The organism is Novosphingobium sp. PASSN1 (assembly GCF_002278815.1).
This window is the reverse complement of record NZ_NKIS01000001.1, coordinates 173015-400450: the sequence shown is the minus strand read 5'-3', so window position 1 is coordinate 400450 and position 227436 is coordinate 173015. Positions and strand designations below refer to the sequence as shown.

Here is a 227436-nt window from a genome sequence, read left to right as displayed (position 1 = left end):
GCCGTCCACCACATCGACCACCTTGAGGCTGAGCGTCTCGGTATCGAGCGCAATGCCCTGGGTGCCCTTGTTGAACAGCATCGGCTCGCCGTGCTTCAGCCAGAGCTGGCCCGTGGCGGCACCGGCCTTTTCGGTGAAATCGGCAAAGACGTCCTTGTTGTAGACAATGCAGTTCTGGAAGATTTCCACGAACGCCGCGCCCTGATGGGCGTGTGCGGCTTTCAGCACCGAGGAGAGTTCCTTCGAAACGTCATAGGCCCGCGCGATGAAGCGCCCGCCTGCACCCAGCGCAAAGGCGCAAGGGGAAGCCGGACGGTCAACTGAACCCAGCGGCGTGGTTGGCGAGACGGTGCCGGGGCGGCTCGTGGGCGAATACTGCCCCTTGGTCAGGCCGTAGATCTCGTTGTTGAACAGCAGGATCTGCGTGTTCAGATTGCGGCGCAGCACGTGCATCGTGTGGTTGCCGCCGATCGACATGCCGTCGCCGTCACCCGTCACCAGCCAGACATCGAGTTCCGGATTGGCGAGCTTGAGGCCCGTGGCAAAGGCGGGCGCGCGGCCATGGATCGTGTGGAAGCCATAGCTTTCGACGTAGTACGGGAACCGGCTGGAGCAGCCGATGCCCGAGACGAATACGGTCTTGGCCGGGTCCGCGCCGATTTCGGGCAGCGTGCGCTGCACCGCCTTGAGGATCGCGTAGTCGCCGCAGCCTGGGCACCAACGGACTTCCTGATCGGTTTCCCAGTCCTTGAGCGTGGTCTTGATGGGGGTCATGTCGTTCATGGCTTCGCTTCCCTCAGGCCAGCGCCGCGGCAATCGCCGCCTCGATTTCGGCAATGGTGAACGGCTGCCCGCTCGTCTTGTTGAGCGGCTTGGCATCGACCAGATACTGATCGCGCAGCACGGTCTTGAACTGGCCGGTGTTCATTTCGGGCACCAGCACCTGATCGTAGCCCTTGAGCAATTCGCCAAGGTTTTCCGGCAGCGGCCAGACGTGGCGGACGTGGATCTGGCTCACATCAAGCCCCTTGCGGCGGGCGCGGCGCACGGCCTGATGGATCGGCCCGTAAGTCGACCCCCAGCCCACCACCGCGAGCTTGCCGCTCGCTTCGCCCAAGGTGACTTCCTGCGCCGGGATACCGGCGGCGATGCCGTCGATCTTGTCCTTGCGCGCGTTGGTCATCGCCTGATGGCTGGCCGGTGCATAGTCGATATTGCCGGTGCCGGGGTTCTTCTCGATCCCGCCGATGCGGTGCATCAGGCCGGGCGTGCCGGGCTTGATCCATGGGCGCGCACCCTTCGCGTCGCGCGCGTAGGGCAGCACCTTGCCATCGGGGCCGTTGGCTTCCTCAAGGAAGGTCACCGGGAACGGCTCGAACCCCGCAGGATCGGGCACCTTCCACGGTTCGGCCGCGTTGGCGATATAGCCGTCCGTCAGCAGCATGACCGGGGTCATGTACTGGACCGCGAGGCGGCAGGCCTCGATCGCGCACTCGAACGCGTCCGAAGGGCTGCGCGCGGCGATCACCGGCATCGGCGCATCGCCGTTGCGGCCGTAGACTGCCTGATAGAGGTCCGATTGCTCGGTCTTGGTCGGCAGGCCCGTCGAAGGGCCGCCGCGCTGCGAATTGACGATGACGAGCGGCAGCTCGGTCATGATCGCAAGGCCCATCGCCTCGCCCTTGAGCGCGATGCCGGGGCCGGAGGACGAGGTCACGCCAAGGTGGCCGCCATAGGACGCGCCGATGGCCGCAGCGATGGCCGCGATTTCGTCTTCGGCCTGGAAGGTGGTGACACCAAACTCCTTGAGCCGCGCGAGGTTGTGCAGGATCGCCGAAGCCGGGGTGATCGGATAGCCGCCGAAGAACAGGTCCAGCCCGGCCAGCTGCGCACCGGCGACGAGGCCGTAGCTGATGGCTTCCGCGCCCGTGACGGTGCGATAAAGGCCCGGCTCGCTGGCGGCAGGCGCGAGGTGATACTGCTTGAGCGGGCCGGAAAGCTCCGCCGTCTCGCCATAAGCGTGGCCGGCATTGAGCGCGGCAATATTGGCGTCCGCCAGCACCGGAGCCTTGGCGAACTTGCCCTTGAGCCAGTCGATCAGCGGCGGCCGGTCACGGTCGAACATCCACAGCGCGAGGCCGAGCGTCCACATGTTCTTGCAGCGCAGCGCTTCCTTGTTGCCAAGGCCGAAGGGCTTCACGGCCTCCAGCGTCAGCGCCGAAATATCGAACGCGAGGACCTGCCACTTCTCGAGGCTGCCATCCTCCAGCGGGCTGACGTCGTACTTCGCCTTTTCGAGGTTGCGCTTGTTGAACTCGCCGGTGTCGGCGATGATCAGGCCGCCCGCTTTCAGCGCGCCGACGTTCGTCTTCAGCGCCGCCGGGTTCATCGCGACCAGCACGTCGGGCGCATCGCCCGCAGTGTCGATCTCGGTCGAGCCGAAATTGATCTGGAAGGCGGAAACACCGAACAGTGTGCCCTGCGGCGCGCGGATTTCGGCGGGGAAATCGGGGAACGTGGCTAGGTCGTTGCCCGCCAGCGCGGTCGAGAGCGTGAACTGGCCGCCGGTAAGCTGCATGCCATCACCCGAATCGCCCGCGAAACGCACCACGACTGCATCGGGCGCAGGAGCAAGATCGCTCCCGCCGGTAAGGCCTTCGGGTCCGCTCTCAAGAACTGTCGCCATATGATCCTCTGCTATCCGCGCGGGCTGCTCGGCGCCCCTCGCGTCCTCTTGCGCACGTTGCTTCGTCTTGAGGCGCCTATGCCCTCATCTAGCCGTTCGCAAAGAAGAAAAACTGATGCACCGCAAATCTCGCGCTCGCTCTTGATTCCGATTGCCCCTGTCCGTCAAGCCCCGCAAATAACAGTACTGTCAGTTGCCGGGCTTGCCGAATCAGGCGCAAAAGGCCCGCACGAGGAAGAGGAAACCCATGTCAGACACTGCAAACGCTCCCTATGTCCGGCCCGATGTGAAGGCCTTCCTCGATTTCATGGCCTCGGTCCCGGGGCCGACGATGTCCGAAATGGGCCCGGAAGGCGCGCGGGCGAGCTATGTGCAGATGGGCGTGCTGGCAGAGGCCGAACCGCGCGAGCTGGCGGTGATCAAAGATATCACCTGCCCGGGCCCGGCAGGCGACATCCCGCTGCGCTTCTATGATGCGCGCGAAGTGCGAGAGCCCGGCCCGGCGGTGATGTTCTTCCACGGCGGCGGCTTCGTCATCGGCGATCTTGATAGCCACCATTCGCTTTGCACCGAAATCGCCGCAGAGCTCGATCTGCCGGTGATCGCGGTGCATTATCGCCTCGCCCCCGAACACCCCTTCCCCGCCGCGCCGGATGATTGCGAAGCGGCCTCGCGCTGGGTCGCCACCAGCCCCGAGGCGCTCGGCCGCCAGATCACCGGCCTCATTCCCATGGGCGATTCGGCGGGCGGAAATCTGGCGATCGTGGTCACGCAGGCCCTCGCCGCGCAGCCTGCCGCCGCCCCCGTGGTGCTGCAGGTGCCGATCTATCCGCTCAGCGACGACAAGCCCGATCACGCCTCGTTCCACCAGTTCGCCGATGGCTTCGTGCTGACGGCAGAGACGATGGCGTGGTTCTCGAACGCCTATGCCGCCGAGCCCGGCCATCCGCGCGCTTATCCGATCTATGGCAATCACGCCGATACCCCGCCGACAGTGCTGGTCACCGCCAGCCTCGATCCGATTCGCGACAGCGGACGGGTCTATGGCGCAGAACTGATCCGCGCCGGGGCCGAAGTGGTGTTCCTTGAAATGAAGGGTACGACCCACGCCTTCGCCCAGCTGCGCAAGGCCTACGCCAGCGCGCCGGGCGACATGCAGCGCATCTTCGCCGCCGCGCGCCTGCTGCTGAACCGCGCCTGATGAGCATGGATCCTGCCGGGCTTCCCTATCGTCCCTGCGTGGGCGTCATGCTCGTCAATGCCGAGGGCCGCGTGTTTGTCGGCCAGCGGATTGACAGCAAGGCGGCTGGCACAACCGAAGGGGATGCCTGGCAGATGCCGCAAGGCGGGATCGACGAGGGCGAAGACCTCCATCCCGCCGCGCTGCGCGAGCTGGAAGAGGAAACCGGCGTCACCGCCGACCTCGTCACGATCATCGCCGAAAGCCGCGAGGAATATCTCTACGACTTGCCCGATCACCTGATCGGCAAGCTGTGGGGCGGGCGTTATCGCGGCCAGCGCCAACGCTGGCTGCTGGTGCGCTTCACCGGGGCGGACGAGCAGATCCGGCTCGATGCGCACAAGCACCCTGAATTCCGCTCGTGGCAATGGATCGATGCCGAACTGCTGCCCGAACTGATTGTGCCGTTCAAGAAGCGGGTCTACCGGCAGGTGGTCGAGGAATTCCGCAACCTGATCTGAGGCGTTTGCGCCTCAGTTGGCCTCAACCTCAGGTTCCGGCTTCACAGCATCGGCGGAAAGCACCCGTGCTACAGGGCCCTTGGCGATCACGCCGGCAAGGCTCTGCGCCTCAGGGCAAGTGCGCCCGCACAGGCCTTCGAGCCGCGCAAGATTGCCCTTCGCCTTGTCCAGCGCGCCCTTTTCGGCCATCGCCCCGCCTTCACCGGCCAGCGCGGCAAGGTTGTTGGGATCGCGCTCCAGCGCATCGCGGTAATAGTGAATCGCCTTGCCCTGCATCCCTGCCGCGCGCGCGGCATCGCCTAGCGCAAGATAGGTAGCAGGATTGCCCGGATCGATGGCCAATGCGGCCTCGAAACTGTCGGTAGCGCCGGTCACATCACCCTGAACCAGCAGGCTGCGGCCCGCTTCGACCAGCGATCTGGCGCGCGGATCGGTCGGGATGGAAACACCCGCCGTCCCGGCACTTCCCGTCACCAGCACAAGAACAGACAAAGCCATCGCCAAAGGCATGTAGCGCATCAACAACTCCCAGAGCCCGCCATGCGGCGCGCGTGATCCCCCGGCCTCCATGGTCCTGCTGCGTATCATAGCCGATGAAGTGTTGCGAAGAAAAACCCGTCTGTCGCGTCGTCCCAAGGGGTAAGCCTCAGCCCGTCACCGCGCGGGGTACCTGCGCCAACTTGCTGGTTCGCCGCGCGCCACGCGGGGTTTTCCGCCAGAAACGCGGTGACCACGTCAGGCCCCTCGGCATCGAGCAGCGAACACACGACATAGGTCAGCCGCCCGCCGGGCCGCACCAGCTGCGCGCCGATGCGCAGCACTTCGGCCTGCGTCCGCGCATAACGGGCGAGCCCCTGCGATGTGAGCCGCCAGCGCGCTTCCGGGCCGCGTCGCCACGTGCCCGTGCCCGAACACGGCGCATCCACCATCACGGCGTCGGCCCGGCCCTGCCAGTCCGCCAGTGCCGCACGCTCCTTGCCCGGATCGAGCAGGCGCGTTTCCACCGCCGCACCGGCGCGCGCGGCACGGGGAGCAAGGCGCGAGAGCCGCGCGCGGTCGATATCGCAGGCCAGCAGGTGGCCCTCCCCCTGCATCGCTGCCGCCAGCGCCAAAGTCTTGCCGCCAGCCCCGGCGCAAAGATCGACCACTGCCTCGCCGGGGCGAACCTCAAGGGCACTGCAGGTCAGCTGGCTGCCACTATCCTGAACCTCGAACAGGCCATCGGCAAACTCCGGCCATGACTCCACCGGTGTGCCGCCCGGCAGGCGCAGCGCGTCCGGTGCCTGCGTATGGTCCGCGGCCGCGGGCAGGCTTACGGCAAGCCTGTCGCGCGTTGTCTTGAGCCGGTTGGCCCGCAGATCGAGCGGCGCCCGGCCCAGCAGCGCCGCGCCTTGCTCAGCCGTGATGCCTGATGCCAGCAGCCGTTCTTCCAGCCACGCGGGTGCAAGGCCAGCAGCCGCCACCGGCTCATCGTCAAGGATCGGCGCGGGGCCATAGTTCGATCCATCGAACAGCCCCGCCAGCGCCGGATCGCGCGCGGCCAGCGCAAGCATGGCGGCGCGGCCGGTTTCAGGCACTTCGCCGCACAGCCGGATCGCGTTCCACGCCAGATCACGGATCGCGCGGCGGTCCTTCGAGCCGATAAAGCGCCGCGTCTTGAGCCAATCCGCCGCCACGCGCTCTGCCGACGCGCCTTCGCGGCGCGCTGCGGCGATCACCGCATCGAGAACGTCGATGGCGGATTGCACCCGCGCGGCGGGAGTCATCGCCTGAGCTTAGCGCGAAGGATAGTTCGGTGCCTCACGCGTGATCGCAACATCATGGACGTGGCTTTCGCGCAGGCCCGCATTGGTGATGCGCACGAACCGGGCATTGTCGCGCAGTTCATCGAGCGTGCGGCTGCCGGTGTAGCCCATCGCCGCCTTGATCCCGCCGACGAGCTGGTGGACGACATCCTTGGCCGGGCCCTTGTAGGGCACCTGGCCTTCGATGCCTTCGGGCACCAGCTTCATCGAATCCTTGATGTCCTGCTGGAAATAGCGATCCGCCGAACCGCGCGCCATCGCGCCGACCGAGCCCATGCCGCGATATGACTTGTAGGCACGGCCCTGATAGAGGAACGTCTCGCCAGGGGCTTCTTCGGTGCCTGCCAGCATCGAACCGACCATGATCGTGCTCGCGCCCGCCGCCAGCGCCTTGGCCGCATCGCCCGAAGTGCGCAGGCCGCCATCGGCGATCACCGGCACGCCAGACTTCGCCGCTTCCGCCGCGCATTCGAGCACCGCCGTCAGCTGCGGCACGCCGACACCCGCCACGATGCGCGTGGTGCAGATCGAGCCCGGCCCGATGCCGATCTTGATTCCGTCCGCGCCCGCATCGATCAGCGCGCGCGTGGCTTCCGCCGTGGCGACATTGCCGGCGATCACCTGCACGGTGTTCGAAAGCGCCTTCACGGCTTCCACTGCGCGGGCAACATCGCGGTTATGGCCGTGCGCGGTATCGATGATGATCACATCGCATTCGGCATCGACCAGTGCGCGGGTGCGCTCGAGGCCCTTTTCGCCGACCGTGCTGGCCGCCGCGACGCGCAGGCGTCCGCCTGCATCCTTGGTCGCGTTCGGGTAGGTAACGGCCTTTTCGATGTCCTTCACCGTGATCAGCCCAATGCAGCGGAAGGCATCGTCCACCACCAGCAGCTTCTCGATCCGGCGCTGGTGCAGCAGGCGGCGCGCTTCATCGCCCGACGTGCCAAGCTTGACCGTAGCGAGGTTGTCGTGCGTCATGAGCTCGTGCACCGGCTGCGCAGGGTTATCTGCGAAGCGCACATCGCGGTTGGTCAGGATGCCGACCAGCTTGCCGCTGTGTTCGACGACCGGAATGCCGCTGATCTTGTTGGCGCGCATGATCGCCTGCGCATCGCCCAGCGTGGCATCGGGCGTGATCGTGATCGGATTGACCACCATCCCGCTCTCGAACCGCTTCACCGCGCGCACGGCGGCGGCCTGCTGTTCGACCGTGAGATTGCGGTGGAGCACGCCGATCCCGCCAAGCTGCGCCATGACAATCGCCATGTCTGCTTCGGTCACGGTATCCATCGCGGCCGAAATCACCGGGATATTCAGCGTGATCGAGCTGGTCAGGCGGGTGCGGGTATCGGCCTGCGTCGGCACCATGTCCGAAGCGCCGGGGCGCAGCAGGACGTCGTCGAAGGTAAGGCCGAGAGGGATATCCATGGGGTGCGCCACTTGCGGGAGGGGGACGATTCGTGGCGGCCCATGTAATCAAGCAGGGCGGTTTAGGCTAGCCCCGCTGCCTATTTTGCACCTGCGACCTGGCTGCTGGTGGGCCCAGTGGCAGGCCACACCTTCGCATCGGCGAAAAACCGCACCAGTTCGGTCTGCACCAGCACATCATCGACCATGCCGCCATAGACCACGCGCGAGGCATCGTCGGTCGGGCGGTGATAGACATTGTCCATGAACGCTTCGAGCCGGGCCGGGTCGGAATAGCTGGTGCTGACCATGACCGAGGGCACATCGTGCTGCATCAAGGCCCAGCTGTCCTGTCGCCGGGCAAAGGCATTGGCGGCGTCGCCGGAGGCCAGCTTGCGCTTCATTGTCTTGAGCACTTTGGCAATGCCCGGATCGAGCGGGGTCATGCCCTGCCCGATCACGCTGACCGGCAAACCGGCAGGCACAAGGCCGCTGCTGTCCACATTGAAGGCGGCAACCACGCTGCCCAGCGGCACGGGCGGGTTCTCGGCAAAGGCGAGCGCGCCGAGCAGGCCCAGTTCCTCGCCGGTTGTCGCGACGAGATAGACATCGCGGTCCATCGGCTTGCCCGCAGAGAGCAGGCGCGCAACTTCGGTGATGACCGAAAGGCCTGAGGCATTGTCGACCGCGCCGGGGCAGATCTGCTTTTCGGCGGGCGCTTCGGCGCATGTGCCGAAGTGGTCCCAGTGCGCCATCAGCACGACTGCGCCGGAACCGGGGCGGCGACCTTCGATCTTGCCGATGAGGTTGTGCGTCTTGATCCGTGTCTCGCGGTTGGTCGCCTCGAACGAACCGGTGATGCCCAGCGCCTTCGCGCTGAAACCGGGCACCGCGCCCGCGGCTTTCAGCCCCGCCAGATCGGGCGCACCGGCCGCCGCCAGCAGCTGGCGCGCGGCATCAGGCGCAAGGAAGACTTCGATATCGCCGCCGAGGCGTTCGCCCGAAAGCGCATAACCGGCGCGGCGGCGGCGCGCCATGACATCCTCCAATGTGCGATCGCCATCGAGCACGGTGAGCACCGCCGCCGCGCCGCTGGCGAGGAGCAGCCCGGCCCGATCAACCGGCCGGACGGCAGCTGGCGCAGCCCCCGGTTTTCCCGATTCCGCTGGCGGCGCCTCACTGTCGAGGATGACCGCGACGCGTCCAGCCAATTCGGTGCGCGCGCCGTCACCGCCCGAATTGCGCCCGACATAGATCAGCGGCGCGTTCTCGATCAGGCTGCGCAGGCCCGAGGTGACGACAAAGGTGCTGGTGTCCGCCACCGCCACGCGCCGCTTGCTGTGAAGAAACTGCGCGCGCGATCCCTGCGGTTCGCGCTCGACCAGCTCGACCGGCGCGAACCAGGCGTTGCCGGGTTCATTGGTGCCCGATTCGAGGCCGATATCGAACCATTCGCGCGCGAGATAGCGCAAGGTCAGCGTCTCGCCCGGCGTACCCGGTTCGCGCCCGCCATATTCGTCGCTCGAAAGGGTGGTGACATGCTTGCGCAACTGCGCCTCGATCTGGGCGAGCTGGCGCTTGGTTGGGGCCGCCGCCATGGCCGCAAGTGGCACCAGCGCGAGAACGGCCATGGCAACACCGGCCAACCGCTTGGGCCTTGCGCCGGTCCGGGCAGAAAGGTTCATGGCAACCGGCTTACCCACAACGACTCATCGCCATCCTTGAACGCTCCAACGCAGCACCCGTGCTCGCAAATGCAGCCCCGCTGCGCAAGTTCCCTCTGCGGCAGATCCAGGCGGGCGTTACGTACCCCCTTGCGCGTCGGGCCTGCTTGCGGGCAATCCCGATCCCGGACAGGAGACACAACGATGCGGCTCGATGATTTCGACGGTTCGATCAATGTCGAGGACCAGCGCGGCGGCGGCGGGCGATTGGGCGGCAGCGGCGGCAAGATCGGTTGCGGCAGCGTGATCATCGCGCTGATCGGGGCGCTGGTGTTCGGGATCAACCCTCTTCAGACGCTGGGCACGCTGCAGAACATGCAAGGCGCATCAGGCCCCGCCGCCGAAGGCAAAGCGCCGCGCCAGGGCTCAAGCCTTGCCGAAAGCTGCAGTGTGAATGCCTTCAGCCGCGAAAGCTGCAATGCGCTCGCCTCGCTCAACAAGACATGGGCGCCGCTGTTCCAGAAGGCGGGCGTGGATTTTACCCCGCCCAAGCTGGTGTTCTATGCGCGTGATGGCCAATCAGGCTGCGGCGCGGCGCAAAGCGCGATGGGGCCGTTCTATTGCCCGGCGGACCAGGGCATCTACATCGACACCGATTTCTATACCGAGATGGAGCGCCAGATGCAGGCGGGCGGCGATTTCGCGCGGGCCTATGTGATGGCGCACGAATATGGCCACCACGTGCAGAACCTTGTCGGCACTTCGGATCAGGTGAACGAGGCGCAGCGCCGCAATCCGCCGATGGCGAACAAGCTGTCCGTCGCGCTCGAATTGCAGGCCGATTGCTATGCAGGCGTGTGGGCGGCACGCAACAAGGACAAGATCGAGCCCGGCGATATCGAGGAAGGTCTGCGCGCTGCGCATCAGATCGGCGACGATACCCTGATGGCGTCTGCCGGGCGCACCCCGGTGGAAGCCGCTTTCACCCACGGCAGCAGTGCCCAGCGCATGGCCTGGCTGCGCAAAGGGCTGGAAACCGGCAACGAGGACGCTTGCGACACGTTCAGTGTGCGCTCATCGGGTGGAGCGCAATAGCGCGGCAGCCACAATGCCGGCTACGCGGGACCCCTTCATGCAGCACAGCCATCTGGCTCTCGCACTCCTAGTCAGTGCCGTCGCCGCTCCTGCCTTGGCGCAGACGGCGGTTGCGCCTTCGAATGTCACCGCAGGCGAGGTGGCGACAACCCCGCTTTCCGATCTCAATCTCAAGAAGGAAGAGATTCCGCCTATCCTGTTCGCCGCGCGCGAGGCGACTTATGATCTGGGCGGCCTGCGGTCCTGCCGCGCGATCGGTGCCGAGATCGTGCAGCTCGATGCGGTCCTTGGGCCGGACATCGATATCGCCACTGAAAAGACCCGCGATGAAAAGCGCGGTAATGCCGTGGGGCACGTGGCGAAATCGGTCCTGTCCAGCTTCATCCCGTTCGGCGGGGTGATCCGCGAGGTTTCCGGCGCTGCTTCACGTGAGCGGCAATGGCAGGTTGCGCTCTATGCCGGGGCAAGCCGCCGCGCGTTCCTGAAAGGATACGGGCAGGCGCGCAGCTGCCGCTATCCGGCGCGCGCGGCCAGCGCAGCGCAGGCAGCAGCGCTTCAGGCCGCCGCCGAACAAGCGCCGACAGAGGCAGTAACGCCCACGCCCCGGCAAACCCGCAAGAAACCGAACCGGCGGCGGCATTGAAGCCGCGCCTCGGTCAGCCAGTTCAGGACTTGGGCTCGACGATCAGATAGACCCCGGTGGTGCGCCCGATGTTGAGGCCTTCGTGCCAGGGAATGCCATCGCTCCACCAGCTGTTGCCCGCCTTGAGCTTGCGCACGACGGTGCCGCTGGCGGTGGTGATGCGCATGGTGGAGCCTTTGAGGATATAGCCCCAATGCGGCGCATGGTGGTGCCGTTCATGGCCCCAGCCCGGCGGAAACGTGCAGCGCAGCACCCGCATCCGCTCGTTGTCCTTGAGCACCTCGCAGACGTGCTTGCCCTTCCAGCCCGCCTGTAGCGGATCAGGCAAGGCCGCCGGTTCGGGCGGCGGAACGGCAATGGCCGGGCCTGCCATCAAGGCAAGCCCGGCCACCAGAAGCCATATCCCGCGCCCCATCATCTTGAGCGCGGGCATCCGTCAGTAAACGCGCTTCTTCGGCTTGATGTACTCGACATCGTCCGTCAGCGTGTATTCGTGCACCGGGCGATAATCGAGCTTCACCGCTCCGCCCTTGCCGCCCCAGCCATCAAACCAGCTGGCGGTGTGCTTCATCCATTCAGCATCGTTGCGCTCGGGGTAATCCTCGTGCGCGTGGGCGCCGCGGCTTTCCTTGCGGTTTGAGGCCGAATGCATCGTGACCGACGCCTGCGAGATCAGGTTGTCGAGCTCAAGCGTTTCGATGAGGTCCGAGTTCCAGATCAGCGAACGATCCGAAACCTTGATGTCCTGCATCCGCTCATACGTCGCGGCGAGCTTGACCTTGCCTTCGTTCATCAGTTCATCGGTGCGGAACACCGCCGCGTGGGCCGACATCGTGCGCTGCATTTCGGTACGCACCGCTGCCGTTGGCGATCCGCCATTGGCGTGGCGGAACGTATCGAGCCGGGTGAGCGCGAGGTCCGCGCTGTCCTTCGGCAAGGCCTTGTGCGACGAACCCGGCTTGATGATTTCCTTGAGGCGCAGGCCCGTGGCGCGGCCGAACACGACAAGGTCGATCAGCGAGTTCGAGCCAAGGCGGTTTGCGCCGTGGACCGAAACGCACGCCGCCTCACCCACCGCGAACAGGCCGGGGATCACCGTTTCCGGATTGCCATCCGCGCCGATGGTCACCACTTCGCCGTGGTAGTTACAGGGGATGCCGCCCATGTTGTAGTGCACCGTCGGCACAACCGGCAGCGGCTGGCGCGTCAGGTCGACGCCCGCAAAGATCTTGCCGCTTTCGGTGATGCCCGGAAGCCGCTCTGCCAGAACGCCCGCGTCGATGTGATCGAGGTGCAGGTAGATGTGGTCCTTGTGCGGACCGACGCCGCGCCCTTCGCGGATTTCCAGCGCCATCGAGCGGCTGACCACGTCGCGGCTGGCAAGATCCTTCGCGGACGGCGCATAGCGCTCCATGAAGCGCTCGCCTTCGGAATTGGTGAGATACCCGCCCTCGCCGCGTGCGCCTTCGGTGATGAGCACGCCCGCGCCGTAGATGCCGGTTGGGTGGAACTGCACGAACTCCATGTCCTGCAGCGGCAGGCCCGCACGCAGCACCATGCCGCCGCCATCGCCGGTGCAAGTGTGCGCCGAAGTGGCGGTGAAATAGCTGCGGCCATAACCGCCCGTGGCGAGCACGACCGCATGGCTGCGGAAGCGGTGGATCGAGCCATCGTCCATGCACATGGCGATGACGCCCCGGCATTCGGGAACGCCGTTCGCGCCGGGTTCCATGATGAGATCGATCGCGAAGTATTCGATGAAGAAGTCCGCGTCGTACTTCAGGCTCTGCTGATAGAGCGCGTGGAGCATGGCGTGGCCGGTGCGGTCTGCGGCCGCGCACGTGCGCTGCACCGGCGGGCCTTCGCCCATGTTCTGCATGTGGCCGCCGAACGGGCGCTGGTAGATCGTGCCTTCTGCGTTGCGGCTGAAGGGCACGCCCGCGTGCTCCAGTTCGTAGACCGCAGCCGGGGCTTCGCGAACCATGTATTCGATCGCGTCCTGATCGCCGAGCCAGTCGGAACCCTTGACGGTATCGTACATGTGCCAGGTCCAGTGGTCCGGGCTGTTGTTGCCGAGGCTGGCTGCAATGCCGCCCTGCGCGGCAACGGTGTGCGACCGCGTCGGGAAGACCTTGGTGATGCAGGCGGTGCGCAGACCAGCCTGCGCCGAGCCCATCGTGGCGCGCAGGCCCGAGCCGCCAGCGCCGACGACGACGGTGTCGTAAGTATGGTCGATGATCTTGTAGGCAGGATTGGAAGCCATGACTCAGGCGCTCCCGAGAGCGATGCGCACGACCGAGACGATGCCGAAAGCAGCGCCCGCCAGCGGCAGGATGTTGACGAGAAGCCAGGCCGCGATCTTGCCGCCCTCTTCGTGGATGTAGTCTTCCAGCATGACCTGCACGCCAAGGCGCGCGTGCTGGAAGGTGTTGATCATGATCAGGATCAGCGCAGTGGCCGGCAGCGGCTTGGCCGCCCAGGCATGGACCGTGGCGTAATCATGCGAAGGCATGAGCGCGAGGCTGATCATCAGGAACGGGATCAGCACGAGATTGCCGACCGCCGTCAACCGCGACGACAGGAAGTGGTGCGTGCCGTGGTGGCTGGAGCCGAGACCGCGCACGCGGCCGATGGAAGTACCGTTACCCATGAAAAGTCCTTGAAAAGGGTATGGATCGCAGGATCGGAAATGGGTTCAGCGCAGCAGCACGAAGGCCCAGAACACGCTGGTGGCGGCAACCGCAAACAGGATCGTCAGCGAGGACCAGCGCGCATTGGCTTGAAGCTCGTAGCCTGCGCCGATATCGAGCACGAAATGGCGGATGCCAGTGGCCATGTGCTGGAAGAACGCCCAGGTCAGGCCGACCAGCACGATCTTGCCGAGAATGGCCGTCACCGTCTGCAGGCCGCCTTCGGGGGCAAGCCAGACCCAATCGAGGAAGGTCTGGTAGCTGGCCGGACCGCCTGCCAGCGCGCTCACCCACCACAGCAGCAAGCCGAGGCCCGCAAAGGCGAGGCCATTGCCAGTGATGCGGTGCAGGATCGAGACCAGCATGGCCGGCCCCCAGCGCCAGATTTCAAGATGCGGCGAAAGTGGCCGTGGCCCGCGCGCCTGCGCCATAGAACCCCCTCAAAAAATTGATCAAAACAGCCATGCCCTTGAAGCACGGCCCGATAGCGATTCCTATTAGCCCAAATGCCAGCCCGTGCAACCGTCGCGGTGGGGCAATTGCCCACCTAGATGCAGGCGCCTGTTGCAGGGGGCCTAATCACTGGTAGAGCAAGTGCCCATGCAAACACCCGCCATCCTCGTCACCGGCTCGACCCGGGGCATCGGAGCCGCTCTGGCCGCCGCACTCGATACGCGCGGCGCGGCTGTCATCCGCCATGGCCGCAAGGAGGCGCCGGGGGTGATCGGCGCAGACCTTGGCGAACCGGCTTCAGCGGAAATGCTGTGGGAAGAATCCCTCGCGCAGGCAGGCGGCGAAATCGACATTCTCGTCAACAACGCCGGGCTTTTCGCCGCCAACCCCATCGACGGATCAGACATCACCTGGCTCGACGGCTGGGAGGAGACGCTGCGGATCAACCTGACCTCCGCCGCGCAGCTTTCGCGCCTCGCGGTGCGCCACTGGCAAGCGCGCGGCGTCGGTGGGCGCATCGTCCATGTTGCTAGCCGCGCGGCCTATCGGGGAGATTCGCCCGCACACTGGCACTATGCAGCCGCCAAGGGCGGGATGATCGCGATGCACAAGACGATCGCGCGGGGCTATGCATCGCAAGGCATCCTCAGCTTTGCGATCACGCCGGGCTTCACCAACACCGATATGGCCGGAGACTATCTGGCAAGCCGGGGCGGCCCCGGCCTCCTCGCCGATATCCCGCTGGGCCGCGTGGCGAGCCCTGAGGAAATCGCCGCCATCGGCGTGTTCTGCGCGCTCGATGCGCCAGCGAGCATGACCGGCGCGGTGATCGATGCCAATGGAGCTAGCTTTGTCCGCTAAGATCGCCCTTGCGCTCGCCCTGCTGGTGGCCCCCGGCCACGCCCTTGCGGACGCCGGGCCAGACCGTGCCGCGACGCAGGCGCTGGTGAAGCAGTGCGCGGGCAAGGAAGACTTTTCTGATCCCGCCCCGCCCGCCCGGCTTCATGGCAACACATATTATGTCGGCACCTGCACGGTTTCGGTCCTGCTCGTCACTTCGCCGCAAGGGCACGTGCTGGTCGATGCCGCGACGGAGAAGGCGGTGCCCTCGATCCTCGCAAATGTGCGCGCGCTGGGCTTCGATCCGGCGGACATTCGCTGGATCGTGACGAGCCACGAACATTTCGATCATGTCGGCGGCCTCGCCGCGCTGGTGAAGGCAACGGGCGCGAAAGTGGCGCTGAGTGCGCCTGCGGCAGCGGTGCTGGCCACCGGCAAGGCAGACCCGGCGGATTCGCAGTATGGCGATCTCAAGGCTTACGCCATCGCGCCGGTGCAGGCGGACCGGATCGTCAAGACAGGCTCGGTCGTGCGCGTCGGGCCGCTGCGCCTCAGCGCCTCCTTGACCCCGGGACACACCACCGGATCGACCAGCTGGACCTGGCAAAGCTGCGCAGGCAAGCGCTGCCGCACGGTGAGCTATATCGACAGCATCTCGGCGCTGGCCGCCCCGCCCTATCGCTTCAGCGATCACCTCGAAGTGGCCGCGCGCTTTCGCCGGACGTTTGCGGCATTGGCCAACCGGCGCTGCGGCATTATCGTCACGCCGCATCCCTCGGCGAGCGCGTTGTTCGAACGCATGCTGGGCGAGCAGCCGCTGGCCCCTGCCAGCGCCTGCCGCCGCTATGCCAAAGCCGGGCGCGAGCGGCTCGATGCGCTGCTGCAAAAGGAAACGCAATGAGCTGGAAAATCACTGTCCGCGCTGCGGCAGACGTCGTGCGCGCCGCGCTTGTCGCGCATGAGGACGCCGAGGACTGGGACTTTTCCATCGTGCTCGGCGGCGGCCTGATCGATCCGGCGCAGCCCGATGCCTGGCAGCTTGAAGCATGGCTCGAACGCAAGCCCGATGCGGCTGACAAAGCCGCAATTGCGGCGCTGTTCGCTGGCGGTGCGCCCAAGCTGATCGTTGAAGAACTGGCCGATGCCGATTGGGTCACGCTCAGCCAGCAGAATGTCGAGCCGATCACCGAAGGGCCGTTCCATGTGCGCACGCCCGATCATCCGGCTGCGCCCGGTCTGCGCGATTTCCTGATTCCCGCCAGTCAGGCCTTTGGCACCGGGCACCATGAAACCACCTCGGGGTGCCTCGCCATGCTGGGCCACATGAAGGCCCAGGGCCTGGTGGTGCGCAATCTGGCCGATATCGGCACCGGCACCGGCCTGCTCGCCTTCGCCGCCCTGCACTTGTGGCCGCACGCACGGGCGACGGCGAGCGATATCGATGCGGTCTGCGGGCCGGTCGTGGCGGAAAACGCGGCGCTGAACGGGTTCACGCTAGGCGATGGTCCGGGCAAGCTCGCGATGGTGATTGCGCCGGGCATGGAGCATCCGCTGCTGCGCGCCGCCGCGCCTTATGATCTGCTGATCGCCAATATCCTCGCCGGGCCGCTCGCCGAACTCGCGCCCGATTTCGGCAAGGCCGTGTCGCCGGGCGGCAGCGTGCTGCTGGCGGGCCTGCTCACTGCGCAGGAACCCACGGTGCGCGCCGCCTATACCCGCGCCGGGTTTTCCCTGCGCGCGCGGATGCAGCGCGGCAACTGGTCGATCCTCTGGCTCAGGCGGCGTTCAGCCCGCTGAGGAGCAAATCCAGCGCATTGCGGGTGAAGGCGATCATGTTGGCAAGGCGGTCGTCATGCCCCGTCTCGACCACCAGCGCCAATTCGATCCCCGGCCCGACCACCGCCGCCGCGCTGGTGCCCGAAGCCACGCCAAGCGGATGCACCCCCGGCCCCGCCGCACCGGTTTCCGCCACGCCCCAATCGCTCTCATACCGCGCGCGGATCAGCCGCGCCTGCGCCAGTGCATAGGCCTCGGTGGCAGACGTCAGCCCGCGCAAACTGCCCGGCTCATGCCCGAGCACCATGCGCCGCCCTTTGAGCGTGTAGATCACCCCGCCGCCGCGAAAATAGGCCGAAGCCCCCGGCATGGCGAGCAGCGCCGCCGATATGAGGCCGCCGGTTGCGCCATCGACCACGGCAACAGATTGGCCCCGCGCCTTGAGGAGCGTGCCCGCTGCGGTGCCGATGGGGGTGAGGTCTTCGAAGGTCATGTCCGGATCATCCTGCTGCCTTGACGATCTCGGCCCAGGCCGCTTCGTCGATCACTTCAATGCCCAGCGCCGCCGCCTGCTTCAGCTTCGAGCCTGCGCCCGGCCCGGCCACAACCAAACCAGTTTTGGCCGAAACCGAACCCGCCGCTCGCGCACCCAGCGCTTCGGCTTGCGCCTTGGCCTCATCGCGGCTCATCGTTTCCAACTTGCCGGTAAACACCACGATCTTGCCCGCAACCGCGCTGGCCTTGGTCTCGACGATGTAAGCGGGCGGCGAGACTTCGCCGAGAAGGTCATCCCAAACCGCCACGTTGTGCGGTTCGTGGAAGAAATCACCCAGCGCCTCGACCACCACGGGACCGACACCTTCAATTCCCAACAGTTCCGCAGCGGCGTAGGCGTCTTCAGCCTTGGCCCGTTCGGCCACCGCGCGAAGCGCTGGCAGCGTGGTGAACCGCTTCATCAGATCGCGCGCCGTCACCGCGCCAACGTGGCGGATGCCGAGGCCGAACAGCAGCCGCGCCGCATCGGGCGACCGCTTGGCCTCGATAGCCGCCAACATGTTATCCACAGACTTGTCCTTCCACCCCTCGCGCCCGACAATGTCGCTGCGGCGCTGGTGGAGGCGGAAGATGTCGGCAGGACTTTCCAGCCAGCCCAGCCCGAAAAACTCGATAATCGTCTTCTCGCCCAGCCCCTCGATATCAAGCGCGCCCCGGCTGACGAAATGGCGCAGCCGCTCCACCCGCTGCGCCGGGCAGATCAGGCCGCCAGTGCAGCGCACATCGACTTCGCCTTCCTCAGCCACGGCTTCAGACCCGCATTCGGGGCAGTGATCCGGAAACGGATAAGGATCGCGCGGCTCCTCGCGCGTCAGGTTCTCCACCACTTGCGGGATCACGTCGCCCGCGCGCTGGAGCACGATCCGGTCGCCCACCCGCACGCCAAGCCGGCCGATTTCATCGCGGTTGTGCAGCGTCACGTTGGTCACGGTCACGCCGCCCACCAGCACCGGGCGCAACCGGCCCACCGGAGTCAGCTTGCCGGTGCGGCCGACCTGAATGTCGATGGCCTCGATCACCGTTTCGGCGCGCTCTGCCGGAAACTTGCGCGCGAGGCCCCAGCGCGGCGCCTTGGCCACGAAGCCGAGCCGCTCCTGCCAATCGAGCCGGTCCACCTTGTAGACCACGCCGTCGATATCATAGGGCAGCGAAGGCCGCTGCGTGCCGATGGCGCGGAAATGCTCAACCATCGCCTCAACCGAAGTACAGCGCACCAGGAGCGGCGAAACCGGCACGCCCCACGCTGCAATCCGCTGCATCACCGCGAACTGCGTTTCGCCCGGGACATCACTCGCCGCGCCCCAGCCATGCGCGAGGAACCGCAAGGGGCGGCTGGCCGTGACCGACGCATCCTTCTGCCGCAGTGAACCGGCAGCGGCATTGCGCGGATTGGCGAAAAGCTTGTCGCCCTTCTCCTCCTGCACGGCATTGAGCGCGGCAAAGTCGGCCTTGGCCATATAGACCTCGCCGCGGATCTCGAAAACGGGCGGCGCATCGCCCGCGAGTTCCTGCGGAATATCGCGGATGTGGGCGACATTGGCGGTCACATCCTCGCCCACTTGCCCATCCCCGCGCGTGGCGGCGCGCACGAGGCGGCCATTCTCGTAGCGCAGCGAGCAGGAGAGGCCGTCGATCTTGTCCTCGGCGGTCATCGCCACTTCGGCATCGCCTGGGAGCGCCAGGAAGCGGCGGACGCGTGCGACGAACTCCTCGACTTCGTCGTCAGAGAACGCGTTGTCGAGGCTCATCATCCGCACTTCGTGCGCCACTTTCGAAAGCGGCGATGCGGCAACCTCGTGCCCCACCTTGCGGCTGGGGCTGTCGGCCCGGATCAGGTGCGGGAACGCAGATTCAAGCTCGGCATTGCGGCGCACGAGCGCGTCATACTCCGCGTCGCTGATCTCGGGTGCGTCGTGCGCGTGATAGAGCCGGTCGTGATGCGCGATCTGCCGCGCAAGGCGCATCAGTTCGTTTGCGGCATCGGCTTCGTTCATCGTCACTCCGCCCTCCCCAGCACCGTCACCACAAGCGCATGCCGTGCGCGGAAGCCGAGCGATTCGTAAAGGCGGATGGCATGCGTGTTATAGGCATAGCTGTGCAGGAACGGGGTTTGCCCCTCTGCGATGAAGCCTGCCAGCACGCGGCGGATCATCCGGCCGGCAAGGCCCCTGCCCTGCCGATCCGGCGCGGTACACACGCCGCTGAGTTCGGCGAGGCCCGGCGCGGGGCGCATGCGTTCGCCCGCCATGGCGATCAGGCGGCCTTGTTCGCGCAGGCCATAATACGGGCCGTAACGATGCGTGTGGGAGCGCCACGGGCCGGGCTGCGTCTCCAGCGCCAGCGCGGTCATCTCCGGGGCGTCGGCCTCTTGCATCAGGGCCAGTTCGGGATCGATGGGGAAGGCTTCGAGCGGGCCATCGGCGATCATCTGGAGCAGCGGCGCGGTGCGCAGCACGCGCGTGCCGGGCGGGGCCACTTGCTCCTCGGCTTCGAGCAGCCAGATCTCGTCTTCGGCGCTGGTGAGCAGACCGGCTAGCTCCGGCTCATGCCCCGGCGCAGCGGCGGCGAAGGGGCCATATGTCGGGTCGATGCGGCAAACCGCGCCGCTGGCCACCGCGAGCGAAGCCTGCGGACCATTGAGCAGCGACCAGATCGGCCGATCAAGCGGATGCGCCATCATTTGCGGGCTCTCAGGCTTGTTCGAGCAGGCGCTCAGCCTGCGCGCGGGCTTCGGGCGTGATTTCCGCGCCGGAGAGCATGCGGGCGATTTCCTCCTGCCGCCCGCCTGCATCAAGCTGCACCACCGATGTGCGCGTGACGACCCCTTCGGAGGATTTCGCGATCAGGTAATGCGCCGTTCCGCGCGCGGCCACTTGCGGGCTATGGGTGACGGCCAGCAACTGCCCTCCGCTGGCAAGCCGCGCCAGACGTTCGCCGATGGCGCTGGCCACCGCGCCGCCCACGCCCCGGTCGATCTCGTCGAAGATCACCGTCGCCGCCCCGCCCTCTTCGGCCAGCGCCACCTTCAGCGCGAGGATGAAGCGCGAAAGTTCGCCGCCCGAGGCGATCTTGGCGAGCGGTGCGAAATCCGCGCCGGGATTGGTCGAGATCAGGAACTCGGCCGCGTCCACGCCCTGCGGACCCCAGCGGTCCTCCGGCAGGCGCACGACCGCCGTGCGGAAGCGGGCCGCATCCAGCTTCAGCGGCGCCAGCTCTGCCGCAACCGCCGCATCGAGCCGCTTGGCCGCCTCGGCACGGAGAACCGAGAGGCTTTCCGCCTTCGCGCGGTAGTCCAGCCCAGCGTCCTGCGCGGCGCGGGCCAGATCGCCGATGGCCGCCTCGCCGCCCTCGATCCGGTCCAGCGCGCTGCGCATTTCAGCCATGCGCGCGGGGAGTTCGTCCACCGTGCAGCCATGCTTGCGGCCCGCCGCGCGCAAATCGAACAGGCGCGTCTCGATCCGATCGAGCAGCATGGGATCGTGCGCCAGTTGCTCGGCGGCCTTTTCCAGCTTGTCCTCGGCCTCGCTCGCCTCGATCACCGCGCGGTCGAGCGCTTCGAGCGCCTCGGTCAGCAAGGGATGCTCGTGCGCGATCCGGTCAAGCCGGCGCGAGGCGCTGCGCAAGCTGGCGAGCGCCGAGTCCGAACCGGTCCAGAGGTGCTGCAATTCGGCAAGATCGCCCGAAAGCCGCTCGCCCTTCTGCATCGCCGCGCGCTGCCCGGCGAGTTCGGCTTCCTCGCCCTCTTCGGGCGCCAACAGCGCGAGTTCGGCAAGATGGGCGATCAGCAGATCCTGCTCCGCCGAAGCCGCCGCAAGCCGCGCTCTGGCATCGGCCAGCGCCGTTTCCGCCGCGCGCCACTTTTCCCATGCGGCGGCCACTTCGCCCACATGGGCGCGGGCATAGCGATCCAGCAGGGTCCGGTGGCCCCGCGCATTGACGAGGCCGCGATCATCATGCTGGCCGTGAAGCTCGACAAGACTGCGTGCCAGTTCGCGCAGCAGGGCGACACTGACCGGCTGATCGTTGACAAAGGCCCGGCTGCCGACCGCGTTGCTGCCATCGCTGCGCAGACGGCGACGGATGATGAGCGGTTCGCCCGGCTCGACCATGATCTCCGCCTCGGCCAGCGCTGCGCCCAGCGCCTCGGGCAAGGTTGCGAACTCGAACGTCGCGGTCACGCTCGCCTCGTCCGTACCGGCGCGGATCAGCCCGCCATCGGCGCGATCCCCAAGCACGAGGCCCAGCGAATCCAGCAGGATCGACTTGCCCGCCCCCGTCTCGCCGGTCAGCACGCCGAGCCCGCGCCCGAACGCAAGGTCGAGCGCTTCGATCAAGACGACATTGCGAATGGACAGACCCGTGAGCATTGCCTGCGATCCTTACCGGCTCGGCAGCGCCGCGTCACCTTGTTGATCAGTCTGTGGATAAATCGGGCAAAGCGTCGGTTCGATGACACCGGGGTGACAGGGTGCAACATGCGCGACACGCGCGTGTGACAGGGATTCTGCTCAGTGAGCAAACTGAGAGGGGTTCCGCCGATGACGCGCCGCGCACAGGCTTGGGGGCTTTCGCCCGCAGCAACCGAACTGGCCAAGTCCATTCCCGCCTGGCTCGATCTTCCCGAGCCGCGCGGCTTTCGCCCCAAGCGCAAGCTGCGCACGGTGTGGATTTCCGATATTCACCTCGGCACGCGCGGCTGCAATGCAGAGATGCTGCTTGATTTCCTCGCCAGCATCGAATGCGAAACGCTCTATCTGGTGGGCGATATCGTCGATGGCTGGCGGCTCTCCCGCGGGTGGTACTGGCCGGACGCGCACAACGAAGTGGTGCGCCGCGTGCTCAAGATGGCGCATCGCGGCACCCGCGTGGTGCTGATCGCGGGCAACCATGACGAGATGCTGCGGCCTTATGCCGGGATGAGCTTCGGCGGCGTGGAGATCGCGCTGGAAGCGGTTCACACCACCGCCGATGGCCGCCGCCTGCTGGTGACGCACGGCGACAAGTTTGACGGCGTGGTGCTCTATGCCCGCTGGCTCGCGTTTCTGGGCGATCAGGCCTACGCCGTGCTGCTGCGAGCGAACCGCTGGTTCAATGCGGCGCGCCGCCAGTTCAAGCTGCCCTACTGGTCGCTGTCCGCCTATCTCAAGAAGCGCGTGAAGAACGCGGTCCAGTTCGTCTGCGCGTTCGAGGAAGCCGTGGCCCACGCCGCGCGCGACATGGACGTGGACGGCGTGGTCTGCGGCCATATCCACTGCGCCGAAATCCGCCAGATCGGCGATGCGACGTATTACAACGACGGCGACTGGGTCGAAAGCTGCACCGCGCTCGTCGAAGATCACGCGGGCGCGGTCACCATCATGGATTGGGCCGCGATCTGCTTCGAAGAAGCGCAGGCCAAGGCGGCCAGCGCACCTGCCCAACCCGCGCGGATCAAGGAAGAAGCATGAAGATCGCGCTTTGCACTGATGCCTGGCACCCGCAAGTGAACGGCGTGGTGCGCACGCTGGCCACCACGGTAGAGCATGTCACGGCGCGGGGGCATGACGTCATGCTCGTCACGCCGAACCAGTTCTTTACATTCGGCTTGCCTGGCTACAGCGAGATCCGCCTCGCCATGCTGCCGCGCTTCCGCACACGCCGCAAGTTGCACGATTTTGCGCCTGATATCGTGCATATCGCCACCGAAGGCCCGATCGGCTGGGCGGCGCGCGGCTGGTGCAAGGCCAATGGCGTGCCCTTCACCACCGCGTTTCACACCCGCTTTCCGGACTATGCCGCCATGCGCACCGGGCTCAGCCCGGACCGGTTCTGGCCGATCATGCGCCGCTTCCACGGCCCGAGCCATGCCGTGCTGGTTTCGACCCCCACGCTGGCTGCGGAACTTGCCGGGCATGGCTTGACGAAGGCGGCTGCATGGACCCGCGGGATCGATGCGGGCCTGTTCCATCCCGGCCATGCGCCGCTGGCCGCTCTCGCCGACCTGCCGCGCCCGATCATGCTCAATGTTGGCCGCGTCGCGGTGGAAAAGAACCTCGGCGCGTTCCTTGATGCCGATGTGCCGGGGACGAAAGTCGTGGTGGGCAACGGGCCGGATCTGGCGCAACTGCGCGCGCGCTACCCGGGTGTGGTCTTTCTGGGCGCGCTTTCCGGCACCGCGCTTGCGCAGGCCTACTGCTCGGCCGATGTCTTCGTCTTTCCGAGCCGGACCGATACGTTCGGCCTGGTGATGATCGAGGCGCTCGCCTGCGGGCTGCCGGTTGCGGGCTATCCCGTGGCGGGGCCGGTCGATGTTGTTGGCGCAGGCGGGTTCGGACCGCACCGCCAGCTCTCAAAGCCAGTGGGGGCACTCGATGCGGATCTGGCCAGAGCCATCAGGGCAGCGCTGGCTTGTGATCCTACGGCGGCGGCGGTCTATGGCGCGAGCTATAGCTGGGAACGCGCGACGGACCAGTTCCTGGACGCACTGAGCAGCGCCGCTGAAACGCGCAGGCTGCGCGTAGCGGCCTGATAAGAGTGGCCTGATCAGCTGGCCGTGGTGCCGGGCGCCTTGTCGTTCATCAGCTTGTAGGCGCGCTCGTACCACTCGTTGCCGGGGTAGTTCGAGCCGAGCACGGCGGCGGCCTTCTGCGCCTGTTCGGGCAGGCCGAGAACGAGATAGCTCTCGACCAGACGGTACAGCGCCTCGGGCGTGTGGCTCGTCTGCTGGTACTTCTCGACCACCGAGCGGAAGCGCAGCGTGCCGGCCAGCCATTTGCCGCTGCGCTGGTAGAAGCGGCCGATCTCCATTTCCTTGCCGGCAAGGTGATCGTTGACGAGATCGAGTTTGAGCCGCGCGTCGGTCGCGTAGCTCGTCGTCGGATAGCGGCGCGTCACTTCGGTCAGCGCGGTCAGCGCCTGCTGGGTGATCTTCTGGTCACGCGTCACGTCGCTGATCTGCTCGTAATAGCAAAGCGCGACGAGGTAGTAGGCGTAGGGCGCGTCCTTGTTGCCGGGGTGGATCGAGAGGAAGCGCTGCGCCGACTGGACCGACTTGGCATAATCGCGTGCCGCATAGTAGCTGAACGCGCTCATCAGCTGCGCCCGGCGGGCCCAGGGCGAATAGGGGTGCTGGCGCTCCACTTCGTCGAACAGGGCAGCGGCCTGCTTGGCATCGCCCCGGTCGAGCCGGTCCTTGGCGGCGGCATAGAGCGTGTCGACATCGCGCGCGACGTAGGCGACGTCCTTCTTGGCCTTGCTGCCAGCGCACCCTGCGGTGAGGCTGAGAGCGGCAGTGGCGACGGCAAGGAAAACGAGGCGCAGCGGGCTGCGGCCGGAAGAAGAAGCGATCATGGGCGGTGCTATAACCAGCGGGGGCATGAACGCCAAGTGAAGTTCGCCGGTTTTGCCGATCACGCTCTATTGCGCGGCCAATTCCTCGAACGGGGGTTCAAGCGTGATCGGATCGGCCAGCGTGATCCGATCGAGCATCGCAGCCATTTCATCGCGCAGTTGCAGCATCAGGCCGCGCAGACGGCATTCGGCCTCGGGCAGGCAATTGTTGCAGGTTTCGTGCGCATTGCGGCTGGCGCAGGGCGTGAGCGCCAGGCTGCCGCGCGTGAGGCGGATGATATCGCCATAGCGGATATCGACCGGCGGCAGTGCGAGTTCATAGCCCCCTTCCCGCCCCCGGTGCGAGATCACGATGCCCTCGCGCGCCATTTCGGAGAGGATCACCGTCAGGAACTTGCGCGGGATGTTCTGCGCCTCGGCAATCGCGTCAAGCCGCACCGGCCCCTGCCCGAACGTATCGGACAAGTGCTGGAGGGCGCGGATGGTGTAGCGCGTCTTTTGCGATAGCATGACGCGAAAATGGCAAGCCCCGGCGGAATGTCAACGCCGGGAGTAGAATTCAGTTCATCCTTCGAGCGGGGCAACCGGGCGCTGGGCGAAAAACCCGAAGCCGACAATCACCGCATAGCACAGCGCGGGGAGCGCGAGCGCGGTGGTGAGGCTGCCGGTCATGTCGGCCAGTGCGCCCGTGGCGAGCGGGACAACCGCGCCGCCGAAGATCGCCACGTTGATGATCCCCGAACCATCCGCCGCACGCGGGCCGAGCCCTTCGCAGGCCAATGTGAAGATCGTGGGGAACATGATCGAGTTCATCAGGCCGATGGCAAGCAGGCTGTAGGCCGCGACAAGGCCCGAGGTGTGGGTGGAAACCGCGAGCAGTGCAATCGCACCGGCCGCGCAGCCCGCCAGCGTCACGCCGGGGTTGGCAAAGCGCAGCACGGCAGAGCCGATGAACCGGCCGACCATCGCGCCGAACCAGTACTTCCAGATCTCACCGCCCGCGGCTTCATGATCGAGGCCCATGACGGTGGGGAGCGCGAGATAGTTGACGATGACCGAGCCGATCGAGACTTCGGCACCGACATAAAGGAAGATGCACAGCGCGCCGAAGCCGAAGCGCGGCCGCGAAAGGAGCGCAACGCTGGCGCCGATGGAGCTGGCTTCGTGGTGCTCGCCCTTGAGACGGTGGCGGTTCGCCCAGACCACGGCGGCAACGAGCGCAAGGCTGACGGCGAGACCGATGTAGGTGTTGACGACCAGACGGCTCTCGGTGACGCGGTAGGCATCGAGCGCGGGGCCGACGAGTTCATCGACCTTCACGTCCTTGATCTTGCCGAGGATCACGCTGGCGCCGACAAGCGGGAACAGCACGGTGCCGAGCGAATTGAAGGCCTGCGCGAACGTCAGGCGGCTGCTGGCGGTCTTTGCCGGGCCAAGCAGCGAGATCAGCGGGTTCGAGACGACCTGCACGAGCACGACGCCGCTGGCGAGGATGAACAGCGCAAACAGGAAGAGAACATAAAGCGCGCTTTGCGAGGCCGGGATGAACAGCAGGCAGCCCGCCATCATCGTGAGCAGCCCCACCGCCGCGCCGCGCATGTAGCCGATGCGCTTGACCAGCAGCGCGCCCGGAATGCCGATAACCGCATATGCGGTGAAAAAGCAGAACTGCACCAGCATGGCCTGGGTGTAGTTGAGCGTGAAGAGGTCCTTCAGCTTCGGGATGATCACATCGTTGAGCGACGTGATCCCGCCGAACAGGAAGAACAATGCCATGACGAAGATGCGCAGTTCAGGCGCATCAATGTTAGCGTTCACATTATTGCTTGAACCGGCGGCGGCATTCGGGGCCATGGCCATGGCGTGATCTCTCCCACGAGCCGGTCACCCCCCGGCTTCTTCGCGCGCTGTTGTGCCAAGCGGCGCGGGAATGTCCACCTGCATATGCGGCGCATACGTATCGCCGTGGTGGAAAGCGCGCGGTTCTGAGTGGTTGGAGGCGACCCTCCGGCCCGCAATTGGCGGGCGCCCTCCCCGAGCCTGGCTCGGGGAGGGCCTGGTATGTCTTACTTCGCCGATTGCTTCAGATAGGCGATCACGTCGGCGCGTTCCTGCGGGTTGGAGAGGCCCGGGAAGGCCATCCGCGTGCCGGGAACGTACTTCATCGGGCCGGTAAGGAACGCATCGAGCGTATCAGGGGCCCAGGTGACGCCCTTGGTCTTCATTGCGGTGGAATAGCCGAAATTGGCGACCGAACCCGCCTTGCGGCCGATAATGCCCTTGAGGCTGGGGCCCATGCGCACTGCACCGGTGTTGAGATCGTGGCAGGCTGCGCAGCGCGCGAAGACCGTCTTGCCGCGGCCGGCATCACCGGCCATCGGGCCAGCAGCCTGCGCAGCGCCGGCAGCGGTCAGCGCTGCGAGTGTTGCCGCGCCGAACGCGATGAAACCAAGACGTGCCTTCGAAATCGTCATGAGAAACTCCCCTGTCTGTCCGGGATGGTATGGCCACGCGGGCCTGTATGCGAGCTTAATGGGCTGTTTTGCAGCCTGAAAGGTTCAGGTCCGGCCGGGGACCGATAGATAGACCTTGATGATCAGCCGGTAGAGTTCGGCCTGCTCCTCGGTGGTGAGCGGGCTGAGCAGGTCCGCCTCATCGGTGAAGATGATCTCGCGCGCGGCGGTGAGCGTGGCGGCACCGGTTTCGGTGATCCACAGCCCGCCTGCGCGGCGATCGAGCTTCGAGGGTTCGGACACGAGGTGGCCGTTCAAGGTAAGCTGGCGCACGAACTGGTGCACCGTGGGCCGCTCGATCTTGAAAAAGCGCGAAAGATCGGACTGCTTGACGCCGGGGTTGGCGTTGACGAGCCAGAGGATCGCGACCTGCTTGGGCGTGACCTTGAAAGATTCCAGTTGGCGTTCAAGGCGCGAAAGCAGCAGCGTGTTGAACGTGCCGACGTGAATGCCAAGCACCTGATCCAGCCCGTCAAGATCGAGTCCGGGCGTCACCGCCTGACGGCTGAGGGGCGGGGATTTAGTCTCGCTCGACGTCGCCATGGACGGGGACTGGCCTTTCTTCACTGTAGCGCGCGGGCGTTCTCTTAGGTTGCGCGAATGGCGGACGCAACTTTTGTCGCGGCGCAGCATGAAATGGCTGCGATTGTTGCGGCTGGAAGCCCCTCCCCGCCCGGAAAGAGGCTTCCAGAGCCGCCTAGTGCCGGATCAGGTAATCAAAGGCGGACAGCGCGGCCTTGGAGCCTTCGCCCATCGCGATGACGATCTGCTTGTAGGGCACGGTCGTCACATCGCCCGCAGCGAATACGCCGGGGAGATTGGTGGCAAGGTGGCTGTCGATCTCGATCTCGCCCCGGTTCGTCATGGCGAGCGCGCCCTTCAGCCATTCGGTGTTGGGCACGAGGCCGATCTGCACGAAAATGCCTTCGAGCGCGATGGTGTGGACTTCATCCGTGGTGCGGTCGCGGTAGACGAGGCCCGTCACCTTCTCGCCGTCGCCCGTCACTTCGGTGGTGAGCGCCGAGGTGATCACGGTCACGTTCGGCAGGCTGCGCAACTTGGTTTGCAGCACCGCATCGGCGCGCAGTTCGCTGTCGAACTCGATCAGGGTGACATGCGCAACGATCCCGGCGAGGTCGATTGCGGCTTCGACGCCGGAATTGCCGCCGCCGATGACGGCGGTGCGCTTGCCCTTGTAGAGTGGGCCATCGCAGTGCGGGCAATAAGCCACGCCCTTGTTGCGGTATTCGTCCTCGCCCGGCACGCCGATCTGCCGCCAACGCGCGCCAGTGGAGAGGATGACGGTCTTTGCCCGCAGGCTCGCGCCACTTTCCAGCTCGACCGTGGCGAGGTCGTCGCCGTTGGCAGGCTTGAGGCCAACGGCCTTCTGCAGGTTCATCACGTCGACATCGTAGTCCTTCACATGCTGTTCCAGCTGCGCAACGAGGCGCGGGCCTTCGGTGTGCGAAACCGAGATGAAGTTTTCGATGCCCATCGTATCGAGCACCTGCCCGCCGAAGCGTTCGGTGACGACACCGGTGCGGATGCCCTTGCGCGCGGCATAGATCGCCGCCGCCGCCCCGGCAGGTCCGCCGCCGACGATCAGCACATCGAACGGATCCTTCGCGGCGATCTTTTCCGCCGCGCGGGCAACCGCGCCGGTATCGATCTTGCTGGCGATCTGCGCGAGGTCCATGCGGCCCTGCCCGAACGGCTCGCCGTTCAGGAAAACCTGCGGCACGGCCATGATCTTGCGGCGCTCGACCTCGTCCTGGAACAGCGCGCCGTCGATGGCGACGTGGCTGATCGACGGATTCAGCGCTGCCATGATGTTGAGCGCCTGCACCACATCGGGGCAGTTCTGGCAGGTGAGCGAGAAGAACGTCTCGAAGTGCAGCGGGCCTTCAAGGCTGCGCACGGTTTCCAGCAGGTCCGCCTCTTCCTTGGGCGGGTGACCGCCGACATGGAGGAGCGCGAGGATCAGCGAGGTGAACTCGTGGCCCAGCGGGAGCCCGGCAAAGCGCACGCGGGCCTCTTCGCCCGGCTTGCCGATGGCGAAGCTGGGGCGGCGCGCATCGGTGCCGTCGAACCGGACGCTTACCTTGTCCGAGAGGACGGCGATTTCCTCGACGAGGCTCCTCGTGTCCGCGCTCTTGGCATCATCGCCAAGGCTGGCGACGAGCTCGATCGGATGGCGCAGATTGCCGAGATAGGCCTTGAGCTGGGCAGTGGTGACAGCATCGAGCAGCGGCATGACACGGGTTCCTGACAAGGGGACGCAAGACGGGGTTCGCGCGGGCAGAAGCCGCGCGGGCTGGCGGAATATGGGAACTAAGGTGCGGGAAAGGAAGTGCCGGGCGGCGGGTCTGGAGGGGGGATGATCGCCGCCCGGCGGGTCCGCTGCCCGGGCTGGTTACCGGGCAGCGGGGGAATGCACGAAAATCAGATCTTGCCGACGAGGTCGATCGAAGGCGCAAGGGTCTCGCCGCCTTCTTCCCACTTGGCCGGGCAGACCTGGCCGGGGTGCTCGCGCCAGTACTTGGCAGCCTTGATCTTGCGGACGAGCTCGGCAGCGTTGCGACCCACGCCCTCGGGCGTGATTTCGATCAGCTGGATGATGCCATCGGGATCGACCACGAACGTGCCGCGATCGGCAAGGCCGACGCCGGGGCGCAGGTTGTCGAAAGCGTTGGTCAGCGCGTGGTTCTGGTCACCCACGAGGTAGTAGGTGATCTTGCCGATGGCGGGCGAGCTATCAGCCCAGGCCTTGTGGCTGAAGTGCGTGTCGGTCGAGACGCCGAACACTTCGACGCCCATGCCCTGCAGTTCGGCATAGCTGTTCTGGAGGTCTTCCAGCTCGGTCGGGCAGACGAAGGTGAAGTCGGCCGGGTAGAAGAAGAACACCGCCCACTTGCCGGCGATATCGGCATTGGTGATGTCGACGAACTTGCCTTCCTTGTAGGCCGTGTTGGCGAAAGGCTGAACCGGGGTGCTGATCAGGGACATGGCTTTGGCTTCCTTGATGGGGCGGACCGGAATAGCCCGCCTGAATGGCGTGTGTCGTGATGACGAGGGCCGTTTAGCGCGGTTCGATGCGCGGCGCTAATGATCAATCCTGACCAGATTGATTGATTGGCTCGATCAATCGCCCCGCCCGCCGTGCTCGCGCGAATATGGTTAGCATGGCCCCGCGCGGCAATAGGCACTCGGCCAGATGTGCCGCTTCACCCGGCGCGCGCCGCTGTTGTGCCAAGGCAGGCCCACACAGGGCTTGCCGAAAGTATCCGAGCGATGAAGGGCGTCATTTTCAACTTGCTGGAAGATGCCGTCGTTCGTCAGCACGGCATGCCCGCATGGGACAGCCTGCTGGAAATGGCCGGGCTCGAGGGTGCCTACACCTCGCTGGGCAGCTATCCCGATAGCGAAGTGATCCGGCTCGTCGATGCCGCCTCCACCGCGCTGGGGCTCAGCCCGGGCGAAGTGCTGCGCTGGTTCGGCCGCAGCGCGATCCCGCTGCTGCATGAACGCTATGCCGTGTTTTTTGCGCCGCACCGCACGGCGCAATCGTTCGTGGGAAGCGTGAACGACATCATCCACCCGGAGGTGCGCAAGCTGTATGCCGGATCGGGCTGCCCGCGGTTTCATTTCCACGATCTCGAAGATGGTCGCACCGGCGTGGCCTACACCTCCCCGCGCCGGATGTGCCGGCTGGCGCACGGGTTCATCGAAGGCGCTGCGGACCATTTTGGCGACACGGTCGAAATCGAGCATCTCTCGTGCATGGGCGACGGGCAGCCTGTGTGCCGCCTCGCGCTGCGGTGGCAATCTTGAAGCAGGAGGCCATCCCCCTTCCCCCTGAGAGCGCGGCACACGGCGCGGCCGCCATCGCGCGGCTGGAGCGGCTGGTGCAGCGCGAGCGCGAAGGGCGCCTTCAGGCCGAGGCGATTGCCGAGCGGGGACTGCGCGAGCTTTATGAAAGTCAGGTGCGGCTGGCGCTGCTGCAGCGGATCACCGAGTGCGCCAATCGCTCGAACGATTTCAGCGATGCGATCGACGAAGTGCTCAAGGAAATCTGCGAGCACATGAACTGGGCGTTCGGGACGGCCTACCGGGTTGATCGCGGCGGGACGGCGGTTTCCTGCAATGCCTGGTATACCGCGCAGCCCGCGCGGATGTTTGCACTGGTCGAGGCAACGCGCGAGGCTTCGTTCCCGTGCGGCGAAGGCGTGCCGGGCCGAGTGCTGCGCGATGGCCATCCGCACTGGATCGACGAAGGGGATATCGAGACCACCTTCTGCCGCCGGAGCGAGGCGGCGGACTGCGGCATCCGTTCGGTCTGCGGATTTCCGGTGATGATCGCCGAGGAAATCGTCTGCGTGCTGGAGTTCTTCTCGGCCGCCGCCATGATCGACAAGGACGCGATCCTGCTGACCGTGACGCAGGCCGCAACGCAGCTGGCGCGCGTGATCGAGCGCGAGCGGGCGCGCGCGGCGTTGCTGCACGATGCCCTGCATGATGCGATGACCGGCCTGCCCAACCGTTCACTGCTGGATGAACGCTCGCGCGCGGCATTCGAGCGGCTTCCGGAAAGCCGCGAGGGGCTGGCGGTGCTGGTGATCGACCTCGACGGGTTCAAGGCGATCAACGACAAGTATGGCCACCACGCGGGCGATATCGTGCTGGTGGAAACGGCGCGGCGGTTCGATGCCGTGATCACATCGCGCATGGGCGGGCGGCGCAACGGGGATCAGCCCGGCTGGCGCGCGACACTGGCGCGGGTGGGCGGCGACGAATTTGTCGTGGTGCTCGATGCGCTGGCCGATCCGGGCATCGCACTGGACCTCTCCGGCGCGCTGATCGAAGCGCTCAAGGCACCGATCCGGGTGGCGGACGAGTTTGTCAATGTCGGCCTCTCCATCGGCATCGCACACAGCGGGCCGGGGTATGCGTCGGTCGAGCAGCTGCGGCAGGATGCGGACCTGGCGATGTACGAGGCCAAGTCTGGCGGGCATGGCGGCGTGGTCACGTTCTCCGAGGCGCTCGGCAGCGAACGGCGCAACCGCATGGCGCTGGAAAACGAACTGCGCGACGCGATCCGCGAGAAGCAGTTCACGCTGTTCTATCAGCCGATCTTTGCGCTGGGCGGCGCGGCCATAAGCAGCGGGGCCATCGGCAGCGCAAACCGGCGCGGGCGGCTGCGCGGGTTCGAGGCGCTGATCCGGTGGAACCATCCCGATCAGGGGCTGGTAGAACCCGGGCACTTCATCCCGGCAGCCGAAGCGGGCGGACTGATCGTGTTCATCGGTGATTGGGTGCTGCGGCAGGCCTGCAGCGCAATGGCGCGGCTCCACGCGGACCTTGCCCGCAGCGGGCTGCAGGCAGGCGAGCTACCCTATATCAGCATCAACATCGCCCCGCAGCAGTTCCTCCAGCCATCGTTCTCCGCCCATGTCCAGCGGGTGCTGCTGGAAACCGGTGTGCTGCCCGAACTGGTCCGGCTGGAAGTGACCGAGGGCGTGGCCATCATCGATCCCGACCAGACGCGCCAAGTGCTGGAACAAGTGCGCAGCTGGGGGGTGAAGACCAGCCTCGACGATTTCGGGACCGGCTATTCCTCCTTGAGCTATCTGCAGAACCTGCCGTTCGATACGCTCAAGATCGACCGCTCGTTCATCGCCTCGATGGACGATCCCAAAAGCCGCAAGATCATCCGCGCGATCCTCGATCTGGCGAGCAACCTCAACCTCTCGGTCGTGGCCGAGGGGATCGAGACCGGCGAGCAGGGCGCTTCGCTGCGCGAGATGGGCTGCGAGTTCGGGCAAGGCTATCATTTGGGCCGCCCGCTCGACGAGGCGAGCGCGTTTGCGCTGATCTGGCCCGAAGCGGTTGCTTCTCCGGCATAAAAGCTTGCTGCACGCCGCGCTGGAATAGGTATTGTGCGCATCGGAGCAACCACCTGAGCAAGCAAGGACCGACCGATGGCAGGAAACAGCCCCTGGAGCCATACCCGCAGCGCCAGCAGTGCCGATGACATCGATTTCGAGATCAAGGGGCAGGAGCTCCAGTTCGTCGAGATCGAGCTTGATCCGGGCGAAAGCGCGGTGGCCGAAGCGGGCGCCTTCGTGTGGAAGGACGGCTCGATCGAGATGACCACCGTGTTCGGTGATGGCAGCGCGGATCAGGGCGGCGGCTTCATGGGCAAGCTGCTGGGCGCAGGCAAGCGCCTCGTCACCGGCGAGAGCCTGTTCACCACCGTGTTCACCCATAACGGCCACGGCAAGGCGCGCGTCGCGTTTGCCTCCCCCACCCCCGGCGTGATCCTGCCGCTCAAGCTTTCCGAGCTGGGCGGCACGCTGATCTGCCAGAAGGACAGCTTCCTGTGCGCGGCGCGCGGCGTATCCATCGGGATCGCCTTCCAGCGCCGGATCATGACCGGCCTGTTCGGCGGCGAAGGCTTCATCATGCAGAAGCTGGAAGGCGATGGCTGGGTCTTCGTGCAGATGGGCGGCACGCTGACCGAGCGGACGCTGGCCCCCGGCGAGGAACTGCATGTCGATACCGGCTGCCTTGCCGCCTACACGCCGGGCGTGACCTTCGACCTCATCGGCGCGGGCGGCGTGAAGAGCGTGCTGTTCGGCGGCGAAGGCCTGTTCTTCGCGCGGCTGACCGGGCCGGGCAAAGTGTGGATCCAGTCGCTCCCCTTCGCGCGCCTTGCGGGCCGGATGCTGGCGGCAGCCATGCCCGGCGGCGGGCAGAACCGCGGCGAAGGCTCCGCACTCGGCGTGTTGGGGGATTTCATTCAGGGCAACAATTGAACGGCCAAAGGGACCGGCGCGCGAACGCCGGCCCCTCCCCGCTGCGCAATCTTCAAAACGTCAGCTTGATCGTGCCGCCAAACGTGCGCGGATCGCCCACGTTGCCAACGATCAAGCCGGTGTTGCCCGGCGCGACCGCAAGCTGTTCGATGTAGTTCACATCGAACGCATTGCGCACCCAGCCAAACACATCGATCCCCTTTTCCGACCGGAAACCGAGGCGGAAGTTCGAAAGGGCATAGCCATTGACCCCGGTATAGGCCGAAGGGCTGGCGTTCGACGACCAGTCCGAGCGGTAGTTGCCATCGAATCCGAGGTAGACCTGACCCTCTGCCCCGAACGCCGTGACCGGCACGTTGCCTTCGAACCCATAGGAGAACGACCACTTCGACACGCCGGGCAGCCGCGCGCCGGAAATGTCGCACTGCGCGGGGCTCACGCCGCCGGGCGTGCCGGGCAGATCGGTCGGGCCGCTGGGCACGCCATTGGCATCAAGCGCCTGCGCCTTGCCGCCAGACAGTTCGGGCGGGCACGGCGCATTGGTGAACTTCACGAACTTGGCATCGGTGTAGGCACCGTTGCCATAGATGTTGAAGCGTTCGCTCGGGCGGTACGAGGCATCGACTTCGATACCCTGCGTGCGCGCCTTATCGGCATTGGCGAGGTAGCCGCGGATCGTGCCGACCGCGAAGTTCGAGACTTGCGCCTGATAGTTGCTGATATCGGTCCGATAGGCCGAGATATTCAGCGTGGCCTTGCGGTCGAGGAACTGCGTCTTGATCCCGATCTCGTAGTGATTCACCGTTTCCGGCTTGATCGTTGCGAGTTCCAGCAGCGGCGCGCCGGTGACGGCATCGGCTGGCACGCCGTTGAGGTTGATGCCGCCCGTCTTGAAGCTCTTGGCATACGTTGCATAGAGGTGGACATCGCGGGTCACGTCCCACGCCGCCGTCACGTCGCCGGAGAAGTTCCAGTCGCTGAAATCGGCATTGAACCGCTGCGGGGCCAGAACTGCCAGCTGCGCCAGTTCGACCTTGGAGTTCACGTTCGCGCCGGTCGCATCGGTCTTGAACACGAGCAGATTGCCCGCCCCATCGGTGACGACCGAATTGTAGCGGCCCTGCTTCTTGTCGTAGTTCAGGCGGAAGCCGGGCTGGATCGAGAAGCTCTCGCTGACCTTGTACGAAAACTTGCCGAAGATCGCCGCGCTGGTGTTGCGGAAGTTGATGTCGTTGTTGGCGGTAAGCCCCTTGAGCACCGAGGGATCGTTCGACAGCGCATTGGTCGGGTTGATCAGCCATCGGCTGGCAGCAGCGCCCTGTTCCTGCACGCCGTCGGTCTGGATCTTCTGGTAGAAGCCGAAAGCGCCGAGCGTGTAGCCGAGCTTGCCGGTTTCGCCCGAGAGCCTGAGTTCCTGCGAATACTGATCCTGATGCGACGGGTTGTTGGACTTCGCGGTGATCGGCAGGCCAAGGAAATCGCGGTCGTTCGAGGGATCCCACGACCAGGTGCGCCACGCGGTGATCGAGGTCAGCGCACCGATCCCGGTATCGAGCTTGGCCCGCAGCGAGACGCCGCCAACGGAGTTCTTGGCGCGCAGCGGGCTGTCGACATCGGTCAGCCGGTCATAGGGATTGGTGCTGGGCACGGCATAGTTCTGCGCGGCGGCCAGCGCGGCATATTGCCGTTCGAGCGGGCGCTGGGTGGCACCGGTGCGGACGTAAAGCTGGGTGCAGCATTCCGGATTCTGGCGGCTGTAATCGCCAGCGAGCGTCACTTCGAGCGTTCCGGTGGGCTTCCACAGCAGCTGGCCGCGCAGGCCGAGGTTGTCCTGCTCACCCACAAAGCGCTTGGTCGTCACGTTGTAGATCGTGCCGTCGCGCTTGGTGTAGGAACCGGCAAGCCGCACCGCGACCGTGTTGGAGAGCGGACCCGACAGCGCGGACTTCAACTGGACGAAGCCGAGGTTGCCGAAGGTTGCTTCTGCCCGGCCCTCGAAATCAAAGGTGGGCTGGCGGGTGGTGATGTTGATCGCGCCCGCCGTGGTGTTCTTGCCATAGAGCGAACCCTGCGGCCCGCGCAGCACTTCGATCTGCTTCACATCGAGGAAATCGAACGTGCTGCTGGCAACGCGCGCCATGTAGACGTCATCGACATAGATGCCCACGCCCTGCTCGATGCCATCGTTGGTGAGGCCGAGCGGCGCGCCGATGCCGCGGATGTTGACCGAGGTGTTGCGCGGGTTGGACGAGGTGAACTGCAGCGTCGGGGTCAGCTGCTGCAGGCGGCCGACGTTGAACGCGCCGGTCGCATCGATATGATCGCCGCCGACAACCGAGATGGCGAGCGGCACGTCCTGCGCGGTTTCGGCGCGGCGGCGGGCGGTGACTACGATGGAATCGTTGTCCGACTGGCCGGTGCCGACCGAAGTGGATTGGTCAGCGGGCGCTTCGGCTGCGGCAGGCGCTTCGGCGGGAAGTTCGGCGGAAAAGGCAGGAGTGGCAGCAAGCGGCAGGATGGCCGCCCCCGCGAGGAGGAGAACACGCAAAGTCATCGTCGATCCTTGAGTTGGGTCTCACGATGCCTCCGGTGGTCCGGTGGGCCCAGTGATAGTGTTGGGTGATAGAGTTGGGTGATAAGGTTGGTTGGCAGGAAAGCGGGTTGGACGGGGTATCAGCTTGGCTTGAGGCGCTTCTTCTCGGTCACGTCGATCTGGACGACGCGGCCTTCGTGGATCGTCAGCGCGACAGTGCCGAAGCGCAGCCCGGTGAGCGCCTCGCGCACGCTGGCAAGGCTTTCTTCGAGGTGGCGCTGCACGTCGGCATTGCCCGAACTGGACGGCGCGGCAGGTGTGGTCATGGATGTCCTCCTTGGGTTTGCTCTCCAGCTGCGTTGAAAATGCGGGCACGATGGGGATGGAAGCGGACCGTCTCGCCCAGCGCGGGTGCGGGCTGGGTTGCGGGCAGATCGAGCTCGACGAACAGGCCGCTACCGGCAAGCAAGCCCTCGATCCGCCACACCGCGCCCTTGCGGAACACGTTGTCGACAAGCAGCGCTTCGCTGCCATCGGGCGTGACGGTGATCTCGTGCGGGCGGAAATGCAGTTCCCCAGCCGCGCCCGGAATGCGGTTGGTTTCCCCCACGAAATGCGAAACGAACGGGGTTTCCGGGTTCATGTAGACTGCGTCGGGCGCGCCGATCTGCTCGATCCGGCCCTGGTTCATCACCACGACGCGGTCTGCCAGTTCGAGGGCTTCTTCCTGATCGTGCGTCACGAAGATCGAGGTGAGGCCCATCTGCTTGTGCAGATCGCGCAGCCAGCGGCGCAGGTCCTTGCGGACTTTGGCATCGAGCGCGCCGAAGGGTTCATCGAGCAGCAGCAGGCGCGGTTCGATGGCGAGCGCGCGTGCGAGCGCGACGCGCTGGCGCTGTCCGCCCGAAAGCTGGCCCGGATAACGGCTGCCGAGGCCTTCCAGTTGGACGAGGCGCAGCAGTTCCTCGGCGCGGGCCTGCCTTGCGGGCTTGGCCATGCGGTTCTTGCCCCGGCGCACGCTGAGGCCGAAAGCGACGTTGTCGGCCACAGTCATGTGGCGGAACAGCGCATAGTGCTGGAACACGAAGCCGACATGGCGCTGGGCGACGGGCATGGTGGACACGTCCTCGCCGCCGAGGAGCACCGTGCCCGCGTCCTGGAATTCCAGCCCCGCAATGATGCGCAGCAACGTCGTCTTGCCCGAGCCGGAGGGGCCGAGCAGCGCGATGAATTCACCGGGCGCGACATCGAGATCGATGCCGTGGAGCGCCGGGTAATCGCCGAAGCGCTTGGTTATGCCGCGAAGGTGGATCAATGCCGTGCTCCTGCATGGAGGCCGAAGCGCCACTCAAGCACGGTCTTGGCGACGAGCGTCACCAGTGCGAGCAGCGCGAGGAGAGAGGCAACCGCGAAGGCGCCGACGAAATCGTACTCGTTGTAGAGAATCTCGACATGGAGCGGCATCGTGTTGGTCTCGCCCCGGATATGGCCCGAGACGACCGAGACCGCGCCAAACTCGCCCATCGCGCGCGCATTGCACAGCAGCACGCCATAAAGCAGGCCCCAGCGGATGTTCGGCAGCGTGACATGCCAGAACGTCTGCCAGCCCGAAGCGCCAAGCGAGATCGCGGCTTCCTCGTCGTCCTTGCCCTGCTCCATCATCAGCGGGATGAGTTCGCGCGCAACGAACGGGAACGTGATGAACACGGTGGCCAGCACGATGCCGGGCACCGCGAAGATGATCTTGAGGTCGTGCTCGGCCAGCCATGCGCCGAACAGGCCGTTGGCACCGAACAGCAGCACGAAGATCAGGCCCGAGACGACCGGGGAGACCGAGAACGGCAGATCGATCAGCGTGATCAGCAGCGCCTTGCCGGGGAACTGGAACTTGGTGATCGCCCAGCTGGCGGCAATCCCGAAGACGACGTTGAGCGGCACGGCAATGGCCGCGATGATCAGCGTGAGCCGGATCGAAGCCAGCGCATCGGGCGTGTGCAGCGCATCCAGAAACGGGCCTGCGCCTTGCTTCAGCGCCTCGCTGAACACCGCCAGCAGCGGGAGCAGCAGGAAGAAGCCGAGGAAGACCAGCGCGGTGCCGATCAGCACGACGCGCGTGACGGGCGCTTCGGTGGTAGGTGTCATGGTCATCCGCCGATCCTCCGGCGGCTGGCAGCCTGGATCAGGTTGATCAGCAGCAGCACCGCGAACGAGGCGAGCATCATCACCGTGGCGATGGCAGTGGCCCCGGCATAGGCATATTGCTCAAGCTGAGTGACGATCAGCAGCGGCGCGATTTCGGTGCGGCCGGGCATGTTGCCCGAAATGAAGATCACCGAGCCATATTCCCCAACCCCGCGCGCGAAGGCGAGCGCGAAGCCGGTGAGCAGCGCCGGGCCGATGGCGGGAAAGATGACATGGCGGAAAGTCTGCCAGCGGCTGGCACCGAGCGTGGCGGCGGCTTCCTCGACCTCGCGGCCAAGATCGGCCAGCACGGGTTCGACCGAGCGGACCACGAACGGCAGCCCGATGAACACGAGCGCGATAGTGATGCCGATGAACGTGAAGGCCACCTTGATGCCGAGCGGTTCGAGATACTGGCCGATCCAGCCTTCGGGCGCATAAAGCGCGGTGAGCGCAATGCCTGCAACCGCAGTCGGCAGCGCGAAAGGCAAGTCAACCAGCGCGCTGACGACCTGCTTGCCCGGAAAGCTGTAGCGCACCAGCACCCACGCCACGATCAGGCCGAACCCGGCGTTGACGAGGCCCGCCGCCGCCGCCGTGCCGAAGCTCAGCCGATATGCGGCCATCGCGCGCGGGCTGAAACCGACCGCGACGAATTCCGCCCAGCCCATGCCCGCCGCCTTCAGGAAGATTGTGGCGAGCGGGATCAGCACGATCAGCGTAAGCCACGCAAGCGTGAAGCCGAAGCTGAGGCCGAAGCCGGGCAGGACGGATGGCTGCCGCCAGCGTGGGGTGGTGGTTGACATGAAACGCAGCGCCTACTTCTTGGCGGAAACGCGGTCGAACACACCGCCATCGTCGAAGAAGGTCTTCTGCGCCGCAGCCCAGCCGCCGAAATCCTTGTCGATGGTGACCATCGGGATCGCGGGGAACTGCGCCTTGAACTGCTCGGCGATGGCCGCATCGCGCGGGCGGTAGAAATTGTGCGCGATGGCGGTCTGCGCCTCGGGCGTATAGAGATAGCGCAAGTAGGCTTCGGCCACTTCGCTGGTGCCGTGCTTCTTCGCATTCGCGGTGACAACCGCAACCGAAGGTTCGGCGAGGATCGACAGCGAAGGCGCGACGATCTCGAACTTGCCCTTGCCCAGCTTCTTTTCGGCGAGGAACGCTTCGTTTTCCCACGAGATCAGCACATCGCCGATGCCGCGTTCGACGAACGTGGTGGTCGAACCGCGCGCGCCGCTATCGAGCACCGGCACATGGGCAAACAGCTGCTTCACATAAGCTTCGGCAGCCGCATCGGAGCCGCCTGTCTTCTTGCCCCAGGCCCAAGCCGCCAGGAAGTTCCAGCGCGCGCCGCCGCTGGTCTTGGGATTGGGCGTGATCACCTCGACGCCCGGCTTGATCAGGTCGCCCCAGTCCTTGATGCCCTTGGGATTGCCCTTGCGCACGAGGAACACGATGGTCGAAGTGTACGGCGCGCTGTTGTCCGGCAGGGCCTTCTGCCAATCGGCGGGGAGCAGCTTGCCCTTCTGCGCAATCGCATCGATGTCATAGGCCAGCCCCAGCGTCGCGACATCAGCTTCCAGCCCGTCGATGATCGCGCGGCTCTGCTTGCCCGAACCGCCATGGCTCATGCGGAAGGTCACGTCCTTGCCGGTCTTCTGCTTCCAGAAGGCGGCGAAGGCCGGATTGATCGCCTGATAAAGCTCGCGCGTGGGATCGTAGGAAACGTTGGTAAGCTCGACCGCGCCCGGCTTGGAGCCGCCGCCCGAACAACCCGCCAGCAGCAGACCCAGCGCCAGCGAACCAGCCACGAAAGCGCGCCGGGCAACAACGCGCCCGGGCTGACGGAAGGGCGTGGAATGGGGATCGGTCATGCGTTGTACTCCCGTTTGCGTCAGCCTTGCGGCGTCGGGTCGTCACTAAACTCAATTAAAAAAATAGACATTAGAGTTTTGCTTCACCGCCATGAAGTTAAGCTACCGCATGAGCCGCTTTGGGCTTGCTCACTGGTCCTCACCTCACTTCGAATCAGCTCGCTCTCGCCGCGGCCCACATTAACTCCACTTCAAAGGTAGAGAATAGCCGCGCGACCAAGTGAGGCAAAATCTCGACCAAATGAGTAGACATAATTCGTCACAAGCCGAGTAGTGCCATGGCCAGCTTCTTTCGCGCCGAGCAAAACCCGGCGCGATGGACCGGCAAAAACCCGGCGCGCCCCTTGCCTATCCCGCCCTGCCTCGTGCTATGCCGCGTGCATGTCATCGCTCTGTCGCAATCGGCCACCATGCCGCGCCGCGATCCGCCGCATTCCGGCGGCCGCACGGGGGAGCTTGGGCCATGGATGATCCGTACACAGCGGCAAGCAGGATTGCAGCCGCCGCCAAGCCGCGCCCAGCAAGCGCGGCAGCCGCGCCCACTTATCGTTTTTTCAACCGGGAGTTGAGCTGGCTCGCGTTCAACCGGCGCGTGCTCGCCGAAGCGGAGAACACCAACTACCCGGTACTGGAACGCCTGCGCTTCCTCTCGATCTCGGGCAGCAATCTCGACGAATTCATGATGGTGCGCGTCGCAGGGCTTGCCGCGCAAGTGCGGCAGGGGATCGACGAGCTTTCGATCGACGGCCTGACCCCGGCGCAGCAATTGCAGGCCGCCTACAAGGGCGTGGAGGAACTGGTCCGCGCCCAGCAGGCGATCCTCGCCAGCCTCACAGAACAGCTCGACAGCGCCGGTATCCGCATCATCGGCAACCGCAAGCTGGACAAGGTGCAGTCAGACTGGCTGGCACACTATTTCGAGGAACACGTCTTCCCCGCGTTGACCCCGCAGGCGATCGACCCGGCGCACCCCTTCCCTTTCATCAACAATCAGGGAACCGGCATCCTCTTCACCCTCACGCGCGTGGCGGACGGCGAAGCGGTGACCGAAATGATCCTCGTGCCGCCCGCGCTGCCCCGCTTCGTGCGGCTTCCGGGCGAACCGTCCTGCTGGATCAGCATCGAGGAACTGGTCCTGCGCGGGGCCGGAAAGCTCTTTCCCGGTTTTCGCATCCAGGGCCACGGCACGTTCCGCGTGCTGCGCGACAGCGATATCGAGGTGGAGGAAGACGCCGAAGACCTCGTGCGCTATTTCCGCACCGCGATCCAGCGGCGGCGGCGCGGCAGGGTGATCCTGCTGCAAGTGCAGGAAAACTTCGACCCCGACGCCGAGGCGCTGCTGCGCGACAAGCTGCGGCTCGATCATGCCATGGTGATCAAGGCGGGCGGGTTGCTGGCGATGAACGGGCTTTCCGCCATCGTCGATACCGACCGGCCCGAGCTCAAGTTCGAGCCGTATATCCCCCGCTATCCCGAACGCGTGAGCGAGCATGACGGCGATTGCTTCGCCGCAATCCGCGCCAAGGATCTGGTGATCCACCACCCGTTCGAAAGCTTCGACGTGGTGGTCGATTTCCTGCGGCAGGCCGCTTCCGATCCCGATGTCGTTGCGATCAAGCAGACGCTCTACCGCGCGGGCAAGCAATCGGCGGTGATCGCAGCGCTGATCGCGGCCGCCGAAGCGGGCAAATCGGTGACGGCAGTGGTCGAACTGAAGGCCCGCTTCGACGAGGAGCAGAACCTCCACTGGGCGAGCCAGCTGGAGCGCGCCGGGGTTCAGGTGATCTACGGTTTCGTCGACTGGAAGACCCACGCCAAAGTCTCGATGGTCGTGCGGCGCGAAGGCGAAGGCTACCGCACCTACTGCCACTTCGGCACGGGCAACTATCACCCGGTGACGGCGCGGATCTACACCGACCTCAGCTTCTTCACCGCAGATCCGAAGTTCGGGCGCGATGCGGGCCTGCTGTTCAACTTCATCACCGGCTATATTGAACCCAAGGCCACCGAAATGCTGGCGATTGCGCCCATCGGGGTGCGCCGCAAGCTGTATGAATGCATCGACCGCGAGATTGCGCTGGCCGGAGCGGGCAAGCCGGCGGCGATCTGGGCCAAGCTCAATTCGCTGACCGACAGCCAGCTGATCAACCGGCTCTATGCTGCCAGCGCTGCGGGGGTCGAAATCAACCTCATCGTGCGCGGCATCTGCTGCCTGCGGCCGGGCGTTCCGGGGCTTTCGGAGACCATCCGGGTCAAGTCGGTGATCGGCCGGTTCCTTGAGCACAGCCGCATCTGGGCCTTTGGCAATGGCGCCCCCTTGCCCAACCGGCGCGCGCGGGTGTTCATTTCCTCGGCTGACGGGATGACGCGCAATCTTGATCGGCGCGTGGAAGTGCTCGTGCCGATCCGGAACTCCACCGTACACGATCAGGTGCTCGATCAGGTCATGCTCGCCAACTTGCTCGATACCGAACAAAGCTGGATTCTCGATCCGGACGGTACGTATCACCGCGCCGATCCGGGGCCGAAGCCGTTCAATGTCCACCGCTATTTCATGACCAACCCTTCGCTCTCAGGGCGCGGCGCGGCGTTGGGCAAGGGCCGCAAGGTGCCCAAGCTGGCCCTGCGGCGCGGCGGGCAAACACCAGCGCTCCCCCTGCCATGATCCGGCCCGTGGCATGACCCGCATCACCCGCACCTCTGCCTATGTCCCCACCCGGGCGATCATCGACATCGGTTCGAACACCGTGCGTCTGGTCATCTATGGCGGCCCCGCGCGCGCGCCCGATGTGCTGCACAACGAGAAAGTCACCGCGCGGCTGGGAAAAGGCGTGGCCGAGAACGGCAAGCTGGGCGGCCGGGCTTCGGCAGCCGCCCTGGCCAGCCTTGCACGGTACCGCACGCTCCTCGATCTCAAGGGCATCAACGAGGTTGAGGTCGTGGCGACGGCGGCGGTGCGCGATGCGGTAAACGGGGCGGAGTTCCTCGACAAGATTCGCGCACTCGGCCTTACCCCCCGCCTGCTGAGCGGCGAGGAGGAAGCCGTGACCAGCGCACACGGCGTAATCGGCGCATTTCCGCAGGCGGACGGCGTAGTCGGCGATCTGGGCGGAGGGAGCCTCGAACTGGTCGATGTCGATGCGGCGGGATGCCGGCACGGCACATCGCTGCCACTTGGCACGCTGCGGCTTGCTGCGCTGCGTGCAGGCGGCGAACGCGCCTTCGGCCAAACCATCGCGCGAATGCTCAAGCGCGCGGACTGGCGCGCGGCACCGGGCTCGACGCTCTATCTCGTTGGCGGATCGCTGCGCGCCTTTGCCCGCCATGCGATGGTCGCAACCGGCTGGCCAATTGACGATCCGCACGGCTTCGAAATTGGTGCGGCGCAGGCGCAGGCCATCGCCAAGACCCTCGCGCGCCGCAAGCCCGAAACGCTCACGCCGGTGCCCGGCCTCTCCAGCTCGCGCCTTGCCGCCCTGCCGAATACGGCGGCGCTGCTGTTCGTGCTGATCCGCGCGCTGCAACCGGGCCGCCTCGTGTTCTCCTCGTGGGGGCTGCGCGAAGGGCTGCTGTGGGAACGGATGCCGCCGGGCGTGCAGATGCAGGATCCGCTCGTCGCGGGCGCCGCAGCGTTCACCAGCGAATACGGCATTGCCGCCGGAACCGCGGCGATGGTGACGGGGTGGACCGGCGCGGCGCGGTCTGCCGAGACGGCAACGGGCAGCGAACACTTGCGCCTGACGGCAACCATGCTGTGCCTCGCGTCCGCGATGGTCGAACCCAATTTGCGCGGCGATCTCGCGCGCGACTGGGCTTTGCGCAAACGCTGGATCGGGGCCAGCCCGGCAGACCGCGCAATGCTCGCAGCGGCCATGATCGCCAACACCGGGCGCGCTGATCTTCCGGCAGAACTGGCACGGCTGGCAACGCCGGAGCAGCTGCGCGAGGCGCAGGCTTGGGGCCTCGCGACCCGGCTGTGCCGCCGCTTCAGCGGCAACACCGCAGCCGGGATCAGCGGCAGCGCGCTGCGCGTGGAACATGGCGCACTGGTGCTGGAAGTGCAGCCGCGAACGGCGGTGCTGGTGAACGAAGGCGTGGAGCGCGATCTCAAGGTGCTGGCCGGGCACCTCGGGCTGAAGCCGCTCGTGCGCTAGGTCTTCTCGCGCCCAGCTTCAGCTTCAGCTTCGGCTTCGGCTTCTGCTTCTGCTTCTGCGGCGACGAGAACGCGCAGCACATTGCCCGACCAGACTTTCGCCACGTCCGCCTCGGTATACCCCGCCGCAAGCAGGGCCTTGGTGATCTTCGGCAGATCGACAATGTCCTCAAGGCCGGTCACGCCGCCGCCGCCATCCCAGTCGAGGCCGATGCCGACATGGTCGATCCCCGCGACCTTGATGGCGTGGAGCAGGTTGGCCATCACGTCATCGAAGCCGGCACGCAGTTCGGGATACATGGCATCGATCGCGCGGCGCTCGGCGAGCATGGCCTGCCGTTCTGCGGCGGTCATGGCCTTGTCTTCGGGGTACTTCGCCTCCAGCGACTTCATCGCGGCCTCGCGCTCGGGGCTTTGCTTGAGGCCTTTCACATAGACCGAGTTGATCTGGATGACGCCGCCTGCTGCAGCCAGCGCCTTCAGGTGCGCGTCGTCCACGTTGCGGGGGTGATCGAAGATCGCCTTGCAGCCCGAATGCGTGAGGACGAGCGGTGTCTTCGAAAGGCGCAGCGCATCATCGAGCGCCCGGTCGGAGCTGTGCGAGAGATCGGGGACGACGCCGAGGCGGTTCATTTCGGCAAGCAGCTGGACGCCAAGCGGGCTGAGCCCGTCCCATTTGGCCTTGTCGGTCGAACTGTCGGCAAACTGGTTGGTGCGGAAATGCGCGAAACCGGCGATGCGCACGCCAAGCGCGTGAAAGCTGCGCAGAAGTGTCGGGTCATCGCCTAGCGGCCAGGCGTTTTCGATGGAGAGATAGACCACGCGCTTGCCGCTCGCCTTGATCGCGGCGGCATCGGCCGCCTTGCTCGCCAGCGCGAAGCTTTCAGGGTGGGCGGCGACCATTTCGCGGATCGCGGCGGCCCGCATCAGTGCAAAATCGCGCGCCTTGCGGGTGGATTCGGCATCGAGCGGCCCTTGTGCGGTATAGATCGCCCAGAACCCGCCATCGAGCCCGCCCCGCTTCATGCGCGGCAGATCGACCTGCGTGTAATCGCCCTGCACCGTATGCGCATCCATGATCGACCAGCCCGGCAGCACCAACGAGGCGGGCGTATCGAGGTGGGAATCGAGCGTGAGCAGGCGCTGCTGCAATGCGGCGGCGGGATCGGCAGCCGCCTTGGGCGCGCTGTTGGCAGGGCCAGTGATGAGGATGGCCACCGTTGCGGCGGCGGCGAGAAGGGCAAAGCGCATGGACATGAGCGCAGCTTTCGCCCCCATGCCGGGAATGTCAATCTTGCCGGATCAAGGCCCGGCTGGGTCGATCACGCCGGATCCGCGTCTGCCTGCGCTTCCGGGCGCGCCGCCGCAAAAGCCGGATGCGCGAGGGCGGCGGCTTCGATGGCTTCGAGCCGGGGAAAATCAACCCGCGCACCAAACCGGCGGCCATTGGCCATCTGCGGGATCAGGACCACATCCGCCAGCGTGACCTTGTCACCAAAGCAGAACGGGCCGCTGCGATCTGCAATCAGGCGCGAACAGGCGGCAAGGCCGCTTTCGATCACTTCGCAGGCCCATGCGTCAATCACCGCCTGATCCAACCCCCGTTTCTTGAGCATGCGCAGCACGCGCAAGTTCTGCACCGGGTGAATATCGCACGCCACCGCCAGCGCGAAGGCGCGCACCCGCGCCCGCTCCAGCAGATCGGCAGGCAGCAGCGGCGGCTCGGGAAAGCGCTCCTCAAGGTATTCGATGATCGCCAGGCTCTGCGTCAGCACCGCGCCGTCGATCTCCAGCGCCGGGACCAGCCTTTGCGGATTGCGCGCGACATAGTCGGGCGCGGACTGCGCATTGGCGCGCAGATCATGCGGCACCGCTTCCCATTGCACGCCCTTGAACGCGAGCGCGGTGCGCACCCGCCATGCCGCCGAAGACCGCCAGTATGTGTGCAGGGTCGTGCTCATGCCCATGCGATAGCGCGCAATTGCGCTGCTCGCCATAATTTCCATCCGGTTAAAGAATTTGTAGTCATTGTGGTTCTATAGCGTTCACTGATCCCGTTCAGGGACCTGTCCGGAGATAGCATGTCCGCCGAAATGCCTGCCCAGCGACCGCAGCAGGAGCGCCAGTCCGAACGGCGCCCGCTGATGGTGCGCGTGCAGTATCGGCGCACGATCGTGCGGCTCGCAGCACAAATCCTCGATCTTTCGCGGCATGGGCTGCGGCTGGCGGGCATGGAGCGGCTGCGCGTGGGCGAATGCGTGTGGATCACACTTCCCGGCCTGCCGCCGCGTCAGGCCAAAGTGGTCTGGGTCGATCGCTTTGAGGCTGGCTGCGTGTTCGCCGAGCCGCTGCACGAAGCGGTGTTCGACGCGATTGTTACGGGCCACATGCACTGACGCTTTCCCCGCGCCCGCTGGGCGACTAGGGAAGCGTTCATGCTGCGCCTCACCGAACTCAAGCTTCCCCTCGATCACACCCCCGCCGAGCTTGAAGCCGCCATTGCCGAGCGGCTGGAGATCGAGCCTGCAGAGCTGCTGCGCTATGCCGTGGCGAAGCGCGGCAACGATGCGCGGCGCAAGAGCGCGATCAAGCTGGTCTATGCCATCGATGCCAGCGTGGTGGATGAAGCGGCAGTACTGGCGCGCCATGCCGGGGATACGCAGGTGCGCCCTTCCCCCGATACGGCCTATCGTTTTCCGGTGACGGCCCCGGCAGGCTGGCAGGGTCCGCGCCCGGTGGTGATCGGCGCGGGGCCGTGCGGACTGCTGGCGGCGCTGATCCTTGCGCAGATGGGCCTCAAACCCATCATCATCGAGCGCGGCAAAGCGGTGCGCGCGCGCACGAAGGACACCTGGGCGCTGTGGCGGCGCAGCGAGCTGACCCCGGAATCGAACGTGCAGTTCGGCGAAGGCGGCGCAGGCACCTTTTCCGATGGCAAGCTCTACAGCCGGATCAAGGATCCGCGTCATCTGGGGCGCAAGGTGCTGACCGAGTTCGTGAAGGCGGGCGCACCGCCCGAGATCCTCACCGAAGCGCACCCGCATGTCGGCACCTTCCGCCTCGTCACGATGGTCATGTCGATCCGCGAGACGATCGAGGCGCTGGGCGGCGAATACCGGTTCGAGACGCGGGTCGACGACTTCGTCATTGGCCAGAACGAACGCGGCGAACGCCAGTTGGAAGCCCTCGTCCTCTCAACCGGCGAAGTGCTTCCGGCGCGGCGCGTGATCATGGCGGTGGGCCATTCAGCGCGCGATACCTTTGCCGTGCTGCACAGCGCGGGCGTGCATATCGAGGCCAAGCCCTTTGCCGTGGGGGTGCGCATAGAACATCCGCAGCGGCTGGTCGATGTCGCGCGCTATGGCCCCGGCGCGGGCAATCCGATCCTTGGCCCGGCAGCCTATTCGCTGGCGCACCAGACGAGCGCGGGGCGTTCGGTCTACAGCTTCTGCATGTGCCCGGGCGGGCGCGTGGTGGCGGCAGCATCCGAGCCGGGGCGCGTGGTGACCAATGGTATGAGCCAGTATTCGCGCGCCGAGTTCAATGCCAATTCCGGCCTTGTCGTCGATATCAATCCGGAGCGCGATTATCCCGGCGGGCCGCTGGCGGGCGTGGCGTTTCAGCGCAAGTGGGAAGAACTGGCATTCACCGCTGGCGGCTCCAACTATCAGGCGCCGGGCCAGCGGCTGGAGGATTTCCTTGCCGGGCGGCCCTCCACCGCGTTCGGTTCGATCACGCCTTCGTATCAGCCCGGCGTGAAGCCGACCGATCTGGCGCAGTGCCTGCCCGATTACGCCGTGGCCGCGATGCGCGAGGCGCTGCCGGTGTTCGGCCGCCAGATGCCGGGCTATGATCACCCGGATGTGGTGCTGACGGGGGTGGAAACGCGCACCTCATCGCCAGTGCGGATCACGCGCGGGGCGGATCTGCAAAGCCTCAATACGCAGGGGCTCTACCCGGCAGGCGAAGGCGCAGGCTATGCAGGGGGCATTCTTTCAGCCGCCGTGGACGGCATCCGCGTGGCCGAGGCGCTGGCGCTGGACCTGCTGGGGCAGAACGCCTCGGATCAGGCCGCAGCAGCCCGCGTATAACTTGTCAGCAGCGTTTGGCGCAGCGCACCGAGCGGCGGCAGATCGAGCCCGCCGAGCTGGGCAATGCCGACGATCTCGTCCGCGCCGTAGCACTGCGAAAGCGTGATCACTTCGCCCTTGATCTTGCGTTCGAGCGGCCTTGACCAGAACGTATAGACCGTGGGCAGCGCGCGTTCGGTGGGGTCTTCATCAACCACCATGGCCAGCCGGCCCGAGCGCAGCTCGACAAATGCGCCGATCGGATAGATGCCGACCATCTCGATGAAATCGACCATGATCGCCGGATCGAGGCCGTCGCAGTGCTCGCCCATGTGGCGGATCGCCTCCGCCGGATCGAGCCCGGGATGGCCCCCGGAACTGCCCCCGGAACTGCCCCCGGAACTGCCCCCGGAACTGCCATTGCTGCCCGAGACGAGCAGGTCATACGTGTCGCAGATTGCGGCCATGCGCGAGAGTTGATCGATGTCGCTGCCGGAAAGGCGATGCGGGTAACCCGAGCCATCGAGCCGTTCGTGATGACGCAGGCAGACCTTGAGCACGGCCTCGGGAATATCGCCCGCTGCCTTGAGCAGGGCGTGGCCTGCCAGCACGTGCTGGCAATGCGCATCGGTTTCAAGATCGGAGGCAGGTCCAGCCCAGATATCCGCCGGATGCGGCGGGCCGCCGGTTTCCTGGCTCGCGCCGATATCGATCAGCAGGCCGGCCATGCCTGCCTCGCGCGTTTCGGCGGCGGAAAGGTTCATCTGCCGGGCGAGCGCGATCATCAGCGCGCTGGTGGCAAGCGCGTGGCGATAGGTTTCCTCGCTGTCCTCGCGGCAGCGCAGCAGGCCGTTGAAGGCATAGATGTTGCGCTGGACCGAGGCGTAGATGTCATCGATCAGCGGATCGACGGTGCGCGCGCTGATGCCGCGGCCGAGGCGGGCTTCGATGAACACGCGGCTCACGACTTTGGCATGGCGATCGGCGATCTTGCGCGCGGTGCCGAATTCCTTGGCGGTGGCGACCCGCGCGGCGGCAAACTTGTTGGCGGCGGGGCGCGGCGGCGCGAGCGACATCCCGCGCGCCTGAGGCGGCGCGGCGCTGCCGGTTGAAGCCTGCGCCGAGGCACCGACGTGCGCGGTTTCGCGTTCAGGCACATTATTGAGCCCGCGCTCGGTATCGATGATCACGGCCTCGACCGCGCTGCCCTGCAGCGCCTCGAGCATCCACATTTCCTCGAGCACGAACTTGCTCTTCCAGAAGGGATGCTTGAACCAGCTCCCCTCCAGCTTGTGGATGTACATGCCAAGCCGGAGCTCGGAGGTTTCGACGCGTTTCAACATGGTCCGGGCTGCATGGCACCTTTGTGGCTGAAACTGCCTCACCGGGAAGCTACGCATTAGCCCTCATCGGTGCCTACAAACGGCAATTCCCCCGCCAGCATTTCTTGGCTAGCGTTGGAATGACAGAACAATAACGAGGATGACCCGATGAGCACTGCGCCCCGCAATTCCGGCGCCAATCCCGGCATGGACCCCGAAGTCTTTGCCCAGTTCCTCGAACAGTTGCAGCGCTATGTGCGCGAACGGCTGATTCCCGCCGAGGCAGACGTGATCGCGGGTGACGCGATTCCCGAGGAACTGCTGGCCGAAATGCGCGAGATGGGCCTGTTCGGCCTCACCATGCCCGAGGAATACGGCGGCGCAGGCATGAACATCAGCCAGTATATCGAGACGATCCACGCGATCAGCTATGCGATGCCCGCGTTCCGCTCGATCATCTCGATCAACATCGGCATGGTCTGCTCGGCGATCAAGAACGCGGGCACGCCGGAGCAGAAGGCGCAGTGGCTGCCCCGGCTCGCGGCGGGCGACATTGCCGCATTCGGGCTGACGGAACCCGGTTCGGGCTCGGATTCGGCGGGGCTTGCCACGATGGCGGTGCGTTCGGGCAACGGCTACGTGCTCAATGGCACAAAGCGCTACATCACCAACGCGCCCTACGCCAAAGTTGGCCTGATCATGGCCCGCACCTCCAAGGAAAACCTGCCGAGGAACGCGCACGTTTCGGCCTTCCTCGTGCCGCTCGACACACCGGGCGTCACGCGCGGCAAGTCTGACCGGAAGATGGGCCAGCAAGGCAGCCATATCGGCGACCTCATTCTGGAAGACGTGTTCGTGCCAGGCGATGCGCTGCTCGGCGGCGAGGAGGGCCGGGGCTTTGCCACCGCGATGCAGAGCCTCGACAACGGGCGGCTTTCGGTGGGCGCGGCGGCGACGGCGCAGGCGCGGCGGTTCCTCGATACCGCAATCCGCTATGCCAATGAACGCAAGGCCTTTGGCGAACCGATTGCCCAGTTCCAGCTGATCCAGGCGATGCTGGCCGACAGCCAGGCCGAGATCTACGCCGCGCAGTGCATGATGCGCGACGCCATCGCGAAGGCCGATTTCGGGCAGAAGATCCTGATGGAAGCCGCCGCCTTCAAGATGTTCGCCTCCGAAATGTGCGGGCGCGTGGCGGACCGCTGCGTGCAGATCCACGGCGGCGCGGGCTATCTGGCGGAATACGAGGCCGAGCGCTTCTTCCGCGATGCGCGCATCTACCGGATCTACGAAGGCACCACGCAGATCATGCAGCTCGTCATCGCGAAGCAGATGCTGAAGGATTTCGCGGCGGGGGTCGGCTGAGCGTCAGATATCGGGGACGATGCTTGCGTCGCTTTCGCCCAGCGTGACAAACTGATCGAGCAGCCACTGCGCGGCTGGCCCCGGCGGGCAATCCCGCCGCCAGATCGCGGTGAAGCGATAGGCACCGCCGGGGTGATCGGGCATGGCGAGGCGCGTGAGCGTGCCCGCCGCCAGATCGCCTTCCACCATTGGCAGCGGCATGTTGCCCCAGCCGATCCCTTCGCGCAGCAGGGCGTGCTTGGCGCTCAGATCCGCCAATCGCCAGGTCTTCGGGCTGACCACGCCGAAATCGCGCCCCGCCGTCGTGCCGGAGCGGTCCGAGAGCACGAGCTGGATATAGTCCCTGCCAGCGCCGGGCAGAATCTCGGTCATGCGGCCCAGCGGATGATCGGGCGCGGCAACGGGGACGAGGAGCGTGGCCCCCGCCACCCTGCCCTCGATCTCGGGAACTTCGGCGGCGAGCGGGCCGGAGATGCCGATGGTGGCCGTGCGCGCCAGCACCATTGCGCTGACCGCGCCAAGCGCTTCGACATGCAGGCGCAGCTGGACCGTGGGGAACGCGCCCGCAAATCCGCGCAGCACGGCCGCGAGGCGTTCGGGCGGGACCATGACGTCCACCGCCAGATCGACTTCGGCCTCCAGACCTTCCAGCAGGCCTTTCACTTTGGCGCGCAAGCTGTCGACGCCTTGGGCAATGGCGCGCGCTTCGGCCAGCAGCGCGCGGCCCGCCACGGTGAGCTGGGGTTTGCGTGTGCCTTCCCGGTCGAACAATGAGACGCCAAGCTGCGCTTCGAGATTGGCGACCCCATAGCTGATCGCCGAAACCGCGCGGCCCAGCGTGCGCGCGGCGCGGGCGAAGCTGCCGGTATCAACTATGGTGAGGAAGATGCGCAGCTGATCGAGGGTGGGGGTGCCGGGCGTGGGCATTGTTCTGATCTTTCGAACAAATGAGTGCACTTTATCCCACTGAGCAGGTAAGCCGGCAAGCGCTATATCGGCTCCAACGCAAGCGCCCTGCCCTACACTGAGAGCGGGGGCGCGAAAGGAGAACAGGCCATGATCGAACTGCGTCCCTTTGCCAGCCTCGGCGGTGAGAACCACGGCTGGCTTGATGCCAAGCACCACTTCTCGTTCGCCGGGTATCACGATCCGGCGCGGATGAACTGGGGGAACCTGCGCGTCTGGAACGACGATACCGTCGCGCCGAAAAGCGGTTTCCCGCCGCACCCGCACCGCGACATGGAAATCATCACCTACGTGCGCGAAGGCGCGATCACGCACCAGGACAGCCTTGGCAACAAGGGCCGGACCGAAGCGGGCGACGTGCAGGTGATGAGCGCGGGCACCGGCATCCGCCATTCGGAATACAACATGGAGGACGTCACCACCCGCATCTTCCAGATCTGGATCATGCCCACCCGCAGCGGCGAAGCACCGGGCTGGGGCGCGCGGCCCTTCCCCAAAGGCGAGCGGGCCGGGCAGTTCGTGGCGCTGGCCTCCGGTTATGAAGGTGATGGCGATGCGCTGCCGATCCGCACCGATGCACGCGTGCTGGGCGCGGCGCTGCGCGCGGGCGAGACCGCGATCTATCCGCTGGGGTCTGCCCGCCGCGCCTACCTCGTCCCGGCGACGGGCGCGGTCAGGATCGAGGGCGTGACCGTGAATGCCCGCGATGGCGCGGCGATCAGCGATGTAGAGGAACTGCGCGTGACCGCGCTGGAGGACAGCGAGATCGTCATGGTCGACGCGGCCTGAAGACTTGGCAAGACGGCGCTCCGGTCAAAAACCGGGGCGCCAACCAAGATTGTGTAAATTTATTGCTGGAACTGGGCAATTCCACCTAGATCCATAACGGATCGTTTACCGGTTTCGGTCCATTGTGGTCTGAAGGCGCAGTGCTTGCGCTGATCGGCTAGATGCAAGGCAGTGGTACGATCAATGTCGTTCATGGCTCCCATTGTCCCGGAACATCAGGTGGCCCGGCCGCAGCGCCAGCCCCGCATCATCCGTGCGCGGCTTGTTCACCGTGATGGCGAGGTGCAGGACATCGTAATCCGCAACGTCTCCGAGATCGGACTTGGCGCCAGCGCGCGTGGGCCTGCCCCGGTGCGCGGCGAGCACGTCACTGTCGTGCTGCCGGGCGAGCAGGAAGCGACCGGCATTGTCCGCTGGTATGGTGGCCACACCTTCGGCATGCAGCTTGATCACCCGCTCGATCTCGAAGCGCTGGGCCGCGCGCTCCAACGTCAGGCGCATGTCGCGCAAGTTTCAGGCGAGTGGAAGGTGGAGACGCGCCACCGAGTCACTACGCCCATGTCCGATCCCTCCCGCATCCGCCGCGTCTGACTACCCATCACATGAACTGAACCTCCACATCAGACTTGCTAAGTGGCAACCGGCAGCCCCCCGGCCGGTTGACCAACCCCGCGCAGGCGTCATGCTCTGCGACCATGACAAAACAGATCGAAGAACCCGCCCGCCGGATCGATGTGATCCACGAGACCGACGTGCTCGTGGTGGGTTCAGGCCCCGGCGGACTTGCCGCCGCGCTCGCCTCTGCCCGCGCGGGCGTGAAGACCACACTCGTTGAACGCTATGGCTGCTTTGGCGGCAATATCACCCAAGTCGGCGTTGAAGGCTTTGCCTGGTACCGCCACCCTGAAACCATCGACAGCGAAGGCATCGGGCGCGAGTTCGAGGACCGTGCGGTCGCCATGGATGCCGCCCTGCCCGAACCGCAATCGATCAGCCACGCGCTCGATGCCGAAGCATTCAAGCACGTCGCCGACGTGCTGGTGACCGAGGCAGGCGTGATCCCCATGCTGCACCGCCTCGTCGTCGCGCCCATCATGGAAGGCGATACGATCAAGGGCGTGATCGTGGAAAGCAAGGCGGGGCGGGAGGCTATTCTTGCCGCCCGTGTGATCGACGCGACCGGAGACGCCGACCTTGCCCATCGCGGCGGTGCGCCGACGATCAAGCATCCGGTGGATGAGATGATGTCGGTCTCGGTCATGTTCTCGATGAGCGGCGTCAACAAGACGCGCTTCATCGACGCCGTGAAGGAAGATCCGCAGACGTATGGTGATTGGTCCGGCGGCGGCGAGTGGGACATCACCACGAGCGGCAAGGAGGACGCGATGTTCTCGCCGTTCCTCAGGAAGCCCTTCCGGCAGGCGCTGAAAGCCGGACTGCTGCCGCCCAATCTCGCGACCATCGCGGGCACATGGGGCACGGTTTCCGATCAGGGCGACCTCACCTACCTCAACCTCGTTCACCACTACCTCGATGGCACCGACCCTGACAGCCTGACGCGCGGCGAGATGGATGGGCGTGCTGATGCGATGCACGCGATTGCCGCGCTGCGCGGCTTCATGCCGGGCTGCGAGGGAGCCAAGCTGCGCAACTTCGGGATGACACTGGGCGTGCGCGACACGCGCAAGATCGATGCGGCCTACAACATGACCGGCGATGATGTGCGCGGTCAAGGCCGGTTCGACGATTCCATCGGCATCTTCCCGGAATTCATCGACGGCTACGGGCTGCTGATCCTGCCCACCACGGGGCGCTATTTCCACGTGCCCTATCGTTCGCTGTTGCCCAAGGGCATCCGGAACCTGCTAGTCGCGGGCCGCGTGATCGGCGGCGACAAGGTGAGCCATGCGGCGGTGCGCAACATGATGTGCTGCGCCGTATCTGGCCAGGGCGCAGGCGTCGCGGCGGCGATTGCGGTGAAGACCGGGCGCGATTTTGCGGCGGTGGATATCGGCGCGGTGCAGGCCGAATTGCGGCGGCAGGGCGCGCGGATCCACTGATCGAACGCGTGTAGCCATGCCGCTCTGGATCCCCGCGCAGGCGGGGATCCAGAGCGGTCAGGCACCTTCCCTCGCGGCCCTCAAGCCCCCAGCAGCGGCAGGGCATCATCCCAGAAGTGGTGCAGGCCTTGCGCAAAGCTGGCGGGCACAAAAGCCACGCAGGCGTCGGCGCTTTCGGCCCAGAGCCGCACGCCGACATGGTCGATCACAGTGGCCGCCGTCGCGCCCACCGGGAAAGCCGCAGGGCTGGTATCGAACACGCCGCCTTCAAGCAGCAGCTCGCGCCAATGCGGCCCGGCGAGGCGGAACCGCACGATCCCCCCGCCAATCGCGGTGAGCGCACCATCATCGCCGAGCGTATCGGCCAGAACCGAAACGTCACCTTCGGCCAGCCACACGGTCGGCTCAAAGCGCATCAGGGTGATGGCGGCATTGGCGGCGCTGCGTCCCATGGCGGGCAGCGCAAAGCCCAGCGCCTTGTGCACGCGCGTGGCCACCGCCTGCGGATTGCTCCAGAGTTCCAGCGCGTGGAGCGGCGCGGCGGGGAGCATGGTGATCGAGGTGGCGTCAGTCACGGTAGCGTTCCCCGGCAGGATCGTAGAAGTGCGGCGAGGTGACGCGCACGCGGGCCTTTTCGCCGCGCGTGGGTGAGGTCACGATCAATTCCTCGCCGTGGCGCTTGTGCCCGCCCTCCAGCAGCGCGAGCGCGATGGCCCCGCCCTCCAGAATGCGGCGCGCGGCGGCCGTGACATGGCCCTGCGGCGATTGGCCCGCGTGCTGGATCAGCATCCCGCCTTCGGGGATCGGCCCATCGAGGCTGACAAGGCCGACGAGGTTGTTGCGGTTCGGGGCGCTGAGCGCAGGCCGCGTCAGCCCCGCCGCGCCGATGAAACCGCCCGCCTTGTTGAGCATTCCGCCCAGCCCGAGATCGTGCGGGGTGGAGCGGCCATCGACTTCGCCGCCGACGACCACATGGCCCTTCTCGATGCGCAGCAGTTCCATCGCTTCGAGGCCATAGGGCGCGCCGCCTTCGGCCCGCGTCGCGGCTTCGATGGCGCGCCACACTTCGGCAGCCTGCATCGCCTCGACATGGATTTCGAACGCGCGCTCGCCGCTGTAACTGGCGGCGAGAACATGGACCGGTGTGCCTGCCAGCACGCCCGGCGCATAGCCCATGTGGCGCGGCGGTTCGGTTCCGATCAGGCCCGCAAGGATCGCGCGGGCGCGCGGGCCAGCCAGCGCGATGCCGGCGTAATGCTCCTGCACGTTGACCACCGAGCACTTCAGGTCCGGGCGCAGCGAATTGCGCACATAGGAAATGTGGTGCGCCATGCGGTCTGCGCCGCCGGTCGAACTCGTCAGCAGGTAGCGGTTTTCAGCCAGACGCCACACGGTGCCATCATCGAACACGAAGCCGTCTTCGCGCAGCATGAAAGTGTAGCGCCCGCGCCCGACAGCAAGCTTTCCAACGGTGGTGGCACAGACCAGTTCGAGCAGCGCGGCGGCATCGGGACCGCTGACTTCGAACTTGCCGAGCGTGGACACGTCGCTGAGGCCTGCCACGGTGCGCACGGTCTGCGCCTCACGCAGCGATGCGGCGACAAGGCCTTCGCCGTCCACCGGATAGGCGCGCGGGCGGTACCAGTAGCCCAGCGGCTGCCAGATCGGCTCTTGCGCTTCGTGCAGCGCATACAAGGGGATCCGGCGCACGTGTGCCCCCGCATTGCGTGCGCCGGCGCCTGCCATGAGGCCCATGGTGACGGGCGTGTACGGCGGGCGAAACGTGGTGAGACCGGCCTGCGGCACGGTCACGCCCTGCTTTTCGGCAAGGCGCGAGAGCGCGGTCATGTTGCTGGTCTTGCCCTGATCGGTCGCCATGCCCAGCGTGGTGTAGCGCTTGAGGTGTTCGACCGAGCGGTAGCCTTCCTGCCACGCCAGATCGATATCGGCGAGGCTGACGTCGTTCTGGAAATCGACAAAGCTCTTCTTCGCCTTGCCTACGGGCGCAATGGCCGGTGCGGGCGGCGGATTGAGCGCGCTGCCGACAGTCTCGCACACCTGCGGGTTTTCACCCGGAATGAAGGCCTGCGCTTCATCGGACCAGGTGAGTTTGCCGCCTGCCTGCATGTGGAGGTGCGAGACGGGGACGAAGCCGCCCGAAACCGCGATGAGGTCTGCGTCGAAGCTCTGCTCGCTGCCGCCGATCACGGCGGTGACCTTGCGCAAGCCGTGCTTGCGGCCTGTGACGCTGGCGGGGCGCGCATCGTGATAGACGGTGACGCCAGCGGGCGCGGCGGGGCCGGAAGCCCGCGCATCCAGCAGCGCAACGACCTCCGCGCCCGCTTCCACAAGCGCTTCGGCGGTCAGGTACGCATCATCGTTGTTGGTGGCGATCACCACGCGCTTGCCCGGCAGCACGCCCCAGCGGCGCACATAGCTGCGCACGGCTTGGCTGAGCATGACGCCGGGATGGTCGTTGTTGGCGAACGGCACCGGGCGCTCGATCAGGCCGGTGGCGAGCACCACCCGCCCTGCCCGCACGTGCCAGAGCCGCTGGGCAAAACCATGCGGCGGGACCGCGCCGGGTTCGGCAAGGCGCTGGGTGAGCGTAAGGAAATTGTGGTCCCAATAGCCCGACGCCGTCGTGCGCAGCAGCACTTTGCCGCCGAGCGCCTCGATCCGTTCGATCATGGCGGCAGGATCGATGGCGGGATCGGGATCGCGCAGCAGCGAACCGCCGGGTACGCTATCCTGCTCGACCAGCATGACGCGGCTCCCCGCCTCTGCCGCTTCCAGCGCAGCCTTGAGGCCCGCCGGGCCGGAGCCGACGACGAGAACGTCGCAGAAACCGGCGCGATGGGAGAAGTTGTCAGGGTCCGCTTCGGTCGGCGCATTGCCGAGCCCGGCGGCGCGGCGGATGAAGCCTTCGTAGCGCAGCCAGTGCTTCGCCGGGCCGAAGAAGGTCTTGTAGTAGAACCCGGCGCTCAAGGCAGGGGCGGCAAGGCCGAAGATCGACGCGGCGTCGAACGACAGGCTGGGCCAGCGGTTCTGGCTCTGAGCGACCATGCCGGGATAGACGAACACATCCGTCGCGCGAGTGTTCGGCTCGGCCCGCCCGCCAGTGCCGACGGTGACGAGCGCGTTGGGCTCTTCGATCCCTGCGGTCATGATCCCGCGCGGGCGGTGATACTTGAAGCTGCGGCCGACAAGACCGATGCCGTTCGCCAGCAAAGCGGCGGCGAGCGTGTCGCCGGGTTGGGCGTGGTAGATGGTGCCGTCAAAGGTGAACGGAATGGTTTCCGCGCCAGTGGCGGAACGGTTCGGGCCGCTCATGCCAGCGCCTCCGGGCCGATGGCTTTCACGGCAGTGATTTCATGCGTCACGCGGTGGCGCGTAAGCACCATCCACGCGCGGCAGCCATACGTATGGCGCCAGATTTCGTCGTCCAGCCCCATCGGATTGGCGCGGGTATAGAGCGCCTGCATCGCGGCGTGGGCATCCGCAGCGGGATCGACGACGGAGTCGGTCGTGCGCTCGTAGGTGAATTCGGTCTGGGCGCGGGGGCCGCAGTGGGGACAGGTGATCTGGTACATGGTGAACCTGCCTCAGCGGTGGTTCGGCATGGGGCCGACCGCAGTTTCGTCGATGGTGGCCCCGGTCATGAAGCGTTCGAGGCTGAAGGGCGCGTTCAATTCGTGCGGCTTGCCGGTGGCGAGCGTGTGGGCATAAGTCCAGCCCGAGGCGGGGGTCGCCTTGAAGCCGCCGTAGCACCAGCCTGCATTGAGGTAGAGCCCGTCGATCGGCGTGGTGCCGATGATCGGCGCGCCATCGAAGCTCATGTCCGTCACGCCCGACCAGGTGCGCAGCATCCTGAGGCGCGAGAGTGCAGGCATGAGGGTGACGGCCTGCGCGATGGCCCCTTCCTTGATCGTGGGCTGGCCGCGCCGGGCATAGCTCGGCCAGTTGTCCGGATCGCCGCCCATCACGATGCCGCCCTTGTCGGACTGGCTGATGTAGCAATGGAGCGATTGCGACATGATCACCGACTGCACCATCGGCTTGACGCCTTCAGTGACAAGCGCCTGCAAGGTCTGCGATTCAATCGGCAGCCGGAGGCCCGCGAGGCCCGCGACATGGCCGCTATGGCCCGCGACGCAGATGCCGGTGCGCCCCGCAAGAATGCGGCCGCGCGTGGTCTCGACCCCGGTGATGCGGTTGCCGTCCTTGATGAAGCCCGTCACTTCGCACTTCTGGATGATATCGACGCCCAGAGCGTCCGCCGCGCGGGCATAGCCCCACGCGACCGCATCGTGGCGGGCCGTCCCTGCGCGCCTCTGGATCAGCGCGCCGTCGATGGGGAAGCGGGAATTGCGGGAGAGATCGAGCAACGGCTCGATCTTAGCGATCTGCTTCGGGGTGAGCAGTTCGGCATCGATCCCGTCGCAGCGCATGGCATCGCCGCGCTCGGCCAGCTTGATCATGTCGCCATCGTTGTGGCCCAGGAACATCGCGCCGCGCGGGCTGAACATGACGTTGTAGTTGAGCTCGTCGCTCATGCCGTGCCACAGCTTGAGGCCGAACTCGAACAGGTTGTGCAGCTGCGGCAGGCGGTAATTGGAGCGCACCAACGTGGTGTTGCGCCCCACATTGCCGCCGCCGATCCAACTCTTCTCCAGCACCGCAACATTGCGGATGCCGTGGACTTTGGCGAGGTAGTAGGCCGCTGCCAGCCCGTGCCCGCCGCCGCCGATGATGATCACATCATAGCTCGCGCGCGGCTCCGGATCGCGCCACGCCGGTTCCCAGTGCTTTTGCCCGTTGAAAGCGCCGCGCAGCAGGCTGAAGGCGGAATAGGGCGTCTTCATGCCGCGCGTTCGGCGTTCAGCGGTTGCCACCCGCGCTGTTCGCGCCAATCGGGAGCAATCCCGGCGAAGCGCGAAAGGCTCAGTTTGGCGATATCGGTGAAGCTGCACTGACCATCGACGACCAGATCGCGGATCGCATGGCCCGATGCGGGCGAAAGGCCGAAGCCGACGCCGGACATCGTGGCGATGGTGACGTTTTCGGGATCGCCCATGCGGTCGATGATCGGGCGGCCATCGGGCGAGTTTTCGACAATTCCGGCCCATGAACGGATCACGTTGAGGTGCGCCGCCTTGGGGAACAGTTCCGCCACCCGGCGCGCAAGATTGCGCGTGAGCGGCGAGCTGGGCCGCGCGGGCGGGCCAGCCTCGAAGGTTTCGAGCCATTCGTGCGGACCGCCGCCATAGGCGAGGTTGCCGCGCAAGGTCTGGCGGCCATAGAGCCCGTTGCCGTCCACGCCGCCGATGGGCATCATCGGCGCGGGTTCGGTGACGATCATTTCGGCGCGCGCGGCCGCAAGCGGGACTTCGACGCCGAGCTTGGCCATCAGCCCTGCAATCTGGGGCCCTGCCGCAACAACAACCGCATCGCATTCATGGCGAACCCCGCCTGCACGGACCGCAACGACCTTGCCGCCCTGCGTCTCGAAGTCCGTCACCGGGCTGTGCTGATAAATCCGCCCGCCCAAATCCTGCAAAGCCCACGCATAGGCCTGCACGCTGCGCTGCGGGTTGGCGTGGCCGCCGAAGCGGTAGTGCATCCCGCCCACGCAATTGTCGCCCGCGAGCGGCACCATCGCGCGGACCTGATCGGCCTCCAGCAGATCGACGCGGTAGCCCATCTCGTTGTTCATCTTGGCGATGTAGTGATACTGGCGGAGCTGCTTCTCCGTCACCGCCATCACGATGCGCTCTTTCTGGTGCTCGGTGGGATAGCCGAGCAGCGCGTCCATGTGCGGCCACATGCGCTGTTCTTCGAGGAACAGCGGGCTTTGATAGTGCGAAGCGCCGCCGCCATTGCGGCCCGAGGCTTCCCAGCCGACGATGCCCTTGTCGAGCACGGTGACCTGTGCGCCCGAACGCGCGAGCCACCAGCCTGCGCTGAGCCCGGTCACGCCGCCGCCGACGATCACGACTTTCATGGCGCTGGCGGTGCCTGCGATGGCCGCCATGGTTTCCTGCGGGTTTTCCCGCCCTGCGTTCAAGGTGCTCACAGGCTCATGTTCCCGGCGATGGCTTGCTGGTGCTCCCGCTCGCGCGGGGTGTCGATATCGCGGTAGGGCACCCACTGGGTGGGAATGCCGAACCACACGTCCCAACCGCTGCGCATGTCCTCGCTCTCTTCCCAATCGGCCAGGATGCGCAAGGGCAGCGGGCGCACCGGCGCACGGTGGGTGGCGAGCGGGACCAGGCCGAACGGGCCGTCTGCGGCCATCGCCAGCATCATCGCCACCTGATCCCGGCAGCGGCGGCCCTGGCACACGCCCATTCCTGCGCGCGTCAGGCGCTTGATCTGATCCGGATTGGGCGGACCGTCCTTGATGAGGGTATCGAGCGAACGCGCAGCCATCGGCGCGGGGCGTTCGAGATAGCGCGGCGGCTGCACGCCGAGCAGATCGGCGCGGGTCACTTCCTCGCACTGGCAGACAATGGTGTCGGGCGCGGAGAGCTTGCCGAGTTCGCGCGCCCATTCCATGCGGTAGACCACGTGGTCGAAGCCGGTATCGGCAAGGCCCGCACAATCGCCGACACAGCGGATGCCTGCGTTCTCGCCCGGAATGTAGCCGCCGCGCGCGCCATCCAGCACGCGCTTGCCGCCCATCGCGTCAATCAGCTCGATCGAGGGGACGAGGCCGATGGCCAGGACCACGGTATCGCAGGCGATCTCTACCCCCGAACGCAGGCGCACGCTTTCCACGCCGTCGATCCCGCCTTTGGCTTCGGCTACCGCGTCATCAAGATAGAACGGGATCTGCGCGGCGCGGACAGCCTCTGCCAGCGCGGCATCGCCCTGCGGCGCGCTGCGCACTTCGACAAGGCCCGCGACATCGACGCCCTTTTCGCGCGCCAGCAGCGCCGTTTGCAGCGCCAGATCGTGGCTGCCCATCAGCAGCACGCGCTTGCCCGCAAAGGCCTCATAGCGGCTGAGCAGCATGGTGAGCGCGGCAGCCCCCATCACGCCGGGCTGGTTCCAGCCGGGAAAACCGATGGCAAGATCACGCGCGCCCGTGGCGAGCACGAGTTCACCGAAGCCGACCAGCCAGCCGCGCGTGGCATCGGCCAGCGCGACCACGGCTTCGGGCAGCGCGGCCATGCCGGGGCCGTTGCGATAGACGCCCCATGCGCTGGTGCCGAGCAGCACTTCGACGCCCGCTTCCATTGCGGCTTCAAGGCCCGGCTCGCTCATGAACACCGTTTCGAGCATGCGCTCCGCGTTCTGGGTCGCGGCGGTCATGCGGCCGCCGAAGAACAGCGGCACATCGTTGCCCATCGCCGCGCCGGGCACGGGGTGTTCGTCCACCAGCAGCACCGTCTTGCCTGCTGCCGCCCCTTCGCGCGCAGCGGCGATCCCCGCAGGGCCAGCGCCGATCACGACAAGGTCATAGCGCGCTTCGGGCGCGGGCAGGCGTGTGCCGATCGCCGAGTCGTCGGTTCCGTTGTTGGGGTGCATTTTCAGACTGCCTCAAGTGCCTGGGCGAGATCCGCAATCAGATCATCGACATGTTCGAGCCCGACGGACATGCGCATCGTGCCGTCGGTAATGCCGCCGGCAAGGCGCCCCTCGCGCGGGACGGCGTAGTGGGTGGTGGTGGCCGAATGGCAGATCAGCGTCTCCGATCCGCCGAGGCTGACCGCAAGCTTCAGCAGCTTGAGCGCATCGAGCATCCGGAACGATTCCGCCTCGCAGCCATGGAGGTGGAACGAGAACGTGGAGCCAGCGCCCTTGCACTGCCGGTCGTATACCGCCCGCGCCGGGGTGCCTTCCTTCAGGAAGCCGAGATAGGTGACGCCAGCAACCTTGGGATGATCGCGCAGAAACTCCGCCACCAAACGCGCATTGGCCATCGCGCGCTCGATCCGCACCGAGGCGGATTCGAGGCTGCGCACGACCAGCCACGCCGTGAACGGATCGAGATGGTTGCCCCAGGTGGTTCGCAAAGTGCGCAACTGGTGGATCAGCTCCAGCCTGCCGCTCACCCCACCCGCCAGCAGATCGCTGTGTCCGGCGCAGTATTTCGTCAGCGAGGTCATGCATAGATCGACGCCGTGTTCGATCGGGCGCTGCGAGAACGGCCCGAGCAGCGTGTTGTCTACCACCACCAGCGGGCGGCGGCCGGTTTCGCGGCCGATCTCGTCCGCCACCGCGACCATCAGATCGAGATCGACCATGGCAGCCGTCGGATTGGCCGGGGTTTCCGCCACGATGAGCGCGAGCGGCCCCTTGGCCAGCGCGGCGCGGGCCGCGGCGCGCACGGCATCGGGATCGCAGCCATCGGTATAGGTTTCGACATGCGTGCCGAAGCCCGGCATGACCGAGCCATAGAGCATGTCCACCCCGCCATAGATCGGGCGGCCATGGAGCACGCTGTCACCGGGCTTCACGAAGGTCAGCGCAATCGAGGAATGCGCCGCCATCCCGCTGGAAAAGGCCGCCGCTGCTTCCGCGCCGTCAATCGCGGCAAGGCGCGTTTCCAGAATGTCGAGCCCGGGATGGCCGAGGCGCGAATAGATGTGCCCTTCCCCCTTCTTGCCCGCCAGCGGCCCGGTGCCATCGAAGAACGCCTCATGGACGTCCTTGGCATGCTGGGCGCTGGGGTAGATGAAGGTCGAGGTCAGGTAGACCGGCGGCTTGACCGCGCCGAGCGCATCGGCGGGATCATAACCGAAGGAAACAGCGAGGGTTTCGGGACGAAAGCCCTTGGGGGATTCAGCGACCATGGGTCTCGACATACTTGGCGGCGGTGTTGCAATACCAGTCGGTAAAGCGCAGCGCGAGCATCTCGGCTTCCTTCGAATAAGGGCCGGGGCGATAGCCGGGGCTGTTCACGCCGAGCTGGTTGTTCTCCGCCAATTCCTTGTCCTGCAAGTTGGTGCGCGTCCACAGGTCCGTCAGCGTTTCGATGGTGTAATCCACACCTTCCACCGCGTCCTTGTGGACCAGCCACTTGCCGGTCACGGCGGTTTCATTCGGCCCCACCGGCATCGCGCTGAACATGAAGGTGTGATCGGCGGTGGAATGCATGAAGCAATGCGGATCGACCGCAAGGCGCATCGAGCCGATATCGCCGCCATTGCGATCACACATCAGCTTCTTGACCAGAAACCCGCCGTCCATCGAAAGGGAGAGCACTTCAGGATTGAGCGAGAAGCGCGCAAGCTGCCACCAATCGCCTTCCAGCGCATCGGTGGCGAGGCCGACGGCCGCCATCTGATCAATGAAGGCCTGCACGCGCAGATCGCCATCCACGTCGAAGTGCTTCTTCATCCCCACCGGGAAGGTGCGCGAAAGCTCCGGGTGGCCGGTCGAGCAGTGATAGCACTCGCGCCCGTTCTCCATCACCAGCTTCCAGTTGGCATATTCGGTAATGGTGCTCTCGAACGCAAGCTTGGCGTCCTTGACGTTGTGCGGGGCGAGGTATTCCTCAAGCCGCAGCGCAAATTCGTTGAACGGCGGCGGGTTGTCGTCAAAGCAGATGAACAGGCATCCCGCGACGGCTTCGATCTGGATCGGGCGCAGGCTGTGGGCGGCCTTGTCGAAATCATCGCCCATGCGCATCGCCGAAAGCAGCGAGCCGTCAAGCTCGTAAGTCCAGCGGTGATAGGGGCACACGATCTTGGGCGAAGAACCGCTACCCGCTGCGCAGAGCATGGAACCGCGGTGGCGGCAGGAATTGTGGAACGCACGAATTTCCCCGTCGCGGCCGCGCACGATCAGCACCGGCCACTTGCCGACCATCTGCGCAACATAGCTTCCCGCCTTGGGCAGTTCGCATTCAAAACCGGCCATGAGCCAGCTCGTGCCGAAGATCGCGGCCATGTCGAAATCGAAGGCTGCGGGGTCGTTGTAGAGGCCCTGGGGAAGGCAGTGGGCTTCCGGACGCTCGGCCAGAAGTGCGCCCATCCGGCGAATGTCGATCATGCTAGGAGTGTCCCGAAGTCGCGAGGAACGAATGGCGTACCGGGTGGACCAAGCGTGCGAATGCAGCCAATCGGATTTCCTTATGCCGCTATGGAAAATTGACAAAATGGCATGAGGTGCAGCGCCTTGGGCGGGAAATGATCGCCCGGGCTGGGAAAACCCGTGCGCCGTTCTTAATACAATTCCGCAACAAATCAGCAGCTTGGAAGACACGCTCGGAGGCATGGGCCGAAAAGCGACCAAAATGCCACACCCGCCAGAGTGCTGCAGTGCAGCCAATCTGGGGGTGGATTTAGCCCCTGCTTTCACTTAAGGCTTGCCCAAACGCGACGATGCGCGTGCAAAAACGGGGAGTAAAATCAGGGAATTGCCTGCGTGCAAGCGATCTGGCCAGGTCAGGCCGATCCGGTGTGAAGCGGCTGAACCAACGCCCCTTTCACTTCGCTGCCACAGCAATACCCTGAGTTTCCTGCCCGCGGACGCCCGCCTCGTCTCGCTTTATGGGCCCCGGCCTTGTGCCGGGTGAAAATGGAAACAATGGGGGTACTCATGAAATCACGGTTTATGTTGTCGTGCGCAGCGGCTGCTGTTGCGCTCGGCTCGGGCGAAATGGCGCTCGCACAATCTGCCGCGCAGGCTGGTGATGCCTCCACTTCGTCCGATGTGATCATCGTGACCGCGCAGCGCCGCGATCAGTCGATCCAGGACGTGCCGCTGACGCTGCAGGCGTTCAGCACCGACACGCTGAGCAAGCTCAACGTGACAAACATCGACGGCCTGCTGCGCTACACCCCTAACGTCACCTTCTCGAACAACGGCCCGGGCCAGGGCGCGATCTTCCTGCGCGGTCTTTCGGCCGGCTTCGCAGGCCAGCAGTCCTCGGCAACGATCGGCGGCTTCCCCAACGTGGCGCTCTACCTCGACGATCAGTCGATGCAGTTCCCGGCGCGCAACGCCGACGTCTACCTTGCTGACATGGAGCGCGTCGAAGTGCTCGAGGGCCCGCAGGGCACGCTCTTCGGCGGCGGCGCGCAGGCCGGTGTGGTTCGCTACATCACCAACAAGCCCAAGCTGAGCAAGTTCGAAGGCCGCTTTGAAGGCAGCTTCGGCGGCACCGCAGGCGGCACCACCAACGGCTCGTTCAACGCGATGATCAACGTGCCGATCGTCGAGGACAAGCTCGCGATCCGCGTCGTCGCCTACACCGATCACCGCGGCGGCTATATCGACAACAAGCTGTCGACCTTCACGCGCCGTCCGTCCGACCTTGGTTCGTACTATCTGGCTTATCAGGGCAACGGCAACCAGTTGACCCCGGATCAGCAGAGCCGCGACGGCAAGTACAGCAACGCCGCGCTGGTCGAAGACAATTTCAACCCGGTCGACTACACCGGTGGCCGCCTCGCGCTGGCATGGCAGGTTGCGCCGGATTGGGATCTGCTCGTCACGCAGTCGTACCAGAAGCTGGAATCGAAGGGCACCTTCGCCGTCCAGACCTACACCTACGACTACCAGCCGCTGACAGGCTTGTCCTCGACGCTGTTCTCGCCCCAGTACAACAAGGACGATTACTGGAACACCTCGTGGACGATCAACGGCAAGATCGGCGACAGCATCAAGGTGATCTACACCGGCGCCTATCTGAAGCGCCACATCTCGCAGCAGGGTGACTACACCAACTACGCCCGTGCGACTTACGGCATTTTCTACCAGTGCACCGGCGGTGCGAACTACTACTGGAATGTCGGCAAAGCGCCCTACTGCTACGAGCCCAACAGCCGTTGGAACGACAAGGTGCGCAACACGCACGAAAGCCACGAAGTGCGCCTTTCGTATGACAGCAGCCGTTTGCATGCGATCGTTGGCGGCTACTACGAGAACTTCAAGATCCAGGACAACATGGACTGGTCCTACACGACCATTCCGAACTGCGGCCTCGACTTTGACCGTAGTGCAGCGGGCGCGCTCAACACCGTCTGCCTTGGTCAGGTTGCCCCGAACCCCAGCGCCACGCTCAACGTGCCTGGTCCGCGTGCGCCCGGCGTGTCGTTCGGCCAGGATATCACCCGCGGTTACAAGCAGTACGCTGCTTTCGGTTCGGTCGATTTCGACATCACCGACACCCTGACGCTCACGGCCGGCACCCGCTACTACTCGTATGACAACTTCCAGAAGGGGTCGGTCTACTCCTCGTTCAACGGCGGTTGCTATCAGGTCGCGGTCTGCACGACGGGTTCGAACCTCGATGCGCTGAACCTGAAGAAGAACTACCACGGCTTCCGCAGCAAGGGAACGATCACCTGGAAGCCGAAGCCCGGCACCATGATGTACTTCACCTACAGCGAAGGTTTCCGCCCTGGCGCCTTCAACCGTGGCCCCTCGGCTCGCGTGAAGGATCCGCTGGCGCCGCACGCTCCGCAGCTGCTGGTCTCGGCTGAATACGCACCCGACAACCTGATCAACTACGAAGCGGGCCTCAAGACCGATCTGTTCGACCGCAAGGTCACGTTCAACCTCTCCGCCTACTACATGGAGTGGAAGAACATCCAGATCGGCTTCTTCAACCCGGCCGCAGGCTTCGGCAACACGGCGTTTGCAACCAACGGCCCGACGTACCACATCAAGGGGCTTGAGGCGCAGCTCTCCGCCCGTCTGATGGACGGCCTGACCATCAATGGTTCGGCCACGTACAACGAAAGCAAGCAGGCGAACGCTCCGTGCTTCATCGCCAACAACCCCGGTGTGTCGAGCTTCGGCAAGTGCATCACCGAGGTTTTTGCTGGCGGCACGATCAAGCCGGTGCAGAGCCCGTTCGGTACCGTCGGCAGCATCACGCCGTTCAGCCCCAAGTTCCAGGGCAACATCCGCGCACGCTACGAATGGTCGGGCAAGGGCGGCATGGACTGGTTCATCGGTGCTGGCGTGAATTACATCAGTGCGCAGTTCAACCAGCCCTCGACCTATCCTGATGGTAACGTCCCGGGCAATGGCAACGGGGTTGGCCCGAACGGGATCATCGTTCCCGCCACGACCGTGCTGCGCTACAAGATGCCGGGTTATGCCCTCACCGATGCGCAGATCGGCTTCAGCCGTGACAACTGGACCGTGACGATCTTCGGCGACAACCTGTTCAACAGCCACGCCTCGACGTTCACCAACTCGTCGCAGTACATCAAGACTTCGACGGTCACGCGTCCGCTGACCTACGGCATCAAGATCGCCACCAAGATGTGATCTGATGCGCTTGATTGGAGGGGGTGGTGCCGCAGGGCATCACCCCTTGCTTTCTGGCAGTATACACAATGCGTTGGGCGAGCTTGATGGACACGCGCGGCGAAGGCCGACAGGAAAGAGCGTAGATGGCCACGCAAGCAGACTTGACCCCCTCTGAGACCAACCACCCTGCCCTTTCCGGCGCGCTTCCGGAGGCAGAGATCACCGCGCTCCATGCCCTGCAGGCCAAGGGCGATTATGCCGCAGCGGCGGCAGGCGCCAATCGGCTACTGGCCGCGCACCCGGCCAATCGCGAACTCCTGCTGATCGAAGCGCATTCGCTGCGCATGATCCAGCAGACCGATGCGGCGCTTGCCGTGCTGGAGCGGTTTGCCGCGCATCATCCGAATTACAGCCAGATGTTCCTCGAACGCGGGCTGTGCCATGTCGCGCGACGCGATGCGCCCGCGGCTATCTCCGATCTGCACACCGCCGTCGCGATAAATCCGGCCCTCGTGATGGGCTGGCGCATGCTCGACGGGCTCTACCGCATGACGGGAGACCAGCGCAGCGCCGAGCTCGCCGGCCGCCACGTGGCGCACCTTGCCAGCATTCCGCCCCCGATCGTCCACGCCAAAGTGCTGTTCAGCGACGGCGAGATCGACGCCGCCGAAGCGCTGATCCGCCAGGTCCTGGTGCAGACGGGCGATCATCCCGAAGCCATGCGCCTGCTCGCCCAGATCGGCCACATGCGCAACGTGCTGGATGATGCCGAAGCGCTCTATGAAGGTGTGCTCGCGCTTGTACCCGACCACGACGAAGCCCGGCACGAATATGTGCAGGTGCTGATCGCGCGGCACAAGTTCCCGCAAGCGCGCGAGGCGCTGGAGCCGCTGCTGCGCCGCGATCCGCGCGCCCATGCACACCGCATCCAGGCGGCCACGATCAAGGTCGGCCTTGGCGACTTCGCCAGCGTGATCCCCGAATACCGCGCAATGATTGCCGAGATCACCGGCAATGCGCCCGAGATGCGCATCCGCCGGGCCGATCTCAACTTGTGGCTGGGCCATGCGCTGAAAACCGAAGCGCGCACCGCAGAGGCAATCGACGCCTATCTGGCGGCCACGGCCGACCGGCCCAATTTCGGCGACGCATGGTGGAGCCTCGCCAACCTCAAGACTTATCGCTTCTCGGCCGGATCCATCGCGGTGATGCAAGCCCAGCTCGATGCCGCCACGACTGCCGAAGTCGACCGCATCCACATCGCCTTTGCACTGGGCAAGGCGCTGGAGGATGCAGGCGATTACGAAGCCTCATGGGCGGCTTATGCACGCGGCAATGCCATGCACCGCGCCAGCAACGGCTATATCCCCGAAGTGTTCGAGACCAACACGCGCGAACAGAAGCGCGTGTGCGCACCGGCCTTCTTCGCCGCGCGCGAAGGCTGGGGGCTGGATGATCCCTCCCCCGTCTTCGTGCTCGGCCTGCCGCGTTCCGGCTCTACGCTGATCGAACAGATCCTCGCCTCGCACTCGATGGTCGAAGGCACGCAGGAATTGCCGGATATCCAGCGCATCGTCCACGAACTGCAGGGCCGCGAACTCAACTTCGACCAGCCGCTCTATCCCGGCTCGCTGCAAGACCTCGATGCTGAAGCCGTCCGCGCGTTCGGCGCGCAGTATATTGCCGATACCATGCCCAACCGCATGCTCGGCCGGCCCTATTTCATCGACAAGATGCCCAACAACTTCCGCCATGTCGGCCTGATCCACTTGATCCTGCCGAACGCAAAGATCATCGATGCGCGGCGCGAGCCGATGGCGTGCTGTTTCAGCAATCTCAAGCAGCTGTTCGCGCAAGGGCAGGAATTCACCTACGGGATCGAGGACATCGCTCGGTACTACAAGACCTACGTCGAGCTGATGGACCACTGGGACGCCGTGCTGCCGGGCCGCGTCTTGCGCGTGCAGCATGAGGATGTGGTCGACGATCTCGAAGGCAGCGTGCGCCGCATTCTGGACTACTGCGGCCTCCCGTTCGAAGACGCCTGCATCGAATTCCACAAGACCAAGCGAAGCGTCCGCACGCCAAGCTCGGAACAAGTGCGCCAACCGATCTTCCGCGACGGGCTCGATCAGTGGAAGAAGTTCGAGCCGTGGCTTGCGCCGCTCCGCGAAGCGCTGGGACCACAGCTGGCGCCGCAATAATGATCAGAACAAGGGACAGGAACAGCCAATGGCAGCAATAGGTGCAGGCACAGCCCCGGCGGGCGAGGAAAATGCGTCGGTAACGCTGCGCTGGTATGTCCTCTTCGTGATGATGCTGGCCTACACCATCAACATCGCGGACCGCTATGTGATGTCGACCGTGCTGGAGCAGATCCGGCTCGATCTTAAGCTCAGCGATAGCGGCGTGGCCTTCCTCACCGGCGTTTCGCTCGCGCTCTTCTATGTCAGCATGGGCATTCCGCTGTCGTGGATCGCGGACCGCTACAACCGGCGCAACCTGCTCGCCATCTCGATCACGCTGTGGTCGGTAATGACGACCGCGTGCGGCCTCTCCAAGGGCTACACCCAGTTGCTGCTGGCGCGCATGGGCGTGGGCATCGGCGAAGCGGGCGGCACGCCTTCGTGCAACTCGATCATCTGCGATTATTTCCCCGCCGCACGCCGCCCGATGGCGCTGACGATCTTCTGCCTCGGCGCACCCATCGGCGCATGGATCGGCGCGGACATGGCGGGCGCAGTGGCCAATGCCTATGGCTGGCGCGCGGCGTTCCTCGTGCTCGGCATTCCCGGCGTGCTGCTGGCGGGGCTGATCATGCTCACCATTCGCGAACCGAAGCGCGGCTGCCTCGATGTGATCAAGAGCGACGATGACCCGACGCTTATGGAAACCATGCGCTTCTGCCTGAGCCAGCGTTCGGCGGTGCACGTGATGATGGGCAGCGGCGTGGCCGCCCTGTGGGGCTGGGGCCTGATGTGGTTCATCCCCACCTTCCTCCAGCGGACCTACCAGATCGATGTCGGCGCGGCGGGTGCCATCGTTGGCCCAATCCACCTCGTCATGGGTATCGGCGCCTCGCTGCTGACGGCATGGATCCTTGGCCGGCCTTCGTTCACCGACCCGCGCAAGATCGTCTATCTCCTCGGCGGCGTAACGGCGGTCGCCACTATCCCCGGCATCCTCGCGATCTACACCCACAACATGACGCTGGCGACGGTTTCGCTGTGGCTGTTCATTCCGGGCATCTATTTCTACATCGGCCCGGCGTTCGCGCTCGGCCAGAACCTCGCTCCGCCCAAGATGCGCGCAATGTTCAGCGCCATCGCGCTGCTCATCGCCAACGTGTTCAACCTGATCGTTGCGCCGCAGGGCGTTGGCCTGCTGAGCGACTACTTTGCCGGCCCCGCAGGCCCGGATGCGGCATCGCTGCGCTCGGCGCTGCTGATCCTCGCCCCCACCGGCTTCTGGGCCGCGTTCCACTATTTCATGGCGGCCAAAACGATCGTCGAAGATCAGAAGCGAGCTATCGGTTATGTCTGAGTTGCAGCCCCTCCCCTCCTATATCAATGGCCAGTGGGCGCTGCCCGCCACATCGACGGCGGTGTTCGAAGCCATCAATCCCGCCACCGAAGAGCCCTGCGCCCACGTGGCGTTGTGCGGGCCGGATGATGTGGACCGCGCGATGACAGCGGCCCGCGCCGCGTTCGATGGCTATGCGGCGCTGAGCCTCGAGGAACGCCTGGCCCTCGTCGAAAAGCTGATTGCGGTGTTCGAGGCGCGCTATGACGAAATGGTCAGCGCAATCAGCACCGAGATGGGCGCGCCTTACGACCTCTCGTTCAACGCGCAGGCCGAATGCGGCCCCGGCCACCTCAAGGAAACGGTGAAAGCCGCGCGCGAAATGGAGTGGGAGCGGCCGATGGGCGGGCGCGGACGGCTGGTGCACGAACCGGTCGGCGTCTGCGCGCTCATCACGCCTTGGAACTGGCCGATCAACCAACTCGCCGCCAAAGTCGGCCCGGCGCTGGTAGCGGGTTGCACGATGGTGCTGAAGCCCAGCGAAATCGCGCCGCTTTCCGCGCAGCTCTTTGCCGAATTCATCCACGAGGCGGGCTTCCCGGCGGGTGTGTTCAACATGGTCCACGGCACTGGCCCCGGCATTGGCGATGCGCTGACGAGCCATCCCGAAGCGGACATGGTGTCCTTCACCGGCTCCACCCGTGCGGGCATTCAGGTGGCGAAGTCTGCGGCGGAAACGGTCAAGCGCGTCAGCCAGGAACTGGGCGGCAAGTCCGCCAACATCGTGTTTGCTGATGCCGCTGTGAAAGCGGCCGTCACGCGCGGAGTGCGCCATTGCTTCGGCAATTCGGGCCAATCGTGCAACGCGCCGACGCGTATGCTGGTCGAAGCCTCGGTTTACGAGGAAGCGGTCGCCATCGCCAAGGCTACGGCCGAAAGCGTGAAGCTGGGCGATCCCAAAGAACGCGGACCGCATCTAGGCCCGGTGGTGACCAAGGTGCACTACAACAAGATCCAGCGCCTGATCGAGGCCGGGGTTGCCGAAGGCGCGCGGCTGGTCGTGGGCGGCCCGGGCCGTGCCGAGGGGTTTGACCGGGGCTATTATGTGAAGCCCACCGTGTTTGCCGATGTGACCAACCAGATGACCGTGGCGCGCGAGGAAATCTTCGGCCCGGTTCTGGTGATGATCCCGTTCAAGGACGAGGCCGAGGCCATCGCGATTGCCAACGACACGCCTTATGGCCTTGCGGGCTATGTGCAGAGCGGCGATCTGGCGCGCGCACGGCGCGTGGCGCGCGCGATCCGCGCGGGCAGCGTCTATGTGAACGGCGCGGGGCAGGATTACTGCTCGCCCTTCGGCGGCTACAAGCAATCGGGCAACGGACGTGAATGGGGCGAGTTCGGCCTGCACGACTACCTCGAAATCAAGGTCATCAACGGCTTCGAAGCGGCATGAAGCTCACCGATATCGAGACGTTCGTCGTCGGCAATCCGCCGCCGCATTTCGGCGGGCGCTACTTCGTGTTCGTCAAACTGACGACGGCCTGCGGGATCAGCGGGATCGGGGAAGCCTATTGCGTCCCCTTCTCACCCCACCTCGTGGCGCAGATGATCGAGGATGTGTTCGCGCGCTATGCGGCGGGCCGCGATCCGCACGATATCGAGAACCTGTGGCGGCGGGTCTATTCGAGCGGGTTCACCCAGCATTCCGATCTTTCGGTGATGGGTGTGCTGAGCGCGCTGGAAATGGCGTGCTGGGACATTATCGGCAAGGCGGCTGGGCAACCGGTCTACAAGCTGCTCGGCGGGCAAGTGCACGAACGCCTGCGCGCCTATACCTACATTTACCCCCGCCCCGGCGACCAGACCGACGTCTACCACGATCCGATCCTCGCGGCGGAGCGTTCGGCGGAATACCTCGCCATGGGCTTCACCGCGCTGAAGTTCGATCCCGCTGGCCCTTATTCCGCATTTGACGGGCGGCAGCTGTCGCTCGAAGCGCTCGATCTTTCGGAGCGGTTTGCCAACACCTTGCGCGAAGCGGTGGGGATGAAGGCAGACCTGCTGTTCGGCACGCACGGCCAGATGACGGCGGCAGGCGCGATCCGGCTGGCCAAGCGCCTTGAAGCCGCCGATCCGCTGTGGCTCGAAGAACCGATCCCGCCCGATGCACCTGAGGAAATGGCGAAAGTCGCGCGCGCGACCAGCATTCCCATCGCGACCGGCGAGCGGCTTGCGACGAAGTATGATTTCGCGCGCCTGCTCGATGCGGGCAGCGCAGCGATCCTGCAGATGAACCTCGGCCGCGTTGGCGGGCTGCTCGAAGCCAAGAAGATCGCCGGCATGGCCGAAGTGCGCCATGTGCAGATCGCGCCGCATCTCTATTGCGGCCCGGTGGTGGGCGCGGCCAATATCCAGCTGGCAACAGCGACGCCCAACTTCCTGATCCTTGAGAGCATCGAGGAATGGGGCGGCTTCCATTCGGACATCCTGAAAACGCCCATCCAGTTCGAAGAGGGCCACGTCATTCCGCCGACAGCGCCGGGGCTCGGCGTGGAACTCAACGAAGACGTCGCACGCGCGCATCCCTACACCGGGGATATGCTGCACCTCGAAATGACGCAGCACCCCGTCCGATGAGCGAGACTTTTGACTATATCGTGGTGGGCGCAGGCACCGCCGGGTGCGTGCTGGCCAACCGGCTGACGGAAGACGGCAAGTCCTCCGTTCTGCTGCTCGAAGCGGGCGGCAGCGACCTTTCGATCTGGATCCAGGTGCCCATCGGCTATGGCCGCACCTTCTTCGACAAGCGCATCAACTGGATGTACGATACCGAAGCCGTTGAGGGCCTCGGCGGGCGCAGCAGCTACTGGCCGCGCGGCAAGGTGATCGGCGGCTCCGGCTCGATCAACGCGATGGTTTATGTGCGCGGACAGCCGCGTGACTTTGACGACTGGCGCGCGGCGGGCAACCCCGGCTGGGGCTGGGATGATGTGCTGCCGTTCTTCACCAAGTCCGAAGACTTCGACCGCTTCAGCGCACACCACGGGCGCGGCGGGCCGCAGCACGTGACCGAGATTACCCCGCACGTCCACCCGGTGTGCCACAGCTTCATCGAGACCGCCGAAGGCCTCGGCTTTCCTGTGACGACCGATTTCAACGGCAGCCATCCCGAAGGCGTGGGGTTCTATCAGATCAACACGCGCGGCGGCTGGCGCGCCTCCACCGCCAATGCGTTCCTTCACCCGGCGCGTGGGCGCAAGAACCTTGTGGTGCGCACGAAATCACAGGCGACGCGGGTGCTGTTCGAGGGCAATCGGGCAGTCGGCATCGAATATCGGCGCGGCGGAAAGCTCCATCAGGTCAAGGCACGGCGCGAGGTCATCCTTTCGGGCGGCGCGATCAATTCGCCGCAATTGCTGATGCTGTCCGGCATCGGCGATGGTGCAGCATTGGCGCAGCATGGCATCACCGTGCAGCAGCATCTGCCCGCCGTCGGCCAGAACCTGCAAGACCATCTCGCGGTCTCGTACTTCTACAAGGTGCGCACCGCCACGCTCAACGACGAGCTGCACCCGCTGCTCGGCAAGGCACAGGCCGCGCTGCGCTTCGCGTTTGATCGGCGCGGGCCGCTGTCACTCAGCGTGAACCAGAGCGGCGGGTTCGTGCGCAGCGATCCAGAGGCTCCGAACGTCGATCTGCAGCTCTATTTCAGCCCGGTAAGCTATACCAAGACGCCGCTCGCCGCGCGCAAGCTCCTCAATCCCGATCCGTTTTCCGCCTTCCTGCTCTCGTTCAATCCCTGCCGCCCGACGAGCCGGGGGCATCTGGAACTGCGATCAGCCGATCCGCTGGCCTATCCGGTGATCCAGCCCAACTACCTATCGACCGAGCAGGACATCGCCGAAGTGCGCGCGGGCAATCGCCTGCTGCGCCAGATCGCCGCGAGCCGCCCGCTGGCGGACATGATTACCGAGGAGCTGATCCCCGGCCTTGCCGTGCAAAGCGAGGAAGACCAACTCGCCGATTTCCGCGCGCGGGCGGACACGGTCTATCACCCCACCGGCACTTGCGCGATGGGGCCGGATGCGGCGACGTCGGTGGTCGATGCGCGGCTGCGCGTGCACGGCACCGAAGGCCTGCGCGTGATCGACGCCTCGATCTTCCCGAACATCACCAGCGGCAATACCAATGCGCCGACGGTGATGGTGGCGGAAAAGGGCGCGGCGATGATCCTTGAGGATGCGCGCTAGAGCAGGAGACATCGCATGGAAGCGTCGGCCCGTGCTTGACACGGGCCTTGGCTTTCTTCTTCGGGCACCGCGCCGGAAAAACAGCCCCGCCCCGTGTCAAGCACGGGGTGACGGGAAAAGATCAACGCAAGCCGCGCCTTAACGGCGCGGCACAACTTCATAGCCCTGCTCTTCCGGCTCATCATCGACCATCTGGTCCGGGAACCCCGTCCCCAGCACCTTCAGGCCGACGGGTTCTTCATAGCGGCGGATGATGTTGGGCGAGAACTCGCGCGGGCCGAAGGCGGCTTCGCCTTCCTTGAACAGGCGCACGATCAGCGGCGACATTTCGACCGGCACGCCGGTTTCCTGCGCGAGCTTGTCGAACAAGCCGACGTCCTTGGAGACGAGGTCCATCGTGAAGTTGATGTCGCGGCTGCCGTTGAGGATGACCTGCGATTCCGTCTCGTGGACGAAGCTGTTGCCCGAGGAAATGCGGATCGCCTCATACGTCGTGTTCATGTCGAGGCCCATGGCCTTGCACACGGTCAGCGCCTCGGCCAGCGCGACGAGGTGCGCGGTGCAGAGGAAATTGGTCATCACCTTGAGCTGCGAGGCAGTGCCCCAATCGCCGGTGTGCAGCACGCGGCGGCCCAGCGTGGTGAGCACGGGCAGCACGCGTTCAAAACCCTCGCGCGGGCCAGCGGCGAAGATCGAGATATTGCCGGTGTCCGCGCGGTGGCATCCGCCCGAAACCGGGCATTCCATGAACAGGCCGCCCTTCGCTTCAACCAGCGGGCCGAGGCGCAGGACTTCGGCATAATCGGTCGTGCTCATTTCCATCCACACCTGCCCAGGCCGCATGACGGAGAGGAAACCGTCCTCACCTTCGGCCACGGCCGCGCTGGCAGCGGGCGACGGCAGGCAGGTGATGATGACATCGACCGCTTCGCCGAGCGCCGCCGGGCTGGCCGCTTCCTTGGCCCCGCGCGCGACATATTCCGCGACGAGTTCTGGATTGAGATCGCGCACGGTAACGTCATGACCGTTGCGGATGAGGCTGCCCGCCAGCTTGCCGCCGACATTGCCGAGGCCGATGAAACCGATCTTCATGGTGGTTATTCTCCGGGGATCAGCACGATCTTGCCGATGTGCTGCTTGGTAAGAAAGGCGCGCTGCGCCGCGACGATTTGCGAAAGCGGATACGTGGCTGCGACGACGGGGCGGATTTCGCCGCGCTCGATATAGCCGACCAGATTGGGGAACACTTGCGGTTCAAGGATCGTGCAACCGTAGAGCGTCAGGTCCTTGAGGTAGAGCGTGCGCAGATCGAGCTCGGCAATAGGGCCGGAAATCGCGCCCGCAACGCCGTAGCGCCCGCCGCGTTTCAGGGCATCGAGCAGCATGGGGAAGCCTGCGCCTCCGGCCACATCGATCACCACGTCGAAGGTTTCGGGATCGAAGCGGGCATCGCGCGGTTCGACGCGGGAAGCCCCCAGCGCGCGCACGCCTTCGGCCTTTTCTGCGCTGGCGAGCGCGGTGATAACCGCGCCGCGCCGCTTGGCCAGTTGCACCGCTGCCGAGCCGACCCCGCCCGACGCGCCGGTGATGAGCACGCATTCACCGCTGGCAAGCGCGGTGCGGGTGAGCATGTTTTCCGCCGCCGAATAGGCGCAAGGGAACGAGGCGAGGTCAGCGTCGCTCAGCGCGGTTTCGATTGCATGTGCATGGGCCGCTGGCACGCGGGCATACTGTGCGAAGGCACCATCGGCTTCCGAGCCGAAATAGGTGGCCTCGAAGCGGCTGGCGCCCCGGAATACCGGTTCGACCAGCACGCGCTGGCCCATGCGGGCAGGGTCCACCCCTTCCCCCACCGCCACGATCCGTCCGGCGGCATCGGCGCCCTGAATGCGCGGGAACTGCGGCAGCGCGCCGGTCCAGCCCGAATCTTCCGTCTTCGCCTCGGCAAACCCGTCGCCCCCGCCCGCCTCGGTCGCGGCGGTGACGGACTTGGAATACCAGGCGGTGCGCGTGTTGATGTCGGTGTTGTTCACCCCGCACCCGCCAACACGGATCAGCACTTCGCCCGGCCCCGGCTGCGGCACGGGCAAATCGCTGCGGTGCGAAAGGCATTCGAACCCGCCATTGCCGGTCAGCAGCACGGCTTCCATGGTGGCGGGGACGGTTTCCATCGGATCAGGCGAGCGGCGGCAGCTGCGACTTCAGCCAATCAAAATGCGCGTGGGACATGCCAAGATAATCGTCCCACCCGCGCGCGGTCTTTTCCGCCACTTCGTCTGACAGGACATTGAGCGGCTGGCCGCTGGCATAGGCGAGCAGCATGGTCTGCGCGGCCTTTTCGAAGAAATAGAGGTCTTCGAAAGCTTCGGCGACGGTCGGGCCGGTGCAGGTGATCCCGTGGTTGCCCATCATCAGCGTCTTGTGATTGCCGAGCGCCGCCGCAAGGCGCAGGCCTTCCTCCGCTTCATCAGCAATCCCGCCAAACCCCTGATCGATCGCCAGCCGATTGAAGAACCGCGCGGTGTTGTTGTCGAGCGGCAGCAGGCGCGGATCGGCCAAAGTGGCGAGCGCAGTCGCGTGCGGCGGGTGGCAATGGATGATCACGCGCGCGGCGGGGCACTGGCGGTGCACGGTGCCGTGGATCGTCCAGGCCGAGGCATCGGGCGCATCGGGGCGGTTCATCACCTCCGCATCATCGGCATCGAGCAGCATCAGGTCTTCGGGCTTGATGCTGGCGAAATGCTGCCACTTGCGGTTGAGGAGGAACTGCTTGCCGTCCGCCGAAACCGCCGCACTGAAGTGGTTGCCGACCGATTCCGACCAGCCCATCTGCGCGGTGATGCGAAACGCGGCGGCGAGATCTTCGCGCAGCGCGGCGACCTCGGCTTCGGTCACTTGAAGCGGCCTTCGCTCGTCAGCGCGCGGTAGGTGCTGCGCATTTCGCCGCGATCCGCATAGGTCCCGCGCAGATAGCGCGCGCCGCTGGTGGCGGAATACGCCTCGCGGCCATGCACGATGCGGTGGTTGTCGAACACGATGCATTCGCCCGCATTGATGCGGAAACGCATGAGGTACTTGTCCGATTGCAGCATCCGGCCGAAGCGGCAGAACGCGGGGTAATAGCGGTCGAGCACGTCCTGCGGCAGATCGAACACATCGGCCATGTGCTGGCTGATGGTGACGCCCGAAACCGCGCCGTGCTCGTCGAGTTCGATCACCCGCTGGCGCGAGCGGACGTCGTAGGTGTCGTGCTCGCAGTAGAACGGCACATCGGTCTCCGCGAGGAGCTTGAAGTCTTCGGGATACAGTTCGCGGAAATCGTTGGCGACCGCGACGCCATCAAGGAACAGGTTGGCCCCGCCCTCGACGCTGTTGGCGCGGCAGTGGAGGAACTGGACGCCGGGGGCCATGTCCTCGGCCGGGGTATCGGTGTGCAGTTCGAGCGCCTTGGCCGTGTAGGCAAGGTTCGTCGGCTCGATGTGGGTCATCACATCGAAGTATTCGCCGAAGAACGTGGGCCGCACATGGCCCATCAGCTTGACCAGATCGGTAAGGCCCTCGTCGCTATCGGGCATGTCCGTGACCAGCGCGACGCCTTCGACGATCAGCGCTTTCAGCCATTCGGCAACCTTGGCCTTGTCCGCCATCAGTTCGGCCTGCGGGAAGCGGGCGACGTTGGGGTAGTGATCGGCATACCACGCCCGGCGCGGCAGGTCTGAGGGATCGTGGCGGCGCTTGCCTTCGGCATATTCGGCCAGCCATGCCAGCGGATAGCGGCTGGTGTGGTTCTCCCCGTCCCACGCGATTTCCAGCGCACCATCGACCACTTCGGCGCGGCGCGGGCGCGGGGCGGCATCGAGGTGGAAGATGTCGAACACGCGCTCGCGCGTCTGGCTGTCGAACGAAGTCGGGCAGTTGTCGCGCAGCCAGTAGTTGTTGAAATAGGCGGCCTTCCCGCCGGGCAGGAGGACTTCGAGGCCCGTTTCGGTCAGAGTGACGGGCGCTGCGGCCGAAGTGGTGAGGTTCATGGTCTTCCCCCGCTGGGATGCACGGCGACATGCCTGCCGCTCTTCAAGCCGGGATATTAGCCCGGAACGGCGGTGTTCAGCAGTGCATCATCAAGTCTCATATACCGTATCAATGGTCGTAATGCACTCCCATCGATAGGTCAGTCCGATCCGAGCAAGTCCGCCGCCCACGGCAATTGGTCCAGAATCGGCGGCAGGCTCTCGGTACGGATCGTCTCGCCGGCCAGCGCGGCGGTTTCCATCGCCAGGTCGCCCAGTTCGCCCGCGCGGCTGACCACCTGGATGCGGCGGGCAAAGCGCGCACGCGGCAGCGGCTCCACGCGCAAGTGCGGGATCAGCGCGGGCATGGCGGCAAGGCAGAGCAGCGAGGTGATGCTCCAGCCGATCCCGCGCGCGACGGCGTTCAGTTGCTGCGGGACGATATCGACCTCGATCACGTTGGGCAGGCGCAGCCGCATCCGGGTGAGTTGGCTTTCGATGCGCTGACCCATGCCGGTATCGAGCGAATAGCGCACGAACGGCAGGCCTTCCGCCGCCGCGATGGGATCCGCCGCGCCGCGAAAACCCGTCGGGAACACCAGCACGAACGGATCGTCCAGCACATCGTGGTGGACCACGCCTTCCTGCTTTTCGAGCACGCTGCTGCCGGTGATGAGCAGATCGACGCGCCGCGCGAGGAAATCCTGCTGCTGGTTGAGCGATATCCCTGAACGCACCCGCCAGCGCGCAACGCGCGGGCCGAGCTTTCCGAGCAGCGGCCCGGTGAGCAGGATCGCCAGCGATTCCGCCATCGCCACCGTCACCTTGTCGATGGGCTGGTTCGCGCCTTCACGCACCTCATCGACCATCGTGCGCGCCGTGGCGAGCAGATGCGTCGCGCGTTCATAGAGCGCGCGACCCGCAGGCGTGAGCCCGAGCGGACGAAGCGCCCGGTCAAACAGCGTGGCGCCGATGCCCTGCTCCAGCCGCGCGATGGTTTGCGAGACGGCGGACTGGGTGATGCGCAATTGCTGCGCGCTCGCAGTCATCCCGCCCAGCTCGACAGTGAGGACGAAGACTTCCAGCGCGTGGAAATCGAACTCGGCGGGGAGCAGCATCGAGGCCTCACGATAAAAATGTGTGAACCCTTATATTATATCTGATTATCGTGGAGCAAGACCGTTCGTGCGAGGAACGCGGATTGACGTAGATCAATGCGCGGCGCAAAATATTGCCAACCCAAGCGGAGAACCCGAAATCGCTCCTGATCGCCTCATCAACCGCCGCTGGTTGCCGCTGAACGCGCTGCGTGCGTTTGAAGCGGTGGGACGGCACATGAGCTTTACGGCGGGCGCACAGGCGCTCACCGTGTCGCAAAGCGCGATGAGCCGCCATGTCAGCAGCCTGGAAGATCTGATCGGCCGCCCGCTGTTCGAACGTGGCCCCACCGGCCTCAAGCTGACCCCCGCCGGTGCGATCCTTCTGCCCGTCGTGAGCAAGTGCCTCGACCGGATGGAGCAGTCGATCAACACGATCCGCAACAAGGACCTCGAAAGCCGGCCGATCCGGCTGCATATCCCGCCCTCGCTGCTCTATCAGAACGCGCTGCCGCTGCTGGCGCAGTTCCACAAGGAGCATCCGGAAATCCGCATCGACGTGGTGACCTCCAACGTCACCGGCGCGCCGCGGGACAACGTGGATATGGCCATCGTGTTCGACCGGCCCAATGTCGACGATGCAGTGGCCGACCTCTTGTGGATGGTGCGCGTGGCGCCCTTGTGCTCGCCGGATACGGCGGCGACGCATCAGGGCAAGACGCTTGAGGAGTTCCTGCGCGACAACGAATTGCTGCACGTGAAGCTGGAAGGCGAACCGCGCGGCCTCTTGTGGTCAAGCTATGCCGCGCAGCAGCGCCTTGCCATCGAGGCGGGCGACGGACTGGCATTCGATACCGCGTTTTCCGCCGTGCGCTATGCGATCGGCGCTTCGGGCGTGGTGCTGGCGGATATCGACATGTTCGCGCAGGAAATCGCCAGCGGCCAGCTGGTCATGCCTTACGACCGCGTCTCGGCCGACGGCTTCGGCTATTACCTCAAGACCCATGCCGAAGATCTCGGCGATCCGGCGATCTACCTGCTGCGCGAATGGATCATCCGCCACTTCTCGAACAGCATGGGCCGCGATGCGCCCGCGCCGACCGAGATGGTGCCGGAAATGCGCGGCTAAGGGCACCGCACTCTAGGGCGCAGGCGGCAAGTGTTTCAGCAGCAGCCCGTCCTGATGGTCCTTCACGAAGCCCTTCCATGTCGGGTTCGCGCCGCCTTCGCTGACCGCGTCATAGCGCTTGTCATCGCTGACCCACTTGGCACCATCGGATTCCTCTGATGGCACCGCGAGGTATTCGGCCTTCGCCGCCTCACCCTTGAGCTCCAGATCGAGGAACGCGGTGATGAAGTGAATGGCGATGCTGTTGACGCGCGGTTTGCGCCACATGCGGTCCTCGAACCAGTCGAAGTCCCACACGGTGTCGCGCATTTCCGCAGGCGCGGGATTGGTGCCGATGGCATGGCCTGCGCCTTTGAGGGCGAGCAGCCACCGGTCCGAACCCTTCGCCTCGCGGAAGATCGCGGCCGGGCCGGGATCATATCCCACGGTGCGGTCCGCCGTGCCGGCCACGACGAGGAGCGGTGCCTTGACTCCGCCGAGGCCGCTTTCGCCCCACGCCGACCAGGGCGCGCCGCCAGCGGGGGCGATGGCGACAACCGCCTTGATCGCGGGATCGTGCAACGCCGCCGCTTCCGCGCCCGTGCCGGTATAGCGTTCGACCAGCGCATCGGGGAGGCGCTTGATCGCGGGGCTGGCCGCATCGAGCTGCGCGCCCGCCACGGTAATCGCGCCGTAGCCGCCAAACGAATAGCCCGCGAGCGCGATCCGCGATGCATCGCCAAGCGGCCCGAGCAGACCGCTGCGAATGCGGCGCAGCACGAAGGTGATATCGAGCGGGCGGCGGATCAGCGTGGCCGGGGTCTGCGTGGTATCGGTGATCGGCGGATCGCGGTGGCGGATCGCCACGACGACATAGCCCTTCGACGCCAGATTCTCACCCAGCCACGAGAGCATGACCGGATCGTTGTTGTAGCCATGCGAGAGCAGGACGATCGGATACCCCTGCCCGGCCGGCTTGGCATCCGACACGGCGAGTGCGGGAACCGTGAAGTAGGCGGGCGGCTTGGGTGGCTCAGATGTGAGGCTGGCCCGGTAGGTGGCGCGGCGATCACCGGGCGCGACGTGTGCGGGATACCAGATCACCAGCGGCAGCGTGCGGTCCGCATGGACGAGAACGCCCTTGGCAAGACTGCCAAGCGGATCGACAGCGGCTTTGTCCACCACCGTCTTTTCGATCACGCCCACCCCATTGGGGCCAAGCGCGGCGAGCGCGGGCGCACCGACTTCGGGAATGCTGGGGGGCGCTGCGGCATCGGCTGGGGCCGCCGCCACCGAGGAGGCGGTCAGCATCGCCGCGAATACGGAGAGCGGCCTCAAGCGCGAATCGCTCTGGATAGGGACCGGCAGGCGCAAAACGGCCCGCAGTCAGGGTTGTTCTTCGGGGTTTCCCGGTCATGCGCCGGGTTTGGCCTTGCCTCTCGCATGGCCCCTGTTACCGCATTTACCGCGCACCGCGCTATCTTCTATTCGCATTTGCATTTGCAATGGCTGCATTTGTTTGCGGCGCGGCAGACGGCTATGCAGCGCCTGCCAGCTTTGAGGTGCCCAGACTTGAGCAGTTCCCTGACCAATACCGAGACGTATGACCTGCTGATCGTTGGCGGGGGGATCAATGGCGCCGGGATTGCGCGCGATGCCGCCGGGCGCGGGCTTTCGGTGCTGCTGGTCGAGCAGGAAGACCTCGCCAGCCACACCTCGTCCGCCAGCACCAAGCTGATCCACGGCGGGCTGCGCTATCTGGAATACTACGAATTCCGCCTCGTGCGTGAGGCGCTGATCGAGCGCGAGCGGCTGCTGGGCATGGCCCCGCACATCATCTGGCCACTGGCCTTCGTGCTGCCCCAAATGAATTCGCCGCGCCCGGCATGGCTCGTGCGGCTGGGGTTGTTCCTTTATGACAACCTCGGCGGGCGCAAGAAGCTGCCGGCCACGCGCACCGTAAACCTTGGCCGTTCCGCACTCGGCAACGGCATGAAGCCAGGGGCAAAGACGGCGTTCGTCTATTCGGACTGCTGGGTGGAAGACAGCCGCCTTGTCGTGCTCAATGCGCGCGATGCCGCAGAACGCGGCGCGCGGATCGAAACGCGCACCAAGCTGGTTTCAGCGGTGCGCGAAGGCGCGCTGTGGAAGGCGGAAGTCGCGGGCGAAAGTGCCGCGCGCACCGTCATGGCGCGCGGGCTTGTCAATGCGGCCGGGCCGTGGGTGGAAGACGTGCTCCAGCGCGCGGTCAGCGCCAGCCAGGATCGCGGCGTGCGCCTGATCAAGGGCAGCCACATCATCGTGCCCAAGCTTTATGAAGGCGATCACGCGTTCCTGCTCCAGAACCCCGATCGCCGCGTCGTCTTCGCGATCCCCTATGAACACGATTTCACGCTGATCGGCACGACCGACGAGCCGTGGGAAGGCCTGCCCGGCAAGGCCCATATCTCGCCCGCCGAAACCGACTACTTGTGCGAGACGGCGCGCCGCTATTTCGAGCGGCAGATCCATCCCGAGGACGTCGTGTGGAGCTACGCCGGCATTCGCCCGCTCTATGACGATCATGCCGCCAGTGCCTCTGCCGTAACGCGCGACTATGTGCTCGATCTCGATGGCGGCAATGGAACAGCCCCGCTGCTCAGCGTATTCGGCGGCAAGATCACCACTTATCGCAAGCTGGCGGAGCACGCGCTGGAGAAACTCGTGCCGTTCTATCCGGGCACCAGCGGCGAATGGACCGCAGGCGCGGACTTGCCCGGCGGCGACATTCCCGGCGACGATTTCGAAACCTTCGCCGCGCAGCTGGCCGCAGCGCATCCGGCCCTGCCGCCTGAGCTGATCACGCGCCTCGCGCGGGCCTATGGCACCCGCGCGCGCGCCATTCTCGGCACCGCGCAAAGCCTCGACGCATTGGGCCGGGATTTCGGCGGCGGACTGACTCAGGCCGAGGTCGATTACCTCGCGGACCAGGAATGGGCTCGCAGCGCCGAGGACGTGCTCTATCGCCGCAGCAAGCTGGGACTGCATGTGCCGGCAGGGACAGCACAAGCAGTTGACGCCTACTTTGCCGCGCGGGCGCAGGCCTCGGCAGCGGCCTGAGCGCAGGCCCATGGCGGCGGGGCGCGCCTACTCGATGTAGCCGTGTCCGTAAGTCTCGTCATAGCCGGGCGCACCCAGATCGCGCGCGGCCTTGACCAGCGTATCGATGCAAGTGCCGGTATTGCCGCCCGCAGCGCGGCAACCGGCGAGGCGCGCGGCGATCTGAGGCGCGGCGAACGAGGTTCCGGAATAGCGCGCAAAGCCTCCGCCCGATGCGGCAGCGAGCACGCCCACCCCTTGTGCCGCAACGCCGATGTAGCGGCCGCGATTGGCGTAGCGATAGACCTTGAGCGCAGGATCGACCGCAGTGACGGCAACCACGCCCGGCAAGGCAGCAGGATAGACCGGCGCGGCAGCCGGGCCGCCATTGCCCGCCGCCGCCACGATGATCCGTCCGCGCGCCGCCGCCTGCGTCACCATCTTCTGCAGCAGTGCATTGGGCGGCCCCGCAATGCTCATGTTGATCACGGGTGCGCCCTGCCCCAGCAGCCATTCCATCGCCTCGACCAGCGCATCAATCGAGGTGAAGGGACTCCCCGGCGGCCCCCGGAAGATATTGGCGGTGTAGATCGTGGCGGCCCCGCGCGTGGCCAGCAGCGAAGCGACCGCCGTGCCATGCTGCGCCGCCGCCGGAGCCCTGGCCGGATCGCCTCCGCCCCACGCCACCAGACGCGCGCCGCCCAGCGCAGCATGGGGGAAAACGGCGGTGTCGATCATGCCGATGGGAAAGCCCGGCGCGCCTGCGTCCTTGGCGGCAGCGGGGGGCGCTGCCTTGCGCTCGCGCTTGGGCTTGCCCCGCGCAGCAACGCCAAGGCCGTAGTAGTGGTCGTAATCGATCACCGCGCCGGGCGCTGCGGCGCGCACTTCACCGATGGCCGCGGCGAGGCTGCGCCCGCGCGGCACGCCGAGCCGCACCACCTCCTCGCCCAGCGAAGCCAGCGCCTTGCGGCTGATGACGCGATATCCGGCTGCGGCCAACTCGCGTTCGGCATCGGCGGGAAGCGCAAAGGCGATCACTTCGCCCGCGCGAACCGGATTGCCGATCTCGTCCCGGTCAGCGCCTTCGCTGCGGATGGCATCGGCCTGCCACGCGCCGAGGGCGGCGACCTGCGTCTGCGCAGCGCTGCTCGCGCTATCGTCGCTTTCGCTTTCGCTTTCGCTTTCTTTCTCGCTGCCTTCCGTTTCGGTTTCCGCTTTTGCGAGATCCTCCTGTCGGTCTTCGGCGGCCTTCTCGGCTTCGCGAACCTCGCGCGCCTCAACCTTCTCAACCTCGCGAACCTCGCGGACTTCAGCTTCTCGTGCTTCTTGGACCTCACGCGGCTCACGCACTTCGCGCGGTTCGCGGACCTCGCGCGGTTCGCGGACCTCACGCGGCTCCCGCACTTCACGTGGTTCCCGTACTTCGCGTTCCTGCGCCCATAGCTGCAGCGGACCGCCAAGGCCCAGCGCGGCCAGCATGGCGATCTGTGCGCTCCTTGTGATCAACCGCTTGCTCATACCGCGCCTTTAACTGCTACGCCTTCATCCATACAACGTTCGCACTCGTGCGCTATTCCTGCGCCGCGGCAATCTTTTTCCGCAAGAATTCGACTTGGCCGATGGTAACCACGGGAATAAGCATCGCGCCCCGACGTTGTGGTGGAGGACAATGAAACCAAACAGATCTGGAGCAACGGGATTGCAGCCGCGCATCATCGCGCTGTTGCCACGCCTGCGCCGGTTCTGCGAGGGGCTCGCGGGGAGCCCGCACGATGGAGACGATCTCATGCAGGCCACGGTCGAACGCGCGCTGACGCGGGCGCACCAGTTCGATGAGGACAGCCGGCTGGACAGCTGGATGTACCGCATCGCGCAGAACCTTCACATCGATCGTGGCCGCAGCCTCAAGCGGCGCGGCACCAGCGTCGATCTGGAACATGCCGAGGAACTGACCGGCGACGACGGGCGCCAGATCACCGAGGCCCGCTCCGATCTTGCCGCCGCGCAGGCCGTGCTGCGAGCCCTGCCCGAAGACCAGCGCGCCACGTTCCTGCTCGTGGTCGTAGAAGGGCTCAGCTACCGCGAGGCGGCAGAGGCAATGGACGTCCAGATCGGCACGGTGATGAGCCGCATTGCCCGCGCCCGCCAGCGCATTGCCGAAGAACTCGCCCCCCGGGAGGCCGCACGATGAGCGACGAAGACGAACGCCTGGCCGCCTGGCTCGATGGCGCGCTGTCCGCCGAGGAGACCGAGGCGTTTGCCGCCGAGCTCGAAGCCAACCCCGCGCTCGCCGCCAAAGCGGAGGCGTGGCAAGCCAATGACCGCGCGCTGGCTGGCGCATTCTTCGCAAACGAACGGCCGATCGACGACGAACTGCTGGCGCGGCTCGGGCTCGCGGCGGCGGCACCGGTCGCGGCGAACGACAATCCGCGCAGCGCGCGCTTCGGCTGGCTGTCTGCAGGATCGGCCATCGCCGCCAGCGTGGCCGCGGCGCTATTCTTCACCTTGCGCCCCCCTGCCCCGATCGATGACCTCTCAGGCGCGCTCGATCGCACCGCCTCGCTTGTCACGGCGCAGCTGGCCGACGGACGCAAGGTCACGCCGACACTCACCGTGCGCGCGGCGGACGGTCGCTGGTGCCGCGAGTTCCGCGACGGTGCGGACAACGCGCTGGCTTGCCGCGGCGCTGCTGGAAGCTGGAAGGTGGAGGCCCGCACCCGCGCTGGCGAAGCGCAGGATTCGGGCACCATCGCCGTGGCTAGCGGTGCCGATCCGGCCCCGCTCGAAAGCGCTTATGCCAAGCTCGGCGCAGCGGACCCGGTGGGCGCGGCGGACGAGCAGGCCCTGATCGCCAAAGGCTGGAAGTAGTCAGCCCAACCCGGCTCTAAGGCCGCCATACCAGCGCAAGCCCGCCGATGGTTTCGGCGCTGCGGGCGGTGAAGCCCGTGCCACCATAAGCCTGAAGACGCAGCTTGCTGCTCAGCCGCGCGCTGACCCAGACCGTGCCCTCGCTGATCGGACCGCGCCGGGGCGTGGCCGATTGCAGCCAATCATAGTCCGCGCCGACCGTGAACACCGCGCCGATCTGCTGGCTCACGCCCCCGCTGAAACCCCAGCCATCGCGCACGGCAAAGCGCGGGGACCGCCCGAGAAAACGCCGCCGCGCGCTGGCATAGACCGTGGTCGAGCCAAAACTGCCGACCAGATCGGCGGCCAGGGTCACGTCGACTTTGCCGGTGCCGATGCCCTTGCGCGCGGATGCCGTGGGCAGCTTCACGCGCGTGCGCGGCTCGAAGCTGATCCCACCGCCCAGCGGGAGGCTATAGGCGAGCGTGACGGCGGTATCGCCCATCCCGCTGCGCCGCTGGCGCGGCACCGGCGTCACTGCAGCCGCGCCGAGTGGCGGCGCGCCGCCAGTCACAGCACCAGTTCCGGTGCCAGAACCGTCATCGCTGCCACCAGAGCTGCCACCGGAACTGCCGCCATCATCGACGCCACCACCAGAGCCGCTGCCTGAACTGCCATCCGATCCGCCGCCCGAGCCGCTGCCCGACCCATCAGCAGATCCGCCGCCGCCCGAATCATCTCCGGATTCGTCTTCGAACTCTGGCTCGCTGGCCACACCGCTGCCGCTGCTGCCCGAACCGCTGCTGCTGCCCGAAGTCCCCCCGCCGGTGCCGCCATCGAGCAGCGTGCCCGGGCCGCGCAGCGTCACGTAGGACGTCGTTACCTGCACGCTGAAGCGCGACCGGGTGTATTTTACCGAAACGGGAACGGTCGCGATTTCAGTGCGGGTGGTCTGGCCATAGCGGCCGTCGGTGTAGGTCGCGCCCACACTCACGCGCAGGCTGTCCTGCGCCGGTTCGTCGGCTTCCTGCGCATCAACGGCCACGGGCGCCGCCAGCACGGCGAGTGCCAGCGGCGCCCCGCGCCAGTCGTGATTGCGGCCTCGCCTCATCAACACATCCCCCTTACCTCACGCCGCGTCTTTGCAACGGACGCACCATGAGAGCAAGGCTCGGCGCGCGGATCAGTGTCCGGGAACGGACCGGAAATGGACCGGACTCAGGCCTTTCCGGCAAGACCCACCAGCAGATCGGGGGTGAGCACTTGCGGCAATTCACTCGCCTCGCTGCCCGCAGGATACCACAAGTAGAGCGGCACCCCGGCGCGGCCGCGCGCCTTGAGAAAGTGGCTGATCGCCGGATCCTGCCGCGTCCAATCACCGCGCAGCACGCTGACCTTGCCCGCCGCGAATGCCTTAGCAACAGCGGGCGTATCAAGCGTCGTCGCTTCGTTCACCTTGCAGGTCAGGCACCAGTCGGCGGTGAAATAGACGAACACCGGCTTGCCTTCGCGGCGCAGCGCATCGAGCCGGCTTTCGGCGAAGGGCTGGCTGCCCAGCGTATCGACCACCGCCGCACCCGTTGCCGCCACCGGCGCGGCCACCACACCCAGCGCAATCACCGGGATCGACGCACTGGCCAGCACCAAGGCCGGAAAGCCCCGCTTCCCGCCGCGTTGCTGTACTCCGTACCACCACAGCGCAAGGCCCATGACCAACGCAGCGGCCAGCGCGGTGGTCATCGCGCCGATCCCGGCCTGTCGTCCGATCAGCCAGGCCAGGCCCAGCGCGGTGGCGAACATCGGCACGCTGAGCACGTGGCGCAGCGTGACCATCCACTGGCCGGGGCGCGGGATCATGCGGCGGGCAGGCGCCCAGAAGCCGAGCAGCAGGAACGGCAGCGCCATGCCCAGGCCAAGCCCCGCGAACACGCCCATCGCGGCCAGCGGCGGCATGATCAGCGCCGCCCCCAGCGCGCCGGCCATGAACGGCCCAGTGCAAGGGGTGGCGATGAACGCCGCGAGCGCGCCCGTGGCCAGCGAGCCGGAAAAGCCCGAAGACGGCCTCCCGCCACTCACGCTGAGCGAGGGCAATTCGAACATCCCCGTCATGTTGAGCGCAATGGCACTGACCAGTAGCAGCAGCCCGCCCACGACCGCCGGGTTCTGGAGCTGGAACGCCCAGCCCGCCGCACTGCCTGCGCCGCGCAGCACGAGCAGCACGCCGCCAAGAGCGAGGATCGTGCCGATCACCCCGGTGGAATAGCCCAGCGCCTCGCTGCGGGCATGGGCCGCGCTGCCGCCAGACCGCGCAAGCGCCATCGCCTTGAGGCTGAGGATCGGAAACACGCAAGGCATCAGGTTGAGGATCAACCCGCCCAGCAGCGCCGCGCCAAACACCAGCGCATAGCTGAGCATATCGCTACCTGCCGCCGTAGCGGGTGCGGCCTGAGCTGCCTGAGTGGCAGCAGCATTGGGCGTGATCGCCGCGCGTGCCTTGGCAAACAGCACCGCCACTGCGGGATCAGGTGCTCCGCTGCCGGTCGTCAGCGCAATATCAAGGTCAACCGGATCGGGCACACACGAGCCTTCGGAACAGACCAGCAAATCGAGATGCGCGGTCAGCGGCAGCGCCGTGCCCGGCGCCATGCCCTGCGGCAGGCGCAGATCCTGCAGCAGCGTGACATCGCCTTCATGCACATTGCTGACCAGCCCTGAAAGCACGAGCCGCTTGGTCGGCGGATGGCGCACTTCGCCCTCGGTCATGCCCTTGGGCGCTGCCCACGTGACAGCGGGGGCATAGCCGGTATCGCCGGGATTGGGGCCATAGATGTGCCAGCCCGGCTTCAGCGCGATGTGGAAAGCCACGGTGAATGTGCCGCCCGGCGCGGGATCCCGCGTTTCGGCGGCCAGTTCGGCGAAGTAGTGCTCGTGATCGGCAGCAGGCCCGGCGGCTGCGAGCGCAGGGGGCGCAAGCAGGAGCAGGGCAAGGAGGTGCCGGGCAGCTTTGATGGAAAAGGGCTTCATGGGTGTTCCTTGGTTCCTGTCGGCACCGCTCAGCGGAAGGTGACGCGAAGGCCGGTGATGAGGCTCACCGATTTCGATCCCGAGAACAGGTCGGTCTTGCCCAGTGGGCCCGGCGCGCTGCGATCAAAGCGCTGGCCTTCCTGCATATAGCGTTCCGCCGCGCCGTAGATCTCGATGTTGGGGGCGATCTTCGCACCCGCCTTCAGGCTGAAGGTCCACGCACGAAATGCACCGAGCCGGCTGTCTGCGCTGACGAAATCCGGGGTGTTCTCGTCAAGGAACACATAGTGCCGGAAGAAATCGGCCCCGGTCTGGTGATAGTAGCGCACCCCCGGCTCGACATAGACGCTGCGGCCCAGTGGCATGTGTTCCGACAGAGCAAACGTCCACGACTTGATGCCCCAGCTGTCCTTGTACCAGCGCACCGAAGCATCGGTGACGGCGGAACCGAGGGCGAACTTGGTGCCGACATAGATGCTGTCACGAACGCGGCGGCCCGGGCGGTTTTCGTAGATATAGGCGAAGGGATCGCCGCTATAGCGGTCCACCAGCGAGACGAGCTTGTAGGGATCGGTTTGATACCCGCGCGAAACGCCGTGGCTCCAGTTGATCTGCGCCAGCCAGCCCGGCGTCAGCACCTGGGTCAGCCCGGCCACAAAGCTGGACACGTGCTTGCGCCGCGCCGTTCCGATCACGACGTCGCCCATGCTGGAGAGCGGGCTCGGGATCCCGGTGAAGGGCCGCACGCTGTCACGTTCGTAGTTGTAGCCGACCGAGACCGTGGTGTTCTTGCCGAACAGTTCCTTGGAAAGGCCGACGCGGCCCGAATAGGAGGTGAAGTCCATTTCCCACGAACCAGCCCCGCCGACGCTGAGCTTGAGCCCGCTGGCAAGCGGCAGTGTGACGCCGAGATCGACCGCCTTGCGCGTGTCCTTGAAGCCGCTGTCGACCGGCAGCTTGCCGCGTGCGATCTCGTAGATACCGGAGGCGCCGGTCGAACTGTCGCTTTCATGCACGGGGGCCGAGGTTCCCGGGCGCGGGCTCGGCGGACGGAATGTCTGCACGCCGCTGCGGCTGCGCACCGCGCCGTTGGGGGTTGCGCCGGTCAGCGAATCGTAGACGAACTTGCCCGAGACGACCGTGCCGCCGGGCGAATTCCACGTCAGGCCGGTTTCGGATTCGACCACGCGGACGCGGTTGTCGTCTTCCTGATAATAGAGCACCGCCGTATCGGCGACGAGCGTACCGGCTTCGCTGGATGTCTCGTCGTAGGCGTTGGGCGCGGCGGCAACGGATGCTGCCGGCGCGGCAGCTGCCGGAGCGCGGCCCGGATCGGCCTGCGCGGCGGCAGGCGCTGCGTGCAGCAGCGCGCCCGCAAGCGCGCCGAGCGTGGCGGCAAGGCTGCCTGCGGTGCGCTGGGATGGGTTCAGTTGCACCCGCAGCCTCCCCCATCAAAGCTGCGCCCGCCGGACGCCGCTTCCTTGCTGAAATAGGTGTGCTCGTCGAAGGCCATGATCGCGGGTTCACGCGCGAGCTGCATCGACTTGCGCGCGAGGACATCGCGCTGCCACGGCTGCGCGCCGAAATGGGCGCAAGCCGAAAGCGAGGAGAGCGCCGCGAGCAGCGCGAGCGGGCGAAGTGCCATGCCCACGCTCACTTCTCGCGCACCAGCTGGGCGATGTGGCCTTCATATTCGGCTGCCTTGCCCGGGAAGAAGCCCTGATGACGAAAGCGCATCGTGCCCTTGCGGTCGAACACCAGCGAAGTGGGCATGTCGGCCACCTTCCATGTCTTCGCAAGGCTGCCAGCCGGATCATAGACCACCGGCAGCGTGCCGTGCACTTGGCGCAGGAACGCTTCGGCGGCGGGGCGCTGGCGATCGAGGTTGATCGTCACCACCGCCACGTCGCCCGCCGGATAGCGCGCCGCCAGCTGCTGCATGAACGGGAACGAGAGCTTGCACGGCCCGCACCACGAAGCCCAGAAGTCGACATAGACGACCTTGCCGCGATACTTTCCGAGATCGAGCAGGTCCGCCTCGGCGCGGGTGGTGGCGGGAAGCAGCATGGCGAGCGCGGCCATTCCGGCCAGCAGGGGGCGGCGCAAGCGCCGCAGCGCACGAGTTTTGGTCATCGGGTGATCTCCGGGAAATTGGCAAAAGGGGCTGGGCGGCGGGGATTGGGCAAGGGGCCGCCCAGCCAGAGGTGGCGCGCTGCTAGAGCATGAAATCGAGCGAGGACATCGAGTGCACCCCGTCGAGCTTTATTGCCCAATCGGCAGTCGTATCGCCGTTCATGTTGCCGTAGATGTAGGTGTTGCCGCCAACCACCTCGTAACGCAGTTCGGAGCCGGTGTGGTTGTGGAAGTTGTTGGTACCGATGAAGTGGAACGCCTGATCGCCCGGCGCGCCGTAGCCGCTGGCGGAGACCAGTGCGTCGATCGCCCTGAGGTCGATCTTGTCGCCTGAGGTGAAATCCACGATGCGGTCGGCATTCGTGGTGGTCCTGCTGGAAAAGTCAGCCGGACCGAACACGAAGGTATCGTTGCCGGTGCCGCCGGTCATCGTATCCATGTTGCCGCCGCCAATGATCTTGTCGTTCCCGGCACCGCCGAGGATCGTGTCATTGCCTGTCATGCCCGAAAGCGTGTTGTTGCCCGCGTTGCCGGTGATCACATTGTCGAGGGAATTGCCGGTGCCGTTGAGCGTCCCGCTGCCCAGCAGGAGCAGGTTCTCGACGTTGGCGGTCAGGGCATAGGAGATATAGGACCTGACTGTGTCGGTGCCCTGACCAGCCAGCTCGATCACCTTGTCGCCAGTGGAGTCGACGATATAGACGTCGCCTCCGGTGCCACCGTACATCGTGTCGGCGCCCTTGCCGCCGTCGAGCGTGTCCGCGCCGCCGAGCCCCTTGAGAATGTCGTTCCCGTCAAGACCAGAGAGCAGGTCGGCAAGCGAGGTCCCGAGGAGGGTATCGATGCCGGTAGTTCCTTTGATCGTGGACATGGATCAGCCTTTCGCATTGCACTGCAAGCGGCCTGTCCGGAAATAGTGGAAGCAGGCCTTCCTGCAGCGACAACGCGGGTTGTCTGATTTTATTCCGGGCCGTTGCAAAATATTGCCAGACATCGGCTGACGACAGGCTGCGGCGGCGCTTCTTGCCGTTCCTCAGGCAGCGAACAGGCGCAGCACAGCCGCATCGCACAGCGCCACGCAGCGCTCGCGGGGAGTGCGCTCGGCGGAGAGATAGTATTCGATCCACAACCCATCGAGCACGGCGGAAAGCAGCGCGATGGCATCCGCCAGTGGGAGCGCCCCTCCGCCTGCGGCAAGCCCCTTGGCCAGCCGTTCAAGCAGCGCGCGTTGGCGCAAGTTGAAGCTTTCCGAGACTGCGGCGAAATCAGCCCGGCTGCGCGCCTGCTGCCAGAACACCATCCATGCCCCGATGATGTCCGGCCCCGCCCAATCATCGGAAAACACCGCGACGAAATAGCGGTGCAGAGCCTCGCGCGGGTCTGCGGCATAGGGAAGAGCCGCTGCTTCCAGCTGCGCCAGCATGTCCTCGCACAGCTGCTCGTAGGTTTCGAGCAGCAGGGTGTCCGGATTGCGGAAATAGTGCCGCAGCATGCCGTGGCTGACCCCGGCCTGACGGCAAATTTCGCGCCCCGTGGCCCCTTTCGCGCCCAACCGGGCAAGGCAGCTGACCGTGGCGGCAACAAGGTCTGCCCGGCGCACCAGCGGCGAGGCACGGCGGCGGCGCGGGGCGGCGGGCACGGAGCTGGCCATCCTCAGGCTGCGCGGCGGGCCGAGCGCTGGCCCAGCACATAGACCACCGTGCCGCTGCCCAGCAGCACTGCGGTGAGGCCGAAGATCTTGATGACGGCGAGGAGCTTGTCCGGCTCGTCCGGCGCGGGGAAGGCCGCCAGCACCAGCGCGGTCAGCGTAGTGGCAAGCCCGATGCAGGCAAACAGCGTGGAGGTCACGCGCCCGCCGGGCAGCCGCGTCACGCCCACATCGGTGGGCCGCCCCTGCAGGCGGATCACCGCAAGGAACACGAGCGCAAACGGCAAGAAGGCGGCGATGATCCCCATGCTGACAAGCACGTCATACGCGCCCTTCACCCCCGTGCCAGCCTGCCCCAGAATGCAAAGCACCGCCCCCAGCCCGCCCTGCACAAGGATCGCGACATAAGGCGTGCCCCACTTGGGATGGACCTTGGCAAAGATGGGCGGCAGCAACCGGTCGATCCCCACCGCAAAGGGAATGCGCGCGGCGCACGAGAGGAACCCGCTTGCTGCGCCCAGATTGCCGAGCGTGATGAGCAGCGCGAGCGGGATCACGATCCACCCCGCCCCCACCTTGCCCGCCGCCACCGCGCCCGCCTGCACCAGCCCCTGCAGCGTGTTGACCTCATGCGATGGCATCGCCAGCAGCACGGCAAACGTGCCGATGATATAGCACGAGACGATCACCACCCCCGCAATCGGCAGCGCGCGCGGGATCGTGCGGCGCGGCTCCCTGATCTCGCCGCTCATGAACGAGGCGGTTTCCGCGCCGGAAAGCGCAAAGGCAATCGCGGCCCACATGATCATGTGCTGGATATCGAACACCGGCACGAACGACTGCGCGGTGAATTGGGTGGCAGAACCGAATTGCCACCAGGCCGCCACGCCGAGTGCGATCACGATCAGCGCCGGTCCCCACATCCCCACCGCGCCCACATTGTGCAGCCAGCGCCCGAAGCGCATCCCGAACATGTTGATCGCGGTGATGAACGCGAGCGCGGCGAGCGCGAAGCTCATGAAGAAGGCCGGGCTATCGCGCAGATGCAGCCAGCTGGTGCCGCCAATGTAGAGCGCATTGCCCGCATCGAAATAGAGCACGCTGGGGAAATAGGGCAGGTTCGAGGTGAAGTAGCTCCACCCCGCCATGAAGCCGACGTAAGGCCCGAACGCTTCGCGCGTCCAGACATAGAGCCCGCCCTCCTGCGGATAGCGCGAGGACAGCTCGACGATGGCGAGCACGAACGGCAGGTAGAAGCCGAGCAGCGCGCCGACCCAGATCACGATCGAACTTGGCCCAAACGCCGCCGCCGTCGCGATCCAGCGCAAGCTGACCCCGGTGACGATGTAGAACATCGCAAGATCGGCAACGCCCATCACCTTGGGAGGATGAGGCGCGCCGCCTGCCATCAGCGCCGGTTCTGCTTCTTCGTATCGCGCAACACCTGCATCGCTGCGTTATGGCCGGGCGCGCCGGTCACCCCGCCGCCGGGATGTGCCCCTGCCCCGCACAGATAGAGCCCCTCCACCGGCGTGCGATACTGCGACCAGCGCGGCACCGGACGCATCGAGAACAAGGCTCCGGGGTGCAGATCGCCGTGGAAGATATTGCCTTCCGTCAAGCCATAGATCCGCTCCAGATCGAGCGGGGTGAGCATCACGCGGCCCAGGATCAGCTCACGCAAGTTCGGCATGTGGCGGCTGATCTGGTCGATGATCGAGTCCGCCAGCGCTTCGCGCCGTTCGTCCCAGGTGCCTTCCTTGAGATCATAGGGCACATACTGGATGAAGCAGGTCAGCATATGGTGGCCGGGCGGGCAGAGGCTGTCGTCGACGAGGCTCGGGATCACGCAATCGATCCACAGTTCCTCGGGCACATCGCCGAAGCGGGCAATATCGGCGCAGCGCTGCGCGCCCTCCAGCGTCGGCGCGATGGTCAGCAGCGCGCGTTCGAGCGGGGTTGCATCGGGGCGGCGGCCGATCACGGTGGGCTCACCCGAAAGTGCGATGTTGAGCTTGGCTGCAGGGCCGCCCATCTTGATCGCGGCGATATCGCGGCGGAAATCGTCGGGCAAATCGGCCTTGGCCAGCAGCGCCAGAAACGTGCGCTTGGGATCGGCGTTGGAGAGCACGACACGCCCACGCATCTGCCGCCCATCAAGCAGCGTCACGCCCGTCGCGCGGCCGCCGAACACATCGATGCTGCCCACCGGCGCGCTGGTTTCGATCACCGCGCCAAACCCGCGCGCGGCGGCAGCAATCGCGCCCGAAACCGCGCCCATGCCGCCCATCACATGGCCGTTGAAGCCCTGCACCGCCTTGTCGCCGCCTGCCAGCAAGTGGAACAACAGCCCCACCGCCGAACCCGGCTCATAGGGGCCGCCATGCTTGCCATAGACATTGTTGGCCAGGATCATGCGCTTGGCAGCATCGGATTCGAAGTGCTGATCGAGGAATTCGCCGAGGCTGCCGGTGAGGAACTGCACCATCTCGCCGATTTCAGTGCCCTTGATCCGGCGGAAGCGGCGGATCATGCGCAGCCCTTCGCGCAGCCGGTCCAGCCCGCGCGCGGCCAGATCGGGCGGGGATTCAAGGAAGAACGGCTGGAGATAAGCGGCCAGCGCCTTGAGCTTGCGGTCCACTTCCAGAAAGCTTTCCGCATCGCGCGCGGAAAAACGGGCGATTTCCTGCGCGGTGCGTTCCGGGTCTGCCCACCAGCGGATGATCTCGCCGTCTTCCAGCGGCACTGTCAGGATCGGATCGCAGGCGACCATGCACAGGCCGTGGCGGCCCAAATCGAGATCGCGGATCACCGTCGGCATCAGCATCGAGGCGATGTAGGACGTGAACGACACGCGGTGACCGGGGATGACCTCTTCGGTCACGCAGGCCCCGCCGACGATGGGCCGCGCTTCCAGCACCAGCACCGAACGCCCCGCCTTCGCCAGATAGGCCGCCGCTGTCAGGCCGTTATGCCCGGCCCCTACAACAATCGCGTCCCAGACCTTGCTCGTCACATCCATCGCGCTTGCCGTCTGGCCCCTGTCGCTTTCCTGCTGGCTGAGTGCCGCAAGCCCGCTTATAAGGCAAGCGTCTAATAAGCTATGCGGAGCAAGGGCGATGAGCGGTGACGGAGCCAATGGCGGCATGGAACGGTCGCTCGAAAGCACCGCCTACCTGACGGCTGAGGCCCATGCACGTGACAAGGCCGCGATCTTCCACCGCCAGTGGTTTTGCGCTGGCCGCGATGAGGACATGCCCGAGCCGGGCGATCACCGAGTGCTCGATATCGCAGGCGAAAGCGTGATCGTGGTGCGCGGGAAGGAAGGCGCGCTCCATGCGCACTACAACGTCTGCCGCCATCGCGGCGCACGGATGTGCGATGCCGCCAGTGATGCGCGCTGGGGCGTCACGCTCGATGCCGGAGTGGTTGGTCGCACGATGATCCGCTGCCCCTATCATGGCTGGTCATATGCGCTCGATGGCCGCCTGCTCGCCGCGCCGCAGCTTCAGGATGCGCCGGGCTTCGACAAGACCCTGTTCGCGCTTCACCCGGTCGCGGTCGAAACATGGGGCGGCTTCGTCTTCCTCAACCTCTCCCCCGAAACCGCGCCCGATTTCAGCGCCGGACTGGCCGAACCGGCGCGGCGGCTGGCGAACTATCCGCTGGCCGATCTGGTGACCGCGCGGACCATCCGCTATGATGTGAACGCCAACTGGAAGCTGATCCTCGAAAACTACAACGAGTGCTACCACTGCCCCGGCGTCCACCCCGAGCTCACAGCCATCGTGCCCGCCTTCAAGGTGCGCGGCGGGATCGATCTCGATTGGGAAGCGGGTATCCCGCACCGCGAAGGCGCGTTCACCTACACCTGGGACGGCACTACCACCCGCGCGCCCTTCCCCGGCCTGTCCGAAGCGGAGAAGGTCCGCCACAAGGGCGAGCTGATCTATCCCAACCTGATGCTCAGCGTCTCGTGCGATCACGCCGCCGCCTTCGTGCTCTGGCCGCTGGCCGCAGACCGCACGCTGATCGAATGCCGCTTCCTGTTCCATCCGGACGAGGCGGCAAAGGCGGATTTCGATCCATCCGATGCCGTGGATTTCTGGGATCTCGTCAACCGGCAGGACTGGGCGGTGTGCGAACGCGTCCAGTCCGGCATCGCCGCGCGCGTCCATACCCACGGCTATTACGCGCCCATCGAAGACCTCAGCCTCGATATCCGCCGCTACGTCGCAGGCTGCTCGGACACCTAAGCAGCCCCAAAGCGCAGCGCGCCTGTGCATGGAGCCCGGTGCGGGACTTGCCCCGGCCCGGGCAAACGGGCCATGCGGCAGGGCATGACAATCAAGGTGGATCTGGGATTCGAAAGCGGCGGCGGGCCGGCGCTGGTCGATCTGGAAGAGTTGCTCGCAACGCGGCTGCTCGTCCAGGGCAATTCCGGCTCGGGCAAATCGCACCTGCTGCGCCGCCTGCTTGAACGCAGCGCAGACCATGTCCAGCAGATCGTGATCGATCCCGAAGGCGATTTCGTCACGCTGTCCGGCCCACACGGCCACATCGCGATCGAGGCGGTCGATTATGCGGTGCCGGAAATCGTCCACTTCGCCCGGCGCTGCCGCGAACATCGCACCTCGGTCGTGCTCAGCCTCGAAGGGCTGGAGATGGAAGGCCAGATGCGCTGCGCCGCTGCGTTCCTTGCAGGGCTGTTCGATGCCCCGCGCGAACATTGGTTCCCCGCACTGGTCGTGGTCGATGAAGCGCAGATCTTCGCGCCCTCTGCCGGGGCCGAAGTCAGCGAGGAAATCCGCCGGGCTTCCTTGGGCGCGATGACCAACCTCATGTCGCGCGGGCGCAAGCGCGGGCTTGCCGGGATCATCGCCACCCAGCGCCTCGCCAAGCTGTCCAAGAACGTAGCGGCCGAGGCCAGCAACTTCCTGATGGGGCGCACGTTCCTCGATATCGACATGGCGCGCGCCGCCGATCTGCTCGGCATGGAGCGGCGGCAGGCCGAATCCATCCGCGATCTGGCGCGCGGCACGTTCCTTGGCCTTGGCCCGGCGATTTCGCGACGGCCGGTCATGCTCAAGATCGGCACGGTCGAAACTTCGGCGCGCAGCAGCAGCCCGGTGCTGGTGCCGCTGCCCGATGCGCCCTCGCCCGATATGCGCCAGTTCCTGTTTGCCGGGATGGACGAAGCGCCCCCGCCGCCGCCCGCGCCAATCCCCCGCCCCCAGCCCGCCGCGATGGTATTGGAAGAGCTCGCGCGGCTTCCCGAAGCGGTGCTGACCGAGGAACCTGCCGAACCGGTCGATCCCGAACCGGTCATGGTCACGGCGCTGCGCGCGATTGCGGGTGATGATGATGCCGCGGGCAAGACGACCGCGGTGCTGTTTCAGGATTTCCAGGTCCGCTGCCGGATGCTGGGATTGCGCCAGCCCCCGCTCGATCTCGCCGCCTTCACCCGCCGGCTCGCCGCCGCGCGCGCAGGCATCTTCGAAAGCCTCGATGATGAATGGGCACCCGCGCTCGATGCCGGACGCAAGGTGCCCGACGACATGCTCGGCGCGTTCCTGCTCATCGCCCGCGCCGCCAGCGAAGGGCGCCCCTGCCCCAGCGATCAGGAACTGGCGCATGTCTATGGCACAAGTTCGCTCGGCCGCGCCCGCCGCGTGCTGAGCTACATGGAAGAGCGCGACATCATCGTGGCGCGCACCGATCTTTCGGGCCGCCGCTCGATCACGATCCCGGCGCTGGGCTGGACGACGGAGCCGACTGCGCCATAGGGCCATCCGCCTGCGGCCAGCCGCCGCCGAGCGCCTGCAGCAGATCAAGGCTGGCCAGCAGCGCCCGCACCGCCGCATCCGAACGCGCGATCCGGCGCTCAATCCCGTCCACCTCGATGGCGATGGCCGCCTGCCGTGAAAGCGTGCCGTTTGCCGCCTGCTGGCGCGAACGGGCGAGCAGGACTTCGCCATCCTGCTGAGCCAGGGCAGCGCGAGTCAGGCCGCTGCGCGCGACTTGCAGGCCTTGCAACCGGTCGTTCACCTCGCGCAGCGCCCGCAGCACCGTCTCTCGGTATTGAGCCTGCGCGCTGCTGCGCTGCGCCTCGCGCCCTGCCACGCGCGCCTTGTGCCTCCCACCATCGAACACCGGCAGGCCCAGCAGCAGGCCGAACCCGAAACTGCTCGCGGCACTGGTCAGCAACTGGCCAAGGCCGGGCGAAGCCGCGCCGCCCGATGCGGTGAGGCCGATGGCAGGCAGCCAGCTCTTGCGCTCGCTGCGCAGGCGTTCATCCGCCGCCAACATCCCGGCCCGCGCCGCCGCAATATCCGGACGCTGGCTCAGGACATCGGCAGGGACACCCGGTGGAATGTCGGGCAGTTGCGTCCCTGCGCCAAGGCCGGTTCGCGGCACCACCGCATCGCCCTCACCCAGCACCATGCCAAGCTGGCGCCAGGCCATGTCGCGCGCCAGCACAAGTTCGCTTTCGCGCTGGCAGGCGGCATCAAGCCTGCGCTGCGCCGCCTCGGCAGCAGCGGGCGCGGACAGCCCCAGCGCCTCACCCCGCGCTGCAATCCGGCGCGCCTCTTCCAGCAGCACCGCGATGTGCGCGGCATCGGCTGCGGCGGCGGCAAGATGGCGGCCCAGAAACAGCGCGCGCGCGGTCTCGTCCTCGATCAGCAGATACGTCCCGCGCAGCAGCGCGTCGGCGGCCACAACATCCTGCCGCTCCGCCGCGCGCTGGCCAGCAGCGCGGCCAAACAGATCGGCTTCCCAGCCCGCCGTGAGCCGCGCGGTAAACAGATCGCCGCTGCCACCTGCGGCATTGATCAGCGGCCCTTGCGCATGGGTCGCGCTGGCATCGATCGCGGCGATGGGCATTTGTGCGGCGACACCGCCCTTTGCCGCCGCACGCGCCAGGGCAACCCGGGCGGTAGCCTGCGCAATCTCGGGGTTGGCGCGATGCGCCCGCGCGATGAGATCATCGAGCGCGGGATCGCGGTAAATCGTCCACCAGTCTGGCTGGCCCGCAGCCGCAGCAACGGCAGGATCAGGGCGCAGCGGTGCCTCGCCGCAGGCCGGGGCGGCCAGCCCGATCGAGGCCGCAAGCACAAGCCCGGCACAAACTGCACGTCCCCGCATCAAACGCTGCAAAAAGGATGGCCAGACGTGGTCCGGCCATCCTTCAAGCCACCGATCAGAGACCGGCGCAGCGCGTGTAGACGACGACAACAGGCGTCGAATCCGGGGTCGACACCGAAGTGGAATCGGTCGAGCTAGACTTGCCGCCGCTGGCCACAGTGCCGCTCTTCGCGCCAGCGCGCAGGTTGGTCTTGATCTTCATGGGTATTCTCCTTCTGAGTGTGCCTTAGGCACGGGTATTCACCGGCCCTGCGGCAGGCGAATGGGGGGGCGTGGGGGCTGTGCCCCGCACGATGGCGATGGTCCGGGCGTCCACGGAAATGCGGATGCCCAGCAACGCGGCAAACTCGTCCGGCAGGAACGGAACACTGCGCATGTCCTGCCCCATCAGCACGTTGTGGAGATTGATCTGCGCCAGCGTCAGCCGGTGCGCCGGGACTGGCCGATGCAGCAGCGCCGCGATGCGCGCCTGCACCGCTTCGGCGCGCGCGATGATCCGCTGCGCGCGCCCGAGGAAATCCATGACGATGGCCGCAAACTCCGCTGCGAGCGGGCCGCTGTCCGGGCCGAAATGTTCGGCGGCGGCCTGTTCCAGCACGGTACGCGGTCCTGCCGCCTGCCGTGCTGCGGGCGCATTGATCTCAGCCGAAAGCGGCGCGGCGGGCGCTGGATCGCCCAGCCCGCGTGCGCAAGCGGCAAACATATCGTCGTAGACCGCCTCGCGGTGGCTGCGCCAGGCCTCACTGCCCAGAAACGAACGATGGCTGAGTGCAGCAAAGTGCCCGGCAAACCGCTCGGCCAGCGCCGCAGCAGGGCCGGTATCAACCCCTGCATCCCCGAGAACCGTGTGCAGCCGCGCATAGCAACGCGCCATGGCCGGCCAGAGCGAGAACACCGCGCCGAAGGTCTGAAGACCGAGCAACCCGTAGTTCATCGCCGGCGCGATCAGCCCGGCGGCGGCGGCCAGTTCCGGCTCGCAAGCCGGATCGAACCCGCTGCGCGGCGCGGCGCCATCGAGGATCACGCCGAGAAAATCCTCGATCATGAAACGCGGCCCGGCGCAGACACCGTGATCGGAATGAAACAGGTAGTTCCGATCAGCATAAGCCAGAATGCTCTCGGCCGAGACGGGCGCATCCGCGCCGCGCATCCGTTCGTACAGCGGCACGAACATCATGTGATGCATCACCATGCGCAGCCCGTCGGTCACCCGAAACAGGTTGGAAAGCGCAGGATGCAGCGCGCCATCGGCCACCGGCGCATCGCGGCGCAGCAGGATGTAGCTGGGCAGCGCGAGCACGCAGACGGCGAGCCGTTCGACATGTCCCACCGTCCAACCCTGAGCAGCCTCGGGAAAACGCGCCAGATAGGCCGCGCGGATCGGCAGCAGCAAGCCCATCATCTGCCGCCACTGCGCCCGCATGGCCTTGAGCGCGGTCATGTTGATCGGCTTGTCAGCCTGAAAGCGATTGCCGGGATAAGGGCAGCCGCGCCACTCGGTCGGCACTTCATGGCGCGCGGCGGCGGGAAAAACGTTGGCCTCGCCGATCGGGCGGCCGTCCGCATCGCGAAACAGGTGCGCCGTGCGGAACACCGGCACCACCACTTCCAGATAGGCTGGATCGAGCGCCATCCCGGTCAGTTCCGCCATCAGCGAAGGTGCCTCGGTCCACGTGCGCGGCCTGTCCATCGGAGCAGGTGGCAGCGGCGAAGGCACTGGTCCCAGCGCATGATGGGCCGGCACATGGCCAGGATCGGCGCGTACCAGCAGACCTTCCTCCAGCAGCGCGCCGAGCATGTCCGCCGCCTCGGCCCAGTCCAATCCGCCCTGCTGCGCGGCATCCCCGGCACTCAGCACGCGCTCGGTCACCAGCACTTCGGCAAAGGCGAAGTGGCGCGGTACGTCCCACGAAACTTCCTTGCCGAGATGGTAGAGCGTGAGCTGCCGCGCGCCGCTTTCATCGGTGCCATGCTGCAACAAGGCCGCACGCGCCATCGGCATGGCAATCATAGACTGCGGCGTCAGGTCGGCCATGGGCGAAGCAGCGTTGGGCGCCTGCAACGCTGCAGTTCGCTCCTCCCATGCTGCGCCTGTTGCCGCCATTGCACCTGCCTCGTCGTTCGCTTCGATGCCTCCCTCAACGCTGCCCGCCCGCTGCTTATTCTGACCGTGTCGAAATGTTTCTTGCTGCGAATAAATCCCCCCGGCGGTTCGTTGATGGGCAGGCACACTGCGTGCGAGAGGGGCCATGGCAGGATCGTTTGCACGCACGACACGCGCGCTGGATGCAGATCGCGGCGCGGGCGCAGCGCTCCTGCTGTGGGGCGCGCTAGCGCTGCTCGCGGCATGGGGCGCATGGTTCGCATTCGCGCGGGTCGCGGTGTATGAAGTCTCGCGCAGCGCCCGCATCGAAGTCGCGGGGGCTTCGCGCACCGTCTCCAGCGAACAGGGCGGAAGGCTCGTCGGGTCAGGCCTGTTCATCGGCCGCCAGGTCGCCGCCGGAGACGTCCTTGCCGAGCTCGACTCCTCGGCGCAGCGGCTACGGCTGGCAGAAGCCGAAGCGCGCCTCGCCGGGTTTCCCGCCCGGCTTGCGGCGCTGCGCGAACAGCTTTCCGCCAGCCTTGGCAGCAGCACCGGAGCAGCGCGCGCCGCCGCTGCCACCATCGCTGCCGCCCGCGCGCATAGCCGCGAGGCCGATGCCGCCGCACGCTTTCAGGACGATCTTGCCCGCCGCCAGCAGGCCGATAGCGCCGCCGGCGCGATTGCGCCGATCGATGCCGCCCGCGCCGACAGCGAAGCGCGCCGCGCCGCCGCACTGCGCGATGCATCCACCGAGGAGCGCCGCCGCGCCGAGGGCGATGCCGCGACCGCCCGTGCCAGCCGCCGCGTCGATTCCGCCGATATAGCCGCCCGCCTTGCTGAAGCCGAAAGCGAAGCTGCCGCCGCTGCCGCGCTGGCCGATCAGCTGCGCCGCGAGGCGGATCTTCAGAAGATCCGCGCACCCATCAGCGGCGTGATCGGCGAAGTTTCGCCCGTGCGCGCTGGCGATGTGCTCGCCCCCGGCGCGCGGCTCGCCACCATCGTTCCGGCAGGCAGCTTGCGCCTTGTCGCCACCTTCCCCGCCGCCACGGCGCTCGGCCGGATCGCTCAGGGACAGTCCGCACGGCTGCGCCTCGATGGCTTTTCGTGGGCCGAATACGGCACCTTCCCTGCGCGCGTCGAACGGGTTGCCGCCGATGGCAGCGATGGCGCGCTGCGAGTCGAACTGGCCATGGCCAACCCGCAAGGCAGCGCACTGATCCTGCGCCACGGCATGACGGGAGAAGTCGATGTCGTGATCGAGCAGGTCTCTCCGCTCATGCTGCTGCTGCGCACGCTCGGGCAGTTCCTCGCGTGAAGGGTGCGGACCGGCGCTGGCTTGCGCCCGAAGTGGTGCAGACATCCTCGATGGATTGCGGTCCGGCCGCGCTCAAGTGCCTGCTTGAAGGCCACGGCGTTCCCGTCAGCTATGGCCGCCTGCGCGAGGCCTGCCAGACCAGCGTGGACGGCACCTCGATCGACACCATCGAAGTAGTCGCCAGGCAGCTCGGCCTCGCGGCAGAACAAGTGCTCGTCCCGCGCGATTTCCTTGCCCTTGGCGGCAAGGCCGCGCTGCCCGCGATGGTCGTGGTGCGCCATGCCGATACGGCGACGCATTTCGTGGTGATCTGGGCGCGTCATGGCAACTGGCTCCAGATCATGGACCCGGCCATCGGCCGCCGCTGGATTTCCTGCCAGCAGTTCGAAGCCCAGATTTTCGCGCACCAGCAGGCCGTGCTGGCGTCCGATTGGCACGAATGGTGTGAAAGCGCGGAATTTCAGGCGCCCACAACCGCCCGCCTCCTCGCGCTGGGCCTATCGGCCGAGGGCGCAGCGGGCCTGCTGGTCGAGGCGGCGGCGGAAGGCGGCTGGTTCGGCTTTGGCGCGCTCGATGCGTCCGCCAGGCTCTGCGCGGCGCTGGCCGAGGCCCGCGGCCTTGCGCGCGGCGACGAGGCCGCCGCCGTAACCACCGCGCTCTTTCGCGATACGCTGGCGAGCGGCCACGACATTTTCGCAATCATTCCGGAAGAGTACTGGTCCGCCCTGCCCGATATCACCAACACCGACCCCGCGCGCGAGATGCTGGTGATCCGCGGCGGGGTCATGCTGAAAGCCGCCCCGAGAGCCGCCGATTTCGCCGAAGAATCCGCTGCCAAAGCAGACCTCTCGCCCGAACTCGCCGCCGCGCTGGCCGCGCCTGCCGCCAACCCGCTGCGCCAATTCTGGAGCCTGCTGCGCGCCGATGCCGCCTTGCGCCCCGGCCTGCTCGGCGGCGCGGTTCTGGTGCAAGCGCTGGCCATGGCGGCGCAGATCCTCGTGCTGCGCGGCCTGCTGGAAGTGACCCAGCATCTTGCGCTTCCAGCCCAGCGACTGGGCGCGTTGCTGGCGATCACGGCGCTGGTGGCGTTCACCGGCATCCTTGATCTTGGCCTCGCGGCCAGCGCGATCGGCCAGGGCCGCCGCCTTGAAGCGCGGCTGCGGCAGGCCTTGTTCACCAAGCTTCCCCGCCTTCACGACCGCTATTTCCAGAGCCGCCCGATTACCGACATGGCCGACCGCAGCCATGCCGTGCCGCTGGTGCGCAGCGTGCCGCAAGCCGCCTTGCAAGCCGCGCAAGTGCTTACCGAACTGGTGCTCACGCTCTGCGCCATCGCGATCACCGCGCCGGGCAGCACCGGCTGGGCACTCGCCATTGTCGCGGTGGCCGTGCTCGCCCCGCTTGTCGTCCAGCCTTTGCTCAACGAGCGTGATCTGGCGCTGCGCAACCATGGCGGCGCGCTCCACGGGTTCTATCTCGATGCGCTGCTCGGCCTCGCCCCGATCCGCGCGCACCGAGCCGAACGCGCGATCAGCCTCAGCCACGAAAGCCTGCTGGTCGATTGGACCCGCGCCGCGCGCACGCTCGCTGCATGGGCCACCGGTGCGCAAGGCCTCGCCGCTGCCCTGTCGACCGGCCTCGGCATCGTGCTGCTTGCCGCGCATTTCGCCGCGCGGGGGGAACTGCGCGGCACCGATCTCCTGCTGGTGTTCTGGACCTTGCGCCTGCCCGGTGCCGCCACCTCGCTTGCCGGACTGGCGCGGCAATACCCGGCCATGCGCAACGTACTGCTGCGGCAGATGGAGCCGCTGGAAGCGCCCGAAGAAGCAACATCGCACACGGCCGCCACCGCGCCTTCGGGCCCTGCAGCCATCCGCATCACGGGCGGCGCGGTTGTCGCGGGCGGGCACACCATCCTCGAAGATGTGGACCTCGCCATCGCGCCGGGCGAGCATGTCGCCGTGGTTGGCCGCTCGGGCGCGGGCAAGTCCTCGCTGCTCGGGCTGCTGCTGGGCTGGCACCGGCTGGCACAAGGCACCGTGCTGGTCGATGACGCACCGCTCGATGGCGCGGCGCTGGCCCGGCTGCGGCTCGATACGGCGTGGGTCGATCCGCAAGTGCAGCTGTGGAACCGTTCGCTGCTCGACAATCTGACTTATGCGGTGGACGACGAGGATCTCGGCCGGGTGCGCGCCCTCGTCGAGGCGTCCGGGCTGATGGGCATTTCAAGCCGCCTGCCGGACGGCCTGCAATCGCCGCTGGGCGAAAGCGGCGGCCTGCTTTCGGGCGGCGAAGGCCAGCGCGTGCGGCTGGGCCGCGCGCTGCTCTCACCGTCCTCGCGCCTCGCGCTCCTCGATGAACCGTTCCGGGGGCTGGACCGCACGCAGCGCAGCGCGCTGATGGCCTCGGCCCGCCGCTGGTGGCAGGGCACCACGCTGCTCTGCGTGACGCACGACATCGCCGAGACGCAAGCGTTCGACCGCGTGCTCGTGATCGAGGATGGCCGCATCACCGCTGATGGCAATCCGCGCACACTGGCGCAAGTGCCCGGCCCCTACCGCGATCTGATCGCCGCCGAAGCCGCGATGATCGGCAGCCGCTGGCGCGCGGCGACATGGCGGCGCTGGCAGGTCAGCGGCCAGAGCGTGGCGGAAGTGGCATGAGCCTGCTGCCGGAAGCCGCATTGTGGCCAACATCGGCGCTGGGCGAAGCGCTTGAGGCGCTGGCGCTGCGCCATGATCTCCTGCCCCGCGCCGATGCGTCAGAGGCCCCGCCCCCACCCCCGACCGGGCTCGATACCGATCTTACGCAGTGGCTCGTCCGTGCGGGCGCGCGGCTCGGCATCGAGGCCCTGCCCGTTTCCGCCGCCGTGCGCGAACTGCCGGCCTTCCTGCGCCATGGCGGCCCCGCGCTGGTCGCCATCGAAGGGGCCTTCCTCGCGCTCGACGGCGTGCGCCGGGGCCGCCCTATCGCACTGTGCCGCGATGGCCGCCGCGTGGCGCTTGATGCCGAGGCGCTGGCCGCGCGCGTCGCGCAGCCCCTCGCCGCCGCACTACAACCCGAAGTGGCCCGCGTGCTCGGCGCGGCTGGCATCGCACAGGCGCGGCGCGAACAAGTGAGCGCCGCGATGATCGCCGCGCGGATCGGCGCGCAAGCTGTCAAAGGCCTCGTCTTACTGCGCCTGCCTGCCCATGCCCCCTTCCTGCGGCAATGCCGCCGCGCCGGGCTGCACTGGCGGCTGCTTCAGATCACGGCCCTGTTCGCGCTGCTCTATGGCGCAGACCTCTGGGGCTGGAGCCTGATTGGCGGGGCGACGCTTTCAGGCAAGCTCGATTGGGGCTGGTTTGCGGCCTGGGCGCTGCTGGCGTTCACGCTGTTGCCGGTGCAATTGCTGGCGGGCTGGAGCGAAGCGGTGTTCGCGCTCGAAACCGGCCGCCTGCTCAAGTCCCGCCTGCTCGCGGGCGCACTGGCAATGCCGCCCGATCTGGTGCGGCGGCGCGGGGTGGGCGAGATGATCGGGCAGATCATGGAAGCACAGGCGCTCGAAGGCCTCGCGCTCGGCGGTGCCTTTGCCGTACTCGTCGGGCTGATCGAACTGGTGCTGGCAGGCCTGGTCCTGCGCGCAGGGGCCGCCCCCGTCCTGCACCCCGCGCTGCTCGCGATAACGGCGGTGGGCTGCGCGGGCTTTGGCCTGCGCGTTCACCGCAGCATTTCCGGCTGGACCCGCCAGCGCCTGCGCATGACGCACTACCTGATCGAGGCGATGACCGGCCACCGCACGCGCCTTGCGCAGGAACGCCCGGCGCGGCGCGATGCGTCCGAAGATACCCGGTTGGCGGGATACTTGCGCAGCGCACGAACGATGGACCGCACCGCGCTTGGCTTTGGCGCAGGCCTTTCGCTTGGCTGGAGCCTTGCCGCGCTGCTTGCGCTCGCCCCGGCGATGGCCAGTGCCGCACCGCCCGCGCCCACCGCGCTCGCCATCAGCCTTGGCGGCATGCTGCTCGCCCAGCGCGCGCTGGGCGGCATCGGCGGCGGCCTTACCAGCCTTTCACGCGCGCGGTTCGCGTGGGGGCAAGTCGGCGCGATCTTCCGCAGCGGCAATCGCGCGCCCCAATCTGGCGCAGCCACCATCGCGCCGGTTGCGTCAGGCGGCGGGCCGCTGCTGGAGGCGCGGGACTTGCGCTATACTCACGCAGGGAGCCACACCCCGGTGCTGCAAGGTGCCAATCTGGCGATTGCCCATGGCGACCGCATCCTGATCGAAGGCCCCTCCGGCGGCGGCAAATCCACCCTCGCCAGCCTGCTTACCGGATTGCGCCAGCCCGATGGCGGCCTGCTGCTGCTGGCGGGGCTGGACCGGCCGACGATTGGTGATGCCTGGCACAGCCATGTCACCGCCGCACCGCAGTTTCACGAAAACCATATCCTATCCGGTACGTTCGCGTTCAACCTGCTGATGGGGCGGCAATGGCCCGCCAGCGAGGCCGATCTCGCCGAAGCGGCGGGCCTGTGCGAAGAGCTTGGCCTTGGCGATCTCCTGCGCCGCATGCCCGGAGGGCTCCACCAGCGCATCGGCGAAACCGGCTGGCAGCTCTCGCACGGCGAACGCAGCCGCGTATTCCTCGCGCGCGCCCTGCTTCAGCGCGCGGCGGTCACGATCCTCGATGAAAGCTTCGCCTCGCTCGATCCCGCCACGATGGACCAGTGCCTGCGCACCGCGCTGGCGCGCAGCGAAACCCTGGTGGTGATCGCGCACCCTTAGGGAAACGCGATCTCCTGCGCCGGAGCGGCTGAAATGCCTGCCAGATCATCCTGCGGCGCGCCTTCGCGAAACTCCATCACCGACCATTCCAGCACGCCCATCCCGGCCCCCGGCGCAGCGGAGGCGCAGCGCAAGGCCAGATCCTGCCAGAATGCCGCCGCGTCCGTTCCCAGACCGGCCAGATGTGTGCGCGAAAGGAACGCCCGCGCAAACCCCTCGTCGATCGGGCGCACCTGCCGATAAAGCCCAAGCTCGACACCCCCGACCACCGTGCCAAGCCCGGCAAAAAGCTGGCCCAGACGGCGAAACCGCTCGGCCGCCTGCACCGCGAACGGCACGGCGGACTTGTCACCCAGCGGCGTGCGGTCGCCCAGAATGTAGCTCAGCGGATGGGCGTCTGGCAGGCTGATCGCAGCATCGATCACGAAGAAGCGGCCGCCCGGCGCGAGATTGCGGCTCACGCCCTGGCAGACTTGCGCTTGATCCAGCCAGTGCAGCGCCTGCGAGATGGTGATCGCGTGATAGCTGCCTTCATGCTGGGCAAGCCGGTTGCAGCTCTCGTTGATCGCCGTGATCCGCAGCCCGCGCGCCGCCGCCTCGGCCTGCGCCGCCGCGCAGAACCCGCGCGAAAGCTCCATGATCGAAACGTTCGGGCAGGCCTGCGCCAATTGCAGCGCAAGGCTGCCCGGCCCGGAGGCGAGATCGAGCACCCGGCTCTCTTCGCCGATCCCGGCGCGCGCAATGATCCGCCCGGCCAGTGCGCGCGGAAAGGGCCGATGCTCCAGATAATCGCGCGCCATCGCCGCGCCGTAGCGCGAAAGCTCGCCGTCCGGTTCGGTCAGCACGCCTGCGCCGCGCATCCCGGCAATCGCGCGTTCGATCCGCCCCCGCTCCGCCTCCGCATCGCGCGGTGCCCGTAAAATCAGCAGCGCATCGACCACCCCGCGCACCCCCGCCCCGCCCTTGCGCCCAAACAGCGCAAACACGAGCCGCTCTCGCTCGGTCAGCCAATACTGCGCATAAGGCTCGGCCTCCTGCATGACAAAGCAGGCACCATCGGCGGCGTGCATCAGGGCAAAGACAGGAGAGGCAACCAGCCTGCGTGCGGCCGGACTGGCAGTGTGGGGCGAAGGCATGACCATCCCGGCATCGGCGAAACTGCAAGCATCAACGAAGACGCCCGCCAGATATTCCCAGCCAACGCACCAGACCGGACAAAAGCCCTTCGCGCTGGCCGATCAGCCTTGATATGGCGATGAAACAAGGAACGACTTGGCGGAGAGGCAGTCCTCCTAACTATAATTCAGAGCGGTTCGCATTAGGTCCATTTACCCCTTAATTTGCTGACGTTTGGTAGATAGGCAATTCACAGGCGTTCGCATTAGTCCCTTTCCGTTTATGGGCAACCGCGCTATCATTGTGGGCATCGATATGGGCAACAAGGAATGTCCGCCATGCCTCGCAAGCTGCACAATGCTCTAACTCCCGTCTCTGTCCGCAATGCTGGCCCCGGTCGCCATGCCGATGGCGGCGGGCTTTATCTGCGGGTGCAGGATGGCGGGGCACGCTCTTGGCTTTACCGTTCCACCGCTGGCGGGAAGGCGCGCGACATTGGCCTAGGCCCGGCGGCTGGTGCTGGCGCAATCGCACTGGCCGATGCCCGCGCCATGGCCCGCGAACTGTCCGCACAGGCCGCGAAAGGCGAGGCGCTGGAGGGCAAGCGCACCAAGGCCCGCAAAGCCGCTGCACAAGGGCAGGCCGAGGCTTTGACCCGCCGAACCTTCCGCGACGTGGCCGAGGCGTTCATTGACCGCAAAGAGGGCGGCTGGCGCAACGACAAGCATCGCCAGCAATGGCGCAATACGCTGGCCACCTATGTCTATCCGATCATTGGCGAGGTTCCCGTTTCGCTGATCGGCACCGATCACGTTTTGAAGGTGCTGGAGCCGATCTGGAACGACAAGCCTGAAACCGCCAGCCGAGTGCGGGGCCGGATTGAAAACGTGCTGTCAGCCGCGAAGGTGCAAGGGATGCGCTCTGGCGAAAACCCGGCGCTCTGGCGCGGGCACCTAGACCATATCCTGCCAAAGCCGGGCAAGTTGAGCCGGGGCCACCATGCCGCGCTCGCCTATGGCGAATTGCCCACATTCATGGCGGACCTTCGCGCGCGGGAAGCAGTTGCGGCGCGGGCGTTGGAGTTTGCAATCTTGACCGCCGCGCGAACTGGTGAAGTGATCGGCGCGACGTGGGCAGAGATTGACCTAGCGGCGGCTGTCTGGACCATTCCCGCCAACCGGATGAAGGCAGGGAAGGAACACTCTGTGCCCCTCTCCCCGCGCGCTGTGGCCGTTCTGGAGGCTGTCCAGTGCCACAATACCAAGGGCCGCGCCGATGCCCCGCTGTTCCCTGCCAGTGATGGCGAGGGGCTGTCAGGCATGGCCATGGCGATGCTTATTCGCCGGATGCACAAATCAGAGCAAGCCGAGGGCCGCACCGGTTGGATTGACCGCAAGGAAGGCGGGCGCTTGATTACATCGCACGGATTCCGCTCCACCTTCCGCGATTGGGCTGGCGAGCAATCGGCCTTCCCCCGCGAAGTGATCGAACATGCCTTGGCGCACCAACTGCCAGACAAGGCAGAGGCGTCCTATGCCCGTGCCACGTTGCTGCCCCGCCGCGTCAAGTTGATGGATGCATGGGCCGAGTATTGCGCCCGCCCCGCTGCGGCTGGTGGCACGGTTACGCCGATCCGGCAGGCCGAGGCAGTCTAAGGTTTCACCGGGCGCTAGGCCCGATGGAAGCGGGCCAGCAAAGGGATTGCGCCCCGATGCTGGCCCTAACCACAACCGACTAACTGGAGTCGAGAATATGGCTGACACTGCAATGACAACCGCCTTCGCAGCGGACAATGCTTTTCGGGCAATCAATACGTTGGCGCTAGAGGTACAGGCCCGCGCCCGCGAGGCAGCGCACCTTGTCGCCGCCATTGATAGTGCAAGCGATGATCTGTCCTACGGCGGTGAGGCAGGCGGCAAATCTCATGTCGAGGCAATTGATCGGATTGTTGTTTTCTGCCGTCTGGCGCGTGAAGCGGCCCGCCGCGCTGCCGAATTGGGGGAGCAAATCGAACTGGCTGCGAAACCGGGAAACACGCCTTGGGACGTTAGGGACAATAGGGACGATAGCGCATTGCAGGCGAGCGGCCCCGCTGCCGCGATCATGGGGGCGTGATTATGGCAAGCGCACCAGCCGACCGCGCGCCGGGCGTTGTCATACGCCCCGCCGCATTCCCGCCCGCCGCTGCCGCGCGCCTCGCCGCCAAGCTGTTGAACCGGCATTCGGCGCACGAAATTGCCGAGGCGGTCACTGTGCTGATCGATGTGCTGGACCTGATCGGCGGCGATCCCGATGCCGAGGAAAGCGACCCGCCAGAGGCCAACGGAGACGAGCGGGATATGTCCTGGCCTAATCGCATCGGCCAGCATCGCGCTCCGCCGAATATGGGCACAGAGGACGACGAACGGGACGACTTTGGCGAACCGGACGCGGGACTCCGATAAGGACAGATTGACGTGCTTGGCTGATTCGATTGGATCGCGGTGGCCTGCGGGCTGTGGTGAATGTGGGGGCGATGCTGTGCATAAGGCCGACCTCACGCTTACCCAGTCTCGGCGTGTGAATTACAACGCGTTCAAATGAACACGAAAGTTTTGCGACGAACTGAATCGAATTTTGATTTGTTTGCCTTGCGAATCCCCCCCCAAGGCGGACTACAAAACATCCATATGAACAAGAAAGGCCACGAAATGACGGATTAAACGAAACCCTCCAAACCGGTGAAGGCTGGAGGGTCCCGCGCGATAGATTGGCGTCCTCGCGAGGGCATTCCTAACCGCACCGTCGAAACCCGACAACGAAAAAGCGAACGCTGGCGAACTAATCGCCGGGCGCGCGCTCTGGTAAGGAATCCCTCTCCATGAATAGCATTTCCACTGAACCGCTCGCTTATTCCATCGCCGATGCCTGCCGCGTTTCCAGCATCGGAAAGACCAAGCTCTATTCCCTTATCAAGTCCAAGCGGCTGGAGGCGCGGCGCATCGATGGCCGAACGCTTATCCCCGCTGCCAGCCTTCGCCGCCTGATCGAAGGTGACGCGGCATGAGCGCGGCACAGGCACAACCCCTTGCCGAACTGGGGAGCGCGCTGGACCGGCTGGCATTCGAGCTTGCCGCAAGCGGTGATCTGGAGGGCCATTCGCCCGAACACTTCCAATGCCGAGTGCTTCCGATTCTCGCCGCGCTTCACGAAACGGTGAAGGCGGCGCGGGTGGCACTTGAACCGGCCATGGCGGAGGAACACCACCGGGCTATCGCTGGCAACTATTGGCGCGACCACTACCGCCGCAATCCGATCCCGAGCGCGGTTATGGAAGCGCACAAGCACGATAACCCCTTTGCGACCGGCTGGACCGGCAACGGGGAGGCGTGAGCCATGCTCCCAAAAAACGAAGCCCCAGCCGGGGCCGGGGCAACGCGCGACAAGCTGGCAGGCGGTTCGCACTTTTCCTCTACCTTCACCCGGCCAGCCGCGCAACTTCCGCGCCTTATAGCGCTCCACCTTGGGGCCGAGACGCTCGCCGCGCTCGCCCTGTTTGTGGGAGGGCAGGCCAATGGGTAGGCGCTCCACACGCACAAGCGGCGCGGCAATCGCATCGATGGGAAGCATGACCGATACGCTGCGGGCCATTTCCTACCGCTTGATCCATCAAGCCGGGGCGCACGGCATGACGGCGCTGGAGGTGGTTGAAGCCTCTGGCCGCAACCGCTGGGGCATCCAGCCGCGCATTTCCGAACTGGTATCGGCGCGAAGCGTGATCGATTCAGGGCGAACCCGGACCAATCCAAGCGGGCGCGCAGCTATCGTTTGGGTGGTGGCAGAGCATGGCCCGAACGGCGGTGCGGCATGAACGCGGCACAGACTTGCGAAACGTGCGCAGCGTTCAACCCTTCAAGGGATGGGAGCAACCGGGGCGAATGCCGCCGCCGTGCGCCTAGTCTGGTGGGGGATGCTCTCTGGCCAATCGTGGCGGGCCATGAATGGTGCGCCGAACGGCAACCGATGGATGGGAGGGCCGATCTGTGATCGGTGCTGCGGACCTTCGCGCCATCGCGGCGCAATACGGCGGGAAGCTAACAGGCCGCGAATGCGTGATACCGACGCCGGGCCATTCGCCGCGTGATCGGGGCACCGCCATACGGCTGGCACCGGGCGCACCGGATGGCGTGCTGGTGGCCTGCTACAACGGCGGGAAGGCCGAGGCCCTTGCGGTGAAGGATATGCTTCGCCGCGATGGCTTCCTGCCCCCTCGCGACGCAATACGCGCGCGCGAACTGACACAGGCCGAGCGCGATGCAATCCACCGGGCCGAGGCAGAGCGGGAACGGGTGAAGGCAGAGCAACACGCCAAAGCCGCCGAGGAAGCCCGCCAGAGACTCGCTGGCGCGCGTCCAGCCGATCCGGGCCACACATACCTAGCCCGCAAGCGCATCGCGCCAGAGGGGCTTTGGCAGGCCGGAAAATGGTTGCTGGTGCCGATGATCGATCCCGATGGCGTCCTGTGGAATGTCCAGAGCATCCCGCCAGAGGAAGGCGCGCCAAAGTTGTTCCACAAAGGCGGGCGCACAAAGGGCTTGCTGTGGCGCGTGGGCAAGGCCGTTGACCGGCTGGTGATCGGTGAAGGCGTGGCAACCGTTGCCGCTGTCCGCCGTGCCACTGGTCTGCCTGTTGTCGCTGCCATGACCGCTGGCAACCTGCCCGATATTGCCGAGGCGATACAAGCCAAGCGGCCAGACCTGACATTGATAATTGCCGCCGATGACGACGAACCGGGCCACCGTGCCGCGCGCCTCGCATCGCTTCGCACAGGCGCGCTTATCGCGCTGCCGGGAGGAACTTGGAATGGATAACCCCGCCCCCGCCTATTCGCGGCGCGATCATGCCGACCTAGATGATGGCGGAATCGTCGCCAGCATCGGCGTTGCCAAATCGGATTGGCCCGCGCCGGACCTGTCAATCTTGCAGGCCAGCCGCCGTCCCGCCGTGCCGATGCCTACCGGGCTGTTTGGCCCCGCGCTTCCCTTGCTGGAGGCCATCGCACAGGGCACGGCAACGCCGCTCGATTATCCCGCCGCCGCATTCCTGGCCACATGCGCCAGCCTGATCGGAGGCAAGCGCCGGGTGAGGCCCTACGCCACTTCCAATTGGGCAGAGCCGCCCATTCTGTGGATTGGTATCGTGGGCGACCCGTCCAGCCGCAAATCGCCGCCTATCGATGAAGTGCTGGAACCGCTGCGGGCAATCGAGCGCGATGGGGCGGACCTGCACAAGTCCGCGATGCACTCATGGAAGGAAGCCGAGCGGCGGGCCAAAGCAGTGCGCGACGACTGGGAGAAACGGTTAGGCGATGCTGTCAAAAAGGGCGCTGCCACCATGCCCGCGATGCCAGCCGCCGCGCATGAACCGGACGAACCGACCCGGCGGCGCACACTGGTTATGGACGCAACGCCCGAATCCATCGGCGCGATTTTGGCGGGCAATCCTCAAGGCACTTTGCTGGCGCGCGACGAGCTGGCGGGCTGGCTTCAATCGTTCGAGCGATACAGTCCGGGAGGGCGCGAACAATGGCTGGAGGCATACGGCGGGCGTTCGTTCGTGATCGATCGAAAGGGCGCGAAAGGCCCGCTGGCCGTGCCTTTCAACGGCGTGAGCGTGCTAGGCGGCATACAACCGGCGAAGATGGCCGAATGTCTACTGGCGTTCCCCGATGACGGGCTGGTGGCGCGTTTCCTTTGGATCTGGCCCGACAAGCTGAAATTCGCTCGCCCGCGCCAGTGTGCGGACCATTCCGCGCTTGAATCGGCATATCGGCGGCTGGAGGCGCTGGAGTGGGGCCGCAATGGCGATGGCCAGCCGGTTGCGATCCCATTGCCGCTATCAGCCAGCGCCGCCGATCTGTTTGAGGCATGGCAGGCGGACAACGCCGAATTTGATGATGATGCATCGGGGCTGTTGAAGTCGTTTGTCGGCAAGATGGATGGCGCGCTGTTGCGCATCGCCCTGACTTCCGAACTGGCCCGCTGGGCAATGAGCGGCGGGCCGGAACCGCGCGAAATATCGCTGGAGACAATCGAGGCCGCTGCCGAGTGGATTGACAGCTATGCCAAGCCGATGGCCGAGCGCGTCTATGGCGATGCCGCTTTGCCCGCTGCCGAGCGCGATGCGGCAATGTTGGCGCGCTATATCGTCAAAAAGGGTCTGCGGGCGTTCAACAAGCGCGAACTGAAGCGCAGCCCGCACAAGACCGCGCTACCCTCGCTGCGGAACGCCAAGGCCATGGATGCGGCACTGGAGGTGCTGGAGGATGGTGGGCTGGTTCGGGCTTCCGGCAAGCGCGATGGCGATGGCCCCGGACGTGCGAGCGGCGATTATACCGTGAACCCGGCATTGCATCGGGCCGCGCAATGAGCCGCTGGCGCGAACTGGCCCGGCACCTGAAAGCGCAAGAGCGCGGGACGGACTGTGCCGACACAAGCGCGCCAATGGCCCATTCTGTCCCTATCGTCTCTATTGTCCCGAGGGCTGTTTCTCAAATCGAGGTGCCCGCCGATCCCGCTGCATGGCTTGCCGCACTTGGCGCGCTCGATACCAGCCGCCCGCCAGCCGGGATTGCACCGGACCTGTGGCCCATATTGCTGGCCGATGCTCTGTGGATTGCGCGCATTCATGGCGAGGCCGCTGCGGCGCTGGGCTGGAGCGCATCCGACCTGTTTGGAATTGGACGGGAGCCGGGAAACGGTGGGCTTGCTGATCGGCTGGAGGGCGCGCGGCAACTGGCGTTCACCTCAAGCGTTGCGCGCTGGCGGGGCGAGGATTGCGAGGGCTGGCTTTGGCGGCGGACCCTGACAGCCAAGCCGGTTATCTGGACCGGGCAGGATTACGCGCGCGCGCGCGACGTGCGCGGAATGCGCGAAACCGATCATGGGTAGGCACACCAAAGCCTTTGCCGAGGTGCTGGCGCAATTTCACCTCGCCGCGCTCCGAATGCGCCAATTCGAGGATTGGGCCAAAGTGCAGCCGGATGACGTAAAGCGCATCCTGTTTCGCCAATGGTGGACAAAGGCGAGTGCAGCCGAAGCGGCTGGCCAATATGTGCCGAGCTTCCCCCGCTACCTTCGCGGGCTAACCTGCGGTGCGCGAAAGAAGAACGGCGAGCGATGCGGTTCCACTACCCTTTGCGCCAATGGCCGGTGCAAGTTTCATGGCGGCGCTTCAACCGGGCCGCGTACTGCCGAAGGGCGGGAGAGAGCCTTGCGGAACCTGACATTGGGGCGGTTGAAACGCGGGGACTCATAGCTTTGATTTAATACGGGCTTTTCCGGCTGACTTGTGCGGCCATAACGCGCGCGCAAAGGGGGGGCGGGCAAATGCTCTTGGCCTTGCGTTTGGTGACCGTCTGGACCCTGAAAATCTGTCATTCACAATTCAGAACATGCCCCCCTTAAGCCTGCCCGAGGTCGCCAGCCCGGGGGGGAGGTCAAAAGGCTAGGCCGCTCATTTCCAACACCGTCGCAACCCGCCAGAATTATCGCTAAACCCAATTTCCTTCCGCCATCGCACGCGCGCGTGCGCGATGTGTCCGGCTTGTCCGGCGCGCGTGAAAATTCACCCGCGTTCGATACCAGCCGCCTACCGCCGCAAATCTATTGTGGGCTTAGTCGTGGGCAACGCCCCAAACCTTGAATTTTATCAAATAAAATCAGGGGCACTTGGCGGAGAGGCAGGGATTCGAACCCTGGATACGGTCACCCGTATGCCGCATTTCGAGTGCGGTGCATTCGACCACTCTGCCACCTCTCCGCGAAGTGTCGTTGAGGCGGCTTGCACCGTCCCGGTCGAGGAAGCGCGCCGTTAGCGCATGGTCTGCCGCTTGCCAAGGGGAAACATGCCACACCCGAGGGACAATTCACGCTAAGGACACTAAGGCTCGCTTGTTTCGCGGCGGGAGAGGCCTATATTCGAGTGTATGGATCGCGCGAGTTTCTTTTCGCCCACGGCCGGTCGGCAGATCACGGCCCCCCACGTCTCCCGCGCGCGCTTCGCCATTGGCGATGTCGTGCGCCACAAGCTGTTCGATTTTCGCGGTGTGGTCTTCGATATCGATCCGGTCTTCGCCAACAGCGAGGAATGGTACGAATCGATCCCCGCCGAAATCCGCCCCCCGCGCGAGCAGCCGTTTTATCACCTCCTCGCCGAGAACGACGAGAACAGCTACGTCGCCTACGTCAGCCAGCAGAACCTGCTGTCAGACGCTGATGGCGGCCCGGTGGATCATCCTTCGGTGGACGAGATGTTCGAAGCCTTCCGCGAGGGGCGCTACCGCCTGCGCCGCGGCCTTTCGCATTAAGCTCTGACCGGGAGAGCGGCGGTGTGCCCGCCCTCCCCCGCCAGCCTCAGGCTTTGAGCTTCCAGCCCGACTGGAAGATGTAATAGATCGCGATCCACAGCACGAGGTTCAGCACGCCGAGCCCGATCGCGCCGTGCAGCACTGCCTCGTTGGTCGTGCCGATATCGCTCTGCCCCAGGAAACCGAAGCGGAAGCCCGAGATCACGTAGAAGATCGGGTTGAACCGGCTCACCGTCTGGAAAACCGGCGAAAGGTTGCTGATCACGTAGAATGTGCCAGAAAGCATCGACATCGGCGTGATCACGAAATTGGTGATCGCCGCGTTGTGATCGAACTTTTCCGCCCACAGCGAGGTCAGCACGCCGATCAGCGCCAGCAGGATCGCGCCCATCAGGCCAAACCAGATCACCGCCCAGGGGTGCTGGACGGTCAGATCCACGCCCGGCCAGAACAGCATGGCTCCCGCAACCGCCAGGCCGACGAGGACCGCGCGCGTGACGGCCGCGGCCACCAGCGCGAGGATCAGTTCCGCGTTCGAGATCGGCGGCATCAGGTAATCGATGATGGTGCCCTGGATCTTGCCGACCAGCAGCCCGAAGCTCGAATTGGCGAACGAATTGTTGATCATGCCCATCGCGATCAGGCCCGGCGCGACAAACGTGGCGAAGGGCACGCCCAGCACCACGCGGCCGCCGCCGCCCAATGCGAGCGTGAAGATCATCAGATAGAGCAAGGTTGTAACCGCCGGTGCCCAGATCGTCTGGGTCTGCACCTTGAAGAAACGGCGCACCTCCTTCATATAGAGGGTCCACAGCCCCAAGCGATTGATGCTGCGGAAGCGCAGCTCACCCGGCGGAGGAAAATCTCCCGCCCGGCTGGGCTGTCCGCTGATGGATTTGGCCCCGGTGAGGGGCACGGATTGTTGGAGCGTCGGTTGATCGGCCATGCACGGTGCGGTATCGCGCATGCCGGATCAAGGCAAGGCATTGCACCGCCTGCCCGCAAAGGGCCGGCAAAGGCCTGCGGCCAACATGGCGCGCAGAGCACGTTTTGAAGGGTTTGTAACGGAAATGAGCTGGACCGACGAGCGGATCGAAAAGCTGACCAAGATGTGGGAAGGCGGCTCCACCGCCAGCCAGATCGCAGACGAGCTTGGCGGGGTCAGCCGCAATGCCGTTATCGGCAAGGCGCACCGCCTCGGCCTCAAGGCCCGCCCCTCGCCGGTCAAGCCCAACGAGAAGAGCGAGGCCGCCCCGACCAAGACCCCGCGCCCTGTGCCCGAACCTGCCGCACCCGCCGAACCGCGCGTGGCGGCTCCGCGTCCGGCACCTGCTGCACCGGCCAGCCCGCCGCCTGCGCCGCGCGCGCCGGTGGCACCGGTGGAGGCCGCGCCTGCGCCGGCTGCTCCGGCCCCTGCCTCCACGGCTCCGGCCGCTGCGGCAGATGCCCCCACCCCGCCGCCGCAGCCACGCATCGTCTCGGTCGGCCCAGGCGGGTTCCTGCGCCAAGGCCCCGGCGATCAGCAGGCACCGATTCCCCCTGCCCCGCCGCGCCGCCTCGTGCCCGCGCGCCCCAGCCAGGAAGTGGCCGACAAGACCGGGCTGCTCGATCTCAACGATCGCATCTGCCGCTGGCCGATGGGCCATCCGGGCGAACCTGATTTCCATTTCTGCGGCGACAAGGTGAACCCCGGTTTCCCCTATTGCGTGGAACATTGCGGGCGCGCCTATCAGGCCCAGCTCCCGCGCGGCCATCGCCGTCCGCCGCCGCCGATGCCGTTCGGCGGCCCCAGGGTCCGCTAAGGCGGATACCACAAGCCGCGTGCTCCAGTCGGGGCACGCGGTTAGGTCCGTTCCGGTCTAAAAACCCCGGTTTTCCGTCACTTTTGCCCCATCACGTGGTTAATTCCGCGTCGCTTCCACCGTTCTCGTCTGCATGAGCGAACAGACGTCAGACGAGAGCGCGCGCAAGTCGCGGTGGTGGCAATGGTTCAGCGGCAGCACCGCAGAAGATGCGGCCGAGCCCGAACTGGATGCGGCGGCCCCGCGCGAATTGACCGCGCGCGAAGTCTGGCTGCCCGCCAAACGGCGCATGATCAGCAAGATCGCCGACTTCCTGATCGACCACGATCTCGAAGTCCTGCCTGCCACGCTGACCGTTGCCTATGAATGCGTCACCGGCGGCGCGCCGCGCCTTGCCCAGCTGATCCTCGAACGCACCGAAAAGGGCCTGCCGATCACGCTCGGCTGGATCGAGGAACAGCGCTGCGAAAGCACGAATGACAAGAACAGCGAGGCCCTCGCCGTGCTGCTGGGCCGGCTGGAAGGCAGCCTCGACGAATTCAGCAAGACCACCACCGGCGCGCGCACCGCGACCAGCGAATACAGCAGCGCGCTTCGGCAGCATGTCGACGATCTCGAAGGCGTCGGCCGCGCCGGGGTCGTCATCACCGAACTGGCTGCGCTGACCCGGGCGATGATGGAACGCAGCATTGCGATCGAGACCGAACTGGCATGCAGCGAACGGCGCGCGCAATCGCTGCAGACCACGCTCGAAGAGACCCGCAAGATGGCGGACATGGACCACCTGACCGGACTGCCCAATCGCCGCGCGTTCGATCACATGCTCGAACGCGAAATGCGCGAGGCGGTTGCGGCGGGCGAATCGCTGTGCGTGGCCTTCGTCGATATCGATCACTTCAAGCGCGTGAACGATACCCACGGCCATCCGGCGGGTGACCGCGTGCTGAAATTCGTGGGCGAGACGCTCAACCGCATCGCCGATGCGCGCTGCTTCGTGGCGCGGCATGGCGGCGAGGAGTTTGCGGTGATCTGGCGCAACCACACCATCGAAAAGGCGTTCAGGAAGCTCGACGCCGCGCGCGAGGAGATCGCCGAACGCCGCCTCGTCAACCGGGCCAACGATTCTCCTTTCGGCAAGATCACGTTCTCCGGCGGGATCGCCGATGTCTTCGCCTATCCCGAGAAAAGCGCCGCGCTGAAGGCGGCGGACGAGGCGCTCTATGCTGCCAAGGAATCGGGCCGCAACCGCATCCTCAGGGCTGGCGAGAGCCCCGATCCGCAAGCCCAGGCGGCCTAGGCTTCGCTGGTTTCAAGAGGAACACGACATAGCCCGCAAAGCGCTTGTCCCGGGCGAGCGCTGCGGGCGGCGTCCATTCCCCGCCTTCCACCAGCGCGATCTTGTGGCGCAGCGGCAGCGTGTCGATATGGGCGAACCACGCGCCGTAGCCGGGGATCGTGGTGCGCCCCTGATAGGTCTGGATCACCACTTCATCGACCAGCCCCGCCAGCTTTGCCAGTTCGGCGGGGTCGCCATTCGCGCTCCAATCCAGCAGCCCGGTGATCGAAAGCCGCGTCCCCGGGGGCAGTTCGCGCCGCACGCCTTCAAGAAACGCGCGGTAGCGATGCAGCCCCGGCGTCGCGGCATCGAAATCGATCTGCAAGCCTTCGAGCCGATTGCCCGCTGCCCGCCACCGCGCGAGCATGGCGCGCACCCCGTCCCACACCGGCGCATCCCAATCGAGCCGCTCGCTGCGGATCGTGAGCCACACCCGCGCGCGGCGCACATGCGGCACCCCGGCGCGCATATCGATCAGCCGCGCAGGCCCGCCGCGCCGGATTTCCCCGCCGAGGATATAGATCTCGCTCGCCTTCGCCACGGCTGGCGGCGGCGGCACCCCGGCCCAGAGGAAGAACTGGTCATAAGCCGACGGATCGACGCGCGGCGCGGCAGGGCGCCCACAGCCGCTCAGCACGAGCACGGCGAGCAGCAGGCCCGCTCGGCAGCGTCTCACCAGTAATACTTCAGCTTCTGCGTCCACGTGCTGCGCGGAAATTCGCGCTTGAGCCGGTCATACCAGCCCTTGCGCTGCGCCACCAGCACATCGGCCCCGCCGCACCCGTTGTACGCCGAGGGCGCATAGCACTGGACCGCGCGGAAGAGGGCATAGGCTCGGTCATCCGGCGCGGTGCGCGGATCGGCGATGGCGGCGGCGTAGATCGTGCCGCGCGGCAGGGGCGTGCCGGGATAGTCGTTCGCCGCCCCGCCCAGCGCCTGTTTCGCCGGGGCCGTATCGAGCACGGTGAAGCCATCGAACCCATTCAGCCGCCAGAAATCAGCCAGACACAACCGCGCATGGATATCCTGCGGATTGGCGGCCAGCGCCGCCGCCGTGGCAGGCAGCGATGCACAGGCAAAGCCCGCCTGTGCCGTCTTCCCCTTGGCAAACAGCCCGACCGGCGCTGCCGAGCCCGGACCGAAACCCCACAGCCCGTCAACCGGCGCAGCGCCGCGCACCAGCGGCAGATTGCTGCCGAAACCGGCGTAGTCGCCCCGGCTCAGCTGCTTGTAGAGCAGCGTGAACAGCGCCGTATCGCGCTCTTCCTGCGGGCGCGCGGTATCGAGCGCGGCACGGCGCAGCAGCGCAGGACCGGCGGAATGCGCGATCAGGATTTCGCGCACCATGCGGTCGGTGATCGGCGATCCGGGCGCGAACACCTGCGCCAGCTTGCCGTGCCGCTCCCAGTTCATCGCGAGGCCGAGTTCGACCGTGGGCCGCTGCCACAAGTCCTTCGCGCCGCCGAGCAGTTCCAGCCAGAAGCCTGCCTCGTTGGGATCGCCCTTGGCCGCCAGCGCCTGCCCGCGCAGCACCTGCCGGCTGAACGCCAGCGGCGTGTACGCCGCCTTGCGCGCATCGTCCGGGATCAGCTGCAGCACTCGCGCGTAGTCCTTGCCGACATAGAACGCGTGGTTCGCCTGAAGGAACGCGTAAAGCTCGGGCGCGCGCAGGAAGCTCGCCTGCTGGCTGGCGAGCGTCGCGGCATCGAGCGGCGTCTCTGAGCCAACCGCGTTGTCATCCGCCGGATCGGCCACGCGCATTGCCTTGAGGTCTGCCGCTGCCAGCAGCAGCAAGCCGCCGACGCGGGCATCGGGATTGTCCCCGCTCGAAAGATACTTGTTGTCCGCCTCGTTGATCAGCGAGACGAGCCCGGCCCCGTCCTGCGGGGCCGCTGTCAGCAAGGCCTCATAGCGCTCGCCCAGCGCGGCGAAATCGCCCGCAAGCCACAGCGCGCGCCGCTCCAGCCCGGCTGCGGAGGCAGCGTAGCGGCCGTTGGGATAGGCCTTCAGATATTCCGCCAGTGCCGCCTTGCCGCGCACGGCGGCGGCCTTGTCGACCGACTTGATGCCGTCGAAAAAGCCGTATTCGTCGATGCTTTTCGCCAACGCGGCGCGCAGTTCGGACCGCGCCTGCATGTAGCGTGCGGTTTCCGCCACCCACGGGTCCGGCGCGCTGGCGAGCGCGGCATAGCCGCTCGCTGCTTCGCCATAGCGGGCCGCATAGAACGCATCGGACGCGGCCAGATAGCCGAGGAACGCCTTGCCGGGGGCGCTGCCCACCGCCACGCCGGGAAGCACCGCCGGGAGCGCCGCATCGCTGCACCGCGCGACCAGCTGATCGCGCGCTGTGGCAAGCGCGGTCCGTTCGCCGCCCGGCAGGGCCTTGTTCGCGGCCAGCGCGGCGGCAAACGCCGGCGTGCCATCGCGGTAGAACGCGCAAGGGCTATCGAGGATCGTGGCCGGGGGATCGGCCAGCGGATCGGCTGCGGGCACCCATTGCCGCGATGCCATGCCCCAATCGAGGAACGTGTGGCCAAAGCCCGTCTCGTCATAGCCCGGATCGGGATAGGCAGTGCCGCTGGCGAGCCCCAGCCCCGCCTTGTCGCGCAGCAGCGCAAGCAGGTTGAGGCGGCTGTCATTGCCCGGCGCGATGACCACGTGGTTGTGGCAGGCCTGTGATCCGCCAAACAGCGACCACACCGGCTCGCACCCCACATCGGCGCAGGCCAGCGCCGCACCCGATGAGGCAAGCAGCCCCGCCAGAACCGCGCCCTTGGTGAGCCTGAACCGCATCCTCATATCCCCTTAAAATGCCGCTCGCATCGTCGTTCGCCCGCCTCGCCAAGGCAAGAAAAAAGGGCCCGCGTTGCCGCGAGCCCTCGTTTCAATTGGCTTCAAACCGGAGCGATCAGTCGTCCGACTTGAGGAACGCCGGGACATGGTCACCGCCGCCCTCGCCGCCGCCACGCGGGCCGCGATCACGACCGCCTCCGCCGTCACGACGCGGACCACGATCACCGCGCGGGCCACCCGGGCCACGACGATCGCCGCGATCACCGCGATCGCCACGATCACCGCGCGGCTCGCGCGGTTCGCGGGGCGGACGGGTGTCTTCCAGCTCGGCGCCGGTTTCCTGATCGACGACGCGCATGGAAAGGCGAACCTTGCCGCGCGGATCGATCTCGAGCACCTTGACCTTCACGGCCTGGCCTTCCTTGACCACATCGGTGGGCTTTTCCACGCGCTCGTTGCGCATTTCCGACACGTGGACGAGGCCGTCCTTGCCGCCCATGAAGTTCACGAACGCGCCGAAATCGACGATGTTCACGACCTTGCCGTCATAGACCTTGCCGACTTCGGCTTCTTCCACGATGCCGAGGATCCATGCCTTGGCCGCTTCGATCTGGTTGATGTCAGACGAGCTGATCTTGATCAGGCCCTCGTCATCGATATCGACCTTGGCGCCGGTTTCCGCGACGATCTCGCGGATCACCTTGCCGCCAGTGCCGATCACTTCGCGGATCTTCGACTTGTCGATCTGGATCGTCTCGATGCGCGGCGCGTGGGCCGAAAGCTCGGTGCGAGCCGAACCCAGTGCCTTGGTCATCTCGGCCAGGATGTGCGCGCGGCCTTCCGAAGCCTGCGACAGCGCCTGCGCCATGATCTCGCGCGTGATGCCCGCGATCTTGATGTCCATCTGCATCGTGGTGATGCCGGCGCTGGTGCCGGCCACCTTGAAGTCCATGTCGCCGAGGTGATCCTCGTCGCCGAGGATGTCAGACAGCACGGCGAACTTGTCGCCTTCCAGGATCAGACCCATCGCGATGCCCGAAACCGGACGTTCGATGGGAACGCCAGCGTCCATCATCGAAAGGCAGCCGCCGCAGACAGTCGCCATCGAGGACGAACCGTTCGACTCGGTGATGTCCGAGAGAACACGGATCGTGTAGGGGAACTCGTCCTTGGTCGGCAGCACCGGGTGCAGCGCGCGCCATGCCAGCTTGCCGTGGCCCACTTCGCGGCGGCCCGGAGCACCGAAACGGCCAACTTCGCCAACCGAGTACGGCGGGAAGTTGTAGTGCAGCATGAAGCGCTGATACGACAGGCCATCAAGGCCATCGATCATCTGCTCGGCATCCTTGGTGCCCAGCGTGGTGGTGCAGATCGCCTGCGTTTCGCCGCGCGTGAACAGCGAGGAACCGTGCGTGCGCGGCAGGAAGCCGACGATCGATTCGATCGGGCGGACCTGCGTGGTGGTGCGCCCGTCGATACGCGTGCCGTCCTTGAGGATGGCGCCGCGCACGATATCGGCCTCGACCTTCTTCATGGTCTTCATCGCGACCATCTGGGTCTGCGCGCCTTCGGAAGCGAACGCTTCCTTGGCCTTGGCCCGCGCTTCGTTCAGCGCGTTGGAGCGCGCCGACTTGTCGGTGAGCTTGTAGGCCGCAGCCACATCCTTGCCGACGATGTCCTTGAGCTTCTTCTTGATGTCAGCCGTGTTGTCGGTGAGATCGATCTGCCAAGGCTCCTTGGCGGCCTTTTCAGCCAGATCGATGATCGCGTTCACAACCTTGCGGATCTCGTCATGCGCAAAGACCACCGCGCCGAGCATTTCGTCCTCGGTCAGTTCCTTGGCTTCGGATTCCACCATCATCACCGCGCCGCCGGTGGCAGCAACGACGAGATCGAGGCGGCCTTCGGCAACCTGCGACATCGACGGGTTGAGCTGGTACTCGCCGTCCTTGAAGCCGACGCGCGCCGCGCCGATCGGGCCCATGAACGGAACGCCCGAGATGGTGAGCGCAGCCGACGCCGCGATCATCGCCACGATATCGGGCTCAGTCTCACCGTCATAGCTCAGAACCTGGGCGATGACGTTGATTTCGTTGTAGAAACCTTCGGGGAACAGCGGACGCACCGGGCGATCGATCAGGCGGGAAACCAGCGTTTCCTTTTCCGTCGCGCCGCGCTCGCGCTTGAAGAAGCCGCCCGGGATGCGCCCGGCGGACGAGAACTTTTCCTGATAGTGCACAGTCAGCGGGAAGAAGTCCTGGCCTTCCTTGACCTTCTTGGCGGCGGTCACCGCGCAGAGCACAACGGTTTCGCCATAGGTGGCGAGGACCGCGCCGTCAGCCTGACGGGCAATGCGGCCGGTTTCCAGAGTGAGGGTCTTGCCGCCCCACTCCAGCGATACTGTCTTGACGTCGAACATGAGTTTTCCTTCGAGCCCGCGCACCCAATTGCGCACGGGGTTTGCTGCCGGGTGTGCCGTCCCGGTCCGGTGCGGGGCCTGTTTGCGGCCCCCGGGTGTCCCGCACGCCGAATTGCGTAGCGGGTGCCAGATGCAAAAAGCGGCCCACGTGGGGGCCGCTTTCCGCTTGGTTACTTGCGCAGACCGAGCTTCTGGATGAGGGCATTGTAGCGCGCCACATCCTTTTTCTTGAGATAGTCCAGCAGCGAGCGCCGCTTGTTGACCATCATCAGCAGCCCGCGGCGCGAATGGTTATCCTTGTGGTGAGCCTTGAAGTGCTCGGTCAAGGTGAGGATGCGGCTCGTCAGGATCGCGACCTGCACTTCGGGCGAACCCGTGTCGTTGGCAGCGCGCGCGTTGTCCGCAATGATTTCCTGCTTCTTTTCAGCGGTAACCGACATGTATCTTACTCCGCGACATCGGGAAGGTTGAACCCCCGCGCGACGGTCAGGACGGAGCCTGAAAGCTGAACCAGAGCGACCGGAACAAGTCCGGAGCGCACCCAGTAGAGCCCGTCATCATGGGGCAGCCCGTCAAGAACGCGGCCCTGGCGGACCGCCCTTGCCTGCTCGGGCGTAAGGTCAAGAGCCGGGATGTCGACCAGCCCTGCCTGCAGCGGCAAGAGTACGTGTTCAAGGGGTGCGCCCTTACCCACATCGTTCAATTTGTCCAGCGAAATCGCCTCGGCGAGCCCGAATGGCCCCGCGCGCAGGCGGCGCAGCATGGTCACATGCCCCACCGTGCCAAGCGCCTGCGCGACATCGCGCGCAAGGCTGCGGATATAGGTGCCCTTGGAAACATGGGCGATGAGGGTGACTTCACCTGCGCTTGCCGATGCAACCTGCAGGCTATGGATCGTCACCGAGCGGCTCTTCATCTCCACCGCCTCCCCTGCCCGTGCGCGGTCGTAAGCGCGTTCTCCGTCGATCAGAATGGCGGAATAGGCCGGCGGCACTTGCTCGATAGGCCCGGTGAAGCGCGGCAGCACGGCCGCGATCTCCTCAAGCGATGGCCACACATCGCTGGTGGCGATCACCTTGCCTTCCAGATCGAGCGTATCGGTTTCAGCGCCGAAACGGATGGTGAAAGCATACTCCTTGCTCGCATCGAGCATCCGCCCCGCCAGCTTGGTCGCCTCGCCCACCGCGATCGGCAACACACCTGTCGCCAACGGGTCAAGCGTGCCGCCGTGGCCCACTTTGACCTTGCCAAAGCCCGCCTGCCGCAAGTTGCGCTTCACCGCAGCCACGCCTTGCGTCGAACCCAGCCCGTGCGGCTTGTCCAGAATGATCCAGCCGTTCACCATGCCCGTGCGCTCAATCGAGCTCCGGCCCGGCAACGAACGCCACGATATGCTCGAACTGGCTGAGCATCCATTCCATCGGCGGGCCGATCAGCCGGTCCACGATATGCAGCCCCGGCACGAGCCACGGCAGCACGATGAACACCGCCATGAACAGCGGAATGCCGATGGGCTCGATCCGGTCCAGCAGCCGCACGCCCGCCGCCGGAGCAAGGCCCCGCACGATGCGCGAGCCATCGAACGGCGGCAGCGGCAGCAGGTTGAACGTGCCCAGAAACACGTTGATCGCGATGAAGTTCTTCAGGTTGTCCGCAGCAAACAGCACGCCCGGCCCCGGTGTCCCCTGTGGACCGACGGTGCGCAGCAGCAGTCCGAACGCGGCGGCAGCAAACGCGGCAAGCACAAAGTTCGTCAGCGGCCCCGCCGCCGCAACCAGCGCCATGTCGCGCTTGGGATGGCGCAGCCGCAAGTAGTTGACCGGCACCGGCTTGGCCCAGCCAAACACCGGCAGGCCCAGCAGCTTGAGCATCCCCGGCAGGATCAACGTGCCCATCGGATCGACATGCCGCAGCGGGTTGAGGCTGAGCCGCCCTTGCTCATGCGCCGTGGGATCCCCCAGCAGGCGCGCGGCCCAGCCATGGGCAATCTCGTGGAACACGATGGCAAACACCATCGGCACCACCAGCGTGGCGGCAAGATAGAGCGTATTGTTCATGCGCTGGCGGCCTGATCACCCTTTGCCTGCCAATCGGCTCGCAGCAGGCCGTAGATCACGGTATCGCGCACACGGCCCGTCCAGGTCTTGCGCTCGCGACGCATCACGCCTTCCTCCACCGCACCCAGCTTGCGCACGGCAGCGCGGCTGCGGGCGTTGATCACATCGACCTTGAACACCACGCGCTCATAGCCGCAGGCAAACACGTGATCGATCATCAGCCGCTTCAATCGCCCGTTGAAGCCGGTGCTGCGCAAGGAGGGCACGATGAAGCTGTTGCCGATCTCGATCGACCAGCCCGGATCGCCGAACGCGATCCATGCGGTCATGCCGACGACTTCGCCGTCTCGCAGCACGGCATAGACGCAGCGCCCCGGCGGGCTGAAGAGCAGGCTATCGAACTGCGGATCGAAATGCTCGCCCGCATAACAGAACGGGTAGATTTCCCAGATCTCGCTGTCCTCGGCGCAGGCCGCGCGCAAGGCTTCGCGGTGATCCTCGCGCAGCGGCTCGATCCGCAGATCGGCTGCCTCCAGCGGCACGTAGAGTTGCGCGATGCTCATCGCAGGGTGCTGCCGGTGGCCGGCTGGCGGAAAGGGAGGCTTGCCATAGGCATCGTCACATAGGCATTGCGGCGCGAAAGCCAAGCACTGGCGGCGCGGCTGCCGCGCAAATCACACCGCAAGGCCCTAGGCCGGAATGAAGCGGGTTCACCAACCGTTGAAACAAGTGTCACGAACCGTTCACTCGCGCCCGCCCACAAGGACCGCCATGACCCGCTTCCTGCTCCCCCTCGCCGCGCTCCTGGCAGCGTTCGCCCCCGCCGCGGCGCAGGCAGGAGACTTGCGCTACGTGATCGACCGCAGCGCCAGCCACGTCGATGCCAAGGTCGCCTTCCTCGGCATCGCATCGAAGACCGCGAAGTTTCCGGATATGTCGGGCACGTTCAACCTTTCGTTCGCCGATCTCGAAGCGCTCGACATGGTCGTCGATATCGACGCACGCACGCTGACGACCGGGGATTCGCAAACGAAAACGCTGCAAGGCAAAAGCTTCTTCGATGTCGCGCACCATCCCACCGTGCGCTTTGTCGGGCGGCGGCTGAAGATGAACGGTGAACGCACCGCCAGCGTGGAAGGCCAGATCACCGCGCGCGGCGTGACCCGTCCGATCACACTCACCGTCACGTTCTCGGTCCCGCCGTTCTCCACCGGCGGCACCCAGCCCATTTCCATCGTCGGCACCGGGGTGATTGATCGCCGCCAATTCGGGATGACGGCCTATCCTATCATCATCGGATCGATGGTCAACGTGACGATCCGGGCGCGGATGGTGCCGGGTTAATCTTCGGTCAGATCACGTTGCACCTTGGGATCGGCCAGCAGCTTGTCAATGTGCCCCGCCACATCGAAGCTCTCGTCGGCCTGAAAGCGCATCTTGGCGGCGTATTTCAGGCGCAGGCGCTGCGCCACTTCCTTCTGGAAAAACGCGGTATTGGTGCGCAGCGCTTTCAGCACCGCCTCCTCGTTCGCGCCGAGCAGCGGCTTGATATAGGCCGTCGCGTGCCGGAGATCGGGCGACATACGCACTTCCGTCACGGAGACCGAATGCGCGCTCAGCACCTCGTCGTGCACTTCCTGCCGCATCAGCAGCTCCGAAAGGATATGGCGCACTTGTTCGCCCACCTTGAGCAGGCGGACCGAGCGCGTTTCGGGAGATGCGGGCTGTTTTGCCATCGTACTGATATCCTTCAGGCCATCTTCGCCAATATGCGCGCCAGCGAGCGCACGTTGCGCGCCGTGCCGCGCCGGCCCAGGCGCCGTTCGAGGAACGCGCCCGTCATCCGGCTGGCCGCGACGCCCTCGACATAATCGATATAGAGCGCGCGCGGCCCCAGCGCGAGCCTTTCAGGCCCGCGCTCTGCCTGATCGGCCACCAGCACGCGGAACTGCGCCGGATCGGCCTCGCCATCCAGAAACAGCGTGTGGACGTTGGCATCCGCGCCGTGCCCGGTGAACGGGTTGTCCTCGATGCTGCTGCGGATTTCGTCCAAGCTGCGCACCGCGACAACGCTGCGCATATCAAACTTCGCGCGCACCAGTCCTTCGAGCTTTTCCTCAAGACCCGGCGTTGGCCGCTCGTCGTGATCGAACAGCACATTGCCGCTCGCCACCACGGTCTCGATGTTCGTCAGCCCCTCGCTCTCGAACGCCGCGCGCAGTTCCGCCATCGTCAGCCGGTTGCCGCCGACGTTGATGGAACCGAGCAGGGCGACATAGCGAGGCATCAGGCTTCACCATCCCGCAAGCGGAGCGGGAACGCGCGCATCACAGCGTGCGCACGCGTTCCTCGACCTCGAAGACTTCAAGCTGGTCGCCCGGCTTCACGTCGTTCGTATCGGCCAGCACCACACCGCATTCCAGACCGGCGCGCACTTCGGGCACGTCGTCCTTGAAGCGGCGCAGCGAGTGGATGACCGTCTGCGAGACGATGACATCGTTGCGCGTAAGCCGCGCGTTGATGCCCTTGCGGATGAAGCCTTCGACCACGAGCAGACCCGCAGCCTTGTCGCGCTTGCCGGCCGGGAACACTTCCTTGACCTCGGCGCGGCCGACGACCGTTTCGATCCGTTCCGGCCCGAGCTGGCCGGCCATTTCGAGGCGGATGTCGTCGGTCAGCTGATAGATCACGTCAAAGTACTTCATGCGCACCTTGAAGCGTTCGACCAGTTCGCGGGCCTTGGCGTTGGGGCGGACGTTGAAGCCGATGATCGGAGCGCCGCTGGCCTGCGCCAGATTGACGTCGCTTTCGGTGATCGCGCCCACACCCGAGGCGAGGATGCGCACCTTGATCTCGTCGGTCGAAATGCGGTTGAGCGCATTGACGATCGCTTCGGTCGAGCCCTGCACGTCGGCCTTGATGACCACCGGATACTCGATGACAGCCTGCTTGGCGGCGAGCGCGGAGAACATGTTCTCAAGGCTCGTCGGGGCCTGCGCGGTGCGCTTGGCAGTCGCGCGTTCCTGACGGTAGGCGGCGACTTCGCGGGCGCGGGCTTCGTTTTCCACCACGGTCAGCGTGTCACCGGCCATCGGCACACCGCCGAGGCCGAGCACTTCGACCGGCAGCGACGGCGGCGCTTCCTTGATCTGGCGGCCCTTGTCATCGTGCATCGCGCGGACGCGGCCCGATTGGGTGCCGACCACGAGGATATCACCGACCTTGAGCGTGCCGCGATTGACCAGCACGGTCGCCAGCGGACCCTTGCCCTTGTCGAGCTTGGCCTCGATCACGGTGGCTTCCGCCGCGCGGTCCGGATTGGCGCGCAGTTCGAGCAGTTCGGCCTGAAGCAGGATCTTCTCGATCAGCTCGTCCATGCCCTGCCCGGTCTTGGCCGAAACCTCGACGTCCTGCACATCGCCCGACATTTCCTCGACCACGATCTCGTGTTCGAGCAGACGTTCGCGGATCTTCTGCGGGTTCGCCTCGTGCTTGTCGGACTTGGTGATCGCCACGATCATCGGCACGCCGGCCGCCTTGGTGTGGTTGATCGCCTCAATCGTCTGCGGCATCAGCCCGTCATCCGCCGCAACGACCAGAATGACGATATCCGTCACGTTGGCGCCGCGCATGCGCATTTCGGTGAAGGCCTCGTGGCCCGGCGTATCGAGGAAGGTGATGTGGTCACCCGCCTTGGTCTTGATCTGATAAGCGCCGATATGCTGCGTGATGCCGCCCGCTTCGCCGCGCACCACATCGGTGCCGCGCAGCGCGTCGAGCAGGCTGGTCTTGCCGTGATCGACGTGGCCCATGATCGTGACCACTGGCGGACGCGGCTGCAGCGTCTCGTCTGTATCGACATCGGCGTTGGTGTCGATGTCAACGTCCGAATCCGATACGCGCTTGATATTGTGGCCAAATTCCTCGACCAAAAGCTCCGCCGTATCCTGATCGATGGTCTGGTTGATGGTGACCATCATGCCCATCTTGAACAGCGACTTGACCAGATCGGCAGCCTTTTCGGCCATGCGGTTGGCCAGTTCCTGCACCGTGATCGCCTCTGGCACCACGACATCGCGGACCTGCTTTTCGCGCGGCTGCGACTGGCCCGCGAAGTGCGCACGCTTTTCCTTCTCGCGCGCCCGCTTGAGCGCCGCGAGGCTGCGGGCGCGGGCGCCCTCGTCCTCGTTGAGCGCGCGGGTCACGGTCAGCTTGCCGGCCTGGCGGCGGTCGCCTGCGCCCTTGTCGCGCGGGGCATGGGCCGGCTTCTTGGCAGCAGGCTCGGGGCGCTTGGGGGCGACCACGGGCGTAAAGCGGCGCGGCGCGGTCTGCACTGCCGGTTCGGGCGCAGCCGGGGCTTCGGGCGCGGCAGCCGCTTCCGGCTTGGCTTCGACCGCAGCAGCGGCAACAGGCTCGGCCGCAGCGGGTGCTTCAGCGACGACGGGCGTTTCGGCGGCTGCGGGTTCGGCCTGCGCCGGTGGAGCAGCCGCTTCGGCTTCCCCGGCCTTGCGCGCTTCGGCCGCCCGGCGGGCTTCCTCCATCGCACGCACGCGCTCTTCCTGTTCGCGGCGGTTCGCGGCTTCCAGCGACTGCAGGCGGGCCTCTTCAGCCTCGCGCAGCAGACGGGTCTGCATTTCCTGGCGCGTTTCGCGCGAGGCGGCGGGCGGCGGCGGCGGCGGAGCGGGCGCGCGAACGGGTTCGGGCGCGGGCGCAGCCGGAGCAGCAACGACCGGTGCCGCTTCGGGCGCAGCACCCGGCGCAGCCTCACCCGGCCCGCGCGGCATGAGCTTGCGCCGCTTGACCTCGACGACGACCTTGTTGGTGCGCCCGTGGCTGAAGGTCTGCTTGACCTCACCTGCCTCGACCGAAGTCTTCAGGCCAAGCGGCCTGCGGCCCAGCGTCGGCTTCTTGTCATCGCTCATCGAACTTATACACCCTTCGTATCAATATCGTCGCACGCGGCAGAAGCCGCGTCCGTCAAGTCCTGCGCAGATTCGTGTGCAGACCCGAGAAAATGGAGCAGTCGCTGGAGCGGCACCGCGACCCTTTGGGCTGCGGCGGCATCGGTCAGCGCCAGATGAACCACGTTGTCGCGGCCCAATGCCACAGACAGCGCTGCCCGGTCCAGCGGCAAGATCACGCCTTTGAGGCCGGTGCCTTCGGCTTCTTCGCCCACCCGCCAGGCTTGCGCCAGCTTGTTGGGGCCATCGCTCCCGGCGTCGCTGGCATGGGCCAGCCACGTCACCGCCCCGGCGCGCGCGCCCTGTGCGATCCGTTCGGTGCCGAGCAGCATGTTGCCCGCGCGCAGTTCGATGCCCAGCCGGTCGGTCAGCGCCCGCGTCAGTGCGGCGCGGGTCCGCGCGGCCAGATCTGCAGGAATGGAAAGCGGCGCGCCCTTGAAGGCCCGCGCCAGCGCGCCGCGCAGCTTGCCGTTGGCGACAGCGGCGCCCAGCTCTGTTTCGGAAACGCCGATCCATGCGCCCCGCCCCGGCGCACGCGCCAAGGCATCGGGCAGCACATCGCCGTCCGGCGAAAGCGCCAGCCGCACGAGCTCGCCCCGCGCGTCATGACGCCCGGTAAGCACGCATTTCCGCTCCGGCTGGGCATCCTTTGCGGATGTCCCGGCCGGCTTGCTGCCAGAGATGTCGGAGCTTAGCGGCTCATTGTGAGGATTCCGCATGGGCGGCCTCCTCTGCTGCTGGTTCGTCGTCGAACCAGTGCGCGCGCGCGGCCATGATGATCTCGTTGCCCTGCTCTTCCGAGAGGCCATATTCGCCCAGCACGCCGCCCTTGTCCTCGGCCCGTTCGCTGCGATCACGCTCGCGGTCACGGCGGTTCTCAGGCGGATTGCTGTTGTTGCGGCGGCGCTGTTCGCCCCCGCGCTTCTTGGCGATCAGCTCGTCGGTGGCCAGATCGGCCAGATCGTCGAGCGTCTTGATCCCCGCCTTGCCGAGCGTGACGAGCATCGCCTCGGTCAGGTGCGGCAGTTCGGCGAGATCGTCCTCGACACCAAGGCCGCGGCGTTCTTCGCGCTGCGCTTCCTCGCGGCGCTCCAGCGCCTCGAGCGCACGGCTCTGCAGTTCCTGGCCCAGTTCCTCGTCGAAGCCTTCGATCGCGGCGAGTTCGGCGATATCGATATACGCCACTTCTTCGAGCTCGCTGAAGCCTTCGGCCACCAGCAGCTGCGAGAGCGTCTCGTCCACGTCGAGCTCTTCCTCGAACATCTTCGAGCGCTCGGCGAATTCCTTCTGGCGCTTCTCCGAAGCTTCCGCCTCGGTCATGATGTCGATGGCCGAACCGGTCAGCGACGAGGCCAGACGCACGTTCTGCCCGCGGCGACCGATGGCGAGCGACAGCTGGTCGTCAGGAACGACGACTTCGATGCGGCTCTCTTCCTCGTCGATCACCACGCGGCTGACAGTGGCGGGCTGGAGCGCATTGACCACGAACGTCGCGGTGTCTTCGCTCCACGGGATGATGTCGATCTTTTCGCCCTGCAGTTCCTGCACGACGGCCTGCACGCGGCTGCCCTTCATGCCGACGCAGGCGCCGACCGGATCGATGCTCGAATCGCGACTGATCACGCCGATCTTGGCGCGGCTGCCCGGATCGCGGGCGGCGGCCATGATGGTGATGATGCCATCGTAGATTTCGGGCACTTCCTGCGCGAACAGTTTCTTCATGAATTCGGGATGCGCGCGGCTCAGGAAAATCTGCGGGCCACGGTTCTGGCGCTCGACCTTCATGATCCATGCGCGGACGCGCTCACCCACGCGCGGCACTTCGCGCGGGATCTGCTGGTCGCGGCGGATCACACCCTCGGCGCGGCCAAGGTTGACGATCACGTGGCCAAACTCGACCGACTTGATCACGCCGGTGATCACTTCGCCCGCGCGGTCCTTGAACTCTTCGTACTGGCGATCACGCTCGGCATCGCGGACCTTCTGGAAGATCACCTGCTTGGCGGACTGCGCATCGATGCGGCCCAGTTCGACCGCCGGCAGCGGATCAACGAGGAAATCGCCGACCTTCGCGCCCGGCTGGAGCTTTTCGGCGGCCTTGAGATCGACCTGCTTGAAGTAGTCCTCGACCTCTTCGACCACTTCGACCACACGCCACAGGCGCAGATCGCCGGTGCGCGGATCGAGCTTGGCACGGATGTCGTTCTCGGCACCATAGCGGTTGCGCGCGGACTTCTGGATCGCTTCTTCCATCGCCTCGATGACGATGGACTTGTCGATCATCTTCTCGGTCGCGACGGAGTTCGCAATCGCGAGCAGCTCGGCACGGTTGGCGGAAATCGCACTGGCCATGGCTTAGTCTTCCTGTTCCTCAACGATGTCATCCGCGCCGCTGGTATCCAGCGGGCGAGAGGCGGCAATCAGCTTGTCCGTAAGGATAAGCTTGGCATTGGCGACAAGGCTGAACGGCAGGGCATATACCACACCGTCATCCTCGATCGAAACAACTTCGCTGTCAGCATCGAACCCGACGAGATCGCCGCGAAAGCGCTTGCGACCGTCCAGCAGCTCGGCCAGCTCGATCCGCGCCTCATGGCCGGTCCAGTTCGCGAAATCCTTGGCCCGTGTCAGCGGACGGTCGATCCCCGGCGAGCTGACCTCAAGCCGGTAGGCGTCTGCGATCAGCACTTCGCCCGCTTCTTCGAGCGCATCCACGCGGTCTGAAATGCGGTGCGAAAGCGCGGCGCAATCCTCGATCACCAGCTGCCCGGTTTCGGGCCGCTCCGCCATGATCTGGAGCGTGTGCTCCTCGTCGCCGATCTCGCCACCCTTGAAATAGCGCACGCGCACGAGATCGAAGCCGAGGCTGGCAGCCTCTTCTCCGGCAATCTCGGTGATCCGTGCGATATCGTTCATGCGTGCTCCAGATGATCCGGCAGGGAAAAGACAGCGGTTTGGCGCCGGCCCCTTTCGGCGCCAGCCCAGACTTTGCCTTCACAATGTCGGGATGCATCGCGCCTTAGGCGGGGGACCGGCAAAAGGCAAGCGCCAAGATTGTGCAAAACCCCAATCCCGAAAGTCGGGAAATTTTCCCACACTTTGGCGCGGCTCTAAGTGAAAATGGCTAAGGCCGGAATCCGAAACCGCGGATTTCCGCCATTTTTTGCAATTGGCACGCCCCATGCAAAGCCCTTGGCATACGCCGAACCAACGGGACGGCGCCAATTTCGAACTCAGAAGGGAACCTAGACATGACCACCATCCGCACTTTCAGCGCCCCGATTTTCAGCGCAGCCGCCGCGATCGCCCTCACCCTCAGCATGGTCGGCGGCACTGTCACCGCACCGGCGCAGAGCCCGCTCCACACCGCCCCTGCCACGGAGTACGCCGCATGAGCGACCTGCGCTTCGAGGACAACGCCGTCCGTTCGCCCGCCCGTCAGGGTTTCCGTCTCAACAAGCAGCGCGGCAAGATCATGGGCGTCAGCGCCGGGATCGCCGATTATTTCGGGCTCGATGTCACGCTGGTGCGGGTCGCCTGGGTCGTCGGCACGCTGGTCGGCTTCGGCTCGCTGCTCCTGATCTACCTCGCCATCGGCCTGATCGCCGATTGAGCTGCGCAACACGATCCTCCCCATTTTCACGCAGTGCAAATGGGGAGGTGGCAGCCTGCAGGGCTGACGGAGGGGTCTCTTACCCCTCCACCACCCACTTCGTGGGCGGTCCCCCTCCCCATTTGCGTCTGCGATGAAAATGGGGAGGATCAGGAATTCACGCTGGCGGCGGCACCAGCCCAATCAGGCGCAGCACCACCGCCTGCGCTAGCATCACCACCAGCCAGTAGCCGCAATCGACCAGCGCCGCCCGCCCCGGCAGCGCGCGCATCCGGTAGGATGCGGCAAGGCTCGGCACCACAAACCCCAGCCAGATGACCACCGCGCTACCGATGGTCATCGTCCACACGCTGCCCTTGGGCGGCGCGAGGATCAGCGCACCGGCCAGAATGGAACAGAGCCACGCCTGTGCCGCGAATGCGAAGGCAAGGCTCCCGCCCCAGCCCCGTGCTCCGATCAAGCGCCGCTCAAGCGCCGCCTGCCATACCAGCCCCAGCATCAGCCCCAGCGCGGTAGCCGCCAAAATCGCCCCGCCGTTGAGGACGATATAGATCATCAGGCTTCATCCGTGCTCGCAAACGGCGAGAAATCGATGTCGGTATCATAGACGTCGACCCCCTCCTGCCGCTTGAGGAACCCGACCACGGCATAAGTCACCGGCGTCAGCAGGATTTCCCACAGCACCTTGAGCGCCCAGTTGGTGATCATCACGTGGACAACGTCCGGCGCTTCCCACGTGCCGAGGAACGCGATGGGATAGAACAAGGCGCTATCCACTGCCTGCCCGAAGATCGTCGAGCCCCAGGTGCGGGTGAACAGGTACTTGCCCCCCGTCCATACCTTCATCCGCGCCAGCACGAAGGAATTGACGAACTCGCCCGCCCAGAACGCCACGACCGAGGCCATCACGATACGCCAGGTGCTGCCGAAGACCGACTCATAGGTCGTCTGGCACACCGCACCTGCAGAGGTCTTCGCCACGATCGCGGCAAAGCGCGGATCGCCGCTGGAAGCGCAGCCCCAGCCATCCGAAGGCGGCATTGCGACCACCACAAAGCTCATGAACGCCATGAACAGCAGCGCAAAGAAGCCCACCCACACGCAGCGCCGCGCATTGGCATAGCCGTAGACTTCGGTCAGCACGTCGCCCAGCACGTAAGAGACCGGGAAAAACAGGATCCCCGCGCCAAACGTATAGCCCCAGACATTCGCCAGCTTGGCCGCGCCGATCAGGTTGGACAGCAGCAGGATCGCCACGAAGGCCGCCATCAGATAATCGAAGTAGCGGAAATGGCGGTGCGCGCCGACGCTGCCTTCGATGCGGGCGATACGGGTCTGGTTCATGGCGGCTGTTGCTATCGCGATTTGCACGGCGCGCAAAGCGGCCTTATGAGGCAGCGCAACGCGCCCTTAGCTCAGCTGGATAGAGCACCAGCCTTCTAAGCCGGTGGCCGCAGGTTCGAATCCTGCAGGGCGCGCCATTTTCCCCGCCCCGGGATGCGGAAATTTTCTGCAAAAACTCGGTCTATTTGGTTACCCGGCTCCCAAACCGCTGTTAACGGCGCAGGGCTTATCTATTCCCCAAGGATCGGGGATAACCATGCCAAATGAAAATCAGCAGACTGCCGCAAAATATGGCCATGACTGCACGCCGTATTCATTGCGCCTTGACCAGAAATCGGTCGAACGCCTGATAGTGCCAATATTCAAATTGCTGCGCCAAGTACTTATTTTTCTGGCAGGTCAGTCAGGGCGTCATGCAGCTTGTGCGCACGTATTGCACGCAAGGTCGGTGCGCCTTCCGACGATCGCTCCGGCTTTTCGCCCGCTGAATGCGCGCTGATAAACCGCAAGCCGCCATGCACCGGTCACATCATGAAGCCCCCGGTTCACCCCGTTCCCACCAAGCGCATTGCCCAATGGAGCCATCCATGATCCAGGACAGTTCGTACCCCAACGCCCGCGAACTTCGCGAACGCAGACTGCTGCGCGGTCTGATGCGGAGTGAACGCCTGCCGACATTCGATGTCGTGATTCGCAATATCTCGTGTGGCGGAATGTCCGCTACCTGCAAGGGCTTGCCTCCGCTCGTCGGCGAGACCGTCGAAATCCAGTTGCCCGATAACCGTCAGGTCAGCGGAACCGCGCGCTGGGTGTCCGAACAGGTCTTCGGGATCGCATTCGATGAGCCAATCAACCTTGGTGCCTTGTTCGATACGATCCAACGCCAGCGCGAACTCGCCGAGCGGAACGCCAGTTGGGAGGTCAAATCCAAACACCGCGTCACCGACTTCCGCCCAGATCTTGCGCGGATGCGCCGGGTCTGAAGGTCATGGACGATCGGCACACAATTGCCTGCGCACACCCATTGCAGCAAGGCAGGCACCAGTTTCCCACCATATTGGTAGCTTTCGCTTCCATGGCACCAATTACGCCAAACTCGGTGCCGCAATGGCACCGTTCGTTCTTGGCAATCAACCGTAGTTTCCCTTAGGCAAGGGTTACTAGTCATACCATGCACGGACTGAGAAAATGGACGATACAACAGCAGTTTATGTCATTGAAGACAGCGTTCATCTGCGCGCCGAAATTTCGCACAATCTGAGCGCACTCGGCATTCGCTGCGTGGTGTTCAATGACGTGAGCGAACTGCCCGTCAAGATCGATCGGCCCGTCATTTTCATGATCCGGCATGAATCGCCGAGCCGGGCCATGATCGACAAGTATCGCGCCGATCGCGCTCCGGTTTCCGCCAAGATCGAATTTTCCTGCAACGCTGGCTTCGAAAAGGCGGTCGCCGCCATTCGCGAAGGCGCGTCGGACTTCGTGGTGTGGCCATCCGAATCCGGCTTGCTTGAACTCGCGGTCAAGCGCGCCGAAGACGATTGCCGCCGCAACCTGCCCGCAAAGGTCATGGGCGGACGCGCCAAGGAGCGTGTCGCCATGCTCACCACGCGTGAACGTCAGGTGCTCGGCGCAGTCATCAACGGCTGCACCACCGAACGCATCGCCACCCGCCTTGCGATCAGCCCGCGCACGGTCGACATTCACCGGCGGAACGTGCTGTCCAAGCTGAACGTGCGCAACACCGCGCAGGCCATCGTGATCGCGCTGAGCTCGGGTGAGTTCCAGCCGGTGAACGACGATTTCGCGCTCGAAGCCGCCTATGCTTGATCGCGTGGCGGGTGCAGTGGCGCAGTGCGCGGGCCGTTCGGTCTGCCGCACCTTGGATCGCCACGCACCCGCTCCCGCCATCAAGTCCAACGGCGTGTTTCTTTATGGCCGCTGCCGGTTCTGCACCTTGATCATCGTGCGCGCAAACCGGTGTTCGTGGCGAGCAGCCCACGCTGTCGATGAAGCCTATCTCGCTGAAATGCGGGATATCTCGCACTGAATTCCTTCGGGTCGCACCGTAAGGTCTGCGTGCATTGCCCCATGCATTGCGCGCCAAAAACAGAAGAGCGGCACCCGGCCTTGCACAAGTGTCGGGATGACATGCCTCCGCTTCCGCCACCGATCCGAGGCCGGGTATTGCCCTTGCCGGAAAGTTACTCGGCACTGTCGCTTCCGTTGCGAGCGGGCGATTGATCGATCGGTAGTAGATCCTGGTGCCGGATTGGGCGAGTTCCCCGCCCGATCCGGCCTCGATATGAGCCAGGTATACGGCAACCTATTAATACATATCGGAGCTTGGCGGTTCGCGCCCGACAGGCGTACAGTAATCTCACTAGGTGCAATGTCGGGGGGCAAGGCATCGGGACCCGGAGGTTTGCGGGTCTCCAATCAAGAAGCCGGACGAGCAGACGGCATAAAGGGGCCTGGGGACGATGGCAGAATGGCGCAAGAATGCGCAGGTCTGGCCGCCCGCCGCAGCGGCTTTTGCGGCCGTACTGGCGGGCTTCGAGCTGCAAACTCCCAACTCGGGGCCAACGCTGGCCCTCGCTGGTATCTTGCTCGCAGTGCTTGCGCTGGCCGTCTTGCATCTGCTGGCCGTGCGCGCAACCCTTCTGGCCCAGCTCGATGTGGCGCGGATTGCCGCCAATTCCATCGATCAGAACATCTGGATCGAGGCCTATCCCTCTGGCGAACTGGCGTTTGCCACAGCGACATACGAGCGAGTTTGGGGACCTGACGCGCAGACGCTGTTTCAAGCGGCCGAAGCGCGCCTCGAAGCCGTACACCCCGATGATCGCAAGCGCGTGCGGCAAGAGATCCGCGCTGGTCAGGCCGGTCTCGAAACGTTCATCAGCGAATTCCGGATGATCACGGCAAGCGGCGAGGAGCGCGTGATGCGCGTGAAATTCTTTCCGCACAGCGTGAAGGCCGGGTCATCCGGATACTGGATCGGCTTTGCCGCCGATGTCACCGAAGACCACCGCAACACCGCCAGCATCATCCGTAACCGGCGCGCGCTGCGTGCGCTCGCGCAAGTCAATGCCGCGATCTCGCGCGCGCAGTCCCGCTCCGAGTTGCACCAGCTCGTCTGCCAGAGCCTGACCGAAGACGACGGCTATGCCGCAGCGTGGATCGGCCTGCGCGAATTTCAGCCCGAGGGCAGAATCCGCGTCACCGCCCATGCCAACAGCCACGCCGACTATATCAACGCGCTCGATATTCGCCCCGATGATCCCGTGCTCGGCACGGCGCCCACCGCCAAGGCCGTGCGCGATGGCAAAGTGTTCGTGTCGCACTCGGTTGCCGAGGATCCGGAACTGGCCCCCTGGCGCGATGCGGCCCTCGATCAGGGGTTCGAGGCGATCGCCGCCTTTCCGCTGTTACGCGATAGCCGCGCCTTCGGCTCGCTCACGCTTTATTCGAAAGAGCCCGGCGCCTTTTCCAACGACGAGATCAAGATCCTTGAGGAATTGAGCGTCAGTCTCGCGCAGGGCCTCGTCATGATCGAGGCCAAGACCGAGCTGCTGCGCAGCCGCAAGATGGAGCTGATCGGGCAAGTCTCTGGCGAACTCTCCCATGATTTCAACAATATCCTGGGCATCATTGCCACCCATGCCGAAATCGGCGGACGTGAAACCGATAGCGAGACGGTGCGCGACCGCTTCGCGCTGATCACACAGGCCGCACTGCGCGGGGTTGATATCACGCGTTCGCTGCTTGGCATCGCGCGCCACCCACGCGGCATCCCCGAAGTGGCCGATATCAACAGCCTCACCACGCGGCTGCTAGCGCTGATCCGGGCCGCCGTTGGTCCGGGTATCGATTTGCAAGTCAGGCTCTGGCAGGGCGCGCTCTCGGTCGACGTCGATCCCGCAGGCTTCAACAACGCGCTGGTCAATCTTGCGATCAATGCGCGCGATGCCATGGGCGATCACGGCGTCCTCACCATCCACACCTGGCTCAGCCCGGCGGGCGAAGGTTGCCCCGGCCGGGAAGACCTGCCCGTCCAGTTGCAGGACGGACCGCTGGTCATCGTCGAAGTGGCGGATACCGGAGCGGGCATGAGTGAAGACGTGCGCGAACGCGCGTTCGAACCGTTCTTCTCGACCAAGGGCCCGGCGCGCGGCACCGGGCTTGGCCTTGCCGCGGTACTCGGCTTTGCTGCCCATCACGGCGGCACCGCACGCGTGCTCAGCAGCAACACGCAGGGCACCGTGGTGCAAATCCTGCTGCCCGCACGGATCGGCGCTATTGGCCAGCCGCATGGTGCAGAGCCGAAGATCGCTGCCCTTCCCGCTCCTCGGCCCGAAAAGTTGCGGGTTCTGATCGTCGACAACGAACCCGATCTCCTCAGCGGCATGGTCGAAACGCTCAACCTGGCAGGCCATTCCGCAATCGGCTGCGCCGCTTCGCACGAAGCCCTTGAGGCGCTTTCAACGCAGAAATTCGATGTGCTGATCTGCGATCTTCTACTCGGCAATGGCGAGGATGGCACGGCGCTTGCCCGGCAAGCCGCTGCGGCTGATCCGGGTTTGCGCATCATCCTGATGTCGGGCAACGCCGCGCGCAACGCCGAAGCCGGGCTTGGCTGGCCGCTGCTGGAAAAGCCGTTCTCCGTCGATACGTTGGTCAGTCAGCTGGCTGCAGTGCAGACCGCTCCGAAACGTTCCCTAAGGCCTGCGGTCTGAAGGCGGAGCCGCTAGAACCCTGGCTACCCGTATCACGGGCAGCAACCACGATCAGAGTGCGCCCAACTTGAGGATCGCGGCATGGGCTGCCGCCAGCGTCTGCGAAAGCAGGCTGAGATCGAGCGGCTTGCGCAACATCCGCCAATGCGGTTGCAGCAGGCTTTCGTCCGGCAGATACCCGCTCATGAGGATGATCCCGATGCGGGGATGCCGCGCCTGTACTTCACAAGCCAGTTCGACGCCGCTCGTCTCGGGCATGATGACATCTGTCAGCAGGATATCGAACTCGCTGGCCTTCAGCGCCTCGATCGCCTGTGCGGCATTGCTGGCCGGGGTTGCTGCATAGCCTTCGAGCCGCAGGATCTCCACAACTGCGTCGAGCGCGTGAATTTCGTCCTCCACCACAAGCACCCGCGCCAGCGTGCCAAGGGGCTTGGACGCACGGGTGCGCGATGCCGGATCGCGGACAAATGGCACGTTGGCGGGGGCCGCCGCCGCCACTTCGCTGCAAACGGGCAGATGAATGCGGATATCAGTGCCCGCGCCCGGCTGGGGGTGGATCGTCGCATCGCCGCCCACTGAGCGGGCCCATGTCTGCAGCGATCGCAGCGGCAGATCGGGGCCTTCGGGCCGGACCGATGAATGCTGGTCGAACATCGAGCGCACCGCATCGAGATCAAGCCCCGGGCCATCATCGATGATCTTGATAACCGCCCATTCGCCTCCGCCTGCTCCCCTTGGCACTTCCTGCGAACGATATGTCGAAATCGTTAGAGAGCCGCCCCGCACCATCGCGGACTGGGCATGAACGATCACGTTGGTCAGCATGGTGATCAGTTCGGTCCGGCCGACGCGGACCGCCACTTGCGCCGCACCGCCGATGAAATCGAGCGTGAAATCGGACGGCAGCGACGCGGCCAGAAACGCAAGGTTCGCGCGAATGGTCTGGTCCACCGCCAACGGGGGAACTTCCACATCGCGGTGGCCCGTCAGCCGCTCCAAGGATAGCGTCAGCTCGCTGACATGGCGCGTGGCCGCCTCGATCGCGGCGCGGCTCGCCTCCGCGCTGTCGTTGCCGCCATAACTTGCGCCGCCAGGCCGGGCAAGGTTCGCCACGTTGAGCCGGATGATCGAGAGATAATTGGTCAGATCATGGACGATATATCGCCCCAGGCGCTGCGTCCGATCGAGCAACTCGATCGCGTCGGCCTGAGCCTTGGCAAGATCTACGGCCGCAGTGCGCGCTTCGGCCAGCAGCGCGCGCTGCATGCCGATCAGGGTGAGCGCCGGAACCGAGGCATCGATCTGACAAAAGTCCGAGATATTGAGGCCTTGCCCCTCGATGATGAAATCCTCCGGCACGATGTTGAGCGCCAGCAGAAAGCCATCGTTTTCGGTGGAGAACACGATCCCGGCAAGCCGGATGTTCTTGGTCCGGCAAAACAGCTCCAGCCGTTCGGGCGTATCAGCCATGGCGGCAACCGCGACCTCTAGCGGCAGCGCGTTCCCGTCATCCCGGTCATAGCTCAGTGAAAACAGCTCGCTCAGCTGTGCGCCGGGCATGACTTCGGTTTGGCGGCTGAGAAAGAACGGCCCCGTCACGAGCACCACGAAGTGCCGGTCAACCTTGATGAAGGCCCGGAAGAGTGCGCCCAGCTGCGATTCACGGATGGTGACGGCAGCTTTCATCGTCCGTCAGGCCCTGTCGAGCCGGATGGCGAAATCGATGGTATGGCCTGCCCGGTCCGCCACTTCCACGACCCCGGTCTCGCCCAGCCGGTCCATCAGCCCTTCGAGCAACCCGATCACGAATGCCTCCAGCCCCGTGCGGTCGGAGCGATAGCGCACCACCAGACGCGAGCGCGTTTCATCCACCAAAGTGAACGACGGCACCCGCGCATCGGGCATCGCCAGAACCACCGAACGATGCATACGATCAAGATTGTTGATGAAGGTGACGATGTCCCGTCCGGTGAAATCCATAATCGGCCCGAACGAACTCAGCTCGGCAAAGTGGATCCAGTAACGGCCAAACACAAGCAGCGCCTCATCGAACGAGAGGCCAAGCTGCGCGGCCGAAGCGCTGATCAGCGCGATGGTTTTGGAATCATCATAGACGCACAGGCTGATGAGATCCGCTGGCCCGGTGCTCGTCTCGCGCTCCACCTTCGCCCAAGCCGCGGGACCAAGCCGGTCGAGCATCATCTGCCGGAGCGCGCGGTGGCTCATGCCGTACATTGCCGCTGCCCCCGCCTCAGACCGAACGCGTCGCGGCAACCGCTTCGTGCGCAGCGGCAGCCATCTCGTCTGCCAGCGCCGCGATCCGGGCCAATTGCTCGTCGATCCGGTCAAGCTTCGCCACAAGATAGGTGGCCTGCTCACGGCCAAGTCCGGGGCACAGGGCCGAGCGCAGATTGCCCGTCGCAAGGCCGATCACGTTGAGCGGCTGGCGCAGCTCATGCAGACATTCCGCGACCTTTGATTCCGCTTGCACCGTCATGTTCCCCCTGCCCCGCGATCTGCCCCGCGATCGCCCGCCGCGCGCGACGAGACATCCTCATCGAATACTAAGCATAAGCGGTAGCTTAAAGGTAGCCCTAGGCATTTATAGTGCTGCAATCGACACGGATCGGTGCCACATTGGCACCAATCTGGCGTTGATAGATGCGATTGCATTCGACATGCGCAGTTTTGACGGGAACATGGTCCAAACCGGATGTAATTCCCGAACAGACGCGCTAAGTAACGTGAGGTCATGGACGCAAGGGTGATAGCAGAGCGGGACAGCGCACAATGCCGGATCCTGGTTGTCGATGACGACCGGGCGACGGCTGAAGAGGTCGTGGAAGCCGCAAACCTCCTCGGTTATGTGTGCAGCTATGCGCTCGATGCAGCGTCTGCGCTGCGCATGATCGCCGAGGATGAAAGCATCGGCATCGTCGTCACCGACGTGCAGATGCCGGGGATGACCGGCCTTTCACTGCTGGATGAACTCTCCTCTCGCTTCTCCTCGCAGCGCCCGCTTGTCACGCTCGTCATAACCGGTTTTGGCAGTATCGACGTCGCAGTGGCGGCCATGCGCAATGAAGCCGCCGATTTCCTGACCAAGCCCGTCTCGCGCGAGGATCTGGCCGCCGCGCTGCGCCGTGCGATGCGCAAATGGCTGCGCTTGTGCGGTGAACGCTCGATCGCCGCACTCAGCGCCAGCCTGCGCGGGCCTGCCGCTGAACCCGGCCAGCCGACCGCGCTCGCCCCGCTCACCCCGGTCGATGATGCCGAACTGCTCAAGATCACCCGCAAGCTCGTGCGCATGCGCGAACAGCGCGGACAGTTCCTCAATCCCGCGCTGTTCTCCGATCCGATGTGGGATATCCTGCTCGATCTGACCTCCGCCCGGCTTGAGGAAAAGACCGTGCCCGTCTCCAGCGTCTGCCAGGCGGCGGGCGTCCCGATGAGCACTGCGCTGCGCCAGATCCGAAGCCTCGTCGATATGGGCCTGATCCGCCGCTGGTCCGATCCGCTGGATCGGCGCCGCGATCTCCTCGCCATCAACGACGAGGCGATGGAGGCGATGCGCCAGTACCTCACTTATCTCAGAGACCGCGTCGGCGTCTGATCCCGGCCGGGCCGCGCGTGTCAGGCTGCGGTCAGCTTCGCTTGCCAAGATCGCGGGCAAGGCTGATGCAGGGTTATCATGGCGCGCGTTCTGGTAGTGGAAGACAACGAACGGCTGGCCGGCCTGATCGCCGATGGCCTCGCCGCGCAGGGCCATGTCTGCGATGCGGTCAGCACCCTCGCCGCCGCGACCGACGCGTTGCGCGATGCGCCCTTCGATGGCATCGTGCTCGATCTCGGCCTGCCCGATGGTGACGGGATCGATTGGCTGCGCGCCCGCCGCGCGCCGCGCCCACCGATCCTCGTGCTCACCGCGCGCGATGCTCTGGAAGACCGCATCCGCGGGCTGGATGCCGGGGCAGACGATTACTTGCCCAAGCCCTTCGCGATGAGCGAACTGGCCGCGCGCCTGCGCGCGCTGCTGCGGCGGCCCGGCACCCGGCAGGACGCGCAGCTCACCCTCGGCAACGTCACGTTCGATCCCGCCAGCCAGCGGGTCGCCATCGGCGGCATCACGCTCGACCTCACCCGGCGCGAGGCTGCCTTGATCGAACTCCTCCTGCGCCGCGCCGATCAGGTCGTGCGCCGCGCCGTCATCGAAAGCTGCCTCTATACCTTCGATGAAGCGGTCACGCCCAACGCAGTCGAAGCGAACGTCTCGCGCCTGCGCCGCAAGCTGGAAGAAGCCGGGGCGGCGCTGGAACTGCACACCATTCGCGGCGTGGGCTATATGGCGCGGGCGCGCGGCGCATGAAGCGCCCGCCTTCCATCGTCCGGCGGCTGATCACCAGCCTTGGCCTTGTCGGCGGGCTCGGCGCGGTGCTGCTGCTGATCGTGATCGGCATCGAATACCGCATCTCGTTCAGCAACCTGTCTGACAGCGATGCCTTCCGGCGCGCGCTGCATGAGCTGAGCGAGCACGTGCTGCTGCCGATGGCGGTGCTGATCCTGCCGATGGCGCTGGCGGGGCGCTGGGCGATCAAAAGCGGCGTGCGCCCGCTGACCGATGCCGCCGCCGAGATCGATGCGCGTGCGCGGGAAACGCGCGGCGTGCAAGTCGATACCACCGACATTCCGGTCGAAGCACGCCCCTTTGCCGATGCGATCAACCGCGTGCTCGGCCGCATCGACGGCGCCGCCGCGCTGCACGAAGCCTTCGCCGCCGATATCGCGCACGAACTGCGCACGCCATTGACGCTGCTCTCGCTCGAACTTGACCGGCTCGATCATCCCGATGCCCCCCGCATGCGCGGCGATGTCGCGAAGATGCGGCGCCTGATCGATCAGCTCATGCTGCTGGCACAGATCGACGCGGACCATGCCGCACACATTCCGCCCGCGCCGGTCGACCTTGGCGAAATCGCCGCCGACGTCATCGCGCAGCTCGCCCCCCTCGCGCTCGATGCAGGCCGCCACCTTGAGCTCGAAACCGAAGCGCCCGTCATGGTCGCCGGGCGGCGCGAAGCGATTGCGGCCGCGCTGCGCAACCTGATCGAGAACGCGCTCAGGGCCAGCCCCGAATACAGCTGCATCGCCGTGCGCACTGCGGCAGACGGCACGCTGGCGGTGCGCGACGAAGGCCCGGGCCTCTCCGCCGACCAACTCGCCGCGCTCAGCCAGCGCCACCGCCGCGCCGATCATGCCAGCCGCGATGGCGCAGGACTTGGCCTCGCCATCGTCGACCGGATCATGCGCGCCCACGGCGGCACCCTCGCGGCCTGCCCGGAAGCACGCGAAATCCGCCTGCACTTTCCGTCGGCGCGTGCGTCAGGCTGACGTCAGTTTGCCGAATTAGGGGCACCATCATGAAGCACAACCTTTCGAAGATCGGCGCATGGAAGATCGGCGGCCTTGCCGCATTGCTGCTGGCAGGCGGCGGCTGGTGGTGGATGAATGCCCAGCCCGCAGAAGCCCCCGGCGCAGCGCCCGCAGCAAGCGCCGCAGACCCCGGCATGATCGCGCTTTCGGCAGAACAGATGCACGCGCTCGGCATCACGCTCACCCCCGCAGCGCCTGCGCAGACCATGCCGGTGGCCGATCTGCCTGCGCAGATCCAGCCCCAGCCCAATGCCCGCGTCGCCGTCGCTGCCCAGTTCCCCGGCGTCATCACGCGGGTGTTCGTGGTCAATGGTCAGGACGTGACCGCAGGCCAGCCCCTCGCGGCCGTCGCCAGCCGCGATATGGTGAGCCTGACCGCCGAACTCGCCCGCGCCCGCGCCCGCCAAAGCGTCGCCCGCGCACAGGCCGCGCGCCTCGGCCAGCTGTCGCGCGAAGGTATCATCGCCCCCGCCCGCGCCGACGAAGCATCCTCGCTCGCCCGGCAGAGCGAAATCGACGTCGGCGAACAGGCCCGCCTCATCGCGCTCGTACCCGGCGGCCGCGCAGGCGGCGCGGGCTACACGCTCAGCGCGCCGATCAGCGGGCGGATCAGCGCGATGACCGCCGAGACCGGCAAGGCCATCGATTCCGCGATGGCGCCCTTCGTGATCGACGGCGGCGGGCCGCTGCAAGTCACTGCCCAGCTCCCCGAACGCCTGATCGGCACGGTGAAGCCCGGCATGTCGGTGCGCATCGGCACCATTTCGGGAACGGTGGCCGCCGTCGGCCAGTCGCTCGATCCCGCCACACGCTCGGCCACCGTCACCGCCACGATCCCTGCCGGCAGCGCGATTGCGGGCAGCGCCGCCGCCATCGGTATCGAAGGCCCCGCCCCCGCCGGTGCGGTGCGCATTCCCGCCGCCGCCCTGGCCGATGTCGGCGGCGGCAAGGCCGTGTTCGTAGCGGTGCGCGGCGGCGTGCGGCTGCGCCCGGTCACGGTTGCGGGCCAATCGGGCGAAAGCGCGGTCATCACGCGCGGCCTTGCGCCAGGCGAACGCGTGGTGGCCAGCGGCGTGAGCGAGCTTGCCACGCTCGCCGGCGCGAACTGACGAGGGCGCCATGCTCCGCGATCTCCTTGCCAAGGCGCTGTCGTTTCGCCTCTTCGTCCTCGCCGCCGCGCTCGCCTTGGCGGGGATCGGCGGGTGGACGTTCGTCAACCTGCCCATCGACGCCTACCCGGATATCGCGCCCACGCAGGTGAAGATCATCCTCAAGGCGCCGGGGATGACGCCGGACGAAGTCGAAACCCGCATCCTCGCGCCCATCGAGCAGGAAATGCTGGGCCTGCCCAAGCAGACCGTGCTGCGCGCCACCGCCAAATATGCCATCGCCGATATCACCATCGATTTCCTCGATGGAACCGATATCTACTGGGCGCGCCAGCAGGTGAGCGAGCGCCTCGCGGGCGTGATGGGCGATCTGCCCGGCGGCGTCAGCGGCGGTCTTGCGCCGATTTCCACCCCGCTATCCGAACTCTTCATGTTCACCATCGATGGCCCGCAGAGCCTTGAAGCGCGGCGCACCGTGCTCGATTGGACAATCCGCCCAGCCCTGCGCACCGTGCCCGGCGTGGCCGATGTGAATGCGCTGGGCGGCTATGTGCGCACGTTCGAAGTCCGCCCCGATCCGCTGGCCCTCGCCGCTGCCGGGCTGACGCTGGCCGATGTGAAAGCCGCCGTCGAAAGCGGCAACCGCAATGATGGCGCGGGCCGCCTTGCCAATGGCGAGAACGCGCTGATCGTCCGCGCAGTCGGCGCGATCCGCACGCTCGATGATCTGCGTGCGCTGGTACTGCGCGCGCCGGGAGGCCGTGTCCTGCGCCTCGGCGATGTCGCTGCCGTGACGAACGGCAGCCTCACGCGCTACGGCGCCGTCAGCAGCGACGGGCGCAGCGAGACAGTCGAAGGCCTCGTCATCGCGCTGCGCGGCGCGGATGCGCGCAAAGTCGTCACCGGGGTCAAGGAACGCCTTGTCGATCTTCAACACGCCTTGCCCAAGGGCATGAAGATCAACGTCTTCTATGATCGCTCCGATCTCATCGCCCGCGCGGTCGGCACTGTCGAGGAAGCCCTGCTCGAAGCGACGCTGCTGGTCGTGGTGCTACTGGTCGTGTTCCTCGGCGATTGGCGCGCCGCCGCGATTGTCGCCACCACGTTGCCGATGGCTGCGCTGGTCTGCTTCATCCTGATGCGCGGCTGGGGACTCACCGCCAACCTGATGAGCCTTGGCGGTCTTGCCATCGCCATCGGGATGCTGGTGGATGGCGCAGTCGTCGTGGTCGAAAACGTGGTCGAACGGCTCAGCCATGTGAAGCCCGGCGATGATACGCCGCGCCTCCACCACGTGTTCCGCGCCACCAGCGATGTGATCGTGCCGGTTTCGGCGGGCCTGCTCATCATCGCGCTCGTGTTCCTGCCGCTGGTCTCGCTCGAAGGCCTCGAAGGCAAGCTCTTCGCGCCCGTCGCGCTGACCATCATCTTCGCGCTGATCGCCGCGCTGCTGCTGGCAATCACACTCGTGCCCGTCCTCGCCTCGCTCGGCCTCAAATCGGGCGCGCACGGCGAACCGTGGATCATGCGCTGGCTCACCCCGCGTTACCGCGCCCTGCTGGCCACCTCGTTCGTCCGCCAGCCCCTCGTCTATGGCCTCGCCGGGCTCGGCCTTGCCGCCGCCGTCGTCGCCTATGGCGCAGTGGGCAAGACCTTCATGCCGCAGATGGACGAAGGCAGCGTCATCGTGCAGCTGGTCAAGAGTCCGTCCATCGGCCTCGATCACTCGGTCGCGGGCGATCTGGCGGCGCAGCGCATCCTTAAGGCCAAAGTGCCAGAGATAGACCGCGTGATCTCGCGCGTCGGTGCGGACGAGCTTGGCCTCGATCCGATGGGCCTCAACGAGACCGACACCTTCATCACGCTCAAGCCGCAAGGCGAATGGCGCGGCACCAAGGACTACGTGGTCGAAGAAATGCGCACTGCGATGGCGCTGCTCCCCGGCATCAACGCCAGCTTCACCCAGCCCATCGAAATGCGCGTCTCCGAAATGCTCACCGGCTCGCGCGGCGATCTCGCGGTCAAGATCTTCGGGCCGGACGGGGCCACGCTGGGCAAGCTGGCGGGCCGGGTCGAGGCGATCCTCAAGGGCACACGCGGCGCGACCGAGGTGATGACCGTCGCCAACGACCGCGTCGATTATCTCCAGATCGATATCGACCGCCTCGCCGCCGGGCGCGCCGGGCTCTCGGTGGAGATGATCGAGGATACCTTGCGCGGCCAGCTGGAAGGCGTGCGCTCCGGCATCGTCGCCGAGGGCAACCGCCGCATCCCCATCGTGCTGCGCGGCAATTCCACAGCCTCTGGCCCGGCTGCATTTGGTGATGTCCTGCTGCGCGGTGCCGAAGGCCAGACCGTGCGGCTGAGCGATGTGGCCCATGTCCGTCCCGTCGCGGGCACGGTGAAGATCGATCATGAAAACGGCTCGCGCTATGCGCTGGTGCAGGCCTTCGTCTCGGGCCGCGATCTCGTCGGCTATGTCGAGGATGCCAAGGCGGCAGTCTTGCGCAAAGTGCCGCTGCCCGCCGGATACCGCATCGTGTGGGGCGGCCAGTTCGAAAACCAGCAGCGCGCCGCCGCCCGGCTCTCGTTGGTGGTGCCCATCGCACTGCTGCTCATCTTCTTCGTGCTCCTCGCCACGCTGCGTTCGCTGCGCGCATCGGTGCTGATCCTCGTCAACATCCCCTTCGCGATGGTCGGCGGGATCATCGCGCTGTGGGCGGCGGGCCAGTACCTTTCGGTGCCCGCCGCGGTCGGCTTCATCGCGCTGCTGGGCATTGCGGTGCTCAACGGCCTCGTCCTCGTCTCCTACTTCCGCCAGCTGCGCACCGAAGGCATGAGCATGGCCGATGCCGTCCGCCTTGGCGCCGAACGCCGCCTGCGACCGGTGCTGATGACCGCCAGCATCACCGCTTTCGGCCTTGTCCCGCTGCTCTTCGCCAGCGGCCCCGGCTCTGAAATCCAGCAGCCGCTCGCCATCGTCGTCATCGGCGGGCTGGTCAGTTCCACCCTGCTCACGCTGGTGCTGCTGCCGATCCTGTTCGAACGGTTCGGAGAATCGCCTGAGGAAAAAGTCGATGGCTGACATGCTGCTCACCCTGCACTGCGCCGCCGCCGATGCCGAAATGATCGGCGAGGCGCTGCGCACTGCGCTCGAAACCCCGGTGCATGTGCGCAGCGAAGCCGTGCTCGGGCTCGATTTCTCCGATGCCACCACGGCGGAACGCGTGACCGCCCGGCTCGATCGGCGCGCGGTCGAACTCGTCCTCCCCGAGGCAGACCTGCCCCGCGCGCTCGCTACGCTGGGCACCGTCCGGCGCGGCGGCGCCGTGCGCTGGTATACCAGCCCCGTGCTCCAAAAAGGGCGCATCGCATGAACCGCCACCTTCGCATCGCCGTGCTTTCGGCCCTCATCCTCCCCGGCCTCGCGGCAGCGCAAACCATCCCGCTCGATCAGCGCGCAGACCTCCCCCCCGCCCCGCTCGTCAGCGAAGCGCTCGATAGCTACCCCGGCGTGCTCTCCGCCGCCGCGCGCATCGATGCCGCGCGCGCGCAGGCCGACGCCCTCGCACATGGCCCACAGGAAATCTCGGTGCAGGCCACCGCGCTGCGCCGCAGTGTCGACCGCGAGGGCCAGTTTGCCGAATTCGACGCGACGATAACCCGCCCCTTGCGCCTCCCCGGCAAGGCGCGGATCGACCGCAAGACCGGCGCGGCTGGGGTGCTTTTCGCGCAGAACCAGATGGCCGATGCGCGCCATCAGGCCGCGCTCACCCTATCGCAGCAGTGGTTCGATTGGGTCGAGGCCGGGGCACTCGCCGCCAGCGATACCGCGAATATCTCCTACCTCGAACGCGCGCTCGGCGCGGTCGAGCGCCGCGCAGCCTTGCGCGATGCCGCTGCGCTCGATGTCGATCAGGCCCGCGCCGCGCTCTCCCGCGCACGCGGCCAGCGCGCAGATGCCCTCGCCCGCGCCGCCGAAGCCCGCGCGCGCCTTGCCGCGACGTTCCCCACGATCCCCCTGCCAGCCGATCCCCCTGCGCCCACCACGCCAAGCGAGCCGCAGCCCGGCTTCCCCGCGCTGGCCAAGCTGGTGGTCGAACGTAGCCACGAAGTCGCCGCCGCGCAGGCCATGACCGACCGCGAAGGCTTTGCCGCCGAACGCGCCCGCGCCGAACGCCGTGCCGATCCTTCGTTAGGGCTGCGCGCCTTCAGCGAACGCGGCGGGATGGAACGCGGCCTCGGCGTGGTCGCCACGCTGCCGTTGGGCGGTGGCTATCGCCGCCTGCAAGCCGATGAAGCCGCCGCCAATGCCCGCGCCGCCACGCAGGATCTCGCGGTCGTGCAACGCTCCGTCGCCGCAACCGCCGCCGCAGACCGCGCGCTTGCCGAAGCCCGGCTGATCGGCTGGCACGCGCTCGCCCAGTCCGCCGCTGCGGCGGGCATGGTGGCAGATCGCACGGTCACCGGCGGCAAGCTCGGCGCGATCGATCTGGCCGATGTGCTGCTTGCCCAGCGCCAGGCAAACGACGCGCGGCGCGAGGAAATCACCGCCCGCATCGCCGCGCTGCGCGCCATTCTGAAGCTGGAGATCGATTCCCACGTGGTGTGGATCGATGCCGACGATCACCCGGCACCGGCGGAATAAGGCAGCAAAGCGGGAAGGATTGGTGCGCCCGGCGGGATTCGAACCCACGGCCCCCAGATTAGGAATCTGGTGCTCTATCCGGCTGAGCTACGGGCGCCCCGGCTCAGCCCTTTAAGCAGCTATGCGCCCGCTGGCAATCAGTTGACCTCACCGGGCGGAACCACCGGGACCAGCACCGGCGCCACGGGCACGCCTTCCTCGATCAGGCTCTTCACGTCCTCCGGGCTGGCGCGGCCGTGGATCATTGCGGCGTCCTTTTCGCCGTAATGCATTGCGCGCGCGTCTTCGGCGAAGTTCTCGCCGACCCATGTCGAGGACTTGAGCATTTCGGCCTGCACCGCCGCCACGGCCTTGAGCATTGCGGCAGCCTCGGGCGGCATCGGCGCGGCGGAGACGGCAACTGCCGGGGCAGAGGGCGGCATGGCAGCGGGCAGAGCCGCTGGCGCGGCAGCAGGGGTGAAGGTATCGGGCAGCTGGTTGCCCTTGCGCGTCAGGCGCGGGGCGGAGAGCACCTTGTCCACCTCGGGCGCGCCGCAAGCCGGGCACGTCACCAGCCCGCGCGCCTGCTGGCTCGCAAAATCGTCGGAGCTGGCGAACCACCCTTCAAACCGGTGCCCGCCTGCGCGGCATTCAAGATCGAACACAATCATGGTTGTACAGATGTAGGAATCGGGCGGCGGTTGGCAAGACTGGGCACCTGCCCGCGCACCTCGGCAATGCGGGCAAGATCGATCTCGGCATAGCCCAGCACGCCCTCGCGCTCGGCCGCATCACCCAGATCGAGCAGCACCTCGCCCCACGGATCGATCACCAGACTGTGGCCATAAGTCTCGCGGCCATCATCGTGCCGGCCGGCCTGCGCGGCGGCGATCACGAAGGCGCTCGCCTCCACCGCGCGGGCGCGCTGCATGAGATGCCAGTGCGCGCGGCCCGTGGGCACGGTGAACGCGGCGGGAATGGCAATCGCATCGCATCGCCTCCGCCCCAGTTCCTCGAACAGCGCCGGAAAGCGCACGTCATAGCAGATCGCCAGGCCCAGCCGCCCGAGCGGCGTGCCCTCCACCGTCACCACTGCCTCACCGGGGCGATAGGCGGCGGATTCGCGCCAGGTTTCGCCGCTCGCCAGATCGACATCGAACATGTGGATCTTGTCATAGCGCGCGGCGATTTTGCCTGCCGGATCGATCACGAAGGCCCGGTTGGCCCAGCGCGCGCCGTCTTCAGCCTCAACCGCAAGACTGCCGATATGCACCCAGATGCCCGCCTTGGCCGCTGCATCGCGCACTGCCGCCAGCACCGGATTGGCATCCTCGGCCACCACATGGCGGCTGCCCCGCGCGCGTTCCCGGTCGAGCAGACCGGACATTTCGGGGGTGAACAGCATCGCAGCACCCTCGCCCGCCGCCTCATCCACCGCGCGCACCATCGCAGCGGCATTGGCAGCCGGGTCGATCCCCGTTGTCATCTGCAGCAGCGCGATGCGCCGCGTGTCAGCGCTCATGCTGCCAGCAGCGGATCAAGCTTGCCAGCCGCATCCAGCGCCGCCAGATCATCCGATCCGCCGACATGCTGGCCGTTGATGAAGATCTGCGGCACCGTCATCGCCCCCGGCGCGCGCTCCTGCATCTCGGCGCGCTTCGGGCCGCCCATCGTGATGTCATACTCGGTCACCTTCGCGCCCTTGCGGTCCAGCAAGGCCAGCGCGCGGCTGCAATAAGGGCAGCCCCACTTGGTGTAGATCTCAACCGTAGCAGCAGGGGCTTCAGAACCGGACATGGGCACCTCTTGAAATCGCAAAATCGCTAACACACATGGGTCATCGTGTCGCGCGCCGCAAGCCGGGCGTGGCCACAAGTGAACGGCCGGACGCCATTTCGGGTCCGGTCAAAGTGCAAATTGCTCAAACACGAGGATTGCTCGCATGGAACGTCTTGATTTCACCCCCTACCGCCGCTCGACCGTGGGCTTTGATCGCCTGTTCGACCTGCTCGAACGCCAGGCCCGCGCCAATGCCGGTGACAACTACCCCCCCTTCAACATCGAACGGCGCGGCGATGACGAATACCGCATCACGCTCGCCGTCGCCGGGTTCAAACCGCACGATCTTGATATCACCGCGCAGCAGAACCTGCTGGTGATCAAGGGCCAGCGCGCCGAGGCGCAGGACGGCCACTTTCTCCACGTCGGCATCGCCAACCGCGCGTTCGAGCGCCGCTTCGAACTGGCGGATTTCGTCCGCGTGGAAAGCGCCGATCTGGCGGACGGCCTGCTGATCATCGATCTCGTGCGCGAAGTGCCCGAAGCGATGAAGCCCAAGAAGGTGCTGATCGGCGGCGCGGCCAAGCCGCTCACCATCGTCGAAGGCGATAGCAGCGCCGCAGCCTGATCTTTCCTGTTCTCCAGCGAGAGGGGCGGTCCTGCGAAGGGCCGCCCCTTTGCGCATCAGCGCCGCGCCGAAATCGCCCAGCGCCAAGGGGCAAGGCTGCGCGGCTTGCCCGCCACCTGATAGCGCTGCGCCTCAGGTGAGACATTCACCTCGACCCGCACCCGGTCCGCGCCCATGATCCGGCGGAACGCATAGACCTTGGGATTGCCGGTCTCGATGATCTCGAGATTGCCGGGCTGATGCTCGCTCGTCAGCGCCGGATGCCGGTGCTTGAGCGCCAGCAACGAAGCATAGAACGCCGCGCGGGGCTTTTTGCCCCACGCGATCGGATCCTTGTCGAAGAACTTCAGCCGCTTGTTCAGGCCATCTTCCTGCCCGCCATAAACGAGCGGCATCCCCGGCAGCGTCGCCGCCAGCACGGCCATCGCATCCGCTCCGTCGCCATAAAGCTCCTTGTCGGTGCCGTTCCACGAATTCTCGTCGTGATTGCTGGTGAAGGCCATGCGCATCGCGCCCGCCGGATAGCGGCGCGCGGGCGCGGTGTAGTGCTTGGCCAGATCGCGCGCGTCCGCCTTGCCCTTCGCCACATCGATCAGCAGGTGATAGAGCTTCCAGTCATACGTCATGTCGAAGGCGCGCAGCTGCATTTCAGGCGTATCGGCCTCCGCCAGCATGAACACCGGCTTCACTGTGTCGAACTCGGCCCGCGCCTGATCCCAGAAATCGACCGGCAGCGTCCACGCCACATCGCAGCGGAAGCCGTCGATCCCGGTTTCCGTGAGCCAGAACTTCATCGCCGCGATCATGCCATCGCGCACCGCCTGCTTGCGGTAATCCAGCCCGATCACGTCGGCCCAGACTTCCTCGTGCCCGTCGCTGAGGTCCTTGTAGTGATAGCCTTCCAGCGCGCCCGCTGCATTGCGCAGATACCAGTCCGGATGCTCGCGGGTCCACACATGGTCCCACCCGGTATGGTTCGCCACCCAATCGAGAATGACCTTGAAGCCCTGCTGGTGCGCCGCGTTCACAAGGTGCTTGAAATCGGCCATGTCGCCGTATTCCGGGTTCACCGCCAGATAGTCGCTCACCGCGTAATAGCTGCCGAGCGAACCCTTGCGCTCCTGCTTCGCGATGGGGTTCACCGGCATGATCCACAGCACGTCGACGCCCATCTTGCGCAGCCGCGGCAGGTGCTGTTCAAACGCCCGGAAGGTGCCCTCGGGCGTATATTGCCGGATGTTCACTTCATAGATCGTCGCCCGCTGCGACCAATCGGGATGCTTCACCGCACTCACCCCATCGGTGATCGGCAAAGGCTGCGCCGCCTGCACATGGCCGGGGAACGCAAGCAGGGCGGCAAGAGCGAGATGTCTGATCATGCCGCCACGGTGGCAGCCCCCGGCGCAGGAGACCAGACGGTATTCGTATACGTTACGAGGCGTATACGTTACCAGGCCTCGGCAATATCCACGAGCGCCTCGCGGTCTAGCACCGTGACCCGCCCGGTCTTGAGCGAGACGATCCCGCCGTCTGCCCACGCCGAAAGCTGGCGGTTGATCTGCTCGCGCGACATGCCCGCAAAGTTGCCCAGCTCGCCCTGGCTGAGCGCGATCTTGAGCCGGGTTTCCGCGCCCTCCCCGCCCATCATCAGCCGCAGCAGGAACCGCGCGAGGCGCGGCCCGGAGGTATAGGCGCGGTCCGCTTCGATCACCGTGTTGTTCTGCCGCAGCCGCCGCGCCATCGCCTGCAGCAGCCGCATGGCGAGGCCCTGATGCTTGCCCACGATCTCGGTAAACGCCGTCCGCGTCAGACCCAGCGCCTCGACCGGCTCGATCGCCTCGACGCTCGCCGTGCGCTCCCCGCCATCGAGAAACGCGATCTCGCCCAGCACCGCCCCGCGCTCGGCATAATCGAGCACGATTTCGCGCCCGTTGGCCGCCACCATGCTCACCCGCGCAAGGCCCGAAAGCATGATCCACAGCGTATCGCCCGGATCGCCCTGCAGGATGATCGCCGTCCCCGGCTTGAACGCGCGAACGCTGCCGCGCGCGGCGATGTCGGCCAGTTCCTCGGGCGAACATCCCGCCAGCAGGCTGGATGAAGTCAGCGTATCGGCAAGCGTTGCGGCATCCATGGCATGTTCCCCCTGCAGCGCCGCCCCGCGGCTCTCAGCCCAATCGGGCCTGCTTCACCGCCGCGCCGATAAAGCCCTTGAACAGCGGATGCGGATCGAACGGGCGGCTCTTCAGCTCGGGATGGAACTGCACCCCGATGAACCACGGATGGTCCGGCCGCTCGACAATCTCCGGCAGCAGCCCGTCGGGCGACATGCCCGAGAACACAAGGCCCTCGTTCTCCAGCCGCTCGCGGTAGGCGACGTTAACTTCATAGCGGTGCCGATGCCGTTCCTGAATCACGGTCGCATCATAGATTTGCGCGACATGGCTGTTGCCCGAAAGCTGCGCCTCATAGGCGCCAAGCCGCATCGTGCCGCCCAGATCGCCGCCCGCAGCGCGCGTTTCGAGGCCCTCGGACGTCATCCATTCGGTGATGATGCCGACAACTGGCTCCTCCGAAGGGCCAAACTCGGTCGATCCTGCGCCCGCGATCCCGGCCAGATTGCGCGCGCCTTCGATGCAGGCCATCTGCATGCCGAGGCAGATGCCGAAGAACGGCACGCTGCGTTCACGCGCAAAGCGCACGCTCGCGATCTTGCCTTCGGTGCCGCGCTCGCCGAACCCGCCGGGCACCAGAATACCGTGCATCGGCTCCAGATGCGCGGCGATTTCGGCGTCATCCTTCTCGAAGATCTCGGCATCGATCCAGCGGATATTGACCTTCACCCGGTGCGCCATGCCGCCATGGACCAGCGCCTCGTTCAAAGACTTGTAGGCATCCTGCAGGCCGACATACTTGCCCACCACCCCGATGGTCACTTCGCCTTCGGGATGCTGATGGCGGTCGACGATATCGGTCCAGCGCGCCAGATCGGGCGCGGTACTGCTGAGGCCGAAGTGCCGCAGCACTTCGGAATCGAGCCCCTCTCCATGATACTGCAGCGGCACCGAATAGATGCTGCGCGCATCGAGCGCGGGGATCACGGCTTCCTTGCGCACGTTGCAGAACAGCGCGATCTTGGCGCGCTCGTTCTCGGGCAGCGGCTTTTCGCAGCGGCAGAGCAGGATATCGGGCTGGATGCCAAGCCCGGTCAACTCGCGCACCGAATGCTGCGTCGGCTTGGTCTTCAGTTCGCCAGCGGCGGCGATATACGGCACCAGCGTCACGTGGACGAAGCAGGTCGCCTCGCGCCCCAGTTCGTTGCGCATCTGGCGGATCGCCTCGATGAACGGCAGGCTTTCGATATCGCCCACCGTGCCGCCGATCTCGCAGAGCACGAAATCGAGGTCGTCGGTCTCTTCCTGCGCGAAGGTCTTGATCGCATCGGTCACGTGCGGGATCACCTGCACCGTCGCACCGAGATAATCCCCGCGCCGCTCCTTGGCGATGATGTCGCGGTAAATGCGGCCCGAAGTGATATTGTCAGACTGGCGCGCCGAAACGCCGGTGAAGCGCTCGTAGTGCCCCAGATCGAGATCCGTCTCCGCACCGTCGTCGGTCACGAAGACTTCGCCGTGCTGATAGGGGCTCATCGTGCCCGGATCGACGTTGAGATAGGGGTCGAACTTGCGGATCCGCACGCGGAAACCCCGCGCCTGCAGCAGCGCCGCGAGGCTTGCCGCCATGAGACCTTTGCCCAGCGAGGAGACCACGCCGCCGGTGATGAAAATGTACCGCGCCATGGGAGGTGGGCCTTACCGTCAGAAGCTCTGGATACGCAAGCGGTGCCAGCCGGATTCCAGCGGCAATCCACAGGCGCGAGATGAATGGCAAACAAACGCACGGCGGCCCCACCTTGCGAGCGGGCCGCGATGCGCCGTTTTCCGCCGGATCAACCGGCAGCGTTATGCCTTATTGCTTGGCGCCGCCAGCCAGCGGATCAGCCGAAGGCGCAGGCTTTGCCGCAGCAGGCTGCGCCGGAACTGCAGCCGCAGGAGCCGCCGGGGCCGGAGCAGGCTGGGCCAGCGGATCGACCGGCACCGCAGGCGCGGTGCGCTCAAGCGAAGTGTCGATCTTGCGGTTCGAAGTCGTGCCAACAGCCAACGCGGCCAGCACGACGCTGAGGCCGACGAATGCCGTGGCCAGCACCGTCGTGGCGCGGGTCAGGAAATCGGCCGCGCCGCGTGCCGACATGAAACCCGCCGGGCTGCCGCCGACACCGAGGCCGCCACCTTCAGACTTCTGGATAAGGATCACGCCGACCAGCGCGGCTGCAACCAGCGCCTGAACGACCGTAAGGAAGATGAACAGTGACATCGCGTTTCGCCTGAAAAGATTGGGCCGCATCTAGGGCGCATGGCGCGCCTGCGCAAGAGTGCTGAGGTTCCGGCGTGACCGGTGGTGACCTTCAGTCTTTGCCCTGCCCTAGTCTTCGCCTTGCCAAGCTGCCGCGATGATCGGCAGGAAGGCATCCGCCGTCAGGCTCGCCCCGCCGACCAGCGCCCCGCCGACGCCGTCTGCGCCCAGCAGCGCCGCCGCGTTCTCGCCATTGACCGAACCGCCATAGAGAATGCGGACCTTTTCCGCTTCCTCCCCGAAGATCGCGGTCAGCCGCTCGCGCACCGCCGCATGCATGGCGATCACGTCTTGCACCGCCGCCACCCGGCCCGTGCCGATCGCCCAGACCGGCTCATAGGCCAGCGCCAGCCGGCTTGCCGCCACGGCTGCAGTTTCGCCCGCCGGAACCGATCCTTCGACCTGACGCGAGACCACCGCCTCGGCTTCACCCGCATCGCGCTCTTCCAGCGTTTCGCCGACGCAGATGATCACGCCAAGCCCCGCCGCCAGCGCGGCTTCGGCCTTGGCCCGCACCAGCGCGTCGTCCTCACCGTGATCGCGGCGGCGTTCGCTGTGGCCCAGGATCACGAAGTCCGCGCCGATATCGGCCAGCATCGCTGCCGAAACATCGCCGGTATGCGCGCCCTTGGCAGCGGTATGGCAATCCTGCCCGCCGACGCCAATCGCAGTCACTGCCTCGCGCAGCGCACCCAGAAACGGGAACGGCGGTGCCAACGCAACTTCGACATGGGGATGGCGCTGGGCCGCACGGTCGATCGCGCGCGCTTCGGCGAGCATGACCCGGCTGCCATTCATCTTCCAGTTGCCGACGATGTAGGGACGCTTGCTCATGGGAGCCTGCACAGTGGAACGGGGTGATTCTTCCTCATGACCCGGCCCGCTATCAAACCCGAAGCGGGTTTGCAAAGCTCGCAGCGTGCAAAGGCGGTGACTAACTTCCGTAAAGGGCCCTTCACGGGGCGCTCCAACCTGTTCAGGTGGCGTGCAGACCATTGCGGGAAAATGCTTTGCCGCCTAATGCGCCCAAAAGACACAGTACGCCCCGTTCAACAGTCAGCGACAGGCCCCGATGCTCGCCCTCATCCGCTCCATCACCAAATCCCGCATCGGCGTTGCATTCGCGCTGGTATTCCTCGGCCTTATCGCACTCTCGTTCGCGGGCGCGGACATTTCCGGTGCCAAGTTCGGCGGTTCGGGCAATGCAGACCGCGCCGTGACGGTGGGCTCGGCCCACATCGGCACGGTCGATGTGCAGAAGGCGATGACCAACGCGCTCGAAAATGCGCGTTCGGAAAGCCCGACGGTGACGATGAAAGACTTCGTCGCGCAAGGCGCGATGGAGCAGGTGGTCGATAGCCTGGTGGACCGCGCAGCAGTGATGGAATGGGCCGCGCAGCGCACCGTCGGCATGGGCGTGAGCAACCGCCTGATCGACAGCGAGATTGCCAAGATGCCCGCCTTCCAGGGCCCGGACGGCAAGTTCAGCCAGGAAACCTACAAGGCGCTGCTCGGCCAGAAGGGCATTTCCGATGCCCTGCTGCGCGATGATGTCGCCAAGGGGCTGATGGCGCGGCAAGTGCTGATCCCCGCAGGCGTCGGCGCGGCGATGCCGCAAAGCGTGGCGCTGCGCTATGTCGCGGTGTTGACCGAAACACGCGAGGGTTCGGTCCAGCTGATCCCCTCGTCCGCCTTCGCACCGAAAACCCCGGCTTCCGACGCAGAGATCGCCGCTTTCTACAAGCAGAACGGCGCGCGCTATCAACGCCCCGAACGCCGCACGATCCGCTATGCGATCTTCGATGCCGCCACGATTCGCAATGCCCCTGCACCGAGCGAGGCTGAAATAGCCGCGCGCTACAAGCTCAATGCCGCCGCTTATGCGCCGACGGAAACCCGCGCCTTCACGCAAGTGATCGTGCCGACCGAAGCCGCCGCCAAGGCGCTCGCCGCCGAAATCGCGGGCGGCAAATCGATCGAGGCCGCCGCCGCCGCCAAGGGGCTTTCGGCGAGCAAGATTCCCGCGGTCGCCCGCCCCAAGCTGGAAAGCGAAGCCTCCTCGGCGGTTGCCGCTGCGGTCTTTGGCGGCACGCGCGGCCAGATCGTGCCGCCTGCCAAGGGCGCGCTCGGCTGGCACGTTATCCGGCTCGACAGCGTGACGCAGATTGCCGGCAAGTCGCTCGATCAGGCCCGCCCCGAAATCACCGCCGTGCTCGGCGCCGAAAAGCGCAAGGCCGCGCTGGCCGATCTTTCAGCGAAGTTCGACGAAGCCTTCGGTAGCGGCACCGGCCTTGCCGATGTCGCCAAGGAAGCCGGGCTCACCCTGATCACCACCGATCCGCTGCAGGCCGATGGCACCGTGCCGGGCCGCACCGATATCAAGCCCAACGCCGATGTCATGCCGCTGCTGCAGGCCGCTTTCGGCATGGAGCGCGAGGGCGAACCGCAAGTCGCAGAGATCAAGGCGGGCGAGCGCTACGTGATCTTCGATGTCGGCCAGATCACGCCCGCTGCCCCGCCGCCGCTCGCCGAAGTGAAGGACAAGGTCCTCGCCGACCTTGACACCGAACGCGGCTACGGCGCGGCCAAGGCCGCCACTGACAAGCTGATGGCCGCGCTGGCGAAGAAGGTTCCGCTGGCCGAGGCACTCAAGACGCTCGGCGTCGCGGTGCCGCCTGCGCAGGCGGTCACCATGCCGCGCCAGCAGCTCAACGCGATGCAGCCCAAGATCCCCGCCACACTCCAGCTGATGTTCGAGATGGCGCAGGGCACCGCCAAGAAGCTCGACGTGCCCAACAAGGGCGGCTTCGTCGTCGTGTCGCTCAGCAAGATCACGCCCGGCGTTATCAAGGCGGACGATCCGCTTGTCGCCCGCGCCCGCACCGAACTCGCCCAGATCACGGGCCGCGAGTATGTCGACCAGCTGCGCGCCGCCGTGCGCGAAGCGGTCGGCGTGAAGCGCAACGATGCAGCCATTGCGGCGCTGCGCACGCAGCTCGTCGGCGGCCAGTAAGCGCGTGGCGGCGGACGCGGATACGCTGGAGGCTGGCCGCACCGGTCACCTCCCCGATGGCGGCCCAAGTGGCGGTGCAGCAGCCTGCGCCGCGCTCGCTGCAGGCCGCCCGGCGCTCGTCTGGCGCAAACTGATCGCCGATACCGAAACGCCGGTGGGCGCAGCGCTCAAGCTGATGCAGCCGGGGCGCGGCGATTTCCTGCTCGAATCGGTTGAAGGCGGCGAAGTGCGCGGGCGCTACAGCCTGCTCGGGCTCGATCCCGATCTCGTCTTCCGCGCCGAAGGCAGCGCAGCGGTCATCAACCGCAACTGGCAGACCGACCGCGAAGCCTTCTCAGCCCATCCCGAACCGGCGCTGGCCGCGCTGCGTGAGCTGGTCGCCGAATGCCGGATCGACGTGCCCGATGGCCTGCCCAAGTCGCTCGCCTGCCTCGTCGGCTATTTCGGCTACGAGACCATCGGCCTTGTCGAAAAGCTCCCCCGCGCCCCCGCCAGCGCACTCGAACTGCCCGACATGCTGTTCGTGCGCCCCAGCGTGGTGCTGGTGTTCGATCGCCTCTCGGACGAACTGATCGCGGTCGCCCCCGTCTGGCCCTCCAGCCCAACTGCTCAAGGCGCACCGGAACGCCTCGTGGCGGCAGCGGCTGACCGGATCGATGCCGCGCTCTCCCGGCTTGCCGATCCCGTCCCCGCCGATCCGCGCCTCGCAGCCACCGTGCCTGCGGAGCGCACGCCGGTCATGGCGCCAGCAGACTATGCCCGCATGGTCACCCGCGCGAAGGACTACATCGAGGCTGGCGACATCTTCCAGGTCGTCCTCGCCCAGCGCTTCACCGTGCCCTTCCCGCTGCCCCCCGCCGCGCTCTACCGCGCGCTCAGGCGCATCAATCCCTCGCCGTTCCTCTATTTCCTCGATCTCCCTGGCTTCGCGCTCATCGGCTCCAGCCCGGAAATCCTCGTGCGCATCCGCGATGGCGAAGTGACCATCCGGCCCATCGCGGGCACCCGTCCGCGCGGGAAAACCGAAGCCGAGGACCGCGACAACGCCGCCAGCCTCCTCGCCGATCCCAAGGAACGCGCCGAACACCTCATGCTGCTCGATCTGGGGCGCAACGATGTGGGCCGCGTCGCCGCTGCTGGCACCGTGAAAGTCACCGAGAGCTACACGATCGAGCGCTACAGCCACGTCATGCACATCGTCTCGAACGTGGTCGGCCAGCTCGATACCGCGCGCGCCGACAGCGTGGACGCGCTGTTCGCAGGCTTCCCCGCAGGCACCGTCAGCGGCGCACCCAAAGTCCGCGCGTGCGAAATCATCGCGCAGCTCGAACCCGAGACGCGCGGGGCCTATGCCGGCGGCGTCGGCTACTTCGCGCCCGATGGGTCGGTCGACAGCTGCATCGTCCTGCGCACCGGCGTGCTCAAGGATGGCGTGCTCCACGTGCAGGCAGGCGCTGGCATCGTGGCCGACAGCAACCCCGAATACGAACAGCGCGAATGCGAAGCCAAGTCCGGCGCGCTCCTTGCCGCAGCCCAAGAAGCCCTGCGCCTCGCCTCCGAACCCCGCTTCGGCCAATAAGGCATTCAGTTTAAGGTACTTTGGCCATGATCCTCGTCATCGACAACTACGACAGCTTCACCTGGAACCTCGTCCACTACCTCATGGAAATGGGCGCTGAGGTCGAAGTCGTGCGCAACGATGCGATGTCGGCGGCGCAGGCCATTGCGAGCGGCGCGCAGGGCTTCCTCATCTCGCCCGGCCCCTGCACGCCCAATGAGGCCGGGATCAGCCTCGATCTCGTCGGCGCGGCGGCGGCTGCGGGGGTGCCGCTGCTGGGCGTGTGCCTCGGCCACCAGTCCATCGGCCAGTACTTCGGCGGCAAGGTCGTGCGCGGCGGGTTGATGCACGGCAAGACTTCCCCTGTCACGCATGACGGCACGGGCCTCTTCGCGGGCCTCCCCTCGCCCTTCACCGCCACGCGCTATCACAGCCTCGTGGTGGAGGACGTGCCCGAAGCCCTCGTCATCAATGCCACGTCGGACGACGGCCACGCGATGGGCTTCCGCCACGTTTCGCTGCCGATCCACGGCGTACAGTTTCACCCCGAATCCATCGCGACCGAGCATGGCCATGCGCTCCTCGCCAACTTCCTCAAGATGTGCGGGATCACCGCCAAGCTGCCCACCCACCTCGCGGCATGACCTCGCTTCCCGCCGTCACCGCCACACCGCTGGAGGAAGCGGAAGCCGAAGCCGCCTTCGCCGCGATCCTCGATGGCACGGTGGCGGATGAGACCATCCCGCCATTTCTCGTCGCGCTGGCCGAACGCGGCGAAACCGCGAGTGAAATCGCCGGAGCCGCAAGGGCCATGCGCGCCCGCATGATCCCCATCTCCGCCCCCGATGGCGCCATCGACGTCTGCGGCACCGGCGGTGACGGGCACCACACGCTCAACGTCTCCACCGCCGTCAGCCTCGTCGTCGCGGCCTGCGGTGTCCCCGTCGCCAAGCACGGCAACCGCGCCGCCAGCAGCAAGGCGGGCGCGGCAGACACCCTGGAAGCCCTCGGCCTCAACCTTGATCGCGCCGCCGAAACTGCCGAACTGACCTTGGGCGATCTCGGCATCTGCTTCCTCTTCGCGGCGCGCCATCACCCGGCGATGGGCCGGATCATGCCGATCCGCAAAGCCATCGGCCGCCGCACGATCTTCAACCTGATGGGCCCGCTGGCGAACCCCGCCGCCGTGCGCCGCCAGCTCGTCGGCATCGCGCGGCCCGCCTATGTGCCAATCTATGCCGAAGCCATCCGCCGCCTCGGCACCGATCACAGCCTTGTCGTCTCGGGCGACGAGGGGCTGGACGAACTGAGCCTCGCGGGCGGCAACGAGCTGGCTGAAGTGAAGGACGGTGCGGTCCTCATGCGCCGCGTCACCCCCGCCGATGCCGGCCTTCCCCCCGCCCCGGTCGAAGCGCTGCGCGGCGGCGATCCGGCCTATAACGCCGCCGCCCTGCGCGCACTCCTCGAAGGCCAGCACGGCCCCTACCGCGACGCCGTCCTGTTCAGCGCCGCCGCCGCGCTGATGGTCGCGGGCGAAGCCGCTGATTGGCACGAAGGGGTGGAAGAAGCCGCCGAAGCCATCGACAAAGGCCTTGCAAACGCCCTCCTCAACTGCTGGATCGCAGCCCTCAAATGACCGACACGCTCACCAAGATCTGCGACACCAAGCGCGAGGAAGTCGCCGCCCGCAAGGCCGCATCGACGCTCGCCGATCTCGCCGCCCGCGCCGCTGCGCAAACCGCCCCGCGCGGCTTCGAAGCCGCCCTGCGCCAGCGCGCCGAAACCGGTTTCGCCCTGATCGCCGAAATCAAGAAAGCCAGCCCCTCCAAGGGCCTGATCCGCGCCGATTTCGATCCCCCCGCCCATGCCCGCGCCTATGAAGCGGGCGGCGCGACTTGCCTCTCGATCCTGACGGATGCGCCCTATTTTCAGGGGCACGAGGACTACCTTGTCGCCGCCCGCGCCGCCTGCACCCTGCCGGTGCTGCGCAAGGATTTCATGGTCGATCCGTGGCAATGCGCCGAAGCGCGCGCCATCGGAGCCGACGCCATCCTCATCATCGTCGCCGCGCTCGATGACGGCCAGATGGCCGAGATCGAATCCGCCGCGCGCGAACAGGGCATGGATGTCCTCGTCGAAGTCCACAACGAAGCCGAAATGGAGCGCGCCGCCCGCCTCCGCTCGCGACTCATCGGCGTCAACAACCGCGACCTCAAGCGCTTCGTCACCGATCTCGGCACCACCGCCCGCCTCGCCCCGCTCGCTCCGGAAGGCACGCTGCTCGTGGCCGAAAGCGGCATCGGCGGCCACGAAGATGTGCTCACGCTGGCGGCAACCGGCGCCAAGGCCTTCCTCGTCGGCGAAAGCCTGATGCGCCACGCCGACGTCACCGCCGCCACGCGCGCCCTGCTCGGTGCCTGAGCAAGCTCTCAAGCTGTTTTTCGACGGCGGCTGCCGCCCCAACCCCGGCCTTATGGAAACCGCCGTCGTCGCACGCGGACGGGTTTGGCACCGCCCCGCCATCGGCCACGGCACCAACGATCACGCCGAATGGCAGGCCCTACTCGATGCGCTCGATGTGGCGCGTGAACTCGGAGCGCAGGATATCGTCCTGCTCGGCGATTCCACGCTGGTCGTCGCGCAGGCCAGCGGCGCACTAAAGCCTCGCGCTGCCTTCGCCGCCTTCCACGCCCGCTTTGAGGAGCAGGCCGCGCGCTTCGCCCGCGTGCGCATTCGCCGCATCAAGCGCGCGCAAAACCTCGCCGGGATCGCCCTCGCCAAGGCATGGCCGCGATGAAAACGCGCTTGAAGACTCTGGGCCTGATCGGCGGGATGAGCTGGGAAAGCACCGCCGAATACTACCGCATCATCAACCAGGGCGTGCGCGCGTGCCTCGGCCCCAAGGCCTCCGCCAAGCTCGCCTTGTGGTCGTTCGATTTCGCCGAGATCGCGGCACTGCAAGCCGCTGGTGATTGGCCCGCGCTCGATGCCCTGATGGTGGACGCTGCCCGCCGCCTCGAAGCTGCCGGAGCCGAGGCGCTCGTGATCTGCACCAACACCATGCACAAGTGTGCGCCCGCCATCGCGGCGGCGTGCCAACTGCCCCTGCTCCATATCGCCGATCCCACGGCGCAAGCCCTGAAGGCAGATGGCCACACCAAGGTCGCTCTCCTCGGCACCGCCTTCACCATGGAACAGGCCTTCTACCGCGCGCGGCTGGAAGAGCAGCACGGCCTCGAAGTCCTGATCCCCAGGGCGGAAGACCGCGCCGAAGTCCACCGCGTGATCTACGAGGAATTGGTCGCAGGGCGAATCGAGGACACCTCGCGCGAAGCGTACCGCGCCGTCATCGCCCGCCTCGTGGCGCGCGGGGCCACAGCCATTATCCTCGGCTGCACTGAGATCATGCTGCTGGTCGGGCCGGAGGACAGCCCGGTGCCGCTTTATGATACGACCCGGCTCCACGCCGAAGCCGCCGTTGCTGCAGCACTGGCATAAGCGGAGCTTTTGCTGGACCGCGCTCTCTGGCATGAGCAGGGGCATGGATATGCACAACACCGGCGCGATGCCTGCAACAGGTGCCCGCGCATGAGCGGCCTCACCCATCTCGATTCGCAAGGCCGCGCGCGCATGGTCGATGTCGGCGGCAAGGCGGAGACGCAGCGCGTCGCCATTGCGCTCGGCACGATCCGCATGAACCCCGCCACGCTCGCCGCGCTGCGCGATGGCACCGCGCCCAAGGGCGATGTCCTCGCCGTCGCGCGCATCGCCGGGATCATGGCGGCCAAGCGCACCGCAGAGCTGATCCCGCTGTGCCACCCGCTCGCGCTCGATGCCGTCAGCGTCGAATTTGCCTTCGTGGAAAACGGCGTCGAGGCTCGCGCCACCGCCTCGCTCACCGGACGCACCGGGGTCGAAATGGAAGCGCTCACCGCTGTCTCGGTCGCGCTGCTCACGGTCTACGACATGGCCAAGGCGATCGACAAAGCCATGGTGATCGAAGGCGTGCGCCTGATCGAGAAGCGCGGCGGCAAATCGGGCGATTGGCGCGCGCCGTGAGCGAACAGACGCCCGCCCAAACCCCGCTCCAGACTCTGGCCCGCCCCAACCCGCCGCTTGCCCTCGAAGAAGCGCAGCGCCGCCTCATGGCGCTCGCCCCCGTGCTGCCCACCGAACACCGCACCACGGCCGATTGCCTCGGGGTTTACCTGGCCGAGCCGCTCACCGCGCTGCGCACCCAGCCCGCCGCCGATGTCTCCGCGATGGACGGCTATGCCCTGCGCGCCGCCGATCTCCCCGGCCCGTGGCGGGTGATCGGGGAAAGCGCCGCAGGCCGCCCCTTTGCAGGCACCGTCGGCCCGGGCGAAGCCGCGCGTATCAGCACCGGCGCGCTCGTTCCCGCCGGGGCCGACATGGTGCTCATTCAGGAAGACGCCGCGCGGAGCGGCGATGTGCTCACCCTCACCGGCACCCCGCCCGAACCGCCGCACCGCCATATCCGCCGCGCCGGCCTCGATTTTCGTAACGGCGACGTGCTGATGCAGCCCGGCACCAAAGTCGGCGCGGCGCAGATCGCGCTCGCGCTCACCGCAGGCCATGCACATCTTCCCGTGCGCCGCCCGCTCGAACTTGCGGTGATCGACAGCGGCGATGAACTGGCCGGGGCTTGCGCCAATCTCGCCGCGCACCAGCTCCCCGCCAGCAACAGCGCGATGCTCGCAGCGCTCGCCAGCCAGCCCGCCTTGCGCATCACCCGCATCGGCCCGGTGCCGGATCGGCTCGAAGCGCTCATGGCTGCGTTCGAGGCAGCCAGCGATGCCGACGTGATCGTCACCAGCGGCGGTGCATCGGTCGGCGATCATGATCTCATCCGCCCGGCTCTCGCCGCACTTGGCGCAGACCTCGCGTTCTGGCGCGTCGCGATCAAGCCCGGCAAGCCGCTGCTCGTGGCCCGGCGCGGTGCGCAAGTCATCCTCGGCCTGCCCGGCAATCCTGCCGCCGCGTTCGTGACCGGGTTCCTCTTCCTCCTTCCCCTGATCCGCGCCGCGCTCGGCGCTGCTGATCCGCTACCGCGCCGGATCCCGGCACGCCTGCGTGAGGCCATGCCCGCAGGCGGCAGCCGCATGGAATTCCTGCGCGCGGTATGGGATGCGGGCGAAGTCTCGCTCGACGGCTTGCAGGATTCCGGCGCGCTCTCCTCGCTCGCCCGTGCCAATGCCCTCGCCGTGCGTCCCGCGAACGAACCCGAAACACCGGCGGGTCAGTTTGTTCCTGTATACCTGCTCTAAATGCGCGGAATTGCTTGACGACCACTAATCTGTTGCTTATTCGTTCCGCATTCGTTCACTATAGGAGTGCGCACGAATGCTAACGCGCAAGCAGCACGAACTGCTGACCTTCATCCAGACCCGCCTTGAAGATTCCGGCATCTCCCCCTCGTTCGAGGAAATGAAGGAAGCGCTCGACTTGAAGTCGAAGTCGGGCGTGCACCGGCTGATCTCGGCGCTGGAAGAACGCGGCTTCATCCGCCGCCTGCCCAATCGTGCGCGCGCATTGGAAGTGATCCGCGAAAGCGATGCAGGCACCGCCAAGGTCGCCGCTCGCGCGGCGGCCAACGCGCCCAGTGCGCTGGCCCCGCTGCGCAGCCCCGCCCCGGTGCGCGAACCCGCGAACGACGTGATCGAAATCCCGCTCCATGGCCGCATCGCCGCGGGCGTCCCCATCGAGGCGATGGAGGGCACCTCCATGCTGCCGGTCCCGGCCGCGCTACTCGGCTCGGGCGAACACTATGCGCTCGAAGTGTCTGGCGATTCGATGGTCGAGGCCGGCATTCTCGATGGTGACTACGCCCTCGTGCGCCGCACCGATACCGCGCGTGACGGTGAGATCGTGGTCGCGCTGGTGCGCGGTGAGGAAGCGACGCTCAAGTACTTGCGGCGCGAGCGCGGCTTGGTCCGCCTCGATCCCGCAAATGCCGCCTATGATCCGCAGTTCTATCAGCCGCACGAAGTGCAGGTTCAGGGCAAGCTGGCGGGCCTGCTCCGCCGCTACCACTAAGGTATTGCAGGCTCCGGTGCGCCGCTGGCGTCCGGAGCCGCACTTTTCCGTTTGCGGAATTGATCGGGCGGTAGTCTCGGTGGCGGGGGGCGAAACCAGCCGTGCTGTCCTTGCGTCTCGGCCACGCTGCGCACCCGGCCTGAAACAAGATCGATCGCCAGCCCGCCCGTCTGGCCCAGCAGCGCCCGATCAGCCTTGAGCAGGCGCGGCTTGCAGGCAGCGGGCAGGCGGCGGTCGGCCACCACGATATCGGCCTTCGCACAAGCCGCAGCCAGCGCCGGGATCGGCACGAGATCCTTGCCTCGCGCCAGCAGCAGTTCGAACCGCCGCCCACCCCGCACGAGCGAGACTGCGCAGAAATCCTCATTGCAGTCCGCGCCCTTCCAATCCTCCAGCGTCAGCGCATTGCCGGTCATCCCGGCATTCTCCAGCAGCGCAGTCCGGGTATAACTCTCCTCCCGCACCGCCCGGAGCACCAGCAGATCCGGCCCTTCTCCGGTGATCCCCACATGGTGCCCATCGCCCGAGATCAGCACATCGGGCGTCCGCGTCAGCAGCAGCGCCGCGGTGCCCAGCGCGATGGGCACAAAGCCCCACAGCCGCACCCGCCCGCTCCACATCGCCAGCCACAGCAGCCCGCCGACGAACAGCGCAAACGTGCCGCCGCTCATGCCCGGCATCATCGTGACAGCACCCGGCTGGCCCGCCACGAGATGCGCCAGCCACAGCAGCAGTTCGAGCGATTTGCCCACTGCCCACCACGCCGGTGCGCCGATCCCCAGCAGATCGAGCGCCAGCGCCAGCGCGATCAGCGGCATCGTCAGAACAGTCGTGAGCGGAATGGCGAGCACGTTCGCCGCCGCGCCATAAACCCCGGCGCGGTGGAAGTGGAACAGGCTGATCGGCATCAGCGCAAGCTCGATCACCAGACCGGTCATCAGCAGCATCGCGATGTGCCGCCCCACCCGCGCGATGCGCCCTTCGTGGCTGTGCGAAAGGAACGCCTTCGCCGGTGCCGCCGTGCTGAACGCGACGATGGCGATCACCGAGGCAAAGCTCATCTGGAAGCTCGGCCCCAGCACCGCTTCTGGCCAGAGCAGCATCACGAACACCGCCGCCGTCGCCAGCAGCCGCAGCGACAGCGGATCGCGCCCCAGCGCCAGCGCCGCCAGCACGAGCAGCGAGCCCGAAACCGACCGCACCGTCGGCACTTCGGCCCCGGTCAGCACCGTGTAGAACACCCCGACCAGCGCCCCGACCCCGGCGGCCAGCAGCGGCAGCCGCACCCGCAGCGCGATGAAGGGAACGAGCGCCAGCAGCCGGATCGTCAGGAAATAGGCCCCCGCGATCACCGCGCTGACATGCAAGCCGCTGATCGAGAGCAAGTGCGTGAGGCCCGCATCCCGCATTGCCTCCTCATCCGTTTCCGCAATCGCGCCGCGGTCTCCGCTGGCGAAGGCCGCCGCGATCGTGCCGGGGGAGCCGGAAAGCTGTGCGCGGACGTGATCGGCGAGCCGCTGCTGCCATTGCCGCAGCGACCAGCCCTCATGCGCGGAGGCAAGGATCGTCACCGGCCCGATGACATTGCCCGTTGCCGCCAGACCCTGAAACCACGCCGCCCGCGCGAAATTGTAGGAACCGGGGAGCATCGGCGGCGCAGGCGGCATGAGCCGCGCCCGCAGCCGCACTTCGGCGCCCTCCACCAGTCCGGGCAGATCGTTCGCATCGGGCAGGTTGAGCCGCACCTGCAGCGGCTCGGCATGGCCCTCCACTCGCCCCCGCACCAGCAGCCGCACCCGGTCCCGCGCGCCTTCCACTTGCCGGTCGATCACGCGGCCCTCAATCATCACGACTTCGGGCCGCGCGATGCCCGGTTCTCCGACCAGCGCGGACTTGGCCCAGACCGCGGCGCAGCCTGCCGCCAGCATCAGCGCCATGCCGATCAGCGCGCCGCGCAAGTGGCCCAGTTCGCCCTCGACATCGATCAGCAGGCCGCCCACCGCCGCCGCACCGCACAATGCCAGAAAGCCCGCCCATTGCCACGGCCCCGAAAGCACCGCCCAGCCAGCGATTCCAAGGCCAAAGCCCACCGCAAGCCATGGTCCGCGCTCGAACGGTCGGCTCGCAAGGAACGCTTCGATGGTGCGGTGCATGCTGGACAAGGCGGCGAGTTTGTCCCAGAGGCGTGTCCGCCCCATGATCGGTTCGCCAAGCGGTTGGACCAGTTGTGGCGGCATGACCGGGATTAGGAAGGATAGTGCCTGCAATGGCAAGCGCCAGTGACACCGTTTCTGCAGGATCAGGCGCAGGCGCGGCTCCTGTTAGAGGAGGCGTGGTCACGCGGTTTGCGCCGTCTCCCACTGGCTATCTCCATATCGGCGGCGCGCGCACGGCGCTGTTCAACTGGCTGTTCGCCCGCCACCACGGCGGCACCTATCTGCTGCGCATCGAGGATACCGACCGCGCGCGTTCGACCGAGCCGGCCATCGAAGCGATCTTCGACGGCCTGAACTGGCTGGGCCTTGGCGGCGACGAGCCGCCGGTGTTCCAGTTCGTCCGGTCCGAGCGCCACGCCGCAGTCGCCACTGCGCTGCTCGATGCCGGTCACGCCTATCGCTGCTACCTCACGCAGGAAGAGCTCGCCGCCCGCCGCGCCGCTGCGCAGGCCGAACGCCGCCCCTTCCGCATCGAAAGCGAATGGCGCGATGCGGATGCCTCGACCTGGCCCGCAGGCCAGCCTTATGTGGTCCGCATCAAGGCTCCGCGCGAAGGGGCGACCACGATCCCCGACCTCGTGCAAGGGCCGATCACGGTGCAGAACGCCGAGATCGACGACTACGTCATCCTCCGCAGTGACGGCACGCCGACCTACATGCTCGCGGTCGTGGTCGATGATCACGATATGGGCGTCACCCACGTCATCCGCGGCGACGACCATATCAACAACGCCTTCCGCCAGCTGGTGGTGATTCGCGCGATGCAGGCAGTGGAAGGTTCCGGCTGGGACGATCCCGCCTATGCGCACATCCCGCTGATCCACGGCGCGGACGGCGCGAAGCTGTCCAAGCGCCACGGCGCGCTGGGGGTCGATGCCTACCGCGACGAGCTGGGCCTGCTGCCCGAGGCGGTGTTCAACTATCTGCTGCGGCTCGGCTGGGGCCATGGCGATGCCGAGATCATCAGCCGCGAGCAGGCGGTGGAATGGTTCGAGATCGGCGACGTCGGCAAGGGCGCGGCGCGCTTCGATCTCAAGAAGCTGCAGAATTTCAATGGCCACTATATCCGCGAGGCGGACGATGCCCGGCTGGCGGCGCTGGTGGCACCGCGGCTTGGCGGCCTCGATGCCGCGGGCCTCGCTCTCCTCACCACCGCCATGCCGGTGCTCAAGGTGCGCGCGGCCGATCTCATGGAACTGGCGGCGGGGGCGCGCTTCCTTTTCGCGCAGCGCCCGCTGACGCCCGACGAAAAGGCCGCCGGCCTGCTGACCACCGACGCGCGCGCACTGCTCGGCGCAATCGCCGAACGGCTTGCGGGCGAAGAATGGACGGCCGCCGCGCTCGAGGCTTCGCTCAAGGCGATGGCCGAAGAACGCGGGCTCGGGCTCGGCAAGCTGGCGCAGCCGCTGCGCGCCGCGCTGACCGGCACGACTACCTCGCCGGGCATTTTCGACGTACTGGTACTTCTGGGACGAGACGAGTCGCTCGCCCGGATCACCGATCAGGCCACTGCGGCGGCGTGATGCAATTTCCCGGGTCTCGGCCCATAACCAACCAAACTGGCCCAACCAAGCCGGCTGACAGCCGCCATAGAACGAGCAAACAGGAGGGTAGAGCGTGAGCGACAACCAGGCGACCTTGAGCGACGGCACGAAGACCACAGCCATGCCGATCAAAAGCGGCACGATTGGTCCCGACGTGATCGACATCCGCAAGCTCTATGCCGAGACCGGCAAGTTCACTTACGATCCCGGCTTCACCAGCACCGCCAGCTGCGACAGCGCGCTGACCTACATCGACGGCGATGAAGGTGTGCTGCTGCACCGCGGCTATCCCATCGGCCAGCTGGCCGAACATTCCAGCTTCATGGAAGTGAGCTACCTGCTGCTCAACGGCGAGCTGCCCTCGGCCGACGAGCTGGCGCAGTTCAGCCGCACGATCACTCGCCACACGATGGTGCACGAACAGCTTTCGGTGTTCTACCGCGGTTTCCGCCGCGATGCGCACCCGATGGCGATCATGTGCGGCGTGGTCGGCGCGCTTTCGGCGTTCTATCACGATTCGACCGACATTTCCGATCCCGAGCAGCGCAAGATCAGCGCCCACCGCCTGATCGCCAAGATGCCGACGATCGCGGCGATGGCCTTCAAGTATTCGGTCGGCCAGCCCTTCGTCTATCCGCGCAACGACCTCTCCTACACCGGCAACTTCCTGCGCATGACGTTCGCCGTCCCGGCGGAGGAATACGAAGTAAACCCGGTGGTCGAGCGCGCGCTGGACCGCATCTTCATCCTCCACGCCGATCACGAACAGAACGCCTCGACTTCGACCGTGCGTCTGGCCGGTTCCTCGGGCGCCAATCCCTTTGCATGCATCGCGGCGGGCATTGCCTGCCTATGGGGCCCGGCGCATGGCGGCGCGAATGAAGCCGCGCTCAACATGCTCAAGGAAATCGGCACGCCTGACCGCATCCCGCACTACATCGAACGCGCCAAGGACAAGAACGATCCGTTCCGCCTGATGGGCTTCGGCCACCGCGTCTACAAGAACTACGATCCGCGCGCGACGGTGATGCAGAAGACGGTGCGTGAGGTGTTCGCCTCGCTCAAGGTCACCGATCCGCTGTTCGAAACCGCGCTGCGGCTCGAAGAACTGGCGCTCAGCGATCCGTACTTCATCGAGAAGAAGCTGTTCCCGAACGTGGACTTCTATTCGGGCATCATCCTGTCCGCGATCGGCTTCCCGACCACGATGTTCACCGCGCTCTTCGCGCTGGCCCGCACGGTTGGCTGGGTCGCGCAATGGAACGAAATGATCAGCGATCCCGGCCAGAAGATCGGCCGTCCGCGCCAGCTCTACACCGGGCCGGTGCAGCGCGACTACGTTCCTGTCAGCGAACGCTGATCCTGCAAGGCGGCGAAACCGGAGATTAGCGACATGACCTTGATCCTGCGCATTTTCGGTATCGCCGCCCTGCTCATGGGCCTGCTGTGGATGGGCCAAGGCGCAGGCCTCATCATGTGGCCGGCATCGAGCTTCATGCTCGCGCAGAAAGTGTGGATCCTGTGGGGCGGCGTGCTCGCCCTTGCCGGGTCCGGGCTGCTCTTTCTGGCACAGCGCCGCAAGTAAAGATCAGGCGCTGCGGCCCGCAGGTAGCGTCAGTTCGAAGCGCGCGCCTTCGCCCGCGCCGCTTGTCACCACCAGATCACCGCGCATCGCCCGCGCGAGATGGCGCGAGATATAGAGGCCAAGGCCAGTCCCACCATCGCCGCTGCGGCCAAGCCGTTCGAACTTGTTGAACACGCGCGCAGCCTGCTCGGCGCTCAGGCCCTGGCCTTCATCGCGCACCGCAATCCACGCACTCCCCGCGTTCTCCCCCACTTCCAGCGTGACCGCCGAGCCTTCGGGGCCATAGCGGACCGCGTTGGTGACGAGGTTCAGCAGCACTTGCAGCACGCGGCGAAATTCGCCGATGGCGGGAACACGCACGCTCTGGTCCGGGGTGTGCAAGGTGATGCCGCGCTCTGCCGCGCGCACCGCAAGAATACCTGCGGCGCGCCGCGCGCAATCGGCCAGATCGATGTGATCGGGCGCAGGCGCAAAGCCCGGTGCCTCGACCGCCTCAAGATCGGCGAGATCTTCGATAAGGCTCATCAGATGGCGCCCTGCATCGGCAATGTCGCGGGCATAGTCAGCGTATTCGTCAGCCAGCGGCCCGGCGAGACGCGTGCGAATCGTTTCGGCGTTGGCGATGATCCGCGTGATCGGCTGGCGCAGCGCCGGGGCCAGATCGCGGCCCAGCAGGCGGTTCCACCCGCCCGCCTCGGCGCTGGCTGCATCCGGCGCGGCTTTGCTGCCGGTAGCGGGTTTGGGCAGCGCTTCGATCGATTCGGGAATGGCGAGCAGTGCAAAGCCGCCCTGCACGCGCGGCAGCAGCCGCGCCCGCCAGCGCCGCGCCGAGCCTTCGACCGAAAACGGCGCATCATCCAGCAGCCGCCAATGGAGCGGCCCCTGCCGCGCCGTCATCAGATCGCTGACTCGCTCGATCTTGACCAGATCGGTCCAGTAAGCCCCGCGCCCTTGTTCGAGCGCCGCGGCAAGCATCGCCAGATCCGGCGCGCGCACATCAGTTGCGATGACCCGCTGCGCTTCATCGAGCAGGACCTCGGCTTCGGCGAGATGGCGCAGCAGTGCTTCGGGCGCAGGGACTTCAGCCCCACCATCATCGCCGATCTGCCAGTGGCTGATTTCGATGGCCGTACCATCGCCTTCCGGCATGACCAGCGCCCAGGCGGTGACAGGTCGCCCTTCGTCGACCGTTAGGATCGCGCGTGACGCAGCCTGCCGGGTGCGGCGCACGCGGCGCACCAGCGCCAGCAGCGCCGGCACGGCGAGCGGCCCGGGCATCGCGCCCCCGCTGCGGCTCTGCAGGCCCGCCAGCGGCTCGTCTGCCGCGACGAGCTGGTCCATGCCATCGGTGCGGGCGCGGATCAGGCCGTCCGGGCTGGTCGGAGCCGCCCCGTGTTCGCGCACCGCGCTCATGGCACGTCTTCCGCTTGCGCCAGCAGCGCCGCCGCTTCGGCAGGGGTGATCTGCGCGCAGCTGCCCGTGATATCAGCTTCGGGATGGAACACCAGAGCGGCAGCAGCGACCGCCCCCGGCGCCAGCCCGCAGGCCCGCAGCGCCAGCACCAGACGCGGCAGCTGGCTGTCGATCGTGGCCATGATCGCTGCCTCGCGGCTGAGGCCAGAGCCCCGCGCCAGCGCGGTCAGGAACAGCGCGACGCCCGCCTTGTCCACCGCGAGCGCGGCGCCTGCCTGGCCGCCCATCGCATCCAGCACGCGGCCCAGCTGCGCCAGCCGCGCCCGGCTCTCGTCGATCCGCGCGCGCAAGGTTCGCTCGGCAATCAGCGCATACGTGTCAGCCGAACCTTCGCCCCCGACATGGGCGCGCAGCGTGACCAGCGCGATATGCAGCAGATCGCCGGGCAGCTCCGCCAAGGGCAATTGCATGCGCCGCTGGTTCTGGCAGAACCGCGCCTGCGCAGCGAGCAAGCCCATTGCGCCCGCGGCAACCTGCGGATCAGTGTCAGCCATGCGCGTTTGCAGCAGCGGCGGAAGCACCGGATCCAGCGCGCGGGCGCGCTCCAGCCGCTCGGTCCATTGCCATTCGAGCGCGAGCGTGTGGAAATGTTCGAGGAAGGCGGGATTGTCGGCCAGCACATGCGCCAGCTCGCCCGCAGCCTCGTGCGCCCAGCCTTCCGGCTCGGCATGACCGGCGGCCTCGGCCAGCGCAATCACCAGCTGGCGCGCCATATCGAGGAACATGCCGCGCACGCGCGCCACGATCTCGTCGCTGAAGATCGAATTGTCATCGCTGCGCAAGAGATGGCGCAGGATCGGCACGACATTGGCCGCCCCGGCGCGCGCAGCGGCAAGGCCTTCCGCCAGCGGCAGCGCGCTGGCGCTTGCCGGAGCGGGAGAGGATGCGGTGATGGCCATTATCGCCACCCTTAGCCCGGCCTGGTTAATTCGGGGTTAGACAGCAGGGCCGCTGCGCCAAGGCAAGGGGCAGCCTTCATGCGGGATTGCCACCAGCGTGCACGCTGCTGCCCGGCCCATCCTTGCGCCCCGCAAGGATCAACCCGGCGACGATGAGCGAGACGACGAGCGCCCGCAGCGTGAAATCGAACGGCAGCAGCACGCTGCTCGCCGCCAACAGGCACCCCGCCAGGAAGCGATCGCCCAGCCACCACGTCCACGCCTCGTCCGGCTGCAGCCGCCGGAGCAGACGTACCAGCAGGAACAGCACGACCGGCGGGAACCACACGATGCCCCAAGGCACGCCGGCCGCCGCCGGAATCTCGCTGCGCCAGGCGCACAGCGTGATGAACATCCCGTCCAGCACCCATTCCGCCAGCCTGTCGAGCGGCGCACCGCCCGACCACGCGATCAGCGAATCCCGCTCGACCCGCGCCAGCAGCCCTGCCACCTGATGCACCAGCCACGCCAGCGCGAGCATCGCAAAGCCCGGCCCGCACCAGCCGAACCAGCCCGCACCGGCCCCCAGCAGCGCAATGACCACCGCACCCAGCGCAATCACGAACGGCCGGGTTCCGGCATGAAGCAGAGCGGGGCCGAGCATCCGCACCACCGCCGCCGCGATCCACGATCCGGGCGAGCGGACTTCGGCGCTGGCGGTGTGCAGCCGCACCCAGCCCGGCTCGGCGCGGTGTGCCTCCGCCTCGTCGCGGATCAGCCGCCAGCGGCCTTGATCGAGCATCAGCGCGGGCAATTCGCGCTGCACCACGCGCGCCTGCGAAGCGATGCGCAGCAGCGCGGAGCCCGGGTTCCAGTCACCCGGCAGATCACCCAGCGCCGCAATCAGCTTGCCCGGCAGCAACATCGCGCCCGCGCCAGCATTGTTGATATCGATACGCTCAAAGCCAAGCGGCAGCCCGGTCTCGACCGGCACCGTCAGCACGACCGGCCCATCGCCCAGGAGGCGCAGCGCATCCTCCGGCATGGCCAGCAGCCCCTCGCCCAGCACCAGCAGCTCATCCTCTGCGGCGACCAGCGGCGCCAGCGCCCGCGCCGTCGCGATCACATGAAACCGCGCCCCGCCAGCCTCTGCCGCATGCTGGAGCACGACGAGATCGTTCGTCAGCGTTTCCGCCAGCACCACGATGCGCGCGCAGCCCAGCGCCATCGCCAGCCCAAGCTGGTGGCGCAGGATCGAACGGCCGCCAATCGGCAGCAAGCCCCGCAGACCCTGCGGTTCGCCCTGAGCGGCATCCATCAACGACAACAATGCGACCCGCAAGGCGGCGACCTCCCTTTCCCCTATGGTAGGGGCGCAGGGCCGCAATGCCAAGCGCGGCGGCGTATCAGGCGGTAGGCTCTATCGAATCGAGTTCGGCAGTTGGCTCGATTGAATCGAGCAGGGCGGCAATCCGGCGCAGGATGGCCGGTTCGCCCGGCGCGCCTTGCAAGGCCTCTTCCGCCGCGGCGATCAGATCCTCTGCGTGAAAGGTTGCGGCAAGGCTCTTGAGCCGCAGCGCCGCCATTTCCCAGTTGCCATCGCAGCGCGCCCGGCCCAGCAGATCCAGCTGCCGCCGCGCGCTTTCGGCAAACGCCGCGCGCAGTTCGCGAAACAGCGCCGGATCATCACCGGTCGCCACTGCCAGATGGGCATCGATTGCATCGCCAAGGTAAGCCATCGTGCCGGTATGATCGGTAATCGGTTAAGTTGCCTTTAAGCCGCCGGGCGAAGTGTGTTAAGCATGCCGACATGTCAGGGGGCAGAAAGATCATCGCCATCGAAAGCGGGCTGGACGAAGGCGCCGCAATTCCAGCTGTCGCGGACGACGCGGGCGAGCCGGGCTGGGCAATTGCGCCCGGCACTGAAGCCAGCGCCGCCGATTGGGACGATGAGGCCGAAGCGAGCCCGCAGCTTGAGCGCGAATGGCTCGGCCTCGCCATCGGCGGGGCGCTGATCGCGGCGTGGACCGCCGCTTTCGTGATGGGCAACCTGGCCCTGATCCAGCAGACGCAGCCGCTGGACCTTGCGCTGGCCCAATGGACCAGCCTCGTGTCGGCATGGTCGGCGCCGGTGCTGGTCGTGCTCGTCGCGCTGCTCCTCGTGCGCCGCAACAGCCGCCGCGAAGTGGCGCGCTTCGGCGATGCGGCCCAGCTTCTCAGCCTCGAATCGCAGCGGCTGGAACGGCGGCTCTCTGCCGTGAACACCGAACTCTCGCTCGCACGGGATTTCATCGCCGCGCAAGGCCGCGATCTGGAATCGCTGGGCCGTGTCGCGGTGGAGCGGATCAGTGGCAGCGCCGGGCAGTTGCAGGGCCTCATCGCCAGCAACGGCGCGCAAGTCGATCGGATCGGCACCGTTTCCGATCATGCGCTTGAAAACATGGAAAAGCTGCGCGGCCAGCTGCCGGTGATCGCCAATTCCGCCAAGGACGTCACCAACACCATCGCCAATGCCGGGCGCACGGCCCACAGCCAGCTTGAAGATCTCGTCGCCGGGTTCCAGCGGCTCAACGAATTCGGCATCGCCAGCGAACGGCAGGTCGGCACAGTGCGCGAGCGGGTCGACGCTGCGCTCGCCGCGTTCGAGGAAAGCGCCGCGCGGATCACCGAACACAGCGCGGAGCGCCTAGCCGCGCTCGAAACCGGGGCTCAGGCCCACCGCGAGCGGCTCGATGGCGAAGAAGTCGCCGCGCTGGCCGCGATCCGCGCACGCGCCGAAACGCTGAACGAGGAACTGGTCCGGCAGCGCGAGGCGATCATCCAGAGCGAGGAAGACACACTCGCCGCACTGGGTGCCCGCTTTGCCGCGATGCGCGCCGAAAGCGGCACGTTCAGCCGCTCGCTCACCAGCGCCGAAGATACCGCGCTGCGCCAGTTTGCCGAGCGGTCCGAAACCCAGCTCACCGCGCTGCGCCATGCGCTTGAAGCGCTGGGCAGCGATCACGAGGCGCAGATTGCCGCTTCGCGTGACCGGCTTGCCGCGTTCGAGGAGAGCGCCGCCGATCTCGCGCGCCGCCTTGCCGAAGATGCCGCCACGCTCGACATGCAGCTCGCGGGCCGCCGCGCCAATCTGGAAGTGGCCGCCGCCGAGCAGCGCGCCGCGCTCACGCAGAGCTTTGCCGATATCGACAGCGCCATCGCCGCGCGCCGCAGCGCCATGGCTGCAGCCGGCGCCGAATCGGCAGAAGCCCTTGCCCGCAAGCTTGCCGAACTCGATACGGCGGTGGAAGCGCAGCGTCAGCGCCAGCTTGAGGAAACGCACGCGCTCGGCACGCAGTGCGAGGCGATGGCCGCGCAAGTTGCCGCCTTCAGCGATGTGCTCAAGGCTTCGGGCGAGACGGGCGACAGTGCCGCCACCACCATCGAGCGCGCGCTCACCGCCTTGAACCAGCGGCTGGTGGACCTGCGCGAAGCTCTCGCCGGCACCGATGGGCAGATCGGGACGCTGACAACCTCGGCCTTCCGCCTGCTCGAACTGATTCAGGCCGGCGGCGAACATGCCGGCACCGCACTGCCCGCAGCGCTGGGCAGCGCCGAAGCAGGCCTTGGCGCGTTCGAAAACCGGATCGAGCGGATGCGCACCACGCTGGGCGAAGCCGGGGAGACCGGACGCGCGCTTGCACAGGATGTCGACAGCACGCGGACCGGCCTCAAGGCCGCCACCTCGGAACTGGCGCGGATGCAGAAGACGCTGGCCGCGCAAAGCGCCGAGCAGGAAGCCCGGCTCACCGAACTGCGCACGCTGCTCAGCGCCGCGCGCGAGGATACCCAGGCGCTTTCGCAGGATATCGACGGCCAGCTTTCCGGCGCCATTGTCCGCGTGCTGCAGGGCCGCGGGGCCGAACTCGTCGCCCGGCTCGAAGAAGCGATCGACAGCGCCGCCGCCGCGAGCCGCGAAACCGCGATCCAGATGCGCGATCAGCTTGCCAAGGTCGACGAACTGGCGGGCAACCTCGAAAACCGCGTCTCCCGCGCCCGCGAACGCGCCGAAGAGCAGATCGACAACGACTTCGCCCGCCGCACCGCGCTGATCACCGAATCGCTCAATTCCGCGTCGATCGACATCGCCAAAGTGCTCTCGGCGGACGTCTCGGAAACCGCCTGGGCCTCATACTTGCGCGGTGATCGCGGCATCTTCACCCGCCGCGCCGTCAGCCTGCTCGAAAACAACGAAGCCCGCGCGGTGCAGCAGCACTACGAGACCGACACCGAGTTCCGCGGCCACGTGAACCGCTACATCCACGATTTCGAAGCGATGCTGCGCCAGCTGCTCTCCACGCGCGACGGCCATGCGCTGGGCGTGACGCTGCTCTCCTCCGACATGGGCAAGCTCTACGTGGCGCTCGCGCAGGGGATAGAGCGGCTGCGGACCTGAGCTACAGCCGCTTCCACATCAGCGCTTCATCGGCATAGACATCGCCGCGTCGCGCCGAGTCCGGTTCGATCGCATAGAGCACATAACCGTGGCGTTCGTAGACGCGGCGCGCGCGCAGGTTGTCGGCCATCAGGGTGAGTTGCAACTGCCGCAGGCCGATGGCGCGGGCGGCGTCTTCCAGGGTATCGAGAATGCGCGCCGCCGCGCCCGTGCCGCGCGCGGCGGGCAGTGCGTACATGCCCCAGACGAGGCCCTTGTGATCGAGCTTCTGCCCGGCAAGGCGGCTGAGCCCGCCGATGGCCAGCCATTCGCCATCCTGCACGACGGCGCAGACATGATCGCGCGCCAGCCGCTCGCGCCAGGCCGCCTCGCCCAGCGCGGCATCATCGGCGGCGGCGCCGCGAAAGCTCATCGCTTCGGTGTCGAACATGGCGCGGCGCAGCGCGAGGAAGCGCGGCGCGTCGTCCGGTTGCAGTCTGATGATCTCCATGCGCCGCCACTAGGCCGGGCTCGCGGCGCAATTGTGGCAGATGCCTTCAGTGAAAATCGCGGGATTTCGGAATAACCCGCACATCGCGCGGATGGCTGCGCGCGGGGGGTGGGACGCGGCCGGGTATGGGCCGGTTCACCTCGTCGGCGCGGGCCATCGCGGGCTGTAGCGCATCGTCGGAAAGCCGCGCGAGGCCCTCGCTCGCATCGGTCAGGTGCTGGGCGATCACGTGGATCACCTCATCGTCGTATTCCACGCGCCCGCGCACTTCCATCAGCCGCGCGCCCATCACCACGCTGCGCTGCTTCTCCTTCAGGTCGGGCCAGATTACGAGGTTGATCACGCCCGTCTCGTCCTCCAGCGTGATGAAGCACACGCCCTTGGCGCTGCCCGGCTGCTGGCGCACCAGCACGACGCCCGCCACGCGCACCATCGAGCGCACCTTGCGATCGCGCAAATCCGCCGCGCGCACGAAGCCGCGTTCGGCAAGATCTGCGCGCAGGAAGGCCATCGGGTGGGCCTTCAGCGAAAGCCGCAGCGTCTGGTAATCGGCGACGACTTCTTCGGACAGCGGCATCGCAGGCAGCCGCGTGCGCGCCCGTTCGGCCCCCTCCTCGCGCGCATCGGCGGCAGCAAACAGCGGCAGCGGCGGCGCGGCGATCAGGCTGCGCGCCTCCCACAGCGCCTGCCGCCGCGAGAGGCCAAGCGAACCCAGCGCATCGGCCGCCGCGAGCCGCTCGATCAGCGCGGGCGAGAGCCCGGCGCGCGCCTTGAGCGCCCCGGCATCGGCAAATGCGCCCCCCGCCTCGCGCGCCGAAACCAGCGCGGCGGCAACATGTTCGGGCAGGCCGTCAATCTGCCTGAGGCCAAGGCGGAGAACTTCCCCTTCCCGCTCCAACGTGCAGTCCCACATCGAGCGGTTCACATCCGCCGGCAGCACTGTGACCCCATGCTCCGCCGCATCGCGCACGATCTGCGCGGGCGCGTAGAAGCCCATCGGCTGCGAATTGAGCAAGCCGCAGGCGAACGCCGCCGGATAGTGGCACTTGAGCCAGCTGGAAACATAGACGAGGTGCGCGAAGCTGGCGGCGTGGCTTTCGGGAAAACCGTATTCGCCGAAGCCCCGGATCTGGTTGAAGCAGCGCTGCGCGAAATCGCGGTCATAGCCGCGCGCGGTCATGCGTTCGACCATCATGTCCTGCAGTTCATCGACCATGCCCCGGCTGCGGAACGTGGCCATCGCCTTGCGCAGCCGGTTGGCCTCCGCGCCGGAAAACTTGGCGGCATCGAGCGCGATCTTCATCGCCTGTTCCTGAAAGATCGGCACGCCCAATGTGCGCGCAAGGATCGAGGTCAGCTCGTCCGGCGGGCCGAACGCGGGGCCGGGCGCGGGAATGCTCACGGCCTCCTCCCCCCGCCGCCGCCTGAGGTAGGGGTGCACCATATCGCCCTGGATCGGCCCCGGGCGGACAATGGCGACCTGAATGACAAGATCGTAGAACTCACGCGGGCGCAGGCGCGGCAGCATGTTCATCTGCGCGCGGCTTTCCACCTGAAATACCCCCAGCGAATCGCCCTTGCGCAGCATCGCGTAGGTCTCGGGATCCTCGCGCGGCACCGTCGCGAGCGTGAGGTCGCGGCCATGATGTTCGCTCAGCAGATCGAGGCATTTGCGGATGCAGGTCAGCATTCCCAGCGCGAGGACATCGACTTTGAGGATGCCAAGCGCGTCGATATCGTCCTTGTCCCATTCGATGAAACTGCGGTCCGCCATGGCGCCATTGCCGATCGGCACCGTCTCGGTCAGCGGACCCTGCGTGAGGATAAATCCGCCGACATGCTGCGAGAGATGGCGGGGCATCCCAATCATCTGTTCGGTGAGCTTCAGAACCCGCCTGAGGTGCGGATCGCTAAGGTCCAACCCGGCCTGCGCCACATTCTTCTCGGCAATCTCGCTGCCCCACCCGCCCCACACGGTGCGCGCGAGCACGGCGGTCACGTCCTCCGACAGACCCATCGCCTTGCCCACTTCGCGGATCGCCATGCGCGGGCGGTAGTGGATCACCGTGGCGCAAAGCCCGGCGCGCTGGCGGCCAAAGCGGCGGTAGATGTACTGGATCACTTCCTCGCGCCGCTCGTGCTCGAAATCGACGTCGATGTCGGGCGGCTCCTTGCGCTCCTCGGAAATGAACCGGTCAAACAGCAGGGCATGGCGTGCGGGGTCCACCGCCGTGATGCCAAGGCAATAGCACACCGCCGAATTGGCCGCCGAGCCGCGCCCCTGGCACAGGATCGGCGGATCCTGATTACGGGCAAAATCAACGATATCCTTGATGGTCAGAAAGTAGGTTGCGAGGTTCAGCTTGGCGATCAACGCCAGTTCGCGCGCCAGCGTATCGCGCACGCTGCCGGGCACGCCGGAGGGATAGCGCCCGTCCGCTCCGGCCCAGGTCTGCTCCTCCAGCCAGTCTTGCGGAGTGCGGCCCTCGGGGCAGATTTCCTCCGGATATTCGTAGCGCAGTTCCTCAAGGCTGAAGGTGCAGGCATCGGCCAGCGCGCGCGCAGCGGTGATCGCGTGGGGCCAGCGTTCGAACAGGCGGAGCATTTCTGCGGGCGATTTGAGGTGCCGCTCGGCATTGGGGTGCAGCAGGTGCCCGGCGCGTGCGACGGTCGTCTTGTGGCGAATGGCCGTCATCACATCCTGCAAGGGCCGCCGCGCCGCTTCGTGATAGTGGACGTCGTTGGTGGCGAGGAGCGCAAGTCCATGTTCGCGGGCCATGGCATCGAGCGCATTGATCCGGGCGATATCGTCACCGCTGTAGAGATAGCTGGCCGCGAGGTGGCGCAGGCTGGGCAGGCTGTGGACAAGGTGGGGGAGAAGCGCGGGAAAAGAGAGGGATGCCATGTCGATAGTCTGCACCGGCCCTTCACGCAGAGGCACGACATTGCTGGCGATCCGGGCCGTGAATACCTGCTCCAGATCTACGGGCGGCAGCAGCACCAGGTGGACGCCCTCGCTGTGCGCCGCCAGCAGCGCGAGGTCGATCTCGCAGACGCCCTTGGCCTGCCATTCGCCATCGAGCCGCGCCATGCGTCCGGCGGAGATCAGGCGGCAGAGGCGGCCATAGGCGGTGCGGTCAGCCGGGTAGGCGAGGAAGGCGAGGCCCTCGACCGTCTCGATCCTGCAGCCGATCACCGGACGCAGGCCCAGCGCCTTGGCCTCGCCGTGGATGCGCACCACGCCCGCCATCGAATTGGCGTCCGCGACGCCCATGGCGTCATAACCGAGGCGGTGCGCCGCGAGCACGAGATCGACCGGATCGGACGCGCCGCGCAGGAACGAGAAGCAGGTGACGAGGCCCAGCTCGACGAACGGCGCGCGTGCGGGTGCGCCTCGCTCTTCCTCGGGCGAAACATGCCGTCTGCCGGGGGTAAGCGGGCCTTCAGGCATTCACGCGGAGAGCCCCTGCAGGAACCATTCGGGCGCGCCGCCGCGGCCATCGCCGGGCAGGCCGTGGCGATAGATCCAGTAGCGCCGGCCCGTGCTGTCCTCGATGCGGTAGTAATCGCGCAGGCGCACGGTCCCCCGTTCGCGCCACCATTCGGGCGCGATGCGCTCCGGCCCTTCGGCGCGCGCGATTTCATGGACGCCGCCCCGCCAGCGGAACAGGCGGGGGAGCCCGTCCGGCGCTTCATAGATCACCGCGATGGGCTCGGGCCTGTCGAGCAGCTTCAGGGGGCGTTCGTGGAAGGCGAAGTCTTCCTGAAGGCCGGGCTGCGGGTCCAGCGGCGGTGCCCAGCGCTGCGCGCGTTCGGGCAAGTGACTCGCGCGCGGCAGCGGGCGGCGCACGGCCCCCTCGCCCAGCCGCACGGTCAGCCGGTCAAGGCAGGCGGCAAGGCTGGTGCCGTGGCGCTCCGCCGCCGCATCGAGATCGGCCTGCGCGAGCGCCAGCGGTTCGGTCCACGGGGCGAGAAGGCGCACGAGTTCGATGCCGAACCCCGCATCGAGATCATCGAGCCGCGCCGCAAACAGACGGCAGACATGTGCAGGATCGCGCGTGGCCGCCGCCATTTCCAGCCGCCGCACCAGCACATCGCCATCAACCTTCCACGCCGCCAGTTCGAGCCGCCGCGCGCCCTCACCGCGCGCTTCGAGCGCGCGCGCCATGTCTTCGGCGAGATCGGCGAGCACGCGGTCGAGTAGCGGGCGGTGGCGGATCGGCTCCATCAGGCGGCGTTGCACCATCGGCTGGTCCGCCGCGATCACCGGCAGCAGCGGTTCGGGCACGCGGCCCAGCAGTTGATCGAGCCGCACCAGCGGGTTCGCTCCGGGCGAGCGGCGGGTGCGGAAGCGCCGGGCCAGCGCCTCACGCCCAATGTCCGCCAGATCCTCCAGCCGTTTGAGGCCAAGACGGCGCAGGAGCAGCAGGACATCCTCATCCAGCCGCAGCGCCGCAACCGGGAGAGGGCCAAGCCGCTCCAGTATCGCATCGCCTGCAAGCACTGCAGAATCCGGCCCGTAATGCGCGAGCGCCCACGCCGCGCCTGCCGTGGGTGCAATCGCCGCGCGCGCCATGAGGCCGCGCCGCCGCAGTTGCACGCGCGCGTCTGCCAGGAGCGCGGCTTCTCCGCCGAACAAGTGGGCGACGCCGGTCGTATCGACGATCAGGCCGTCCGGCGGATCGAGCGCGGACCACGGCCCCCAGCGCTGCGCCCAGAGCGCGAGGTTCTCCAGAAAGGCAAGGTCTCCGGCAGGATCGGCCGGGCGCACGGCAAGCTGCGGGCAAAGCGTGCGCGCATCCGCCAGCATCGCGCCCATGCGCACGCCCTGCTCTGCCCCCGCCGCGTTCACCGCCGCGATGCGCGGGCCATGGGCGGTTTCGGCGATCAGCGCGAGCGGAGCGGCGTCCACCCCCTCACCCGCCGCGCAGCCTTCAGCCAGCCGCCAGCGATCGAGCGCCAGTCCCGTGCACCAGATCGCCATGATCCGGCGCGCCGGGGTTTGTGATGGGAGCGACGGTGAGAGCATTGCCGTCATCGCGCAAGGTCCAGTGTCCGGGTTGAAAGGTATGGGCGCGGAACAGCTCGGCTTCCCATGCGGGGCGGCCGGGCGCCTGCGGGTTCCAGCGCGGCGGCAGTGAAGGCGCAGCGGCGGCCCGCCAGCGCATCCGCGCCGAGCCGAGATCGGCCCGCGCATCCAGCCGCACCAGCCACAGCGCGGTGCCATGCTTTTCCGCCGCAAGGCTGAGGCGGCGCGAGGCGGTGAAATCGAGCGCGCGGGGATTGCCCGCAATTTCGCCGATCACGAAGGCGAGATCGCGGCAGCGCAGCCCTTCCTCCAGCGCGAAGAGCGCGTCTTCCGGCGTCATGGCGGCAACGTGGATCAAGCGGTGGCGCAGATGCTCTGGCAGGCCGGGGCGATAGGGCCGCCCCGAAAGCCGCAGGGCTGCCTTGTCCTGCACCCACAACCAGGGGCGCTGATCGCCCTCCTGATCGGGCGCATCGGCATTCCGGGCATCGCGCGCGAGGGCGAGCGCCAGCGCCGCGCCTGCGCCATCCCCGCCGGATGCAAAGACTTCGGTGTGGCGGCACCCGGTCGCGCCGCCCGGCTTCCAGCGGGCGGATTTGGCACCAGACAGGACACGGAACGCAGGCCCGCGCCGCAATCCGGCGGGCAGCGGCGGGGAAAGAACATGGATTTGGGAAGAGGCTTCGATTCGGCTCATGTTCCCATTATGTTCTTATTCTCACGTCATGCAAGCACCTCCCCGCGCGCCCTGCCCTTCGATGCAAAAAGGCCGCTTCCCCGGAGAGAAGCGGCCCTTCTTGCCGTGTAATGCGATGTCCGATCAGGAGATCGGCGGCACCGACTGCGGCGGAATGTCATCGTCCGTCTCATGGACCTCCACCGTGCCGCGGCCCAGATGGCTGCGGCTGCGGCTGTAGGTGTAATAGATCACCAGTCCGACCAGCGCCCAGCCAAAGAACAGCAGGATCGTCTCCCGCGAGAGGCTGAAGAACAGGTAGATGCAGCCCGCGATCGAGATCGGCGCGACCAACGCCACGGCGGGCGTGCGGAACGGACGGTGCCGCTTTGCATCGGTGCGCCGCAGCACCAGCACCGCAATCGAAACCGCGGCAAAGGCGAACAGCGTGCCGGAGTTCGACACGTCAGCCAGCAGGCCCACGGGGAAGAACGCCGCAAACAGCGCCACGAACACGCCGGTAAGCATCGTGATCACGTGCGGGGTGTGGAACTTGGGGTGAATCCGCGAGAAGAACTCGGGCAGCAGGCCATCGCGGCTCATCACGAAGAAGATGCGGGTCTGGCCGAACATCATCATCAGGATGACGGAGGGCAGCGCCAGAATGGCAGCAGCACCGACCAGCCAGCCGACGAAGGGATAGCCAACCGAACGCAGCGTCCAGGCCAGCGCTTCCTTCGAGCATACCACCGCGTTTTCCTGGATCGCAGCGCAAGCGGCCGAAAGCGCAGGCGTTCCGGGCGAAAGCGCCTCACCAGACGGGCCGAACATAGGCTGCGCGCCGACCGTACCGATCACACCAGCGGCGACCAGCATGTAGAACACGGTGCAGATCGCAAGGCTGCCGATCAAGCCGATCGGCATATTTCGCTGCGGATTCTTGGTCTCCTCCGCCGCGGTGGAGACCGCATCGAAGCCGACGTAGGCAAAGAAGATCGAGGCTGCCGCGCCCGAAATCCCGGCAAAGCCAAGCGGCGCGAACGGCACGAACTTGCCCGTCTGGATCACCGGCAGGGTGAGCACCACGAACATCGAGAGCGCCGCGATCTTGATCGCCACCAGCACCGCGTTGACCGTGGCGCTTTCCTTGGTGCCAAGCACGAGGAGACCCGTGATCACCGCCGCGATTGCCATCGCCGGCAGATTGATCAGCCCGCCATCAAACGGCCCGCGCACGAATTCCAGCGGAACGGTTATGTGGAAACTGTGCTGGATGAACCCGATCATGTAGCCCGACCAGCCGACCGAAACCGCACCTGCCGCAATCGCATATTCGAGGATCAGCGCCCAGCCGACCATCCACGCGACGAGTTCGCCCATCACGGCGTAGCTGTAAGTGTAGGCAGAGCCCGAAACCGGCACCATCGCGGCCATCTCGGCGTAGCAGAGCGCCGCCACCGCGCAGACGAACCCGGCGATGATGAAGCTGACCATCATGCCGGGGCCAGCCTTTTGCGCGGCTTCGGCGGTCAGCACGAAGATGCCGGTGCCGATCACGGCGCCAACGCCGAGCATGGTAAGCTGGAAGGCGCCGAGCGAGCGATGCAGCGATTTCTTCTCGGCAGTTGCAAGAATGGCGTCGAGTGGTTTGACGCGACCAAACATTGATTTCTCCCGCCTTGGTCCGCCGCCGCTGCTGCCGCACCCCGCAATGATGCTGGCAATCGCATGGCTGGCCGGTAACCAGGTTGCTGACACAAGTGCTAGCGCCGCCAAGCGCAGGCGCAAAGCGCTTTTTCCCCAGACACGTGCTTGCCTGCCCAGCACCGGGACACCGGAACGGGCCAAGCCTTGCGGCTTTATGCCATTGCTCTAGAAGTGCGGGCCAAAACGCAGGAAACCGCCATGTCCACGACTTACGTGCTCGACACCGCCACCAGCCGCGCGCACCCCACGCCCGCGCCGATGAAGCGGCTCAACATTCCCGGCATCCGCCAGCGCAAAGTGGACGGCGTCACCGCGCAGCCGGTGGTGATGCTGACTGCCTACACCGCCCGGCAGGCGCAGTTGCTCGATGCGCATTGCGATCTGCTGCTGGTGGGGGATTCGCTCGGCCAGGTGATCTATGGCCTGCCTTCCAGCGTGCCCGTCACGCTCGACATGATGTGCGCGCATGGCGCGGCGGTCGTGCGCGGCTCCTATCACGCGGCGGTCGTGGTCGACATGCCCTTTGGGGCCTACGAAGGCTCGCCGCAGCAGGCCTTCGAAAGCGCCTCGCGCCTGCTCAAGGAAACCGGCTGCGATGCGGTGAAGCTCGAAGGCGGGGTCGCGATGGCCGAAACGGTCGCCTTCCTTGTCGCGCGCGGCATTCCAGTGATGGGCCATGTCGGCCTCACCCCGCAGGCGGTCAACGTCCTCGGCGGCTACAACGCGCGAGGACGCAGCGCGGCGGAGGCGGAGAAGATCGTGGGCGACGCGCGCGCGATTGCCGAGGCCGGGGCCTTTGCCATCGTCGTCGAAGGCGTGGTCGAGCCACTCGCGATTGCCATCACGCAGGCCGTGCCCTGCCCCACCATCGGCATCGGCGCTTCGGCGCAGTGCGACGGGCAAGTGCTGGTGACCGACGACATGCTGGGCATGTTTGATCGCACCCCGCGCTTCGTGAAGATATACGAGCAGCTGGCCGAAACGATTTCCGCCGCCGCCGCGACCTATGCCGCCGAAGTGCGCGCTCGCACTTTTCCGGGGGTGGAACAGACGTATCAGCCGAAGTAAGGGGCAGCGACCAGCCCTCCGGCTCTGACGGGACCAGCTTTTGCTCAAGAACTTTGGCGGATCGATCGCCTTCACCCTCGTGTGCCTCGCACTCGCCGCAGCCTATGGCTGGATGCAGACCGCATCCGTGCCCGCCACGCTGGCGATGCTGTGGATCGTGGTGATGCTCTCGGTGCTCGAGATTTCGCTCTCGTTCGACAACGCCGTGGTCAACGCCGCAGTGCTGGGCGAGATGGACCCGGTGTGGCAGCGCCGCTTCCTGACGTGGGGCATGGTGATCGCGGTGTTTGCCATGCGCATCGTGTTTCCGCTGGCCATCGTGGCGATTGCGGCAGGCATCGGCCCGGTCGAAGCTGTGCGCATCTCGCTGACCGAGCCTGCGCGCTATGAAGCCATCGTTTCCAGCGCCCATGTCGGCATTGCCGGCTTTGGCGGCGCGTTCCTCGCGATGGTCGGCCTCTCGTTCTTCTTCGATGGCGAGAAGGACGTGCACTGGATCACCTGGCTGGAAAGCCGCCTGGCCTTGTTCGCCGAAATCAAGGCCGCTGAAATCGCGATCCTGCTGTGCGGGCTCTATGGCATTTCGCTGCTGCTTCCGCCCGAAGAGGCGCTGACGTTCCTCGGCGCGGGTGCGCTCGGCATCGTCACGTTCATCGCGGTCGAAGCCATCGGCACCCTGCTCGAAATGCAGGAGGCCGCGCAGAAGGCCGCGGGGCAGGTCGTGCGGTCCGGCCTCGGCGGCTTCCTCTATCTCAACGTGCTCGACGCCTCGTTCAGCTTTGACGGCGTGATCGGCGCGTTTGCGCTTTCGAACAACATGGTCGTCATCGCGCTCGGCCTGTCCATCGGCGCGATGTTCGTGCGCTCGCTCACGCTGCTGCTGGTGCGGCAGGGGACGCTGGCGGAATACCGCTACCTTGAGCACGGCGCGTTCTGGGCGATCATTGCGCTGGCGGCGATCATGCTGATCTCGGCGCATATCCCGATTCCCGAGACGGTGACCGGCCTCATCGGCGCGGTGCTGATCGGGCTTTCGATGTGGTGGTCGGTCCGCCACAAGCGGCGCTTCCCCGATGCCGAGATCGAGGACGCGCTGCGTTCGGAGTGAACTCCTAAGCCTCAGTCCAGCGGCACGGATGCCAGCTTCGGCGCAGGCGCAGGCGTTGCGCTAAAGCGCGGCGCCGGCGCGGGCATCGTCATCCCGCCGTCTTCCACAAACGTGCCGCGCGCCGCGTTGTGCGGGTGATGCGGCGCTTCCTTGAGGCTGAGCACCGGCGCAAAGCAGATGTCGGTGCCGTCCATGATCGCTTCCCATTCGGCGCGCGTCTTGGTGGCGATCATGGCGGCAACCTTGGCCTTGAGCGTCCCCCACTGCGACTGATCGTGCTGCGCGGCGAAAGCCGGATCGGCGCCGAGGCCCGACTTTTCCATCAGCAGCGCGTAGAACTGCGGCTCGATCGAACCCAGCGCGATCCACTTGCCGTCGCTCGTCTCATAGGTGTCGTAGAAATGCGCGCCGCCGTCGAGCAGGTTGGTCCCGCGTTCGTCCTTCCACTGGCCGTTGCCGAAGAAGGTCCAGGTCATCGCCGAAATGATCGCCGCGCCGTCAACCATCGCGCAATCAATCACCTGACCCTTGCCGGTGCGCTGGGCCGAGAGCACGCCCGCCAGCACGCCGAACGCCATGACCATGCCGCCGCCGCCGAAATCGCCCACGGCATTGACTGGGAACTGCGGCTTGCCGCCCGCCGCGCCATAGGTATGGAGCGCGCCGGCCAGCGCGATGTAGTTGATGTCATGCCCCGCCAGCGGTGCCATCGGCCCGTCCTGCCCCCAGCCGGTCATGCGGCCATAGACAAGGCGCGGATTGTCGGCGAGCAGCACGTCAGGCCCCAGCCCCAGCCGCTCCATCACGCCGGGGCGATAGCCTTCGATGATCGCATCGGCCTCTTTCACCAGTTCGCGGATGCGGGCGATGGAAGCGGGATCCTTGAGATCGAGCTCGATCCGCACGCGGTTGCGGTTGAGAATGTCGCGGTTGCCGGCATCGCCCACGCGGTCACCTTTGGAGGGCCGGTCGATGCGGATCACTTTCGCGCCATGGTCGGCCAGCATCATGCAGGCGAAAGGCCCCGGCCCGATCCCGGCGAATTCGAGAACCGTCAATCCTTCCAGCGCACCAGCCATCACACACCCCGACAGTTTTAACCGTTCAATTGAATGTGCGGTTTGCCGCGCGTTTGCGCGCCTGTCGAGCCTTAATGTCGAGACTTAGTGCACCGCCGCCGCCTGTCCGCGTGCGGCAAGCGCCTTCGCGACAGCCGCAAAGGCATCCTGCCGCGATCCAGCGCCCCATGCTGCCGCGAGCAGCTTCATGGCGGCAAGGCTTTGCGGGTTCTGCGCCAGATAGCGCGAGGTCATCGCATCGGCATCACGCGTGCGGCCCAGTGCGCGCAAGGCCGCGTCCATGCGGCGCAGCACCGGTTCGTTGAACCGGATCGCCGCGCCGTTCTGATAGTCCGCCAAGGCACCCGCCGCATCGCCGCGCAAGATGCGCACATCGCCCGCCAGCAGATGCGCCTCGGCCGCGCCGGCATTCGCATCGCGCAAGCGGTCGGCCGCAGCCTGCGCTTCGCCAGAACGGCCATCGCGCAGCAGCGCCCGGATATAGGGCACCGCCGTCTGCGCCTGGTTTGGCGCATCGGCATAGGCTGCGCCCAGCACGTCCGTGCCGAAGGCCACCGGCAGCGGCGCGGGACCATGTGCAGCAGGACGGGCCGCGCGCGCAAACAAGGCCTCGGCCCGCGCGGTCTGCCGCAGCCGCCGCCAGCTCTCGCCCACCAGCCGCAGCGTGTAAGGCGTTGCCCAGGGCTGCGCCGCATCGCCATCGAAGCGCGCGGTGATCGTCTGGTCGATGCGCTTCTGGTCGATGTTCTGCCGGGCGAGTGCCCGCAGCAGCATCTGCCGCGCCTCCAGATTGTCGGGCTGCATCCGCACCAGCCGGTCGAACTGCTCGACCGCCACGTTGATGTTGCCCGCGCGGTATTCCAGCACGCCCGTCAGCAGGATCGCGGCGGGCATGTCGCGAAACGCGGTGCCGGTGCGCTGCAGGATCGTGCGGGCCAGATCCGTCTGCCCCGCGCGCGCCGCCAGCACCGCCTGCAGATACGCAGGGCGCGGGTTCTTCGGATCGACTTGCGCCAGCTTGCGGCACACGATCAGCATCGCGCGGTACTGCCCCATATCACCCAGCGTCGCGGCATATTCGCCCAGCAGCGCCGGATCATCGGGCTTGGCCTGAAGCCCGGCCTCGAACCACGGCAGCGCGGCGGCCAGGCCGTATTGCTCGCGGATCAGGAGGCCGCGAAACGCCAGCGCCCGGGCGTTCTTCGGATCGAGCGCCACCGCGCGGTCCGCCGCCTCGACCGATTGCAGCTGCTCGCCGCCTGAAAAACGCAGCGAGGCAATCGCCACCCACAGATCGGAATCGTTGGGGTTCGCCCGCAGCGCCTCGTCAAACGCGCCAGCGGCTGCGCGCAAGTCCCCTTCAGCCAGCGCGATCTGGCCGCGCACGCGCCAGCCCAGCGCCTCGGTGCCGGGCGCAAAGCCGCCGCCCTGCAACACTTTGCGCGCCTCTGCCCGGTTGCCCTCGGCCAGCAGCGCCGCGCCCAGATGGGCCCGCAGCGCGTCCTCGCTCACCCCGTTCTTGATCGCCGCGCGCAGCAAAACGTCCGCCGAGACCGGATCGCGCCGCTCGATGGCCGCCTGTGCCTTGGCGCGCAAATCTTCAACCTGGGACGCGCCCACCGCAGGCCCGGCAAGCACCAGCAGGCCAAGCGCAAGGCAAAGCGCAAGGCAGGGCGCCCGCTTAATGCTGAAGGTCGTATTGCTTGAGCAGGTCATAGAGTGTCGGCCGGCTGATCCCCAGCAGCCGTGCGGTGCTGGAAATATTGCCCTCGCTGCGCGCCAGCGCGTGGCGGATCATCTTGCGGTCCGTCGCCTCGCGCGCGGACTTGAGGTTGAGCGGGTTCGCCTCGTCCTCGGATGGCTCGGCCAGATCGAGATCGGCGGCGCCCACCAGCTTGCCATCGGCCATGATCACCGCGCGCTTCACCCGGTTTTCCAGTTCGCGCACATTGCCCGGCCAGGTCCACGCATCGATGGCCGCCAAGGCATCGGGCGCAAAACCCTTGACCGAAGGGTTCATCTCGGCGGCAAACCGCGTGAGGAAGGCCTTGGCCAGCAGCCCGGCATCGCCCGGCCGCTCGGCAAGGCTGGGAATGCGCACGACGATTTCGGCTAGCCGGTAGAACAAGTCCTCGCGGAAGCGGCCGTCAGTGATCATCGCCTCAAGGTTCTGGTGCGTGGCGCAGACAATGCGCGTGTCGACCTCGATCGAGCGCCGCCCGCCGATGCGCTCGATCGTGCGCTCCTGCAGGAAGCGCAGCAGCTTGACCTGCAGTGCAAAGGGAATGTCGCCCACTTCATCGAGGAACAGCGTGCCGCCGCTGGCCTGCTCGATCTTGCCCTCGGTGGTCTTCACCGCGCCGGTAAACGCGCCCTTTTCATGGCCGAACAGCTCGCTTTCGAGGAGGTTTTCCGGGATCGCCGCGCAGTTGATCGCCACGAACGCACCCTGCCGGCGGGGGCTCGCCTCATGCACGCCGCGCGCGAGGAGTTCCTTGCCCGTACCGCTCGCGCCCAGCAGCATGACCGAGACATTGGTGCCCGCTACGCGCTCGATGGTGCGCGCCACTTTCACCATCTCGGGCGCGCCGGTGATCAGGCGGCCCAGCACCTTGTTGCCTTCGGGCGCGCGTTCCGCCAGCTGGCGGTTCTCCGCCTCGATCCGGTGCAAGTGCAGCGCGCGCCGCACGATCAACCCCAGCGCGTCGATATCAACGGGCTTGGCGTAGAAATCATAGGCACCGTGCTGGATCGCCCGAAGCGCGCTTTCCCGCGCGCCGTGGCCGCTTGCCACGATCACCTTGGTATCGGGCTTGAGCGCCATGATCGCATCGAGCACGGCAAAGCCCTCGCTCGTCCCGTCGGGATCGGGCGGCAGCCCCAGATCGAGCGTCACCACCGCCGGTTCTTCCGAACGCAGCAGCGCGAGCGCGGTCTGCCGGTCGCCCGCGATGAACACCTCGAAGTCCTCGTAGGCCCACTTCAATTGGGCCTGAAGCCCCGGATCGTCCTCGACGATGAGCAGCTTGGGGAGCGCCTTCACGGTGCTCGGGGGCCGGTCCTGAATCATCACGCCACCTTTTTGTCGTCTGACTGATCGTCAGGAATTGTTGCAAGGCTGCCCGCCACCACCAGCGGCAGGCGCACCGCAAAGCGGCTGCCAAGGCCCTCGCGGCTTTCCACTTCCAGCCGTCCGTTCATCGCCCGCACCAGTTCGCGCGCTTCGAACGCGCCGATCCCGAAGCCGCCCGATTTGGTCGAGACGAACGGCTTGAACAGGCGGTTGCGCACGAAATCCGCGCTCATCCCGCAGCCGGTATCGGAAACCTCGATGACGCCGGTCATGCCGTCGGTCCGCGTCTGGAGAAACACCGCCATGCCCGGCTGGCTGGCATCGATCGCGTTCTGCACAAGATGCGCCAGAACCTGCTCCAGCGTCTCGCGGCTGGCCATGATCGGGCATGTCTGGCCCGGTGTCACATGGACCGTCCAATCGCCCCCGGCCCCGCGGTAGCGCGCCGCCACCGCTTCCACCACGTCGGCTGCGTCGATCATCTCCAGCCGCTGCACCCCTCCCGCACCATAGCGCGAAAGGCGGGCGAGCAAGGCATTCAGCTTGTCCGCCGCGTTGGTCAACGTCACCAGCATGTCCTTGCGGAAGGCCGGGTTTTCCGCATGACGCTCGGCATTGCGCGCCAGCAGCGCCAGCTGGCTCGCCAGATTCTTGATATCGTGCATCACGAAGGCGATGCGGCGGTTGAACTCGTCGAACCGGCTCGCCTCCAGCAGCGCGCTCTGCCCGTTGTGCTCGGCAATATAGCTCGCCAGCTGCTGGCCGACCACGCGCAGGAGGTCAAAGTCCTCCCAATCGAGCTTGCGCGCCAACGGTGGCCGCCCCAGCACGACGAGGCCGACGAGCCGGTCGAAATGGAGCAGCGGCACGACCGCCCAAGCACCATGTTCCTCCACCAGCCAGCGCGGCATCAGCGCGCCCTCGCCCTGATGGTCGGTCCCGGCGCGCACTTCATCGAGATCGACGATGAACCCGCGCGCCTCGAAGAATTGCGCGGTCGCGGCTGGCATCGCTTCGGCGGGAACGTCGATCGTCGGCCACTGCCAGCGCGCCGCGAGCACGAGATCGCCGCCCTCGCCGGGGATCAGCATGACGCCCGAGGCGCTGTCGGTGATATCGGCCAGCGCCTGCACCACGCGCGCATGCAGCGGCAGGGCATTTGGCCCGGCGCGGCCGATGGTGCGGGTCAAGCGTTGCCATTCGGCGCGGTAATCATAGCGGTGCTGGAAGAAGTGCTTGGCCAGCATCACGGTCAGCCAGCCGCGCAGCCGCCCTGAGGGCACCAGTGCGAGGATCACCACCGTGGTCGCAAAGGCAAAGCCGAGCTGGGCCAGTTGGCTGACATCGCCCCCCAGCCACGCCACCGATTGCGCCGCCGCGACCATGAGGATGAGGTAGCCGCCGATCACCAGCAGCGAGAGCGACTGGAACGCTACCGACCGGCTCGGCGAAAACCGCAGCGCCGAGCCGCCGCGCATCGCGCCCACCGCGACCAGCAGCATCGCCGCGATCTGCACGAGACCGCGCAGCGCCACCATTTCCATCGGCACCATGCGGCCGAGATAGGCGATGGTATAGAGATTGAGGTCGTAGCCCCACATCAGCGCCAGCGCGAGCGCGGTCCAGCGCACCGCATCACGCTGCCCGCTGAGCGCGCCGACATAAAGGTTGTGCACCAGCACCAGCGCGCCCGTCGTCAGCAGCAGGCGGAACATCACCGAAAGCTGGAAGATCATCGCCGTCGCGGCATCGATCCCGGCAAAGCGGATCGCCAGCAGCAGCAGCACGAACTGCATCATCTCGACCATCGCCAGCACGGCCAGCACAGGGCGCACCTGCACCACGCTGGTATGGCGGTTGTCGCGTGCGAACAGCGAGTAGACCACGACCAGCCAGCCAAGGTTGCGCACGATCTCGAACACTTGCGCGATGGCCGCATTGGGTCCGAGTGAAGACGTAACGAGCGCCCACCCTGTCGTCAGCGCCAACGCCGCCCTCAGCGCGCGGCTGCTTTCCTTCCCGCGCCGCCGCCGCTCGGCCAGCCACACCGTCAGCAGCATCGCCGCGAACGCTGCGGCGAGGTAGCTCCACTGGCTCAGGCCAGTCCATCCCAGCGGGCTGTGCATCCGCCCAGCGCCTAGCGCGCACCCTCGTTCCAGAGCACCACGCGCAGCGTCTGGAGGAGGATCAGGAGATCAAGGAACGGGCTGTAGTTCTTGGCGTAATAGAGATCGTATTCGAGCTTGTGGCGCGAATCCTCGATCGAGGCGCCATAGGGATAGTTGATCTGCGCCCAGCCGGTGATGCCCGGCTTCACCATGTGGCGCTCGGCATAATACGGCAGCTGGTCTTCGAGGCCCGAGACGAACTCCGGCCGCTCCGGACGCGGGCCGACAAAGCTCATCTCGCCCTTCAGCACGGTCCACGCCTGTGGCAGTTCATCGATGCGCAGCTTGCGAATCAGCTTGCCGATGCGGGTCACGCGGGGATCATCCTTGGACGCCCACTGCGCGCCTCCGGCTTCGGCATCGGTGCGCATCGAGCGCAGCTTGATCAGGCTGAAGTTCTGGCCATAGAGCCCGACACGGGTCTGCCGGAAGAACGCCGGCCCCCGGCTGTCGACCTTCACCAGCAATGCAAACAGCGCGATCACCGGCGCGGTGAACACCAGCAGCAGCAGGCTCGCGCAGATATCGAACAGGCGCTTGAACGCGCTCGAAATCATCCGGCCGGAGGAAAACCCGTCCGAAAAGATCAGCCAGCTGGGATTGACCGTGTCGAGATCGACGCGGCCCGTCTCGCGCTCCATGAATGTCGAGAAATCATTGACATGGACCCCGGTGGTCTTGATCCGCAGCAAGTCCTTCAAGGGCAGCGCATTGCGCCGCTCTTCCAGCGCCAGCACCACTTCGCTGACGCCGAGGTTTTCGACATAGCGCGTGAGATTGTGGATCGCGTTGCGGTTGATCGCTTCCTGGATCACCGGCGCGCTGTCGCTCATCCCGACAAAGCCGACGATGACGAAGCCTGCCTCCATCCTCTCGCCCAACTGGCGCAGCCGTTCGGCCCGGTCGCCCGCGCCCAGCACCAGCACGCGCCGCCGAAACACCGCCGTGCCGAGCAGGCCGCCCAGCAGGATGCGGATGAACACCAGCAGCGCCATCGCGATGAACATCGCGTAAAACAGATTGGACCGCCACAGCGTGCGCCCCGGCAGCATGAAATAGACGACCGACAGCGCGATGATACCCAGGCTGATCGCCACCATCAGGCGCGCGGTGGCATAGCGCATCGAACGCAGGGCATCCGAACCATAGACCCCCACCGCAATCATCGCGGTCTGGACGAGCCCGGCAAAGATCAGCAGCGGGATCCAGCGGTCCGCCACTTCGCCGCCATCGATGCCGATCTGGTGCGCCCGCACCGTCCAGCCCAGTTCGCCAGAAACGATCAGCAGCACGAAATCGAGCAGTGCCAGCAGGAACACCGCGTTGGGGATATAGAGCTTGAACAGGCGGATCATGGCAGCGCAATCAACCGGCGTATCGGCCCGGCATGGGCCTTCCGCGTGAAGGTTTAGGCCGCGAGGGGTAAAGCGTCGGTAAATTTGACAGCCGGTTTCGGCAGGTTAACCATAAAATGTCCCGATTTTGCGACGCCAGCTTGTCCGCTAGCACGATAATGTCGGCGGGGTTTACAGCCGCAGATTGTCCACGCTGCCGCTCTGGCGAAGCGGTGCAATCACTGGCATGTTACCTTGCATGCGAGAGAAGGAACTGCGCCTCGCGCTGGTCTGCTATGGCGGCATCAGCCTTGCGGTCTACATGCACGGCGTCACCAAGGAGATCTGGTACGCCACGCGCGCCAGCCGCGCGTTTCACGATGCCAGCCTGCCGAGCGATGGGGCCGAGGCGGTCTATCGCCGTCTGCTCGAAACGCTTGCGCACACGCGCGAGCTGCGCCTGCGGATCATCCCGGATATCATTTCGGGCGCCAGCGCAGGCGGGATCAACGGCGTGTTCCTCGCGCAGGCCCTCGCCAGCGGACAGAGCCTCGAACCGCTCACCCGGCTGTGGCTTGAACGCGCCGACGTCGAAGTCCTGCTCGATCCCGATGCCCGGCCTTGGAGCAGCTTTGCCAAGTTCTGGGCGCAGCCGCTGGTGTGGTTCCTCCTGAAGCGCCCGGGTAATGTCGTCAGCCGCACCGTCGCCTCGGCCAGAACGCGCAAGGAAGTGCGCTACAAGCTCTCCCACCTCATCCGCGCGCGCTGGTTCGCCCCGCCGTTCAGCGGGATCGGCTTCTCCCACCTTCTCGCCGAAGCGCTCGATGCCATGGGCGAAACCGGCGGCAACACCCCGCCGCTGCTTCCCGCCGGGCACCCGCTCGATCTCCTCGTCACCGCCACCGATTTCAACGGCCACCTTGAAGACCTGCAGCTCAACAGCCCGCCGGTGGTCGAGGAAAGCGAGCACCGCCTCGCCATCGGCTTTCGCCGCAATGCCGCAGCGGGCTTGGGCGAGGACTTGGCCGAGCGCGCCGAACTGGTCTTCGCCGCGCGCTCCACCGCCAGCTTTCCCGGCGCATTCCCCCCGCTGATGCTGTCCGAAATGGACAGCCTGATGCGTGAACGCGGCCTTGCGTGGACGGGGCGCGATGCCTTTCTCAAGCGCGTGATGCCCAGCCGCTGGAAGCGCGGGCAACTCGCGGATGTCGCGCTGGTCGATGGCGCAGTGCTGGTCAACCGCCCCTTCGCGCCCGCCATGGCAGTGCTGCGGGATCGCCCCGCCCAGCGCGAGGTGGATCGCCGCTTCGTCTATATCGACCCCAGCCCGGTTCGCCTTGAACCGACCGATCACCTCGAACGCACCGTCGGATTTTTCTCGGCGATCTTCGGCTCGCTCTCCTCGATCCCGCGTGAACAGCCGATCCGTGACAACCTCGAGGCGCTGGAGGCCCAATCGCGCGAACGGGCGCGGCTGCGCATGATCGTCGATACCTTGCGCAGCGAAATCGACGCGGCAGTGGAGCGCCTGTTCGGCTACACCTTCTTCTTCGACCAGCCCAATCAGAAACGCCTCACCGCATGGCGCGCCAAGGCGCAGCAGGCCGCCGCCGAACAGGCCGGGTTTGCCTTCCACGGCTATGCGCAAGTGAAGCTCGCCGGCGTGGTCACCGCGCTCGCGGGCGTGATCGAGGAAGCCCTGATCGATCCTCCGCCGCGCGGCAACGTGGAAGCGCAGCTGTGGGCGCACCTCGCCGCGCTCGGCTTTGATCGGCTGGCGCTGGCCAAAGGCGGCGCGACGGCAGAGGCCATCGCCTTCTTCCGCGCGCACGATCTGGGCTTTCGCATCCGCCGCCTCAAGCTGCTCGCCCGGCGACTGACGCAGGATTGGGACGATGCCGAGGGGATCACCCCGGCCGAGCGCGAAGCCGCGCGCGACGTGGTCTACCGGGCGCAGGCGCTCTATCAGGCAAAGCAGACCGCAGCCGGGCTGGGCGAAGATTTCGCCGAAGCCGCCGCCGCCGCGCTGACCCATCCCGCCGACGTGTTGAACGCAATCGCCGACCGGCGCGATCTTGCGGGGATCGATCTTGCCGTCGATGCGATGATCGTCGAAGGCCTCGCCGCGATGAGCAAGCCGCTACGCCGCCGCTTCCTTTATGCCTATCTCGGCTTTCCGTTCTACGATGTCGCCACGCTGCCCTTGCTACAGGGCGAAGGCATGGGCGAGTTCGATCCCGTCAAGGTCGACCGCATATCGCCCGAAGACGCGACCTCGATCCGCACCGGCGGCACCTTCGCCTGCCTCAAGGGGATCGAGTTCTTCCACTTCGGCGCGTTCTTCGCGCGCGCCTACCGCGAGAACGACTACCTCTGGGGCCGCCTCCACGGCGCAGAACGCACGATCGACCTGATTGCCTCGACGGCTGAGCCACCGCTGCCACAAGGCGTGATCCGCGCATTCAAGCGCGACGCCTTCCTCGCCATTCTCGAAGAGGAAAAGCCGCGCCTCATGGCCGAGCCCGGCATGGTCGATGGAGTGATCGCCGAAGTGAACGCAATGTTCGGGGGGGGCTGAACGGCCCCCGCGCCCGCTACTCCGTCAGATCGCTCCAGGCATCCTTGATGCGGTCGAAGAACCCTTTGGATTGCGGGGTTTCCTCGCCCGTCTCGGTCGCCTGAAACTCGCGCAGCAGTTCGCGCTGGCGGGCCGAGAGCTTGGTCGGCGTTTCGACCTGAATTTCGATCACCAGATCGCCCGCGCCGCGCGCCTGCAGCACCGGCATACCCGCGCCGCGCTTGCGCAGCTGCTTGCCCGATTGGATCCCGGCGGGGATCTCGATCTTGTGCCGCGCGCCGTCAACACCGGGAATCTCGATCTCGCCGCCCAATGCCGCCTTGGTAAAGCTGATCGGGCAGCGCGTGAGCAGCGTCGTACCCTCGCGCTCGAACATGCGGTGGCGCTTCACGTGGAGGAAAATGTACAGGTCGCCCGGCGGTGAGCCGAACGGCCCCGCCTCGCCCTTGCCCGCAAGCCGGATGCGCGTACCGTTATCGACCCCCGCCGGGATCTGCACTTCCAGCTTCTGCTCGGCATCGACGCGGCCTTCGCCCCGGCAGCTCTTGCAGGGGCTTTCGATCACTTCGCCGCGCCCGTGGCAGGTCGGGCACGTGCGCTCGACCATGAAGAAGCCCTGCTGCGCGCGCACTTTGCCGTGCCCGCCGCAAAGGTTGCAGCGCCGCGCCGAAGTGCCCGGTGTCGCGCCGCTGCCGCCGCAAGGCTCGCACCCCTGCGCCACTTCGACCGCGATCTCGGCCTGCTTGCCGTGGAAGGCGTCTTCCAGCGTAATTTCCATGTCGTAGCGCAAGTCCGCGCCGCGCCGGGCTTGCTGACGCCCTCCGCCGCCGCCGAAAGCGCCGCCGAAGATCGTCTCGAAAATATCGCCCAGATCGCCGAAATCTGCGCCCGCGCCAAAGCCGCCGGGACCGCCGCCGCCGCCCTGCTGGAACGCAGCATGGCCATAGCGATCATAAGCCGCCCGCTTCTGCGGGTCGGAGAGGCAGGCATAGGCCTCGTTGATCTGCTTGAACTTCGCTTCGCTGTCCGCGCACCCGGGGTTCTTGTCCGGGTGAAACTTCATGGCAAGCTTGCGATAGGCGGACTTGAGAACTTTCTCGTCCGCAGTGCGCTCAACCTCGAGCAGTTCGTAGAAATCGATCTCTGCCGACATTGCGGTCCCCATTCAAGGCGAACGGCCCGCTGCCATGTCCCGAAAGAGACAGGCAGCGGACCGGTTCAGCGCAACATCACTTGGTGTCGTCGACTTCCGAGAACTCGGCATCGACCACGTCATCGGCGTCCTTCGGAGCCGCGGCATCCGGCGAAGCAGCAGCAGCCTGCTCCTTCTCGTAGATCGCCTGGCCCATCTTCATCGCCTTTTCAGTCAGGGCCTGGGTCTTGGCGTTCATGTCGGCCGGATCGCCGCCCTCGATCGCCGTCTTGGTCTCGGCAATCGCGGCTTCGATTTCAGCCTTCAGGGCGGCGTCGATCTTGTCGCCGTTCTCCTCAAGCTGGCGCTCGGTCGCGTGGACAAGGCTGTCAGCGTTGTTGCGCGCCTCGGCTGCCTCGCGCCGCTTCTTGTCCTCTTCGGCAAACTTTTCGGCATCGCGCACCATCTGGTCGATGTCGTTGTCCGAAAGCCCGCCCGAGGCCTGGATGCGGATCTGCTGCTCCTTGCCCGTGCCCTTGTCCTTGGCAGACACGTTCACGATGCCGTTGGCGTCGATGTCGAACGTGACTTCAATCTGCGGCACGCCGCGCCGCGCGGGCGGAATGCCGACGAGATCGAACTGGCCGAGCAGCTTGTTGTCCTGCGCCATCTCGCGCTCGCCCTGGAACACGCGGATCGTCACCGCCTGCTGGTTGTCCTCGGCGGTCGAGTAGACCTGGCTCTTCTTGGTCGGGATCGTCGTGTTGCGGTCGATCATCTTGGTCATGATGCCGCCCAGCGTCTCGATGCCCAGCGAAAGCGGGGTCACGTCGAGCAGCAGCACGTCCTTCACGTCGCCCTGCAGCACGCCCGCCTGAATCGCCGCGCCCATGGCGACGACTTCGTCCGGGTTCACACCAGTGTGCGGTTCCTTGCCGAAGAACTCCTTCACGATTTCACGCACGCGCGGCATGCGCGTCATGCCGCCGACGAGCACGACATCGTCAATGTCCTTGGCGGTGAGGCCCGCATCGGCAATAGCCTTGCGGCACGGTTCCAGCGTGCGCTGGATCAGGCCCGAGACGAGCTTTTCCAGATCCGAACGCGTGACGTTCTCCACCAGATGCAGCGGGGTGGTGCTGCCACCTTCCATGCGCGCGGTGATGAACGGCAGGTTGATCTCGGTCGTCTGCGCGCTCGACAGCTCGATCTTGGCCTTTTCGGCGGCTTCCTTGAGCCGCTGGAGGGCCAGCTTGTCGGTGCGGAGATCCATGTTCTCCTTCGACTTGAACTTGTCTGCGAGGTACTCGACCAGCACGTTGTCGAAGTCTTCACCGCCAAGGAACGTATCGCCGTTGGTGGACTTCACCTCGAACACGCCGTCGCCGATTTCCAGCACCGAGATGTCGAACGTGCCGCCACCAAGGTCGTAGACCGCGATGGTCTTGCCGTCCTGCTTGTCGAGGCCATAGGCGAGCGCGGCCGCGGTCGGCTCGTTGATGATGCGCAGCACTTCAAGGCCCGCGATCTGGCCGGCGTCCTTGGTCGCCTGGCGCTGCGCGTCGTTGAAGTAGGCCGGCACGGTGATCACCGCCTGCGTCACGGTCTCGCCAAGATAGCTCTCGGCGGTTTCCTTCATCTTCTGCAGGATGAAGGCCGAAATCTGGCTGGGGCTGTAGTCTTCGCCGCCTGCCTTGACCCACGCGTCGCCGTTCTTGCCCTTGACGATGCCATAAGGAACCAGCGCCATGTCCTTCTGGGTCATGGGATCTTCGAAGCGGCGGCCGATCAGGCGCTTCACCGCGAACACGGTGTTGTCCGGGTTCGTCACAGCCTGGCGCTTGGCCGGCTGCCCGATCAGGCGCTCGCCGTCCTTGGTGAACGCGACGATCGAGGGCGTGGTGCGCGCGCCTTCGGAATTTTCGATGACCTTCGAGGTGCCGCCGTCCATCACCGCAACGCAGCTGTTGGTCGTGCCGAGATCGATACCGATAACTTTAGCCATGGTGTTCCTGTTTCCTTGTCAGCGAGACGCCGCCTGTGAAGCGCCCCCCGAACCGGGCAAGCCTTCGTCTATGCAGCTCTTTCATCGGGCGATATAGGTCGCCTTCGCCCCGGGACAAGGCCCACGCCCACGCCTATGTTACATCTCGTTTCCAAACTGGAGAGAACCTCGATGCGCCCCATGCGTTCTACCGCTCTTGCCGCCCTTGCCGCCACGAGCTTGCTCGCGCTCGCAGCATGCGGCGGTAACGCGCCCGCGCCCGATGCCAGCGGTGCGGCGGCGGCCGATGCAGGCGCCGCGCCCGACGCAAATGCGCCTGATAATGCGCCGCATGTCAGCGTGATCGATCCGGTGATCAAGCTCCCCGCCGTCGCGGGCGCTCCGGGCGTGCTCTACTTTACGATCCAGCAGGATGCGGGCAAGCCCAACACGCTGGCCGCCGTCCATGTCGATGGCGCAGAACGCGCCGAAATGCATGAATCGAAGACCGAGAACGGCGTCACTTCGATGGAACCGGTGAAGGCCGTGGAGTTCAGCGAGGGCAAGCCTGCGGAATTCAAGGCAGGCAGCTATCATGTCATGCTGTTTGGCATCGCCAGCACGGTCAAGGCGGGCAAGGATGTCGAGGTGACCTTCACCCTCGCCAATGGCGACAAAGTCAGCACCTTCGCCAAAGTCGAGGAAATCGGCGCGATGGAAGGCATGATGGACCATATGTGAGCGGGCTTCCCGCCCTTCGGCCCGGGGGTGAGCGGCCCCTCACCCCCGGCGAATTCGATCTGGCCCGCGGCGTGTTCGGCGAGGCGCTCGACCTTGCGCCGGTGCGCATTCGCCGCCGCCGGTTCTTCCCGTTCCAGCCGCGCGGCACGGTAATGGCGCCGATGGGCCACATCCATTTCCATCCGACTAGCGAGGCTTACTGCGATGATTTCAGCACGGCCCCACTCGGGGATCAGGGCCTGCTCATCCACGAACTCGTCCACGTGTGGCAAAGCCAGCAGCACGGGCGGTTCTATCTGCCGCTGATGCGCCACCCGTTCTGCCGCTATTCTTACAGCTTCGATGCGGCTCGGCCCTTCACCGCTTATGGCATCGAACAGCAAGCCGAGCTCGTGCGCCACGCGTTCCTTGCGGCACAAGGCGCGCCGTCACCCCTCGCCCCGCCGCTGGCGGTGCTTGCGAATGTGCTTCCGTTCGGCGGTGTGGCAGAAATGCGGGCCTGAAGATTGCGCCAGCCGAAACGGCCGCCCGCTCCAGCTGGCCCCCGGCTCCTGCACAAGGCAGCATTACAAGACGGTTTTTCAGGAAAGTCCGCCATGCCGCACGCCGTCGATACCCACGCCATTCTTGATGCCGTCGCGGCTCCGCGCGGGGGCATGCGCAATGTGTTCGATGATATCGATCCCAGCCGCCTCGCGCACATCTGCGTCGATCTGCAGAACGGCTTCATGGAGGCAGGCTCGCCGGTCGAAGTGCCGATGGCGCGCGAGATTGTCGGCAATGTGAACCGCATCAGCGCCGCCGTGCGCGCCAGTGGCGGGCTCAACGTGTTCCTGCGCTTCACCACACCCGATGCGGCCAGCTGGTCGGTATTCGTCCGCCGCCTTGGCGCAGGCGCCGCCGCCCACCGCGCCGCCTTCACGCCGGGCGCGCATTACCACGATTTCTGGCCCACGCTCGATGTGCAGGGCGGCGACGCGGTGGTCGACAAGCACCGCTTCAGCGGCTTCACCCCCGGCACCAGCGATCTGGATGCGGTGCTGAAGGCGCGCGGCATCGATACCGTGCTGATCACCGGCACGCTCACCAACTGCTGCTGCGAAAGCACCGCGCGCGATGCGATGCAGCTCAACTACCGCGTGCTGATCGCCGCCGACGCCAACGCCGCGTTGACGGACGCCGAACACGCCGCCACGCTGCACAACATGGCGTTCGTGTTCGCCGATCTCTACGATACGGATGAGGTGGTGGCGCTGCTGAGTCGCTGATCAATCCGGCGCTGATCAATCAGGCTTTTTCGCCACCGCCACCATCGCTGCGCGCAGCAGGCGGTCCTTGATCATGTAGCCGGCCTGCAATTCCTGCAGCACGGTGCCCGGCTCCACATCATCGGAAGGGATTTCCAGCATCGCCTGATGCTGGTGCGGGTCGAGCGGCAGGCCCTTGGCGGCAATCCGGCTGATCCCGTGGCTTGCAAACACCTTCTCGATCTCGCGGCCCGTGGCTTCAAGCCCCGCGACGAGGTTCTTCATCTTGTCGTCCTCGCGCAGCTCTGCCGGAATCGTCTCCAGCGCGCGCGAAAGGTTGTCCGCCACCGAAAGAATGTCGCGCGCAAACGCCGTCGCGGCATAGGCGCGGGTATCGGCCACTTCCTTTTCCATGCGGCGACGCACGTTCTGCGTCTCCGCCTTGGCATAGAGCACGTCCTGCTTCGCCGCTTCGAGATCGCCCTTCAGCGCCTCGACCACATCGGCCAGCGCATCGCCGCCATCGGTCAACTCGGAAGGCACGCCCTCCAGTTCGGCAGCCACTTCGGCGTCTGTCGGGCGCGTGTCGTTGTCAGTCATTTCCGTGTAAATCCATCTTGCGTGATGATCCTGCCCAGCGATTGGGCTGTGAAATCAACCATGGGGACAACCCGCGCATAATTCAACCGCGTCGGCCCGATAACCCCAACTACGCCGACCACGCGCCCATCCCCATCGCGCCAGGGGGCTGCGATCACCGAAGAGCCGGAGAGCGAGAAAAGGCGGTTCTCGCTGCCGATGAAAATGCGCGCGCTATCCGCCTCGCGCGCGGCATCGAGCACGCCCGCAATCGCCTCGGCGCTTTCCAGTTCGTCGAGCAACTGCCGTACTCGCTCGATATCACCCAGCGCCGCTTCATCCAGCAGATTGGCTTGGCCCCGCACCACCAGCACTGGCCGCTGCGCCGCATCGCGGCTCCACACCGCAAGCCCCCGCTCGACCAGCGCTGCGCTGGCGGCATCGAGCGCGCTGCGCCCGCCCGCGATCTCGGTCTGGATCGCCCGCAGCGCATCGGCCAGCGTGCGCCCGGCCATGCGCGCGGTGAGATAATTGCCCGCCTGCTCCAGTGTCATCGCATTGGCAGCGCCCGGCAGATCGATCACCCGGTTTTCGACACTGCCGTCATCGCCCACCAGGACGACCAGCGCGCGGCCCTGCCCCAGCGCTACGAACGAGACTTGCGCCAGCCTCAGTTCGCGGCGCGGCACCATGACAACGCCCGCCGCCGCCGAAAGATCGGAAAGGGCGGAGCTTGCCGCCGCCAAAGCTGCCTCGATCGTGCCGCCCTCGGCCAGCCCACGCTCGATCTGTGCGCGGTCTGCCGCAGAGGGCTCCGCCACTTGCATGATCCCGTCGACAAACAGCCTGAGGCCCACCTCGGTCGGCATCCGCCCCGCGCTCGTATGCGGCGCGGCCAGCAGGCCCGCATCCTGCAATTCCTGCAGAACCGAACGGATCGAAGCGGGCGAAAGCGACACCGCCCCGCTGCCTGCCAGCGTGCGCGAACCCACCGGCAGGCCGCTGGCGATATAGCCTTCGACCACCAGCCGGAAAATGTCGCGAGCGCGCGTGGAGAGTTCGGAAAGTCCGGGTCCAGCCATGTGCCTCATCTAGGGCAGTTTTCCGCGCCATGAAAGGGATCGGCTTACCAGCCTGTGCGTTAGCCCCTTTCCTTCCGCGCCTGCACGGCTAAAGGCAGCGCAAACTCGAACCAAAGGAATTCCCATGCGTCCCTCAGGCCGCGCCGCAGACGAAATGCGCGCCATCACTGTTGAAACCGGTTTCACCAAGCACGCCGAAGGTTCGGTGCTGATCGGCTTCGGCGATACCAAGGTGCTCGTCACTGCCTCGGTCGAAGAGCGCGTGCCGCCGTTCATGCGCGGCAAGGGCGAAGGCTGGGTCACGGCGGAATACTCGATGCTCCCCCGCGCCACCCACACGCGCGGCAGCCGCGAAGCCGCCAAGGGCAAGCAGTCGGGCCGCACGCAGGAAATCCAGCGCCTGATCGGCCGCTCCTTGCGCGCCGTAACGGACATGAAGAAGCTCGGCGAACGCCAGATCACTTTGGACTGCGACGTGATCCAGGCCGACGGCGGCACCCGCACCGCCTCGATCTCCGGCGCATGGATTGCGCTGCGCCTTGCCGTGCAGGGGCTGATGGACAGCGGCGCGATCAAGGAAGACCCGCTGACCCGCAAGGTCGCCGCGATTTCCTGCGGCATCCATAATGGCAACCCGGTGCTCGATCTCGACTATATCGAGGACAGCTCGGCTGATGCCGACGCGAACTTCGTGCTGATCGAAGGCGGCCACATCGCCGAAGTGCAGGCGACGGCCGAAGGCGCGACCTATGACGAGGAAGGCTTGCTGCGTCTCCTGCGCCTCGCCCGCATCGGCTGCGGCGAAATCTTCGCGGCGCAGGAAAAGGCAACCAAGCGGTGACACGCCTGCTCGCGCCCGGAAAGCTCGTCATCGCCACGCACAACGCGGGCAAACTGCGCGAGATCCGGGCGCTGCTGGCCCCTTATGGCATGGAGTGCCTTTCCGCTGGCGAACTCGGCCTGCCCGAACCGGCCGAGACCGGCACGACCTTCGCCGAAAACGCCCTCATCAAGGCCCACGCCTCGGCCAGCGCCTCGGGCCTCCCTGCGCTTGCGGACGATTCGGGCCTCTGCGTCAGCGCATTGGGCGGCGCGCCCGGCGTCTACACCGCCGATTGGGCCGAAGCCGCGCCCTTTGAAGGCGGGCCTGGCCGCGACTGGTACATGGCGATGGGCAAAGTCGAGGGCAAACTGGCCGAACTCGGCCCACAAACCCCTCGTGACTGCTGGTTCGCTTGCGTCCTCGCGCTGGCATGGCCCGATGGCCGCGAGGCGGTGTTCGAAGGCCGCGCCCCCGGCACGCTGACGTGGCCGCCGCGCGGCACGCTCGGCTTCGGCTATGACCCCGTGTTCGTGCCTTCAGGCGATACCCGCACTTTCGCCGAGTTGGACCCCGCCGAAAAGCACAAGATCAGCCACCGCGCCGACGCTTTTTCGAAGCTCGTTTCTTCGGCTTTGACTTGACCGGCGCGGCCGCCACGGCTGGCGGCGCACTCGTGGCAGGCGCAGCCACAACTTTCGCGGCATAATCGAATACCGGCTTGCCCACCGTATTGCCCGCCGGCCAATAGCGGCACACCAGAAAATCGCGCCGCGCATTGCTCGCAATCGTGCAGCCCACCTCGCGCGTATCCTGCCACATAAGCTGGGTATAATGCCCCACGTCCTGCCAGTTCCCGGTGGTCGACACATCGGGGAAGGTGCCGCGCTTGAACTGCTTTCCCTCCTCCACGAAGAAGGCGATCATCTCTTCCGGGCTGTAGTCACCCTTCGATCCGAACCACAGGTTTTCGCCCTCGCCGCCATCGGCCCCCACCGGCGCATGCTCGAACATGTCCGATGTCGCGAGGGTCTGCGCCCACTTGCGAGCGTGATCTGCCAGCTTGGCGCTCCACGCCAGCGGCTTCAGCCCCAGCCGTGCGCGCTCTGCGTTCTGCGCATCGAGCAGACGCTGGGCCACCCCCTCGCCCGGCACCACCGTCACTTGCGCCGCTGCGGGCTGGCTGGCCGCAAGCGCCGCCAGAACACATGCAAGAATGCTTCGTCTGCCCGGCATATGCGCTGTTCCTCCGGCTTTGGCCCTTGACTTTGGGCACGGGACTCAGGCTGAAAAGGGGAATGGCCTTTGCCCTCTATATCCACTGGCCGTTCTGCCTCGCCAAGTGCCCTTATTGCGATTTCAATAGCCATGTCCGCGAACGCACCGACATGGCGGCATGGCAGGCCGCGTTGCTGGCCGACATGGCCCATGAAGCGGCGCTGACCGGCGGGCGCGAGCTGACCTCGATCTTCTTCGGCGGCGGCACCCCTTCGCTGATGCCGCCTGCCCTTGTCGCCGTGCTGATCGAAGCCGCCAGCCGCCACTGGACCTTTGCGCCCGGTATCGAGATCACGCTGGAGGCCAACCCCTCCTCGGTCGAAGCCGCCAACTTCGCCGCGCTGGCGGGGGTCGGCATCAACCGCGTCTCGCTCGGTCTGCAGGCGCTCGATGATGCAGCGCTGACCTTCCTTGGCCGCCTGCACAATGCGTCCGAAGGCCTTGCCGCGCTGGAGGTAGCGCAGCGCCATTTCGCCCGCGTCAGCTTCGATCTGATCTATGCGCGCCCCGATCACACGCCCGCTTTGTGGGAAGCCGAACTCACCCGCGCGCTGGCGCTCGGCACCGGCCACCTCTCGCTCTACCAGCTGACCATCGAACCCGGCACGCGCTTTGCCACGCTGGTGCGCGAGGGGCGCTTCACCCCGCTCGATGATGATGCGGCAGGCGATCTGTTCGCCCTCACCCGCGAAATGACGAACGCGGCAGGCCTCCCCGCCTACGAAATCAGCAACCACGCCCGCATCGGCGAGGAAAGCCGCCACAACCTCACCTATTGGCGCTATCAGGATTATGCCGGGATCGGCCCCGGCGCCCACGGACGGCGCGGCGGCTTTGCCACGGTGCGCCACAAGAAGCCCGAAAACTTCCTCAAGGCCGTCAGCGCGCAAGCGCACGGCATCGCCGAAATCCGTGAGCTTGGCATTCGCGAGCAAGCCTCCGAAGCACTCCTCATGGGCCTGCGCCTGGCCGAAGGCATCAGCACCGCCGCGCTCGCCGCCCGCTTCGGCCTTGCGGAAACCGACCTCATCCATCCGGCCAAGCGCGCGTTCTATACTGCGCAAGGCCTGCTCAGCCCGCGCACCGACCGCCTGATCGTCACCGAAGCCGGTATGCCGCTGCTCGATGGCCTGCTGGGCGAACTCGTCCCCGCCGGGCTGGCGCTGGCATGAGCGCACCTGATCTGCTCGAAGCCTGGCGCGATCACCTCGCGCTCGCCCGCCGCCGTTCGCCCCACACCGTGCGCGCCTATGTCGCCACCGCCGCGCGCCTCCTCGCTGCGCTCCCGCCGCCGCAAGACTGGGCTTCGCTGGCCGCGCTCGATATCGCGAGCGTCCGCCGCCAGCTCGCCGCCCGGCGCGAAGACGGCATCGGCAATGTCTCCGCCGCGCGCGAACTCTCGGCGCTGAAAGCCTTCCTCGGCTTTGCCCGCACGCAGGCCGGCATGGCCGAAGCCCCGCCGCCCCGCCTGCGCGGCCCCCGCATCAAGAAGGGCTTGCCCCGCCCCGTCACCCCGGATGACGCGGTAAACCTCGCAGCGATGGTAGCCGACGAAGGCGCCGAGCCGTGGATCGGTGCACGTGACCGGGCCGTGCTCCTCCTGCTCTACGGCGCGGGCCTGCGCATTGCCGAGGCACTCTCGCTCACCGCCGCTGCGCTGCCGCTGGGCGATGCGCTCACCGTCACCGGCAAGGGCAGCCGTCAGCGCGTCGTGCCGATCCTCCCCATCGTGAAAGCTGCGGTGGAGGACTACGCCGCCAAAGTGCCCTGGCCGCTGGAACGCGATGCCCCGCTGTTTCGCGGCGCGAAAGGCGGCCCGCTCGCGCAAGCGATGATCCAGCGCGCCGTCGCCCGCGCGCGCGTGGTGCTAGGTCTGCCCGCCACCGCCACGCCTCACGCCTTGCGCCACAGCTTCGCCACGCACCTGCTGGGCGCGGGCGCAGACCTCAGGAGCTTGCAGGAGCTGCTGGGTCACGCCAGCCTGTCCTCCACCCAGATCTACACCAAAGTCGATGCCGCCACGCTGCTGGATGTCTATCGCAGCGCGCATCCCAGAGCCTAGCCGCGCGCCTAGGCGGGGCCTACTTCCCCGCCGCCCTCGGCAGGCGCAGCACCGCCATCAGCCCACCCAGATCCTCGCTCTCGCCTAGCGTAATCGCCCCGCCATAAAGCTCGGCCACATCGCGCACGATGGCCAGCCCCAGCCCGGTTCCCGGCTTGCCGGTATCGAGCCGTGCCCCGCGCGCAAACAGCTTGCCCCGCGCCTCATCGGGGATGCCCATCCCGTCATCCTCAATCCAGATTTCGCAGGTCTTCGGATCGTCCGGCACCGCGTCCATCGTCACGAACACCGATCCGCCGCCATATTTGGCCGCGTTCTCGATCAGGTTGCCGAGGATTTCATCGAGATCCTGCCGCTCGATCGCGACATTGGCCTCGCGGTTGCCGTCCATGTCGAAGCGCACATGAGGATAAAGCCGCACCACCGCGCGCTCCACGGCTTCCGCACTTTCGCCCACGCTGGCGCGCGCAAGTCCCGTGGCGCGGCGGCCCACGGCGCGCGCGCGCGCCAGGTGGTGGTCCACTTGCCGCCGCATCACCGCCGCCTCGCGGATCACGGTGTCCGCAAGATCATCCGCCTTGGCGGTCGCCGCGTTCATCACCACGGTCAGCGGGGTCTTCAGCGCATGGGCGAGGTTCCCGGCATGGGTGCGCGCTTCCTCGGCCTGCCGCTCGGAATGTTCGAGGAGACCGTTGATCTCCTCGACCAGCGGCTGCACTTCCAGCGGTAGCGGCTCGTCCACCCGCCGCGCCTGTCCTTCGCGCATGTCGGCAATCGCGCGGCGCACGCGGCGCAGCGGGCCAAGGCCGTAGTAGGTCTGCATCGCCGCCATCGCGATCAGGCCTAGCGCCAGCACCACGAACGACCAGATCAGGATCGCCCGGATCCGCCGGATCTGCGCATCGAGCTCGCTGCGGCTGGCCGCCACCGCAAACTGCCATTTGATCGGGCTGCCCGGCAGGATCACCGACCGCTCGATGATCCGCAGCCGCTCCTCGCCAAACTGCTCGCTGTCATAAACGTGCGGCGTCCCGTCGAAGTGGTCACTTTTCAGCTTGAGCGTGCGATCCCACAGCGAGCGCGAGGGGAAATCCTCGTGCCCCTTGCCCGAAATCTGCCAGTAGAGACCGCTATTGGGCTCAAGAAACCGCTGATCGCCCAGCGCGCGGTTGAAAAACACCTCGCCGTCCGGTCCGATCTCGGCCGAACCGACCATCGCGGTCAGCATATAGCCGAGCTGGTCATCGAAATTTCGGGTCGCCAGCCCGGTCATCGTCCGGTCGAGCGCGAGGCCGCCGCCCAGCAGCAGGACCGAAATCCACGCCACCGCAATCAGCAGCATCCGCCGCGTCAGCGAACCCGTGTGCGGCGCCGTCGCCGGGGCCGCATTGGCCGCCGGCGGTGCCTCAGGGGTGATCACGGCGTGCTCCACCTCGGCTCAGCGCCGGCCTGCGGATCAGCCGCGCCCGCCGTGCGCCGGATCGTCGAGGCTATAGCCCAGCCCGCGGATCGTGGTGATCACATCCGGCCCCAGCTTCTTGCGGATGCGCGTGACGAACACCTCGATCGTGTTCGAATCGCGGTCGAAATCCTGATCGTAGATATGCTCGATCAGTTCGGTGCGGCTCACCACCTTGCCTTTGTGATGGAGCAAGTAGGAGAGCAGCTTGTATTCCTGCGCGGTCAGCTTCACCGGCTCGCCGTCCAGCGTCACGCGGCCCGAACGGGTATCCAGCCGCACGCCGCCCGCAATCAGCTCGGACGAGGAATTGCCCGAAGCACGGCGGATCAGCGCGCGCAGGCGGGCAATCAGTTCTTCGCTCTGGAACGGCTTGGCGAGATAATCGTCCGCCCCGGCATCAAGCCCCGCCACCTTGTCCGACCAGCTGTCACGCGCGGTCAGCACCAGCACCGGAAACGTGCGGCCTTCCTTGCGCCACATGCCCAGCACGGTCAGTCCGTCGATCTCCGGCAGGCCCAGATCGAGCACGACCGCATCGTAATCCTCGGTCGATCCCATGAAATGGCCGTCCTCGCCATCGACCGAAAGATCGACGGCATAGCCGTTCGCTTCGAGCGTGGACTTGAGCTGCTTGCCGAGAGTGGGTTCGTCCTCGACGATCAGGATGCGCATGGCTTGCCCCTTGCTGCGCCGCACACTGGCGGCACGGAATATGAACAGGCTTGATGGAGCGACAAACATGAACGGTCAAGGAACGGGCCGTTCTGCTCCCCGCAAGACTCGCCAATCAGCGCGATTCGCCCAGAATCTGCCCCGTGCGCGCGTCCACATCGACAAACACCACGCGCCCGCCCTGAATGAACTTCAGCCGATAGGCCATCGCGGTCGGATCGTATTCGGGGCCGAGATACTGCATCCCGCGCTTGGTCGGCAGCACGCGCGCCTCAATCTCTCGCAGCGAACGCACGTTGCCATTACGCAGATCGCGCCGCGCCTCACCCTGCTCATCGGCGCGTTGCTGCGCATCGGCGGCAGGGGCAAGCGAAACGAGGAGGCCAAGGGCGAGCAGAGATGTGGTCCAACGCATGATGCGAAGCGGCATAGACTGCGGCCTTTGAATAGCTTGTGAACGCATAGCTTGTGAACGTGCGGGGGGAAGCGGTCCCCCCAAGGCTCGCTCCCCTAATCCGGCAATATGACAGAACGAGCAGCCTCATGCCAAGCCGCCTTGCGCAGATACTGGACCTTGGCCCCTGCCCCGGCTAAGCGCGGCCCATCATGGCAGCAGCACCTATTCTCAGCTGGGAAGGCCTCGGCCTCAACCAGGGCACAAGCTGGCTGTTCAAGGACCTCGATGTCCAGATCGGCCCGCGTGATCGCCTCGCCCTCATCGGCCGCAACGGCGCGGGGAAAACCACGCTGCTCAAGCTCATCGCGGGCACCGTCGATGCAGACAAGGGCACCCGCTCGGTCCAGCCGGGCACGCGCGTCGTCACGCTGGAGCAGGACCCGTTCTTCACCGGCTATGAAACCCTCATGGACTTCGCGCTTTCCGGCAAGGACGCCCCGCCGCGCCATGAAGTCGAATCCATTGCCGGGCAGCTTGGTATCGACCTTTCCCGCAAGGCAGACAGCGCCTCGGGCGGCGAACGCCGCCGCGCCGCCCTCGCCCGCGCGCTCGCCAGCGAGCCTGATCTCCTGCTGCTGGACGAGCCGACCAACCACCTCGATCTCGCCGCCATCGAATGGCTGGAATCCTGGCTGCAACGCTACAATGGCGCCTTCGTCGTCATCAGCCACGACCGCACCTTCCTGGAGCGCCTGACCAGGGCGACGCTGTGGCTGGATCGCGGCTCGCTCCGGCGCCGCGAAATCGGCTTCGGCGGCTACGAAGCGTGGATGGAAGCGGTCTACGCCGAGGAAGCCCGCGCGGCGGACAAGCTCGACGCCAAGCTCAAGATCGAAGCCCACTGGCTCGAACGCGGCGTCACCGCGCGGCGCAAGCGCAACATGGGCCGCCTCGAAAAGCTCTGGGAAATGCGCGCAACCCGCGCCGCGATGCTCAGCCCGCAAGGCGCGGCCAAGCTCACCCTCGCCAGCGATGATGCCAAAAGCAAGGCGGTGATCGTCGCGGACAAGATCACCAAGCGCTTCGGCGAACGCGTGATCGTCAAGGACTTCTCCCTGCGCATCACCCGCAAGGACCGCATCGGCCTCGTCGGTGCGAACGGCGCAGGGAAAACCACGCTCCTCAAGCTCCTCACCGGCGAACTGGAGCCGGACAGCGGCACCGTCACGCTGGCGAAAACGCTCACCCCCGTCATCATCGACCAGCAGCGTAGCCTGATGTCGCCTGAAAAGCGCATCCGCGATGTGGTCGCCGAAGGCAGCGATTGGATCGACGTGCAGGGGGTGCGCAAGCACATCCACGGCTATCTCAAGGACTTCCTGTTCGATCCCGGCATGGTCGAAGCCCGCGTCGGCACGCTTTCCGGCGGTGAACGCTCGCGGCTCCTGCTGGCGCGCGAATTTGCCCGCCCCTCGAACCTCCTCGTGCTCGACGAGCCAACCAACGACCTTGATCTCGAAACGCTCGATCTGCTGCAGGAAGTGATTTCGGACTACGACGGCACCGTCCTCATCGTCAGCCACGACCGCGACTTCCTTGATCGCACCGTCACGATCACGCTCGGCATGGACGGCTCGGGCAAAGTCGATGTGGTCGCGGGCGGCTATGCCGATTGGGAAAAGCAGCGGAAGGCACGCCTCGCGGGCAAGCCCGTGGCGCGCGAAACGGCGGACAAACCCGCCGCCGCGCCGCCGCCGCCCCCACCGTCCAAAAAGGCCAAGCTCACCTACAAGGACCAGCGCGACTACGAGCTGCTGCCAGACCGCATCGCCGAACTGGAAAAAGCCATCGCCCTCGATGAAGCCGCGCTGGCGGACCCGGACCTCTACACGAAGAACCCCGCCCGCTTCGCTGCGCTCACCGCGTCGCTGGACAAGGCCCGCGCGGAGAAGGACGCAGCGGAAGAGCGCTGGCTGGAATTGGCGGAGATGGTGGAGGGCTAACGACGTTGGGTTCGGTCAGACGGACTGCAAACGCCCCAGTTGCGGAAATTCTGCAGGCGTTCTAAATCCGCGACAATGCGTGTCTTTCTCGCCCTTGTCGTGGTCATCATCGGCTACGCACTTCTGCTTGCCTCGCCTGGCATGATAACATTGAAATTCTCGCTTTACCTCGTTCTCGCGCTGATTTGGCTCGCGGCATCACTGCTGGCAGTCTGGCGTGTGCCGTCGCGGGGGTTCAAGGTGATCATGTCGGTCACTATCGGGCTCGCTTTCGTCTCGTGGCCGATCAATGCTATGTTTGTCGGATGTTACGCGTTCAATGACTGCCCTTGAGCGGCGGCTTCCCACCAATCCCAGCCATCATGGCTCATCAAATCGCCACCGAAAACCCAACGTCGCCCCGTGCTTGACACGGGGCTTGGCTACCTTCCAGCGTTGCCCAACGGCCCGCCTTCCGCCGGGTACCACTGGTCCCAAAGGTCGAGCCAATCGGGATTGTCTGCCTCGATCAGCGCGAACTTCCATTCCCGGCGCCATTTTTTGACGAGCTTTTCCCGTGCGATGGCGGGTTCGATTTCCTCGTGCCGTTCGGCGTAGACGAGCCTGGTCTTTCCGAAGTCCCTGACATGGATTGAGCCTTCATTCTCCCGGTGCTGCCACACGCGCCGCGTGAGATCGGAGGTGACGCCAACATTTGTCCCGCCGCGATAGCGGTTCGCCATGATGTAGACCCAGCCGCCCTTTTCCATCTGGCATTCATGCCAAACGAAAGGTCGCAAGAAAAGCCAAGCCCCGTGTCAAGCACGGGGCGACGAAGAAGGTGGTTGCAGGAATGGCCGGAACCCACCCACTTTCAGCCATCATGGCCCACCAATTCGCCATCTAAAACCGACCGTCGCCCCGAGCTTGACACGGGGCTTGGCTAACTTTGGGCCTCACCGCCCGGCACCGCGCCCGCCGGGTGCTACTGGTCCCAGACGCCAGCCCCCTCTCACCCAGCCAACCGCTCCGCCGTGCGCTCCTCGATCCGCTTTTCCAGCATGAACAGCGGCATCGTGCCTTCCTCCAAAATCCCATGGAACCACGGCAGGCCGAACTTGTCCCCCAAGGCCGCCTGCGCCTTCGCCCGCGCCTTCACCCACGCGGTATGCCCGATCTTGTAGCTGCACGCCTGCCCGATCATCACGCAATAGCGCTCCACCTCGCGCTGGCTGCGCGCCTGCGCGAAGCCGGTGGTGGCGACCATATAGGCGGTCGCCTTCTCGCGGCTCCAGCGGTAGTGGTGGATGCCGGTATCGACCACCAACCGCGCCGCGCGGAACCATCCCTCACCCGAGCCCATAAAATCCCGCCACCCGGTCGAGCGCCAGTTCCAGCACCAGCTTGCCACTGCGCGCGGGCCACGCCAGCGCCTTTTCCGCCGCCGGCACGCCTTCGCCCGCGCAGACCACGCGCCACAGGATATCCGAAAGCCCCGGCCCCGCCGCCGCAATCGCCCCGTCAAACCGCCGCCTTGCCGCCAGTTGCCGCTCGCTCTGCGTCAGCCCCGGCTCCCCGCCCGCGATCCGCACCGGATCCCAGCGCATCGTCACCGATGGCGCGAGCTCTGCCCGCTCCCAATCCGCGCGGAGCCGTTCGCCCGCTGCGAACTGCCGATCATTCAGATGCCCGCGCGCATGGAGCCACGTCAACGGCGACTCGGCGAGGTTCACCCGCACACTGCGCACCGCGCCGCCGCCCCCACCGGGACGAACCCCGTCCAGCCCCCGCGGCCCTTCCTCGGTCAGTTCACGATTCACCAGAACTTGCGCCATCACGCCCCTCCATCGAACAAATCAGGAACAATTGAGGTCTTGCCGGAGAGTCGCGCCTGTAGGAAAGCGCAAAACTTGTCCCCGCGTCCAAAAGCTGTAAAAGCAGCCGAAAGGCCCCAAAGAGTGCGCCGCCAACCATGATCAACCGCATCCGCGATATCCGACGTCAAAAGGGCCTCACGCTGGCCGATGTCGCCGCGCGCTGCGCGCCGCCCACCACCGCGCAAACCATCGGCCGCCTCGAAACGGGGATGCGCTCGCTTTCGCTGGGCTGGATGAACCGCATCGCCGCCGCGCTCGATGTCGATCCGCAGTTGCTGGTCAAGGCCGAAGCCGAAGCCGAACCCCAGATCATCGCCCGCCTCGCTGCGGGCGGCGCAGAAGCACTGGCCAAGCCGATGTCCGCCGTGTTCCCGGTCGGGCCCGGCTCGGCGCAGATGGTCGTGATGACAGTCGAAGCAAGCGCGGGTGAATACCGCGCCGGCGATCAGGTCTGGCTCAAGCAGGTCGACGCTGCCGATTTCGCCCGCGCGCTCAACCGCGATGTGCTCGCCCCCCGCCCCGGCGGCCGCTTCGCCTTCGGCCGCATGATTGATCGGGACGGAGACCGCGTGGCCCTGCTCCCGCCCGGCGTCGGCCAGCGGCAGGTGGTGATCGATCATCCCGCATGGCTCGGCGTGGCCGAACTGCTCGTCCGCTCGCTCTGACGTCCTCCAGATCGGTCCAATGAAGCGCCGCCTGCTGTCGATTTCGACGCTCTATCCCGCACCTGTCCGTCCCGGCTTCGGCCGCTTCGTCGCGCGCCAGATGGAGGCGCTGGCGGCGCGCGGGGATTGGGACGTGACTGTCATCAACCCTATCGGCCTGCCGCCGCCGCCGTTCAGCAACGTGGGCCGATACAAGCCGCTTTCAGCGATCCCGCAACTGGAAACCGGCGGACCGATCCCTGTCTACCACCCGCGCTTCACTTTGATCCCGCGCCTTTCAATGCGCATCAATTACCTGATGATCGCGCACGCCGTGCTGCCGCTCGCCCGCCGCCTGCATGCCGAAGCGCCATTCGATCTGGTGGATGCGCAATTCTTCTATCCCGATGGCCCTGCAGCCGCCCGCGTGGCCGCTGCGCTCGGTCTGCCTCATGCGATCAAGGCGCGTGGCTCAGACATTCACTTGTGGGGCCAGAGCAAAACAGCACTTGGCCAGATGCGCCGCGCCGCGCGTGATGCATGCGCCGTACTCGCCGTGTCTGCCGCCCTGGCGCGCGATATGGACACGCTCGGCCTTGCCCCACCATCCGGGATCACGGTCCACTATACTGGGCTGGACCACGCCCGGTTCCAGCCGCTCCACCGCGCCGAAGCCCGCGCCCGGCTTGCCGCCAGCCTCCCAGCCCTGTCGCTGCGCCCGCAAGACCGCCTTGCCGTCTGCGTCGGCGCGCTGATCACGATCAAGGGACAAGCACTCGCCATAGAAGCGCTGACCAGCCTGCCCGGCGATATCCATCTCGCGCTGGCAGGCACGGGCGCGGATGAAGCCGCCTTGCGCGCCCGCGCCGCCGCGCTGGGCATTTCCAGCCGGGTGCACATGCTCGGCGCAGTCAGCCACGATGTGCTGCCCACGCTGCTCAGCGCCGCCGATGTCATGGTCCTGCCGTCAGAGCGCGAGGGCCTTGCCAATGCGTGGATCGAAGCGCTCGCCTGCGGCACGCCGCTGGTGATCCCGCCCATCGGCGGCGCGGGCGAAGTGATCGCCTGCCCCGCTGCCGGACGCCTCGCCGAACGCACGCCCGCCGCCATTGCAGCGGCCATTGCAGACTTGCTCGCAGCGCCGCCCGCGCAAGCAGACGTCGCGGCCTGCGCCGCCCGGTTCAGCTGGGCCGCAAACGCCGCCGCGCTGGCCGGGATCTACGAAAAGGCTGTCTCAGGCGCCTGATGCGCAGCCGGTGGCGGCTCAGCCCCGCTCGCGCGCCAGTTGCTCCTGCTTGTCGAGCGCCGTTTCGGTCGGGATGAAGCTCTTCGAGGTCACCTTGAGCCAGATCAGGATCGGCGCGGCCATGTAGATCGAGCTGTACGTACCCACGAAGATGCCCAGCGTGATCGCTGCGGTGAAGCCGAAGATCACGTCCGGCCCGAACAGCAGCAGCGCGAGCAGCGTGATCAGCATCGAAAGCGACGTCACCAGCGTGCGCGCCAGCGTCTCGTTCACCGATAGATCGAGCAGCTCGGGCATCGGCATCTTGCGGTATTTCTTCAGGTTCTCGCGGATCCGGTCATAAACCACGATCGTATCGTTGAGCGAATAGCCGATCAGCGTGAGCAGCGCCGCCACGATGTTGAGATCGAATTCCAGCTGCGTCACCGCAAACAGACCCAGCGTCAGCACCACGTCGTGCACCAGGCTGAACAGCGCGCCGATGCCGAACTGCCATTCGAAGCGCAGCCAGATGTAAGCCGCCACCGCCAGCGCCGCGAGGCCGAGCGACAGCACCGCGCTGTGCCACAGCTCGCCTGAAACCTTGCCCGAGACCGAATCCACCCCGTCCACGCGCGCATCGGCGTGCTTGGCCTTGATGTCTGCGGTGATCGTGCGCGCCATCTTGTCGGCAAGGCCGGAATCATGGTCCGCGCCTTCCGGCAGCTTCATCCGGATCGAGATCTCGTTGGGCTTGCCATAACGCTGGATGATCGGTTCGCCATAGCCCAGCTTGTCGATCTCGGTGCGCAGCACAGCAACCGGCGCTTCCGCGCTCTGGGTGAAGGTCACGCGGATCATCTGCCCGCCGATGAAATCGACGCCAAGGTTGAGGCCCTTGGTGAACACGAGGCCAAGGCTCGCGGCCATCAGCAGCATGCTGATCACGTAAAACGGCACGCGCCAGCGCAGGAACCGGATGTTGGTGTTGTCGGGAACGAGCTTGAGGAGCTTCATCGGGCCGGTTCCTTACAAGGCAATTTCAGTGGGACGCGCGCGGCGCAGCCACTGCGCCACCCACAGCCGGGTCATGGTCACGGAGGTAAACACCGAAGTCGCGATGCCGATCAGCAGCACGATGGCAAACCCGCGCACCGGGCCGGAGCCGAATGCGGCCATCGAAACCGCCGCAATCACGTTGGTGATATTCGCGTCGAAAATCGCACGGCTGGCTTCCTTATAGCCCATCTCCACCGCCTGGAACACGCGCCGTCCGCGGTGCCTTTCCTCGCGGATACGCTCGTTGATCAGCACGTTGGCGTCCACCGCCGCGCCGATGGTCAGCACGAAACCGGCGATGCCCGGCAGCGTCAGCGTCGTGCCGATCAGAGCCATCACGCCCAGGATCATCAGCACGTTGAACACCAGCGCGATGCAGGCATAGACCCCGAAGCGGCCGTATGTCGCCAGAATGAACGCGGCCAGCGCCAGCGTGCCGACCGCCATCGCGATCATGCCCTTGCGGATCGAATCCGCGCCGAGGTCCGGCCCGACAGTGCGTTCTTCCACCACCTTGAGATCGACCGGCAGTGCGCCCGAGCGCAGCGAGATCGCCAGATTGCTGGCCGCCTGCGTGGTGAAGTTGCCCGAAATCACTGCGCTGCCGCCCAGAATCGGCTCGTTGATGTTGGGCGCGGAAAGCACTTTGCCATCGAGGATGATCGCGAACGGCTTGTTGACGTTCTGCGTCGTCAGCTTGGCAAACCGCGCGCCGCCTTCGGTGGTGAAGGTGATCGCCACTTGCGGCTCGTTGGTCTGCTGGTTGTTCGTCACTTGCGCGTTCGTCAGCTGATCGCCACGAATGCCGCCCAGCCGCTTTACCGCGATCGAGCCCACCGGCCCGCCGTCCTTGCCCGGCGCATACGGCACGATCTCGCTGCCCGGAGGCGCGACACCGCGCTGGATATCGCTCTGCAGTGCGGTCGTATCGACCAGCTTGAACTCCAGCTTGGCGGTCTGCCCGAGCAGGTTCTTGAGCGCCTGCGGGTCCTGCAGGCCCGGCACCTGCACCACGATGCGGTTGGGGCCGGAACGGATGATCGTCGGCTCGCGCGTGCCCAGCGCGTCGATGC

At 66.3% G+C, this 227436-nt stretch carries 206 protein-coding genes, 3 tRNA genes and 2 pseudogenes (2 of these 211 only partly in view); 94 read left to right on the top strand and 117 right to left on the bottom strand.

The genetic code is table 11. The annotated features are described in order from the left end of the window. Positions 1-783 carry the 5' portion of a 2-oxoacid:ferredoxin oxidoreductase subunit beta gene (locus tag CFE35_RS01790; protein ID WP_292927320.1) on the bottom strand. The gene continues 231 nt to the left of window position 1, outside the view, so the window shows 783 of its 1014 coding nt (coding positions 1-783); its start codon is at positions 781-783; its stop codon lies beyond the left edge, outside the window. Positions 784-796: 13 nt separating this feature from the next. Next, positions 797-2686: a 2-oxoacid:acceptor oxidoreductase subunit alpha gene (locus tag CFE35_RS01785; RefSeq protein WP_292927318.1), complete on the bottom strand. Its 1890-nt coding sequence runs from the start codon at positions 2684-2686 to the stop codon at positions 797-799. A gap of 247 nt (positions 2687-2933) precedes the next feature. Here CFE35_RS01785 and CFE35_RS01780 point away from each other — a divergent pair, with 247 nt between their 5' ends. Further along, the gene (locus CFE35_RS01780; RefSeq protein ID WP_292927316.1) at positions 2934-3887 is read left to right on the top strand and encodes an alpha/beta hydrolase; all 954 of its coding nucleotides are present in this window, start codon (positions 2934-2936) and stop codon (positions 3885-3887) included. Continuing rightward, positions 3887-4387 carry an RNA pyrophosphohydrolase gene (locus CFE35_RS01775; RefSeq protein WP_292927314.1) on the top strand — a complete coding sequence of 167 codons (501 nt, stop codon included), beginning with the start codon at positions 3887-3889 and terminating at the stop codon, positions 4385-4387. The genes CFE35_RS01780 and CFE35_RS01775 overlap by 1 nt, the downstream gene beginning before the upstream one ends. Positions 4388-4399: 12 nt before the next feature. Here the strand turns inward: CFE35_RS01775 and CFE35_RS01770 are convergent, their stop codons facing one another. From CFE35_RS01770 to CFE35_RS01755, 4 genes are all read right to left on the bottom strand, one after another. After that, positions 4400-4906 carry a tetratricopeptide repeat protein gene (locus CFE35_RS01770; protein ID WP_292927312.1) on the bottom strand — a complete coding sequence of 169 codons (507 nt, stop codon included), beginning with the start codon at positions 4904-4906 and terminating at the stop codon, positions 4400-4402. Between the two features lie 65 nt (positions 4907-4971). Further along, positions 4972-6153, bottom strand: a complete 1182-nt coding sequence (locus tag CFE35_RS01765; RefSeq protein ID WP_292927310.1) for an RsmB/NOP family class I SAM-dependent RNA methyltransferase — start codon at positions 6151-6153, stop codon at positions 4972-4974. Between the two features lie 9 nt (positions 6154-6162). Continuing rightward, positions 6163-7620, bottom strand: a complete 1458-nt coding sequence (gene guaB, locus CFE35_RS01760) for an IMP dehydrogenase (RefSeq protein WP_292927308.1) — start codon at positions 7618-7620, stop codon at positions 6163-6165. A gap of 80 nt (positions 7621-7700) precedes the next feature. Next, positions 7701-9284 carry a M28 family peptidase gene (locus tag CFE35_RS01755; protein WP_292927306.1) on the bottom strand — a complete coding sequence of 528 codons (1584 nt, stop codon included), beginning with the start codon at positions 9282-9284 and terminating at the stop codon, positions 7701-7703. A gap of 183 nt (positions 9285-9467) precedes the next feature. Between CFE35_RS01755 and CFE35_RS01750 the strand changes: the two genes are divergently transcribed. Both CFE35_RS01750 and CFE35_RS01745 read left to right on the top strand, forming a co-directional pair. Beyond that, positions 9468-10358, top strand: a complete 891-nt coding sequence (locus CFE35_RS01750) for a neutral zinc metallopeptidase (protein WP_292927304.1) — start codon at positions 9468-9470, stop codon at positions 10356-10358. 37 nt (positions 10359-10395) lie between these two features. Beyond that, entirely contained in the window at positions 10396-11001 is a 606-nt protein-coding gene (locus CFE35_RS01745) for a hypothetical protein (RefSeq protein WP_292927302.1), read from the top strand. Between the two features lie 22 nt (positions 11002-11023). Here CFE35_RS01745 and CFE35_RS01740 read toward each other — a convergent pair whose 3' ends face one another. The 4 genes from CFE35_RS01740 to sdhC are packed head-to-tail and all read right to left on the bottom strand — an operon-like array spanning position 11024 to position 14122. Further along, positions 11024-11434, bottom strand: a complete 411-nt coding sequence (locus tag CFE35_RS01740) for a cupin domain-containing protein (RefSeq protein ID WP_292927300.1) — start codon at positions 11432-11434, stop codon at positions 11024-11026. 3 nt (positions 11435-11437) lie between these two features. Continuing rightward, positions 11438-13264 carry a succinate dehydrogenase flavoprotein subunit gene (gene sdhA, locus CFE35_RS01735; protein WP_292927298.1) on the bottom strand — a complete coding sequence of 609 codons (1827 nt, stop codon included), beginning with the start codon at positions 13262-13264 and terminating at the stop codon, positions 11438-11440. A gap of 3 nt (positions 13265-13267) precedes the next feature. Further along, entirely contained in the window at positions 13268-13651 is a 384-nt protein-coding gene (gene sdhD / locus CFE35_RS01730) for a succinate dehydrogenase, hydrophobic membrane anchor protein (protein WP_292927296.1), read from the bottom strand. A gap of 45 nt (positions 13652-13696) precedes the next feature. Continuing rightward, a complete protein-coding gene (sdhC, locus tag CFE35_RS01725; protein WP_292927294.1) occupies positions 13697-14122 on the bottom strand; it encodes a succinate dehydrogenase, cytochrome b556 subunit in 426 nt (141 codons plus the stop codon). Between the two features lie 169 nt (positions 14123-14291). Between sdhC and CFE35_RS01720 the strand changes: the two genes are divergently transcribed. Genes CFE35_RS01720 through CFE35_RS01710 form a run of 3 tightly spaced genes read left to right on the top strand, consistent with a single transcriptional unit; the run spans position 14292 to position 16781 of the window. Then, on the top strand, positions 14292-15005 hold the full coding sequence (locus CFE35_RS01720; RefSeq protein ID WP_292927292.1) for an SDR family oxidoreductase: 714 nt from the start codon (positions 14292-14294) through the stop codon (positions 15003-15005). Further along, on the top strand, positions 14995-15885 hold the full coding sequence (gene bla, locus CFE35_RS01715) for a subclass B3 metallo-beta-lactamase (RefSeq protein ID WP_292927290.1): 891 nt from the start codon (positions 14995-14997) through the stop codon (positions 15883-15885). The genes CFE35_RS01720 and bla overlap by 11 nt, the downstream gene beginning before the upstream one ends. Continuing rightward, positions 15882-16781: a 50S ribosomal protein L11 methyltransferase gene (locus CFE35_RS01710; RefSeq protein ID WP_292927288.1), complete on the top strand. Its 900-nt coding sequence runs from the start codon at positions 15882-15884 to the stop codon at positions 16779-16781. The genes bla and CFE35_RS01710 overlap by 4 nt, the downstream gene beginning before the upstream one ends. On the opposite strand, the gene CFE35_RS01705 is transcribed toward CFE35_RS01710, so the two are convergent. From CFE35_RS01705 to recN, 4 genes are read right to left on the bottom strand one after another with little or no spacing between them, the layout of a single operon-like run. Continuing rightward, complete coding sequence (locus tag CFE35_RS01705) at positions 16759-17253, bottom strand: CinA family protein (RefSeq protein ID WP_292927286.1); 495 nt, start codon at positions 17251-17253, stop codon at positions 16759-16761. The two genes, CFE35_RS01710 and CFE35_RS01705, sit on opposite strands and share 23 nt — an antisense overlap. 7 nt (positions 17254-17260) lie before the next feature. Further along, positions 17261-19309, bottom strand: a complete 2049-nt coding sequence (gene ligA, locus CFE35_RS01700) for an NAD-dependent DNA ligase LigA (protein ID WP_292927284.1) — start codon at positions 19307-19309, stop codon at positions 17261-17263. A 2-nt stretch (positions 19310-19311) separates the two neighbouring features. After that, positions 19312-19995, bottom strand: coding sequence for a GNAT family N-acetyltransferase (locus tag CFE35_RS01695; protein ID WP_292927282.1), 684 nt, complete (start codon positions 19993-19995; stop codon positions 19312-19314). Positions 19996-20005: 10 nt separating this feature from the next. After that, the gene (gene recN / locus CFE35_RS01690) at positions 20006-21682 is read right to left on the bottom strand and encodes a DNA repair protein RecN (RefSeq protein WP_292927280.1); all 1677 of its coding nucleotides are present in this window, start codon (positions 21680-21682) and stop codon (positions 20006-20008) included. A gap of 171 nt (positions 21683-21853) precedes the next feature. Here recN and CFE35_RS01685 point away from each other — a divergent pair, with 171 nt between their 5' ends. Continuing rightward, positions 21854-22762, top strand: coding sequence for a UDP-2,3-diacylglucosamine diphosphatase (locus tag CFE35_RS01685; RefSeq protein ID WP_292927759.1), 909 nt, complete (start codon positions 21854-21856; stop codon positions 22760-22762). Next, the gene (locus CFE35_RS01680) at positions 22759-23823 is read left to right on the top strand and encodes a glycosyltransferase family 1 protein (protein WP_292927278.1); all 1065 of its coding nucleotides are present in this window, start codon (positions 22759-22761) and stop codon (positions 23821-23823) included. Before CFE35_RS01685 ends, CFE35_RS01680 begins: the two co-directional genes overlap by 4 nt. A gap of 14 nt (positions 23824-23837) precedes the next feature. Here CFE35_RS01680 and CFE35_RS01675 read toward each other — a convergent pair whose 3' ends face one another. The 7 genes from CFE35_RS01675 to ahpC form a co-directional block, all read right to left on the bottom strand. Continuing rightward, positions 23838-24644, bottom strand: coding sequence for an outer membrane protein assembly factor BamD (locus tag CFE35_RS01675; protein ID WP_292927276.1), 807 nt, complete (start codon positions 24642-24644; stop codon positions 23838-23840). Between the two features lie 66 nt (positions 24645-24710). Next, on the bottom strand, positions 24711-25154 hold the full coding sequence (locus CFE35_RS01670) for an Rrf2 family transcriptional regulator (protein ID WP_292927274.1): 444 nt from the start codon (positions 25152-25154) through the stop codon (positions 24711-24713). Between the two features lie 54 nt (positions 25155-25208). Beyond that, positions 25209-26504, bottom strand: a complete 1296-nt coding sequence (locus CFE35_RS01665; RefSeq protein WP_292927272.1) for a sugar MFS transporter — start codon at positions 26502-26504, stop codon at positions 25209-25211. Positions 26505-26710: 206 nt separating this feature from the next. Further along, entirely contained in the window at positions 26711-27118 is a 408-nt protein-coding gene (locus tag CFE35_RS01660) for a cytochrome c family protein (protein ID WP_292927270.1), read from the bottom strand. An 84-nt stretch (positions 27119-27202) separates the two neighbouring features. Further along, positions 27203-27700, bottom strand: coding sequence for a MarR family transcriptional regulator (locus CFE35_RS01655; protein WP_292927268.1), 498 nt, complete (start codon positions 27698-27700; stop codon positions 27203-27205). Between the two features lie 154 nt (positions 27701-27854). Continuing rightward, positions 27855-29411, bottom strand: a complete 1557-nt coding sequence (ahpF, locus tag CFE35_RS01650; protein ID WP_292927266.1) for an alkyl hydroperoxide reductase subunit F — start codon at positions 29409-29411, stop codon at positions 27855-27857. 188 nt (positions 29412-29599) lie between these two features. Then, positions 29600-30163: an alkyl hydroperoxide reductase subunit C gene (gene ahpC / locus CFE35_RS01645; RefSeq protein WP_292927264.1), complete on the bottom strand. Its 564-nt coding sequence runs from the start codon at positions 30161-30163 to the stop codon at positions 29600-29602. Positions 30164-30448: 285 nt separating this feature from the next. Between ahpC and CFE35_RS01640 the strand changes: the two genes are divergently transcribed. The 3 genes from CFE35_RS01640 (at position 30449) to CFE35_RS01630 (ending at position 33972) form a co-directional block, all read left to right on the top strand. Continuing rightward, complete coding sequence (locus tag CFE35_RS01640; protein ID WP_292927262.1) at positions 30449-30988, top strand: heme NO-binding domain-containing protein; 540 nt, start codon at positions 30449-30451, stop codon at positions 30986-30988. Beyond that, a complete protein-coding gene (locus tag CFE35_RS01635) occupies positions 30976-33060 on the top strand; it encodes an EAL domain-containing protein (RefSeq protein WP_292927260.1) in 2085 nt (694 codons plus the stop codon). Before CFE35_RS01640 ends, CFE35_RS01635 begins: the two co-directional genes overlap by 13 nt. 75 nt (positions 33061-33135) lie before the next feature. Continuing rightward, complete coding sequence (locus tag CFE35_RS01630) at positions 33136-33972, top strand: AIM24 family protein (protein WP_292927258.1); 837 nt, start codon at positions 33136-33138, stop codon at positions 33970-33972. A 52-nt stretch (positions 33973-34024) separates the two neighbouring features. Here the strand turns inward: CFE35_RS01630 and CFE35_RS01625 are convergent, their stop codons facing one another. From CFE35_RS01625 to CFE35_RS01600, 6 genes are all read right to left on the bottom strand, one after another. Continuing rightward, entirely contained in the window at positions 34025-36526 is a 2502-nt protein-coding gene (locus CFE35_RS01625; protein ID WP_292927256.1) for a TonB-dependent receptor, read from the bottom strand. A 119-nt stretch (positions 36527-36645) separates the two neighbouring features. Continuing rightward, positions 36646-36831 (bottom strand): YezD family protein, encoded by a 186-nt coding sequence (locus tag CFE35_RS01620; protein WP_292927254.1) that lies wholly within the window; start codon positions 36829-36831, stop codon positions 36646-36648. Next, positions 36828-37820: a sulfate ABC transporter ATP-binding protein gene (gene cysA, locus CFE35_RS01615; protein WP_292927252.1), complete on the bottom strand. Its 993-nt coding sequence runs from the start codon at positions 37818-37820 to the stop codon at positions 36828-36830. The genes CFE35_RS01620 and cysA overlap by 4 nt, the downstream gene beginning before the upstream one ends. Next, positions 37817-38653: a sulfate ABC transporter permease subunit CysW gene (gene cysW, locus CFE35_RS01610; RefSeq protein WP_292927250.1), complete on the bottom strand. Its 837-nt coding sequence runs from the start codon at positions 38651-38653 to the stop codon at positions 37817-37819. The genes cysA and cysW overlap by 4 nt, the downstream gene beginning before the upstream one ends. After that, positions 38650-39492 carry a sulfate ABC transporter permease subunit CysT gene (gene cysT / locus CFE35_RS01605; protein WP_292927248.1) on the bottom strand — a complete coding sequence of 281 codons (843 nt, stop codon included), beginning with the start codon at positions 39490-39492 and terminating at the stop codon, positions 38650-38652. The genes cysW and cysT overlap by 4 nt, the downstream gene beginning before the upstream one ends. 12 nt (positions 39493-39504) lie before the next feature. After that, complete coding sequence (locus CFE35_RS01600; protein WP_292927246.1) at positions 39505-40566, bottom strand: sulfate ABC transporter substrate-binding protein; 1062 nt, start codon at positions 40564-40566, stop codon at positions 39505-39507. Between the two features lie 463 nt (positions 40567-41029). On the opposite strand from CFE35_RS01600, the gene CFE35_RS01595 reads away from it, so the two are divergent. Together CFE35_RS01595 and CFE35_RS01590 are read left to right on the top strand one after the other, a co-directional pair. After that, on the top strand, positions 41030-43231 hold the full coding sequence (locus CFE35_RS01595; RefSeq protein WP_292927244.1) for an RNA degradosome polyphosphate kinase: 2202 nt from the start codon (positions 41030-41032) through the stop codon (positions 43229-43231). A 13-nt stretch (positions 43232-43244) separates the two neighbouring features. Then, positions 43245-44720: an exopolyphosphatase gene (locus CFE35_RS01590; RefSeq protein WP_292927242.1), complete on the top strand. Its 1476-nt coding sequence runs from the start codon at positions 43245-43247 to the stop codon at positions 44718-44720. Here CFE35_RS01590 and CFE35_RS01585 read toward each other — a convergent pair. Further along, positions 44717-45970 carry a dipeptidase gene (locus tag CFE35_RS01585; protein WP_292927757.1) on the bottom strand — a complete coding sequence of 418 codons (1254 nt, stop codon included), beginning with the start codon at positions 45968-45970 and terminating at the stop codon, positions 44717-44719. The genes CFE35_RS01590 and CFE35_RS01585 overlap by 4 nt on opposite strands. A 71-nt stretch (positions 45971-46041) precedes the next feature. Continuing rightward, positions 46042-46680: a maleylacetoacetate isomerase gene (gene maiA / locus CFE35_RS01580; protein WP_292927240.1), complete on the bottom strand. Its 639-nt coding sequence runs from the start codon at positions 46678-46680 to the stop codon at positions 46042-46044. Between the two features lie 120 nt (positions 46681-46800). On the opposite strand from maiA, the gene CFE35_RS01575 reads away from it, so the two are divergent. Continuing rightward, positions 46801-47115: a PilZ domain-containing protein gene (locus CFE35_RS01575; RefSeq protein WP_292927238.1), complete on the top strand. Its 315-nt coding sequence runs from the start codon at positions 46801-46803 to the stop codon at positions 47113-47115. A gap of 213 nt (positions 47116-47328) precedes the next feature. Here the strand turns inward: CFE35_RS01575 and CFE35_RS22510 are convergent. Continuing rightward, positions 47329-47688: pseudogene (locus tag CFE35_RS22510) on the bottom strand (hypothetical protein); the annotation flags it as partial. 99 nt (positions 47689-47787) lie between these two features. On the opposite strand from CFE35_RS22510, the gene CFE35_RS22505 reads away from it, so the two are divergent. Then, a complete protein-coding gene (locus CFE35_RS22505; protein WP_366557101.1) occupies positions 47788-48810 on the top strand; it encodes an FAD-dependent protein in 1023 nt (340 codons plus the stop codon). Here CFE35_RS22505 and CFE35_RS01565 read toward each other — a convergent pair. Beyond that, positions 48786-50132 (bottom strand): HD-GYP domain-containing protein, encoded by a 1347-nt coding sequence (locus tag CFE35_RS01565; protein WP_292927234.1) that lies wholly within the window; start codon positions 50130-50132, stop codon positions 48786-48788. The genes CFE35_RS22505 and CFE35_RS01565 overlap by 25 nt on opposite strands. A 147-nt stretch (positions 50133-50279) precedes the next feature. Here CFE35_RS01565 and CFE35_RS01560 point away from each other — a divergent pair, with 147 nt between their 5' ends. Then, a complete protein-coding gene (locus CFE35_RS01560) occupies positions 50280-51476 on the top strand; it encodes an acyl-CoA dehydrogenase family protein (protein WP_292927232.1) in 1197 nt (398 codons plus the stop codon). 3 nt (positions 51477-51479) lie between these two features. Here the strand turns inward: CFE35_RS01560 and CFE35_RS01555 are convergent, their stop codons facing one another. Beyond that, on the bottom strand, positions 51480-52403 hold the full coding sequence (locus tag CFE35_RS01555; RefSeq protein WP_292927230.1) for a LysR family transcriptional regulator: 924 nt from the start codon (positions 52401-52403) through the stop codon (positions 51480-51482). Positions 52404-52532: 129 nt separating this feature from the next. Here CFE35_RS01555 and CFE35_RS01550 point away from each other — a divergent pair, with 129 nt between their 5' ends. The 3 genes from CFE35_RS01550 (at position 52533) to CFE35_RS01540 (ending at position 55291) form a co-directional block, all read left to right on the top strand. Then, entirely contained in the window at positions 52533-53231 is a 699-nt protein-coding gene (locus CFE35_RS01550; RefSeq protein WP_292927228.1) for a pirin family protein, read from the top strand. A 219-nt stretch (positions 53232-53450) separates the two neighbouring features. After that, entirely contained in the window at positions 53451-53822 is a 372-nt protein-coding gene (locus tag CFE35_RS01545) for a PilZ domain-containing protein (protein ID WP_292927226.1), read from the top strand. Positions 53823-53926: 104 nt separating this feature from the next. Further along, positions 53927-55291 carry an FAD-dependent oxidoreductase gene (locus CFE35_RS01540; RefSeq protein WP_292927224.1) on the top strand — a complete coding sequence of 455 codons (1365 nt, stop codon included), beginning with the start codon at positions 53927-53929 and terminating at the stop codon, positions 55289-55291. An 80-nt stretch (positions 55292-55371) separates the two neighbouring features. On the opposite strand, the gene CFE35_RS01535 is transcribed toward CFE35_RS01540, so the two are convergent. Genes CFE35_RS01535 through CFE35_RS01500 form a run of 8 tightly spaced genes read right to left on the bottom strand, consistent with a single transcriptional unit; the run spans position 55372 to position 65293 of the window. Then, a complete protein-coding gene (locus CFE35_RS01535) occupies positions 55372-55866 on the bottom strand; it encodes a sarcosine oxidase subunit gamma family protein (RefSeq protein WP_292927222.1) in 495 nt (164 codons plus the stop codon). Then, complete coding sequence (locus CFE35_RS01530) at positions 55859-58624, bottom strand: 2Fe-2S iron-sulfur cluster-binding protein (protein WP_292927220.1); 2766 nt, start codon at positions 58622-58624, stop codon at positions 55859-55861. Before CFE35_RS01530 ends, CFE35_RS01535 begins: the two co-directional genes overlap by 8 nt. Continuing rightward, entirely contained in the window at positions 58621-58884 is a 264-nt protein-coding gene (locus CFE35_RS01525) for a sarcosine oxidase subunit delta (protein ID WP_292927218.1), read from the bottom strand. The genes CFE35_RS01530 and CFE35_RS01525 overlap by 4 nt, the downstream gene beginning before the upstream one ends. Positions 58885-58896: 12 nt before the next feature. Further along, entirely contained in the window at positions 58897-60156 is a 1260-nt protein-coding gene (locus tag CFE35_RS01520; protein WP_292927216.1) for a sarcosine oxidase subunit beta family protein, read from the bottom strand. Further along, a complete protein-coding gene (locus CFE35_RS01515; protein ID WP_292927214.1) occupies positions 60153-61367 on the bottom strand; it encodes an FAD-dependent oxidoreductase in 1215 nt (404 codons plus the stop codon). Before CFE35_RS01515 ends, CFE35_RS01520 begins: the two co-directional genes overlap by 4 nt. Further along, a complete protein-coding gene (locus CFE35_RS01510; RefSeq protein WP_292927212.1) occupies positions 61364-62824 on the bottom strand; it encodes an NAD(P)/FAD-dependent oxidoreductase in 1461 nt (486 codons plus the stop codon). The genes CFE35_RS01515 and CFE35_RS01510 overlap by 4 nt, the downstream gene beginning before the upstream one ends. 2 nt (positions 62825-62826) lie before the next feature. Further along, positions 62827-64092 carry a cystathionine gamma-synthase family protein gene (locus tag CFE35_RS01505; RefSeq protein ID WP_292927210.1) on the bottom strand — a complete coding sequence of 422 codons (1266 nt, stop codon included), beginning with the start codon at positions 64090-64092 and terminating at the stop codon, positions 62827-62829. Then, on the bottom strand, positions 64082-65293 hold the full coding sequence (locus tag CFE35_RS01500) for an aromatic ring-hydroxylating dioxygenase subunit alpha (RefSeq protein WP_292927208.1): 1212 nt from the start codon (positions 65291-65293) through the stop codon (positions 64082-64084). Before CFE35_RS01500 ends, CFE35_RS01505 begins: the two co-directional genes overlap by 11 nt. A 549-nt stretch (positions 65294-65842) precedes the next feature. On the opposite strand from CFE35_RS01500, the gene CFE35_RS01495 reads away from it, so the two are divergent. The 6 genes from CFE35_RS01495 to CFE35_RS01470 all read left to right on the top strand — a co-directional run bounded on the left by CFE35_RS01495 (position 65843) and on the right by CFE35_RS01470 (position 76284). After that, positions 65843-68527 (top strand): TonB-dependent receptor, encoded by a 2685-nt coding sequence (locus CFE35_RS01495; RefSeq protein ID WP_292927206.1) that lies wholly within the window; start codon positions 65843-65845, stop codon positions 68525-68527. A gap of 125 nt (positions 68528-68652) precedes the next feature. Further along, positions 68653-70713, top strand: a complete 2061-nt coding sequence (locus CFE35_RS01490; RefSeq protein ID WP_292927204.1) for a tetratricopeptide repeat-containing sulfotransferase family protein — start codon at positions 68653-68655, stop codon at positions 70711-70713. Positions 70714-70741: 28 nt separating this feature from the next. Beyond that, positions 70742-72052: an MFS transporter gene (locus CFE35_RS01485; RefSeq protein ID WP_292927202.1), complete on the top strand. Its 1311-nt coding sequence runs from the start codon at positions 70742-70744 to the stop codon at positions 72050-72052. Further along, positions 72045-73487: an aldehyde dehydrogenase family protein gene (locus CFE35_RS01480; protein WP_292927200.1), complete on the top strand. Its 1443-nt coding sequence runs from the start codon at positions 72045-72047 to the stop codon at positions 73485-73487. The genes CFE35_RS01485 and CFE35_RS01480 overlap by 8 nt, the downstream gene beginning before the upstream one ends. Continuing rightward, a complete protein-coding gene (locus CFE35_RS01475; protein ID WP_292927198.1) occupies positions 73484-74671 on the top strand; it encodes a mandelate racemase/muconate lactonizing enzyme family protein in 1188 nt (395 codons plus the stop codon). The genes CFE35_RS01480 and CFE35_RS01475 overlap by 4 nt, the downstream gene beginning before the upstream one ends. Further along, positions 74668-76284: a GMC family oxidoreductase N-terminal domain-containing protein gene (locus CFE35_RS01470; RefSeq protein WP_292927196.1), complete on the top strand. Its 1617-nt coding sequence runs from the start codon at positions 74668-74670 to the stop codon at positions 76282-76284. The genes CFE35_RS01475 and CFE35_RS01470 overlap by 4 nt, the downstream gene beginning before the upstream one ends. Positions 76285-76422: 138 nt before the next feature. On the opposite strand, the gene CFE35_RS01465 is transcribed toward CFE35_RS01470, so the two are convergent. The 5 genes from CFE35_RS01465 to CFE35_RS01445 form a co-directional block, all read right to left on the bottom strand. Continuing rightward, a complete protein-coding gene (locus CFE35_RS01465; RefSeq protein ID WP_292927194.1) occupies positions 76423-77376 on the bottom strand; it encodes an NAD(P)-dependent oxidoreductase in 954 nt (317 codons plus the stop codon). 5 nt (positions 77377-77381) lie between these two features. After that, positions 77382-78455 (bottom strand): alcohol dehydrogenase family protein, encoded by a 1074-nt coding sequence (locus CFE35_RS01460; RefSeq protein ID WP_292927192.1) that lies wholly within the window; start codon positions 78453-78455, stop codon positions 77382-77384. Between the two features lie 4 nt (positions 78456-78459). Further along, positions 78460-79179 carry a class II aldolase/adducin family protein gene (locus CFE35_RS01455; protein ID WP_292927190.1) on the bottom strand — a complete coding sequence of 240 codons (720 nt, stop codon included), beginning with the start codon at positions 79177-79179 and terminating at the stop codon, positions 78460-78462. Next, the gene (locus CFE35_RS01450; RefSeq protein ID WP_292927188.1) at positions 79176-80312 is read right to left on the bottom strand and encodes a TauD/TfdA family dioxygenase; all 1137 of its coding nucleotides are present in this window, start codon (positions 80310-80312) and stop codon (positions 79176-79178) included. Before CFE35_RS01450 ends, CFE35_RS01455 begins: the two co-directional genes overlap by 4 nt. Before the next feature lie 140 nt (positions 80313-80452). Further along, positions 80453-81409 (bottom strand): LysR family transcriptional regulator, encoded by a 957-nt coding sequence (locus CFE35_RS01445; RefSeq protein WP_292927186.1) that lies wholly within the window; start codon positions 81407-81409, stop codon positions 80453-80455. A 172-nt stretch (positions 81410-81581) separates the two neighbouring features. On the opposite strand from CFE35_RS01445, the gene CFE35_RS01440 reads away from it, so the two are divergent. Beyond that, positions 81582-82517 (top strand): LysR family transcriptional regulator, encoded by a 936-nt coding sequence (locus CFE35_RS01440; protein ID WP_292927184.1) that lies wholly within the window; start codon positions 81582-81584, stop codon positions 82515-82517. Positions 82518-82529: 12 nt separating this feature from the next. Here CFE35_RS01440 and CFE35_RS01435 read toward each other — a convergent pair whose 3' ends face one another. Further along, the gene (locus CFE35_RS01435; protein WP_292927182.1) at positions 82530-83834 is read right to left on the bottom strand and encodes a dienelactone hydrolase; all 1305 of its coding nucleotides are present in this window, start codon (positions 83832-83834) and stop codon (positions 82530-82532) included. Between the two features lie 234 nt (positions 83835-84068). Between CFE35_RS01435 and CFE35_RS01430 the strand changes: the two genes are divergently transcribed. Then, positions 84069-85595 (top strand): glycerol-3-phosphate dehydrogenase, encoded by a 1527-nt coding sequence (locus CFE35_RS01430; RefSeq protein WP_292927180.1) that lies wholly within the window; start codon positions 84069-84071, stop codon positions 85593-85595. Between the two features lie 27 nt (positions 85596-85622). Here CFE35_RS01430 and CFE35_RS01425 read toward each other — a convergent pair whose 3' ends face one another. Continuing rightward, positions 85623-87092, bottom strand: a complete 1470-nt coding sequence (locus tag CFE35_RS01425) for a S8 family serine peptidase (RefSeq protein ID WP_292927178.1) — start codon at positions 87090-87092, stop codon at positions 85623-85625. A 181-nt stretch (positions 87093-87273) separates the two neighbouring features. Here CFE35_RS01425 and CFE35_RS01420 point away from each other — a divergent pair, with 181 nt between their 5' ends. Further along, positions 87274-87765 carry a sigma-70 family RNA polymerase sigma factor gene (locus tag CFE35_RS01420; RefSeq protein WP_292927176.1) on the top strand — a complete coding sequence of 164 codons (492 nt, stop codon included), beginning with the start codon at positions 87274-87276 and terminating at the stop codon, positions 87763-87765. Further along, a complete protein-coding gene (locus CFE35_RS01415) occupies positions 87762-88442 on the top strand; it encodes a hypothetical protein (protein ID WP_292927174.1) in 681 nt (226 codons plus the stop codon). The genes CFE35_RS01420 and CFE35_RS01415 overlap by 4 nt, the downstream gene beginning before the upstream one ends. Before the next feature lie 16 nt (positions 88443-88458). On the opposite strand, the gene CFE35_RS01410 is transcribed toward CFE35_RS01415, so the two are convergent. The 9 genes from CFE35_RS01410 to CFE35_RS01370 form a co-directional block, all read right to left on the bottom strand. After that, a complete protein-coding gene (locus CFE35_RS01410; RefSeq protein ID WP_292927172.1) occupies positions 88459-89532 on the bottom strand; it encodes a hypothetical protein in 1074 nt (357 codons plus the stop codon). Positions 89533-89639: 107 nt separating this feature from the next. Beyond that, complete coding sequence (locus tag CFE35_RS01405) at positions 89640-91445, bottom strand: thioredoxin family protein (RefSeq protein WP_292927170.1); 1806 nt, start codon at positions 91443-91445, stop codon at positions 89640-89642. 29 nt (positions 91446-91474) lie between these two features. After that, on the bottom strand, positions 91475-92881 hold the full coding sequence (locus CFE35_RS01400) for a DUF3570 domain-containing protein (protein WP_292927168.1): 1407 nt from the start codon (positions 92879-92881) through the stop codon (positions 91475-91477). Continuing rightward, on the bottom strand, positions 92872-93090 hold the full coding sequence (locus CFE35_RS01395; protein ID WP_292927166.1) for a DUF4266 domain-containing protein: 219 nt from the start codon (positions 93088-93090) through the stop codon (positions 92872-92874). Before CFE35_RS01395 ends, CFE35_RS01400 begins: the two co-directional genes overlap by 10 nt. Before the next feature lie 8 nt (positions 93091-93098). Further along, positions 93099-93578, bottom strand: coding sequence for a TlpA disulfide reductase family protein (locus CFE35_RS01390; protein ID WP_292927164.1), 480 nt, complete (start codon positions 93576-93578; stop codon positions 93099-93101). A gap of 82 nt (positions 93579-93660) precedes the next feature. After that, positions 93661-94449: a hypothetical protein gene (locus CFE35_RS01385; RefSeq protein ID WP_292927162.1), complete on the bottom strand. Its 789-nt coding sequence runs from the start codon at positions 94447-94449 to the stop codon at positions 93661-93663. Positions 94450-94611: 162 nt separating this feature from the next. Then, positions 94612-95229: a TetR family transcriptional regulator C-terminal domain-containing protein gene (locus CFE35_RS01380; RefSeq protein ID WP_292927160.1), complete on the bottom strand. Its 618-nt coding sequence runs from the start codon at positions 95227-95229 to the stop codon at positions 94612-94614. A gap of 2 nt (positions 95230-95231) precedes the next feature. Next, a complete protein-coding gene (locus CFE35_RS01375; protein WP_292927158.1) occupies positions 95232-96635 on the bottom strand; it encodes an APC family permease in 1404 nt (467 codons plus the stop codon). Continuing rightward, on the bottom strand, positions 96635-98248 hold the full coding sequence (locus CFE35_RS01370; RefSeq protein ID WP_292927156.1) for an NAD(P)/FAD-dependent oxidoreductase: 1614 nt from the start codon (positions 98246-98248) through the stop codon (positions 96635-96637). The genes CFE35_RS01375 and CFE35_RS01370 overlap by 1 nt, the downstream gene beginning before the upstream one ends. A 97-nt stretch (positions 98249-98345) precedes the next feature. On the opposite strand from CFE35_RS01370, the gene CFE35_RS01365 reads away from it, so the two are divergent. Next, entirely contained in the window at positions 98346-99482 is a 1137-nt protein-coding gene (locus CFE35_RS01365) for an aromatic ring-hydroxylating dioxygenase subunit alpha (RefSeq protein ID WP_292927154.1), read from the top strand. Between the two features lie 84 nt (positions 99483-99566). Further along, positions 99567-101012: a DUF87 domain-containing protein gene (locus tag CFE35_RS01360; RefSeq protein ID WP_292927152.1), complete on the top strand. Its 1446-nt coding sequence runs from the start codon at positions 99567-99569 to the stop codon at positions 101010-101012. Here the strand turns inward: CFE35_RS01360 and CFE35_RS01355 are convergent. The 3 genes from CFE35_RS01355 to CFE35_RS01345 are packed head-to-tail and all read right to left on the bottom strand — an operon-like array spanning position 100966 to position 104407. Beyond that, positions 100966-102372 (bottom strand): TolC family protein, encoded by a 1407-nt coding sequence (locus tag CFE35_RS01355; RefSeq protein WP_292927150.1) that lies wholly within the window; start codon positions 102370-102372, stop codon positions 100966-100968. The genes CFE35_RS01360 and CFE35_RS01355 overlap by 47 nt on opposite strands. Positions 102373-102427: 55 nt before the next feature. Continuing rightward, positions 102428-102574 (bottom strand): hypothetical protein, encoded by a 147-nt coding sequence (locus CFE35_RS01350; RefSeq protein ID WP_292927148.1) that lies wholly within the window; start codon positions 102572-102574, stop codon positions 102428-102430. Between the two features lie 24 nt (positions 102575-102598). Further along, positions 102599-104407, bottom strand: a complete 1809-nt coding sequence (locus CFE35_RS01345; protein WP_292927146.1) for a hypothetical protein — start codon at positions 104405-104407, stop codon at positions 102599-102601. 214 nt (positions 104408-104621) lie between these two features. Here CFE35_RS01345 and CFE35_RS01340 point away from each other — a divergent pair, with 214 nt between their 5' ends. The 3 genes from CFE35_RS01340 to CFE35_RS01330 are packed head-to-tail and all read left to right on the top strand — an operon-like array spanning position 104622 to position 110535. Continuing rightward, a complete protein-coding gene (locus CFE35_RS01340; protein WP_292927144.1) occupies positions 104622-105770 on the top strand; it encodes an HlyD family efflux transporter periplasmic adaptor subunit in 1149 nt (382 codons plus the stop codon). Beyond that, positions 105767-108433, top strand: a complete 2667-nt coding sequence (locus CFE35_RS01335; protein WP_292927142.1) for a cysteine peptidase family C39 domain-containing protein — start codon at positions 105767-105769, stop codon at positions 108431-108433. The genes CFE35_RS01340 and CFE35_RS01335 overlap by 4 nt, the downstream gene beginning before the upstream one ends. Further along, entirely contained in the window at positions 108430-110535 is a 2106-nt protein-coding gene (locus CFE35_RS01330) for an ABC transporter ATP-binding protein (RefSeq protein WP_292927140.1), read from the top strand. Before CFE35_RS01335 ends, CFE35_RS01330 begins: the two co-directional genes overlap by 4 nt. On the opposite strand, the gene CFE35_RS01325 is transcribed toward CFE35_RS01330, so the two are convergent. Further along, a complete protein-coding gene (locus tag CFE35_RS01325) occupies positions 110532-111605 on the bottom strand; it encodes a class I SAM-dependent methyltransferase (protein ID WP_292927138.1) in 1074 nt (357 codons plus the stop codon). The two genes, CFE35_RS01330 and CFE35_RS01325, sit on opposite strands and share 4 nt — an antisense overlap. Positions 111606-111989: 384 nt before the next feature. On the opposite strand from CFE35_RS01325, the gene CFE35_RS01320 reads away from it, so the two are divergent. The 11 genes from CFE35_RS01320 (at position 111990) to CFE35_RS22500 (ending at position 118947) form a co-directional block, all read left to right on the top strand. Continuing rightward, positions 111990-113306, top strand: a complete 1317-nt coding sequence (locus CFE35_RS01320) for a site-specific integrase (RefSeq protein WP_292927136.1) — start codon at positions 111990-111992, stop codon at positions 113304-113306. Positions 113307-113403: 97 nt separating this feature from the next. Beyond that, positions 113404-113766, top strand: coding sequence for a hypothetical protein (locus tag CFE35_RS01315; protein WP_292927134.1), 363 nt, complete (start codon positions 113404-113406; stop codon positions 113764-113766). A 2-nt stretch (positions 113767-113768) separates the two neighbouring features. After that, positions 113769-114095 carry a hypothetical protein gene (locus tag CFE35_RS01310; protein WP_292927132.1) on the top strand — a complete coding sequence of 109 codons (327 nt, stop codon included), beginning with the start codon at positions 113769-113771 and terminating at the stop codon, positions 114093-114095. Positions 114096-114511: 416 nt separating this feature from the next. After that, positions 114512-114697: a helix-turn-helix domain-containing protein gene (locus CFE35_RS01305; protein ID WP_292927130.1), complete on the top strand. Its 186-nt coding sequence runs from the start codon at positions 114512-114514 to the stop codon at positions 114695-114697. Next, a complete protein-coding gene (locus CFE35_RS01300; RefSeq protein ID WP_292927128.1) occupies positions 114694-115023 on the top strand; it encodes a hypothetical protein in 330 nt (109 codons plus the stop codon). The genes CFE35_RS01305 and CFE35_RS01300 overlap by 4 nt, the downstream gene beginning before the upstream one ends. A gap of 3 nt (positions 115024-115026) precedes the next feature. Continuing rightward, complete coding sequence (locus CFE35_RS01295; protein ID WP_292927127.1) at positions 115027-115212, top strand: hypothetical protein; 186 nt, start codon at positions 115027-115029, stop codon at positions 115210-115212. Between the two features lie 46 nt (positions 115213-115258). After that, the gene (locus tag CFE35_RS01290) at positions 115259-115501 is read left to right on the top strand and encodes a hypothetical protein (protein ID WP_292927125.1); all 243 of its coding nucleotides are present in this window, start codon (positions 115259-115261) and stop codon (positions 115499-115501) included. Between the two features lie 172 nt (positions 115502-115673). Further along, on the top strand, positions 115674-116501 hold the full coding sequence (locus tag CFE35_RS01285; protein WP_292927123.1) for a toprim domain-containing protein: 828 nt from the start codon (positions 115674-115676) through the stop codon (positions 116499-116501). Next, positions 116494-118059, top strand: coding sequence for a DUF3987 domain-containing protein (locus CFE35_RS01280; protein ID WP_292927121.1), 1566 nt, complete (start codon positions 116494-116496; stop codon positions 118057-118059). The genes CFE35_RS01285 and CFE35_RS01280 overlap by 8 nt, the downstream gene beginning before the upstream one ends. 131 nt (positions 118060-118190) lie before the next feature. Beyond that, positions 118191-118580, top strand: a complete 390-nt coding sequence (locus CFE35_RS01275; RefSeq protein ID WP_292927119.1) for a hypothetical protein — start codon at positions 118191-118193, stop codon at positions 118578-118580. Next, a complete protein-coding gene (locus CFE35_RS22500; protein ID WP_366557084.1) occupies positions 118573-118947 on the top strand; it encodes an HGGxSTG domain-containing protein in 375 nt (124 codons plus the stop codon). The genes CFE35_RS01275 and CFE35_RS22500 overlap by 8 nt, the downstream gene beginning before the upstream one ends. A gap of 414 nt (positions 118948-119361) precedes the next feature. Here CFE35_RS22500 and CFE35_RS01270 read toward each other — a convergent pair. Next, a tRNA-Ser gene (locus CFE35_RS01270) sits at positions 119362-119451 on the bottom strand. Between the two features lie 166 nt (positions 119452-119617). On the opposite strand from CFE35_RS01270, the gene hspQ reads away from it, so the two are divergent. Continuing rightward, complete coding sequence (gene hspQ, locus CFE35_RS01265) at positions 119618-119998, top strand: heat shock protein HspQ (RefSeq protein WP_292927117.1); 381 nt, start codon at positions 119618-119620, stop codon at positions 119996-119998. 46 nt (positions 119999-120044) lie between these two features. On the opposite strand, the gene CFE35_RS01260 is transcribed toward hspQ, so the two are convergent. After that, positions 120045-120944 (bottom strand): ABC transporter permease, encoded by a 900-nt coding sequence (locus tag CFE35_RS01260; protein WP_292927115.1) that lies wholly within the window; start codon positions 120942-120944, stop codon positions 120045-120047. A gap of 124 nt (positions 120945-121068) precedes the next feature. On the opposite strand from CFE35_RS01260, the gene CFE35_RS01255 reads away from it, so the two are divergent. Together CFE35_RS01255 and CFE35_RS01250 are read left to right on the top strand one after the other, a co-directional pair. After that, positions 121069-121800, top strand: a complete 732-nt coding sequence (locus tag CFE35_RS01255) for a GcrA family cell cycle regulator (protein ID WP_292927113.1) — start codon at positions 121069-121071, stop codon at positions 121798-121800. A 133-nt stretch (positions 121801-121933) separates the two neighbouring features. After that, on the top strand, positions 121934-123097 hold the full coding sequence (locus tag CFE35_RS01250; RefSeq protein ID WP_292927111.1) for a GGDEF domain-containing protein: 1164 nt from the start codon (positions 121934-121936) through the stop codon (positions 123095-123097). Here the strand turns inward: CFE35_RS01250 and CFE35_RS01245 are convergent. From CFE35_RS01245 to CFE35_RS01215, 7 genes are all read right to left on the bottom strand, one after another. Then, positions 123054-123812, bottom strand: coding sequence for a DUF3142 domain-containing protein (locus CFE35_RS01245; protein WP_292927109.1), 759 nt, complete (start codon positions 123810-123812; stop codon positions 123054-123056). The genes CFE35_RS01250 and CFE35_RS01245 overlap by 44 nt on opposite strands. After that, on the bottom strand, positions 123809-125929 hold the full coding sequence (locus CFE35_RS01240; protein ID WP_292927107.1) for a hypothetical protein: 2121 nt from the start codon (positions 125927-125929) through the stop codon (positions 123809-123811). The genes CFE35_RS01245 and CFE35_RS01240 overlap by 4 nt, the downstream gene beginning before the upstream one ends. Before the next feature lie 115 nt (positions 125930-126044). Beyond that, entirely contained in the window at positions 126045-128348 is a 2304-nt protein-coding gene (gene pnp, locus CFE35_RS01235) for a polyribonucleotide nucleotidyltransferase (protein WP_292927105.1), read from the bottom strand. A gap of 170 nt (positions 128349-128518) precedes the next feature. After that, the gene (gene rpsO, locus CFE35_RS01230; protein WP_292927103.1) at positions 128519-128788 is read right to left on the bottom strand and encodes a 30S ribosomal protein S15; all 270 of its coding nucleotides are present in this window, start codon (positions 128786-128788) and stop codon (positions 128519-128521) included. A 5-nt stretch (positions 128789-128793) separates the two neighbouring features. Further along, positions 128794-129693: a tRNA pseudouridine(55) synthase TruB gene (gene truB / locus CFE35_RS01225; protein ID WP_292927101.1), complete on the bottom strand. Its 900-nt coding sequence runs from the start codon at positions 129691-129693 to the stop codon at positions 128794-128796. Positions 129694-129703: 10 nt separating this feature from the next. Then, entirely contained in the window at positions 129704-130405 is a 702-nt protein-coding gene (locus tag CFE35_RS01220; RefSeq protein WP_292927099.1) for a site-2 protease family protein, read from the bottom strand. Next, positions 130402-130968 (bottom strand): GNAT family protein, encoded by a 567-nt coding sequence (locus CFE35_RS01215; protein ID WP_292927097.1) that lies wholly within the window; start codon positions 130966-130968, stop codon positions 130402-130404. The genes CFE35_RS01220 and CFE35_RS01215 overlap by 4 nt, the downstream gene beginning before the upstream one ends. Before the next feature lie 208 nt (positions 130969-131176). Between CFE35_RS01215 and CFE35_RS01210 the strand changes: the two genes are divergently transcribed. Then, the gene (locus CFE35_RS01210; protein WP_292927095.1) at positions 131177-131749 is read left to right on the top strand and encodes a YceI family protein; all 573 of its coding nucleotides are present in this window, start codon (positions 131177-131179) and stop codon (positions 131747-131749) included. On the opposite strand, the gene rbfA is transcribed toward CFE35_RS01210, so the two are convergent. The 6 genes from rbfA to rimP are packed head-to-tail and all read right to left on the bottom strand — an operon-like array spanning position 131746 to position 138282. Beyond that, a complete protein-coding gene (gene rbfA, locus CFE35_RS01205) occupies positions 131746-132141 on the bottom strand; it encodes a 30S ribosome-binding factor RbfA (protein ID WP_292927093.1) in 396 nt (131 codons plus the stop codon). The genes CFE35_RS01210 and rbfA overlap by 4 nt on opposite strands. A 14-nt stretch (positions 132142-132155) precedes the next feature. Next, complete coding sequence (locus CFE35_RS01200) at positions 132156-132692, bottom strand: DUF1697 domain-containing protein (RefSeq protein ID WP_292927091.1); 537 nt, start codon at positions 132690-132692, stop codon at positions 132156-132158. A gap of 40 nt (positions 132693-132732) precedes the next feature. Continuing rightward, on the bottom strand, positions 132733-135327 hold the full coding sequence (gene infB, locus CFE35_RS01195) for a translation initiation factor IF-2 (protein ID WP_292927089.1): 2595 nt from the start codon (positions 135325-135327) through the stop codon (positions 132733-132735). Positions 135328-135332: 5 nt separating this feature from the next. Then, complete coding sequence (locus CFE35_RS01190) at positions 135333-136085, bottom strand: DUF448 domain-containing protein (RefSeq protein ID WP_292927087.1); 753 nt, start codon at positions 136083-136085, stop codon at positions 135333-135335. Further along, positions 136066-137718, bottom strand: coding sequence for a transcription termination factor NusA (nusA, locus tag CFE35_RS01185; RefSeq protein WP_292927085.1), 1653 nt, complete (start codon positions 137716-137718; stop codon positions 136066-136068). The genes CFE35_RS01190 and nusA overlap by 20 nt, the downstream gene beginning before the upstream one ends. Positions 137719-137721: 3 nt before the next feature. After that, complete coding sequence (rimP, locus tag CFE35_RS01180; RefSeq protein ID WP_292927083.1) at positions 137722-138282, bottom strand: ribosome maturation protein RimP; 561 nt, start codon at positions 138280-138282, stop codon at positions 137722-137724. 335 nt (positions 138283-138617) lie between these two features. Here rimP and CFE35_RS01175 point away from each other — a divergent pair, with 335 nt between their 5' ends. Beyond that, the gene (locus tag CFE35_RS01175) at positions 138618-138761 is read left to right on the top strand and encodes a hypothetical protein (RefSeq protein ID WP_292927081.1); all 144 of its coding nucleotides are present in this window, start codon (positions 138618-138620) and stop codon (positions 138759-138761) included. Continuing rightward, positions 138758-138979, top strand: coding sequence for a PspC domain-containing protein (locus CFE35_RS01170; protein WP_292927079.1), 222 nt, complete (start codon positions 138758-138760; stop codon positions 138977-138979). The genes CFE35_RS01175 and CFE35_RS01170 overlap by 4 nt, the downstream gene beginning before the upstream one ends. A 157-nt stretch (positions 138980-139136) precedes the next feature. Here the strand turns inward: CFE35_RS01170 and CFE35_RS01165 are convergent, their stop codons facing one another. Continuing rightward, complete coding sequence (locus CFE35_RS01165; protein ID WP_292927077.1) at positions 139137-139535, bottom strand: DUF1761 domain-containing protein; 399 nt, start codon at positions 139533-139535, stop codon at positions 139137-139139. After that, complete coding sequence (locus CFE35_RS01160) at positions 139535-140323, bottom strand: queuosine precursor transporter (protein ID WP_292927075.1); 789 nt, start codon at positions 140321-140323, stop codon at positions 139535-139537. The genes CFE35_RS01165 and CFE35_RS01160 overlap by 1 nt, the downstream gene beginning before the upstream one ends. A 60-nt stretch (positions 140324-140383) precedes the next feature. Here CFE35_RS01160 and CFE35_RS01155 point away from each other — a divergent pair. From CFE35_RS01155 to CFE35_RS01130, 6 genes are all read left to right on the top strand, one after another. Beyond that, positions 140384-140460: transfer RNA gene (locus CFE35_RS01155), tRNA-Arg, on the top strand. After that, the gene (locus CFE35_RS01150) at positions 140427-140822 is read left to right on the top strand and encodes a hypothetical protein (protein WP_292927073.1); all 396 of its coding nucleotides are present in this window, start codon (positions 140427-140429) and stop codon (positions 140820-140822) included. Before CFE35_RS01155 ends, CFE35_RS01150 begins: the two co-directional genes overlap by 34 nt. An 88-nt stretch (positions 140823-140910) precedes the next feature. Further along, a complete protein-coding gene (locus CFE35_RS01145; protein ID WP_292927071.1) occupies positions 140911-141306 on the top strand; it encodes a PilZ domain-containing protein in 396 nt (131 codons plus the stop codon). 205 nt (positions 141307-141511) lie between these two features. Then, positions 141512-142153 (top strand): LuxR C-terminal-related transcriptional regulator, encoded by a 642-nt coding sequence (locus CFE35_RS01140; protein ID WP_292927069.1) that lies wholly within the window; start codon positions 141512-141514, stop codon positions 142151-142153. Further along, a complete protein-coding gene (locus tag CFE35_RS01135) occupies positions 142146-142373 on the top strand; it encodes a hypothetical protein (protein ID WP_292927067.1) in 228 nt (75 codons plus the stop codon). Before CFE35_RS01140 ends, CFE35_RS01135 begins: the two co-directional genes overlap by 8 nt. 433 nt (positions 142374-142806) lie before the next feature. After that, complete coding sequence (locus CFE35_RS01130; RefSeq protein WP_292927065.1) at positions 142807-145062, top strand: GAF domain-containing protein; 2256 nt, start codon at positions 142807-142809, stop codon at positions 145060-145062. Between the two features lie 51 nt (positions 145063-145113). Here CFE35_RS01130 and CFE35_RS01125 read toward each other — a convergent pair whose 3' ends face one another. Genes CFE35_RS01125 through CFE35_RS01115 form a run of 3 tightly spaced genes read right to left on the bottom strand, consistent with a single transcriptional unit; the run spans position 145114 to position 147562 of the window. Then, a complete protein-coding gene (locus CFE35_RS01125; RefSeq protein ID WP_292927063.1) occupies positions 145114-146751 on the bottom strand; it encodes a response regulator in 1638 nt (545 codons plus the stop codon). Positions 146752-146757: 6 nt separating this feature from the next. Next, positions 146758-147339: a heme NO-binding domain-containing protein gene (locus tag CFE35_RS01120; protein WP_292927061.1), complete on the bottom strand. Its 582-nt coding sequence runs from the start codon at positions 147337-147339 to the stop codon at positions 146758-146760. Then, positions 147317-147562: a hypothetical protein gene (locus CFE35_RS01115; protein WP_292927059.1), complete on the bottom strand. Its 246-nt coding sequence runs from the start codon at positions 147560-147562 to the stop codon at positions 147317-147319. The genes CFE35_RS01120 and CFE35_RS01115 overlap by 23 nt, the downstream gene beginning before the upstream one ends. 255 nt (positions 147563-147817) lie before the next feature. Between CFE35_RS01115 and CFE35_RS01110 the strand changes: the two genes are divergently transcribed. From CFE35_RS01110 to CFE35_RS01080, 7 genes are all read left to right on the top strand, one after another. Beyond that, the gene (locus CFE35_RS01110) at positions 147818-148678 is read left to right on the top strand and encodes a response regulator (protein WP_292927057.1); all 861 of its coding nucleotides are present in this window, start codon (positions 147818-147820) and stop codon (positions 148676-148678) included. Between the two features lie 78 nt (positions 148679-148756). Next, entirely contained in the window at positions 148757-149431 is a 675-nt protein-coding gene (locus CFE35_RS01105) for a response regulator transcription factor (RefSeq protein ID WP_292927055.1), read from the top strand. Next, the gene (locus tag CFE35_RS01100; RefSeq protein WP_292927053.1) at positions 149428-150453 is read left to right on the top strand and encodes a HAMP domain-containing sensor histidine kinase; all 1026 of its coding nucleotides are present in this window, start codon (positions 149428-149430) and stop codon (positions 150451-150453) included. The genes CFE35_RS01105 and CFE35_RS01100 overlap by 4 nt, the downstream gene beginning before the upstream one ends. A gap of 29 nt (positions 150454-150482) precedes the next feature. Then, on the top strand, positions 150483-151604 hold the full coding sequence (locus CFE35_RS01095; protein ID WP_292927051.1) for an efflux RND transporter periplasmic adaptor subunit: 1122 nt from the start codon (positions 150483-150485) through the stop codon (positions 151602-151604). A gap of 10 nt (positions 151605-151614) precedes the next feature. Beyond that, positions 151615-154689 carry a CusA/CzcA family heavy metal efflux RND transporter gene (locus CFE35_RS01090; RefSeq protein ID WP_292927049.1) on the top strand — a complete coding sequence of 1025 codons (3075 nt, stop codon included), beginning with the start codon at positions 151615-151617 and terminating at the stop codon, positions 154687-154689. Further along, positions 154682-154981, top strand: a complete 300-nt coding sequence (locus CFE35_RS01085; RefSeq protein ID WP_292927047.1) for a DUF3240 family protein — start codon at positions 154682-154684, stop codon at positions 154979-154981. The genes CFE35_RS01090 and CFE35_RS01085 overlap by 8 nt, the downstream gene beginning before the upstream one ends. Beyond that, a complete protein-coding gene (locus CFE35_RS01080; protein ID WP_292927045.1) occupies positions 154978-156252 on the top strand; it encodes a TolC family protein in 1275 nt (424 codons plus the stop codon). Before CFE35_RS01085 ends, CFE35_RS01080 begins: the two co-directional genes overlap by 4 nt. 20 nt (positions 156253-156272) lie before the next feature. Here the strand turns inward: CFE35_RS01080 and CFE35_RS01075 are convergent. From CFE35_RS01075 to grxC, 4 genes are all read right to left on the bottom strand, one after another. Next, a tRNA-Arg gene (locus CFE35_RS01075) sits at positions 156273-156349 on the bottom strand. A 40-nt stretch (positions 156350-156389) separates the two neighbouring features. Further along, positions 156390-156902 carry a DUF1178 family protein gene (locus CFE35_RS01070; protein WP_292927043.1) on the bottom strand — a complete coding sequence of 171 codons (513 nt, stop codon included), beginning with the start codon at positions 156900-156902 and terminating at the stop codon, positions 156390-156392. Then, positions 156899-157753 carry a carbon-nitrogen hydrolase family protein gene (locus CFE35_RS01065; RefSeq protein WP_292927042.1) on the bottom strand — a complete coding sequence of 285 codons (855 nt, stop codon included), beginning with the start codon at positions 157751-157753 and terminating at the stop codon, positions 156899-156901. Before CFE35_RS01065 ends, CFE35_RS01070 begins: the two co-directional genes overlap by 4 nt. Further along, positions 157750-158028 carry a glutaredoxin 3 gene (grxC, locus tag CFE35_RS01060; protein ID WP_292927040.1) on the bottom strand — a complete coding sequence of 93 codons (279 nt, stop codon included), beginning with the start codon at positions 158026-158028 and terminating at the stop codon, positions 157750-157752. The genes CFE35_RS01065 and grxC overlap by 4 nt, the downstream gene beginning before the upstream one ends. A 145-nt stretch (positions 158029-158173) precedes the next feature. Here grxC and CFE35_RS01055 point away from each other — a divergent pair, with 145 nt between their 5' ends. Continuing rightward, positions 158174-158638, top strand: coding sequence for an Hsp20 family protein (locus CFE35_RS01055; RefSeq protein WP_292927038.1), 465 nt, complete (start codon positions 158174-158176; stop codon positions 158636-158638). A gap of 56 nt (positions 158639-158694) precedes the next feature. Here CFE35_RS01055 and CFE35_RS01050 read toward each other — a convergent pair whose 3' ends face one another. The 5 genes from CFE35_RS01050 to tpiA form a co-directional block, all read right to left on the bottom strand. After that, positions 158695-160017 carry an alpha-amylase family glycosyl hydrolase gene (locus tag CFE35_RS01050; RefSeq protein ID WP_292927036.1) on the bottom strand — a complete coding sequence of 441 codons (1323 nt, stop codon included), beginning with the start codon at positions 160015-160017 and terminating at the stop codon, positions 158695-158697. 68 nt (positions 160018-160085) lie between these two features. Further along, complete coding sequence (locus CFE35_RS01045) at positions 160086-160772, bottom strand: Crp/Fnr family transcriptional regulator (protein ID WP_292927034.1); 687 nt, start codon at positions 160770-160772, stop codon at positions 160086-160088. 34 nt (positions 160773-160806) lie between these two features. Then, positions 160807-162438, bottom strand: a complete 1632-nt coding sequence (locus CFE35_RS01040; RefSeq protein ID WP_292927032.1) for a CTP synthase — start codon at positions 162436-162438, stop codon at positions 160807-160809. Between the two features lie 169 nt (positions 162439-162607). After that, positions 162608-163012: a preprotein translocase subunit SecG gene (secG, locus tag CFE35_RS01035; protein ID WP_292927030.1), complete on the bottom strand. Its 405-nt coding sequence runs from the start codon at positions 163010-163012 to the stop codon at positions 162608-162610. 108 nt (positions 163013-163120) lie between these two features. Beyond that, positions 163121-163885: a triose-phosphate isomerase gene (gene tpiA, locus CFE35_RS01030; protein WP_292927028.1), complete on the bottom strand. Its 765-nt coding sequence runs from the start codon at positions 163883-163885 to the stop codon at positions 163121-163123. Between the two features lie 238 nt (positions 163886-164123). Between tpiA and CFE35_RS01025 the strand changes: the two genes are divergently transcribed. The 10 genes from CFE35_RS01025 to lexA all read left to right on the top strand — a co-directional run bounded on the left by CFE35_RS01025 (position 164124) and on the right by lexA (position 173679). Beyond that, on the top strand, positions 164124-166064 hold the full coding sequence (locus CFE35_RS01025; protein WP_292927026.1) for a peptidyl-prolyl cis-trans isomerase: 1941 nt from the start codon (positions 164124-164126) through the stop codon (positions 166062-166064). Positions 166065-166089: 25 nt separating this feature from the next. Continuing rightward, the gene (locus tag CFE35_RS01020; protein ID WP_292927755.1) at positions 166090-167643 is read left to right on the top strand and encodes a chorismate-binding protein; all 1554 of its coding nucleotides are present in this window, start codon (positions 166090-166092) and stop codon (positions 167641-167643) included. A 26-nt stretch (positions 167644-167669) separates the two neighbouring features. After that, positions 167670-168266, top strand: coding sequence for an aminodeoxychorismate/anthranilate synthase component II (locus tag CFE35_RS01015; RefSeq protein ID WP_292927024.1), 597 nt, complete (start codon positions 167670-167672; stop codon positions 168264-168266). After that, complete coding sequence (gene trpD, locus CFE35_RS01010; protein WP_292927022.1) at positions 168263-169258, top strand: anthranilate phosphoribosyltransferase; 996 nt, start codon at positions 168263-168265, stop codon at positions 169256-169258. Before CFE35_RS01015 ends, trpD begins: the two co-directional genes overlap by 4 nt. Beyond that, positions 169255-170043, top strand: coding sequence for an indole-3-glycerol phosphate synthase TrpC (gene trpC / locus CFE35_RS01005; protein ID WP_292927020.1), 789 nt, complete (start codon positions 169255-169257; stop codon positions 170041-170043). Before trpD ends, trpC begins: the two co-directional genes overlap by 4 nt. Further along, complete coding sequence (locus CFE35_RS01000) at positions 170036-170419, top strand: reverse transcriptase-like protein (protein ID WP_292927018.1); 384 nt, start codon at positions 170036-170038, stop codon at positions 170417-170419. The genes trpC and CFE35_RS01000 overlap by 8 nt, the downstream gene beginning before the upstream one ends. Positions 170420-170427: 8 nt before the next feature. Next, complete coding sequence (locus CFE35_RS00995) at positions 170428-171120, top strand: aspartate/glutamate racemase family protein (protein ID WP_292927753.1); 693 nt, start codon at positions 170428-170430, stop codon at positions 171118-171120. 90 nt (positions 171121-171210) lie between these two features. Continuing rightward, on the top strand, positions 171211-171681 hold the full coding sequence (moaC, locus tag CFE35_RS00990; RefSeq protein WP_292927016.1) for a cyclic pyranopterin monophosphate synthase MoaC: 471 nt from the start codon (positions 171211-171213) through the stop codon (positions 171679-171681). Next, positions 171678-172910 (top strand): molybdopterin molybdotransferase MoeA, encoded by a 1233-nt coding sequence (locus CFE35_RS00985; protein WP_292927014.1) that lies wholly within the window; start codon positions 171678-171680, stop codon positions 172908-172910. The genes moaC and CFE35_RS00985 overlap by 4 nt, the downstream gene beginning before the upstream one ends. 76 nt (positions 172911-172986) lie before the next feature. Then, positions 172987-173679 (top strand): transcriptional repressor LexA, encoded by a 693-nt coding sequence (gene lexA / locus CFE35_RS00980; protein WP_292927012.1) that lies wholly within the window; start codon positions 172987-172989, stop codon positions 173677-173679. On the opposite strand, the gene CFE35_RS00975 is transcribed toward lexA, so the two are convergent. After that, a complete protein-coding gene (locus CFE35_RS00975; protein ID WP_292927010.1) occupies positions 173676-175916 on the bottom strand; it encodes a ComEC/Rec2 family competence protein in 2241 nt (746 codons plus the stop codon). The genes lexA and CFE35_RS00975 overlap by 4 nt on opposite strands. Positions 175917-175945: 29 nt before the next feature. Here CFE35_RS00975 and gltX point away from each other — a divergent pair, with 29 nt between their 5' ends. The 3 genes from gltX (at position 175946) to CFE35_RS00960 (ending at position 179024) form a co-directional block, all read left to right on the top strand. Continuing rightward, positions 175946-177418 carry a glutamate--tRNA ligase gene (gene gltX, locus CFE35_RS00970; protein ID WP_292927008.1) on the top strand — a complete coding sequence of 491 codons (1473 nt, stop codon included), beginning with the start codon at positions 175946-175948 and terminating at the stop codon, positions 177416-177418. Positions 177419-177533: 115 nt separating this feature from the next. Next, positions 177534-178799, top strand: a complete 1266-nt coding sequence (locus tag CFE35_RS00965; RefSeq protein WP_292927751.1) for a citrate synthase — start codon at positions 177534-177536, stop codon at positions 178797-178799. A 33-nt stretch (positions 178800-178832) separates the two neighbouring features. After that, positions 178833-179024: a hypothetical protein gene (locus tag CFE35_RS00960; protein ID WP_292927006.1), complete on the top strand. Its 192-nt coding sequence runs from the start codon at positions 178833-178835 to the stop codon at positions 179022-179024. Between the two features lie 3 nt (positions 179025-179027). Here CFE35_RS00960 and CFE35_RS00955 read toward each other — a convergent pair whose 3' ends face one another. The 4 genes from CFE35_RS00955 to CFE35_RS00940 form a co-directional block, all read right to left on the bottom strand. Then, the gene (locus CFE35_RS00955) at positions 179028-180437 is read right to left on the bottom strand and encodes a HAMP domain-containing sensor histidine kinase (RefSeq protein WP_292927004.1); all 1410 of its coding nucleotides are present in this window, start codon (positions 180435-180437) and stop codon (positions 179028-179030) included. Further along, positions 180434-181396 carry a hypothetical protein gene (locus CFE35_RS00950; protein WP_292927002.1) on the bottom strand — a complete coding sequence of 321 codons (963 nt, stop codon included), beginning with the start codon at positions 181394-181396 and terminating at the stop codon, positions 180434-180436. Before CFE35_RS00950 ends, CFE35_RS00955 begins: the two co-directional genes overlap by 4 nt. 76 nt (positions 181397-181472) lie before the next feature. Then, a complete protein-coding gene (locus tag CFE35_RS00945; RefSeq protein WP_292927000.1) occupies positions 181473-182693 on the bottom strand; it encodes a hypothetical protein in 1221 nt (406 codons plus the stop codon). Positions 182694-182781: 88 nt separating this feature from the next. Next, positions 182782-183114 carry an Hpt domain-containing protein gene (locus tag CFE35_RS00940; RefSeq protein WP_292926998.1) on the bottom strand — a complete coding sequence of 111 codons (333 nt, stop codon included), beginning with the start codon at positions 183112-183114 and terminating at the stop codon, positions 182782-182784. A gap of 71 nt (positions 183115-183185) precedes the next feature. On the opposite strand from CFE35_RS00940, the gene CFE35_RS00935 reads away from it, so the two are divergent. Continuing rightward, positions 183186-185810, top strand: a complete 2625-nt coding sequence (locus tag CFE35_RS00935) for a hypothetical protein (RefSeq protein WP_292926996.1) — start codon at positions 183186-183188, stop codon at positions 185808-185810. Position 185811: 1 nt separating this feature from the next. Here the strand turns inward: CFE35_RS00935 and CFE35_RS00930 are convergent, their stop codons facing one another. The 5 genes from CFE35_RS00930 to CFE35_RS00910 all read right to left on the bottom strand — a co-directional run bounded on the left by CFE35_RS00930 (position 185812) and on the right by CFE35_RS00910 (position 193670). After that, entirely contained in the window at positions 185812-186300 is a 489-nt protein-coding gene (locus CFE35_RS00930) for a GNAT family N-acetyltransferase (RefSeq protein ID WP_292926994.1), read from the bottom strand. 46 nt (positions 186301-186346) lie between these two features. Then, the gene (locus CFE35_RS00925; protein WP_292926992.1) at positions 186347-189751 is read right to left on the bottom strand and encodes an error-prone DNA polymerase; all 3405 of its coding nucleotides are present in this window, start codon (positions 189749-189751) and stop codon (positions 186347-186349) included. Next, positions 189752-191284, bottom strand: a complete 1533-nt coding sequence (locus CFE35_RS00920) for a DUF6504 family protein (protein WP_292926990.1) — start codon at positions 191282-191284, stop codon at positions 189752-189754. It lies immediately after the preceding gene. After that, positions 191235-192026 (bottom strand): hypothetical protein, encoded by a 792-nt coding sequence (locus CFE35_RS00915; protein ID WP_292926988.1) that lies wholly within the window; start codon positions 192024-192026, stop codon positions 191235-191237. The genes CFE35_RS00920 and CFE35_RS00915 overlap by 50 nt, the downstream gene beginning before the upstream one ends. Positions 192027-192149: 123 nt before the next feature. Then, the gene (locus CFE35_RS00910; protein WP_292926986.1) at positions 192150-193670 is read right to left on the bottom strand and encodes an amino acid permease; all 1521 of its coding nucleotides are present in this window, start codon (positions 193668-193670) and stop codon (positions 192150-192152) included. A 240-nt stretch (positions 193671-193910) separates the two neighbouring features. Here CFE35_RS00910 and panB point away from each other — a divergent pair, with 240 nt between their 5' ends. Together panB and CFE35_RS00900 are read left to right on the top strand one after the other, a co-directional pair. After that, the gene (panB, locus tag CFE35_RS00905; protein WP_292926984.1) at positions 193911-194780 is read left to right on the top strand and encodes a 3-methyl-2-oxobutanoate hydroxymethyltransferase; all 870 of its coding nucleotides are present in this window, start codon (positions 193911-193913) and stop codon (positions 194778-194780) included. Between the two features lie 40 nt (positions 194781-194820). Further along, the gene (locus CFE35_RS00900) at positions 194821-195888 is read left to right on the top strand and encodes a DUF475 domain-containing protein (RefSeq protein ID WP_292926982.1); all 1068 of its coding nucleotides are present in this window, start codon (positions 194821-194823) and stop codon (positions 195886-195888) included. A gap of 11 nt (positions 195889-195899) precedes the next feature. On the opposite strand, the gene CFE35_RS00895 is transcribed toward CFE35_RS00900, so the two are convergent. The 5 genes from CFE35_RS00895 to CFE35_RS00875 form a co-directional block, all read right to left on the bottom strand. Further along, positions 195900-196967: a CaiB/BaiF CoA-transferase family protein gene (locus tag CFE35_RS00895; protein WP_292926980.1), complete on the bottom strand. Its 1068-nt coding sequence runs from the start codon at positions 196965-196967 to the stop codon at positions 195900-195902. 84 nt (positions 196968-197051) lie between these two features. Then, on the bottom strand, positions 197052-198587 hold the full coding sequence (locus tag CFE35_RS00890) for a tetratricopeptide repeat protein (protein WP_292926978.1): 1536 nt from the start codon (positions 198585-198587) through the stop codon (positions 197052-197054). A gap of 61 nt (positions 198588-198648) precedes the next feature. Further along, positions 198649-200037 (bottom strand): PEP-CTERM-box response regulator transcription factor, encoded by a 1389-nt coding sequence (gene prsR, locus CFE35_RS00885; protein WP_292926976.1) that lies wholly within the window; start codon positions 200035-200037, stop codon positions 198649-198651. After that, complete coding sequence (prsK, locus tag CFE35_RS00880; protein WP_292926974.1) at positions 200037-202166, bottom strand: XrtA/PEP-CTERM system histidine kinase PrsK; 2130 nt, start codon at positions 202164-202166, stop codon at positions 200037-200039. The genes prsR and prsK overlap by 1 nt, the downstream gene beginning before the upstream one ends. A gap of 11 nt (positions 202167-202177) precedes the next feature. Continuing rightward, positions 202178-203563 (bottom strand): TIGR03013 family XrtA/PEP-CTERM system glycosyltransferase, encoded by a 1386-nt coding sequence (locus CFE35_RS00875; protein ID WP_292926972.1) that lies wholly within the window; start codon positions 203561-203563, stop codon positions 202178-202180. A 238-nt stretch (positions 203564-203801) separates the two neighbouring features. On the opposite strand from CFE35_RS00875, the gene CFE35_RS00870 reads away from it, so the two are divergent. After that, positions 203802-206120, top strand: a complete 2319-nt coding sequence (locus tag CFE35_RS00870) for a patatin-like protein (protein WP_292926970.1) — start codon at positions 203802-203804, stop codon at positions 206118-206120. Between the two features lie 16 nt (positions 206121-206136). Here CFE35_RS00870 and dnaJ read toward each other — a convergent pair whose 3' ends face one another. Together dnaJ and dnaK are read right to left on the bottom strand one after the other, a co-directional pair. After that, complete coding sequence (gene dnaJ / locus CFE35_RS00865; RefSeq protein WP_292926968.1) at positions 206137-207273, bottom strand: molecular chaperone DnaJ; 1137 nt, start codon at positions 207271-207273, stop codon at positions 206137-206139. 76 nt (positions 207274-207349) lie between these two features. After that, the gene (gene dnaK, locus CFE35_RS00860; RefSeq protein WP_292926967.1) at positions 207350-209257 is read right to left on the bottom strand and encodes a molecular chaperone DnaK; all 1908 of its coding nucleotides are present in this window, start codon (positions 209255-209257) and stop codon (positions 207350-207352) included. A gap of 180 nt (positions 209258-209437) precedes the next feature. Here dnaK and CFE35_RS00855 point away from each other — a divergent pair, with 180 nt between their 5' ends. The 3 genes from CFE35_RS00855 (at position 209438) to CFE35_RS00845 (ending at position 211245) form a co-directional block, all read left to right on the top strand. After that, positions 209438-209977 (top strand): copper chaperone PCu(A)C, encoded by a 540-nt coding sequence (locus CFE35_RS00855; protein WP_292926966.1) that lies wholly within the window; start codon positions 209438-209440, stop codon positions 209975-209977. Further along, complete coding sequence (locus CFE35_RS00850; RefSeq protein WP_292926964.1) at positions 209974-210480, top strand: vgr related protein; 507 nt, start codon at positions 209974-209976, stop codon at positions 210478-210480. The genes CFE35_RS00855 and CFE35_RS00850 overlap by 4 nt, the downstream gene beginning before the upstream one ends. 93 nt (positions 210481-210573) lie before the next feature. After that, the gene (locus CFE35_RS00845) at positions 210574-211245 is read left to right on the top strand and encodes an isochorismatase family cysteine hydrolase (protein WP_292926962.1); all 672 of its coding nucleotides are present in this window, start codon (positions 210574-210576) and stop codon (positions 211243-211245) included. Between the two features lie 15 nt (positions 211246-211260). On the opposite strand, the gene grpE is transcribed toward CFE35_RS00845, so the two are convergent. Further along, entirely contained in the window at positions 211261-211824 is a 564-nt protein-coding gene (gene grpE, locus CFE35_RS00840) for a nucleotide exchange factor GrpE (protein WP_292926960.1), read from the bottom strand. Continuing rightward, positions 211821-212885 carry a heat-inducible transcriptional repressor HrcA gene (gene hrcA / locus CFE35_RS00835; RefSeq protein WP_292926958.1) on the bottom strand — a complete coding sequence of 355 codons (1065 nt, stop codon included), beginning with the start codon at positions 212883-212885 and terminating at the stop codon, positions 211821-211823. Before hrcA ends, grpE begins: the two co-directional genes overlap by 4 nt. Positions 212886-213009: 124 nt before the next feature. Here hrcA and rph point away from each other — a divergent pair, with 124 nt between their 5' ends. Continuing rightward, positions 213010-213726, top strand: a complete 717-nt coding sequence (gene rph / locus CFE35_RS00830; RefSeq protein ID WP_292926956.1) for a ribonuclease PH — start codon at positions 213010-213012, stop codon at positions 213724-213726. Then, positions 213723-214349 carry an RdgB/HAM1 family non-canonical purine NTP pyrophosphatase gene (gene rdgB / locus CFE35_RS00825; protein ID WP_292926954.1) on the top strand — a complete coding sequence of 209 codons (627 nt, stop codon included), beginning with the start codon at positions 213723-213725 and terminating at the stop codon, positions 214347-214349. Before rph ends, rdgB begins: the two co-directional genes overlap by 4 nt. Here the strand turns inward: rdgB and CFE35_RS00820 are convergent. Next, positions 214297-214941, bottom strand: coding sequence for a CAP domain-containing protein (locus tag CFE35_RS00820; protein WP_292926952.1), 645 nt, complete (start codon positions 214939-214941; stop codon positions 214297-214299). The two genes, rdgB and CFE35_RS00820, sit on opposite strands and share 53 nt — an antisense overlap. A 62-nt stretch (positions 214942-215003) precedes the next feature. Here CFE35_RS00820 and hemW point away from each other — a divergent pair, with 62 nt between their 5' ends. After that, a complete protein-coding gene (gene hemW, locus CFE35_RS00815; protein ID WP_292926950.1) occupies positions 215004-216155 on the top strand; it encodes a radical SAM family heme chaperone HemW in 1152 nt (383 codons plus the stop codon). Next, positions 216152-217045 carry a tyrosine recombinase XerC gene (locus CFE35_RS00810; RefSeq protein ID WP_292926948.1) on the top strand — a complete coding sequence of 298 codons (894 nt, stop codon included), beginning with the start codon at positions 216152-216154 and terminating at the stop codon, positions 217043-217045. The genes hemW and CFE35_RS00810 overlap by 4 nt, the downstream gene beginning before the upstream one ends. Positions 217046-217064: 19 nt before the next feature. Here CFE35_RS00810 and CFE35_RS00805 read toward each other — a convergent pair whose 3' ends face one another. From CFE35_RS00805 to CFE35_RS00795, 3 genes are all read right to left on the bottom strand, one after another. Beyond that, positions 217065-218387: a HAMP domain-containing sensor histidine kinase gene (locus CFE35_RS00805; protein ID WP_292927749.1), complete on the bottom strand. Its 1323-nt coding sequence runs from the start codon at positions 218385-218387 to the stop codon at positions 217065-217067. A 114-nt stretch (positions 218388-218501) separates the two neighbouring features. Beyond that, positions 218502-219179, bottom strand: coding sequence for a response regulator transcription factor (locus CFE35_RS00800; protein ID WP_292927747.1), 678 nt, complete (start codon positions 219177-219179; stop codon positions 218502-218504). 115 nt (positions 219180-219294) lie between these two features. Then, entirely contained in the window at positions 219295-219594 is a 300-nt protein-coding gene (locus CFE35_RS00795; protein ID WP_292926946.1) for a PepSY domain-containing protein, read from the bottom strand. A 191-nt stretch (positions 219595-219785) separates the two neighbouring features. Between CFE35_RS00795 and CFE35_RS00790 the strand changes: the two genes are divergently transcribed. Beyond that, positions 219786-221579 carry an ABC-F family ATP-binding cassette domain-containing protein gene (locus CFE35_RS00790; protein WP_292926944.1) on the top strand — a complete coding sequence of 598 codons (1794 nt, stop codon included), beginning with the start codon at positions 219786-219788 and terminating at the stop codon, positions 221577-221579. 75 nt (positions 221580-221654) lie between these two features. Further along, positions 221655-221912, top strand: coding sequence for a hypothetical protein (locus tag CFE35_RS00785; RefSeq protein WP_292926942.1), 258 nt, complete (start codon positions 221655-221657; stop codon positions 221910-221912). Positions 221913-222001: 89 nt separating this feature from the next. On the opposite strand, the gene CFE35_RS00780 is transcribed toward CFE35_RS00785, so the two are convergent. The 3 genes and pseudogenes from CFE35_RS00780 to CFE35_RS00770 all read right to left on the bottom strand — a co-directional run bounded on the left by CFE35_RS00780 (position 222002) and on the right by CFE35_RS00770 (position 223393). Further along, positions 222002-222358 carry a GIY-YIG nuclease family protein gene (locus CFE35_RS00780; RefSeq protein ID WP_292926940.1) on the bottom strand — a complete coding sequence of 119 codons (357 nt, stop codon included), beginning with the start codon at positions 222356-222358 and terminating at the stop codon, positions 222002-222004. 212 nt (positions 222359-222570) lie between these two features. After that, positions 222571-222900: pseudogene (locus CFE35_RS00775) on the bottom strand (DUF885 family protein); the annotation flags it as partial. 7 nt (positions 222901-222907) lie between these two features. Continuing rightward, complete coding sequence (locus CFE35_RS00770) at positions 222908-223393, bottom strand: DUF6456 domain-containing protein (RefSeq protein WP_292926938.1); 486 nt, start codon at positions 223391-223393, stop codon at positions 222908-222910. A 137-nt stretch (positions 223394-223530) separates the two neighbouring features. Between CFE35_RS00770 and CFE35_RS00765 the strand changes: the two genes are divergently transcribed. Together CFE35_RS00765 and CFE35_RS00760 are read left to right on the top strand one after the other, a co-directional pair. Then, complete coding sequence (locus tag CFE35_RS00765; RefSeq protein ID WP_292926936.1) at positions 223531-224100, top strand: helix-turn-helix transcriptional regulator; 570 nt, start codon at positions 223531-223533, stop codon at positions 224098-224100. A gap of 19 nt (positions 224101-224119) precedes the next feature. Then, complete coding sequence (locus CFE35_RS00760; protein ID WP_292926934.1) at positions 224120-225325, top strand: glycosyltransferase; 1206 nt, start codon at positions 224120-224122, stop codon at positions 225323-225325. 18 nt (positions 225326-225343) lie between these two features. Here the strand turns inward: CFE35_RS00760 and secF are convergent, their stop codons facing one another. Beyond that, positions 225344-226321 carry a protein translocase subunit SecF gene (gene secF / locus CFE35_RS00755; RefSeq protein ID WP_292926932.1) on the bottom strand — a complete coding sequence of 326 codons (978 nt, stop codon included), beginning with the start codon at positions 226319-226321 and terminating at the stop codon, positions 225344-225346. 12 nt (positions 226322-226333) lie between these two features. Then, positions 226334-227436, bottom strand: partial view of a protein translocase subunit SecD gene (gene secD / locus CFE35_RS00750; protein ID WP_292926930.1) — the 3' portion only. Its footprint extends 505 nt past the window's final position; only the last 1103 of its 1608 coding nucleotides appear in the window; its start codon lies off the right edge, out of view — the gene reads right to left on this strand; the stop codon is at positions 226334-226336.

Bases quoted from the DNA above. Each gene is read 5' to 3' on its own strand.
- CFE35_RS01785 (WP_292927318.1), bottom strand. From the start codon at position 2,686: ATGGCGACAGTTCTTGAGAGCGGACCCGAAGGCCTTACCGGCGGGAGC.
- CFE35_RS01780 (WP_292927316.1), top strand. From the start codon at position 2,934: ATGTCAGACACTGCAAACGCTCCCTATGTCCGGCCCGATGTGAAGGCC.
- CFE35_RS01775 (WP_292927314.1), top strand. From the start codon at position 3,887: ATGAGCATGGATCCTGCCGGGCTTCCCTATCGTCCCTGCGTGGGCGTC.
- CFE35_RS01770 (WP_292927312.1), bottom strand. From the start codon at position 4,906: ATGCGCTACATGCCTTTGGCGATGGCTTTGTCTGTTCTTGTGCTGGTG.
- CFE35_RS01765 (WP_292927310.1), bottom strand. From the start codon at position 6,153: ATGACTCCCGCCGCGCGGGTGCAATCCGCCATCGACGTTCTCGATGCG.
- guaB (WP_292927308.1), bottom strand. From the start codon at position 7,620: ATGGATATCCCTCTCGGCCTTACCTTCGACGACGTCCTGCTGCGCCCC.
- CFE35_RS01755 (WP_292927306.1), bottom strand. From the start codon at position 9,284: ATGAACCTTTCTGCCCGGACCGGCGCAAGGCCCAAGCGGTTGGCCGGT.
- CFE35_RS01750 (WP_292927304.1), top strand. From the start codon at position 9,468: ATGCGGCTCGATGATTTCGACGGTTCGATCAATGTCGAGGACCAGCGC.
- CFE35_RS01745 (WP_292927302.1), top strand. From the start codon at position 10,396: ATGCAGCACAGCCATCTGGCTCTCGCACTCCTAGTCAGTGCCGTCGCC.
- CFE35_RS01740 (WP_292927300.1), bottom strand. From the start codon at position 11,434: ATGCCCGCGCTCAAGATGATGGGGCGCGGGATATGGCTTCTGGTGGCC.
- sdhA (WP_292927298.1), bottom strand. From the start codon at position 13,264: ATGGCTTCCAATCCTGCCTACAAGATCATCGACCATACTTACGACACC.
- sdhD (WP_292927296.1), bottom strand. From the start codon at position 13,651: ATGGGTAACGGTACTTCCATCGGCCGCGTGCGCGGTCTCGGCTCCAGC.
- sdhC (WP_292927294.1), bottom strand. From the start codon at position 14,122: ATGGCGCAGGCGCGCGGGCCACGGCCACTTTCGCCGCATCTTGAAATC.
- CFE35_RS01720 (WP_292927292.1), top strand. From the start codon at position 14,292: ATGCAAACACCCGCCATCCTCGTCACCGGCTCGACCCGGGGCATCGGA.
- CFE35_RS01710 (WP_292927288.1), top strand. From the start codon at position 15,882: ATGAGCTGGAAAATCACTGTCCGCGCTGCGGCAGACGTCGTGCGCGCC.
- CFE35_RS01705 (WP_292927286.1), bottom strand. From the start codon at position 17,253: ATGACCTTCGAAGACCTCACCCCCATCGGCACCGCAGCGGGCACGCTC.
- ligA (WP_292927284.1), bottom strand. From the start codon at position 19,309: ATGAACGAAGCCGATGCCGCAAACGAACTGATGCGCCTTGCGCGGCAG.
- CFE35_RS01695 (WP_292927282.1), bottom strand. From the start codon at position 19,995: ATGATGGCGCATCCGCTTGATCGGCCGATCTGGTCGCTGCTCAATGGT.
- recN (WP_292927280.1), bottom strand. From the start codon at position 21,682: ATGCTCACGGGTCTGTCCATTCGCAATGTCGTCTTGATCGAAGCGCTC.
- CFE35_RS01685 (WP_292927759.1), top strand. From the start codon at position 21,854: ATGACGCGCCGCGCACAGGCTTGGGGGCTTTCGCCCGCAGCAACCGAA.
- CFE35_RS01680 (WP_292927278.1), top strand. From the start codon at position 22,759: ATGAAGATCGCGCTTTGCACTGATGCCTGGCACCCGCAAGTGAACGGC.
- CFE35_RS01675 (WP_292927276.1), bottom strand. From the start codon at position 24,644: ATGATCGCTTCTTCTTCCGGCCGCAGCCCGCTGCGCCTCGTTTTCCTT.
- CFE35_RS01670 (WP_292927274.1), bottom strand. From the start codon at position 25,154: ATGCTATCGCAAAAGACGCGCTACACCATCCGCGCCCTCCAGCACTTG.
- CFE35_RS01665 (WP_292927272.1), bottom strand. From the start codon at position 26,504: ATGGCCATGGCCCCGAATGCCGCCGCCGGTTCAAGCAATAATGTGAAC.
- CFE35_RS01660 (WP_292927270.1), bottom strand. From the start codon at position 27,118: ATGACGATTTCGAAGGCACGTCTTGGTTTCATCGCGTTCGGCGCGGCA.
- CFE35_RS01655 (WP_292927268.1), bottom strand. From the start codon at position 27,700: ATGGCGACGTCGAGCGAGACTAAATCCCCGCCCCTCAGCCGTCAGGCG.
- ahpF (WP_292927266.1), bottom strand. From the start codon at position 29,411: ATGCCGCTGCTCGATGCTGTCACCACTGCCCAGCTCAAGGCCTATCTC.
- ahpC (WP_292927264.1), bottom strand. From the start codon at position 30,163: ATGTCCCTGATCAGCACCCCGGTTCAGCCTTTCGCCAACACGGCCTAC.
- CFE35_RS01640 (WP_292927262.1), top strand. From the start codon at position 30,449: ATGAAGGGCGTCATTTTCAACTTGCTGGAAGATGCCGTCGTTCGTCAG.
- CFE35_RS01630 (WP_292927258.1), top strand. From the start codon at position 33,136: ATGGCAGGAAACAGCCCCTGGAGCCATACCCGCAGCGCCAGCAGTGCC.
- CFE35_RS01625 (WP_292927256.1), bottom strand. From the start codon at position 36,526: ATGACTTTGCGTGTTCTCCTCCTCGCGGGGGCGGCCATCCTGCCGCTT.
- CFE35_RS01620 (WP_292927254.1), bottom strand. From the start codon at position 36,831: ATGACCACACCTGCCGCGCCGTCCAGTTCGGGCAATGCCGACGTGCAG.
- cysW (WP_292927250.1), bottom strand. From the start codon at position 38,653: ATGACCATGACACCTACCACCGAAGCGCCCGTCACGCGCGTCGTGCTG.
- cysT (WP_292927248.1), bottom strand. From the start codon at position 39,492: ATGTCAACCACCACCCCACGCTGGCGGCAGCCATCCGTCCTGCCCGGC.
- CFE35_RS01600 (WP_292927246.1), bottom strand. From the start codon at position 40,566: ATGACCGATCCCCATTCCACGCCCTTCCGTCAGCCCGGGCGCGTTGTT.
- CFE35_RS01595 (WP_292927244.1), top strand. From the start codon at position 41,030: ATGGATGATCCGTACACAGCGGCAAGCAGGATTGCAGCCGCCGCCAAG.
- CFE35_RS01590 (WP_292927242.1), top strand. From the start codon at position 43,245: ATGACCCGCATCACCCGCACCTCTGCCTATGTCCCCACCCGGGCGATC.
- CFE35_RS01585 (WP_292927757.1), bottom strand. From the start codon at position 45,970: ATGCGCTTTGCCCTTCTCGCCGCCGCCGCAACGGTGGCCATCCTCATC.
- maiA (WP_292927240.1), bottom strand. From the start codon at position 46,680: ATGAGCACGACCCTGCACACATACTGGCGGTCTTCGGCGGCATGGCGG.
- CFE35_RS01575 (WP_292927238.1), top strand. From the start codon at position 46,801: ATGTCCGCCGAAATGCCTGCCCAGCGACCGCAGCAGGAGCGCCAGTCC.
- CFE35_RS22505 (WP_366557101.1), top strand. From the start codon at position 47,788: ATGGTCATGTCGATCCGCGAGACGATCGAGGCGCTGGGCGGCGAATAC.
- CFE35_RS01565 (WP_292927234.1), bottom strand. From the start codon at position 50,132: ATGTTGAAACGCGTCGAAACCTCCGAGCTCCGGCTTGGCATGTACATC.
- CFE35_RS01560 (WP_292927232.1), top strand. From the start codon at position 50,280: ATGAGCACTGCGCCCCGCAATTCCGGCGCCAATCCCGGCATGGACCCC.
- CFE35_RS01555 (WP_292927230.1), bottom strand. From the start codon at position 52,403: ATGCCCACGCCCGGCACCCCCACCCTCGATCAGCTGCGCATCTTCCTC.
- CFE35_RS01550 (WP_292927228.1), top strand. From the start codon at position 52,533: ATGATCGAACTGCGTCCCTTTGCCAGCCTCGGCGGTGAGAACCACGGC.
- CFE35_RS01540 (WP_292927224.1), top strand. From the start codon at position 53,927: ATGACAAAACAGATCGAAGAACCCGCCCGCCGGATCGATGTGATCCAC.
- CFE35_RS01530 (WP_292927220.1), bottom strand. From the start codon at position 58,624: ATGAGCGGCCCGAACCGTTCCGCCACTGGCGCGGAAACCATTCCGTTC.
- CFE35_RS01525 (WP_292927218.1), bottom strand. From the start codon at position 58,884: ATGTACCAGATCACCTGTCCCCACTGCGGCCCCCGCGCCCAGACCGAA.
- CFE35_RS01520 (WP_292927216.1), bottom strand. From the start codon at position 60,156: ATGAAGACGCCCTATTCCGCCTTCAGCCTGCTGCGCGGCGCTTTCAAC.
- CFE35_RS01510 (WP_292927212.1), bottom strand. From the start codon at position 62,824: ATGCACCCCAACAACGGAACCGACGACTCGGCGATCGGCACACGCCTG.
- CFE35_RS01505 (WP_292927210.1), bottom strand. From the start codon at position 64,092: ATGGTCGCTGAATCCCCCAAGGGCTTTCGTCCCGAAACCCTCGCTGTT.
- CFE35_RS01500 (WP_292927208.1), bottom strand. From the start codon at position 65,293: ATGATCGACATTCGCCGGATGGGCGCACTTCTGGCCGAGCGTCCGGAA.
- CFE35_RS01495 (WP_292927206.1), top strand. From the start codon at position 65,843: ATGAAATCACGGTTTATGTTGTCGTGCGCAGCGGCTGCTGTTGCGCTC.
- CFE35_RS01490 (WP_292927204.1), top strand. From the start codon at position 68,653: ATGGCCACGCAAGCAGACTTGACCCCCTCTGAGACCAACCACCCTGCC.
- CFE35_RS01485 (WP_292927202.1), top strand. From the start codon at position 70,742: ATGGCAGCAATAGGTGCAGGCACAGCCCCGGCGGGCGAGGAAAATGCG.
- CFE35_RS01480 (WP_292927200.1), top strand. From the start codon at position 72,045: ATGTCTGAGTTGCAGCCCCTCCCCTCCTATATCAATGGCCAGTGGGCG.
- CFE35_RS01475 (WP_292927198.1), top strand. From the start codon at position 73,484: ATGAAGCTCACCGATATCGAGACGTTCGTCGTCGGCAATCCGCCGCCG.
- CFE35_RS01470 (WP_292927196.1), top strand. From the start codon at position 74,668: ATGAGCGAGACTTTTGACTATATCGTGGTGGGCGCAGGCACCGCCGGG.
- CFE35_RS01465 (WP_292927194.1), bottom strand. From the start codon at position 77,376: ATGAAGATCGGTTTCATCGGCCTCGGCAATGTCGGCGGCAAGCTGGCG.
- CFE35_RS01460 (WP_292927192.1), bottom strand. From the start codon at position 78,455: ATGGAAACCGTCCCCGCCACCATGGAAGCCGTGCTGCTGACCGGCAAT.
- CFE35_RS01450 (WP_292927188.1), bottom strand. From the start codon at position 80,312: ATGAACCTCACCACTTCGGCCGCAGCGCCCGTCACTCTGACCGAAACG.
- CFE35_RS01445 (WP_292927186.1), bottom strand. From the start codon at position 81,409: ATGCTGCTCCCCGCCGAGTTCGATTTCCACGCGCTGGAAGTCTTCGTC.
- CFE35_RS01425 (WP_292927178.1), bottom strand. From the start codon at position 87,092: ATGAGCAAGCGGTTGATCACAAGGAGCGCACAGATCGCCATGCTGGCC.
- CFE35_RS01415 (WP_292927174.1), top strand. From the start codon at position 87,762: ATGAGCGACGAAGACGAACGCCTGGCCGCCTGGCTCGATGGCGCGCTG.
- CFE35_RS01410 (WP_292927172.1), bottom strand. From the start codon at position 89,532: ATGAGGCGAGGCCGCAATCACGACTGGCGCGGGGCGCCGCTGGCACTC.
- CFE35_RS01405 (WP_292927170.1), bottom strand. From the start codon at position 91,445: ATGAAGCCCTTTTCCATCAAAGCTGCCCGGCACCTCCTTGCCCTGCTC.
- CFE35_RS01395 (WP_292927166.1), bottom strand. From the start codon at position 93,090: ATGGCACTTCGCCCGCTCGCGCTGCTCGCGGCGCTCTCCTCGCTTTCG.
- CFE35_RS01390 (WP_292927164.1), bottom strand. From the start codon at position 93,578: ATGACCAAAACTCGTGCGCTGCGGCGCTTGCGCCGCCCCCTGCTGGCC.
- CFE35_RS01385 (WP_292927162.1), bottom strand. From the start codon at position 94,449: ATGTCCACGATCAAAGGAACTACCGGCATCGATACCCTCCTCGGGACC.
- CFE35_RS01380 (WP_292927160.1), bottom strand. From the start codon at position 95,229: ATGGCCAGCTCCGTGCCCGCCGCCCCGCGCCGCCGCCGTGCCTCGCCG.
- CFE35_RS01375 (WP_292927158.1), bottom strand. From the start codon at position 96,635: ATGGCAGGCGGCGCGCCTCATCCTCCCAAGGTGATGGGCGTTGCCGAT.
- CFE35_RS01370 (WP_292927156.1), bottom strand. From the start codon at position 98,248: ATGGATGTGACGAGCAAGGTCTGGGACGCGATTGTTGTAGGGGCCGGG.
- CFE35_RS01365 (WP_292927154.1), top strand. From the start codon at position 98,346: ATGAGCGGTGACGGAGCCAATGGCGGCATGGAACGGTCGCTCGAAAGC.
- CFE35_RS01360 (WP_292927152.1), top strand. From the start codon at position 99,567: ATGACAATCAAGGTGGATCTGGGATTCGAAAGCGGCGGCGGGCCGGCG.
- CFE35_RS01355 (WP_292927150.1), bottom strand. From the start codon at position 102,372: ATGCGGGGACGTGCAGTTTGTGCCGGGCTTGTGCTTGCGGCCTCGATC.
- CFE35_RS01350 (WP_292927148.1), bottom strand. From the start codon at position 102,574: ATGAAGATCAAGACCAACCTGCGCGCTGGCGCGAAGAGCGGCACTGTG.
- CFE35_RS01345 (WP_292927146.1), bottom strand. From the start codon at position 104,407: ATGGCCGACCTGACGCCGCAGTCTATGATTGCCATGCCGATGGCGCGT.
- CFE35_RS01340 (WP_292927144.1), top strand. From the start codon at position 104,622: ATGGCAGGATCGTTTGCACGCACGACACGCGCGCTGGATGCAGATCGC.
- CFE35_RS01330 (WP_292927140.1), top strand. From the start codon at position 108,430: ATGAGCCTGCTGCCGGAAGCCGCATTGTGGCCAACATCGGCGCTGGGC.
- CFE35_RS01325 (WP_292927138.1), bottom strand. From the start codon at position 111,605: ATGCACGCCGCCGATGGTGCCTGCTTTGTCATGCAGGAGGCCGAGCCT.
- CFE35_RS01320 (WP_292927136.1), top strand. From the start codon at position 111,990: ATGCCTCGCAAGCTGCACAATGCTCTAACTCCCGTCTCTGTCCGCAAT.
- CFE35_RS01315 (WP_292927134.1), top strand. From the start codon at position 113,404: ATGGCTGACACTGCAATGACAACCGCCTTCGCAGCGGACAATGCTTTT.
- CFE35_RS01310 (WP_292927132.1), top strand. From the start codon at position 113,769: ATGGCAAGCGCACCAGCCGACCGCGCGCCGGGCGTTGTCATACGCCCC.
- CFE35_RS01305 (WP_292927130.1), top strand. From the start codon at position 114,512: ATGAATAGCATTTCCACTGAACCGCTCGCTTATTCCATCGCCGATGCC.
- CFE35_RS01300 (WP_292927128.1), top strand. From the start codon at position 114,694: ATGAGCGCGGCACAGGCACAACCCCTTGCCGAACTGGGGAGCGCGCTG.
- CFE35_RS01295 (WP_292927127.1), top strand. From the start codon at position 115,027: ATGCTCCCAAAAAACGAAGCCCCAGCCGGGGCCGGGGCAACGCGCGAC.
- CFE35_RS01290 (WP_292927125.1), top strand. From the start codon at position 115,259: ATGACCGATACGCTGCGGGCCATTTCCTACCGCTTGATCCATCAAGCC.
- CFE35_RS01280 (WP_292927121.1), top strand. From the start codon at position 116,494: ATGGATAACCCCGCCCCCGCCTATTCGCGGCGCGATCATGCCGACCTA.
- CFE35_RS22500 (WP_366557084.1), top strand. From the start codon at position 118,573: ATGGGTAGGCACACCAAAGCCTTTGCCGAGGTGCTGGCGCAATTTCAC.
- hspQ (WP_292927117.1), top strand. From the start codon at position 119,618: ATGGATCGCGCGAGTTTCTTTTCGCCCACGGCCGGTCGGCAGATCACG.
- CFE35_RS01260 (WP_292927115.1), bottom strand. From the start codon at position 120,944: ATGGCCGATCAACCGACGCTCCAACAATCCGTGCCCCTCACCGGGGCC.
- CFE35_RS01255 (WP_292927113.1), top strand. From the start codon at position 121,069: ATGAGCTGGACCGACGAGCGGATCGAAAAGCTGACCAAGATGTGGGAA.
- CFE35_RS01250 (WP_292927111.1), top strand. From the start codon at position 121,934: ATGAGCGAACAGACGTCAGACGAGAGCGCGCGCAAGTCGCGGTGGTGG.
- CFE35_RS01240 (WP_292927107.1), bottom strand. From the start codon at position 125,929: ATGCGGTTCAGGCTCACCAAGGGCGCGGTTCTGGCGGGGCTGCTTGCC.
- pnp (WP_292927105.1), bottom strand. From the start codon at position 128,348: ATGTTCGACGTCAAGACAGTATCGCTGGAGTGGGGCGGCAAGACCCTC.
- rpsO (WP_292927103.1), bottom strand. From the start codon at position 128,788: ATGTCGGTTACCGCTGAAAAGAAGCAGGAAATCATTGCGGACAACGCG.
- truB (WP_292927101.1), bottom strand. From the start codon at position 129,693: ATGGTGAACGGCTGGATCATTCTGGACAAGCCGCACGGGCTGGGTTCG.
- CFE35_RS01220 (WP_292927099.1), bottom strand. From the start codon at position 130,405: ATGAACAATACGCTCTATCTTGCCGCCACGCTGGTGGTGCCGATGGTG.
- CFE35_RS01215 (WP_292927097.1), bottom strand. From the start codon at position 130,968: ATGAGCATCGCGCAACTCTACGTGCCGCTGGAGGCAGCCGATCTGCGG.
- CFE35_RS01210 (WP_292927095.1), top strand. From the start codon at position 131,177: ATGACCCGCTTCCTGCTCCCCCTCGCCGCGCTCCTGGCAGCGTTCGCC.
- rbfA (WP_292927093.1), bottom strand. From the start codon at position 132,141: ATGGCAAAACAGCCCGCATCTCCCGAAACGCGCTCGGTCCGCCTGCTC.
- CFE35_RS01200 (WP_292927091.1), bottom strand. From the start codon at position 132,692: ATGCCTCGCTATGTCGCCCTGCTCGGTTCCATCAACGTCGGCGGCAAC.
- infB (WP_292927089.1), bottom strand. From the start codon at position 135,327: ATGAGCGATGACAAGAAGCCGACGCTGGGCCGCAGGCCGCTTGGCCTG.
- CFE35_RS01190 (WP_292927087.1), bottom strand. From the start codon at position 136,085: ATGCGGAATCCTCACAATGAGCCGCTAAGCTCCGACATCTCTGGCAGC.
- nusA (WP_292927085.1), bottom strand. From the start codon at position 137,718: ATGGCCAGTGCGATTTCCGCCAACCGTGCCGAGCTGCTCGCGATTGCG.
- rimP (WP_292927083.1), bottom strand. From the start codon at position 138,282: ATGAACGATATCGCACGGATCACCGAGATTGCCGGAGAAGAGGCTGCC.
- CFE35_RS01175 (WP_292927081.1), top strand. From the start codon at position 138,618: ATGACCACCATCCGCACTTTCAGCGCCCCGATTTTCAGCGCAGCCGCC.
- CFE35_RS01170 (WP_292927079.1), top strand. From the start codon at position 138,758: ATGAGCGACCTGCGCTTCGAGGACAACGCCGTCCGTTCGCCCGCCCGT.
- CFE35_RS01165 (WP_292927077.1), bottom strand. From the start codon at position 139,535: ATGATCTATATCGTCCTCAACGGCGGGGCGATTTTGGCGGCTACCGCG.
- CFE35_RS01160 (WP_292927075.1), bottom strand. From the start codon at position 140,323: ATGAACCAGACCCGTATCGCCCGCATCGAAGGCAGCGTCGGCGCGCAC.
- CFE35_RS01145 (WP_292927071.1), top strand. From the start codon at position 140,911: ATGATCCAGGACAGTTCGTACCCCAACGCCCGCGAACTTCGCGAACGC.
- CFE35_RS01140 (WP_292927069.1), top strand. From the start codon at position 141,512: ATGGACGATACAACAGCAGTTTATGTCATTGAAGACAGCGTTCATCTG.
- CFE35_RS01135 (WP_292927067.1), top strand. From the start codon at position 142,146: ATGCTTGATCGCGTGGCGGGTGCAGTGGCGCAGTGCGCGGGCCGTTCG.
- CFE35_RS01130 (WP_292927065.1), top strand. From the start codon at position 142,807: ATGGCAGAATGGCGCAAGAATGCGCAGGTCTGGCCGCCCGCCGCAGCG.
- CFE35_RS01125 (WP_292927063.1), bottom strand. From the start codon at position 146,751: ATGAAAGCTGCCGTCACCATCCGTGAATCGCAGCTGGGCGCACTCTTC.
- CFE35_RS01115 (WP_292927059.1), bottom strand. From the start codon at position 147,562: ATGACGGTGCAAGCGGAATCAAAGGTCGCGGAATGTCTGCATGAGCTG.
- CFE35_RS01110 (WP_292927057.1), top strand. From the start codon at position 147,818: ATGGACGCAAGGGTGATAGCAGAGCGGGACAGCGCACAATGCCGGATC.
- CFE35_RS01105 (WP_292927055.1), top strand. From the start codon at position 148,757: ATGGCGCGCGTTCTGGTAGTGGAAGACAACGAACGGCTGGCCGGCCTG.
- CFE35_RS01100 (WP_292927053.1), top strand. From the start codon at position 149,428: ATGAAGCGCCCGCCTTCCATCGTCCGGCGGCTGATCACCAGCCTTGGC.
- CFE35_RS01095 (WP_292927051.1), top strand. From the start codon at position 150,483: ATGAAGCACAACCTTTCGAAGATCGGCGCATGGAAGATCGGCGGCCTT.
- CFE35_RS01090 (WP_292927049.1), top strand. From the start codon at position 151,615: ATGCTCCGCGATCTCCTTGCCAAGGCGCTGTCGTTTCGCCTCTTCGTC.
- CFE35_RS01085 (WP_292927047.1), top strand. From the start codon at position 154,682: ATGGCTGACATGCTGCTCACCCTGCACTGCGCCGCCGCCGATGCCGAA.
- CFE35_RS01080 (WP_292927045.1), top strand. From the start codon at position 154,978: ATGAACCGCCACCTTCGCATCGCCGTGCTTTCGGCCCTCATCCTCCCC.
- CFE35_RS01070 (WP_292927043.1), bottom strand. From the start codon at position 156,902: ATGATTGTGTTCGATCTTGAATGCCGCGCAGGCGGGCACCGGTTTGAA.
- CFE35_RS01065 (WP_292927042.1), bottom strand. From the start codon at position 157,753: ATGAGCGCTGACACGCGGCGCATCGCGCTGCTGCAGATGACAACGGGG.
- grxC (WP_292927040.1), bottom strand. From the start codon at position 158,028: ATGTCCGGTTCTGAAGCCCCTGCTGCTACGGTTGAGATCTACACCAAG.
- CFE35_RS01055 (WP_292927038.1), top strand. From the start codon at position 158,174: ATGGAACGTCTTGATTTCACCCCCTACCGCCGCTCGACCGTGGGCTTT.
- CFE35_RS01050 (WP_292927036.1), bottom strand. From the start codon at position 160,017: ATGATCAGACATCTCGCTCTTGCCGCCCTGCTTGCGTTCCCCGGCCAT.
- CFE35_RS01045 (WP_292927034.1), bottom strand. From the start codon at position 160,772: ATGGATGCCGCAACGCTTGCCGATACGCTGACTTCATCCAGCCTGCTG.
- CFE35_RS01040 (WP_292927032.1), bottom strand. From the start codon at position 162,438: ATGGCGCGGTACATTTTCATCACCGGCGGCGTGGTCTCCTCGCTGGGC.
- secG (WP_292927030.1), bottom strand. From the start codon at position 163,012: ATGTCACTGTTCATCTTCCTTACGGTCGTTCAGGCGCTGGTTGCAGCC.
- tpiA (WP_292927028.1), bottom strand. From the start codon at position 163,885: ATGAGCAAGCGTCCCTACATCGTCGGCAACTGGAAGATGAATGGCAGC.
- CFE35_RS01025 (WP_292927026.1), top strand. From the start codon at position 164,124: ATGCTCGCCCTCATCCGCTCCATCACCAAATCCCGCATCGGCGTTGCA.
- CFE35_RS01015 (WP_292927024.1), top strand. From the start codon at position 167,670: ATGATCCTCGTCATCGACAACTACGACAGCTTCACCTGGAACCTCGTC.
- trpD (WP_292927022.1), top strand. From the start codon at position 168,263: ATGACCTCGCTTCCCGCCGTCACCGCCACACCGCTGGAGGAAGCGGAA.
- trpC (WP_292927020.1), top strand. From the start codon at position 169,255: ATGACCGACACGCTCACCAAGATCTGCGACACCAAGCGCGAGGAAGTC.
- moaC (WP_292927016.1), top strand. From the start codon at position 171,211: ATGAGCGGCCTCACCCATCTCGATTCGCAAGGCCGCGCGCGCATGGTC.
- lexA (WP_292927012.1), top strand. From the start codon at position 172,987: ATGCTAACGCGCAAGCAGCACGAACTGCTGACCTTCATCCAGACCCGC.
- CFE35_RS00975 (WP_292927010.1), bottom strand. From the start codon at position 175,916: ATGCCGCCACAACTGGTCCAACCGCTTGGCGAACCGATCATGGGGCGG.
- gltX (WP_292927008.1), top strand. From the start codon at position 175,946: ATGGCAAGCGCCAGTGACACCGTTTCTGCAGGATCAGGCGCAGGCGCG.
- CFE35_RS00960 (WP_292927006.1), top strand. From the start codon at position 178,833: ATGACCTTGATCCTGCGCATTTTCGGTATCGCCGCCCTGCTCATGGGC.
- CFE35_RS00955 (WP_292927004.1), bottom strand. From the start codon at position 180,437: ATGAGCGCGGTGCGCGAACACGGGGCGGCTCCGACCAGCCCGGACGGC.
- CFE35_RS00950 (WP_292927002.1), bottom strand. From the start codon at position 181,396: ATGGCCATCACCGCATCCTCTCCCGCTCCGGCAAGCGCCAGCGCGCTG.
- CFE35_RS00945 (WP_292927000.1), bottom strand. From the start codon at position 182,693: ATGGATGCCGCTCAGGGCGAACCGCAGGGTCTGCGGGGCTTGCTGCCG.
- CFE35_RS00940 (WP_292926998.1), bottom strand. From the start codon at position 183,114: ATGGCTTACCTTGGCGATGCAATCGATGCCCATCTGGCAGTGGCGACC.
- CFE35_RS00935 (WP_292926996.1), top strand. From the start codon at position 183,186: ATGTCAGGGGGCAGAAAGATCATCGCCATCGAAAGCGGGCTGGACGAA.
- CFE35_RS00930 (WP_292926994.1), bottom strand. From the start codon at position 186,300: ATGGAGATCATCAGACTGCAACCGGACGACGCGCCGCGCTTCCTCGCG.
- CFE35_RS00925 (WP_292926992.1), bottom strand. From the start codon at position 189,751: ATGCCTGAAGGCCCGCTTACCCCCGGCAGACGGCATGTTTCGCCCGAG.
- CFE35_RS00920 (WP_292926990.1), bottom strand. From the start codon at position 191,284: ATGGCGATCTGGTGCACGGGACTGGCGCTCGATCGCTGGCGGCTGGCT.
- CFE35_RS00915 (WP_292926988.1), bottom strand. From the start codon at position 192,026: ATGAGCCGAATCGAAGCCTCTTCCCAAATCCATGTTCTTTCCCCGCCG.
- CFE35_RS00910 (WP_292926986.1), bottom strand. From the start codon at position 193,670: ATGTTTGGTCGCGTCAAACCACTCGACGCCATTCTTGCAACTGCCGAG.
- panB (WP_292926984.1), top strand. From the start codon at position 193,911: ATGTCCACGACTTACGTGCTCGACACCGCCACCAGCCGCGCGCACCCC.
- CFE35_RS00895 (WP_292926980.1), bottom strand. From the start codon at position 196,967: ATGGCTGGTGCGCTGGAAGGATTGACGGTTCTCGAATTCGCCGGGATC.
- prsR (WP_292926976.1), bottom strand. From the start codon at position 200,037: ATGATTCAGGACCGGCCCCCGAGCACCGTGAAGGCGCTCCCCAAGCTG.
- prsK (WP_292926974.1), bottom strand. From the start codon at position 202,166: ATGCACAGCCCGCTGGGATGGACTGGCCTGAGCCAGTGGAGCTACCTC.
- CFE35_RS00875 (WP_292926972.1), bottom strand. From the start codon at position 203,563: ATGATCCGCCTGTTCAAGCTCTATATCCCCAACGCGGTGTTCCTGCTG.
- CFE35_RS00870 (WP_292926970.1), top strand. From the start codon at position 203,802: ATGCGAGAGAAGGAACTGCGCCTCGCGCTGGTCTGCTATGGCGGCATC.
- dnaJ (WP_292926968.1), bottom strand. From the start codon at position 207,273: ATGTCGGCAGAGATCGATTTCTACGAACTGCTCGAGGTTGAGCGCACT.
- dnaK (WP_292926967.1), bottom strand. From the start codon at position 209,257: ATGGCTAAAGTTATCGGTATCGATCTCGGCACGACCAACAGCTGCGTT.
- CFE35_RS00855 (WP_292926966.1), top strand. From the start codon at position 209,438: ATGCGTTCTACCGCTCTTGCCGCCCTTGCCGCCACGAGCTTGCTCGCG.
- CFE35_RS00845 (WP_292926962.1), top strand. From the start codon at position 210,574: ATGCCGCACGCCGTCGATACCCACGCCATTCTTGATGCCGTCGCGGCT.
- grpE (WP_292926960.1), bottom strand. From the start codon at position 211,824: ATGACTGACAACGACACGCGCCCGACAGACGCCGAAGTGGCTGCCGAA.
- hrcA (WP_292926958.1), bottom strand. From the start codon at position 212,885: ATGGCTGGACCCGGACTTTCCGAACTCTCCACGCGCGCTCGCGACATT.
- rph (WP_292926956.1), top strand. From the start codon at position 213,010: ATGCGTCCCTCAGGCCGCGCCGCAGACGAAATGCGCGCCATCACTGTT.
- CFE35_RS00820 (WP_292926952.1), bottom strand. From the start codon at position 214,941: ATGCCGGGCAGACGAAGCATTCTTGCATGTGTTCTGGCGGCGCTTGCG.
- hemW (WP_292926950.1), top strand. From the start codon at position 215,004: ATGGCCTTTGCCCTCTATATCCACTGGCCGTTCTGCCTCGCCAAGTGC.
- CFE35_RS00810 (WP_292926948.1), top strand. From the start codon at position 216,152: ATGAGCGCACCTGATCTGCTCGAAGCCTGGCGCGATCACCTCGCGCTC.
- CFE35_RS00805 (WP_292927749.1), bottom strand. From the start codon at position 218,387: ATGCTGCTGATTGCGGTGGCGTGGATTTCGGTCCTGCTGCTGGGCGGC.
- CFE35_RS00800 (WP_292927747.1), bottom strand. From the start codon at position 219,179: ATGCGCATCCTGATCGTCGAGGACGAACCCACTCTCGGCAAGCAGCTC.
- CFE35_RS00795 (WP_292926946.1), bottom strand. From the start codon at position 219,594: ATGCGTTGGACCACATCTCTGCTCGCCCTTGGCCTCCTCGTTTCGCTT.
- CFE35_RS00790 (WP_292926944.1), top strand. From the start codon at position 219,786: ATGGCAGCAGCACCTATTCTCAGCTGGGAAGGCCTCGGCCTCAACCAG.
- CFE35_RS00785 (WP_292926942.1), top strand. From the start codon at position 221,655: ATGCGTGTCTTTCTCGCCCTTGTCGTGGTCATCATCGGCTACGCACTT.
- CFE35_RS00770 (WP_292926938.1), bottom strand. From the start codon at position 223,393: ATGGCGCAAGTTCTGGTGAATCGTGAACTGACCGAGGAAGGGCCGCGG.
- CFE35_RS00765 (WP_292926936.1), top strand. From the start codon at position 223,531: ATGATCAACCGCATCCGCGATATCCGACGTCAAAAGGGCCTCACGCTG.
- CFE35_RS00760 (WP_292926934.1), top strand. From the start codon at position 224,120: ATGAAGCGCCGCCTGCTGTCGATTTCGACGCTCTATCCCGCACCTGTC.
- secF (WP_292926932.1), bottom strand. From the start codon at position 226,321: ATGAAGCTCCTCAAGCTCGTTCCCGACAACACCAACATCCGGTTCCTG.